This is a genomic window from Qipengyuania profundimaris, assembly GCF_030717945.1.
Lineage (GTDB): Bacteria > Pseudomonadota > Alphaproteobacteria > Sphingomonadales > Sphingomonadaceae > Qipengyuania > Qipengyuania profundimaris.
In genome coordinates this window covers 1,296,300-1,519,680 of sequence record NZ_JAVAIM010000001.1, presented here as the reverse complement: position 1 = coordinate 1,519,680, position 223,381 = coordinate 1,296,300, and the positions used below count along the sequence as shown (strand labels likewise).

Annotated in this window: 216 protein-coding genes, 6 tRNA genes and 1 other RNA gene (2 of these 223 only partly in view); 104 read left to right on the top strand and 119 right to left on the bottom strand. The window is 63.2% G+C overall.

Features of this window, described 5'->3' with window-relative positions:
* The 13 genes in view from puhE to bchF are tightly spaced (at most 41 nt apart) and all read right to left on the bottom strand, a layout consistent with a single transcriptional unit that may run on beyond the window.
* A protein-coding gene (gene puhE, locus Q9K02_RS07480) for a putative photosynthetic complex assembly protein PuhE (RefSeq protein WP_305932330.1) crosses the window boundary here: on the bottom strand, positions 1 to 692 show its 5' portion. 115 nt of this gene lie to the left of the window's left edge; only the first 692 of its 807 coding nucleotides appear in the window; the start codon lies at positions 690 to 692; its stop codon lies off the left edge, out of view.
* Positions 686 to 1,729: a magnesium-protoporphyrin IX monomethyl ester (oxidative) cyclase gene (acsF, locus tag Q9K02_RS07475; protein ID WP_305932329.1), complete on the bottom strand. Its 1,044-nt coding sequence runs from the start codon at positions 1,727 to 1,729 to the stop codon at positions 686 to 688. Before acsF ends, puhE begins: the two co-directional genes overlap by 7 nt.
* 41 nt (positions 1,730 to 1,770) lie before the next feature.
* Entirely contained in the window at positions 1,771 to 2,061 is a 291-nt protein-coding gene (locus tag Q9K02_RS07470; RefSeq protein WP_422785420.1) for a hypothetical protein, read from the bottom strand.
* Complete coding sequence (gene puhC, locus Q9K02_RS07465; RefSeq protein ID WP_305932328.1) at positions 2,058 to 2,531, bottom strand: photosynthetic complex assembly protein PuhC; 474 nt, start codon at positions 2,529 to 2,531, stop codon at positions 2,058 to 2,060. The genes Q9K02_RS07470 and puhC overlap by 4 nt, the downstream gene beginning before the upstream one ends.
* Positions 2,528 to 3,154, bottom strand: a complete 627-nt coding sequence (gene puhB / locus Q9K02_RS07460; protein WP_305932327.1) for a photosynthetic complex putative assembly protein PuhB — start codon at positions 3,152 to 3,154, stop codon at positions 2,528 to 2,530. The genes puhC and puhB overlap by 4 nt, the downstream gene beginning before the upstream one ends.
* The gene (gene puhA / locus Q9K02_RS07455) at positions 3,151 to 3,921 is read right to left on the bottom strand and encodes a photosynthetic reaction center subunit H (protein ID WP_305932326.1); all 771 of its coding nucleotides are present in this window, start codon (positions 3,919 to 3,921) and stop codon (positions 3,151 to 3,153) included. Before puhA ends, puhB begins: the two co-directional genes overlap by 4 nt.
* A gap of 21 nt (positions 3,922 to 3,942) precedes the next feature.
* Positions 3,943 to 5,367 carry a BCD family MFS transporter gene (locus Q9K02_RS07450; RefSeq protein ID WP_305932325.1) on the bottom strand — a complete coding sequence of 475 codons (1,425 nt, stop codon included), beginning with the start codon at positions 5,365 to 5,367 and terminating at the stop codon, positions 3,943 to 3,945.
* Positions 5,364 to 6,071 carry a magnesium protoporphyrin IX methyltransferase gene (bchM, locus tag Q9K02_RS07445; RefSeq protein WP_305932324.1) on the bottom strand — a complete coding sequence of 236 codons (708 nt, stop codon included), beginning with the start codon at positions 6,069 to 6,071 and terminating at the stop codon, positions 5,364 to 5,366. Before bchM ends, Q9K02_RS07450 begins: the two co-directional genes overlap by 4 nt.
* A complete protein-coding gene (gene bchL, locus Q9K02_RS07440; protein ID WP_305932323.1) occupies positions 6,071 to 6,970 on the bottom strand; it encodes a ferredoxin:protochlorophyllide reductase (ATP-dependent) iron-sulfur ATP-binding protein in 900 nt (299 codons plus the stop codon). The genes bchM and bchL overlap by 1 nt, the downstream gene beginning before the upstream one ends.
* 10 nt (positions 6,971 to 6,980) lie before the next feature.
* On the bottom strand, positions 6,981 to 10,526 hold the full coding sequence (locus tag Q9K02_RS07435) for a magnesium chelatase subunit H (protein ID WP_305932322.1): 3,546 nt from the start codon (positions 10,524 to 10,526) through the stop codon (positions 6,981 to 6,983).
* Complete coding sequence (gene bchB / locus Q9K02_RS07430; RefSeq protein ID WP_305932321.1) at positions 10,516 to 12,057, bottom strand: ferredoxin:protochlorophyllide reductase (ATP-dependent) subunit B; 1,542 nt, start codon at positions 12,055 to 12,057, stop codon at positions 10,516 to 10,518. The genes Q9K02_RS07435 and bchB overlap by 11 nt, the downstream gene beginning before the upstream one ends.
* A gap of 2 nt (positions 12,058 to 12,059) precedes the next feature.
* Positions 12,060 to 13,340, bottom strand: a complete 1,281-nt coding sequence (locus Q9K02_RS07425; RefSeq protein WP_305932320.1) for a ferredoxin:protochlorophyllide reductase (ATP-dependent) subunit N — start codon at positions 13,338 to 13,340, stop codon at positions 12,060 to 12,062.
* The gene (bchF, locus tag Q9K02_RS07420; protein ID WP_305932319.1) at positions 13,337 to 13,867 is read right to left on the bottom strand and encodes a 2-vinyl bacteriochlorophyllide hydratase; all 531 of its coding nucleotides are present in this window, start codon (positions 13,865 to 13,867) and stop codon (positions 13,337 to 13,339) included. Before bchF ends, Q9K02_RS07425 begins: the two co-directional genes overlap by 4 nt.
* A gap of 92 nt (positions 13,868 to 13,959) precedes the next feature.
* Here bchF and Q9K02_RS07415 point away from each other — a divergent pair, with 92 nt between their 5' ends.
* From Q9K02_RS07415 to Q9K02_RS07385, 7 genes are all read left to right on the top strand, one after another.
* Entirely contained in the window at positions 13,960 to 14,961 is a 1,002-nt protein-coding gene (locus Q9K02_RS07415; RefSeq protein WP_305932318.1) for a cobalamin B12-binding domain-containing protein, read from the top strand.
* A gap of 25 nt (positions 14,962 to 14,986) precedes the next feature.
* Positions 14,987 to 16,408, top strand: a complete 1,422-nt coding sequence (ppsR, locus tag Q9K02_RS07410) for a transcriptional regulator PpsR (RefSeq protein ID WP_305932317.1) — start codon at positions 14,987 to 14,989, stop codon at positions 16,406 to 16,408.
* 68 nt (positions 16,409 to 16,476) lie between these two features.
* Positions 16,477 to 17,379: a chlorophyll synthase ChlG gene (gene chlG, locus Q9K02_RS07405; protein WP_305932316.1), complete on the top strand. Its 903-nt coding sequence runs from the start codon at positions 16,477 to 16,479 to the stop codon at positions 17,377 to 17,379.
* A complete protein-coding gene (locus tag Q9K02_RS07400; protein WP_305932315.1) occupies positions 17,379 to 18,698 on the top strand; it encodes a BCD family MFS transporter in 1,320 nt (439 codons plus the stop codon). Before chlG ends, Q9K02_RS07400 begins: the two co-directional genes overlap by 1 nt.
* The gene (locus Q9K02_RS07395) at positions 18,695 to 19,888 is read left to right on the top strand and encodes a geranylgeranyl diphosphate reductase (protein ID WP_422785419.1); all 1,194 of its coding nucleotides are present in this window, start codon (positions 18,695 to 18,697) and stop codon (positions 19,886 to 19,888) included. The genes Q9K02_RS07400 and Q9K02_RS07395 overlap by 4 nt, the downstream gene beginning before the upstream one ends.
* A complete protein-coding gene (locus Q9K02_RS07390) occupies positions 19,888 to 20,370 on the top strand; it encodes a TspO/MBR family protein (protein ID WP_305932314.1) in 483 nt (160 codons plus the stop codon). The genes Q9K02_RS07395 and Q9K02_RS07390 overlap by 1 nt, the downstream gene beginning before the upstream one ends.
* Positions 20,370 to 20,621 (top strand): hypothetical protein, encoded by a 252-nt coding sequence (locus Q9K02_RS07385; protein WP_305932313.1) that lies wholly within the window; start codon positions 20,370 to 20,372, stop codon positions 20,619 to 20,621. The genes Q9K02_RS07390 and Q9K02_RS07385 overlap by 1 nt, the downstream gene beginning before the upstream one ends.
* 60 nt (positions 20,622 to 20,681) lie before the next feature.
* Here Q9K02_RS07385 and pufM read toward each other — a convergent pair whose 3' ends face one another.
* The 9 genes from pufM to Q9K02_RS07340 all read right to left on the bottom strand — a co-directional run bounded on the left by pufM (position 20,682) and on the right by Q9K02_RS07340 (position 29,246).
* On the bottom strand, positions 20,682 to 21,605 hold the full coding sequence (gene pufM / locus Q9K02_RS07380) for a photosynthetic reaction center subunit M (protein ID WP_305932312.1): 924 nt from the start codon (positions 21,603 to 21,605) through the stop codon (positions 20,682 to 20,684).
* 14 nt (positions 21,606 to 21,619) lie between these two features.
* A complete protein-coding gene (gene pufL / locus Q9K02_RS07375; protein WP_305932311.1) occupies positions 21,620 to 22,444 on the bottom strand; it encodes a photosynthetic reaction center subunit L in 825 nt (274 codons plus the stop codon).
* 104 nt (positions 22,445 to 22,548) lie between these two features.
* The gene (gene pufA / locus Q9K02_RS07370; protein ID WP_305932310.1) at positions 22,549 to 22,737 is read right to left on the bottom strand and encodes a light-harvesting antenna LH1, alpha subunit; all 189 of its coding nucleotides are present in this window, start codon (positions 22,735 to 22,737) and stop codon (positions 22,549 to 22,551) included.
* 70 nt (positions 22,738 to 22,807) lie between these two features.
* Entirely contained in the window at positions 22,808 to 22,972 is a 165-nt protein-coding gene (gene pufB / locus Q9K02_RS07365) for a light-harvesting antenna LH1, beta subunit (RefSeq protein WP_305932309.1), read from the bottom strand.
* Between the two features lie 118 nt (positions 22,973 to 23,090).
* Complete coding sequence (gene bchZ, locus Q9K02_RS07360) at positions 23,091 to 24,551, bottom strand: chlorophyllide a reductase subunit Z (protein WP_305932308.1); 1,461 nt, start codon at positions 24,549 to 24,551, stop codon at positions 23,091 to 23,093.
* On the bottom strand, positions 24,548 to 25,984 hold the full coding sequence (gene bchY, locus Q9K02_RS07355) for a chlorophyllide a reductase subunit Y (RefSeq protein WP_305933472.1): 1,437 nt from the start codon (positions 25,982 to 25,984) through the stop codon (positions 24,548 to 24,550). The genes bchZ and bchY overlap by 4 nt, the downstream gene beginning before the upstream one ends.
* A 90-nt stretch (positions 25,985 to 26,074) precedes the next feature.
* Positions 26,075 to 27,058, bottom strand: a complete 984-nt coding sequence (locus Q9K02_RS07350; protein WP_305932307.1) for a chlorophyllide a reductase iron protein subunit X — start codon at positions 27,056 to 27,058, stop codon at positions 26,075 to 26,077.
* Positions 27,055 to 27,990: a chlorophyll synthesis pathway protein BchC gene (bchC, locus tag Q9K02_RS07345; protein WP_305932306.1), complete on the bottom strand. Its 936-nt coding sequence runs from the start codon at positions 27,988 to 27,990 to the stop codon at positions 27,055 to 27,057. The genes Q9K02_RS07350 and bchC overlap by 4 nt, the downstream gene beginning before the upstream one ends.
* A 107-nt stretch (positions 27,991 to 28,097) precedes the next feature.
* On the bottom strand, positions 28,098 to 29,246 hold the full coding sequence (locus tag Q9K02_RS07340; RefSeq protein ID WP_305932305.1) for a methyltransferase: 1,149 nt from the start codon (positions 29,244 to 29,246) through the stop codon (positions 28,098 to 28,100).
* A 63-nt stretch (positions 29,247 to 29,309) separates the two neighbouring features.
* Here Q9K02_RS07340 and crtD point away from each other — a divergent pair, with 63 nt between their 5' ends.
* Both crtD and Q9K02_RS07330 read left to right on the top strand, forming a co-directional pair.
* Entirely contained in the window at positions 29,310 to 30,869 is a 1,560-nt protein-coding gene (crtD, locus tag Q9K02_RS07335; protein WP_305932304.1) for a 1-hydroxycarotenoid 3,4-desaturase CrtD, read from the top strand.
* A gap of 119 nt (positions 30,870 to 30,988) precedes the next feature.
* Positions 30,989 to 31,708 (top strand): hydroxyneurosporene dehydrogenase, encoded by a 720-nt coding sequence (locus Q9K02_RS07330; protein WP_305932303.1) that lies wholly within the window; start codon positions 30,989 to 30,991, stop codon positions 31,706 to 31,708.
* Here the strand turns inward: Q9K02_RS07330 and Q9K02_RS07325 are convergent.
* Genes Q9K02_RS07325 through bchI form a run of 4 tightly spaced genes read right to left on the bottom strand, consistent with a single transcriptional unit; the run spans position 31,655 to position 35,410 of the window.
* Entirely contained in the window at positions 31,655 to 31,846 is a 192-nt protein-coding gene (locus Q9K02_RS07325; RefSeq protein ID WP_305932302.1) for a hypothetical protein, read from the bottom strand. The genes Q9K02_RS07330 and Q9K02_RS07325 overlap by 54 nt on opposite strands.
* Positions 31,846 to 32,727: an alpha/beta fold hydrolase BchO gene (gene bchO / locus Q9K02_RS07320; RefSeq protein ID WP_305932301.1), complete on the bottom strand. Its 882-nt coding sequence runs from the start codon at positions 32,725 to 32,727 to the stop codon at positions 31,846 to 31,848. The genes Q9K02_RS07325 and bchO overlap by 1 nt, the downstream gene beginning before the upstream one ends.
* Entirely contained in the window at positions 32,724 to 34,412 is a 1,689-nt protein-coding gene (locus tag Q9K02_RS07315) for a magnesium chelatase subunit D (RefSeq protein ID WP_305932300.1), read from the bottom strand. The genes bchO and Q9K02_RS07315 overlap by 4 nt, the downstream gene beginning before the upstream one ends.
* Positions 34,409 to 35,410: a magnesium chelatase ATPase subunit I gene (gene bchI, locus Q9K02_RS07310; protein ID WP_305932299.1), complete on the bottom strand. Its 1,002-nt coding sequence runs from the start codon at positions 35,408 to 35,410 to the stop codon at positions 34,409 to 34,411. The genes Q9K02_RS07315 and bchI overlap by 4 nt, the downstream gene beginning before the upstream one ends.
* Before the next feature lie 105 nt (positions 35,411 to 35,515).
* Here bchI and Q9K02_RS07305 point away from each other — a divergent pair, with 105 nt between their 5' ends.
* From Q9K02_RS07305 to Q9K02_RS07285, 5 genes are all read left to right on the top strand, one after another.
* On the top strand, positions 35,516 to 35,998 hold the full coding sequence (locus Q9K02_RS07305; protein ID WP_305932298.1) for a TspO/MBR family protein: 483 nt from the start codon (positions 35,516 to 35,518) through the stop codon (positions 35,996 to 35,998).
* Positions 35,999 to 36,172: 174 nt separating this feature from the next.
* The gene (locus tag Q9K02_RS07300; RefSeq protein ID WP_305932297.1) at positions 36,173 to 36,640 is read left to right on the top strand and encodes a hypothetical protein; all 468 of its coding nucleotides are present in this window, start codon (positions 36,173 to 36,175) and stop codon (positions 36,638 to 36,640) included.
* A 228-nt stretch (positions 36,641 to 36,868) separates the two neighbouring features.
* Complete coding sequence (locus Q9K02_RS07295) at positions 36,869 to 37,372, top strand: PilZ domain-containing protein (RefSeq protein WP_305932296.1); 504 nt, start codon at positions 36,869 to 36,871, stop codon at positions 37,370 to 37,372.
* 154 nt (positions 37,373 to 37,526) lie between these two features.
* On the top strand, positions 37,527 to 37,961 hold the full coding sequence (locus tag Q9K02_RS07290; protein ID WP_305932295.1) for a hypothetical protein: 435 nt from the start codon (positions 37,527 to 37,529) through the stop codon (positions 37,959 to 37,961).
* A gap of 43 nt (positions 37,962 to 38,004) precedes the next feature.
* Entirely contained in the window at positions 38,005 to 39,213 is a 1,209-nt protein-coding gene (locus tag Q9K02_RS07285; protein ID WP_305932294.1) for a cell wall hydrolase, read from the top strand.
* A 34-nt stretch (positions 39,214 to 39,247) separates the two neighbouring features.
* Here the strand turns inward: Q9K02_RS07285 and Q9K02_RS07280 are convergent, their stop codons facing one another.
* Together Q9K02_RS07280 and Q9K02_RS07275 are read right to left on the bottom strand one after the other, a co-directional pair.
* Entirely contained in the window at positions 39,248 to 39,850 is a 603-nt protein-coding gene (locus tag Q9K02_RS07280) for a response regulator transcription factor (protein ID WP_305932293.1), read from the bottom strand.
* Between the two features lie 351 nt (positions 39,851 to 40,201).
* Positions 40,202 to 40,834, bottom strand: coding sequence for a polysaccharide biosynthesis/export family protein (locus tag Q9K02_RS07275; RefSeq protein WP_305932292.1), 633 nt, complete (start codon positions 40,832 to 40,834; stop codon positions 40,202 to 40,204).
* Between the two features lie 310 nt (positions 40,835 to 41,144).
* Here Q9K02_RS07275 and Q9K02_RS07270 point away from each other — a divergent pair, with 310 nt between their 5' ends.
* From Q9K02_RS07270 to Q9K02_RS07245, 6 genes are all read left to right on the top strand, one after another.
* Positions 41,145 to 41,864: a sugar transferase gene (locus tag Q9K02_RS07270; protein WP_305932291.1), complete on the top strand. Its 720-nt coding sequence runs from the start codon at positions 41,145 to 41,147 to the stop codon at positions 41,862 to 41,864.
* On the top strand, positions 41,858 to 43,399 hold the full coding sequence (locus Q9K02_RS07265) for an outer membrane beta-barrel protein (protein WP_305932290.1): 1,542 nt from the start codon (positions 41,858 to 41,860) through the stop codon (positions 43,397 to 43,399). Before Q9K02_RS07270 ends, Q9K02_RS07265 begins: the two co-directional genes overlap by 7 nt.
* 63 nt (positions 43,400 to 43,462) lie before the next feature.
* Positions 43,463 to 45,595 (top strand): GumC family protein, encoded by a 2,133-nt coding sequence (locus Q9K02_RS07260; RefSeq protein WP_305932289.1) that lies wholly within the window; start codon positions 43,463 to 43,465, stop codon positions 45,593 to 45,595.
* Positions 45,588 to 46,733, top strand: a complete 1,146-nt coding sequence (locus tag Q9K02_RS07255; RefSeq protein WP_305932288.1) for a glycosyltransferase — start codon at positions 45,588 to 45,590, stop codon at positions 46,731 to 46,733. Before Q9K02_RS07260 ends, Q9K02_RS07255 begins: the two co-directional genes overlap by 8 nt.
* A 12-nt stretch (positions 46,734 to 46,745) precedes the next feature.
* Complete coding sequence (locus tag Q9K02_RS07250; protein ID WP_305932287.1) at positions 46,746 to 48,245, top strand: glycoside hydrolase; 1,500 nt, start codon at positions 46,746 to 46,748, stop codon at positions 48,243 to 48,245.
* Positions 48,242 to 49,723, top strand: a complete 1,482-nt coding sequence (locus tag Q9K02_RS07245; RefSeq protein ID WP_305932286.1) for a lipopolysaccharide biosynthesis protein — start codon at positions 48,242 to 48,244, stop codon at positions 49,721 to 49,723. The genes Q9K02_RS07250 and Q9K02_RS07245 overlap by 4 nt, the downstream gene beginning before the upstream one ends.
* Before the next feature lie 45 nt (positions 49,724 to 49,768).
* On the opposite strand, the gene Q9K02_RS07240 is transcribed toward Q9K02_RS07245, so the two are convergent.
* Complete coding sequence (locus tag Q9K02_RS07240) at positions 49,769 to 50,812, bottom strand: NAD-dependent epimerase/dehydratase family protein (protein ID WP_305933471.1); 1,044 nt, start codon at positions 50,810 to 50,812, stop codon at positions 49,769 to 49,771.
* Between the two features lie 231 nt (positions 50,813 to 51,043).
* On the bottom strand, positions 51,044 to 51,397 hold the full coding sequence (locus Q9K02_RS07235; protein WP_305932285.1) for a hypothetical protein: 354 nt from the start codon (positions 51,395 to 51,397) through the stop codon (positions 51,044 to 51,046).
* A gap of 248 nt (positions 51,398 to 51,645) precedes the next feature.
* Between Q9K02_RS07235 and Q9K02_RS07230 the strand changes: the two genes are divergently transcribed.
* Together Q9K02_RS07230 and Q9K02_RS07225 are read left to right on the top strand one after the other, a co-directional pair.
* Positions 51,646 to 52,359, top strand: a complete 714-nt coding sequence (locus Q9K02_RS07230) for a hypothetical protein (RefSeq protein WP_305932284.1) — start codon at positions 51,646 to 51,648, stop codon at positions 52,357 to 52,359.
* Positions 52,360 to 52,429: 70 nt separating this feature from the next.
* Complete coding sequence (locus Q9K02_RS07225) at positions 52,430 to 53,689, top strand: polysaccharide pyruvyl transferase family protein (protein WP_305932283.1); 1,260 nt, start codon at positions 52,430 to 52,432, stop codon at positions 53,687 to 53,689.
* On the opposite strand, the gene Q9K02_RS07220 is transcribed toward Q9K02_RS07225, so the two are convergent.
* Positions 53,645 to 54,520 carry a glycosyltransferase family 2 protein gene (locus Q9K02_RS07220; protein ID WP_305932282.1) on the bottom strand — a complete coding sequence of 292 codons (876 nt, stop codon included), beginning with the start codon at positions 54,518 to 54,520 and terminating at the stop codon, positions 53,645 to 53,647. The two genes, Q9K02_RS07225 and Q9K02_RS07220, sit on opposite strands and share 45 nt — an antisense overlap.
* A gap of 130 nt (positions 54,521 to 54,650) precedes the next feature.
* On the opposite strand from Q9K02_RS07220, the gene Q9K02_RS07215 reads away from it, so the two are divergent.
* The 8 genes from Q9K02_RS07215 (at position 54,651) to Q9K02_RS07180 (ending at position 64,128) form a co-directional block, all read left to right on the top strand.
* The gene (locus tag Q9K02_RS07215) at positions 54,651 to 55,946 is read left to right on the top strand and encodes a glycosyltransferase (RefSeq protein ID WP_305932281.1); all 1,296 of its coding nucleotides are present in this window, start codon (positions 54,651 to 54,653) and stop codon (positions 55,944 to 55,946) included.
* Between the two features lie 21 nt (positions 55,947 to 55,967).
* Positions 55,968 to 56,876: a glycoside hydrolase family 16 protein gene (locus Q9K02_RS07210; protein ID WP_305932280.1), complete on the top strand. Its 909-nt coding sequence runs from the start codon at positions 55,968 to 55,970 to the stop codon at positions 56,874 to 56,876.
* A 27-nt stretch (positions 56,877 to 56,903) separates the two neighbouring features.
* On the top strand, positions 56,904 to 58,007 hold the full coding sequence (locus Q9K02_RS07205) for an NAD(P)/FAD-dependent oxidoreductase (RefSeq protein ID WP_305932279.1): 1,104 nt from the start codon (positions 56,904 to 56,906) through the stop codon (positions 58,005 to 58,007).
* Positions 58,008 to 58,143: 136 nt separating this feature from the next.
* Positions 58,144 to 59,415: a class I SAM-dependent methyltransferase gene (locus Q9K02_RS07200; protein ID WP_305932278.1), complete on the top strand. Its 1,272-nt coding sequence runs from the start codon at positions 58,144 to 58,146 to the stop codon at positions 59,413 to 59,415.
* A 21-nt stretch (positions 59,416 to 59,436) separates the two neighbouring features.
* Complete coding sequence (locus Q9K02_RS07195) at positions 59,437 to 60,792, top strand: protoporphyrinogen/coproporphyrinogen oxidase (RefSeq protein WP_305932277.1); 1,356 nt, start codon at positions 59,437 to 59,439, stop codon at positions 60,790 to 60,792.
* Positions 60,789 to 61,685: a DUF707 domain-containing protein gene (locus Q9K02_RS07190; RefSeq protein ID WP_305932276.1), complete on the top strand. Its 897-nt coding sequence runs from the start codon at positions 60,789 to 60,791 to the stop codon at positions 61,683 to 61,685. Before Q9K02_RS07195 ends, Q9K02_RS07190 begins: the two co-directional genes overlap by 4 nt.
* A 33-nt stretch (positions 61,686 to 61,718) precedes the next feature.
* Positions 61,719 to 62,645 carry a phytanoyl-CoA dioxygenase family protein gene (locus Q9K02_RS07185; RefSeq protein WP_305932275.1) on the top strand — a complete coding sequence of 309 codons (927 nt, stop codon included), beginning with the start codon at positions 61,719 to 61,721 and terminating at the stop codon, positions 62,643 to 62,645.
* Between the two features lie 28 nt (positions 62,646 to 62,673).
* Positions 62,674 to 64,128 (top strand): GMC oxidoreductase, encoded by a 1,455-nt coding sequence (locus Q9K02_RS07180; RefSeq protein ID WP_305932274.1) that lies wholly within the window; start codon positions 62,674 to 62,676, stop codon positions 64,126 to 64,128.
* A gap of 352 nt (positions 64,129 to 64,480) precedes the next feature.
* Here Q9K02_RS07180 and rfbF read toward each other — a convergent pair whose 3' ends face one another.
* Positions 64,481 to 65,341 (bottom strand): glucose-1-phosphate cytidylyltransferase, encoded by an 861-nt coding sequence (rfbF, locus tag Q9K02_RS07175; RefSeq protein WP_305932273.1) that lies wholly within the window; start codon positions 65,339 to 65,341, stop codon positions 64,481 to 64,483.
* 88 nt (positions 65,342 to 65,429) lie between these two features.
* On the opposite strand from rfbF, the gene Q9K02_RS07170 reads away from it, so the two are divergent.
* Positions 65,430 to 66,389, top strand: coding sequence for an NAD-dependent epimerase/dehydratase family protein (locus tag Q9K02_RS07170; protein WP_305932272.1), 960 nt, complete (start codon positions 65,430 to 65,432; stop codon positions 66,387 to 66,389).
* Positions 66,390 to 66,470: 81 nt separating this feature from the next.
* On the opposite strand, the gene Q9K02_RS07165 is transcribed toward Q9K02_RS07170, so the two are convergent.
* The 5 genes from Q9K02_RS07165 to Q9K02_RS07145 all read right to left on the bottom strand — a co-directional run bounded on the left by Q9K02_RS07165 (position 66,471) and on the right by Q9K02_RS07145 (position 69,780).
* Positions 66,471 to 66,547: transfer RNA gene (locus Q9K02_RS07165), tRNA-Met, on the bottom strand.
* A gap of 127 nt (positions 66,548 to 66,674) precedes the next feature.
* On the bottom strand, positions 66,675 to 67,202 hold the full coding sequence (locus Q9K02_RS07160; protein WP_305932271.1) for a 2'-5' RNA ligase family protein: 528 nt from the start codon (positions 67,200 to 67,202) through the stop codon (positions 66,675 to 66,677).
* On the bottom strand, positions 67,199 to 68,173 hold the full coding sequence (mltG, locus tag Q9K02_RS07155; protein WP_305932270.1) for an endolytic transglycosylase MltG: 975 nt from the start codon (positions 68,171 to 68,173) through the stop codon (positions 67,199 to 67,201). The genes Q9K02_RS07160 and mltG overlap by 4 nt, the downstream gene beginning before the upstream one ends.
* Before the next feature lies 1 nt (position 68,174).
* Complete coding sequence (gene fabF / locus Q9K02_RS07150) at positions 68,175 to 69,434, bottom strand: beta-ketoacyl-ACP synthase II (protein WP_305932269.1); 1,260 nt, start codon at positions 69,432 to 69,434, stop codon at positions 68,175 to 68,177.
* Positions 69,435 to 69,543: 109 nt separating this feature from the next.
* The gene (locus Q9K02_RS07145; protein WP_165193492.1) at positions 69,544 to 69,780 is read right to left on the bottom strand and encodes an acyl carrier protein; all 237 of its coding nucleotides are present in this window, start codon (positions 69,778 to 69,780) and stop codon (positions 69,544 to 69,546) included.
* A 152-nt stretch (positions 69,781 to 69,932) separates the two neighbouring features.
* Between Q9K02_RS07145 and Q9K02_RS07140 the strand changes: the two genes are divergently transcribed.
* Together Q9K02_RS07140 and Q9K02_RS07135 are read left to right on the top strand one after the other, a co-directional pair.
* Positions 69,933 to 71,912, top strand: a complete 1,980-nt coding sequence (locus Q9K02_RS07140; protein WP_305932268.1) for a serine hydrolase domain-containing protein — start codon at positions 69,933 to 69,935, stop codon at positions 71,910 to 71,912.
* A 97-nt stretch (positions 71,913 to 72,009) separates the two neighbouring features.
* Entirely contained in the window at positions 72,010 to 72,441 is a 432-nt protein-coding gene (locus Q9K02_RS07135; RefSeq protein WP_305932267.1) for a ferritin-like domain-containing protein, read from the top strand.
* A 53-nt stretch (positions 72,442 to 72,494) separates the two neighbouring features.
* Here Q9K02_RS07135 and aspS read toward each other — a convergent pair whose 3' ends face one another.
* Positions 72,495 to 74,360, bottom strand: coding sequence for an aspartate--tRNA ligase (gene aspS / locus Q9K02_RS07130; RefSeq protein ID WP_305932266.1), 1,866 nt, complete (start codon positions 74,358 to 74,360; stop codon positions 72,495 to 72,497).
* 165 nt (positions 74,361 to 74,525) lie between these two features.
* Here aspS and rnd point away from each other — a divergent pair, with 165 nt between their 5' ends.
* From rnd to Q9K02_RS07115, 3 genes are all read left to right on the top strand, one after another.
* Entirely contained in the window at positions 74,526 to 75,728 is a 1,203-nt protein-coding gene (gene rnd, locus Q9K02_RS07125; protein WP_305932265.1) for a ribonuclease D, read from the top strand.
* A 10-nt stretch (positions 75,729 to 75,738) separates the two neighbouring features.
* Positions 75,739 to 76,635: a hydrogen peroxide-inducible genes activator gene (locus Q9K02_RS07120; protein WP_305932264.1), complete on the top strand. Its 897-nt coding sequence runs from the start codon at positions 75,739 to 75,741 to the stop codon at positions 76,633 to 76,635.
* 122 nt (positions 76,636 to 76,757) lie between these two features.
* Positions 76,758 to 76,985, top strand: a complete 228-nt coding sequence (locus Q9K02_RS07115; protein WP_305932263.1) for a hypothetical protein — start codon at positions 76,758 to 76,760, stop codon at positions 76,983 to 76,985.
* Between the two features lie 271 nt (positions 76,986 to 77,256).
* Here Q9K02_RS07115 and pgsA read toward each other — a convergent pair whose 3' ends face one another.
* The gene (pgsA, locus tag Q9K02_RS07110; RefSeq protein WP_305932262.1) at positions 77,257 to 77,850 is read right to left on the bottom strand and encodes a CDP-diacylglycerol--glycerol-3-phosphate 3-phosphatidyltransferase; all 594 of its coding nucleotides are present in this window, start codon (positions 77,848 to 77,850) and stop codon (positions 77,257 to 77,259) included.
* 114 nt (positions 77,851 to 77,964) lie between these two features.
* On the opposite strand from pgsA, the gene Q9K02_RS07105 reads away from it, so the two are divergent.
* On the top strand, positions 77,965 to 79,302 hold the full coding sequence (locus Q9K02_RS07105) for an MFS transporter (protein WP_305932261.1): 1,338 nt from the start codon (positions 77,965 to 77,967) through the stop codon (positions 79,300 to 79,302).
* Here Q9K02_RS07105 and Q9K02_RS07100 read toward each other — a convergent pair.
* Positions 79,299 to 79,493, bottom strand: coding sequence for a hypothetical protein (locus Q9K02_RS07100; RefSeq protein ID WP_305932260.1), 195 nt, complete (start codon positions 79,491 to 79,493; stop codon positions 79,299 to 79,301). The two genes, Q9K02_RS07105 and Q9K02_RS07100, sit on opposite strands and share 4 nt — an antisense overlap.
* Positions 79,494 to 79,626: 133 nt before the next feature.
* Here Q9K02_RS07100 and Q9K02_RS07095 point away from each other — a divergent pair, with 133 nt between their 5' ends.
* The gene (locus tag Q9K02_RS07095) at positions 79,627 to 81,294 is read left to right on the top strand and encodes a thiamine pyrophosphate-binding protein (RefSeq protein ID WP_305932259.1); all 1,668 of its coding nucleotides are present in this window, start codon (positions 79,627 to 79,629) and stop codon (positions 81,292 to 81,294) included.
* Positions 81,295 to 81,356: 62 nt separating this feature from the next.
* Here Q9K02_RS07095 and Q9K02_RS07090 read toward each other — a convergent pair whose 3' ends face one another.
* From Q9K02_RS07090 to Q9K02_RS07080, 3 genes are all read right to left on the bottom strand, one after another.
* On the bottom strand, positions 81,357 to 81,527 hold the full coding sequence (locus Q9K02_RS07090; RefSeq protein WP_305932258.1) for a CsbD family protein: 171 nt from the start codon (positions 81,525 to 81,527) through the stop codon (positions 81,357 to 81,359).
* A gap of 120 nt (positions 81,528 to 81,647) precedes the next feature.
* Complete coding sequence (locus Q9K02_RS07085) at positions 81,648 to 82,397, bottom strand: SDR family oxidoreductase (protein WP_305932257.1); 750 nt, start codon at positions 82,395 to 82,397, stop codon at positions 81,648 to 81,650.
* Positions 82,398 to 82,474: 77 nt separating this feature from the next.
* Complete coding sequence (locus Q9K02_RS07080; RefSeq protein WP_305932256.1) at positions 82,475 to 82,882, bottom strand: EVE domain-containing protein; 408 nt, start codon at positions 82,880 to 82,882, stop codon at positions 82,475 to 82,477.
* A gap of 232 nt (positions 82,883 to 83,114) precedes the next feature.
* On the opposite strand from Q9K02_RS07080, the gene Q9K02_RS07075 reads away from it, so the two are divergent.
* Genes Q9K02_RS07075 through Q9K02_RS07055 form a run of 5 tightly spaced genes read left to right on the top strand, consistent with a single transcriptional unit; the run spans position 83,115 to position 88,338 of the window.
* The gene (locus tag Q9K02_RS07075) at positions 83,115 to 84,731 is read left to right on the top strand and encodes a putative bifunctional diguanylate cyclase/phosphodiesterase (RefSeq protein WP_305932255.1); all 1,617 of its coding nucleotides are present in this window, start codon (positions 83,115 to 83,117) and stop codon (positions 84,729 to 84,731) included.
* Positions 84,732 to 84,783: 52 nt separating this feature from the next.
* On the top strand, positions 84,784 to 85,593 hold the full coding sequence (dapF, locus tag Q9K02_RS07070; protein WP_305933470.1) for a diaminopimelate epimerase: 810 nt from the start codon (positions 84,784 to 84,786) through the stop codon (positions 85,591 to 85,593).
* A complete protein-coding gene (gene mtaB, locus Q9K02_RS07065) occupies positions 85,590 to 86,765 on the top strand; it encodes a tRNA (N(6)-L-threonylcarbamoyladenosine(37)-C(2))-methylthiotransferase MtaB (RefSeq protein WP_305932254.1) in 1,176 nt (391 codons plus the stop codon). Before dapF ends, mtaB begins: the two co-directional genes overlap by 4 nt.
* Complete coding sequence (gene ftsY / locus Q9K02_RS07060) at positions 86,762 to 87,688, top strand: signal recognition particle-docking protein FtsY (protein ID WP_305932253.1); 927 nt, start codon at positions 86,762 to 86,764, stop codon at positions 87,686 to 87,688. Before mtaB ends, ftsY begins: the two co-directional genes overlap by 4 nt.
* Positions 87,688 to 88,338, top strand: coding sequence for an inner membrane-spanning protein YciB (locus tag Q9K02_RS07055; RefSeq protein ID WP_305932252.1), 651 nt, complete (start codon positions 87,688 to 87,690; stop codon positions 88,336 to 88,338). The genes ftsY and Q9K02_RS07055 overlap by 1 nt, the downstream gene beginning before the upstream one ends.
* A gap of 48 nt (positions 88,339 to 88,386) precedes the next feature.
* Here Q9K02_RS07055 and Q9K02_RS07050 read toward each other — a convergent pair whose 3' ends face one another.
* From Q9K02_RS07050 to Q9K02_RS07000, 11 genes are all read right to left on the bottom strand, one after another.
* Positions 88,387 to 89,070: a DUF6445 family protein gene (locus tag Q9K02_RS07050; RefSeq protein WP_305932251.1), complete on the bottom strand. Its 684-nt coding sequence runs from the start codon at positions 89,068 to 89,070 to the stop codon at positions 88,387 to 88,389.
* 57 nt (positions 89,071 to 89,127) lie between these two features.
* Positions 89,128 to 91,074, bottom strand: a complete 1,947-nt coding sequence (locus tag Q9K02_RS07045) for a potassium transporter Kup (RefSeq protein ID WP_305932250.1) — start codon at positions 91,072 to 91,074, stop codon at positions 89,128 to 89,130.
* 119 nt (positions 91,075 to 91,193) lie between these two features.
* Entirely contained in the window at positions 91,194 to 91,850 is a 657-nt protein-coding gene (locus Q9K02_RS07040; protein ID WP_305932249.1) for a tetratricopeptide repeat protein, read from the bottom strand.
* Complete coding sequence (locus tag Q9K02_RS07035; protein WP_305932248.1) at positions 91,847 to 92,257, bottom strand: cytochrome c-type biogenesis protein; 411 nt, start codon at positions 92,255 to 92,257, stop codon at positions 91,847 to 91,849. The genes Q9K02_RS07040 and Q9K02_RS07035 overlap by 4 nt, the downstream gene beginning before the upstream one ends.
* Positions 92,254 to 92,778 (bottom strand): DsbE family thiol:disulfide interchange protein, encoded by a 525-nt coding sequence (locus tag Q9K02_RS07030; RefSeq protein WP_305932247.1) that lies wholly within the window; start codon positions 92,776 to 92,778, stop codon positions 92,254 to 92,256. Before Q9K02_RS07030 ends, Q9K02_RS07035 begins: the two co-directional genes overlap by 4 nt.
* Positions 92,775 to 94,730, bottom strand: coding sequence for a heme lyase CcmF/NrfE family subunit (locus tag Q9K02_RS07025; protein WP_305932246.1), 1,956 nt, complete (start codon positions 94,728 to 94,730; stop codon positions 92,775 to 92,777). Before Q9K02_RS07025 ends, Q9K02_RS07030 begins: the two co-directional genes overlap by 4 nt.
* Positions 94,727 to 95,197, bottom strand: a complete 471-nt coding sequence (gene ccmE, locus Q9K02_RS07020) for a cytochrome c maturation protein CcmE (RefSeq protein WP_305932245.1) — start codon at positions 95,195 to 95,197, stop codon at positions 94,727 to 94,729. The genes Q9K02_RS07025 and ccmE overlap by 4 nt, the downstream gene beginning before the upstream one ends.
* Positions 95,194 to 95,334, bottom strand: a complete 141-nt coding sequence (locus Q9K02_RS07015) for a hypothetical protein (protein WP_305932244.1) — start codon at positions 95,332 to 95,334, stop codon at positions 95,194 to 95,196. Before Q9K02_RS07015 ends, ccmE begins: the two co-directional genes overlap by 4 nt.
* Positions 95,334 to 96,056: a heme ABC transporter permease CcmC gene (gene ccmC / locus Q9K02_RS07010; protein WP_305932243.1), complete on the bottom strand. Its 723-nt coding sequence runs from the start codon at positions 96,054 to 96,056 to the stop codon at positions 95,334 to 95,336. Before ccmC ends, Q9K02_RS07015 begins: the two co-directional genes overlap by 1 nt.
* 60 nt (positions 96,057 to 96,116) lie before the next feature.
* Positions 96,117 to 97,184, bottom strand: a complete 1,068-nt coding sequence (locus Q9K02_RS07005) for a Leu/Phe/Val dehydrogenase (RefSeq protein WP_305932242.1) — start codon at positions 97,182 to 97,184, stop codon at positions 96,117 to 96,119.
* 52 nt (positions 97,185 to 97,236) lie between these two features.
* Positions 97,237 to 97,313 (bottom strand) — tRNA-His (locus Q9K02_RS07000).
* A gap of 193 nt (positions 97,314 to 97,506) precedes the next feature.
* On the opposite strand from Q9K02_RS07000, the gene Q9K02_RS06995 reads away from it, so the two are divergent.
* Complete coding sequence (locus Q9K02_RS06995) at positions 97,507 to 98,142, top strand: prolyl hydroxylase family protein (protein WP_305932241.1); 636 nt, start codon at positions 97,507 to 97,509, stop codon at positions 98,140 to 98,142.
* A gap of 60 nt (positions 98,143 to 98,202) precedes the next feature.
* Here Q9K02_RS06995 and rpmE read toward each other — a convergent pair whose 3' ends face one another.
* The 10 genes from rpmE to pyrH form a co-directional block, all read right to left on the bottom strand.
* Positions 98,203 to 98,430, bottom strand: a complete 228-nt coding sequence (gene rpmE, locus Q9K02_RS06990) for a 50S ribosomal protein L31 (RefSeq protein ID WP_278327114.1) — start codon at positions 98,428 to 98,430, stop codon at positions 98,203 to 98,205.
* Positions 98,431 to 98,524: 94 nt separating this feature from the next.
* A complete protein-coding gene (gene fabZ, locus Q9K02_RS06985; protein ID WP_278327115.1) occupies positions 98,525 to 98,983 on the bottom strand; it encodes a 3-hydroxyacyl-ACP dehydratase FabZ in 459 nt (152 codons plus the stop codon).
* Between the two features lie 22 nt (positions 98,984 to 99,005).
* Positions 99,006 to 99,695 (bottom strand): OmpH family outer membrane protein, encoded by a 690-nt coding sequence (locus Q9K02_RS06980; protein ID WP_305932240.1) that lies wholly within the window; start codon positions 99,693 to 99,695, stop codon positions 99,006 to 99,008.
* The gene (gene bamA, locus Q9K02_RS06975) at positions 99,695 to 102,343 is read right to left on the bottom strand and encodes an outer membrane protein assembly factor BamA (RefSeq protein ID WP_305932239.1); all 2,649 of its coding nucleotides are present in this window, start codon (positions 102,341 to 102,343) and stop codon (positions 99,695 to 99,697) included. The genes Q9K02_RS06980 and bamA overlap by 1 nt, the downstream gene beginning before the upstream one ends.
* 169 nt (positions 102,344 to 102,512) lie before the next feature.
* On the bottom strand, positions 102,513 to 103,646 hold the full coding sequence (gene rseP, locus Q9K02_RS06970) for an RIP metalloprotease RseP (RefSeq protein WP_305933469.1): 1,134 nt from the start codon (positions 103,644 to 103,646) through the stop codon (positions 102,513 to 102,515).
* Positions 103,647 to 103,656: 10 nt separating this feature from the next.
* Entirely contained in the window at positions 103,657 to 104,808 is a 1,152-nt protein-coding gene (gene dxr, locus Q9K02_RS06965; RefSeq protein ID WP_305932238.1) for a 1-deoxy-D-xylulose-5-phosphate reductoisomerase, read from the bottom strand.
* On the bottom strand, positions 104,805 to 105,569 hold the full coding sequence (locus Q9K02_RS06960; RefSeq protein WP_305932237.1) for a phosphatidate cytidylyltransferase: 765 nt from the start codon (positions 105,567 to 105,569) through the stop codon (positions 104,805 to 104,807). Before Q9K02_RS06960 ends, dxr begins: the two co-directional genes overlap by 4 nt.
* Complete coding sequence (uppS, locus tag Q9K02_RS06955; protein WP_305932236.1) at positions 105,559 to 106,242, bottom strand: polyprenyl diphosphate synthase; 684 nt, start codon at positions 106,240 to 106,242, stop codon at positions 105,559 to 105,561. Before uppS ends, Q9K02_RS06960 begins: the two co-directional genes overlap by 11 nt.
* Before the next feature lie 24 nt (positions 106,243 to 106,266).
* Positions 106,267 to 106,824, bottom strand: a complete 558-nt coding sequence (gene frr / locus Q9K02_RS06950) for a ribosome recycling factor (protein ID WP_278327121.1) — start codon at positions 106,822 to 106,824, stop codon at positions 106,267 to 106,269.
* Positions 106,825 to 106,836: 12 nt separating this feature from the next.
* The gene (pyrH, locus tag Q9K02_RS06945; protein WP_305932235.1) at positions 106,837 to 107,562 is read right to left on the bottom strand and encodes a UMP kinase; all 726 of its coding nucleotides are present in this window, start codon (positions 107,560 to 107,562) and stop codon (positions 106,837 to 106,839) included.
* Positions 107,563 to 107,616: 54 nt separating this feature from the next.
* On the opposite strand from pyrH, the gene Q9K02_RS06940 reads away from it, so the two are divergent.
* Complete coding sequence (locus Q9K02_RS06940) at positions 107,617 to 107,751, top strand: hypothetical protein (protein ID WP_305932234.1); 135 nt, start codon at positions 107,617 to 107,619, stop codon at positions 107,749 to 107,751.
* 199 nt (positions 107,752 to 107,950) lie between these two features.
* Here Q9K02_RS06940 and tsf read toward each other — a convergent pair whose 3' ends face one another.
* Both tsf and rpsB read right to left on the bottom strand, forming a co-directional pair.
* Entirely contained in the window at positions 107,951 to 108,877 is a 927-nt protein-coding gene (gene tsf / locus Q9K02_RS06935) for a translation elongation factor Ts (protein ID WP_305932233.1), read from the bottom strand.
* Between the two features lie 117 nt (positions 108,878 to 108,994).
* Positions 108,995 to 109,744: a 30S ribosomal protein S2 gene (gene rpsB / locus Q9K02_RS06930; RefSeq protein WP_278327124.1), complete on the bottom strand. Its 750-nt coding sequence runs from the start codon at positions 109,742 to 109,744 to the stop codon at positions 108,995 to 108,997.
* Positions 109,745 to 110,096: 352 nt separating this feature from the next.
* On the opposite strand from rpsB, the gene Q9K02_RS06925 reads away from it, so the two are divergent.
* Positions 110,097 to 110,339 (top strand): hypothetical protein, encoded by a 243-nt coding sequence (locus Q9K02_RS06925; protein ID WP_305932232.1) that lies wholly within the window; start codon positions 110,097 to 110,099, stop codon positions 110,337 to 110,339.
* Here Q9K02_RS06925 and Q9K02_RS06920 read toward each other — a convergent pair.
* The 4 genes from Q9K02_RS06920 to Q9K02_RS06905 all read right to left on the bottom strand — a co-directional run bounded on the left by Q9K02_RS06920 (position 110,323) and on the right by Q9K02_RS06905 (position 114,365).
* A complete protein-coding gene (locus Q9K02_RS06920) occupies positions 110,323 to 111,150 on the bottom strand; it encodes a CDP-alcohol phosphatidyltransferase family protein (RefSeq protein WP_305932231.1) in 828 nt (275 codons plus the stop codon). The two genes, Q9K02_RS06925 and Q9K02_RS06920, sit on opposite strands and share 17 nt — an antisense overlap.
* Positions 111,147 to 111,899, bottom strand: a complete 753-nt coding sequence (locus tag Q9K02_RS06915; protein ID WP_305932230.1) for a phosphatidylserine decarboxylase — start codon at positions 111,897 to 111,899, stop codon at positions 111,147 to 111,149. Before Q9K02_RS06915 ends, Q9K02_RS06920 begins: the two co-directional genes overlap by 4 nt.
* A 39-nt stretch (positions 111,900 to 111,938) precedes the next feature.
* Complete coding sequence (locus tag Q9K02_RS06910; RefSeq protein ID WP_305932229.1) at positions 111,939 to 113,081, bottom strand: beta-ketoacyl-ACP synthase III; 1,143 nt, start codon at positions 113,079 to 113,081, stop codon at positions 111,939 to 111,941.
* Positions 113,082 to 113,144: 63 nt separating this feature from the next.
* On the bottom strand, positions 113,145 to 114,365 hold the full coding sequence (locus tag Q9K02_RS06905) for an MFS transporter (protein ID WP_305932228.1): 1,221 nt from the start codon (positions 114,363 to 114,365) through the stop codon (positions 113,145 to 113,147).
* 89 nt (positions 114,366 to 114,454) lie between these two features.
* Here Q9K02_RS06905 and Q9K02_RS06900 point away from each other — a divergent pair, with 89 nt between their 5' ends.
* Complete coding sequence (locus tag Q9K02_RS06900) at positions 114,455 to 114,793, top strand: tRNA-binding protein (RefSeq protein ID WP_305932227.1); 339 nt, start codon at positions 114,455 to 114,457, stop codon at positions 114,791 to 114,793.
* Here the strand turns inward: Q9K02_RS06900 and Q9K02_RS06895 are convergent.
* The 3 genes from Q9K02_RS06895 to Q9K02_RS06885 form a co-directional block, all read right to left on the bottom strand.
* Positions 114,790 to 116,757 carry a tetratricopeptide repeat-containing sulfotransferase family protein gene (locus tag Q9K02_RS06895; RefSeq protein WP_305932226.1) on the bottom strand — a complete coding sequence of 656 codons (1,968 nt, stop codon included), beginning with the start codon at positions 116,755 to 116,757 and terminating at the stop codon, positions 114,790 to 114,792. The genes Q9K02_RS06900 and Q9K02_RS06895 overlap by 4 nt on opposite strands.
* Positions 116,758 to 116,836: 79 nt before the next feature.
* Positions 116,837 to 119,482, bottom strand: a complete 2,646-nt coding sequence (locus Q9K02_RS06890) for a TonB-dependent receptor (protein ID WP_305932225.1) — start codon at positions 119,480 to 119,482, stop codon at positions 116,837 to 116,839.
* Between the two features lie 362 nt (positions 119,483 to 119,844).
* Positions 119,845 to 121,530: a BCCT family transporter gene (locus tag Q9K02_RS06885; RefSeq protein ID WP_305932224.1), complete on the bottom strand. Its 1,686-nt coding sequence runs from the start codon at positions 121,528 to 121,530 to the stop codon at positions 119,845 to 119,847.
* A gap of 287 nt (positions 121,531 to 121,817) precedes the next feature.
* On the opposite strand from Q9K02_RS06885, the gene ku reads away from it, so the two are divergent.
* From ku to Q9K02_RS06850, 7 genes are read left to right on the top strand one after another with little or no spacing between them, the layout of a single operon-like run.
* Positions 121,818 to 122,648 carry a non-homologous end joining protein Ku gene (ku, locus tag Q9K02_RS06880; RefSeq protein WP_305932223.1) on the top strand — a complete coding sequence of 277 codons (831 nt, stop codon included), beginning with the start codon at positions 121,818 to 121,820 and terminating at the stop codon, positions 122,646 to 122,648.
* A 3-nt stretch (positions 122,649 to 122,651) separates the two neighbouring features.
* Positions 122,652 to 125,108 (top strand): DNA ligase D, encoded by a 2,457-nt coding sequence (gene ligD / locus Q9K02_RS06875; protein ID WP_305932222.1) that lies wholly within the window; start codon positions 122,652 to 122,654, stop codon positions 125,106 to 125,108.
* A gap of 58 nt (positions 125,109 to 125,166) precedes the next feature.
* Entirely contained in the window at positions 125,167 to 125,676 is a 510-nt protein-coding gene (locus Q9K02_RS06870; protein WP_422785416.1) for a 2Fe-2S iron-sulfur cluster-binding protein, read from the top strand.
* Positions 125,673 to 126,656, top strand: a complete 984-nt coding sequence (locus Q9K02_RS06865) for an FAD binding domain-containing protein (protein WP_305932220.1) — start codon at positions 125,673 to 125,675, stop codon at positions 126,654 to 126,656. The genes Q9K02_RS06870 and Q9K02_RS06865 overlap by 4 nt, the downstream gene beginning before the upstream one ends.
* The gene (locus tag Q9K02_RS06860; RefSeq protein WP_305932219.1) at positions 126,653 to 128,842 is read left to right on the top strand and encodes a xanthine dehydrogenase family protein molybdopterin-binding subunit; all 2,190 of its coding nucleotides are present in this window, start codon (positions 126,653 to 126,655) and stop codon (positions 128,840 to 128,842) included. Before Q9K02_RS06865 ends, Q9K02_RS06860 begins: the two co-directional genes overlap by 4 nt.
* Positions 128,842 to 129,693, top strand: coding sequence for an XdhC family protein (locus Q9K02_RS06855; RefSeq protein ID WP_305933468.1), 852 nt, complete (start codon positions 128,842 to 128,844; stop codon positions 129,691 to 129,693). The genes Q9K02_RS06860 and Q9K02_RS06855 overlap by 1 nt, the downstream gene beginning before the upstream one ends.
* Positions 129,680 to 130,246, top strand: coding sequence for a nucleotidyltransferase family protein (locus Q9K02_RS06850; protein ID WP_305932218.1), 567 nt, complete (start codon positions 129,680 to 129,682; stop codon positions 130,244 to 130,246). The genes Q9K02_RS06855 and Q9K02_RS06850 overlap by 14 nt, the downstream gene beginning before the upstream one ends.
* Before the next feature lie 322 nt (positions 130,247 to 130,568).
* Here Q9K02_RS06850 and Q9K02_RS06845 read toward each other — a convergent pair.
* Positions 130,569 to 130,654: transfer RNA gene (locus tag Q9K02_RS06845), tRNA-Tyr, on the bottom strand.
* A 152-nt stretch (positions 130,655 to 130,806) separates the two neighbouring features.
* Here Q9K02_RS06845 and rlmB point away from each other — a divergent pair.
* The gene (gene rlmB / locus Q9K02_RS06840; protein ID WP_305932217.1) at positions 130,807 to 131,601 is read left to right on the top strand and encodes a 23S rRNA (guanosine(2251)-2'-O)-methyltransferase RlmB; all 795 of its coding nucleotides are present in this window, start codon (positions 130,807 to 130,809) and stop codon (positions 131,599 to 131,601) included.
* 98 nt (positions 131,602 to 131,699) lie between these two features.
* Here the strand turns inward: rlmB and Q9K02_RS06835 are convergent, their stop codons facing one another.
* The 8 genes from Q9K02_RS06835 to Q9K02_RS06800 all read right to left on the bottom strand — a co-directional run bounded on the left by Q9K02_RS06835 (position 131,700) and on the right by Q9K02_RS06800 (position 141,041).
* The gene (locus Q9K02_RS06835; RefSeq protein WP_305932216.1) at positions 131,700 to 131,972 is read right to left on the bottom strand and encodes an HU family DNA-binding protein; all 273 of its coding nucleotides are present in this window, start codon (positions 131,970 to 131,972) and stop codon (positions 131,700 to 131,702) included.
* Between the two features lie 252 nt (positions 131,973 to 132,224).
* Entirely contained in the window at positions 132,225 to 134,618 is a 2,394-nt protein-coding gene (lon, locus tag Q9K02_RS06830; protein WP_305932215.1) for an endopeptidase La, read from the bottom strand.
* Positions 134,619 to 134,748: 130 nt separating this feature from the next.
* Positions 134,749 to 135,078 (bottom strand): YbaB/EbfC family nucleoid-associated protein, encoded by a 330-nt coding sequence (locus Q9K02_RS06825; RefSeq protein ID WP_305933467.1) that lies wholly within the window; start codon positions 135,076 to 135,078, stop codon positions 134,749 to 134,751.
* A gap of 7 nt (positions 135,079 to 135,085) precedes the next feature.
* On the bottom strand, positions 135,086 to 136,927 hold the full coding sequence (locus Q9K02_RS06820) for a DNA polymerase III subunit gamma/tau (protein WP_305932214.1): 1,842 nt from the start codon (positions 136,925 to 136,927) through the stop codon (positions 135,086 to 135,088).
* Between the two features lie 94 nt (positions 136,928 to 137,021).
* An RNA gene (gene ffs / locus Q9K02_RS06815) (signal recognition particle sRNA small type) lies at positions 137,022 to 137,116 on the bottom strand.
* A 34-nt stretch (positions 137,117 to 137,150) separates the two neighbouring features.
* Positions 137,151 to 137,429, bottom strand: a complete 279-nt coding sequence (locus Q9K02_RS06810; RefSeq protein ID WP_305932213.1) for an ETC complex I subunit — start codon at positions 137,427 to 137,429, stop codon at positions 137,151 to 137,153.
* A gap of 116 nt (positions 137,430 to 137,545) precedes the next feature.
* On the bottom strand, positions 137,546 to 139,969 hold the full coding sequence (hrpB, locus tag Q9K02_RS06805; RefSeq protein ID WP_305932212.1) for an ATP-dependent helicase HrpB: 2,424 nt from the start codon (positions 139,967 to 139,969) through the stop codon (positions 137,546 to 137,548).
* Positions 139,970 to 140,024: 55 nt separating this feature from the next.
* Positions 140,025 to 141,041 carry a polyprenyl synthetase family protein gene (locus Q9K02_RS06800; RefSeq protein WP_305932211.1) on the bottom strand — a complete coding sequence of 339 codons (1,017 nt, stop codon included), beginning with the start codon at positions 141,039 to 141,041 and terminating at the stop codon, positions 140,025 to 140,027.
* Between the two features lie 67 nt (positions 141,042 to 141,108).
* Here Q9K02_RS06800 and Q9K02_RS06795 point away from each other — a divergent pair, with 67 nt between their 5' ends.
* Positions 141,109 to 141,417: a chorismate mutase gene (locus Q9K02_RS06795; protein ID WP_305933466.1), complete on the top strand. Its 309-nt coding sequence runs from the start codon at positions 141,109 to 141,111 to the stop codon at positions 141,415 to 141,417.
* Here the strand turns inward: Q9K02_RS06795 and Q9K02_RS06790 are convergent.
* From Q9K02_RS06790 to Q9K02_RS06775, 4 genes are all read right to left on the bottom strand, one after another.
* Positions 141,414 to 142,892, bottom strand: coding sequence for a sensor histidine kinase (locus Q9K02_RS06790; RefSeq protein WP_422785415.1), 1,479 nt, complete (start codon positions 142,890 to 142,892; stop codon positions 141,414 to 141,416). The two genes, Q9K02_RS06795 and Q9K02_RS06790, sit on opposite strands and share 4 nt — an antisense overlap.
* The gene (locus Q9K02_RS06785) at positions 142,843 to 143,520 is read right to left on the bottom strand and encodes a response regulator transcription factor (RefSeq protein WP_278327142.1); all 678 of its coding nucleotides are present in this window, start codon (positions 143,518 to 143,520) and stop codon (positions 142,843 to 142,845) included. The genes Q9K02_RS06790 and Q9K02_RS06785 overlap by 50 nt, the downstream gene beginning before the upstream one ends.
* 97 nt (positions 143,521 to 143,617) lie before the next feature.
* Positions 143,618 to 143,920 (bottom strand): hypothetical protein, encoded by a 303-nt coding sequence (locus Q9K02_RS06780; protein WP_278327143.1) that lies wholly within the window; start codon positions 143,918 to 143,920, stop codon positions 143,618 to 143,620.
* A gap of 72 nt (positions 143,921 to 143,992) precedes the next feature.
* Positions 143,993 to 144,727 (bottom strand): SIMPL domain-containing protein, encoded by a 735-nt coding sequence (locus Q9K02_RS06775; protein WP_305932210.1) that lies wholly within the window; start codon positions 144,725 to 144,727, stop codon positions 143,993 to 143,995.
* Between the two features lie 141 nt (positions 144,728 to 144,868).
* Between Q9K02_RS06775 and Q9K02_RS06770 the strand changes: the two genes are divergently transcribed.
* From Q9K02_RS06770 to Q9K02_RS06760, 3 genes are read left to right on the top strand one after another with little or no spacing between them, the layout of a single operon-like run.
* The gene (locus tag Q9K02_RS06770) at positions 144,869 to 146,434 is read left to right on the top strand and encodes an amidohydrolase family protein (protein WP_305932209.1); all 1,566 of its coding nucleotides are present in this window, start codon (positions 144,869 to 144,871) and stop codon (positions 146,432 to 146,434) included.
* A gap of 42 nt (positions 146,435 to 146,476) precedes the next feature.
* The gene (locus tag Q9K02_RS06765; RefSeq protein WP_305932208.1) at positions 146,477 to 148,282 is read left to right on the top strand and encodes an ABC-F family ATP-binding cassette domain-containing protein; all 1,806 of its coding nucleotides are present in this window, start codon (positions 146,477 to 146,479) and stop codon (positions 148,280 to 148,282) included.
* Positions 148,279 to 148,857: a uracil-DNA glycosylase family protein gene (locus Q9K02_RS06760; RefSeq protein ID WP_305932207.1), complete on the top strand. Its 579-nt coding sequence runs from the start codon at positions 148,279 to 148,281 to the stop codon at positions 148,855 to 148,857. Before Q9K02_RS06765 ends, Q9K02_RS06760 begins: the two co-directional genes overlap by 4 nt.
* On the opposite strand, the gene Q9K02_RS06755 is transcribed toward Q9K02_RS06760, so the two are convergent.
* Entirely contained in the window at positions 148,842 to 149,315 is a 474-nt protein-coding gene (locus Q9K02_RS06755; protein ID WP_305932206.1) for a DUF6456 domain-containing protein, read from the bottom strand. The genes Q9K02_RS06760 and Q9K02_RS06755 overlap by 16 nt on opposite strands.
* Before the next feature lie 88 nt (positions 149,316 to 149,403).
* On the opposite strand from Q9K02_RS06755, the gene Q9K02_RS06750 reads away from it, so the two are divergent.
* Complete coding sequence (locus tag Q9K02_RS06750) at positions 149,404 to 149,976, top strand: helix-turn-helix domain-containing protein (protein WP_305932205.1); 573 nt, start codon at positions 149,404 to 149,406, stop codon at positions 149,974 to 149,976.
* Positions 149,973 to 151,163, top strand: coding sequence for a glycosyltransferase (locus Q9K02_RS06745; RefSeq protein WP_305932204.1), 1,191 nt, complete (start codon positions 149,973 to 149,975; stop codon positions 151,161 to 151,163). Before Q9K02_RS06750 ends, Q9K02_RS06745 begins: the two co-directional genes overlap by 4 nt.
* A 9-nt stretch (positions 151,164 to 151,172) precedes the next feature.
* On the opposite strand, the gene secF is transcribed toward Q9K02_RS06745, so the two are convergent.
* From secF to yajC, 3 genes are read right to left on the bottom strand one after another with little or no spacing between them, the layout of a single operon-like run.
* Positions 151,173 to 152,150, bottom strand: a complete 978-nt coding sequence (gene secF, locus Q9K02_RS06740; RefSeq protein WP_305932203.1) for a protein translocase subunit SecF — start codon at positions 152,148 to 152,150, stop codon at positions 151,173 to 151,175.
* A gap of 13 nt (positions 152,151 to 152,163) precedes the next feature.
* Positions 152,164 to 153,762, bottom strand: a complete 1,599-nt coding sequence (gene secD / locus Q9K02_RS06735) for a protein translocase subunit SecD (RefSeq protein ID WP_305932202.1) — start codon at positions 153,760 to 153,762, stop codon at positions 152,164 to 152,166.
* Between the two features lie 20 nt (positions 153,763 to 153,782).
* On the bottom strand, positions 153,783 to 154,109 hold the full coding sequence (yajC, locus tag Q9K02_RS06730) for a preprotein translocase subunit YajC (RefSeq protein WP_278327153.1): 327 nt from the start codon (positions 154,107 to 154,109) through the stop codon (positions 153,783 to 153,785).
* A gap of 221 nt (positions 154,110 to 154,330) precedes the next feature.
* Here yajC and Q9K02_RS06725 point away from each other — a divergent pair.
* From Q9K02_RS06725 to accC, 10 genes are all read left to right on the top strand, one after another.
* Positions 154,331 to 154,407: transfer RNA gene (locus Q9K02_RS06725), tRNA-Pro, on the top strand.
* 335 nt (positions 154,408 to 154,742) lie between these two features.
* Positions 154,743 to 155,717, top strand: a complete 975-nt coding sequence (locus Q9K02_RS06720) for a hypothetical protein (protein ID WP_305932201.1) — start codon at positions 154,743 to 154,745, stop codon at positions 155,715 to 155,717.
* A gap of 21 nt (positions 155,718 to 155,738) precedes the next feature.
* Positions 155,739 to 156,209, top strand: a complete 471-nt coding sequence (locus Q9K02_RS06715) for a hypothetical protein (RefSeq protein ID WP_305932200.1) — start codon at positions 155,739 to 155,741, stop codon at positions 156,207 to 156,209.
* 71 nt (positions 156,210 to 156,280) lie between these two features.
* Complete coding sequence (locus Q9K02_RS06710) at positions 156,281 to 157,327, top strand: hypothetical protein (protein WP_305932199.1); 1,047 nt, start codon at positions 156,281 to 156,283, stop codon at positions 157,325 to 157,327.
* A gap of 13 nt (positions 157,328 to 157,340) precedes the next feature.
* Entirely contained in the window at positions 157,341 to 162,386 is a 5,046-nt protein-coding gene (locus tag Q9K02_RS06705) for an isopeptide-forming domain-containing fimbrial protein (protein WP_305932198.1), read from the top strand.
* A complete protein-coding gene (locus Q9K02_RS06700) occupies positions 162,383 to 163,984 on the top strand; it encodes a proprotein convertase P-domain-containing protein (RefSeq protein WP_305932197.1) in 1,602 nt (533 codons plus the stop codon). Before Q9K02_RS06705 ends, Q9K02_RS06700 begins: the two co-directional genes overlap by 4 nt.
* A gap of 95 nt (positions 163,985 to 164,079) precedes the next feature.
* Positions 164,080 to 164,493: a holin family protein gene (locus Q9K02_RS06695; protein WP_305932196.1), complete on the top strand. Its 414-nt coding sequence runs from the start codon at positions 164,080 to 164,082 to the stop codon at positions 164,491 to 164,493.
* Positions 164,494 to 165,262: 769 nt separating this feature from the next.
* Positions 165,263 to 165,697, top strand: a complete 435-nt coding sequence (locus tag Q9K02_RS06690; RefSeq protein WP_305932195.1) for a type II 3-dehydroquinate dehydratase — start codon at positions 165,263 to 165,265, stop codon at positions 165,695 to 165,697.
* Positions 165,698 to 165,770: 73 nt separating this feature from the next.
* Positions 165,771 to 166,265, top strand: a complete 495-nt coding sequence (accB, locus tag Q9K02_RS06685; protein WP_305932194.1) for an acetyl-CoA carboxylase biotin carboxyl carrier protein — start codon at positions 165,771 to 165,773, stop codon at positions 166,263 to 166,265.
* A 9-nt stretch (positions 166,266 to 166,274) separates the two neighbouring features.
* On the top strand, positions 166,275 to 167,627 hold the full coding sequence (gene accC / locus Q9K02_RS06680) for an acetyl-CoA carboxylase biotin carboxylase subunit (protein ID WP_305932193.1): 1,353 nt from the start codon (positions 166,275 to 166,277) through the stop codon (positions 167,625 to 167,627).
* Between the two features lie 74 nt (positions 167,628 to 167,701).
* Here the strand turns inward: accC and Q9K02_RS06675 are convergent, their stop codons facing one another.
* Entirely contained in the window at positions 167,702 to 168,496 is a 795-nt protein-coding gene (locus Q9K02_RS06675) for a class II aldolase/adducin family protein (RefSeq protein ID WP_305932192.1), read from the bottom strand.
* Between the two features lie 105 nt (positions 168,497 to 168,601).
* Here Q9K02_RS06675 and Q9K02_RS06670 point away from each other — a divergent pair, with 105 nt between their 5' ends.
* Positions 168,602 to 169,717, top strand: a complete 1,116-nt coding sequence (locus Q9K02_RS06670) for a DUF3616 domain-containing protein (protein ID WP_305932191.1) — start codon at positions 168,602 to 168,604, stop codon at positions 169,715 to 169,717.
* A 3-nt stretch (positions 169,718 to 169,720) separates the two neighbouring features.
* On the opposite strand, the gene Q9K02_RS06665 is transcribed toward Q9K02_RS06670, so the two are convergent.
* The gene (locus Q9K02_RS06665) at positions 169,721 to 170,149 is read right to left on the bottom strand and encodes a GFA family protein (protein ID WP_305932190.1); all 429 of its coding nucleotides are present in this window, start codon (positions 170,147 to 170,149) and stop codon (positions 169,721 to 169,723) included.
* 12 nt (positions 170,150 to 170,161) lie between these two features.
* Positions 170,162 to 170,629 (bottom strand): Lrp/AsnC family transcriptional regulator, encoded by a 468-nt coding sequence (locus tag Q9K02_RS06660; RefSeq protein WP_305932189.1) that lies wholly within the window; start codon positions 170,627 to 170,629, stop codon positions 170,162 to 170,164.
* A gap of 230 nt (positions 170,630 to 170,859) precedes the next feature.
* Here Q9K02_RS06660 and Q9K02_RS06655 point away from each other — a divergent pair, with 230 nt between their 5' ends.
* The 4 genes from Q9K02_RS06655 to Q9K02_RS06640 all read left to right on the top strand — a co-directional run bounded on the left by Q9K02_RS06655 (position 170,860) and on the right by Q9K02_RS06640 (position 173,911).
* Entirely contained in the window at positions 170,860 to 172,635 is a 1,776-nt protein-coding gene (locus tag Q9K02_RS06655; RefSeq protein ID WP_305932188.1) for a sensor histidine kinase, read from the top strand.
* Between the two features lie 36 nt (positions 172,636 to 172,671).
* Positions 172,672 to 173,673, top strand: a complete 1,002-nt coding sequence (locus tag Q9K02_RS06650; RefSeq protein ID WP_422785447.1) for a polysaccharide deacetylase family protein — start codon at positions 172,672 to 172,674, stop codon at positions 173,671 to 173,673.
* Between the two features lie 57 nt (positions 173,674 to 173,730).
* Positions 173,731 to 173,807: transfer RNA gene (locus Q9K02_RS06645), tRNA-Ile, on the top strand.
* Between the two features lie 27 nt (positions 173,808 to 173,834).
* Positions 173,835 to 173,911, top strand: a tRNA-Pro gene (locus Q9K02_RS06640).
* Between the two features lie 61 nt (positions 173,912 to 173,972).
* On the opposite strand, the gene Q9K02_RS06635 is transcribed toward Q9K02_RS06640, so the two are convergent.
* Positions 173,973 to 174,317, bottom strand: a complete 345-nt coding sequence (locus tag Q9K02_RS06635; RefSeq protein WP_305932186.1) for an ArsR/SmtB family transcription factor — start codon at positions 174,315 to 174,317, stop codon at positions 173,973 to 173,975.
* Positions 174,314 to 174,958 carry a peroxiredoxin gene (locus tag Q9K02_RS06630; RefSeq protein WP_305932185.1) on the bottom strand — a complete coding sequence of 215 codons (645 nt, stop codon included), beginning with the start codon at positions 174,956 to 174,958 and terminating at the stop codon, positions 174,314 to 174,316. Before Q9K02_RS06630 ends, Q9K02_RS06635 begins: the two co-directional genes overlap by 4 nt.
* Before the next feature lie 76 nt (positions 174,959 to 175,034).
* Here Q9K02_RS06630 and Q9K02_RS06625 point away from each other — a divergent pair, with 76 nt between their 5' ends.
* From Q9K02_RS06625 to Q9K02_RS06595, 7 genes are all read left to right on the top strand, one after another.
* On the top strand, positions 175,035 to 175,967 hold the full coding sequence (locus Q9K02_RS06625) for an MBL fold metallo-hydrolase (RefSeq protein ID WP_305932184.1): 933 nt from the start codon (positions 175,035 to 175,037) through the stop codon (positions 175,965 to 175,967).
* A complete protein-coding gene (locus tag Q9K02_RS06620; RefSeq protein ID WP_479692279.1) occupies positions 175,967 to 176,410 on the top strand; it encodes a YeeE/YedE family protein in 444 nt (147 codons plus the stop codon). Before Q9K02_RS06625 ends, Q9K02_RS06620 begins: the two co-directional genes overlap by 1 nt.
* Positions 176,410 to 176,820, top strand: a complete 411-nt coding sequence (locus Q9K02_RS06615; RefSeq protein WP_305932182.1) for a DUF6691 family protein — start codon at positions 176,410 to 176,412, stop codon at positions 176,818 to 176,820. The genes Q9K02_RS06620 and Q9K02_RS06615 overlap by 1 nt, the downstream gene beginning before the upstream one ends.
* Before the next feature lie 160 nt (positions 176,821 to 176,980).
* Positions 176,981 to 178,783, top strand: a complete 1,803-nt coding sequence (locus tag Q9K02_RS06610; RefSeq protein ID WP_305932181.1) for a SulP family inorganic anion transporter — start codon at positions 176,981 to 176,983, stop codon at positions 178,781 to 178,783.
* Positions 178,784 to 178,893: 110 nt separating this feature from the next.
* Positions 178,894 to 180,348, top strand: coding sequence for a cytochrome ubiquinol oxidase subunit I (locus Q9K02_RS06605; RefSeq protein WP_305932180.1), 1,455 nt, complete (start codon positions 178,894 to 178,896; stop codon positions 180,346 to 180,348).
* Positions 180,348 to 181,343 (top strand): cytochrome d ubiquinol oxidase subunit II, encoded by a 996-nt coding sequence (gene cydB, locus Q9K02_RS06600; RefSeq protein WP_305932179.1) that lies wholly within the window; start codon positions 180,348 to 180,350, stop codon positions 181,341 to 181,343. The genes Q9K02_RS06605 and cydB overlap by 1 nt, the downstream gene beginning before the upstream one ends.
* On the top strand, positions 181,343 to 181,468 hold the full coding sequence (locus tag Q9K02_RS06595; protein ID WP_305932178.1) for a DUF2474 domain-containing protein: 126 nt from the start codon (positions 181,343 to 181,345) through the stop codon (positions 181,466 to 181,468). Before cydB ends, Q9K02_RS06595 begins: the two co-directional genes overlap by 1 nt.
* Before the next feature lie 93 nt (positions 181,469 to 181,561).
* On the opposite strand, the gene Q9K02_RS06590 is transcribed toward Q9K02_RS06595, so the two are convergent.
* Positions 181,562 to 182,185, bottom strand: a complete 624-nt coding sequence (locus Q9K02_RS06590; RefSeq protein WP_305932177.1) for a glutathione S-transferase family protein — start codon at positions 182,183 to 182,185, stop codon at positions 181,562 to 181,564.
* Positions 182,186 to 182,246: 61 nt separating this feature from the next.
* On the opposite strand from Q9K02_RS06590, the gene Q9K02_RS06585 reads away from it, so the two are divergent.
* Positions 182,247 to 183,590 (top strand): MATE family efflux transporter, encoded by a 1,344-nt coding sequence (locus Q9K02_RS06585; RefSeq protein ID WP_305932176.1) that lies wholly within the window; start codon positions 182,247 to 182,249, stop codon positions 183,588 to 183,590.
* Here Q9K02_RS06585 and Q9K02_RS06580 read toward each other — a convergent pair.
* Entirely contained in the window at positions 183,562 to 184,719 is a 1,158-nt protein-coding gene (locus Q9K02_RS06580; protein ID WP_305932175.1) for a GGDEF domain-containing protein, read from the bottom strand. The genes Q9K02_RS06585 and Q9K02_RS06580 overlap by 29 nt on opposite strands.
* Positions 184,720 to 185,032: 313 nt before the next feature.
* Here Q9K02_RS06580 and ettA point away from each other — a divergent pair, with 313 nt between their 5' ends.
* From ettA to Q9K02_RS06565, 3 genes are all read left to right on the top strand, one after another.
* Positions 185,033 to 186,706 (top strand): energy-dependent translational throttle protein EttA, encoded by a 1,674-nt coding sequence (gene ettA, locus Q9K02_RS06575; protein ID WP_278327167.1) that lies wholly within the window; start codon positions 185,033 to 185,035, stop codon positions 186,704 to 186,706.
* 79 nt (positions 186,707 to 186,785) lie between these two features.
* The gene (locus Q9K02_RS06570; protein WP_305932174.1) at positions 186,786 to 187,133 is read left to right on the top strand and encodes an Imm8 family immunity protein; all 348 of its coding nucleotides are present in this window, start codon (positions 186,786 to 186,788) and stop codon (positions 187,131 to 187,133) included.
* Between the two features lie 524 nt (positions 187,134 to 187,657).
* Positions 187,658 to 188,095 (top strand): FKBP-type peptidyl-prolyl cis-trans isomerase, encoded by a 438-nt coding sequence (locus tag Q9K02_RS06565; RefSeq protein ID WP_278327168.1) that lies wholly within the window; start codon positions 187,658 to 187,660, stop codon positions 188,093 to 188,095.
* Positions 188,096 to 188,125: 30 nt separating this feature from the next.
* Here Q9K02_RS06565 and Q9K02_RS06560 read toward each other — a convergent pair whose 3' ends face one another.
* The 3 genes from Q9K02_RS06560 to Q9K02_RS06550 form a co-directional block, all read right to left on the bottom strand.
* A complete protein-coding gene (locus Q9K02_RS06560) occupies positions 188,126 to 188,974 on the bottom strand; it encodes a substrate-binding domain-containing protein (protein ID WP_305932173.1) in 849 nt (282 codons plus the stop codon).
* A gap of 143 nt (positions 188,975 to 189,117) precedes the next feature.
* Entirely contained in the window at positions 189,118 to 190,005 is an 888-nt protein-coding gene (locus Q9K02_RS06555) for an OmpA family protein (protein WP_305932172.1), read from the bottom strand.
* Positions 190,006 to 190,274: 269 nt separating this feature from the next.
* Positions 190,275 to 190,844: a pyridoxamine 5'-phosphate oxidase family protein gene (locus Q9K02_RS06550; protein ID WP_305932171.1), complete on the bottom strand. Its 570-nt coding sequence runs from the start codon at positions 190,842 to 190,844 to the stop codon at positions 190,275 to 190,277.
* Positions 190,845 to 191,028: 184 nt separating this feature from the next.
* On the opposite strand from Q9K02_RS06550, the gene Q9K02_RS06545 reads away from it, so the two are divergent.
* Positions 191,029 to 191,904, top strand: a complete 876-nt coding sequence (locus Q9K02_RS06545) for an RcnB family protein (RefSeq protein ID WP_305932170.1) — start codon at positions 191,029 to 191,031, stop codon at positions 191,902 to 191,904.
* Between the two features lie 87 nt (positions 191,905 to 191,991).
* Here the strand turns inward: Q9K02_RS06545 and Q9K02_RS06540 are convergent, their stop codons facing one another.
* The gene (locus tag Q9K02_RS06540; RefSeq protein WP_305932169.1) at positions 191,992 to 192,549 is read right to left on the bottom strand and encodes a cytochrome b; all 558 of its coding nucleotides are present in this window, start codon (positions 192,547 to 192,549) and stop codon (positions 191,992 to 191,994) included.
* A 97-nt stretch (positions 192,550 to 192,646) separates the two neighbouring features.
* Between Q9K02_RS06540 and Q9K02_RS06535 the strand changes: the two genes are divergently transcribed.
* Positions 192,647 to 193,315 (top strand): prolyl hydroxylase family protein, encoded by a 669-nt coding sequence (locus Q9K02_RS06535; protein ID WP_305932168.1) that lies wholly within the window; start codon positions 192,647 to 192,649, stop codon positions 193,313 to 193,315.
* Between the two features lie 7 nt (positions 193,316 to 193,322).
* Here the strand turns inward: Q9K02_RS06535 and Q9K02_RS06530 are convergent, their stop codons facing one another.
* Positions 193,323 to 194,948 carry a lysine--tRNA ligase gene (locus Q9K02_RS06530; RefSeq protein ID WP_305932167.1) on the bottom strand — a complete coding sequence of 542 codons (1,626 nt, stop codon included), beginning with the start codon at positions 194,946 to 194,948 and terminating at the stop codon, positions 193,323 to 193,325.
* 401 nt (positions 194,949 to 195,349) lie between these two features.
* Between Q9K02_RS06530 and Q9K02_RS06525 the strand changes: the two genes are divergently transcribed.
* From Q9K02_RS06525 to Q9K02_RS06505, 5 genes are all read left to right on the top strand, one after another.
* Entirely contained in the window at positions 195,350 to 195,928 is a 579-nt protein-coding gene (locus Q9K02_RS06525; RefSeq protein ID WP_305932166.1) for a hypothetical protein, read from the top strand.
* 160 nt (positions 195,929 to 196,088) lie between these two features.
* Positions 196,089 to 196,496 carry a hypothetical protein gene (locus Q9K02_RS06520; protein WP_305932165.1) on the top strand — a complete coding sequence of 136 codons (408 nt, stop codon included), beginning with the start codon at positions 196,089 to 196,091 and terminating at the stop codon, positions 196,494 to 196,496.
* A gap of 156 nt (positions 196,497 to 196,652) precedes the next feature.
* On the top strand, positions 196,653 to 199,397 hold the full coding sequence (locus tag Q9K02_RS06515) for an ATP-dependent DNA helicase (RefSeq protein WP_305932164.1): 2,745 nt from the start codon (positions 196,653 to 196,655) through the stop codon (positions 199,395 to 199,397).
* A complete protein-coding gene (locus tag Q9K02_RS06510) occupies positions 199,394 to 199,921 on the top strand; it encodes a SixA phosphatase family protein (RefSeq protein ID WP_305932163.1) in 528 nt (175 codons plus the stop codon). The genes Q9K02_RS06515 and Q9K02_RS06510 overlap by 4 nt, the downstream gene beginning before the upstream one ends.
* Before the next feature lie 63 nt (positions 199,922 to 199,984).
* A complete protein-coding gene (locus Q9K02_RS06505) occupies positions 199,985 to 200,524 on the top strand; it encodes an acyloxyacyl hydrolase (RefSeq protein WP_305932162.1) in 540 nt (179 codons plus the stop codon).
* Here Q9K02_RS06505 and soxR read toward each other — a convergent pair.
* The gene (soxR, locus tag Q9K02_RS06500; protein WP_305932161.1) at positions 200,521 to 200,958 is read right to left on the bottom strand and encodes a redox-sensitive transcriptional activator SoxR; all 438 of its coding nucleotides are present in this window, start codon (positions 200,956 to 200,958) and stop codon (positions 200,521 to 200,523) included. The genes Q9K02_RS06505 and soxR overlap by 4 nt on opposite strands.
* 91 nt (positions 200,959 to 201,049) lie before the next feature.
* Here soxR and Q9K02_RS06495 point away from each other — a divergent pair, with 91 nt between their 5' ends.
* Positions 201,050 to 201,424 carry a VOC family protein gene (locus tag Q9K02_RS06495; RefSeq protein WP_305932160.1) on the top strand — a complete coding sequence of 125 codons (375 nt, stop codon included), beginning with the start codon at positions 201,050 to 201,052 and terminating at the stop codon, positions 201,422 to 201,424.
* Between the two features lie 53 nt (positions 201,425 to 201,477).
* Here the strand turns inward: Q9K02_RS06495 and Q9K02_RS06490 are convergent, their stop codons facing one another.
* Genes Q9K02_RS06490 through ubiA form a run of 3 tightly spaced genes read right to left on the bottom strand, consistent with a single transcriptional unit; the run spans position 201,478 to position 203,385 of the window.
* On the bottom strand, positions 201,478 to 201,804 hold the full coding sequence (locus Q9K02_RS06490) for an ArsR/SmtB family transcription factor (protein WP_305932159.1): 327 nt from the start codon (positions 201,802 to 201,804) through the stop codon (positions 201,478 to 201,480).
* 46 nt (positions 201,805 to 201,850) lie between these two features.
* A complete protein-coding gene (locus tag Q9K02_RS06485; protein ID WP_305932158.1) occupies positions 201,851 to 202,471 on the bottom strand; it encodes an SOS response-associated peptidase in 621 nt (206 codons plus the stop codon).
* Entirely contained in the window at positions 202,471 to 203,385 is a 915-nt protein-coding gene (ubiA, locus tag Q9K02_RS06480) for a 4-hydroxybenzoate octaprenyltransferase (protein WP_305932157.1), read from the bottom strand. The genes Q9K02_RS06485 and ubiA overlap by 1 nt, the downstream gene beginning before the upstream one ends.
* A 39-nt stretch (positions 203,386 to 203,424) precedes the next feature.
* On the opposite strand from ubiA, the gene Q9K02_RS06475 reads away from it, so the two are divergent.
* Genes Q9K02_RS06475 through Q9K02_RS06465 form a run of 3 tightly spaced genes read left to right on the top strand, consistent with a single transcriptional unit; the run spans position 203,425 to position 205,912 of the window.
* Positions 203,425 to 204,180 (top strand): 16S rRNA (uracil(1498)-N(3))-methyltransferase, encoded by a 756-nt coding sequence (locus tag Q9K02_RS06475; protein ID WP_305932156.1) that lies wholly within the window; start codon positions 203,425 to 203,427, stop codon positions 204,178 to 204,180.
* Between the two features lie 42 nt (positions 204,181 to 204,222).
* Positions 204,223 to 205,593, top strand: a complete 1,371-nt coding sequence (locus Q9K02_RS06470; protein WP_305932155.1) for a glutamate--cysteine ligase — start codon at positions 204,223 to 204,225, stop codon at positions 205,591 to 205,593.
* Between the two features lie 16 nt (positions 205,594 to 205,609).
* Entirely contained in the window at positions 205,610 to 205,912 is a 303-nt protein-coding gene (locus Q9K02_RS06465; protein ID WP_305932154.1) for a putative quinol monooxygenase, read from the top strand.
* On the opposite strand, the gene Q9K02_RS06460 is transcribed toward Q9K02_RS06465, so the two are convergent.
* The 5 genes from Q9K02_RS06460 to Q9K02_RS06440 form a co-directional block, all read right to left on the bottom strand.
* Positions 205,913 to 207,271 (bottom strand): methyltransferase family protein, encoded by a 1,359-nt coding sequence (locus Q9K02_RS06460; RefSeq protein ID WP_305932153.1) that lies wholly within the window; start codon positions 207,269 to 207,271, stop codon positions 205,913 to 205,915.
* A gap of 55 nt (positions 207,272 to 207,326) precedes the next feature.
* The gene (locus Q9K02_RS06455; RefSeq protein WP_422785446.1) at positions 207,327 to 208,700 is read right to left on the bottom strand and encodes an outer membrane protein assembly factor BamB family protein; all 1,374 of its coding nucleotides are present in this window, start codon (positions 208,698 to 208,700) and stop codon (positions 207,327 to 207,329) included.
* 34 nt (positions 208,701 to 208,734) lie between these two features.
* The gene (locus Q9K02_RS06450; RefSeq protein WP_305932151.1) at positions 208,735 to 209,532 is read right to left on the bottom strand and encodes a tetratricopeptide repeat protein; all 798 of its coding nucleotides are present in this window, start codon (positions 209,530 to 209,532) and stop codon (positions 208,735 to 208,737) included.
* 132 nt (positions 209,533 to 209,664) lie between these two features.
* Positions 209,665 to 210,798: a glycosyltransferase gene (locus Q9K02_RS06445; RefSeq protein ID WP_305932150.1), complete on the bottom strand. Its 1,134-nt coding sequence runs from the start codon at positions 210,796 to 210,798 to the stop codon at positions 209,665 to 209,667.
* Entirely contained in the window at positions 210,795 to 211,727 is a 933-nt protein-coding gene (locus tag Q9K02_RS06440) for an alpha/beta fold hydrolase (protein WP_340310006.1), read from the bottom strand. The genes Q9K02_RS06445 and Q9K02_RS06440 overlap by 4 nt, the downstream gene beginning before the upstream one ends.
* A 9-nt stretch (positions 211,728 to 211,736) precedes the next feature.
* Here Q9K02_RS06440 and Q9K02_RS06435 point away from each other — a divergent pair, with 9 nt between their 5' ends.
* Both Q9K02_RS06435 and astD read left to right on the top strand, forming a co-directional pair.
* A complete protein-coding gene (locus Q9K02_RS06435) occupies positions 211,737 to 213,134 on the top strand; it encodes a protein adenylyltransferase SelO family protein (protein ID WP_305932149.1) in 1,398 nt (465 codons plus the stop codon).
* A 95-nt stretch (positions 213,135 to 213,229) separates the two neighbouring features.
* Positions 213,230 to 214,633, top strand: a complete 1,404-nt coding sequence (astD, locus tag Q9K02_RS06430) for a succinylglutamate-semialdehyde dehydrogenase (protein WP_305932148.1) — start codon at positions 213,230 to 213,232, stop codon at positions 214,631 to 214,633.
* 24 nt (positions 214,634 to 214,657) lie between these two features.
* Here the strand turns inward: astD and Q9K02_RS06425 are convergent, their stop codons facing one another.
* Complete coding sequence (locus tag Q9K02_RS06425) at positions 214,658 to 215,368, bottom strand: hypothetical protein (RefSeq protein ID WP_305932147.1); 711 nt, start codon at positions 215,366 to 215,368, stop codon at positions 214,658 to 214,660.
* A 237-nt stretch (positions 215,369 to 215,605) separates the two neighbouring features.
* The gene (locus Q9K02_RS06420; RefSeq protein ID WP_305932146.1) at positions 215,606 to 216,124 is read right to left on the bottom strand and encodes a glycine zipper 2TM domain-containing protein; all 519 of its coding nucleotides are present in this window, start codon (positions 216,122 to 216,124) and stop codon (positions 215,606 to 215,608) included.
* Between the two features lie 175 nt (positions 216,125 to 216,299).
* On the opposite strand from Q9K02_RS06420, the gene rarD reads away from it, so the two are divergent.
* Entirely contained in the window at positions 216,300 to 217,202 is a 903-nt protein-coding gene (rarD, locus tag Q9K02_RS06415) for an EamA family transporter RarD (RefSeq protein ID WP_305932145.1), read from the top strand.
* Here rarD and pyrC read toward each other — a convergent pair.
* On the bottom strand, positions 217,180 to 218,217 hold the full coding sequence (gene pyrC, locus Q9K02_RS06410) for a dihydroorotase (protein ID WP_305932144.1): 1,038 nt from the start codon (positions 218,215 to 218,217) through the stop codon (positions 217,180 to 217,182). The two genes, rarD and pyrC, sit on opposite strands and share 23 nt — an antisense overlap.
* Positions 218,218 to 218,227: 10 nt before the next feature.
* Complete coding sequence (locus Q9K02_RS06405) at positions 218,228 to 219,052, bottom strand: patatin-like phospholipase family protein (RefSeq protein WP_305932143.1); 825 nt, start codon at positions 219,050 to 219,052, stop codon at positions 218,228 to 218,230.
* A gap of 38 nt (positions 219,053 to 219,090) precedes the next feature.
* On the opposite strand from Q9K02_RS06405, the gene ygfZ reads away from it, so the two are divergent.
* The gene (gene ygfZ, locus Q9K02_RS06400; protein ID WP_305932142.1) at positions 219,091 to 219,831 is read left to right on the top strand and encodes a CAF17-like 4Fe-4S cluster assembly/insertion protein YgfZ; all 741 of its coding nucleotides are present in this window, start codon (positions 219,091 to 219,093) and stop codon (positions 219,829 to 219,831) included.
* Here ygfZ and Q9K02_RS06395 read toward each other — a convergent pair.
* Positions 219,815 to 220,414, bottom strand: coding sequence for a TetR family transcriptional regulator (locus tag Q9K02_RS06395; protein ID WP_305932141.1), 600 nt, complete (start codon positions 220,412 to 220,414; stop codon positions 219,815 to 219,817). The two genes, ygfZ and Q9K02_RS06395, sit on opposite strands and share 17 nt — an antisense overlap.
* A 115-nt stretch (positions 220,415 to 220,529) precedes the next feature.
* Between Q9K02_RS06395 and Q9K02_RS06390 the strand changes: the two genes are divergently transcribed.
* Entirely contained in the window at positions 220,530 to 221,408 is an 879-nt protein-coding gene (locus tag Q9K02_RS06390) for a metal-dependent hydrolase (RefSeq protein WP_305932140.1), read from the top strand.
* Positions 221,409 to 221,466: 58 nt separating this feature from the next.
* Here Q9K02_RS06390 and Q9K02_RS06385 read toward each other — a convergent pair whose 3' ends face one another.
* From Q9K02_RS06385 to rplU, 3 genes are all read right to left on the bottom strand, one after another.
* The gene (locus tag Q9K02_RS06385) at positions 221,467 to 222,006 is read right to left on the bottom strand and encodes a GNAT family N-acetyltransferase (protein WP_305932139.1); all 540 of its coding nucleotides are present in this window, start codon (positions 222,004 to 222,006) and stop codon (positions 221,467 to 221,469) included.
* Between the two features lie 217 nt (positions 222,007 to 222,223).
* Positions 222,224 to 222,493: a 50S ribosomal protein L27 gene (gene rpmA, locus Q9K02_RS06380; RefSeq protein ID WP_278327203.1), complete on the bottom strand. Its 270-nt coding sequence runs from the start codon at positions 222,491 to 222,493 to the stop codon at positions 222,224 to 222,226.
* A 12-nt stretch (positions 222,494 to 222,505) separates the two neighbouring features.
* Positions 222,506 to 222,991: a 50S ribosomal protein L21 gene (rplU, locus tag Q9K02_RS06375; RefSeq protein ID WP_305932138.1), complete on the bottom strand. Its 486-nt coding sequence runs from the start codon at positions 222,989 to 222,991 to the stop codon at positions 222,506 to 222,508.
* Between the two features lie 189 nt (positions 222,992 to 223,180).
* On the opposite strand from rplU, the gene Q9K02_RS06370 reads away from it, so the two are divergent.
* A protein-coding gene (locus Q9K02_RS06370; RefSeq protein WP_305932137.1) for a hypothetical protein crosses the window boundary here: on the top strand, positions 223,181 to 223,381 show its beginning. 318 nt of this gene lie beyond the right edge of the window; the window shows 201 of its 519 coding nt (coding positions 1–201); its start codon is at positions 223,181 to 223,183; its stop codon lies off the right edge, out of view.

Genomic DNA, 223,381 nt, shown 5'->3' with positions numbered 1-223,381 from the left:
CCCAGCGCAGCGAGGGCGAACAGCAGGCTGGCGCCGACCATCTCCGCGCTTCCCGCCTCGGCAGCCAGCGCCAGCGAGCCAAGCCAGGCTGCCAGCGCAAATGAACCGACCAGCGTCACGGCCAGCAAGGCGGTGAACCGGTTGGGCCCGAAATAGCTGGTCAGATAGTCGAGATGCGGCGGCAGTATGTCGGTGCTGGCATTGGGCACTCCGGCATACATGTTGAACTTCGCGCTGAGGCGCAGGGCGAACAACAGCACGAAGGCCATGGCACCGAACTGGTTCGGGGCGCTCCAGGTTATCGCCAGCAACAACAGGGCCGTGAGCGCGAGGGCAATCTCGTGATGGATGACGACTTCGCTGGCGCGGGCGAAGCGCTGCCATCCCGATGCGCCCTCGGGGCACGGCGTCCGCCGCGGCCCCGCTACGGCGCCGGTCAGAAAGGCCAGCTCATGCCATGACCAGACAAGCAAGGCTCCGGCAAAAGCCAGGTAGACGCCTGTCACCGAAACGCTCTGGGCCGATTCCAGGATCAGCAGCAGCCCCCCCACCCCGGCGATCCCGCCCAGCATCAGGCTGCGCGGGAAGGTCGCCCGTTCGCGATTGTCGAGCCATGCGATGAGGCCGGTTGCAAAAAACCAGATCGCGATGGTGACGATCACCGGGAGGATATGGCCGCTCCAGCTTACCATGCGGGCTGCAGTCTCACGCTTTGCGGCAGCTCGTTCTTGCGGGTGCGATGGAGGTACATCTTGGCGAAGTTCCACCCCGCCCCGGCCATGCCGCCGACACGCTTGGCCATGCCGCCGAGGCCGCCCTGCTCCTTGCCATCCTCGATCCGCAGGACCGCCTGCCGCAGCGCTTCCATGCTCGCCCGGAACCGCAGGCTGTCGATATCGAGTTCCACCGGATAGACCTGACGGCTGATGCGATTGCAGATCTCGAACACTTTGTAGTCGTACCCGGTCGGATCGACGCCAAGCGCCTGGTGGAACACGGGCCGCGCGTGGTCCCGCACATACATCGTCGCGTAGACCGACAGCAGGAAGAACCGGATCCACAGCTTGTTGTGGCCTTTGAGCAGCTTGGGATCGGCGCGCATCAGCATGGCGAAGGCCTCGCCGTGGCGGAACTCGTCGTTGCACCACTCCTCGAACCAGTCGAAGATCGGGTGGAACTTGTTTTCCGGATTGGCCTGCAGGTGCCGGTAGATCGTGATGTAGCGCGCGTATCCGATCTTCTCGGACAGATAGACCGCGTACCAGATGAACTTCGGCTTGAAATAGGTGTATTTCTTGGTCTTCGTCAGGAAGCCGAGATCGACGCCGATACCTGCATCCTTGAGACTTTCGTTGATGAAGCCGGCATGGCGGCTCTCGTCCCGGGCGAGCAGTTTGAACAGCTGCTTCACGTCGGGGTTCTTCGTCCGCCGCGCAATTTCCGCATACAGGACGCAGCCGGAGAATTCCGAGGTCATCGAGCTGACCATAAAATCGGTGAATTCGGCGCGCAGTTTCGGTTCGAGGTTTTCGATGATCCCGGCGAAACTGCCCTTGTCGCGAAAGTGCTTCTTGTTCGGATCGCCCAGCATGTCCGCAATCAGCTGGTCCCACTCCTCGCGCACGAGGCTCACGTCGATAGCATCCAGCGCGTCGAAATCGGTGGTGTAGAAGCGCGGGGTTAGCATGGTGTCCTGCGTCGCGAGGGCCATGGCCTCGTCGCTGGTCATGATCCGGCCGCCATGAGCGGGCTTTAAGTTCGCGGGCGCGTTCACTTGATCCTCCCGGGATTGAAGCTGACCTCGTAAAGTTCCTTGAGGTCGAAGTAGGCGGCGAGTCGGGTCAGGGCGCGCTCGATCGGGCCGGCGCGGGTGACGGTGGCGCTGCGTTCGAAGGTAGCGCTGTGGCCGAAAGGGATCTGGATCGGCGCACCATGCACGCGCACGCGGTCGCCCGGATAGATCGGGACGTCGCCAGCAAGCTCGACATGCGCATGGAAATGTGCCTCGCTTTGCTCGACCGAAATGACGCAAGGCGTATCGAAGCGATTGCGGCGCATCATGCATCCCCTCCTTCCAGCAGGGCGGCAAAGGCGGCGCGGTTGTCGGGCCCGAAAGAGCCGAGCTCGACGCTCTTGCCCGTCTCACTGTCACTGATCGAAAGCCCGCCGTTATCCCATTCGGTCAGCACGAAGGGCGTCTCCGCCCCGATATCCTTGCTGCGGCGAACATGGACGAGGCTGCGCAGCGTGGTGCGGATGAAGCCGCCGGTGCCAGGCTCGACGAGCGCAATCAGCGTGCCGTTCGATGCGTCCTCGATCCGCACGCCGCCGCCCGGCTCGTCGAAGAAGTACAGGCTGCGTTCGCTGGTCGCCACCACTCCGGCAGCAGAGCGCGCCTCGCTAGGCACCGCATCGCGTGCGATCCAGCCCATACTCGTTGCACCGGCCAGCGCGAGCGCGAGTATGGCGAGCATTCCCATCATGACGAGCGGGACCTTGGGAATTTCCTCGTCATGATCGTTGTTGCTCACGCCAGCGCTCCCGTCATGCCATCGCCGCGCTCGGCCTCTGCCGATGCCGCCTCACCACCTCCCAGTGCGATTGCCTCATGCAGTGCCGTCGCTGCCGCCAGCTTCGCAGCGACGTCCCGAACGCCCCGGATTGCGCGGAGCATGGGCTGCGGTTTCGACAGGTGAAACGGGCGCGCGTGCGGCCACAGGATGGCGTATCCGAGCCCGTTGCCCTTCAGCAGCTCGACAGCGATGTCTCCGCTGCCCGCTCCCCGGTCAGTCAGGTGGGCAGCGCCGATCATCTTCAGCGGAATATTGACCGATTTCTCGATCGCCATGCCGATGTTGAGGATCAGGCGGCGGTCGGTGAGAATGTAGGTCGTGGTGCGCGTGCCGAGCCAAGCGAAACCGTATATCAGGCCGAGCGTGACAAGGCCTGCACCCGCTGTAATCGCCGCGCCGCCGAAGCTGCCCAGCGCGAGGGCAATAGCGATCAGGCCGAGGAAATAGACCGTCACGATCCGCGTGTGGAATGCCGTCCGCGCAAGCGTCGCAAGATCGGGTTTGCCTTCCCACAGGACCTGCTCGTCATCCTGCGGTTGCCCGAGCGCCTTGATCTGCGCAGTCTGCCGGAACACGCTCATAGCAGCGGCTCCTGCCGACGCGGATCGGCATAGAGATAGCCGCCTCCGAAATAGGCCACGATCCGCTCTTCCTCGTTCAGCGTGATCTGGTTCGCCGTACCGACCTTGGGCACTCCGGCGAACTGATCGGCCCGGATTGCATCGATTACGATGATGCCGCGGCGACCGTGGATTTTTGCCATGGCCATCGGCGCGAGCACCTGGCCACCGGTCGTCGCGACTTCGAGATAGCGAATGTGATGTTCGGACATGTCGACCCAGGCGTCGGTCACCTTGCCCGCTTGCTTTCCGTCGGCCCCGACCACGGTCATACCGACCGGATGGGCATCCCGCGGCGATACGGCCACGTGGTCGGTGCTGCTGAGCGGGATGATGCGGGGCTTACCGTCCGCCGTGAGATCGGGCGTATGCATGCGCTCCACCCAGGCCGCCGGACCCAGGCGATCGGCAAAGGGATCGCCGGTCGGGACATAGGGAGCACCTTCGGATCCGAAGGCGCGCTTGGCAGGAATATCGACCGGGTCGCGCCGCCATCTTTCCGGACTGGACGTGCCCTGGCCATGCGGGAGCAGGAACGTCTTGGGCGAAGCAGTGCTCAGCGGTCCGCCGGGGCTTTCGATCCGGCCCGTGCCCTCGTCTTCCAGGGGATAGCCTTCGCGGCGATCTTCGCGACGCAGATAGAATATCAGCGCGATGAAAAAGAGAACGAACGCGTAGAAGACGAGCTGCGTCACATCCAGCGTGCCTACGATCTTGACGTCATCCATGGGACTCTCCTTGGCCGGCAATCATGTCGGGAATTCGCGAAGGCCGATCGGCCCCGAAGCGGTGAAAGCGCGCTCGCGGTTCTGGCTTACCAGCGGACCGAGCGCGACGAGGCTCGCCAGTAGGATGAGGATTTCGAGGCAGTAGACGGCGGCGTATCCGGTCGCCGGATCGCCCAGCGCGCCGCCGAATGTGCCGCGTGCCGCTTGAGCGGACATGAGATCGCGGAACAGGCCGCCCAGCGCGATGGCGATACCTGCACAACCTGCCTGCACTGCGCCCCATGCGCCGAGGACAAGGCCCGCACCTTCGTCCTTCGCCAGACCCATCGCCTCGATCAGCGTACCGACCGAGAAGAGCCCAAGACCCAGTCCGATGGCGAAGGCCCCGGCATAGAGCATGGCGGTGGACTGGAACGGTGCCGCGAAGAGGATCATGAGGAAGGCCGCCACGCCAATCACCAGCCCGCTACCGGCGAGACGCAGCGGGTCGCCGCCGATCCCGAGCGCGCGGCCCGAGACGGCAAAGCCGGCGAGCGCTCCGGCAGCCCAAGCCCCGGTCAGTGCCGTCGTCGCCCCCACCGACAGGCCGAGGATTTCGCCGCCATAGGGTTCCAGCAGGGCATCCTGCATGGCGAAGCCCGCCGCACCGATGCCGATCGTTGCCAGCAGGCGTGCGGTGCGTCCGCGCGAGATGAAAGCGGCCCACAGCTCGGTGAAGGCGGGTGCCGGCGCATTGTCCTGCGGCACGCGCGCATGGCGCGGCTCCTGCTTCCACAGCGCGACAATATTGAGCACGAATGTGATGACTGCGGCTGCCTGGATGACTTGCACCAGGCGCGTGGGGGTGAAGTCGAGCAGCAGCGCGCCCATTGAAAGCGCCGCCACCATCGTGCCGGCCAACAGCATGACATATAGCAGCGCCACAGCGCGCGGCCGCTTGTCCTCCGAAGCCAGATCGGTGGCAAGCGCAAGGCCTGCGGTCTGCGTCATATGCATGCCGAGGCCGGTCAGGAGAAACGCGAGCACGCTGGCCGCGACGCCCAGCCCCTCGTCTCCCGGACGCCCGAGCAGCAGCAGGGCAAAGGGCATGATCGCAAGCCCGCCGAACTGCATCAGCGTACCGAACCAGATGAACGGGACACGTCGCCAGCCCAGCACCGAGCGATGCGTGTCCGAACGATGCCCGATTAGCGCCCGCAGCGGTGCGACCAGCAAGGGGATCGCAATCATCAGCGCCACCAGCCAGGCCGGGATCGATAGCTCGACGATCATGACCCGGTTGAGCGTGCCGTTGAGCAGAACCGCAGCCATGCCTACGCTCACCTGGAACAGCGCCAACCGCAGCAGGCGGGCCAGCGGCAAATCCGCGCTCGCCGCATCGGCGAAGGGCAGCCAGGCCGTGGCTACCTTCGTCCAGTGCGATGCAAGGCGGCGTTCGTCAGTCATCTCGTGCGGACCAGCTCCATCGCTTGCGAAGTGTAGAAGCCGCTCGAAATCCGCTGGGTTCGCGCGACCTTCCAGCCGGGCAGGCGGGACAGCTTGCGGCGCAGTTCCGCTTCGCTCACCGGCACGATCGCCGGCGAACGATTGCCGCGCGGGAAGAGCTTCCCGGCCATGTGCATGGCACCGAGCAGGCGGGTGTATGGGGCAAAGGTGAAGGCGATGGATGTGCGGCACCGTTTACCCAGCGCCTCGATGGTCTCGACGATATCGTCGGACCGGTAGTGGATCAGCGAATCCATCGCGACGACATGGTCGAATTCGCCGAATGCGGGATCGAGCATGTCGCCGACGTACCAATCGATCCTGCCATGACCGACAAAGCCGGGCGCACGCTCGCGAGCGATGGCGACCAGGCCAGATGCGATATCGACGGCCGTCACATGCGCTCCGCGACAGGCAGCATCGACGCTGAGCGCCCCCGTTCCGCAGCCTGCATCGAGGACCGACTTGCGCCGCAGGTCCGCCGGCAGCCAGTCCAGCAATTGCGCGCGCATCGCGTCCCTGCCGGCCCGCACCGTGGCGCGAATGCCGCTGACCTCGACGTCCGATGTGAGATCGATCCACGCCTTGCGCGCCGTGCCGTCGAAATAGGCGGCAAGCTTCTCGCGCTGTGTGTCGTAGCGGGTGGAGAGTGGTTGCGTGGCCATTACTCGAACCCCAAAAAGTCGAAGATGTCGCGGTCCTTCATGGGCTGCGACTTGATCGGGTCGACGCCGTCCCACAATTCCTTGGCGAGCCTGAGATACTCGGCCTGCGCCTCCGCGACGCCCTCGTCGCTCGCATCCATTTCGAACAGGGTGCATTTCTTGAGGCGGCTGCGGCGGATCGCATCGACATCGCGGAAATGGGCGAGACGCTTGAGGCCGGTCGCCTCGGCGAAGCGGTCGATCTCGTCGGTTTCGCGGCTGCGGTTGGCGATGACGCCCGCGAGGCGAACATCGTAATTCTTGGCCTTCGCATTGATGGCAGCCGCAATGCGGTTCATCGCGAAGATGCTGTCGAAATCGTTTGCCGCGACAACGAGTGCGCGATCGGCATGCTGGAGCGGTGCAGCGAACCCGCCGCACACCACGTCCCCCAACACATCGAAGATCACGACGTCGGTATCTTCGAGCAAGTGGTGCTGTTTCAGCAGCTTGACCGTCTGGCCCACGACATAGCCGCCGCAGCCCGTCCCGGCAGGCGGGCCGCCCGCCTCGACGCACATTACGCCGTTATAGCCTTCGAACATGTAGTCCTCGGGCCGCAGCTCCTCCGAATGGAATTCGACCGTTTCGAGCACGTCGATGACGGTCGGCATCAGCTTCTTGGTCAGCGTGAACGTGCTGTCATGCTTCGGGTCGCAACCGATCTGGAGCACACGGTGGCCGAGCTTGGAGAAGGCCGCCGACAGGTTCGAGGATGTCGTCGACTTCCCGATCCCGCCCTTGCCATAGACGGCGAACACCTTCGCGCCTTTGATCTTGTCGCTCGGGTCGAGCTGGACCTGGACGCTGCCTTCCCCGTCCGGCGGGGTGAACTTGGCTTTGGGGTCGATCAGGTTCATCGCATGGTCCTCATTCGGCTGCCACGACGCCTTCGAGCCGATCTTCCAGATCGTTGCTCGCGGCTTGCAGCGCGGCCAGGGTTTCGTCGTCGGGTTGCCAGAGCTCGCGGTCGCATGCCTCGAGCAGGCGGTTGGCAACGCGGGCGGAAGATTTGGGATTGAGCGCGGCGAGGCGCTCGCGCATCTCCGGGTCGAGCACGAAGGTCTCGCTGATCTGCTGGTAGACCCACGGGGCAACCTGCCCGGTGGTTGCGGACCAGCCCATCGTGTTGGTCACATGGCCCTCGATATGTCGCACACCCTCGTAGCCGTGCTTGAGCATGCCTTCGAACCACTTGGGATTGAGTGTGCGCGTACGCGTTTCCAGGTCGATCTGTTCGGCCAGGGTGCGCACCTTGGCGGGCCCACGCGTCGCATCGAGGATGTAGACCGGCGCTTCCTTGCCGCCCTTCGCCCGCGCGATCGAGCGGCTGATGCCGCCGAGGCCGTCGACATACTGGTCGAGATCGGTAATGCCGACTTCGACGCTCTCGAGGTTCTGGTAGGCGAAATCGACACCGGCGAGCGCGCTTTCGAGCAGTTCGCGGCGCTGCACCGGCTCGCCCTTCACGCCGTAGGCGAAGCCCTTGTGCGTTTCGAAGGCGTTGGCCAGCTCGTCGGGATCGGTCCACACACCGCCATCGATCAGCTGGTTGACGTTCGCCCCGTAGGCGCCCTCGGCATTGGAAAAGACCCGCAGGCTGGCGGTTTCGAGATCGCAGCCCTGCGCTGCGGCATGGGCGAGGCTGTGCTTGCGAACGAAGTTCCGCTCCACCGGCTCGTCGGCGCTACTGGCAAGCCAGGCGGCCTCGGCCAGCATTCGCGTTTGCAGTGGCAGGAGGTCGCGGAAAATGCCGGACAGCGTCGCGACCACATCGATCCGTGGGCGGCCCAGCTCTTCCAGGGGAATCAGTTCCGCCCCCGCCAGACGACCGTAGCCGTCGAGCCGCGGCCGGGCGCCGATCAGCGCCATCGCCTGCGCCAGCTGGACGCCTTCGCTCTTCATATTGTCGGTGCCCCACAGCACCATCGCGAGGCTTTCGGGGTACTCGCCGTCTCCACTTGCGCGGTGGCGCGCGAGCAATTGTTCGGCCTGCCGCGCACCTTCCGTGACGGCGAAAGCGCTCGGAATGCGAAAAGGATCGAAGCCGTGAATATTCCGGCCGGTGGGCAGAACCTCGGGATTGCGGATCACATCGCCGCCCGGGGCCGGCTTCACATATCCGCCGTCGAGTGCGTGGACCAGCGCGCCGAGCTCGTCGTTTGCATCGAGCTTCGCCTCGATTGCCTCGCGGTCGGTGTCGGGATCGGCCTCGCACATGGCGTCGAGGAAGGTCTGCCGCTCCTCGGCCGTCAGCGCTCCGCCGAACACATGCAGGCCGTGCGGGATGAGCGCGCGCTCAAGTTCGTAGAGCCTGCCGGCAAGATCGCCGATATCGCCTCGCTCGATATCGAGGTCGGCGCACTGCTCGGCGATCATCGCTTCGAGGCTGGCCAGTTCCTCCTCCTCGTCGCAAGAGCGCCAGCGCTCGACCAGCGCCTTGAGGTCGGCAAAGCCCTTGTAGAGGCCCGCTTCGGCCAGTGGCGGCGTAAGGTAACTGATCAGCGTCGCCGAGGCGCGCCGCTTCGCCAGCATACCCTCTGACGGGTTGTTGGCTGCATAGAGGTTGAAGTTCGGAAGATCGCCGAGCAGGCGTTCCGGCCAGCAATCGCCGCTCATCCCCGCCTGCTTGCCCGGCATGAATTCCAGCGCGCCATGGGTGCCGAAATGCAGCACGGCATCGGCGCCGAAATCCTGCCGGATCCAGCGGTAGAAAGCGGCGAAGGCGTGTGTCGGGGCAAAGGTGCCCTCGAACAGCAGGCGCATCGGATCGCCCTCGTAGCCGAAGGCAGGTTGCACACCGACAAAGATGTTGCCGAAATGCGCGCCATAGACGTGGATCGTGCTGCCGTCGCTCTGTTGCCTGCCCGGGGCCGGGCCCCACTGCGCCTCGATCGCCTCGAGATGCGGCTCGGCGCGGACATGGTCGTCGGCCGCAATGCGCGCGGCGACATTCGCGTCGGCCCCGTAGCGTGCGGCATTGCCGACCAGGATCGCATTGCGAAGGTCGTCGACCGTGTCCGGCACATCGACCGCATAGCCTTCCGCCGCCAGCCGCTGCAGTGTCGCGAAGAGCGATTCGAACACCGCAAGGTGTGCGGCCGTGCCGGTTGCCCCCGCGTTGGGCGGGAAGTTGAACAGGACGACTGCCAGCTTGCGATCCGCACGCTCCGCTTTGCGCAGCGCGATCAATTGCGCGGTCTTCGCCGCAAGCGCGGCAGCCCGTTCGGGATGGCTCCGCATCGCGCGGACGGGGCCGTCCGCTTCGTCGCTTCGCCCGCCGAAGACGCTCGGACAGATCGCCCCATCAAGCTCCGGGATAGCCACCATCATCGTCGCCTCGATCGGCAGGAGGCCAAGCTTGCCCTCTTCCCATTGCTCGAGCGACTGAAACTCGATCGGGTGCGCGGCGATGTAGGGCAGGTCGAGCTCGCCCAGCACCTCGACCGCCGCCTGTGTGTCGTTGTAGGCCGGGCCGCCGACCAGCGAGAAACCGGTCAGATTGACGACCGCATCGACGGTCGGCTTGCCATCGCGCATGAAGAATTTCTGGATCGCGGGCCGCGCATCGAGGCCGCTGGCGAAAGCCGGGATCACTCGAAGGCCCGCAGCCTCCATCGCCGCGATAACTCCGTCGTAATGTCCGGCATCGCGCCCGAGGACGTAAGAACGCAAAAGGATCAGTCCGACCGTACCCGCTTTGCCGCCGGACCGGGGCAGCAAGCGCAGGCTTTCGGACATCAACTGGGTGGCGCGCGGGTGATACACACCGAGCTCGGGATATTCCTCCGGAGCCTGTGCCGGCATGGTGCCTCGCCGTTCCTCGCGATCGCCCGCGGCATAGCGATCGACCAGCGCACGAACCATCTGCACGACGTTCTCGTCCGACCCGGCCAGCCAGTATTGCAGCGTCAGGAAATAGGCGCGAACGTCCTGCGCGGTGCCGGGAATGAATTTCAGGATCTTCGGCAGGCGGCGCAGCATTTTCATCTGCCCCGCGCCCGAGCTCGCACCGGCCTTCTTCGAGCCGCGCAGCTTCTTGAGCAGGGCGAGCGGACCCCTGGCCGGTGCATCCATGCGATAGCCGCCGATGCGCGTCAGCTTCACGATCTCGCCCGCCGACATCAGGCCGAGCATCGCGTCGCAATGTTCGCGCCTTTCCTCCAGCGCCGACCTGATGGCGCGCACATGGTCGTCGAGGAAAAGCATGGTCGCGATCACGATATCCCCAGCCGCGACATCGACCCTGGCGCGGTCAAGCGCGGCCGCATCGCGGTCCCAGTCTGCTGCCGCGTGCAGCGTAAGCTCGATGTTCTCCTTCGCCAGCGCTTCGGACGCACGCTCGGCCGCACCCTTCAGGTGATTGTCCAGCGTAACGATCGTCACGCGGACTGTCGGGAGCGCGCTACCGGGCATAATGCGCCTTCGCATCGTAGAGCGTTTCGAGATCGATCTGCGCCCTGCCCTCGTTCGCCGCGAAGAGCTCGGTATTCCGCCGCGCCTTCCCGCGCACGAAGAAGGGGATTTTCTTCAGCTCTGCTTCGGCTTCGGTTGTCCAAAGCGAAGCGTCCGTGAGCGGCTCTGCAGTGACCGGTTCGCGCGGTTCGCGCTTCGGAGCATGCGCATGCAGATGGCTGGCGCCCGCATCGTCGGAGAATTCGAAATCCTCGCGGAACATGGTGAGAAGATGTTCCTCGAGGCCCATCACCAGCGGGTGAACCCAAGTGTCGAAGATCACATTCGCGCCTTCGAAGCCCATTTGCGGGCTGTAGCGCGCCGGGAAATCCTGCACATGGACGGGTGACGAGATCACCGCGCAGGGCAGGCCGAGCCGCTTGGCGATGTGTCTTTCCATCTGTGTGCCCAGCACAAGTTCGGGCTGCGCGGCGGCGATCGCATCTTCGACTTCGAGATGATCGTCGGTGATGAGTGGCTCCACGGCGTAGAGCTTTGCAGCCTGTCGAATTTCGCGGGCGAATTCGCGATTGTAGCAGCCGAGCCCGCAGACTTCGAAACCAAGCTCCTCATGCGCGATGCGCGCGGCCGCCACCGCATGGGTCGCATCGCCGAATATGAAGACCCGCTTGCCGGTCAGATAGGTCGAGTCGACCGAACGGGTCCACCACTCCATGCGCGATTGGTCGTCGGCAAGGGCTGGTTCGGGATCGACGCCTGCCAGCTGCGCGACTTCGCGGATGAAGTCCTGCGTCGCGCCAACGCCGATCGGAACCGTTCTTACGAACGGCTGCTTGAACGTCCGCTCCAGCCACCGCGCGGCCTCGTCCCCGGTCTCGGGGTAGAGAACTATGTTGAAGTCCGCTGCACCGATGCGCGCAATGTCTGCCGGGGTCGCACCGAGCGGCGCGGCCAGATTGATGTCGATCCCGAGCTTTGCCAGCAGTCCGGTGATTTCGCGTACATCGTCACGATGACGGAAACCGAGGGCCGTGGGGCCGAGCAGATTGGCCAGCGGGCGACGGCCCTCCCGCGGTGCGGGGGTTACGCTCTTATCCGCCAGATGGCGGACGATCTGGTAGAAGGTCTCGCTCGCCCCCCAGCATTCCTTGCGCTGATAGCTCGGAAGTTCCAGCGGCACGACGGGAACGGGCAGCCGCATGGCCTCGGCGAGGCCTGCCGGATCGTCCTGGATCAATTCCGCGGTGCAGGATGCGCCGACCAGCAGCGCCTGCGGCTCGAACCGCTCGAGCGCGTCCCGCGCCGCCGCCTGGAACAGCTGGGCCGTATCCTTGCCGAGATCGCGCGCCTGGAAGGTCGTGTAAGTGACCGGCGGGCGCTTGCCGCGCCTTTCGATCATGGTGAAGAGCAGGTCGGCATAAGTGTCGCCTTGCGGTGCGTGCAGCACGTAATGCATCCCTTCCATCGCTGTCGCGACCCGCATCGCGCCGACATGCGGCGGCCCTTCGTAGGTCCAGACCGACAGCTGCACCGCTACACCTGCAACACGTCGCGCCGCCGCAGCGGGCGCGCAAAGAGTTCGGCAAGATCGCCGGCCTGGTCGAAGCCGTGGATCGGCGAGAAGACGAGTTCTATCGCCCATTTGGTCGAGAGCCCTTCGGCCTCGAGGGGGTTGGCGAGACCGAGACCGCAGACGGTCAAATCCGGCCGATCCGCGCGAATGCGGTCGAGTTGCTTATCGACGTCCTGCCCTTCGCTCAGCCGTGTTTCTTGCGGCAGACTGGGCAATTCCAGCTCGAGGACGCCGCGATGCAGATAGGGCGTGCCGACCTCCACTGGGATCATTCCGCATTCCGTTGCGAGGAACCGGGCGAGCGGAATTTCCAGCTGCGAGTCGGGCAGGAAGGTGATGCGTTTCCCGACGAGCCGCTCGCGCTGGCGTTCGAGGGCACGCTTTGCCCGCTCCCGGCCCGGCGCGATCACGCGATTGAAATGCATCTCGTCGATGCCGAAAGCATCTGCCGCGGCCTTCAGCCAACCGGTCGTGCCTTCGGCCCCGAACGGGAACGGGGCAGCGAGGTGGACGGCACCGCGCGCCGTCAGCGACCGTAACGTCTCTCCGAGAAACGGCTGTGCCAGCAGGATGCGCGTGTTCGGACCGATCGCCGGCAAGTCGCAGGCCGAGCGGGCGGGAAGGCAGCCCACCGTGTCGATCCCCAATTCGCCCATCAGCCGCAGGAACTGGTCCTCGACGATATCGGGCAGCGAACCGACAAGCAGGAGGGATTGCGGCGCATCGGCGGGCGCTTCAGGCATCTCCGGCACCAGCGACGCAAGGCAGGCATCTTCGCCTTCGGTGAAAGTCGTCTCGATCCCGCTGCCGGAATAGTTGAGAATGCGGGTGCGGCCTGCGTGCTTCCCGCCGAGCCGCTCGGCGGCCTTGGCGAGGTCGAGCTTGATCACCTCCGACGGGCAGGAACCGACGAGAAAGAGCGTGCGGATCTCGGGTCGCCGCGCCAGCAGGCGATCGACGACGCGGTCCAGTTCCTCGTGGCAATCGGCCATGCCGGCAAGGTCCCGCTCTTCGATGATCGCGGTCGCAAAACGCGGTTCGGCGAAGATCATCACGCCGGCCGCCGACTGCAGAAGGTGGGCGCAGGTGCGCGATCCGACCACGAGGAAGAAGGCATCCTGCATCTTGCGGTGCAGCCAGACGATCCCGGTGAGCCCGCAGAAGACCTCGCGCTGCCCGCGTTCGCGCAGGACCGGCGCGCAATCAGTGCCCGCCTGGTCGAGAAGCGTGGCGCCGCTCATCCCGCTATGACCTTTTGGCCGGGCGCCCCGAGCCGCGCGGCGCGCAGCTTGAGCAGGAATTGCACGGCATTGACAACGTAGGTGGCGTAGGCGGCAAGAGCGACGAGCAGGCGCTGGTCGATCGTCCCCCACCCGCCGACAAGCATCGCGAGATAAGCCGTGTGCAGGGCAATCACGATCATCGAGAAGGCATCTTCCCAAAAGAAGGGCCGGGCGAAGAGCCACTTGCCGAACACGACCTTCTCCCAGATCGAACCGGTAATCATGATCGCATAAAGCGCGATCGTTTTCGCAACGATGGACACGTCGGCTGCGAAGGCGCCCTGCCCCGTTGCGAAGAATCGCAGCACCAGAAACAGGCTGGCTGCGAAGATCAGGAATTGTAGCGGAGCGAGAATGCCCTGCACGATGGTCCATACCGACTCGTCGCGGCGCGCGCGCTCTTCCGGCGTGTAGAGCGCGGCAGCGTTCGTGAGCCTTGCTACACCATGATTTTCAGGTGTGGATTTGCGAACGAACCACGTCATCTTGTCGCACCACCTCCAATCTCCTCAGCGAGACTACGCCTCCCCCTACCCAAGTGTCAATCGTACTGGACGACAATTAGGTTAGACACCGGATGATTCGACAGGCGATGTGTTTGAGCCTAGGCTCCTCGCTCCTGGACGGAGTCGGCCAAAGAACTGGACGCGTCGGGGATGACGCGATCCGCGCCGCTACCAGACTGGGAGAGTCTGAAATGGCATCGGCATTTGGGACGGGCTCTGCTGCCCTGCTAAAAGCGATTTCCAGCCCGCTGAAAGGCTGGATCCGACAACCGGAGACCCGGGGCGATCACCTCGGCCCGGATCCGAGCAGGACGCTCGGCTCCGTCATCGAGCGCGACTTCATTCCGCGCCTGATGATGCAATATTCCAAAAGCGGGCCGCAGCCTGACTGCGAGTCGCCTGCATCCGTCACCGAAGAGGAAGCGATGCAGTTCGCTCCGCTGCCCTTGCAGATGGAAGCGGACGAGCTGCTGGCGGAAGTGGAGGCGTTTCTGCACCGCGGCGTCGGCGTCGAAGCGATATTCCTCGACTTGCTCGCTCCTTCCGCCAGACAGATCGGCAAGCTGTGGGAAGCGGACGAGTGCGATTTCGTAGACGTTACGATGGGCCTCTGGCGACTTCAGGAGGTCATGCGGGAAGTCGCCGCCCGTTGCCCACCCGTCGTCCGCTCGCTCGGCATCCAGCGGACGGCCCTGTTTTCGCCCATGCCCGGCGACCAGCACTCTTTTGGCACGCTGATCATGGACGAGATGTTCGCACGCGCCGGCTGGAAGAGCGAGGCGTTGGTCGATCCGAATCGCGGCGAAGTTTTGCGCCTTCTGTCGGAAAAATCCTTCGATCTCGTGGGATTGACCATCACCTCCGATTGTCTTAGCGGCCCGCTCTCAAACTTGATCAGTGCCATTCGCACTGTCTCTGTAAACCCCCAGACGGCCATCCTGATCGGAGGGCGAGCCGTCAACGAGAACCCCGGCCTGGTGGCCGAGGTCGGCGCCGACGGAACCGCCGTCGATGCCCAGGCCGCATTGCAAGTCGCGGCACGCTTGGTGGAAGGCACGAGACTGAGCGCTTAGCACGCACACCCAGGGCGAGAACGATATGCTGACGAAAAAGCACAGCATCGAAGGCAAGCGCCCCTTCACCGATCCCGCCGGGATTTTCGGCGCAATCGATGCGGATGCCGCCAAGACGCTCGCCATGGTGGCGGGCGATGTGGTGCTCGTCCTAGATCCCAGCGGAACTATCCTCGATGCATCCTTCGAACAGGATGCCTTCCCGAAATTCGGCAACCTGGTGGGAGAGAACTGGATCGACACGGTGACGGTCGAGAGCCGCCCGAAGATCATGGAAATGCTGGCCGGGGCGCGCAAGGGCGAAACCCAGCACTGGAGGCAGGTGAACCATCCTACGTCCGGCAGCGACATCCCGGTCAAATACGTCGTGGTGAGCATCGACGGCGGCAGTCGCGCCATCGCTTTCGGGCGCGACCTGCGCGAGTTCGGGAAGGTCCAGCAGCGCTTGCTCCAGGTCCAGCAATCGCTCGAGCGTGACTATCTCAGGATGCGCCATGTCGAGGCGCGCTATCGCCTCCTGTTCGAAGCTTCGAGCGAACCGGTCATTATCGTCGATGCCGGAGATTATCGCATCCGGGAGGCTAATCCGGCAGCCCATGCGCTCGTCGGTGCGAGGGCCGGATCGCTGATAGACAAGAAGCTGCTCGGCCTGTTCGCGCGCCAATCGGCTCCGGTCGTCACCGCGCATCTCGGCTCGGCGCTGGCTTCGAATTCGGTCTCCCCGGTCCCGGCTATGCTCGACAAGGGTTCGACCGAGGTCGAAATCCAGGCATCGGGATTCAGCCAGGATCGGCGCCAATATCTCCTCGTGAGGCTGGCAAGTGGCGAGCGGGAAGTATCGACCGACGATAGTGCCACGCTTGATGTCATCGAAAAGATGCCTGATGCTTTCGTGCTGACCGACGCGAGGATGCAGATCGTAACGGCGAATACCGCATTCGTCGAACTGGTCGGTGCGGCTGGCCAGGACCAGCTGCGCGGAGCGAATTTGTCCGGCTTCGTCGGCCGGCCGGGTATCGACCTCGAACTGATAGCGAACCAGATCGAGAAGGAAGGCGATGCACGCAATGTAACGACCGTCTTGCGCGCGATGAACGGAAGCGAGGACGAGCCCATCGAGATTTCCGCCGTGTCGACGCAAGGCGACGACCCGCAATACGGCCTCGTCATTCGTCCGATCGCCCGGCGCATGCGCGATCTTCCGCCGAGTTCGGAAGATTTGCCCCGTTCAGTCGAACAGTTAACCGATCTCGTCGGTCGCATGCCGCTGAAGGATATCGTGCGCGAAAGCACCGACCTGATCGAGCGCCTCTGCATCGAAGCTGCGCTGCTCTACACGTCGGATAATCGCGCGTCCGCAGCGGAGATCCTCGGCCTCAGCAGGCAGAGTCTCTATTCCAAATTGCACCGCTACGGCCTCGGGAATTTGGCGGCCGAGAGCGAATAAGGCGGTTCGCCTCCAAAAGACTGTCTAAATGATTTGACGCATGGCGGCGTCAGGCATAGCATTTTCCCATGCTACGTTCGGCGGCCTCGAATCGGACGGTGCCGGTTCCCTCGGCATCCGCTGTCGTAGAGCTTCTCAAACCGATCACCTGGTTTCCGCCGATGTGGGCCTTCGGCTGTGGGGTCGTTTCCTCCGGCGCGGCCTTCGACCAGCGCTGGCTGTTCGTGGCCGGCGGCATCGCATTGGCTGGCCCCTTCGTCTGCGGGACGAGCCAGGCGGTTAACGACTGGTTCGACCGACATGTCGACGCAATCAACGAACCTGACCGCCCAATCCCCTCGGGTCGCGTTGCCGGTCGCTGGGGACTCGGCATCGCGATCGCCGGAACTGTCCTTTCGCTGGCCCTCGCCGCCATCATAGGTTTCTGGGTCTTCGCGGCGGCGGTGGTCGGCTTGGCGCTGGCCTGGGCGTATAGCGCCCCGCCCTTTCGCCTGAAAACCAGCGGCTGGGCCGGCCCTGCAGCGGTCGGCCTGACATACGAGGGCTTGAGTTGGTTTACCGGCGCCAGCGTGATGGTGGGCGGTCTGCCCTCTCCGGAGGTGGTGACGATCCTGTTGCTCTACAGCACAGGGGCTTTCGGCATCATGGTGCTGAATGACTTCAAGGCGGTCGAAGGCGATCGGGTCACCGGGCTCGGGTCGCTTCCCGTTACTCTCGGCATCGCTCGCGCGGCGCGGCTGGCATGCCTCTTCATGGCTGGTGCGCAGGCGGTGGTGATCGCGCTGCTTCTGGCTTGGAGTTACGCGCTGTCTGCGGCGATTGTCGCAGCATTGCTACTCGGCCAGGTCGCCCTGATGACGCGGCTCTTGAAAGACCCAGCACGTTTCGCCCCTTGGTACAATGCCACCGGTGTTACGCTTTTCGTACTCGGCATGCTGGCCTCTGCCCTGGGTCTGGGAGGGTATATCTAATGCCCGGACGGCTTGCAGGATTCGGCTGGCTGGCGATCATCCGCCTTGGGCTGGTGCAAGCCTCGATCGGAGCAATCGTGATGCTCGCGACATCACTGCTGAACCGCGTGATGGTGGTCGAATACAGTCTTGCCGCAGCGATCCCTGCCGGTCTTGTCGCTTGGCACTATACGGTGCAACTGACCCGTCCTCTCTGGGGCCACGTCTCCGACCGGGGCAGGCGGCGCACGCCCTGGATTTTGGGAGGCATGGCAGCGCTGGTCGTTGGCGCCCTCGCCGCCGTAAATGCCACCGTCCTGCTGGCAGACAGCCCCTGGGCAGGCGGCGCGCTCGCGATTGCGGCCTTTACCCTGATCGGTATCGGTGTCGGGGCGAGCGGCACTTCGATGCTCGCCCTGCTCGCCTCCGGCGTCGCGCCCGAACGCCGTTCGGCGGCGGCTGCGCTGACCTGGATCATGATGGTGGCCGGGATCGTCCTGTCCGCCGCCATTTCGGGCGCATTGCTCGATCCCTTCAGCGAGGAGCGTCTCGCCCTGGTGGCGAGCGGCGTGGCGCTGGCCGCCTTCGCGATCACCTTGGTGGCGACCTTCCGGCTGGAGCCCGATGTGCCCTTCGGGCTCGACACCAAACCGCGCGGCCGTGTGCCCGAATTCCCTGAAGCCCTGCGCGAAATCCTGCACGAGGATGCCGCGCGGCGCTTCACCGTGTTCATCTTCGTTTCGATGCTGGCCTACAGCATGCAGGACCTGATCCTCGAGCCTTTCGCAGGTCTGGTCTTCGGCATGACTCCCGGCGAGTCGACCCAGCTCGCCGGGGTGCAGCATGGCGGCGTGCTGATCGGCATGATCGTGGCCGGGATCGGCGGTAGTGCATTTGCGGGCCGCCTGCCGGTGGACCTGCGCGTCTGGATCGTCGCAGGCTGTGCCGGATCGGCGTTGGCGCTGGCGGGTCTGGCCGCAGGAGCGATCTACGGATTGGGCTGGCCGCTTACCGCCAATGTTTTCGTGCTCGGCCTGTGCAACGGCCTCTTCGCCGTCGCCGCTATTGGCGCGATGATGGGGCTTGCCGGTTCCGGCCGACAGACGCGCGAGGGCGTCCGCATGGGGGTGTGGGGCGCAGCGCAGGCCATCGCCTTCGGCCTCGGCGGACTGACCGGTGCACTGGGTGTCGACATCGCACGCCGGGCGCAGGGGCAGGACGGCAGCGCCTTCCAGCTGATTTTCGCGCTTGAGGCATGCCTGTTCATCGTTGCGGCCGGCCTCGCCCTGCACGCGACGCGCAAGGGGATTACACGAGAGGACAAGGCGGTACCGGCATGAGCGATACGATCTACGACGCAGTAGTGGTCGGCGGCGGACCTTCGGGCGCGACGGCGGCGGCGGACCTTGCCAATGCGGGGCGCAAAGTGCTCCTGCTGGACCGGGCGGGCCGGATAAAGCCGTGCGGCGGCGCCGTCCCTCCGCGCCTGATGGAGGATTTCGACATCCCACAGAGCCTGCTGGTCGCCCGCGCCCGGTCGGCACGCATGATCTCCCCCTCCAATCGCAAGGTCGACATGCCGGTCGGCGAGATCGGTTACGTCGGCATGGTCGACCGCGATGTTTTCGATGAATGGCTGCGCGACCGCGCCGAAAAAGTGGGTGCGGAACGGCGGACCGGGACTTTCGAAACGATCGAACGCGACGAGCGCCTCGGCACGATGGTTTGCTATCGCAGCACGCGCGGCGGCGAGCTGGAGCGCGTGCGGACGCGGCTGGTCATCGGCGCGGATGGTGCGCGCTCGGCCGTCGCACGGCAGAACATCGCGAACGCAGAGCGGATGCCGTGCGTGTTTGCCTACCACGAGATCATCAAGTCGCCAGAAACCGACAGCGACGTCTTCGACGCATCGCGGTGCGACGTGTTCTACCAGGGCAAGCTGTCGCCCGATTTCTATGCCTGGGTGTTCCCGCATGGGAAGACCGCGAGCATCGGCCTCGGCAGCGCGAACAAGGGCTTTCCCCTGCGCGAGGCGGTGGCCGACATGCGCGACGAGCTCGGCCTTGCTGGATGCGAAACGATCCGCAAGGAAGGCGCGCCAATTCCCTTGAAACCGCTCAAGCGCTGGGACAATGGCTTGGACGTCATCGTCGCCGGCGATGCCGCAGGCGTCGTAGCCCCGGCGTCAGGGGAAGGCATCTATTACGCCATGACCGGCGGTCGCTACGTTGCGGAAGCTGCCGAGGAATATCTGCGCACCGCCAATCCCAAGGCGCTGCTCATGGCCCGGAAGCGCTTCATGCGCGAGCACGGCAAGGTCTTCTGGGTCCTCGGGATGATGCAGTATTTCTGGTATTCCAGCGACAAGCGGCGTGAGCGTTTCGTGACCATGTGCGCCGACAAGGATGTACAGCAGCTCACCTGGCAAGCCTATATGAACAAGCGCCTCGTGCGCGCCAAACCGCTTGCCCATGCCCGGATTTTCATCAAGGATTGCGCCCATCTGCTGGGATTGAGGGCCGCTGCCTGATGCACAAAAGCTGGATGCTGCCATTTATCGTGGCAGGCCTCGCCGCCATCGGCGTGGCAATGCTCGGCGCGACGATTACCGATCTCGGCCCATGGTACCAGGCGCTCGACAAGCCCGACTGGACTCCGCCCGATCCGGTGTTCGGCATCGCGTGGACGGTGATCTTCGCCCTCGCCGCGATTGCCGGGGTCGCCAGCTGGCGGGCCGCACCCAACACAAGGGTTTCCGACACAATCATCGGCCTCTTCGCGCTCAACGGCTTTCTCAACATCCTGTGGAGCCTGATCTTCTTCCGGATGCAACGGCCTGACTGGGCCTTCGCCGAGATGATCCTGCTGTGGCTTTCTGTCGGGGCGTTGATGCTGTTCTGCGGACGCTATTCGCGCCTCGCCGCGCTGGCGCTGCTGCCCTATCTCGCCTGGGTCACGATCGCCGGAGCACTGAACTGGCAGGTGATCGAGCTCAACGGGCCATTCGGTTGATGGAGAGCCTGTTCGCCTCCGGACACGCGGCGGACATCGTGCTTGCGGTCCTGCTGGCAGAGGCCACCTGGTTGAAAGTGCGCGGCGAAAGCTGGCGGATGGTGCTCGGCCTGCTCGGTCCGGCCGCGCTCATCGTGCTCGGCTTGCGGGCAGCGCTCGTCGGCGCGCCTTGGTACTGGGTTTCGCTGCCCGTCGCCCTCGCTTTCCCGCTGCACGTCCTCGATCTGAGAACACGACTGCGGAGCGAATAGGAAAACCCGGCCAAGCAAGCCTGACCGGGTTTTCCGCTCGCTGTGCTTGAAGCGATCCAGCTACATCGGCGCGTACTGGTGCTGCTGGGCCCAAAGGTACCAATTGTCGACCACCGTCCCGGTCAGCAGGATGCCGATGCCGCCGGTCAGCGTCGTCAGCACGGCGAACCACCAGGCCCAGCGGTGGACCGATTCCATCGTCGCATTGAAGCCCATCGTCCAGCGCCAGAACAGTCCTGCGCGCTCGGATGCGGTGCCGCGATCGGTGATCTGCTCTATCTCGCGCTCACCGCCATAGCGGCTCACCGCCAGGATCGTCGCCCCATGCATGGCGAACAGCAGCGCCGAGCCATAGAGGAAGGCGATCGATAGACAGTGGAACGGGTTGTAGAACAGGTTGCCGTGGATCAGCGAGAAGTTGTTGGTCCAGTCGAGATGCGGGAAAATGCCGAAGGGCACCGCTTCCGACCAGCTGCCGAGCAGCATCGGGCGGATGAAGCCCAGCACCAGGAACAGCCAGATCGCGCTCGCGAACGCCCAGCAGACATGCAGCCCCATGCCGAGCGACACTGCGCGGCGATAGCTGCGAACCCACCACAGGATGATGGACAGTGTCAGGAAAAAGCCTGCGAGAATCCACCAGCCGCCCTCGGCAAGCGGGACGAATGGCGTGAAGCCCCACTCAGGTCCGGGCGGGTCGAGCGACAGCCAGAAGAATTCGCGTACGAATGCAGTCGGGCTCCAATTGACCGAAGCGAGCATGTTCAACCCGATGATCTCGATCGCGAGGAAGCCGAACAGCAGCGAGGCGATGCCGAGCCAGCCGAGGTAGATCGGGCCGATCTGCGCCTGGCCGAACTTGCCGAACCAGTAATTGTAGCCCGTGATCCGATAGCGTTCTTCGTCGCTGCGCGGCAGCGGGACTCCCATTTCGGGGGCGGTCTGCAACTGCGTCTGGGTGAAGATATTGTAATAGCGTGCCATGGCTCAGAACCTCCTCAGGACCAGACCGGGATGCTTTTCCACCAGTCCCACCATTCGACGAAACTGCCCTGGTAGAGCGGTCCGGCGAGGATGATGCAGGCCGCGCTCCAGAAGCCGGCGTTGAGCGCCAGCAACAGGCCGAGGCGGTGGATGCCGAGCGTGCCGATCGAATAGCCGATGAAGTCGCGGAAATAGGTATCTTCATGCTCGGGCGTCTTCACCGCCTGGCCCTCGGGTACATTGACGGCGGACAGGATCAGCGATCCGTGCAGCGCCAGCGCCAGGCAGGTGGTGAAGAAGAACGTCACCGCCACCATGTGCAGCGGATTGTAGTGGAAGTTCACATACATATAACCGGTGTTGGACACCCAATCGAGGTGGGTGAAGATCCCGTATGGGAAAGCATGGCCCCATGCGCCCATCCAAAGCGGCCGGATGACCACGAGAGTGACGTAAGCAAAAATCGCGAAACTGAAGGCGATCGGCACGTGATATCCGATGCCGAGCTTGCGGCTGATCTCGACCTGTCGCAGCGCCCAGGATGAAAACGCGATGATCGCGCAGATCGTGATGATCTGCCAATAGCCGCCGGCATTGAGCGGTGCCGCCGCCAGCCCCGCCTCGATCGGTGGCGGGTCGATCGATATGAGGAGAGGATTCCATGTCGGCCCCTGCGACGCGGCGGCGAAGATCAGCAGAGTGCCCAGCAGGGCGCTGATCGCCGTCGTCACGCCGAAGAAGCCGACATAGAAGGGACCGACCCAGAAATCGAACAGGTCGCCGCCTATCAGCGTACCACCCCGCACGCGGTATTTCCGCTCGAAACTCAGCAGCGCCATAGCTCTATCCTTCCTACCTGTAAGGGCAGGCCTATCGGGTTCCTACTCGTAGGCCGGAGAATCGGGCAGGTGGATCCCCGCCCTCTCTCTCGTAGACCGGTCGGTCAGCCTGATTGCGGGGCGTTCTGTGTCGTCACCGCAGCCGATGCGGGTGCGGCGCTGGCGCCATCCAGCCAGTTATACCGATTGGTGCTGAGCAGGATGAAGTGAATCAGCAGCGCGAGTACGAACAGGAAAACGCCCAGGGCGACAAGCACCCGGCGCGGATCGAAAATCAGCCATAGTCTCCACATTGTCTTTCTCCTTCAATGTGCAGTAGGGATACCCGCCACGCGATGTGGCAGCGGATCGGGAAAATCGTGGTCAGAGCCACGGTTTCCATACCCAGACGAGAACATGGGCGACGACGGCAATCGCGGTGAAGCCGAGGAAGCTGCCCATAAAAATCTTGTGGAATTCCTTCGCCTCTTCGGGCGTCAGATAGGTCCGCAAGCCAAAGCGATCGTCGCCAGGTGTCGGATCGGTCATTGGATTTTCTCCCAATCAGTTGCGAGGTGGTGGAGGCGAGAGGCCCCCGGCGGTATCCGCGCAGGCGATGCTGCGGGGATTGCGTGGCCCGTGACCGGGCGAATGATGATCGCGCGCCTCATGCGGCGGATCCTTCGAGGAGGATGTCGGCAAGGCAGTCTGCGGAAACGGATGTATGGCCCTGCCGGCGAGCGGCACGTTCGGCGGCATCGCGCAGCCGCTTGGCGGCTGAAATACGGACGAGCACCGGCTGCGCTTCGACCAGCGCGTCGAGCTTCTCCTTGGCATCCAAGTCCCAAGGAAGCTCTTCATGCGGCCTAACGGGTGTCGCCTCGACCTTGTCCATGTCGCTGCCGAGCGGGAGGATGTGGAAGAGCGCGTCGAACAGCGCATTGCACACTTCCTGCACGAGATATGTCGCGCCGGCATAGCCCATAAAAGGCGTGCCCGTGTGCCGCCTGATGGCTGCCCCCGGGAAGCTAGCCGCGATGAACTGGCCGGAGGGGCCGTGCCCCGTCCCAGCCGTTTCGGCGAGGTACATGCGTTCGTTGTAGGAGCCGAACACCACCAACGGCGGATTGGCGTGGATGGCGGCACGCACGTGCTCGTTCTTGGGCTTCACCCCGGCGGAACGGGAGAAGGCGAAATTGCACGGCAGCCCCATGTCTTCCTCGAGGAAATGGCGGATACCGCGTGCATAGGTCTCGTTGGCACAGATGCCGAAATTGGCCGTGCCGAAGAAATCCTGCGTGACCGAGCGCCACAGATCCCACAGCGGCTTGATCGTGGTGTGTTTCTCGCGCTCGATGAAAGGTTCGGGGTCGAGGCCCAGTTCTTCGCCGAGCGCGCGGAGGAACTTGGTCGTCTGCGTCAGCCCGATCGGAGCCTGGAAATAGGGGCGCTCGAGCAGCTCGCAAATATTGCGGCCGTATTCGCGATAGAGGCAGACATTCGCCTGCGCCTGCGCCAGCTGGCCGACATCGGCGAGATGGCTGCCGAGCGGAAACGACATGTTGACCTCGGCCCCGATGCCTTCGATCAGCCGCCGAATTTCGGCGAGGTCGCTGGCCATATTGAACATGCCGTAGGCCGGGCCGATGATATTGACCTTCGGCTTCTCGCCGTCCTTCACCGGCTTGACCGCGGGCATCTTCTTCGGGCCGAATTCGGTCCAGAGCCAGGAGAGCGCGCGGTCGGCGCTTTGCCATTGGTCCTCGTCGATCGTACGCGGCAGGAAGCGCTTGATCGTGGTGCCTTCTGGTGTGACGCCGCCGCCGATCATCTCGGCGATTGAGCCCGTGACCACGACCGAGGGAAGCTCGGGATCGAGCGTTTCCCAGGCGCGCTTCATGGCGCCTTCCGTACCGGTCTTGCCGAGCTCTTCCTCGCCCAGCCCGGTCACCACGATGGGCAGCTCATGCGGCGGAAGGCCGTCCGTGTAGTGAAGCACCGACGTCACCGGCAGGTTCTCGCAGCCGACTGGTCCGTCGATCACGACCTGCAGGCCCTTCACTGCGGTGAAGACATAGACGGCGCCCCAATAGCCGCCGGCCCGATCGTGATCGAGGACGAGGGTCATGTGCCCACCGACTCGGCCGCCTTGATGGCCGCCGCCGTTTGCGCTGCGAATTTCTTCTTGAACTTGGGCCGGTCCATCGGCGTGTCGTTCCAGATGCCGGCCTTGTCACCCTCGCCCGCGTCGCCGAAGAATTCGGCCATGCGATCGAAGCGATCTTTGTTTGCGAGCGCGGCGTTGACCACCTGCGCCAGGCTGCCTGCGCCTGCCGGGCCCATCAGCGGGCGGGCCGAGATCAGATTTGTGAAATAGAGCGCCGGGATGGCCCGCTGCTTGGCGTGCTGGACCACCGGCGTCGTGCCGATGGCGAGGTCGGGGCCGAATTCTTCGACCGCGGCGATGTCGTCTTCGAGGCTGGCGCGGTAATTCACCCGCACGCCCTTGGCTTCGAGCCATTCGCGATCCGGGTTCGACCACTGGGTTTTCGGGCAGGCGGTGCCGACATAGGGCACCTCCGCCCCGCTCTCGATCAGCAGGCGCGCGACCAGCAGTTCGGAGCCTTCATAGCCGGACACGGTGATGCGGCCTTTGACTGGCATGGCCGAAAGCGCGCCGCGAATGGCGCCGACCATCGCGTCTTTTGCCGCGTCGATGCGCGTTTTCTCGACGCCGCACGCCTCGCCAATGGCCTCGAGCCAGGCTGCCGTGCCGTCGACACCGACCGGAGCCGAACCGACGACCTCGCGCCCCGCCTTCTCGAACTCGCGCACGCTGGCAGTGTAGAACGGATGGATCGCTGCAACTGCCGCGCAGTCGAGCGCGGAATAGAGCTCGGGCCATTCGCGCGTCGGAACGACGGGTCCGGCAGCAAGTCCCAGGGGTGCAAGCATCATCCCGATGCCGACCGGGTCGGCCGGAAACATCTCGCCGAGCAGTGTGACCGTGGGCCGGTCCTGCCGTTCCTTCGGTGCGGCGACGGGGCCCTGCTCTGCCTCCTCGCGCGCATATTTGAGCATGGCACCTGCCAAGACATCCTTCGCCTCAGCGTGGGTCGGGATGCCGAAGCCCGGCACGTCGATGCCGATGATACGGACGCCATTGATCTGGTCGGGCAGCAGCCGCAGCGGAACCCCGCTCGCCGTCGGGACGCAGAGGTTGGTGACGACGATGGTGTCGTATTGCTCGGGATCGGCGAGCTGCTCGACCGCCTCCTTGATATCTTCGAACAGCTTGCCAGTGACCAGCGTTTCGGAGCTGAAAGGCACGTAACCCACCGTCCGCCGTGCACCGTAGAAATGACTGGTGAAGGTCAGCCCGTAAACGCAGCAGGCACTGCCCGACAGAACTGTTGCGGTCCGGCGCATCCTGAGCCCGACACGCAAGCTGCCGAAGGCCGGGCACATGCTTTGCGGCTGGTCGTGCGGACCTTTAGGATAATCCTGCTCGTAACGGTCGAGAATGTCGCTCGCCCCCGCCTTGCGCGCGGCATCCTTCATGGTTTGCGCGCTCGAGCAGCCGCCCTCTTCGACCACATCAAGGTCGAGCCGGTCGCGCTCGCGGACGGAGGTGCCGAAATCGGTCAAGCGCTATGCCTCGTCATAGATCACCTCGAGGCTGGGCTTTTCTTCGAAGCTTCCGCCGCGCATGTCGGCTTGGGTCGCGGGAACCAGCTCAACATTCCCGCCCGTGTCTTCGGGGCTGAAGAGGTCGAGCAGGCCTTCCTGCTCCAGCGGCTTTGGCTGGTGGGGCGGCGCATTTGCGACGTTTTCGGCGAGCGTCTCGAACAGACTGGCCCATTCGCCACCGGGCTTGCCGATGATCTGGTAGTTCGCGCTCTTCCGGCGAATGTCCTCGTCCGCGGGGATCGCCGTGAGCACGGGAATATCGACCGCGTCGGCAAAGGCCTGTGCCTCGCCCGTGCCATCGTCCTTGTTTACGATCATGCCGGCCACGCCGACATTGCCGCCCATCTTGCGGAAATATTCGACCGCCTTGCAGACGTTGTTCGCCACATACAGCGACTGGAGATCGTTCGAGCCGACCACGATCACTTTCTGGCACATGTCGCGCGCGATCGGCAGGCCGAAGCCGCCGCAGACCACGTCGCCGAGGAAATCGAGCAGGACGTAGTCGAAGCCCCATTCGTGGAAGCCGAGCTTTTCCATCAGCTCGAAACCATGGATGATCCCGCGCCCGCCGCAGCCGCGGCCGACTTCCGGGCCGCCCAGTTCCATCGCGAAAACGCCGTCGCGCTGGAAGCAGACGTCTTCGATGGTCACTTCCTCGCCGGCGAGCTTCTTCTTCGAGGACGTCTCGATGATGGTAGGGCAGTTCTTGCCGCCGAACAGCAGGCTGGTGGTATCGCTCTTGGGGTCGCAGCCGATCAGCAGCACCCGCTTGCCCTGCTGCGCCATCATGTAGCTGAGGTTGGACAGGGCGAAACTCTTGCCGCTGCCGCCCTTGCCGTAGATCGCGATGATCTGCGTTTCCTTCTTCACCTCGCCCGTGTGGACGGGATCGGGTTCGATCGCGGCTTCCTCGCGCAGGGCATCTGTGTCGAGCATCGTCATGCGTATTCGCTCCAGTCGAGGACCATCTTCAGGCAGTCGGTCGCCTGGAATGCCGTGGGATAGGCAGCCTGCGCCCGGGCGGCGGGCTGCACGTCCGACACGAGGCCGGACAGGTCGAGTTCGCCAGACTCGATCATCGCGCGGGTCGAGGCGAGATCGTCGGGCTGCCATTCCGCCGCGATGCGCAGGCGCGCTTCGTTGCGGAAGGCGATCGGAAAGCCGAAGCTGATGCGGTTAGCGTAGAAACCGGCGAGGACGATCTCGCCGCGCTTCGCGAGCCGGCCCATCAAGACATCGATGACGTCGCTGCTACCGCTCGCGTCGAGGATGGTGCGATAATCGGTGCGATGGTCGTCCTTGGGCGCGATCACATCGTAGCCCTGGGCTCCGCTGCGCCGCTCGGCTTTGTTGTCCCACACTACCGGCGGCTTGCCGCCCGAAGCGATGGTCATGCGCGCAAGCAGTCTGCCCAGAACACCGTGGCCCACGATCAGCTCGGGCAGCTCCCCGCCCTTGAGCGCATGGAGCGCTGTCGCTGCCAAGGCATAGAGCACGCCCTGCGCGCCGAGATCTTCTGAAACGGGCAAGGCACGGGCAGACGGAACGATCAGGCGCTGCGCCGTCCCGCCGAAGAGGCCGCGGGCGTCGGTGTAGCAATCGGCACCGGGCACGAAGACCCACTCGCCGATCCTGCCCTTCGCGTCGAAGCCGGCATCGACCACGCGGCCGACCGACTCGTAACCAGGGACCAGCGGATATCCCATGCCGGGAAACGGGGGCATCTCGCCGGACCAGAGCAGCTTTTCGGTGCCGCTGCTGATTCCACTCCAGCGAATGTTGACCAATACGTCGGAAGGACCGAGCGGGCGCAAATCGAGAGCTTTCAGCGCCAAGCGCTTCGGAGCTTCGAGTGTGACCGCCATTGCCTTCATGGTCGCTGGCTTTCTCCCATTGCATCGCCGCTTCGAATGAAACAGCGCGCAATTTGTAAGCTAGGCTTAACCCTTCCGACTGTCAACTTGGACTGACAGCTTATATGTCAGGCAGTTGCGACAACGACTGATGTGATTAGCGGCTGGCTCGTTCTCAGCTGACGAGTCGCGCTGAAGCCAACCTCCTCGAGCATCCCGCGGATTTCGCGCGCGCTTCGCGGCCTGCCGGACCCCATGGCCCATAAGTACATGCCGAAATAGGCATCCCCCATACCCTCAGCGCCGGATGTTTCCGCCATGGGCTCCGCAATCAACAGCCGCGCTCCGGGCGCGAGCGCCCTGCGGATATTTTCGAGCAATTGGCGCGCCGGCTCGTCATCGTGATCGTGGAGAATTCGGACCAGCGAGACGAGCTCGTACCCTTGCGGAATTGGGTCGGCGAGGAAATCGCCCTCGTGAAATTGCAGTGCGGAGTGACTCGCACTTTCCGATACCTGCGCGCGTGCGAGCGGCACTACATCGGGCAGGTCGAACAGTCCGAGCCGCAGGTGCGGGTGCGCTTCGGAGACTGCCCTCAGAAACGTTCCGTTGCCGCCGCCGACATCGAGCAGCGAGGTGCACCGATGGAAGGAAAATGTTTCGAGAACCTCCGCCGCGACCGCCTTTTGCGAGTCCGCCATCAGTTCCGAATAATCCGCGGCAATCGCCGCAGAACGCGGATCCCCATGCTTGGCCGCGCCGTATTTCCAGAAATTCGCCAGCTGCGTGTCGCTACGCCTCTCATCCGCCAGCAAGGCCAGTGGATCGGCCAGATCGGCGTACAGCAGGCGGTGATGGCGGATCATCGCGATCGCCCCGCCGTTGCCGTGGAGCACAGCGCCATGCCGGCCGAGCACCCACCAGCCCGCCTTTCCTTCCTGCGCTATGCCGATAGCTTGCGCAGCGCGCAGCAATCGCTTGGTGCCGGTCTCTGGCAAGCCAGCGATCCGCGATAGTTCATCGACTGCAGCGGGTCCGGTACCCAATCGTGCGAGAATGCCGGACTCGACCATGCCCAGCAGGACCTGCGAATAGGTGAAGCCTGCGACCAGATCGAACACCGCACTGGCCCGCTGGCGCGCGACCGGTCGCAAGAGCGGGTTGCGCGCGGCAAAACGCTGGAACCGGTCACTTCCGATCACGCGGTTCCGCCACTCGAGAAACCGCATGCGCAGGGTTCTTGGCGGAAGGCCTTCGATAGAGCGTCCTTGCTTCATTTGTCCAATGTGGTGGACAGATGGTATGTAAAGGTCAATCACGTAAATCGGAGGCGAGAGTTATTGGGTGAGCGAGTCGTCATTGTCGGATCCGGGATCGGAGGGCTGGCAAGCGCCGCCTTGCTGGCCGCCGACGGGCGAGACGTGACGGTCGTGGAAAAAGAGCCGGCCGTGGGCGGCAAGGCACGGCGGGTCCATGTCGATGGCGCTGCGATCGACGCGGGTCCCACGGTGTTTACGCTGCGCGAGGTCTTCGAGGACATATTCCGGACTTGCGGGAGCGACCTGGCGGAGTGCCTCGCGACCCGCCCGGCGCAGACCATTGCCCGCCATGCCTGGAATGAGAGCCAGCGACTCGATCTATACGCGGACCCGCAGCAAAGCGAGTACGCGATCGGCGATTTCGCAGGCGCGGAAGCCGCCCGCGGCTACTGCGACTTCCGTACTGAAGCACGCCGCATCTTCAACATCCTCGATCGCAGCCTCATGCGGCAATCGAAGGTCAGCTGGCCGTTGCCGCTGATGTGGCGCATCGGCCTGTGGCGGATCGGCGATCTCGTTGCGATCCGCCCCTATGAAAGCCTGTGGAAAGTGCTGGGCGAGCACTTCGCCGACCAGCGGCTGCGGCAATTGTTCGCCCGCTATTCCACCTATTGCGGATCATCCCCTTTCGATTGTCCGGCCACTCTCATGCTGATCGCCCATGTCGAAGCGCAGGGCGTCTGGCTGATCGATGGCGGAATGAGCGCGCTTGCCGAAGCGCTGAAAGCGCTCGCCGAGCGGAATGGTGCCACCTTCCGGTTCGGTCAGCGCGTCGAGGAAATCGAGACAGCCGCGTCGCGAGTGAGCGCGGTCCGGCTGGCCAATGGCGAGCGACTTCGCGCCGACGCCGTGATCTGCAACGCCGATCCCGCAGCGCTTGCCGCCGGAATGCTTGGCGAACACGCCAAGCGTGCCGTCCGACCAACGCCGCCGTCCAGGCGATCGCTCTCCGCCTATGTCTGGCTTGCCCATGCCGAGACGTCCGGTTTTCCGCTCTCCCGTCACAACGTCTTTTTCTCGCCCGACTACAAGGCCGAGTTCGACCAGCTCAGAGCTGGCCAGACCATTGCCGATCCATCCGTCTATGTCTGCGCGCAGGATCGCGATGCCCATGCCGGCCCTACACCGGCGGGCCGCGAGCGATTGCAGATCATCGTCAACGCCGCCGCCAGCGGCGACACCCACGCACCCACCGGAGAGGAGCTTGAAACATGCACCCGAGCCATGACACGCAGCCTGGAGCGCTGCGGACTGCAGCTGGAAACGGACATGCCGCATTCGCTGGTGACGCCGCAGGACTTCGAGGCGCTGTTCCCCTCGACGGGTGGGGCCCTCTATGGACGGGCCTCGCACGGGTGGGCGGCATCCTTCCTCCGGCAGGGCGCGCGGACGCGGATCCCTGGGCTCTATTGCGCCGGGGGGAGCACCCATCCTGGCGCGGGCGTGCCAATGGCCGCCTTGTCCGGGCAGCTGGCGGCCCGCACCCTGATGGCAGACCGCGCTTCGACGCGCCGGTTCCACCCGGCGGCTACGGCTGGTGGTATGTCGATGCAATCAGCGAGGACCGGAAGCACGGCCTGACGATCATCGCCTTCATCGGCAGCGTATTTTCGCCCTATTACAAGGCCAGCGGCAGGCACGATCCGCGCGACCATGCCGCCCTCAACGTCGCGCTCTATGGTCCGCGCAGCCGCTGGACCATGACCGAGCGCCCGCACGGTGCGGTGGTGCAGGAACGCGATACGCTCGCGATCGGCCCGAGCAGCGTGCGCTGGACCGGCGAGGCGCTGGAAATCGACATCGTGGAACGCGACAAGCGGGTCGGCATCCCTTGGCGACGGACGGTGCGCGGCAAGGTGCGCGTCATCCCCGAAGCGCTCAACCCGGTGAGCTATGCGCTCGATCCGCAGACGCGCCACATCTGGCACTGCCTCGCCCCCCGCGCGCGCATCGAAGTCGCGTTCGACGAGCCGGGCCTCTCATGGACCGGCAGCGCCTATCTGGATTCGAACCGCGGCACCGAGTCGCTCGAAGAGGGCTTCGACGTTTGGCACTGGTCGCGAGCGCATCTGAGCGACGGCGCGCTGGTCTGCTACGAAGGCCGCCGCCGCGACGGATCGCATTTCGCCAGCGCCATCCGCTTCGACCGGACGGGCTTGCCGCACAGCGCCCCCCTCCCTCTCGCCGCACCCCTGCCCGGCACGCTGTGGCAGATGGAGCGCAAGACCCGCGCCGATCGCGGCCATGCGAGCGTAATCAAGACCTGGGAGGACGAGCCGTTCTACGCCCGCTCCACGCTCGCGTCGCGGCTCTTTGGCGAGCAGGTGGTCGCAGTGCAGGAAAGCCTAGACATGCGGCGCTTCGCTTCACCGATCGTCCAGTTCATGCTCCCCTACCGCATGCCCCGCGCTGCCGGATGATTCCGCATCGCGCTTGGCCTGTTTGTCGCGCTCGATCTCGCGACTGACCGACCAGTACTGGTAGCCGCCGAAGCCGAACGCGACGAGCGCGGTGAAGACGATCTCGATCCAGCCGAAGTTTTCACTGAGGGCTTCCATCAGCCGGCTCCTTCCTGCTTCGCGAAGAATTGCGCAATCCGTGCGGCAGCCTGCTCCGGCTGCTCCTCATGTGCAAGATGGCCGAGCTTCGGAAGTATTTCCAGCGTGGCCCGTGGAAGGCGGCGCGCAGCCTTGCGAACCGAATCCAGCGGGATCGCATTGTCGCCTTCCGAATGGACGAGCAGAACCGGGCTCTCGATGCCCGGGAGATGCGCCTGCAGTCGCTCCAGGTCCCAATTCGCCATCATCGCCAGCGCACCGCGGCAATGCGCGCTGTTGCCGAGCAGCGTTTCGTAGCACCGCAACCCTGCCGCATCGATGCGCGAATTGGTCGCCCGCCGCAGGAATCCGCCGGTATCACCGCCGATCCGCGCGAGGCTTGAGAAGATACGCGGCACGGCCGGATTCACGAACAGCATCTTGGCCATCAGCGGGAATAGCTGCGAGCCCAGTCCCGGAAAAGGCGCAAGCGCCGGGTTGAGACCGACGACCGGTATGTCCGCGCCCCTAGCGGCGATCATCTGCATCGCAATCGCCGCACCGGCGGAGTGGCCAACGATCATTGCGGGCTCGATTTCGAGCGTGTCGAGCAGTCGCCAGGCCGCCTCAGCCATGGCTGGCAAGGTCATATGCGAGGCCGATGCGCGGGTGAAGGCGTGCCCCGGCAAGTCGGGTGCCACGACCTGAAAAGTGTCGGCGAGCTGCGGCATCACGCCGCGCCATGAGTGGGTCGATGCACCCGTGCCGTGCAGCAACAGGACGGTCGGACCATCCCCTGCCTGCTGCACATGCCAGCGGATGCCCGGGCACTCGACAAAGCTGCTCGTCTCGCGGTGCGGCCAGCGAAGCCCTTGGCGATTCCAGTCGAGCGGGCGGCTCATGCGGCCTTGGGCTTCGCTGCACTCACGGCGGCATGAAGCTTGTGCGCATCCGCCATCGGCAGCGCGAGAAACCGGGCGTGCATGGCCTGCGCCAACTGCGGTGCATCGCGGCCCGTCCGCGCGGATATATCGACGACCAGCGCCTCGATACCGCGCGCAGCAATCGCCTTTGCCGCAGCCTCGGCATCCGCGGCGGATCGGCTGCGGCTGGCGCTCCCGTCGCTGGCGATATTTCCTCGCCCATCGGTCAGGATCACGAGGTGCGGTGTCCGGCCGCGGTTTTCGGCAGCCTCTGCCACCTCCCGCGCCGCCTGAAGCCCGAGCGCCAGGGGCGTCCCTCCGCCACCCGGCAGTTCCGCCAGCGCACGCCGGGCGCGGGTAAGGGAGCGCGTCGGGGGCAGGATCAATTCGGCCGAAGTCCCGCGAAAGGCGACCAGCGCGACTTCGCTGCGAGTGGCATAGGCCTGCGCCAGCATCAGCTCGACCGCGCCCTTGGCCTCCGCCAGACGTGCCGCAGCGGCCGAGCCGGAGGCGTCAACGCAAAAGATCGTCAGCTTTGCCGCGCGCTCCTCGAACCGCCGTACCCGCAGATCCTCTTTGTGCACGATGAGAGGGCGGTCGTCGTCGTCCGAACCTCGCCGCAACGGCTGCCACGGGACCGCAGCGCGCAATGTGTCGAGCAGCGCCAGCCGCGCTCCACCCCGCGGAACGCCGGGCCGCGCACCGAGCGGCTTGCCACGCAGCGCCGATTGGCGCCGCTTGCCGCCGCCCTGCCCCTGCGCATTGCGCCTGGCCTTGCCGGAGGCAAGCTGGGCGAGAAGGTCCGCGGGAATGGCCGCAGCGACGGCATCGAGCAGGACATCGTCGCACGGTCGGCTGCCCGAGTCCGAACCATCCCGCTCGGACGGTGGGGGCTGATCCTGCGGCGGCTCGGTGTCCTCGGTTTCCTCTTCCGTTGTCGGCAAGTGTACCGCCCGAGGCGCGAGCACGAGCCTCATTGCAACCTTGAGGTCCTCGACATCCACCCTTGCTCGCCCGCTCAAGGCGGCATGCGCGCGCGCCGCTTCGGCTGCGAAGAGGAGCGGCCTGATCGATGTAATCCCGAAGGCTGCGGCGGTTGCAGCGATGCTCGCCGCCTGCTCGGCATCGAGGGGTTCGACCTCGCGCGATACCGCGGAGAGAGGCTCGGCGTCCGGAGCGCAGTCGAGCGTATCGACTTGCGAAAGGTCGCAGAGAAACGCCACGCGCTCCGTCAGGCTCGCAGGCGGGCGATCGTTATCCGCGATGCCGTCATCGAGCAGCACGAGACCGAAACCCGGCGCGCCGACCGAGCGCTCCATCGCCTGCGCCAATCTGCCCGCCACGTGATCGGACATCCGCTCCGCCATGGGGGCCACGATGACCCCGCCCGATGCTTCGTCGAGCAGGCCGCGCTGATCGATCCGTCGTCCGGCAGCGAGACTGGCCGCCATATCGAGCCCGCCGAGCAGGCGCTCGTCGTCGATATGGGGCGGCAGGCGGCGAAGGTTCGGCACACGCTCCCGCAGGCGTCCCAGCACGATGTCCCGTGCCGGCCCGCCTCCGCGCAGGCACAGGCCGCCAAGCGTCCGGGGTGATGCGAGAAACAGCCTGAGGGTCAGCAGTGGCTCGTCGAGCGGACCGACAGGCGCTGCCGCTTCGATCATCCGAACAATTCGTCCACCGCGCGTTCGATCCGTGCGGTAGAGCCAGTCTCGTCGAGTACATCGCGCCTCAGCCGGTGGCGCAAGGCGGAGGGCGCGATAGCGACGACATGCTCGCGCTTGACGGCTTTCGCTCCGTTGAGGGCGGCTAAGGCCTTCGCGCCGCGCATGAGCGTCAGTTCGCCGCGCAAGCCGTCGGCGCCGACGGCCATGCACAGCTCGGCACAATCGGCCAGCACCTCGTCCGGCACCACCATGCTCTCCAGCTTCTTCCTGCCGCGCGCGATCTTGCGCAGGATCTTTTCGTCTTCGTCGGCCCAGTCTTCGGCGAAACCGTCCGGATCGCGCTCTTGCGCGGCGCAGCGGCGCATGATCTCCACCCGATCGTCGAGATCGGTCGGCGTGCGCACCTCCACCGACAAGCCGAAGCGGTCGAGCAGTTGCGGGCGCAATTCGCCTTCCTCGGGATTGCCGCTGCCGATCAGGACGAATTGCGCGCGGTGACGCACCGACAGCCCCTCGCGCTCGACCACATTTTCTCCCGACGCAGCTACGTCGAGCAACAGGTCCACCAAATAGTCCTCAAGCAGGTTGATTTCGTCGATATAGAGGAACCCGCGGTGCGCCTTCGCCAGCAGGCCCGGCTCGAACGCCTTCTCGCCGCTGCGCAGCGCCCGTTCGAGGTCGAGCGCGCCGATCACCCTGTCCTCCGTCGCGCCCAGTGGCAGGTCGACAAACGGCACCGGCCGTTTACGGACACGTCCGGAGTGGCAGGGATCGGGACAGGTGCCCTGCTGCTCTCCCGTGCAACCGAAGCGGCAATCCTCCACTGCGCTGATCGGCGGCAACAGCCCGGCAAGCGCACGCGCGGCAGTAGACTTGCCAGTCCCGCGGTCGCCGAAGACCATGACCCCGCCGATCGCCGGATCGACCGCGCTCACCAGCAGCGCCTGCTTCATCTCGTCCTGAGCGACGATCGCGGAAAACGGAAAGCGCGCCATAGGCTTGGCATATCTGCACAGGCCCGTCCGCGGCGCAAGGGCTTTGACAATTCGCCCCGCCGCCCCCGCAGTTGCATAGCCCGTATGCTCCGATAGAGTGACGCGATGGACTTCCCACTCGTCTTCGCCATCGCCTGGGCCGTCATCCTCGCCGGTGGCGGGGGCCTGCTGACCTCGATCGGCGAGTGGTATCACGATCTTCGCAAGCCGAGCTGGCAACCGCCCGACTGGCTCTTCGGCCCCGCCTGGACGATCATCCTGGGCTTGGCCGCCTGGGCTTTCGTGCTGAGCTGGGATAAAGCACTGGCCGCCGGGGAGCAGGATTTCCTGATCGCCCTGTACCTCGTCAACGGCATCTTCCACTTCCTGTGGTCGCCGCTGTTCTTCACCGCCAAGCGACCGGACTGGGCGCTCGCCGAAGTGCCGTTCCTGTGGCTTTCGGTGCTGGCCCTGTGCGTGTTCCTGCGCCCGTGGTCCGAACTGGCAAGCTGGCTGGTCGTGCCCTATCTCGCCTGGGTCAGTTTCGCTGCGATCCTCAACGCGAAGATCGTACAACTGAATGGCCCCTTCACCACGAACCGCGCCTAACGGCCGCTTGCCACACCAAGGCAGTAGTACCCCCATTGCGAAGCTTGCCGGGCAAGCGAATTGGCGGTCGTTTGACACCGATGCCAGGCGAAGTCACACAGGAGCCGGGAGAGAAAAGAGGTCGCATATCCCGTCGGGTCAGGGTCGCTTACCACTGAACCGAAGGAAGTGACTATGAAGCATATTCTCAAGGCAGCCGGACTTTCATTCGCCGTGGCAGGCATGGGCCTCGCCGTCCCCGCCAACGCACAGCTCACGGTGTGGGAGGATTACACCCCCCAAGAGACCGTGATCGAGCTCACCTATGTGAAGGTCGAACCTGGCCAGCTCGATTATTATCTCGAGGGGCTGAGATCGACATGGGTCAGGGCAAACGAGGCCGCCAAGAGCGTCGGGCAGATCACGGATTACGGGATCTACGTCGTGCCCTTCGGCAGCAGCGAGGTAAATCTCGTTTTACGCGTGAACTACCCGAACATGGCTTCGCTCGACCCCGACAAGGCGGAATACGATCGCTTCATGGAAGCTTGGGGCGAAGCGAATATGGACAGCAGCAATCAAACTGTCCGCGAACTCTACAACAACATCCGCGAGCTAAAGGGGACGTACATCCTGCGCGAGCTCGAGATGAAGCTCGACTGACCGCCAAAGAGCCGGCCGGGCGCATTTCAGCTTGCTCCGGCCGGCTAGTTTCGGTTGGCCTTCGTGAACCAGGGCTTTTTGGGCGCAATCCTTTATAGCTATGCACAATTGGCCGACAGGTGGTGTCTCAAAAGCGGCGATTACAGTCCCCCCAATTTGCCGTTGCGGCGATTTCCGTGCGATTTACGGTTGTGAGGGTCTGGTTCTGCATTACGGGATTATATGTAAGTGGCGAAATCAAGCCGCCCTATCCAAGCAGCACTCCTCCGTGAGCGTCGCACGCGCGGGCGCTATCTGCTGCAGCTGTCGACCGCCTCGACTACCGGCCTGGACCGCGCCCTCGTTCACGATCTGTCGGAAGTCGGCTTGCGCCTTGAAACCACCGTACCTCTGAACACCGGAGACAAGATCAGGATCGAATTACCGCTAATCGGCCAGGTCGATGCCAAAGTCATGTGGAAGGAAGGCGCTTTCATCGGCTGCAAATTCCTCGAACCGATTTCCCAATCGGTCGTCAATGCGGCTATCTTGCGCTCGTCAATTCGCACAGAAGCGCTGGCAGACCTTGCAAACCTCGAAGAAATTCCGATCGGCGTGAACCCCACGCTCGAAACGATCACCGCTTGGAAGGTTCGATTCGACGAGCTCCGCGGCGAGTCGGGTTATCGCATCGTCGGCTTCCGCCAGACTGCAGACGGGCTGACCATAGCGATGGTAACGCGCACGGATTGAGCGTCACGCTTCTCGCGTAGCCGCCTCGTCTACCTCTCCCCCTCCTTACGGGTAATATCTCGACCAGCGCATGGCGTGGTAACCATCCACCCGTTTCGCCCCTCGGGGCGGAGCAAGGGGACGCAGGCTCGCGCGATAATTAGAGGTAGGCTTAATGACCGAGGACACTTTATCGAACAACAAGCGCTGTCTGGCTGGAATCGAAAGCGAACTGCACGAAGCGGAAAAGGCCTTCGCCGACGCAAACGCGCGTTATGTGGAGGCAGAGCGCGATCGGCGGATCGCACTGGAAACGATCAGCAAGCGACAGATCGAAATCGATTCCGCGATCGCCCTGCTGCGCGAACAGAGTATCCCCGGCACGCGTTGGAGCCAGAGCGAGACGGGAAACGACCCAGAGAACGAACCGCTGGCCCTCAGATCTGAAGAGATTCTCGATCTTGCCGACCGGGATGAAGCGGACGAGCGGCGACTGACGTCGCACTCGATCCAAGAGCGGGTCGAGGAGCAATTCGGCAAGCTGCGCGACGAGGGGCGCAGCAGTGACGAAGATCCGGTGCTTAAAGTGATCAACGGCCGCAGGAAGTAGCCTTTGCTCGCTGGAAGGCGGTCATGGCGAAAGGAGCCTCACGATGCATTCGAACTTGCTCATGACCGAAGACCGGGAGGTCAGCGAGAAGAGCGGCATGCTCTCGCCGGCGGTTGTGAGGTGGTCGGCGGGAGGCGCAATCATTTTCGCCGCCATTGCACTCGTCTTCGGTCCAGCCGTTTCCGAAGATGTGGACAGCGCCCCCCCGGTCGATGCTCCGGAAGATGGTCGATTCCCGGAGTACTCGGGTTCCGAATTTGCTTTGTCGGAGCTGCAACACGCGGCGGCAGTCGATCTCGGCGACCGGCCCCTAGTTCCTCCAGTGGCCGCGAACCCTTTCTCCTATTCCGGAACCGATGATGACCGTGGAAAGGCGGCGGAGTGCCTAGCCTACGCCGCCTGGTATGAAGCCGGCAACGATCCCGTCGGCCAGCGCGCCGTGATGCAGACAGTCATCAACAGAGTAAATCACTCGGCGTATCCAAATTCGGTTTGCGGCGTCGTCTTCGAAGGCTCGCATCTAAGCACCGGATGCCAGTTCACTTTCACCTGCGATGGGTCAATCGCTGCTAGGCGCCCGAGCGCCCCCGCCTTGGCAAGTGCAAGGGACCGGGCGGAAGAAGCGCTCCGAGGCAAGGTCGACCAATCGATCGGGACCGCGACCCATTATCACGCAGATTATGTCTATCCCTATTGGGCGAGCGGCCTCGACCGCGTCGCGGTTGTCGGGCCGCATATCTTCTACAAATTTCGCGGACGCTCAGGCAGCCTGCGCTCGCGAGCGCGCCTCGATGGCGAAGCAGGGTTCACTCGACTGGCCGCTAGGATCCCACAGCGCCGCATTCGGCCGGACGACACATCCGGACTGGCCGCAAGTAGTTCGCACCTCGGAATGGAGGCCGGTGCAGAGGCTGCAAGCGAAGAGAAGGTTCGGCCCGTCGCGCCTGGCGCATTCTATATCGGCCTCGGCGACAGCAATGCGGCAGGCCGCTGGGCCATATCCGCACTCAAGACGTGCCAAGGGCGCAGCAGCTGCCAGGTCTTTGGCTATGAAAACGACGGTGCTGCCATACACAACCGCCGCGCTGCCCTCTCGGACAGGCAGCGCCCGCTCTTCCTGTTTGTCAGAGACCAGACCAGCGGCATGGATGTTGCGCTATGGGATTGTCAGCGGGTTTCGCGCACGGATCCGTCGCAGTGCCTGCCCAGCAGTGCCGGAGCGCTATCTAAGCTCATGCGCGAACGGGGTTGAAGCCCGCCAGAACAAATCGAATGGATGAGATCGATCAGGCGTGGGCGGGATTCGCCTCGAGCTGCTGGGCTTCGGACAGGTGATTGGGGAACCCACGCGTGCTAGCCCACATCGCTGCCTGGGTCCGATTGCTCACATCGAGTTTGCGAAGGATCGCCTTGACATGGACCTTAACCGTGGCCTCGCATACGTCGAGCTCGCGCGCGATGACCTTGTTCGAATAGCCGGCCATCAGGCAGCAAAGGACGTCGCGCTCGCGGACCGACAGTTTGGCTTCTTCCATTTCCGCTTCGAGATCCGAGCAGGACCCGTTCTGGTCGAAGCTTCGCGATCCGAGGACATCCGCGAGTTCGGAGGGGAGGAATTTCTGGCCGAGCGCCACCAGCTTGAGCGCAGTGATGAGCGGGCGCGAGTTCATCGATTTGACGATATATCCGTCGGTTCCGGCCTCGAAGCAGTCGACCAGTTGCTGCATGTCGAATTCGTCGACCAGCACGGCAATCTTCGCGGCGGGATAGGCCGCGGAGACAGCTTCCACGGCCTGTAGCTGGGCATGTGGGTCCGGCAGGTCGACCACAACCGAAATCTTGCTGTCGAGTTTGGATCTGACGATCCGATCCGCATTGTCGCTCGACAAGACGACATTGAATCCATCCGAGGAAAGTATGCGATGCAAGCCTTCCCGTGAAATATCGTTCGCACAAATCAAACCCAAGTCGCTGGTCATCGTCGGCCCCCGCTCGATACAAGGTAAATATCCCGACCCAGCCGTTCAGCGCCTAGTGCCCACGTTCAGTTCTATGTCTGATTTTTATAAGTCCCGTGGAAGCGACTCCGAACGGTTAACCATAATCCTCTCATAAACGCTCAGAATTGCAACTCCTAAGTTGCACGAGTTGCTTTTTCGTTAACCATCACAGGGTGTACAGTTACCTTTCGTAGGCGCAAACCCTCCGCAAGACGCCTATTCGCAGCGATGACAGTGCCCTTAAAAGAACGACTCGCGGATCGTGATGGTATCGCCTGGTGCAATCATTAACGAGCTTTGGCCGAGCCTTACCAGACGGCTTTCGGGCCAATCCTGGCGCTTGAGTATGACGGAGGAGCGCCCAGCCCTCGGCGTGTAACCGCCCGCCTTCGCAACGGCCTGCTCCAGTGTCAATTGCCCGTTGTGCGGATATTCGCCCGGTGTTTCGACTTCCCCCAGAATGAAGAACGAACGGTGTTCGAGTATCTCGACCGACACTCTGGGATCGAGCACATAACCTCCGTCAGCCAGGCTCGCCTGAATCAATTGCGCCACCTGCTGCGGCCCCTTGTCCTTGACCAGAATCGGCTCGATCAAGGGCAGCGCGAGGATGCCGCCGGTGCCGACGTCAAATTCACCTGTGAGCGTTTCCTCATCGAACACGGTCACGCGGAGGCTGTCGCCGGCATCGATAAGGTAGCCTTCGGACAAACCGCTATTGGCCTGGATTGCGCTGATTTCCGCAAAATCGGTCGACGCGCAGGACGCGGCGAACACGCAGAGCAGGCCGAGCGACGCTGCTCGAACCCCCCTCACAATGCTATGCCCGTTCACGGTCCCGCTGTGCTTGTTACGCACCGTTTCGATCTGCATGGCCTTATCTCCTGTCGCAGAACTTTCGCGCGCGGCAGCGAAGCCTGCGCGATCGGCCACATCTTATTCAAATCAAGGGAAACCTCACATTACCATTTGGGGGTGTCGGCAGTGCCTGGCGGATACCTCGCATACCCCCTTTTGCTGCCATGGCTTACACCCGATGCGCGGTTGTCGCAGTGCCATTTCTGGTCGATTTTCCAACAACGCCCGCTCCTCATGCTTTTGCGCACATCCGGAGCATTCGCCGACACTTGGACTCCAGAACGAGCAAGCGAGCAAGATGCAATCGACGAAGCATGACCGCGCTATGAGCGATCCGAACTCCGCGCACCGCACGGTGTTCACAATGGCGCCGTCGCTTTCCGATCACGATCTCATCTCCGTCAGCACCGAACTCGCGGGCAATGTGGAAGCGACGCCCGACCCGACCAAGCGCGCGCTCGACCTCGTGGTCGGTTTTTCGATGCTCATCTTCTTTGCGCCCGTGATGATTCTCGTTGCGCTCGCAGTGCGTGCCACGAGCCCGGGACCGATCCTTTTTCGCCAGGTACGCATCGGCGCCCGCGGGGAGACTTTCGAGTGCTTCAAGTTCCGCACCATGCGCGTCGATGCCGAGAAGGTGCTGGCCGAGATCATGGCGACACGAGCCGAGCTGCGACGGGAGTGGGACGAGAACCAGAAACTGGGCGTCGATCCCCGCGTCACGGGCATCGGCGCTTTCCTCCGGAACTCGAGCCTCGATGAACTGCCACAGCTGTTCAATGTGCTGCGCGGAGAGATGAGCCTGGTAGGTCCAAGGCCGATCGTCAAAGCGGAGATCGCACGCTACGGACGGTACAGCCAGTCCTATTTCAAGATGAAGCCGGGCATCAGCGGCCTCTGGCAGGTCAGCGGGCGCAACGCGATATCCTACCGGCGCAGGATCGCTGCGGATGTGCTTTATGCGCGATCGCGCAGCTTCCGCATGGACCTCCGGATACTCGTCATGACCGTTCCTGCGGTCCTCACGGGCAGGGGGTCATGCTGATGCGAAAGGACGCTTCTCAGGACAGCAGCAGGAAAAGCGCCACCCATATCGCAAGAGCGAAAGGGAACGCTATGACGAACCCTCGTGCGGCGCTGGTGGACCGCACGCGCCGATCGGTTCCCCGTCCCACGGGGACGGGCGATGAACCCTTTTTGGGAACGCTTGCCTCATCCATGGTGAGTAGTGATATGCCTCATCGGTATGGGAGGCAACACCCCCAATTGCCTTCCGTCGTATCGGTTGAGGCGTGGGACGGGGCCGAGCTCCGTCAGTCGGCACCCGAGCGGGTAGCGCGATCGCCGGAAGCCAGTCTCCTGAAAGCGGTTGTGTTTGCCTGTCTCGGCGTGCTGGCATCAACACCCGCTCAGGCCCAATCGGACGATGTCGTCACGCCTGTCGAACTCTTCGATCCCGATGTTGGCGACGGCGTCCGCCTGTCGCCCGCCTTCGTGCTCTATCCGCAGGTCACGACGGAACTGGCCTACGATTCCAACATCTACAACCTTGATGCGCCAGCGATCGACGACGCCGTTGTTTCAGTCCGCCCGAGACTTGTCGTTCGTTCGGATTTCGCCCGACATGAACTGCGTTTCGAAGCGGGGGCGGACATCAGGCGGTACATCGACACATCCAGCGAGGACAGCGAACAATACCGTATCAATGCGGGCACGCTTCTGGAGCTCGGCAGCAATATCGATGTCGAGGGAAGTGCCGGCTATTCTCGCGGGGTGGAACGGCGCGGTACTGCTGGCGACGCCCTCTTCACCGATCGTCCGGTGGTATTCCACGAGAAAGAAGCTTCGGTTGAAATCTCCCGTGCCGGCAACCGGCTGGAAATCGGCGTGGGGGGAAGCGTCCTGAAGCGGGATTACGAGGATGCGACGCTGAACGGCTTGCCAATCGACCTGGATTTTCGCGATGTTTTGCTAAGCAGGGTTCAGGCACGGGTCGATTATCGATTCAGCGCGAAAACGGAAGCCTTCTCCGAAGTGGGCCTGCGGGCGCTCGATTACGATGTACTGTCCGCACCGAATAGGGACTCGGACGGCTTCTTCGGCCTGATCGGGGTATCCCATGAACTGTCCGAATTGCTCGAGGTCGAAGCCGCCATCGGCTATCTCCAGCAGGATTTCGACGAACCGGCCTTCGAGACCGCCAAGGAGATCAACTACCGGCTGGAGGCGCGCTGGACGCCGAAGCCGGACTGGCGTTTCACGGCGCGCGCCGCCCGCGATGTCGATCCAAGTCGCGTGCGCGATTCCGCAGCAGTTATAGCAAGCTCGTTTCGGCTGACGGCAGAGCACGCTGTGGGCGACAAGCTGCTGCTGGCTGCCGACGCGCAATATCTCGAAGAGGATTACCGCGGCCAGTTGCGACAGGACCAACGCATTACCCTCGCCGCGTCAGCCACCTACCGGCTGGCGGACAGGATCGGGGTCATCGCGGCGGCCAGTTACCGCGACCAGGACGGGGGCGACTTCGGTCGGACTTATGACGGTTTTGCCGTTTCCATCGGTGTCAGGGCATCGTGGTGATTGAACCGGCAAGGGGGCAAACAATGGGGTCACGTCTTCGCGACGATAGGCTGGAGATGCGTGATGAATGAGAACAGCTTGATCAAGTACGATGCCGCGGCATCGGCTGTTACGCCATATGGGGGCTATCCCCCTCCATCGACCGATCGCATGGATCTGTCGGAAAGCATAGGATTCTTCCGGCGCCAGCTCAAACTGATCCTCGCGGTAGCCGCAATCGTTGTCGCACTCGGTCTCGCTGCGTCTTTCCTGATGGGCACGACCTATCGCGCTGAATCGGAAGTTATGCTGACGAACGAGGCCGCAATCGTCGCGCAGTCCAACGCCGTCGACGCCCCCCAACCCGCGCTTACCGGCGAATTGCTCGAGACGCAGGTCGAGATCATCGGGTCGCGGGAAATGGCTCAACTGGTTTCGAACTCGCTGGGGCTCGCAAACGGGCTCGATGTCGCCGGGCAGCGCGAAGTTCTCGACAGGCTGCAGGAAAATGTCTCGATCGAGCGCAAGGGCGAGAGCTTTGCTCTGACGATCGCCTACGAAGCCGAAGATGCGAACCAAGCTGCGGCGATTGCGAACGAATATACCCGCCAGTTCGTCAACTGGGAGCTGTCGAGCGAACAGGAGCGCAATGCCGGAGCGCGGGAAATCGTCCAGCAAAGGCTGGCCGAACTCAGGAGCCAGGCCCAGGCAGATACGCAAGCGTTGCAACAATACCGCATCAACAACAACTTGCTGAGCACTTCGGGTGCGTCGCTGACGGAGCAGGAAATCTCCACCTACAACCAGGCCGTAACGACAGCCCGGGCCGAAGCAGCCGAGGATCAGGCGCGCTTGCGGACGGCGCAGGCGCAGCTGCGTTCCGGTTCGCTGGGCGATGATGTGGGCGAGGCGCTCGGCTCGCCGGTCGTCGGATCCCTGCGCTCGCAGGAAGCGCTCGTCGCGGCAGAGGTTGCCGACCTGTCGTCCAAGTATGGTCCGAACCATCCGCAACTGATCCGCGCAAGAAGCCAGCTTGCCGAAGTGCGCCAGCGCATCGATGCCGAGATCGGACGCGTCATTTCCAACCTCCAGGCCCGGCAGGAGGTTTCCGCCCAGCGCCTCGCTTCGCTCAATGCGAGCCTCTCGAACGCGAGGGCGAAACTCTCGCAGAACAACAATGCGATGGTCGGCCTCAGCGAGCTGGAACGTTCTGCAGAGGCATCGCAGGAAATTTACCAGACCTATCTCAATCGCTACAAGGAACTGCTGGCGGCAGAAGGCAGCGAAACACCGCGCGCGCGCATCCTGACCCTGGCGCAGACGCCGATCTTCCCGAACTCGCCCAACATTCCGCTCAATGTGGCACTATCGCTCGTTCTGGGCCTTGGCCTCGGCTTCCTCGCAGCGCACTTCCGGGAATCCCTGTTCGAGGGCCTGTCGACGCCCGACGAAGTGGAAAGCGAAACCGGCGTGCCCTGCATCGCTTCTATCCCGCTTCTCTCGTCCGTCGACGGCGCCATAGACCATCCAGCGACCGCAGTGCAGGATGCGCCGAAATCGGCTTTCGCGGAAAGCTTCCGCTCGCTGGGCGCATCGATCGATCTCGCGACCCACGGCCAGGCAAAGGTCATCGCAATCACCTCTGCCCTGCCGAACGAGTCCAAGACTGTCACTTCGTGCTGCCTTGCCAGCGTTCTCGCCGCGAGCGGACAACGCACGATGCTCATTGATTGCGACCTGCGCCGCCAAGGCATCAGCCGGCTGCTGAATATGCAGGAAGGCCAGAAAGGCCTGATCGACGTGCTGAACGGCAGCGCACCTCTCGACCTGGCGGACTATGACGACGACAATGTCTTTTGCGTCCTGCCGCTTTCACCGAGCAAGGAGGAACCGGAACACCTGCTTCGCGGCCAGGAGTTCACCGATCTCATCGAGAGGCTGAGCGAGCATTTCGACCGCATCATCCTCGACCTTCCGCCGGTCCTCCCGATCGCAGCGACCCGCATCCTCGCAAGCCGTGCGGATGCGGTCGTGTTCTGCACACGCTGGCGCTCGACCTCGAAGCTGGCGGTGAAGGCAGCGCTGAGGCGCCTGCCACCAGAGCATGTCAACGTGGTCGGCGTGGCGCTCTCGGCCGTCGACATGCGCAAGCGCTCGTTCCTCGATCCGAACGATCCGAACTTCTACTACAGCCAGTACGAATCCTATTATGCATAGCCCGGTCGCCCTCGCCGACCATGGGGGTTTAACAGCGCAGCGGGCCGCTTTTTCGGCTCCTCGCGTAGCCATCGTGCATTACTGGTTCGTCGCCATGCGCGGCGGGGAGCGCGTGGTCGAGCGATTGCTGCACCTCTATCCCGATGCCGACATCTTCACCAATGTCGTCGATCCTGGCAAACTGTCCGACCGGCTCGCCGCGGCCCCGATCAAGGCCGGATTCGTTGACCGCCTGCCGTTTTCGCGACGGCTCTATCAATACTACTTGCCCTTGATGCCCATGGCACTCGAGGGGCTGGACCTGAGCGACTACGATTTGGTGATCAGTAGCGAGTCCGGTCCTGCCAAGGGGGTCATCACGCGGCCGGATGCAACGCATCTTTGCTATTGTCACTCACCGATGCGGTACCTGTGGGATCATTATCACCAGTACCGCGCCGCCGCATCCCCGCTCGCGCGCGGGGCCATGCCATACCTGTATCATCGCCTGCGCCAATGGGACGTCGCCTCCAGCGCACGGGTCGACAAGTTCATCGCGAACTCGTCGTTCATCCAGCGCCGCATCCGCAAGGTCTGGCGGCGCGAAGCCGAAGTCGTGCATCCACCGGTCGAAACGCAACTTTTCGGCAAGAGCGACGATGTCGGCGACAGCTATCTATGGGTCGGGCAGATGGTGCCCTACAAGCGCCCCGAAATCGCGGTGGAGGCATTCACGGCCAATGGCCTTCCGCTGACCATGGTCGGCACCGGCAGCATGCTCAATCGATTGAAAGCGATGGCCGGGCCGAACATCACCTTCATCGACCGGCTGGATTTCGCGTCGCTCCGGCGGGCCTATGCGCGCTGCAAGGCCTTCGTCATGACGGCCGAGGAAGACTTCGGGATTACCCCGGTCGAATGCATGGCGTCTGGACGTCCGGTCGTCGCGTACGGCGGTGGCGGGGCTCTCGATACCGTCGTGCCCGGGGTAACCGGCCTGTTCTTCGATCGGCAGGATGCCAGTTCGCTCGCTGCCGCGGTCGGGGAAATGGAGAGCTTCCTTACCGAGTTCGACCCGGACAAGGCCATCGCGCATGCCGCGCATTTCTCTTCCGATTGCTTCGACCGGCGGTTTTCGCGCGTGGTCAGCGCACTCTGACGGGGCGGCACGATGGAACTCACCCAGATCGGCGCCGTCACCGCCCTGATCGGCCTGTACGTCGTCATGTTCGGCACGGTTCGCAGCGCGGTCTATTTCATCGTGATCAGCGCGATCATGCAGGGTTCCGCGGCGATATCACTGCCATCGCTCGGCGGGGCAACGATCCCGGTCGGGCATTTCGCAATGGTTTTCGCTCTGCTCAAGATTTTCACCCCGAAAGGCGGCTATCACGGCCTGTTTCCCGCGGCCGTCCGCGATCATCGGTGGTTGGTCATGTTCGTCTTCTACGGTGTGGCGATGGCCTATCTCGGGCCGCGCCTGCTGGCCGGCGATGTCATGCTCTTCCCCATGCAGCCCACGCCCGGGCTGGGAGATTTCGAGACCGTACCGCTGGCGCCTTCCGCCCAAAACGTGACCGGCGCACTCTTCATGGTCGGCGCGCTGCTGCTCGGCCTGATCGGATATATCTTTTCGCGCGTGCCCGGAGCGCAGAAAGCCTTTATCGGAGCCATCCTGTTCGCCGGCTGGCTTCATGCCATCACCGGTGTTGTCGACATTGCGACGCGCGGCACGCCGATGGCAGAGATTTTAAATTCCTTCCGCAACGTCAATCACAACCTGCTTGATCACAGTACCGATGGCTTCATCCGCATCAGGGGCACTTTGGCGGAGGCATCGGTATATGCGGCGCAAGGCTTCATCCTTTTCGTGGTCAGCGCCGAGATGTGGTACCGTTCCATCCGACCCCGCGCGACCGGCGCGCTGGCCGGCGCCCTCGCGCTGATCCTGGTGATCAGCACGGCCTCGACTGCCTATGTATCGCTGGCAGTTTACGGAATCTTCTTCGTCGTTCGCGCGACCCTGTTCCCTAGCGTTGCGCCGAAGGGCAAAATGATGCGAGCCGCGATCCTCGGCTTCGCCATACTCTGCATTCTCAGCGCGACATTCGCGGTGGTGCCCCAGGTCCTTCTCGGCATCTGGAACCTCGTCGCCGACATGACGCTGGACAAGCCGCAGAGCTTTTCGGGCCAGCAACGCCTGTTTTGGGCACAGCAGGGTTGGAACGCGTTTCTCGGCTCCTATGGCCTGGGTGTGGGACCCGGCAGCTTCCGTTCGTCGAGCATCGTTACTGCCATCCTCGGTTCGGTAGGAGTATTCGGAACGATAGCCTTCCTACTGCACTTCAAAAGGGTTTTCATGGCCGCGCGCCGCTCGACCTGGGGCATTGGCCCCACGCCGCAAGAGACCCTGGGCGGGGCTTTCGGTACGGCTGCGATACTTGGACTGACGCCGGCGATCGTTAACGCCCCGCACGCTTCGCCGTCGGAGCTGATCTCGATCATCGCCGGTGCATCCATCGCTCTTCGCGCATTCGCACTGCAATCGGATGGTGCCGCCGCCCGGGAAGCGGTCACGCACCGCGCCGCCTCGCGAACCGCCGGCCAACGCCCGACACAGCCGCCCCCCCGCTTCAGTCGTGAACCAATCGCCAGAGCCCGCAGGACATGACCCTCCGGCTGGGCGTCATGCGCGGCGCACTGACACTCGCCGGCGGCAATATGGCGGCCAATATTCTTGCCGCTCTTGCCCTGCTGGCGCTCGCGCGGCTGCTTACACCGGAGGACTTCGGTATTGTCGCGATCGCGGCCGCTATCCTCTCGATTGTTCAGGCCTGCACGGAGCTCTCGCTCAACAACGCGCTGATCCAGAAGGAAGAGGTCGACCGCACGCATATCGACACGGCATGGACCATGGCGCTGATCCGGTCCGGCGTCATCTGCGGCATCTTCGCGATCAGCGCCTGGCCGCTTTCGATCATATACGGAAATGACAACCTCATACTTGTCTTCCTTGTCTCCGGGCTCGGTGGAGCGGTGCTGGGCCTTCATAATCCGAAGGTCTGGCTTGAAACAAAGCAGATGGCGTTCCGCCCGCTGGTAGTTGTCCAATTCCTGCGCCGGGCATTGGGGATCATCCTCTCCGTAGTCCTCGCAGTATTTCTCCATTCCTACTGGGCGATCATCCTCGGCACCTTTATCGGGGCAGTTGCATCCTCGACGATCTCCTACCTTCTCGTCCCGTACAGGCCCCGCCTGTCACTCGAACATGTGCGAGAGATCTGGTCGTTTTCCGGCTGGATGTTCCTTAGCCAGATGTTCGAGACGTTGAACTGGCGCATCGACCAGCTCATCATCGGCCTGGCGGTCCCGAAGGGACAGCTCGGCATTTATGCGATGGCCGATAACCTTGCCGTGATTCCGACGCGCGAGACGATCTATCCGATCAGGTATGCGCTCTTCCCCGGGCTGGCCACGATTTCGCGGGACCACGAGCGCCTGCGCCGTTCGCACCTGCGCTCGCAATCGACCATAGCTTTGCTGATTGCACCACTCGGCGTGGGACTGGCGTTGGTCGCCGAACCGGTAGTCGCCCTGACGCTGGGCAGTCAGTGGACGGATGCAGTCCCCTATGTCCAGATTTTCTCGATCGTTTATATGCTTAGTGTCTTTAGCATCGGTCTCCAGCCAGTGGCCATGTCGCTCAACCGGACAAAAGTACTCTTCTGGCGGCAATCCATAGCCTTTCTTGTGAAAGTCCCGGTGATCGTGACGGGGCTGCTTACTGGCGGATTACTCGGCGCAGCGCTCGGCCGCTTACTCGCCGATGCCGCGTCGGCCTTGATCGAACTCTTCTTCCTGAAGCGATTGCTCGGGATCGCGATCACCACCCAAATCGCGCATCATGCGCTGACCATCGCCGCGCTCATCGCCATGGCCGTAGCCGTGTCTTTTGTCGGACGGTTCGTGCCCCATGGCGATACCCCCCTGTTGCTTGAACTGGGGGTCGAGATTGGAACTGGCGCGATCGTCTATACCGCTGTCATCGGTGGCACCTGGCTAGCGATGGCCCGACCCGACGGGCCCGTAAAAATCCTTTTGGATGCGCTCGCGCATCTGCGCTCGCGCAAGGCGGCGTCGGCAACCTGACTGCTCAACCCGGAGCTGCGCTTCCCGCATCCGGGCGGGTTGGCTTCAGGCGTCCGCGAGTTGCCGCGCCGGCATCAGGTCGGGATCGAACGCGCCTTCGTCGATGCGCTTCTTCATCCAGGCTATACGCTTGAAGCGGGGACCCTCGAACTCCTCGAGTGTCAGGCCGTCGGTATGGAAGGCGTCGAATAGCTGCTCGATCCCGCGTCGGCACGTCCACTGCGGCTTGAAGCCATGAAGCTTGCGCGCAATGTAGTTGCAATCCACGCGGTAGTTGCGGACATCGGGGCTGGCGCCTTCCGAAAAACCGATCCTGGAACCGGGCACGATATCGCGAACAAGCTCGGCAATTTCCCTTATCTGATAGTTCTCGGTTGTCTGCCCGATGTTGAAGATCTGCTCGTGCACATCGGCGCGCTCGGCCTCGATGACTGCGATGTAGGCGGCCGCAATATCCTCCACGTGGACAATTGGGCGCCACGGGCTGCCATCGCTCAGAAGATGGACTTCGCCGGTGGTGCAGGCCCAGGCCGTCAGATTGTTCACGACGAGATCCAGCCGCAGATGCGGCGACAAGCCGTAGGCGGTTGATGCGCGAAGGAAGGTTGGGCTGAAGTCCTCGTCGGCAAGCACGGATATTCCTGTTTCCGCATGGACCTTGGAGAAACCGTAGGCCGTAACGGGGTTGAGTTCCCCGGATTCGTCGATGAAGCCGTAGCCCGATGCGCCGTAGTTGGAGCAGGAGGAGGCAAAGGCAAACCGCGGGACGCCGGCCTGCTTGGCCAGCCGCGCCAGCGCGATGGATGCCTCGGCATTGATCTCCTCGGTCAGCCCGGGACGATAGTCGCCGAGGGGATCATTGGATAGCGCAGCGAGATGGATGACCGCATCCATACCACGCAGACGCTCGACGGCATCGGCCCGAGCGACGAAATCCCGCACGTCGTCGCCGAGAGAGGGTATCTCGGCCGGGTTGGGACGAAATGCGCATCCCACGAACAGGGCGCTGTCCAGACCGATGACCTCATGCCCACGTTCGAGCAATCGCGGAGCCAGCACCGTGCCGATGTAGCCGAGATGTCCTGTCACCAATACTTTCACCGTAGTTCCCCTAAAGCTAAACGTGTCTCAGCCCGCACAAACTTGGTGACCGAAGTTTCGGTCTGCCTTCGGTGGCGAAGCTTCCGCTTTCCATGTTTTAGGTAGATGCGCACAATTTCGCGATACGCGCAGCGTGCTTAGGCCAAACGCGCCGCGCCCTAATCCCATTGGGTTCAGGAAGTCGGGAAATGCGGGCAATCGGGTGCCGGCATCTACTTGTCAGCAGCGCGGCTCGCTCTCGATGGTGTCGGCCAGTTCGCGCAGCAGCGAAGGCAATTCGGTGCGTTTCTCGAACATAGAAAAGACATTCACGGTTGCATTCAGCATCGCGACAGTCACCATTTCCGGCGGGATACCGCGCTCGGCAAGCCGCGCATAACCTGTGGCGAGCGCCCGGGAGACCTCGCCCAATTCTCTGTAATGAGGGACGTCTTGTGGGGATTGGGAATAATTCACGACCTTGCCGCCATGCTTACGGCGGCAAGGGCCGCTCGCAGCGGCACGAAAATGTTCTGTGTGGTCTGACCCGCCATGTTCACTCCCAGCGAGAGGCTTCTTCTTATCTCTCGACATTGCGCGTGCGACACCAGTTGCGGCAACCCTCCATTCCGGCCTAACCCGGTAGAGACACAATGGGATAGCCGGGTATCGGGCCATTTTCGCTTGAATCGCAAAGTCTTCGGCTTCGGTCGGACCAAATCGAACTAACCCGAGTTAGCCTTCGCCTCTCGGGCTGACGCCAGATAATCTCGGTATCGAGAGTCGAGCGCCCGAAACAACGGGCAAACCGCTTGTGACGCAAGGCTCGCGAGGACCGATCGATGAGCCGCAAAGAAGGATACGTATTCGTCCTGATCAATGATGCGATGCCCGGCTTCGTAAGGGTGGATTTTTCGCCGAAGAACGATGTCGGCGGGCGCATACTCAAGATCAATCAGGCCGCACCGCCTGTCCCGTTCCGCGTCTATCTTGCTGCGAAAGTCATCGATTGGAAGCTGCTGAGCCGTAACCTGCGCTTCCTCTTCCAGGATTATTGCGATCCGGAAAATCCTGACTTCTACACCGTCAATCCGGAACTGATCCGCGCCGCAACCGAACTTTCGATAATCGAAATGCTCGAGCTACCTTCAGGGGAAATCGGCATTTCGGCGACCAAACAGGCGCAGATGGATAAGTTGCGCGCGTCTCATCAGGCCCTGAAATTCCTCGCTTTGAAGGCAGAGCCGGGGACCCGGCTCTTTTTCGCGCGGGACCCCTCGATATCCTGCACCGTCGCAGATGGCGGCCTGGTCAGCTTTGCGGGCGAGGAGACGACCCCAGCGGTCGCAGCAGAACGCGCCTTTGCCGAACTGGGCTTCGACTGGAGCGACCTGGCAGGAACGGACTACTGGACGCCAGTCGCGCCGGTCGATGCGAGGCGTGCCGCTACATCGGAAGCCTTCGACGAGGACGAGAACGAGGTACCGGAAGCACTGGTGGTGCCCAGCGAGACCGAGAACTCGCCGGTCATGTTCATCCGCAACAGTAAATCGTAGGGCGGCAGCGATTTGAGAACGCGAACTGCAAGCGCCCTTCAATGCGGAGCCGGGGCGAAAACTGCCTGAAATGACGACAATTGCGCTCCTCAATGTGAAGTATAGCCCCAACCTGGGGGACGGCATCATCGCCGAGTGCCTCGAGAATGAAATTCGCAGGCTGCTCCCCGACGCCGATGTCGTGTCGGTGGACTTGGCGGGCCGTGAAGCCTTCGGAACAGGGCTCGACGACCATCGCGGAGCGGTGCTCACGTTTCTCGATAAGCTGCCACGCGGCCTGCGCTCTCTCATCGTACCCCTTGCGGTTGGAGCCCTAATCAGGCTGCGCTATCGCAGCAGCTGGCAATGTTTATTGAGGCAGGCCGACTACGCCGTATTAGGCGGCGGCCAACTGCTGGCCGATGCCGATCTCAACTTTCCGCTAAAGATCGACGGCGTCATGCACGAAGTCCGCAAGCGCGGAATTCCTACGGCGATCTTCGGGGTGGGCGTGGCCGAGAACATGTCCCGGCGCGGCCACGCCCTGTTCGCCGACGCGTTGTCCAACGCGAGGCTGGCGCATGTCGCGACGCGAGACCGGCACTCACAGGCAAACTGGAATACGCGGTTCGAACCGGCGACCAAGATGTCCGCAAAGCTGTGCTGCGACCCGGGTTTGCTCTGTTGCGATCTTTATCGCGAGGTGCAGCCGCGCGACCGGCGGCAGGCACCGACCATCGGGCTCGGCATTACTCATCCACGAACGCTGGCGCTGCATGGCGGCAGCAGCGGCAATATTTCGTTCGAGGCGGCGCAAGCCTTTTGGATCGAGTTGTGCCGGATGCTGCGCGACAAGGGTCACGCGGTCGAACTGTTCACGACGGGGCCAGCCGACGACACGGAATTCTTGCAGGCAATTTATCGAGCAACCCGGGAACTGGGCGTAGCCCAGGCTCCGCGACCCCGGCGTCCGGCTGAGCTGGCGCGGACGATCGCACGCTTCGATGCCGTCGCTGCGCACCGCCTCCATGCCAATATCGTCGCCTACTCCTTCCGCATACCGAACGTCGTGCTGCGATGGGACCGCAAGGTCGACGCCTTCATGACGTCGGTCGGGCGCGAGAGGTTCGTTGCAGACGCGGCTGAGGGCCAAGCCCGGCTGGTCGCGAATACGATCGAAAAGGCTCTGTCCGAAGGCGTAGATCGCTCACGCCATGGGCGAACGCTGGATGCAGCCCGCGCGTCTATCGAGAGCTGTCTTTCGGCCCTGATGGCAAAATCGCCCGACGTTGCGGATGAGCGACCGTCACAGGTCGAGGATGCGCTCCGGCCGAGACCTGCCGCGGGCTAGGTCGAACAGTCCGATCACGTTGCCGCGGAGCCGGCCCCATCGGTCGATATACGGTTCCGGCAGCAAGGCCCGCGTCGCATTGACCACCGGGTACTTCACGAGGTTCTTCATCATGAGCCAGCGAGGGGCCGACCCCTTGGCCATGAGGTATCGGGCATTCGCTATCTGCGAATACCCCAGGCGCAGGCCTGAAACCCTGGCCGCCTTGACCCCGCGATGCGCACCGATGAGGCTGTCCAGCCGCACGAGCCGCCCCTCGTCGAGCAAGCGGTTGGTGAAGTCGAGATCTTCGAGCCAGCCGTACAAGGGCAGCCGCTCGTCGAAGCGTCGTCCGCCCAGGGCATCGACACGCATTGCCATGTTGCATCCGTAAAGGCCGGGAACATCCGTTTCGCCCGGCGGCCCGTCATCTTGTCGGGCCCCATGGACCTCGACCGCCTCCACTGCCTCCTGGCGTGTGAGACCGGGCCCGCAGATACCATCGGCAACCACCGCTCCCGTGATTCCGACATATTCGGAATTGGCTTCGAAGGCGTGCTCTACCCGCTCGAGGAAAGTACGATGTGGGACGAAATCGTCATCGAAGAACACAATCACGTCACTGGTGTCGGCTACATGATCCAGACCCGCGTTGCGCTGCGCACAAAGACCCTTGCGCGGGCAGAGCAGGGTTTCGTTGGCGATATCCGGATTACGGCCGGGTGCGTCTTCGGGCTTAACGACCGCAAATACGGTGCGGTCGGGCCGGCGCGTCTGGTTGACGAGGTCGTTGACCAGATCGTCGGCCTCGCGGGGACGCCCAAGTGTTGCGACGATGACCGTGATCCGCATTCCGTTCTTTCCTCCTGACTGCGACGCCCAGGACGTATCGCCGTGGCGCCAGAAGCTTAGGAGAGAAGTCGTGGGCGTTCTAAGCGCAATATGATGGTACTACCAAAGATAGCGCGAGAGCGGCGCGCAGATGGCGTATGCCGGTAACGACATGGTCCCGAGCCGCATCGTAATCATAAATGATCGTTCTATCGCTGCCGGCGGTGCCACCGCGCTTGCCCTGTTGTCCGCCAGATTGTTCAGCGAAGCCGGCATCAGGGTGACCTATGCGACCGGCGATGACGGCAGCCAGGCGCAGTTGCCAAGCTCCGTCGACCTGAATGCGCTTGGCGGCAAGCCCCTGTTGCAGCGCGGCTTTGCAAGCCAGGTACGTGAAGGGCTTTACAATTCCACCGCGCGGCGGTTTTTGGAAGATACCATCGCCAAGCTCGATGCACCCGACGTCGTCTACCATCTGCATGGATGGGCGCAGATCCTTTCGCCCTCGGTCTTCTCACCGCTCTCCAAGGTCAGCGACCGCCTTGTGGTGCATGCGCACGATTTCTTCATGGCCTGTCCCAACGGAGCATTCTTCGATTTCAGCCGGCACGATGTGTGCCACCGCAGCCCGATGTCGGCCGGCTGCTTGTCGGCGCGGTGCGACAAGCGCAGCACGGCACAAAAGGCGTTTCGCGTGGCCCGTCATTTTGTGAGGCAGCGAACCTTTCCCGCCGGTCAATCGCCAGCTGCCATTGTCCTGATCCATCCCGCGATGGCACCTTTGCTTGAAAAATCCGACTTGGTCCGGGACCGCATGCGTGTGGTGCGCAACCCGGCTCGCGCCTTCCTGCCGACCCGCGTCGCCGCCGAGCAGAATTCGGATATTTTCTTCATCGGACGAGTGACGCAGGAAAAAGGACTGAGGGTAGCAGCAGAGGCGGCGCAGCTTGCCGGACGCAGGCTGCGGGTGATCGGAGACGGGCCGGACCGCGCGCAATTGGCAGCCGACTTTCCCGAAATCGTCTGGGACGGCTGGCTCGATCATTCGGTGATTGCCGAACGGATCGGAACGGCACGGGCGCTGGTCATGCCCAGCTCTCTGCCCGAGCCCTTCGGTCTGGTAGCTGTCGAAGCCCTCCAGAGCGGAGTGCCGCTCATCGCGTTTTCCGACGCGATGATCGCACAGGAAGCGGAAAGCCTGGGCTGCGCGATCCTCGCTGCCGAGCGGACACCGCAGGTGCTTGCCGAGGCGATGCGGAGGCTCGACGACGATGGAGCGGTGCAGGAAGCGAGCGAGAGAGCCTACAAGTTTTCGCCAAGGCTCACATGCACGCAGGACGAGTGGCGTGACCGTCTGCTCGATCTCTATTCCGACCTGCTCGTCCAAGCCGAACGCACTCACGTGCGCCAGCCCAACGCGCGCCCCTCCCCTGCATTCGTTCGTTGAAAGGAAAGGAGCACGCCGACGATGCCCGGGCCAACCGACTGCGATCGAGAAACGGCGCTGGCTATCGGGAAGGATGCGGTGCCCGGGCCGCACCGGGCCCGCCGTCATTCGCTTGCCAGTTGCCTTTTCCTCCTCCTTGCCCTTTTCGCTCTTGCAACTCCCATTCCGTCAGCCTCCAATGGTCCGCCGCAGAGCACCGGGAGCATAGATCTCGCCGAATTCGAGCCGTCCTTCCGCGAGGATTTCGACGAGCTCGACGTGTCCGAGTGGGGCTGTCTCTCGCGCTGGACCACCCACACGCCTTGGGACGGAGATTTCGGAAATGCCGAGTTCGACGGTCCGCAGGGGGATGGCCCCTTCGCGGTCGAGGACGGCATCCTCACAATTACCATCCGGAAGGACGAAACCGGCATTTGGAGGAGCGGAATGCTGTCTTCATGGAACCGCTGCAACGCCGGCTTCGCGCAGCAACATGGCTATTTCGAAATCCGTGCGCGGATGCCGGAGGGAGCCGGGTTCTGGCCCGCATTCTGGTTGATCGGTGTCGACCGCCGCGACGGCACCGCGGAAATCGACATCGTCGAATATTACGGCCACCGGCCCGACCGTTACAGCCTGGCGGTCCACAACCACAGGCTGAAGGAGGGGCAGGAGAAAATCTGGCGTTGGTCGCGCAACAGCGTCCCGCGCGGTTCGCTCGCGGAAAGATTCCACACCTTCGGCGCGGAGATTACCGAAAACGAGGTCATCTTCTATTTCGAACGCAAGGAGATCTGGCGCACCAGAGCGCCGCCCCAATTCCGGCAACCGATGTACCTGCTCGTCTCGCTCGCGTTGCAGGATCACCGCATCAATGACGAGACACCGGATAAGGGACAAATGGAGATCGACTATATCCATGCCTATCAGCGCAAACCGCTAGGGATCTGAATGCGCGGAGAAGACGAGGTTCGCTGAATGGACAGGGTGGATTGCATTGTCGTTGGCGCCGGCGTGGTAGGCCTCGCCTGCGCCGCTGCGCTCGCTCGAACCGGACGAGAGGTTTTCGTGCTCGAGAAAGAGGGTACGATCGGCATGCATTCCAGCAGCCGCAATTCCGAGGTCATCCATGCGGGCCTGTATTACCAGCCAGGCAGTCTGAAGGCCCGCCTCTGTCGCGAGGGGCGAGACCGGCTCTATGCCTATGCTCGCGAGCGCAACATCACCCATCGCAAGACCGGTAAGCTGATCGTCGCAAGCAGTCCTTCGCAGATGGACGACCTGGCGGAAATTGAACGAAATGCCCTCGCCAACGAGGTCACCGATCTACAGTGGCACACGCGTGAACAGGTCCGCGAACTGGAACCGGAGGTGCGTGTCCATGGGGCCCTCTACTCGCCTTCGACCGGCATCATCGACAGCCACGCACTGATGCTCGCGCTGGAGGCCGACATCGGCAATGCCGGCGGCATGGTCGTGCTGGGCACGCATGTGACCGCAGTCACTCCTCAAGCGCCGGGCTTCATCGTGGAAACGTCGGACGCTGGGACGCGGGTGCATACCGACGTGTTGGTCAATTGCGCTGGCCTCGGCGCGATTGAGCTTGCGCGGCGGGTCGCGGGGATCGCAATGGAGGCTGTCCCTAATCCGCATTACGCCATCGGCCATTACTACCGGCTGTCCGGTCCCTCACCATGCTCGAGGCTGGTGTATCCGGTGCCGGAGCCGGGCGGGCTCGGTATCCATCTGACTCTCGACCTTGGCGGGCAAGCCCGCTTCGGACCCGATGTTCGATGGATAGACATTCCCGATTATCGCTTCGACGATAGCAGGAGGGAGCGGTTCGCAGCCGCCATCGGCACCTATCTGCCCGATCTGGATGTAGCCCGGCTCCAGCCCGATTACACCGGAATAAGGCCGAAGATTGCCGGCCCGCAGGAAGATAATGCCGATTTCAGGATTTCCGGTCCCGAAGATCACGGGATGGCCGGACTGGTCAATCTGTTCGGCATTGAATCGCCGGGCTTGACCGCGAGCCTTGCGATCGCAGAGCAAATAGCCCGAACGCTTAGCATTCAATGACATAATATCGTTCAATATCATATATTTATTAGACGTATTACTCCCGATGGTCAATTGATGGCCGGGGCCTCTGCGCCTAGCATCAAGAGTCAGGCAGGGGGCGACTTCGCGTCCGCATCGACCGGGAGGAAAACAGATGCACCAGACAGCGCAGCCGTCGAGTGCGACTTCGGCATCGCTGAAGACCTGCCACCACTGTTCCGAGCCGCTCACGACGCGATTGGCAGACCTCGGTTTCAGCCCAATTGCCAACGATCTGATCGATCCCGAGCGGATCGACGAGCCGGAACTGCATTATCCGCTCGAGGTCCGCGTTTGCGACAATTGTCTCCTTGCGCAGGCCGTACACTCGATCGATGCAGCGGCGCTGTTCAGGGCGGACTATACCTACTTCTCGTCACATTCGGCCACCTGGCTCGCGCATGCCAAGGCTTACGTAGAAACCATGGTCGACCGTTTCGACCTCGACCAGACCAGTCGCGTGGTCGAACTTGCATGCAACGACGGCTATCTCCTTCAGTACGTGAAGCGGGCGGGCATACCGTGCCTCGGCATCGAACCGACCGGCGGGCCGGCGGAGGCGGCCCGCGCCGAGGGCATAGAGGTACGTGGTGACTTCTTCTCCGAGCGCATGGGCAAAGCCCTTGCCGACGAAGGCTGGAGCGCTGATCTCATCGTCGCCAACAATGTCTTGGCGCACGTGCCACGGATCGACGATTTCGTCCGTGGAGCGAAGGCCCTGCTCAAGCCGGAGGGTGTCGCAACTTACGAGGTACAGCACCTGCTGCGCCTTATGCAGCGCAACCAGTTCGATACGATCTATCACGAGCATTTCTCATATCTGTCGCTTCTGGCGGCCGAGCGAATCTTCTCCGCGGCCGACCTTCGGATCTTCGCGGTGGAAAATCTGCCCACCCACGGGGGATCGGTCCGCTTCTACGTCTGTCATGCCGACGCGGCGCGCCCGACTGAGCAATCGGTCGAGGAGATGCGCCGCGACGAACTCGCCTATGGTCTCGACAAGGCGGAAACCTACGCTGCCTGGCATCGACAGGTGCGCAAGACGAAGCTGAATCTGCTCGGGCTTTGCCGAGATCTCAAACAGCAGGGCAAGTCGATCGTCGCGTATGGGGCGCCGGCAAAAGGAGTCACCCTCCTCAACTATTGCGGCATCGGGGCCGACATGATCGATTTCACTGTCGATCGCGCGCCGTCCAAGGCGGGCAAGCTGATGCCCGGCGTCCGCATCCCCATCCTCGAACCCGCGCAGATCGAGAAGGCCAGGCCGGATTACATCCTGATCCTTCCCTGGAACCTGAAGGACGAGATCAAAGCCCAGATGTCTAAGGCGCGCGACTGGGGCGCGAAGTTCATCGTGCCGATCCCTTACGCGGCGATAGAAGATTAAGAGGGGGCCGACTGAAATACTATGACAGGCAAACCCCACATCGCCATCATCGGCGCAGGATTTGCAGGGTTCGGTGCCAGCCATCAGTTGCGCGAGGAAGGCATTGAGGCAACCATCTACGAGAAGCGCCCCGTTCACGGCGGCCATACTTCGACGCATAGCTACGACGATGGCTACCTGTTCGACGAGGGGCCGCACATCTCGTTCACGCAGAATGCGCGCTTGCAGGACCTGTTCGCGGAGAGCATCGGCGGGGATTACGAGCGCCTGCGCGCGAGTGTGAACAATTACTGGCAGGGGCACTGGATAAAGCATCCAGCGCAGGTCAATCTGCACGGCCTGCCCGAAGACCTGGTAATCGATTGTATCCGCGATTTCGTGACTGCGGGTGCAAGCCAGGAGCGATCCGGCCGCCTCGCCAATTACGAAGATTGGCTGCTTGCTTCCTTCGGCGAGACCTTTGCCCGAACGTTCCCGGCGACCTACACCCGCAAATATCACACGACCGATGCCTGCAACCTGACCACCGACTGGCTCGGCCCGCGGCTCTACCGACCGAAGATAGAGGAAGTGCTGCGCGGCGCGCTCAAGCCGAACACCCAGGACGTTCACTACGTCGATCATTTCCGCTATCCCAGCGAAGGCGGATTCGTATCCTATCTCAATGGCTTCCGTTCCAGGTCTCGCGTCGAATGCAATAGCGAAATCGTGGAGATCGACCCGCGGGCGAAGACGATCCGAACCGCCGACGGCAGGCTGATCGCCTATGATGCGCTCATCTCTTCGGTACCCCTTCCCCGCCTCATTCCGACAATCAAGGGAGCGCCGCCGGACGTTCTGGACGCAGCAGCGAAACTCGCCTGTACGGAGGTGGTCCTCGTTAATATCGGTGTGTCGAAACCGCATGTGCGCGACGATCACTGGACTTATTTTTACGACGAGGACATCGTCTTTGCCCGGTTGAGCTACCCTTCGAATTTTTCGCCCAATGTCGCGCCCGAGGGGTGCACCGCACTGCAGGCCGAGGTCTATTTCAGCGATAAATGGAAGCCACGCGACAAGCCGGCGGACGCCTATATCGAACCGGTAATCGATGGTCTGCTGCAAGCCGGCCTCATCGAGGACCGCGCCCAGGTCAATCATACAAGCACCATCGTCGCCCCCTACGCCAATATCATCTTCGACCATGATCGTCCGGCAGCGCTGAAGACCGTCCATGGGTATCTCGACGACATCGGCGTGGGATACTGCGGGCGGTTCGGCGACTGGGGGTATATCTGGACGGACCAGGCTTTCGCGAGCGGCGAGAAGGCAGCGCGAAAGGCGCTTGGCGCAATCGGGTCGACGAAACAGCTGATGGAGAGCGTGACGTCATGAACGGCTCCAGACCCAACCTCGTCTTTGTGCGCGTCGGCGCAAAATCTCTTCACCGGGAATGGCTGGAAGAACCGGGCCAGCGCAACTGGGACCTGCAACTGAGTCAGTACGACGACGATCCTGAAATCGGTCGCGGGGGGGACCTGCCGCTTTCGAAGGACAAGGGCACGAAGTGGGACAGCATCTATCGATACCTCGCAAACGACCCCGGCTTGCTCGATCGCTACCGCTACATCGCGTTCATGGATGACGACATCGTCTTCACGAAGCGCGATCTTAATCGCTATTTCGAGATTTGTGAGGAGAACGAGCTCCTCCTCGCGCAGCCATCGCTCCACCCGGATAGCCACGTCTGCTATCCCATCCTCCTGCAGTGCCCCTTCACCAAGCTGCGTTATACCAACTTCGTCGAATGCATGGCCACCGCGATCCGCACCGATTACCTGCGGACATTCCTGCCACACATGGAATCTGTGGTGTCGGGTTGGGGCATGGACCGCATCTGGACCGGTACCATGCCCGACCCGGAATTCCGGTCTGCCGTGATCGACGAAATATCGATGATACACACGCGACCCCATGCGACCGGTGCGGTCTACGACGCGTTCGATGACCAGCAAATCTCTCCCAAGCAAGAAATGGAAAGACTGCTGTCGTCCTATGACGGCGTACCCGATCGTATGCTTGCCTATGGCGCGATGTCCAAGACGGGACGGCGGCTGAACGCGACAATGACACAGGCGCTCAACGGAATATCGCTGATGGTCAATGCGCTTCGCTACCGGAATTGCGGCCGGGCCTTCAAAAGCGGCGCGGCGATGATGGCCCGCGCGGTGACACTGGCCCGATACCAGCCGCAACCGATCCGCAAAATACTGCCCGAGGGAGCCTGAGAAATGCGAGAGAGCGACCGCAATAGCATTGCCATGTCGGTTGGCCTTGGCCGCCCGGTCGAAGAGGAACTGCTGGCCATCTATCGCGGACAGATCACCATGTTGCCGCCAACGCCCGCCAGCATCGAACTGTGCGCCCATGCGCGCGCCATGGTGGAGGACGCCTATCATCCACGCGATCCGCGCACGGCCCAGCATGACCTCGAGATCGACGACTTCGTCGAGCGTGCGGCAGCGGTGAAGCCACGCTTCATTCACGATCCGCGCACGAGAGCGCTCCAGAAAGCCTATCTCGCCGAGCTCGGCTTCGACCCCTGGCGTACCTACCTGGATGTCCCGCGCATGCGCGTCGTCAGCAGCGACGGGTACCTGGTCTCGGGCGTCGGTCACAAGCAGCCACCCCATCGGGACACCTGGTGGTCTGCGCCGATGCAGCAAATCCAGTTCTGGCTGCCGATCTACCCGATGTCGCGAGAATGCTCGATGGAGTTCTATCCGCATTACGTCGAGACCGGCATCCCGAACACTTCGGATGATTTCAATATCTACCGTTGGAACGCGACTGGGCGGAAGAACGCCGCTGAGCACCGCCAAGGCGAGGACCAACGCGGCATCCCCCAGCCGCGAGACGCGCTCGAGCATCCGGCCGCGGTGCAGATGGTGCTGCCGGTCGGCGGAGCGGTCATCTTCTCGGCGAACCAACTGCACGCGACATCCGACAATATCACCGGCATGACCCGCTTCAGCATCGACTTCCGGATCGTGGATATCGAGCATGTTCGAGACGGGATCGGGGCGAAAAACGTCGACAATGGATCGACCGGCACCGCCCTAAGGGATTTCCGCCGCATTTGCGACGAGGCTGAGATAGATGCGGATATCGTCGCCCGCCACGATGTGGGTGAAAGGCCGCAGGACGGAATGCTGATGTTCGCACCCGATGCGAGGGTTGGGGCGTGAACCTCTTTCCCAAGAGGAGCTAGGGTCGGTGCAGTTCGTCTCTCCCGAACAGGCGGCGGCCGAGACCGGCTGGGATCTCGTCGTGGTCGGTTCGGGCTTCGGCTCGCTGTTCTTCCTCAAGCGCTATCTCGAGAAACGTCCGGATGACCGCGTTCTCGTACTGGAGCGAGGCCACTACAATACGGAAGACTGGCAGTTCCAGAACGGGGTTAACTCCGACATCCTGCCCGAGCAGACCTTCCGTCATGCGGCCGGAAGCGAAAAGCCGTGGGATTTCACCATCGGGCTCGGAGGCAGCACGAATTGCTGGTGGGCGCTTACACCGCGCATGCACCCTTCCGATTTCAAGGTCCGAACTGCGACCGGAATGGGTGCGGATTGGCCGATCGAATACGACGACCTCGTGCCCTATTGGCAGGAGATCGAGCGCTTTATGCTCATCGCTGGACCGGACGAGCTCGACCGTTTCTACCCTGGCACCGGCCCTTACGCCCAGCCGCCCCATCATCTCAGCACGCCCGACGAGATCATGATCGAAAAGGGCGACGGCTATCACTTCGCAATGCCCGCCGCGAAATTGAGCCGTGCGGTCGAGGGACGTGGCCGATGCTGTTCCAGCGCAAGTTGCAATTTGTGCCCGGCGCGGGCCAAGTTCACCGCACTCAATGCCATGATGGAAACGCTGGCGCATCCCTCGGTAGCTATCGCGATCGAGAGCAAGGTAACTCATCTCGACGTGCAGAATGGGGCACTGCGTGCCGTTCATTTCGAAAACGGCGGGCGCGACTATGCCGCCTCTTGCGACCTGTGCGCACTTGGGGCCAACGCCATCCATTCGCCCTTCATCGCCTTGCGCTCAGGAATCGCCGGCCACGGCGTCGGGCGGTATCTGGGCGAAAAGATGCTGGTCGATGCCGAAATCATGCTGGACGGTGTCGATCATTTCGATGGCGGCACCGACACCACCGCATTCAATCTTTCCATCATCGAAGCGGGACGCTCGTCCGACTTCGCCAATTCGGTATATCTCGTGAAGAACAGCTTCAAGAGCGGTTTGCGACTGGACAAAGGCCGGTGGCGCCAATGCCTGCCGGTGCAGATGTATGTAGAGGACATCTTCGACTACGAGAACGGCGTTTCCGACGACGGAGGCGACGAGCCCGTCGTGCGCTTCAAGGGGTTTTCGGATTACGCGCATGCCGGCTTAGACCATGCGATGAAACGCCTGCCCGAGGTATTTTCTCCCCTTCCCATCGAGGATGTTCGCCTGACGGGCATCCTGCCGACCATGGGCCACGTCCAGGGCACGATGCGGATGGGAAATACGATCGAGGATTCCGTGGTCGATGCAGGGCTGATCGCCCACTCGGTACGAAATCTCTGTGTCGTCGGCACTTCCGTTTTCCCCACCACGGCCAGCGCCAACCCGACCCTGTCCGCAGCTGCCCTGTCCTACCGCGCGGTGGACCTCTTGCTGGGATGATGCCGCGATGAAGATCTCACGCAGACAGTTGCTTTTGGGCGGATCGGCGTCAGCCGCACTCGCGAGCTTGGGCGGGGTCTATGTGTTTACGGGCGAGATGGTGCCCTTCATCGCCGGTTTCGTCCGGCACGCGCTTCCGGGCGCGCGGTTTGCAGACGGAGCCGCCGAAAGCTTCGCATGCGATTTTCTGGAAGTTTCCGGGGCGGACAAGGGCAAGATCAAGCAGCTCATGCACGCTGGCCGGCTCTTCGGATATGACGGACTCGACTACCTCTTTGGAGGGAATGTTAGCTACGAGCTGTTCAAACGCCGGGTTGCCACGTGGTTCATGATCAGCTCGACTTTCTTCGAGTCATACGACCGAGAGGATCCGATCCGGTATCTGGGCATTTCCGGCGCTTGCGCGAACCCATTCGCGCGGTTCGCCTGATCCTTGCTCATAGATCATCCGCCATGGACACTCCGGCTGGGCCCAGATTTCTTCGAGGTAGTCCTTGTCCCGAAGTGTATCCATGCATTGCCAGAAATCGTCGTGACGGAAGGCGGCCAGTTGGTTCAGGTCGACCAGCCGTGACATGGGCTCGCGTTCCCAAATCGTCGCATCGTCGTCGATCATTTCGAAGACCTGCGGTTCGCAGACATAGAAACCGCCGTTGATGTGGCCGCCATCGCCCACGCCCTTTTCGCGGAAACCTGTGACGGAGACCCCGTCGCTGCTCATTCCAAGTGCCCCGAAGCGACCCGGTTGGCGTACTGCGGTCACCGTCGCCCATTTGCCGTGGTTGGCGTGATATTCCAACAATTTATCGATAGGTACGTTGGAAACGCCGTCTCCATAGGTCAGGCAGAACGGGTGGTCGCCGATGACGGCGCGCGTGCGCGCCACGCGGCCACCGGTCATCGTTTCGGCACCGGTATCGAGCAGCGTCACTTTCCAGTCTTCCTCGATCGGGCTGTGGAATTCCACATTTCCGCTTCCGAGGTCGATGGTGAAGTCGCTGCCGAGATTGCGGAAGCTGAGGAAATAATCCTTGATATACTCGCCCTTGTACCCGCAACAGATGACGAAGTCGTTGAGGCCGAAATGCGCGTAATGGCGCATGACGTGCCACAAGATCGGCTTTCCGCCGATTTCGACCATTGGCTTGGGCCGAACGGATGTTTCTTCGCTGAGGCGCGTTCCCAGGCCTCCGGCCAGAATGACGACTTTCATTGCGTTCCCCTCGGCAATCGGTCAGCTTCGTTGAACGAGCCTAAAGGAACCCGGGCCCCCGGGCACCTACGCATACGGATTAGCTTCGATGGACGATCATCAGCATGCTGGCCGAAACGAGGGGGCAACAGGCCCGATTGCCCTTACGGGAGCGAGCGGCTTTGTCGGCCGCGCTGTGGTTGAAGCGCTTAGGCGCCAAGGTTCCCGTATCCTGGCCTTGGGAAATCCTGCGTCCGCTCCGGAACTCGAAGGCGTCGACTGGGTGCCGGTCAATCTGCTCGATCCGCCAACCGTCAAGGCGACCCTCGCTCACCATAAGCCCTGTGCGCTGATCCATGCAGCCTGGGCGCGGTCCGAAGGCGCCGGGCTGTGGAATCTCGAGGCGAACTGGGCGTGGCGCGATGCAAGCGCCGCTCTGCTGAGGGCGTTTTGGGAAGAGACCGGTGGGCATGTTGTGGCCTGCGGCACCTGCGCCGAATACAGCCCGCCTCCCGAAGGCGATTGTATCGAGGATGTGACCCCGATCGCGCCGGCATCGACTTACGGAAAAGCCAAAGCCGAGTTGGCCGATCGTGCCCGGAAGGATGCGCAGGCGCTCGGCGGATCGATCGCCTGGGCGCGATTGTTCTATCTCTTCGGAAAGCATGAGGCCCCGTCTCGCTTGGTACCCCAGGTGATCGACAGGCTGCTAGCCGGAGGAATTGCCGAAATCGGCAGCGGCCGCGCGGTGCGGGACTTCGGATATGTGAGCGACATCGGCGCAGGCCTCGTCGCGCTACTGAACTCCGGCGAGTCTGGTACATTCAACGTCGCGACCGGCTCGGGTGTCTCAATCGCCTCGCTGGTGGACCGGATCGGTCACGCGCTCGGTAAATCGGACCGGATCGCGTTAGGAACCCTCCCCGATCGCCCAGACGAACCGCCGCGGATCGTGGCAGATATCACGCGTCTGAAAGAAACTACTGGTTGGTCGCCAGCCTTCGATGTCGCTTCGGGGCTGAGCGAAACAATCAATTGGCGGAAGCGAAAGGGCCCCGCGACAGGATAGTGTCGCCGCCGTTCACGGCCCTGGCGCTGTCTGCCGGCTAGAAAGCGAACAGAAGCATGCGAACCCATGCGCATTCCACCATGGTAGCGGAGGAGGGACTCGAACCCCCGACACGCGGATTATGATTCCGCTGCTCTAACCACCTGAGCTACTCCGCCGCACCAAGTCTGCCTTGGGAGGCATGCCGGGGCTTTCGGCCCGCTCGGCAGGCGGCGCATTTACGGCGCAGGGGGCATGGGGTCAACCGCGCAATTCGCGGCTCCGCAATTTTCTTTCAGACCTCTTTTACGCGGTGTCTTTGCCGCGGAATGCGAAGGTCTTCACATGCTCCCACGGACCGCCACGGTAGTGGAACAGGGAGAGGCCGGGAAAACGGAAACTGCGCGGCAGGACCGTGCCATGGAGCTGCGCTTGCAAGGCCTTGGCCTCCTTGCCGCTGACCTTGTTCTGGATAGTGACGTGCAGGCGGGGCCGGTGCTGGTCCTGCTGGGTGAGGAGGCCGTGGAAACCGTCGGCGAGCAGGTCGCGCAGGCGCAGCATCGCCGGGCTTTCGAGCTTGATCGCCGTCCCCCGCCCGAGCGACATGAGGCCCACAATGTCACCCGGCACCGGAGCGAAGTCGCGCGCCATGCGCTCGCACACAGTGACCACCTCGCCCTCGCACATGCCGGGCAGCGCGTGGAACAGCGTCACATGCGCTTCGAGGTAATTACGCTCGGGCGGAAAATGCGCGTCGCGCAGCGCGGTGTAGCGCGGATGCATGTCATCGGGCAGCTGCGCCGTCAGGATGAGCGGTGCGTCGCCCTCGCTCACATCTCACCGCGTTCGCGGCGGATCTCGAACCACTTCGCAACATTGGCGTTATGCTCGTCGAGCGTCTCGGCAAAAGCATGGCCGCCGGTTCCGTCGGCTACCATATAGCGCGCCGTCGTCTCCGCCGGGTTCAGTACCGCCGCGATGGATTCGCGGCCCGGATTGGTAATCGGCCCCTTGGGCAGGCCGACCATGGTGTAGGTATTGTAGTCGTTGATCGCGGCGATTTCCGACTGGCGGATCCGGCGGCCTAGCGGCTTGCCCTTGGTGATCGGATAGATGATCGTCGGATCGGCCTGCAGCAGCATGCCGTCCTTCACGCGGTTCGAATAGAGGCCGGCGACCATTTTGCGCTCGCGTGCGACGCCGGTTTCCTTCTCCACGATCGAAGCGAGGATTACCGCTTCCTCGATGCTGTCGACGGCGATGTCGTCGCCGCGCTTGGGCCAGGCTTCGGCGAGGTAGTTCTTCATCGCCGCCTGCATGCGGGCAAGCACCTCGCCCCGGCTTTCGCCACGCTCGAAGTCGTATGTATCGGGCAGGACCGATCCTTCTGCAGGTACCGGGATCTCGCCGGTCAGCAGATCTTCCGCCATGAGCCGCTCGTAGACCATGATCGAGGGCAGGCCTTCGGGAATGGTCACGAAACGCCGGATCACCTCGCCGTGCTGGAACGTGTCGAGAATGCGCGCGGGGCTGGCGCCCGACGGCAGCAAGAACTCGCCCGCCTTGATCGGATCGCCCGAACCGAGAATTTTCGCACGCAGCAGGAAGCCGTCGGCAGAACCGATAAGCCCCTCGTCCTCCAGCTTGTTCGCGACCGAAGTCAGCGTCGCGCCGGAGGGGACGATGAAGTTCGTATCCTCCTCGACATCCGCGCCGCCCCACCAGCCGGAGGCGAACCAGATCGCGCCGATCGCCAGGACGAGCGCGGCAACCGCGCCGATAATCAGCGCACCGGTCTTTTTCACGTCAGTCGACTTTCTTGACGATCAGCGAGGCATTGGTCCCGCCGAAGCCGAAGCTGTTGTTGAGTGCGGCGTGCACTTCCCGCTTTTTGGCAGTGTGCGGCACAAGATCGACGCCCTCGGTGCCCTCGTCCGGATCGTCCAGATTGAGCGTCGGTGGGACGATCTGGTCGCGGATCGAGAGGATGCAGAAGATCGCCTCCACCGCGCCGGCACCGCCAAGCAGATGGCCGATCGCCGATTTGGTCGAGCTCATCGACGCGCCGCCGAGATTGTCGCCCAGCACGCGCTTGACCGCGCCGAGTTCGATCGTGTCGGCCATGGTCGAGGTGCCATGTGCGTTGACGTAATCGATGTCGCTCGCCTCCATGCCCGCTTTCTTCAGCGCCATGCGCATGGCGAGTTCGGCGCCCTTGCCTTCGGGATGCGGAGCGGTGACGTGATAGGCATCGCCCGAGAGGCCGTAACCGACCACTTCGGCATAGATTTTCGCGCCCCGGGCCTTGGCGTGCTCGTATTCCTCCAGCACCACTACGCCCGCGCCTTCGCCCAGCACGAAGCCTTCGCGGTTCTTGTCGTACGGGCGGCTGGCCTGCTCGGGCCGGTCGTTGTAGCCGGTGTTGAGTGCACGTGCTTGCGCGAAGCCGGCAATGCCGAGCGGGTTGATGGTCGACTCAGAGCCGCCCGCCAGCATGATGTCGGCATCGTCGTCGCGGATCATGCGTGCGGCATCGCCGATCGAATGAGCGCCGGTCGAGCATGCGGTGACGACGGCGTGGTTCGGCCCCATCAAGCCATAGCGGATCGAAACCTGTCCGCTAACGAGATTGATGATCCGGCCGTGGACGAAGTGCGGGCTGACCCGGCCCGGACCGCGTTCGTGGAGGTTGACCGATTCCTGCTCGATCCCCGGCAGGCCGCCGATGCCTGCACCGATGGAGACGCCCGCGCGCTCCTTGGTGGCCTGGTCCATCTCGGTAAGACCGGCATCTTCCAGAGCCTGCCCGGCGGCGTCGAGGCCGTAGACGATGAACGGATCGACCTGCCGCTGGATCTTGGGATCGACGCGCTTGTCGGGATCGAAGCCCCATTCGTGGTCCTTGGGCTTCACCTCGCAGGCGATCTGCGCCTTCTGGTTGCTGGCGTCGAAGCGGGTGATCGGCCCCGCCCCACTCTTGCCCGCGATCAGGTTGGACCAGCTGGTTTCCACATCGCCGCCCAAGGGGGTGACGAGGCCAAGACCGGTAACGACCACACGACGCATGTATTTCTCCGAATAAAAGACAACAGGCCCGGCCCTTATCGGGTCGGGCCTGTCCGTTCCCGCCAATGAAGCAGGTTTGCCGAAAAGCGGCGGGTTTAGCGCCTAGGCGTCAGCCCTTGTGCTCTTCGATGTATTTGGTCGCGTCGCCGACGGTCGAGATCTTCTCGGCCGCATCATCGGGGATTTCGACGCCGAATTCTTCTTCGAAGGCCATGACCAGCTCAACGATGTCGAGGCTGTCTGCACCGAGATCGTCGATGAAGCTGGCTTCCTGGGTCACCTTGTCGGCTTCGACGCCGAGGTGCTCGACGACAATTTTCTGCACGCGGTCGGCAGTATCGCTCATTTTTGTCCCTCTCGAATTCATGGGGGTTTGCAAATTGGCTTTCGCCCTAATGAACGCCGCGGGCGAGCGCAAGGGGCTGGCGCATCTCGCGCGCAATTGACCTGTCACACCGTGGGCGTATTATCCGGGCAACACGCAAGGAGACCATCGTCATGAAACGCCTCGCTTTTGCCGCTTCCGCCCTGCTCGTCGCCGCTTCGCCGCTCCCTCTGCTGGCACAGGATGCTGCGCCGCAAGAAAGTGCCGCAGTCCTCGACACCGGCACGGGCGCCCAGATGACGCCGATTCCGGGCTGGAACCGCGAGATGCGGGGTGACATGATGGTCTTCTCCGCGCCCGAAGGCGATGCCACCGCGGCGATCGTCGGAGTCGACGATGCGGCGGATGGCGCTGCCGCCGTTGCCGCCGCCTGGGCGAAGCTCGACCCGGCTTTCGAGCGTGAGGTCCTGATCGCTCAAGACCCCCCGGCTCGTGATGGCTGGGACCAGATCACCGTGGTGAACTACAAGACGTCTCCGTCCGAGCAGCTTGCCATCCAGGGCATCGGCCTGCGCAAGGGCGACACCTGGACCGTGGTGCTGATCAACGGTGCGCTGGGCACGATCGCCAAGCGCGGTGCCCAGCTCAACCAGGCTTTCGGCTCGCTGCGCCCGACCGATTTCGAGCGCGAGAGCTTCGCCGGGCGCGAGGCCAAGGAACTGACGCAGGCGCGGATCGCCGAGCTGACCGGCTATCTTACCGAGGCGATGGAAGGGCTCGAGATCCCCGGCGTCGGACTGGCCCTGGTGCAGAACGACCGGATCGTGTGGGAGGGCGGCCTCGGCACGACCGAGATCGGTGGCGGCCGGCAAGTCGACGAAGACACCAGCTTCATGGTCGCCTCCAATACCAAGGGCATGGCGACGTTGCTGCTCTCCACGCTTGTCGACGAAGGCAAGCTCGCCTGGGACCAGAAGGTTACCGAAGTCTATCCCGAGTTCCGCCTCGGCAGTGCCGAGACGACAGACAGCGTCCTGGTCGAGCACCTCATCTGCGCCTGCACCGGCCTGCCCCGCAAGGACATGCAGTGGGTAATGAACACCAGCCGCGAAACCCCCGCGAGCGACACTTTCGTCCAGCTCGCCGCGACCGAACCGACCAGCGGCTTCGGCGAGGTTTTCCAGTACAACAACCTCATGGCTAGCGCGGCAGGCTATATCGGCGGGCACCTGATCTATCCCGACATGGAAATCGGCGCCGCCTTCGACCGCGCGATGGACGAGCGCATTTTCGGGCCGCTCGGCATGACGCGTACGACCTTCGACTATGCTAAGGCGATGGACGACAATTGGGCGCGGCCGCATGCGCGCGGTTTCGCCGGCCCGGTCGAAACCGCGCCGATGCAGTGGAACTGGATGGTCTACCCCTATCGCCCCGCAGGCGGCGTGTGGTCCACCGCGCACGACATGGCGCTCTATGCGCTGAACGAGCTGCGCGAAGGAACGCTGGCGGACGGGACCGATCTCGTCTCTGCGGAGAACCTGCTCAAGCGCCGCGAGCGGTATGTGCCGATCGGCGAGGACAGCTGGTACGGCATGGGCCTGATGGAGAGCGCGAACCTCGGCAAGTCGATCTATTTCCACGGCGGCAGCCTGATCGGCTTCAAGAGCAATTTCTGGTTCATTCCCGAAGACGGCGTGGCGGCCGTACTGCTGACCAATTCGGACACCGGCCAAGGCCTGCTCGGCCTGTTCCAGCGCAAGCTGCTCGAAGTGCTCTACGACGGCGACGAGGAGGCGGACGAAAACCTTGTCGCAGCGGTCAGGCTGGGCGCGGAAGCGCGCGAGAAGGGACGCGAAGGGATCGTCGAGAAGGGCGATGCCGACGTTTTGGCTGGCCTTGCCCCACGCTACGTCAATGACGAACTCGGTCCGCTGACCATCAGTAGCGAGGGCGGCACGGCCTATGCCACCGTGACCTCGGGCAAAACCGCGATCGGCACCAAGGCCAATGACGACGGTACGCAATCGGTCATCATGATGACGCCGGGCTTCTTCGGCTTCCCGCTGGTCGTGGGCGAAAGCGACGGCAAACGCACGCTCACTTTACTAGATGCCCAGCATAATTACGTCTTCATCGAAGAAGCAGGCTGAACCGATAGAATTGCGCGCCATATTGCTGTCGCTCGTGGACCCATCGTCGCAGTGAGGGGTTGGTTTGATATCAACCTCTTACAAAAGGGAAGCAATTATGAGCAGCAGCACATTCAAGAGCCTTACCGACACCACTTTCGACTCGGTCGAAGGTTATCGCCAGGCCGCTGAAAAGGCAGACAGCGCCCAGCTGACCCAAGCCCTCAACCAGCGCCTCCAGCAGCGTGAAGCAACTCTCCGTCAGATGAATGCTGAGCTGGAGCGTCAGGGCGACGAACTGGTCACCAAGGGTACAGTCACCGGCGAAGTCCACCAGATGTGGCAGAGCATCACCAGCATGTTCGGCAATAGCGACGACAACGTCGCCGAGCGGGTCGAAGAAGGTGAGGACTACATCAAGAACAAGTTCCAGGAAGCGCTCGACAGCAACCAGCTGGAAGGTCAGGAGCGGGCCGTAGTGCAGCAGTGCTACGACGATATCTGCCAGGGCGAACGATTCGGCGACATGATCGAAAAGCAGTACGACTGATCCCTCAATCAGTCTGATCGGAAGGGCGCGGATCGATCCGCGCCCTTTTTGTGTCAGGTGTCGTCGCTGCGCTCGGGCGCGTCGCGCTGGGTGGCGTTGCTATTCATATCGGTCTTTTCGGTCTCGCTGGCGGCCTTCTGTGCTTCCAGCGCCGCACCGCCGAGGCGGATGTGGACATCGCGCAGCTGGCTGGGCGCGACCACGCTCGGCGCGCCCATCATCAGATCCTGTGCCTTCTGGTTGAGCGGGAAAGCGATCACCTCGCGGATGTTCGGCTCGTCGGCGAGCAGCATCACAATGCGGTCGATACCCGGGGCAGAGCCACCGTGCGGCGGCGCGCCAAGCTTGAACGCCTCGATCATGCCGCTGAAGTTCGCATCGACATCTTCCTGCGTGTAGCCGGCGATTTCGAAGGCCTTGTACATGATGTCCGGGCGGTGGTTACGGATGGCGCCGCTGGACAGCTCGTAGCCGTTGCAGACGATGTCGTACTGCCATGCGAGGATATCGAGTGGGTCCTTGGTCTCCAGCGCCTCCATCTCGCCTTGCGGCATGGAGAAGGGGTTGTGGCTGAAATCGACCTTCTTCTGGTCCTCGTCGTACTCGAACATCGGGAAGTCGACGATCCAGCAGAACTTGAAGCAGCCCTCTTCGATAAGGCCCAGTTCCTCGGCCACGCGGGTCCGAGCGGCCCCGGCAAGTTTGGCGGCGTCCTTTTCCTTGCCTGCGGCGAAGAACAGGCCATCGTTCTCGCCCAGCCCTAGCTCGGCATAGAGCTTTTCCATGCCTTCGGGTCCGTGGTTCTTGGCGATGGGCCCGCCGAACTCGCCGCCTTTGCGGGTGACGTAGCCGAGACCGGCGAAGCCTTCGCGGCGCGCCCAGTCGTTCATCTCGTCGAAGAACTTGCGGCTCTTCTCATGGGTGTTTGGCGCCGGGATCACGCGGACCCGGCCACCGCCGCCGACGATCTTCTCGAACAGGCCGAAGCCACTTTTCTCGAAGTGGCTGGTCACGTCCGAAATCATCAGCGGGTTGCGCAAATCGGGCTTGTCGCTGCCGTACTTCAGCATCGCCTCGGCATAAGGGATGCGCGGAAACTCGCCCGCAGGCGTCACGCTCTTGCCGTCGGCGAATTCCTCGAACACGCCCGCGAGCACGGGTTCGATCGCCTGGAACACGTCTTCCTGCGTCACGAAGCTCATTTCGAAATCGAGCTGGTAGAATTCCGGGCTGCGGTCGGCGCGCAGGTCTTCGTCGCGGAAACAGGGGGCGATCTGGAAATAGCGGTCGAACCCGGCGACCATCAGCAACTGCTTGAACATCTGCGGCGCCTGCGGAAGCGCGTAGAAACGGCCGGGATGCAGGCGGCTGGGCACAAGGTAGTCGCGCGCGCCCTCGGGGCTTGAGGCACCCAGGATCGGCGTCTGGAATTCACTGAAGCCTTGGTCGGTCATTCGGCGGCGCAAGCTGGTGATGACCTGGTTGCGCAGCATGATGTTCTTGTGCACGCGCTCGCGCCGCAGATCGACGAAGCGGTACTTGAGGCGCGTTTCCTCCGGATAATCCTCGGCGCTGTTCACGATCAGCGGCAGGTCTTCGGCGCGGCTCTGCACCTCGACCGAGCGGGCGAAGACCTCGATCTCGCCGGTCGGCAGGTTTTTGTTCACCGCCACATCGTCGCGCGCCTTCACCGTCCCGTCGATGGTGACGACCGATTCCAGCTTGATCCGGTCGAGGATCGGCAGCGCCTCGCTATCCTCGTCCGCCACGATCTGCGTGATGCCATAATGGTCGCGCAGGTCGACGAACAGCACGCCGCCATGGTCGCGCTTGTTGTGCACCCAGCCCGACAGGCGGACGGTATCGCCGACATTGTCCTTCGTCAGCTGTGCGCAATTGTGGGTACGATAGGCGTGCATCTAAAATCTTTCCATTTTCGGAGCTATGGCGCTAGGGGCGTCCCGACTTTGGGGCGACGCGCTCCTCTAGCAGGAAACGCGCGCGCTAACAGGGCACCTGCGGCTTTTTGTCAAGGCTCGCAGCGGCCGAGGGCGGTACTCCGCCCGACAGACAGAAAAGACACGATGAAGATACATGATCTGATTACGACTTCCGACGCGCTGGCCGATTTGTGCGAGCGTCTGGCGAAAAGCGATTTCGTCACCGTCGACACCGAATTCATGCGCGAGAACACCTATTGGCCCGAACTGTGCCTGGTGCAGATCGCAAACGAGGAAGAGGCCGCGGCGATCGACCCGCTGGCCGACGGGATCGACCTTTCCCCCCTTTGGGACCTGATGTGCGACAACGAGGACGTACTGAAGGTTTTCCATGCGGGCGGGCAGGACGTCGAGATCGTCTATAACTTCACCGGCAAGACCCCGCATCCGATCTTCGACACGCAGATCGCGATGATGGCGATCAGCCAGTCCGAACAGATCGGCTATGCCAATCTCGTCGAAAGCTGGCTCGGCATCACGGTCGACAAGGGCGCGCGCTTCACCGACTGGAGCCGCCGCCCGCTGACCGACCGGCAGATCGAATATGCCATCGGCGACGTGACGCACCTTTCGAAGATCTTTCCCAAGATCCTGAAGAAACTGATCAAGACCGAACGCGGCGGCTGGCTCGATGCGGAGATGGACAAGCTGGCCGATCCGGAGAACTATGCCAACGACGCAAGCCAGGCGTGGAAGCGCATCCGCTCGCCCGGTCGCAATCCGCAGGTGCTCGGCCGGCTGAAGGCGCTGGCCGCGTGGCGCGAGGGCGAGGCGCAGCACAAGAATATTCCGCGCGGCCGCATCATGCGCGACGAGACGCTGGCCGATATCGCCAGCCATCCGCCCAAGAAACAGCCCGACCTCACCAAGGTGCGCGGCCTGTCGAATGCGTGGAAAGACAACGACATCGGCAAGCGTCTGATGAAAGTGCTCGAAAAAGCCGAGCCGCTGTCGAAAGACGAAATGCCCGACAAGCCGAAACGCGGCGCACCGCTCGGCAAGGAAGGCGCGCTGGTGGCGGACCTCCTGAAGCTGCTACTCAAGATCCGCGCCCGCGAGATCGATGTCGCCGCCCGTTTGCTGACCAAGGCGGACGAGATGGAAGCCCTCGCCGCCGGCGTGCGAGACCTGCCGATCCTGAAGGGCTGGCGCTACGAGGTGTTCGGCAAGGACGCACTCGAGCTGGTCGAGGGCCGCATGGCCTTCGCCGTGCGCGACGGGCGGCTGCTGATGACCCACATCGACGACATGCAGAACGAGATGGTCGAAACGCAGGCGGCGGAATAGGCGCGGACCTGTGAGCACCTACCTCCCCACTCTCAAGCAGCTGCAATATCTCGTTGCGCTACACGAGCATGGCCATTTCGGCCGCGCGGCGGAGGCGAGCTTCGTGTCGCAGTCGACGCTCTCTGCCGGGATCCGTGAGCTGGAATCGCTGCTCGGTGTAACGCTTGTCGAGCGTAGCCGCCGCGTCGTGCGGTTCACCGCGCTCGGCAATCAGGTGGTGGACAAGGCGCACCGCATCCTGCGCGAGGCGGAGGAGCTGGCGGACCTCGTGCAGGCCGCGGGCAAGCCGCTCGCAGGGCAACTCCGCATGAGCGTGATCCCGACCATCGCCCCCTTCCTCCTGCCGCGTTTCCTGCCGCGCCTGCGAAAGGAGCGGCCCGATCTCGAGCTGTTCCTACGCGAGGAGACCAGCCACGACGCGGTCGAATCGCTTCAGCACGGGCGGGTGGATTGCGTGCTGCTCGCCCTGCCCTTCCCGACCGGCGAGGTGGAGATGGCGCATATCGCCGATGACGAGCTTTACGTCGCTTTCCCCGAAAACGACCCGCGCGATCCGCCCGAGACGGTCCCGCCGAGCATGATCGACGACGGCCGCCTGCTGCTGCTGGAAGACGGCCACTGCCTGAAGGACCACGCGCTGGCCGCCTGCAATCGCCCCGAACTGCGCGGTTCGACCACCATGATCGGCACCAGCCTGCATACGCTGGTGCAGATGGTCGACAATGGCCTCGGCCTGACGATGCTGCCGAAATTGGCGGTCGATGCGGGCATATTGAACGGTACCAAGGTCGTCGCCCGCCCCCTCAAGAGCAAGAGCGCCACCCGCGAAATCGCCCTGATCTGGCGCAAGAACTCGCCCCGCCGCGACGATTTCGAGTTGCTGGCGGAGGAGTTGCGGGCGGGGTGAGCGAGAGGCTGCTTGGGGCGCTATGGCCCCAAGAGCGGAAGTTCAGCTCGCGACCCGATTGCGGACACTGGACTCCATCGAACCAGGAACCGTTCGGCGACGAATTTCCGCAGGAAGAGAATATGGAAACGGTCAAAACAATCAAAAGCCTCGACGGCAATCGGGAACTTGAAATTTACCGTAACGAGAATGGCCTCTACAGCTACACGAACTTCCGTAAGCACCACAACGAGTACAAACCTTCCCCTGAATCAGAATATTGGACGCCTCAAGAGAAAGGGGGCCTCTTTGAGACTGCTGATGCAGCAGAGTCTGACGCTAGAGCTAATCATGGTTGGGCTCGTGAATGAGATAAGGGGGAGGCGGATAATGTCCCCTTTCCACCCACAGGCAGACATTCCGCCGATTTTCCTACAGAACCACTTTCTGCCATTCGGGCCAGATGTTTAGCGGATCGAATAGACCAAATTGCAGCTCGAACCGCGCATCGGCCTGTCTCGAATGACAAGTCTGAAAGTGACACATCAGTCCAGCAAATTGCCCGCAATTCCCCGCCCTCCGGGCCTTCCCGCCCAAAGCGCAGTTTCGCAAAATACCCCGATCAGCGGTCCACGACCCCGCTCAGTCCATGTGTTTCAAGCCGACCCGCAGATAGTCCCAACCCGTAATCACCGTCAGCACCGCCGCCGCCCACAGGCTCACGAGGCCGTAGGTGTGGGGCACGTTCGCCTCCATCGCGCCGATCGTCACGGTCCAGTTTGGCAGGCCCTGCCCCAGAATCAGCGAGCCGAGTGCCATCATCTGGAAGGTCGTCTTCCACTTGGCGAGGCGGCTGACCGGGACCGAGACCTGCAGCGGGCCGAGGAATTCGCGCAGGCCCGATACGGCGATTTCGCGCATCAGGATGATCAGCCCGGCGATCACATGCGCGTCCCCCACATAGGGCCCGCGCAGCACGCCCTGCGCCGCCAGCACGAGGATCACCGCGGCGACCATGATCTTGTCGGCGATCGGATCGAGGAAGATGCCGAGCTTCGACACCGTCCCGCTGGTGCGCGCGAGATAGCCGTCGAAATAGTCGGTGATGCCCATCGCGCAGTAGAGCACGAAGGCGGCGAGATAGCCTTGCTCCCACCCCGGCCACCACAGCAGGAAGGCCAGCAACGGGATCGCAAAGATGCGCGTCAGCGTCAGGATGTTGGGCAAGGTGAGCATCGCCCCTCCCCTAGCGAGTTACGGCTCGCCGCAAAAGTCGCCGATTGTCCTTGTCCGCTACGGCGTTGCGCCTCTACACGGGTCGCCGAGTGACGGGGCCATTCCCGGGGGGTCATGCTTACATCCACGCATCTGCTGCGCACGAGGCGGTTCCTGCCGCTGTTCGTCACGCAGCTGTTCAACGCCTTCAACGACAACCTCTACAAGACCACGATGGTCCTATTCGTAGTCTATGCGGTCTACAGCGACCCGGCGACCGAGGCGAGTTTCAGCGGGCTGGCATCGGGGCTGTTCATCCTGCCCTTCTTCCTCCTCTCCGCATTGGCCGGGCAACTGGCCGACATGCGCGACAAGGCGAAAATCATCCGCACGGTGAAAGCGTGCGAGATCGGGCTGATGATCATCGGCGCGAGCGGGCTCTACCTCGCCTACAACGGCATCATGGTGCACACGGTGGCGATCCCGCTGCTGCTGCTGGCGCTGTTCCTGACGGGCGTGCAATCGACCTTCCTCGGCCCGATCAAATACGCGATCCTGCCGCAGCATCTGAAGAAGGACGAGGTGCTGGCTGGCACCGGGCTGGTCGAGGCGGGGACCTACGTGGCGATCCTCGCGGGCACGATCCTCGCCGGGCCGATCGCGGTGGACTATACCGGCTGGGCGGCCATCGGCATTATCGTGACCGCCTGCATCGGCTATCTCGTCAGCCGGCAGGTTCCTTCCGCCCCGCCGATGGGCGAGATCGAGAAGCTCGACTGGCATATCCTGCGCGCCTCGGTGAAGCTGGTGCGCGACACGATGCACAATAAGGAAGTCTACTACGCGATCCTGGCGATCAGCTTCTTCTGGACCATCGGCGCGGTGCTGTTCATCCAGTTCCCGCCGCTGGCCAAGAATACGATCATGGCCAGCCCCGAAGTCGCGAGCCTGTTCCTCGTGGTCTTCTCCATCGGCGTGGCGATCGGTTCGGTCGCGGTCAATGCGCTGCTGAAAGGCCGCGTTTCGGCGCGCTACTCACCCGTGTCGGTGATCGTCATGGGGCTATTCGTGGTTGCGTTCTACGTGGTCGCAAAGATGTGGCAGGCCGACCAGCCGGAGACATTGCTGTCGGTCAGCGAGTTCATCGCCTGGCCCATGGCCGCAATCCTCCTGCTCTGCTTGCTGGGCATTTCCATCGCCGGAGGTATGTTCGTAGTGCCACTCTACGCTTTCCTCACGACGCGCGTCTCGCCCGACCGCGCATCGCGCACGATTGCGGCGAACAATATCGTCAATTCGGGAGCGATGGTGGCCGGCTCGCTTGCGGCCATGGCGCTGAGCGCGGCGGGCGTGCCGATTACCGAGCAGGTGCTGCTGTGCGCGGCGATGTGCCTGTTCTCGGCATGGCTTGGCAAGCGGCTGGTCGCAGCGGAGAACGCCGCAGCCGAAGTGGCGGCCGCAGCAGGCGCCTAGATGATGAAGGCGAGCACGGCAGCGACGGTCGCGAAATAGGTCGTGGCGACACCGCGTACATCGCTTGCGGTAAGAGCCCAGCTGACCGGCTCGCTCGCCGGCATATCGGCGAAGGCCATGCGGCGCTGTGGCAGACTTGCCCGGAACCAGTGCCGGGCGGCTTCGCTCGAAAGGACAAGTGCGCGTCTCATAGTGGGGAATTAACGCTTTCTTAACTGTTTGGTATCCCCCCGGCTTTCAACTGTCGCAAAACGGAACGAAACGGCACAAATTAACCATGTTCGCCGATTGCCAGCCGCATGGCGCGGGGGTAGTCGCGCTACCATGAGAGAGACCCACACCCCCGCCGCCGCCCGCCTGCTGGTCGATTGCCTGATCGAGCAGGGGTGCGACCGGATCTTCACCGTGCCGGGCGAAAGCTTTCTTCAGGTGCTCGACGGGCTGGGCCAGCAGGATGCGATCGATGTGGTCACCTGCCGACAGGAAGGCGGCGTCGCCTTCATGGCCTGCGCCGACGGAGCGATGACCGGGAGGCCGGGCGTGGCCTTCGTCACCCGCGGCCCGGGCGCGACCAATGCGAGCATCGGCGTGCATGTCGCGATGCAGGATTCGCAACCGATGATCCTGTTCGTGGGCGACGTCGACAGCTCGATGCGCGACCGAGAAGGATTCCAGGAGGTCGATTTCACCGCCTTCTTTACGCCGATCGCCAAATGGGCGGCGCGGATCGACAGCGCGGACCGGATACCGGAGTATATCGCCCGCGCCTATGCGACCGCCATCTCGGGCCGACCGGGCCCGGTCGTGCTGGCGCTACCCGAGGACATGCTGAGCCGGGACACCGACGCCACGCCCCGCCCGCGGGTCGAGCGCCCGGCGCAGGCACCCTGCCCCGATGCCATGCAGGCGATGATGGCGCTGATCGCGGATGCCGCCGCGCCGCTCGCGATTATCGGCGGGGCGGGCTGGAACGCCAAGGCCCGCGAGCATTTCCAGCTGTTCGCGGAACGGCTCGGCATTCCGGTGGCGACGGCATTTCGCAGGCAGGACGCGATTTCGCCCAGCAGCCCGGTTTACGCCGGAAATCTCGGCTACGGTCCAAACCCCAAGCTGGTGGAGCGGGCGAAAGATGCCGACCTGATCCTGGCCGTCGGTGCCCGGCTCGGCGAGGCAACGACTGACGGCTACACCGTCCCGCCGCTGACCGCGCCGGACCGCACACTGATCCACATCCACCCCGATGCGAACGAGCTCAACAGCGTCTATCCCGCCGATCTCGCGATCTGCGCCAGTATGGACGAATTCGCCGAGAGCGCCGCGCTGTGGGACGAGGGCGAGGTGATCGACTTCGATGCCGGAGCCGAGGCACACGCCGAATGGAAAGAGTGGGCCACGGCACATCCCAACGGCCACACGCTCGACATGGGACAGGCGGTGCAATTCATGCGCGACACCCTCCCCGCCGACACGATCGTCTGCAACGGCGCGGGGAATTTCGCCGGGTGGTGGCATCGCTACTGGCGCTACAACAGCTATCCCAGCCAGCTCGCCCCGACCTGCGGCGCGATGGGTTATGGCGTGCCTGCCGCCGTAGCTGCTGCGCTGCGCTTTCCCGCGCGAACGGTTGTGGCAGTAGCAGGCGATGGCGATTTCCTGATGAACGGACAGGAACTGGCGACGGCTGTCCAGCACGGTGCAAACCTGATCGTGATCGTCGTCGATAACGGCGCTTACGGCACCATCCGCATGCACCAGGAACGCGAGTTCCCCGGTGAGGACCGGATCAGCGCGACGCGCCTCGCCAATCCTGATTTTGCGAAGATGGCTGAAGCTTTCGGCGGCTGGTCCGCCACCGCGCAGACGACCGAAGAGTTCAAGGAAGCGTTCGTGGCCGCCGAAGGCCTCAGCGGACTGCGCCTGATCCATTGCCGCATCGATATCGAGCAACTCGCGGCAAGCGGTGCAAGCGTCAGCGGGCTGCGCGAACGCTAAACGCGAAGAAGGGCCGCCCCGGTATTCCGGAGCGGCCCTTCTGTGCATTAGGCTAGGCGACCTTAGATGTCGTTGCCGAGCTTGCCTTCGACCTCGCCCTTGAACTGCTGGGCTTCGCCCTTGGCTTCCTGCTGGCGACCTTCGGCGCGCGTCTCTGGATCGTTCGACTGCTGCTTCACATTGCCGGCAGCTTCGTTGGCATTGCCTTTGATCTTTTCGGTAAGTTCACCCATGGGCTTTCTCCTGTGTCGTGGAGCGCAATTTTCTGCGCTGTTACAGGCAATTAACGGTCACCTAGCCCTGTGGTTCCGCTTGGCTGCGCCAGTGCGAAACGACAACGCGACAAGGCGAAATCAACGCTTCGTCATCCCGCCATCGACCATATATTCCGACCCGGTCACATAAGACGCGGCATCGGACAGCAAGAACAGCGCCACATTCGCGACTTCCTCTGCATCTCCGAACCGGCCGAGCGGGACCTGCGACTTCACCTGCTCGCGAAATTGCTCTTCGCGCTTCTCGTCCATGTCGGCGCGCTGGATGAAGTTCGTCTCGATCGGCCCGGGCGAGACCGCGTTCACGCGGATGTTCCGCTCCGCCAGCGCGCTGGCCCAGCTGCGTGCGAGCGAGAGGCAGGCAGCCTTGGTCGCTGCGTAGACGGCGCCTTGCGCCTGGCCGAGATAGGGCGCGACCGAAGCGCTGAGCAGCACCGCGCCGCCGTCTTTGATGTCGTCCATCAGCTCGGCCATCTGCAAGACCGGCCCGCGAACATTGGTGTTCATCATCTGGTCGAAGAAATCGGCGTCGTTCTTCTGGTTCGGGCGAAACTTGCCGTAACCGGCATTGAGCCACAGCCCGTCGATGCCGTCCCATTTTTCGCGTACGGCTTTCGCTAGATCCGCGACCGCGCCCGGATCGGAAGCATCGTTCTTGAGCACGAGCGACCCTTCCGGCAACGCTTTGCGTGCATCCTCGAGATGGTCGTCGCTATGGCCGGTGACGGCCACACGGCCGCCCTCGTTGGCGATCGTCTTGGCGGCTTCGAGGCCGAAGCCGCTGGTGCCGCCGGTAATCAGGACAGTCTTGTTTTCGAAACGTTTCACGGGGTTCTCCTGGTGAATGAATGTGCTTCAATCCACCAACCACGTGCCCTGCGGCCCCGTTCCTTCGCTTTGCCGCGTCAGATGCCCGCCATCTCTAGAATGACCGACCATTCCTCCGGCTTGATCTCCGCCACCGACAAGCGCGACAGTTTCACCAGTTCGCAGTCGGCCAGCTGCGGCTCTGCCTTGATCTGCTTGAGCGAGACCGAGCTAGGCAGCTTGGTCTTGGGCTTCACCTTCACCGCGGCCCACTTGCCTTCCGGGTCGGTCGGATCGGTGATCCCTGCCACGCTCACCTCGCAAATGCCGACGATCTCCAAGCCTTCGCGCGAGTGATAGAAAAAAGCCTGATCGCCCACTTCCATGGCCGCGAGATTGTTCTTGGCACGGTGGTTGCGAACGCCGTCCCACGTGCCTTCCTTTTCGGCGACGAGGTCGTCCCAGCTATATTTGAAGGGTTCCGATTTCATCAGCCAATAGCGCATCGCGTGCTTCGTCCTCTTCGTGTTCCGGGTCTTGCGGGCGCGGCCTAGCCTCTGGCGCTTGCCGTGGCCAGAGCCGCGACCCGAAACTGCGAGGTTAACCGCTTCTTAGGGCGCGCCCGATACTTCGTGCCAATCGAATTCTTGGGGGCCCTCATTGTCTGAGCAATCGTCAGCGTCGTCAAAGGCAGAACGCGCCGGTCGCCCTGTCCTGCCCGCGCGGCGCGATCACGATATGGTCACTCTCGGAATCGCACTGGCCGCGATCATCCTTTTCGTCGGCACGGCGGGTGTCGTCCTGCCGACCCTCATTCGCGCCTTTCAGGGTGCCGCTCCCTCGCCCGATATCGCGCTGACCAATGCTCTGCTGCTCAACATCGCGCTCATTCTGCTGGGCTGGAACCGCTACAAGGCCCTGAATGCAGAGCTTGCGCGCCGCTGCGCATCCGAGGAAGAGGCGCGCCGTCTCGCTGACATGGATCACCTTACGGGCTGCTTCAACCGCCGTAGCCTGACGGTTGCTCTCGCCGAGCTGCTGGCCGAAAAAGCCCATCGCGAACGCGCGCTCGCAGTGGTCGCCGTCGACCTCGACAATTTCAAGCAAATCAACGATCTCAACGGCCATTTGGCGGGAGACGAGGTGCTGCGAGCGATCGCACTTCGGATTGAACGCCTGACGCCCGAGGGCGGCCTGCTGGCGCGCTTGGGCGGCGACGAATTCCTGTGCGTCGTCCCATACCACCCTCAGGTCCCGGACCGGATCGACCAACTTGCTTCGCGCATGATCGAGAGCGTCGCCGTGCCGGTCGATCACGAAGGCAATTCGATCGACGTCACGATTTCCGTCGGCATTGCATCGAGCACCCAGCTGGAGCTTACCGGTCAGGCCACCGTCTCGGCCCAGAAGCTGATGCACAAGGCGGATATCGCCATGTATCACGCCAAAAAGCAGGGCAAGAACCGCTTCTTCTGGTTCGAACCGCCGATGGAGAACGAGCTGCGTTTCCGCAACGAGCTGGAAACCGGCATTCGCCGCGGCATCGCGCAGGGCGAATTCCGCCCCTACTACGAACAGCAGGTGGATCTCGAAACGGGTGAACTGACCGGTTTCGAAATGCTGGCTCGTTGGGACTCGCCGGAACTCGGCGTGATCGGCCCGGACATCTTTATCCCCATCGCCGAGGAAATTGGCGTCATCGGCGAAATGAGCGAGAGGTTGATCTCGCAGGCGTTCGAGGATGCCAAGCAGTGGGCGCCGGAGCTGACGCTGTCGGTCAATATCTCGCCCGTGCAGATGCGCGATCCGTGGTTCGCGCAAAAGCTGCTCAAGCTGATGGTGAAGCACAATTTCCCGCCCAACCGGCTAGACATCGAAATTACCGAAAGCTGCCTGCACGAGAATATCGGCATGGTCCGCTCGATGATCACCTCGCTGCGCAACCAGGGCGTACACGTCAGCCTCGACGATTTCGGCACCGGCTATTCGAGCCTCTCCCAGCTTCGCACCCTGCCTTTCGACAGGCTCAAGATCGACCGTGCCTTCATTTCGGAACTCACCGACGAAGCGCATGGCGGAAAGCTGGTCGATGCGATCATCTCGATGGGCGACGGGCTCAAACTGCCGATCACGGCCGAGGGTGTCGAAAACGAGCAGGTGCTCGAGGCGCTGAAGGCAATGGGCAAGCTTAAGGGACAGGGCTATCACTACGGTCGTCCGGAGCCTGCCGACAAGGTGCTCGAGCGCTTGCAGAAACAGGGCCGCCTGTCCGAGGGCGATGCGAGCAACGTGACCGCTGTCGATTTCGGCGACAAAGGCTCTTCGGCACGCGAAAGCGACGCGCGGGCCAGCTAGGCGGCCCTGCGCACTGGACGCTGCGGCTGCCAGTGCATAGATGCGCCGCATCATGCGCGTCGAATTTTCCAAGATGCACGGTCTCGGCAACGACTTCATCGTGCTCGATGCGCGCAAGGTCAGCTTGCCTGCCATCGACACCGGCGTCGCGCGTGCGCTGGCGGACCGGCGTACGGGGATCGGCTGCGACCAGTTGATCGTGCTGGAGCCGAGCGAGACTGCGGACTTCCGCATGCGGATTTTCAATCACGATGGCGGCGAAGTCGGGGCTTGCGGTAATGCCAGCCGTGCAGTGGCTTTGTTGCATGGCGCTGCGGCGAGCGTCGAGACGTCGGGCGGCACGATCAGGGTGGAACCGACGGAGAATGGCGCGAGCGTCGATATGGGCGAGCCCCGCTTCGACTGGAATGCTATCCCGCTCGAATACGCGATGGATACGTCCGCAATGCCGGTCGGCTGGGACGGCCTCGACCAGCCAGGCGCGGTCAATGTCGGCAATCCGCATGTGATTTTCTTCGTCGGGGAAACCGACACAGTGCCCCTCGACAGGATCGGCCCGGAGATCGAGACCGATCCGCTGTTTCCCGAGCGCGTGAACGTAAACGTGGCGACAATCGAGAGCCGCACTCACATCCGCCTGCGCGTGTGGGAGCGTGGCGTCGGCCTGACCCGCGCTTGCGGAACCGGCGCTTGCGCCACGGCTGTCCACGCGATGCGACGCGGCCTCGTTGAGCGCGAAGTGACCGTCACCCTGCCCGGCGGCGATCTCGTCATTGCATGGGGCGAGGACAATCGCATCCTCATGACCGGCCCCGCGACAGAAAGTTATCGCGGCAGTTTCGAATGGAGCGATTTCGCGTGAGCGAAGCGCAGGTCATCTCGCTCGGCTGCCGCCTCAACATCTCCGAGAGCGAGCAGATCCGCGCAATGCTGGCGCAGGAACGCGACGTGGTGGTCGTCAACAGCTGTGCCGTGACCAGCGAGGCCGTCCGCCAGACGCGGCAGGCGATCCGGCGCGCGCGACGCGCCAACCCGCAGGCGCGCCTGTTGGTGACCGGCTGTGCTGCCGATATCGAGCGCGATCAACTCGCCGCCATGCCCGAGGTGGATGGCCTGGTGGCCAACACCGCCAAGCTCGATGCGCGTGCCTGGAATGTGCCGGTCGATACGCCGCCGATTCCGCAGGCCCGCACCCGCGCCTTCATCGCGGTCCAGAACGGCTGCGACCATGCCTGCACCTTTTGCGTGATCCCGCAGGGCCGCGGGCCGAGCCGCTCGCTGACCATTCCGCAGGTGCTGGCCGAGGTGGAGCGGCACTTGGCCCATGGCGCACCGGAGATCGTGCTAACCGGCGTCGATTTGACGTCCTGGGGCCATGATCTGCCCGACACGCCCCCGCTTGGCGCGCTGGTGCAGGCTGTGCTCGACACATTCCCCGACCTCCAGCGCCTGCGCATGTCATCGCTCGACGGGATCGAGATCGATCCGCTGCTATTCGAGCTGTTCGCGAGCGAGGAGCGGCTCATGCCGCACCTCCATCTCTCGCTACAACATGGGCATGATTTGATCCTCAAACGCATGAAACGTCGGCACCTGCGCGATGATGCGGTGGACCTCGTTCAGCGCCTGAAGGACAAACGCCCGGACATCGCCATCGGCGCGGATCTCATCGCCGGTTTCCCGACCGAGACCGAGGAACACCACGCAGCCAACCTCGCCATCATCCGCGAGCTGGGCATCGTCCACGCCCACATCTTCCCCTACTCCCCGCGCCCAGGCACACCCGCTGCACGCATGCCTCAAGTCGACCGCGCCATCGTGAAGCGACGCGCTGCCGAACTGCGCGCTGTCGCCAGCACGACGCGCGACGCGTGGCTGGCGTCGCTCGTCGATAAGCCGCACAGCGTGCTCGCAGAGCGCGACGGGACAGGCTACACACCGCACTTCGCAAGAGTTTCCGTGCCCCAAGGCACACGCGCCGGTGACATCCTTACCGCGACGCCCACCCGATACGAGAACGGCCTGCTGCTATGAGCGACAAACCCAGCTGGACAGAGCGCCTGTTCGGCGGCTTCCGCAAAACCTCGGAAAAACTGACCAGCAACCTCACGGAAGTGGTCGGCACCGCCAAGCTCGACGATGCGACGCTGGACGATGTCGAGGATGCGCTGATCCTCTCCGATCTCGGCCCCAGCGCCGCCGCTCGCATCCGCGAAAAGCTGCGCGAGAAGCGCTTCGGGCTCGAGATCAGCGAGGCCGAGCTCAAGGAAGCCGTCGCCGAGGAAATCGCCGCGATCCTGCGCCCGGTGGCCAAGCCGCTCGAAATCACCGCCTTCCCGCGCCCGCAGGTGCTGCTGGTGATCGGCGTCAACGGCAGCGGCAAGACCACCACTATCGCGAAGCTCGCTCACCTGTTCCAGGAGGACGATTACGCCGTCATGCTGGCCGCGGGCGACACCTTCCGCGCCGCCGCGATCGGCCAGCTGCAGACCTGGGCCGATCGCATCGACGTGCCGATCGTGCGCGGCCCCGAAGGCGGCGATCCCGCCTCGATCGTCTTCGACGCGGTCAAGCAGGCGACCGACATCGGCACCGATGTGCTGATCGTCGACACGGCAGGACGCCTGCAGAACAAGCGCGAGCTGATGGACGAGCTGGCCAAGATCCGCAAAGTTCTCGGCCGTCTCAATCCCGAAGCACCGCATGACGTGGTGCTGGTGCTCGACGCGACCAACGGCCAGAACGCTCTTAGCCAGATCGACGTGTTCAGGGAGGTCGCAGGCGTGACCGGCCTGGTTATGACCAAGCTCGACGGCACGGCACGCGGCGGCGTGCTGGTGCAGGCGGCGGAACAATATGGCCTGCCGATCCATGCTATCGGTGTCGGCGAGAAGATCGACGATTTGCGGCCCTTCGACCCGGATCTGGTGGCTCGCGTAATTGCAGGGGTGGCGTGATGACCGAAGCCGATTCCAAGGCCAAGCCCAAGTCCGGCTGGCTCAATATCCTCGTCGATTACGGTCCGCTGCTGGTCTTCCTCGGCGTCTACAAGTTCTACCAGCCGCCCGCCGATTCCACCTTCGGAGAGATCGCGGCGGTAATTTACGGCACCATCGCCTTCATGATCGCAGCGGTCGTCGCGCTTGCCTTCAGCAAATTCAAGTTCGGCCACGTCAGCCCGATGCTGATCCTCTCGACCGCACTGATCGTGGGCTTCGGCGGGCTTACAATCTGGCTGCAGGATGAGCGCTTCATCCAGTTCAAGCCGACCGCGATCTACCTGCTCTTCGGCGTGCTGCTGGTCGGTGGCTGGCTGCGGGGCAAGGCGTTGCTGCAAATCCTGCTCGAGGCTGCATTCGAGGGCGTCGACCGCGATGGCTGGCTCAAGCTTTCGCGCAATTGGGGCTTCTTCTTCTTCGCACTTGCCGTGCTGAACGAGGTGCTGGTGCGGATGATGGACTTCGAAGGCTGGCTCTGGGCCAAGCTGTGGGTCTTTATGCCGCTGAGCTTCCTATTCACCTTCACCCAGATCCCGATGCTGCTGCGACACGGCCTTGCGCTGGACGACGCCGAGGAAGTGGCCAAGGACGAGCCGCCGACGGCGTAAGGCCTACCTTTCCATCGACGTTCGCGGGTCGACTTCTGGTTTGCCGCCTTACGCGCCCATGAGGAACATGTTGATGGTCAGCCGACCCTTTGCCGGATCGGCGGACAGGCTCGCACTCTTTGGAATCACACCGGAGTGAAGCGACCAGCCGCGATAGAGAATGAACCGGTCGGGCTGCGCTTCGATCTCTCCGATCATTTCGTATCGGTCGTTGTCGCCATAGTGATAGCCGGAAGACGGTTCGCCTGAGCGATCTTCGGCTCGCACCGCGCCCTCGTATCTCGCCTGTCGATCGGGAGTGATCGCCTCGAAGCCGGTTGCGCGGTGGCGATAGAATCCGGTGCCGCCGCTCTCGGGACCGAGCAAGTAGTGCATCACCGCGATCAATCCGGCTTCGGAGCCGTCGTAATGCGGGCGGCGCTGGCCGGGCGAGAGATCGTCCGCGCGCTTCGTGACGAGTGAAAATGTCGAAGCTTCGAGCTTGATACCCCGTCTGATTCCGAAAACCTTTTGTAGAACCTCGAACATGAGGCCGCGGCGACGGTCGAGATAAGAGGGATCGGCCCAGGCGCGTACGCCCGGATAGGCGGCACCGCCGGGCTGGTATTCAGCTTTCGTGGCTTGGTCGCGAAGCCTGTCGGCCATGCCGCTGAAGCCGTCGATTACGACCACGGGCTGCCGATCAGCACCGAACTGACGAACGTCGATCTGCGGGCGGGCAAGCGTCTGCATGGGGTCGATGGTCCACGGGCCGACCGCCGATGTCAAACGGTAGCTTTCGCCGGAGAGTCAGATCTCGACCTGACTCCCCAATTCGACAACACGATTGGTCGGAAGGCGGAAGAAGTCCATCGCGGTCGCCGCATTGCGCAGCATCCAAGCGAAGATCTTCTCGCGCCAGATCGGCATGCCGGGCTTGTCGCTGGCAAGCAGGGTCTGGCGGCTGAGGAAGAAGCTGGTGTGCATCATGTCGAACTTGCCGCCGCACCGCTCCATCTCCTTCAGCCCTTCAGGCACATTGGTTTCCTGCATGAAGCCATAGTGCAGGATCGCGCGGTAGAATCCGTCGCCGAGGTCGTGGATCTCGCAGCGCTTGTCGCTTTCGACATAGGGGCTGTCGGCGATCAGAACGGTCAGGATGATGACCCGCTCGTGAAGCACCTTGTTGTGCTTGATATTGTGCAGCAGCGCGCTGGGCACGCCGGCGGTCTGGCTGGCCATGAAAATCGCGGTGCCCGGCACGCGGGTGGCGGAGTTCTTGGCGCTCTTTGCGAAGATTTCGATCGGCAGCGCCGTCTCGCTCATCCGCTCGCGCATCAGCCTGCGCCCGCGCGCCCAGGTGGTGAGCAGCGTGAAGGCGACGAGGCCGACCACCAGCGGGAACCAGCCGCCGTCGGGCACCTTCACGAGGTTCGCGGCAAAATACGCCCCGTCCACGATCAGGAAGAATACCACGATCGGCAGGGCGACCCACCATTTCCACTTCCACACGCCGACGAACAACACGCCCATCAGGATCGTGTCGATGGTCACCGCGCCGGTCACCGCGATACCGTAGGCGGCGGCGAGGTTGGACGAGGTCTGGAAGGTCAGCACCAGCACGATCACCGCCACCATCAGCGCCCAGTTGATGACCGGAATGTAGATCTGCCCCGCCTCGGTTTCGCTGGTATGGCGGATCGAGAGGCGCGGCATGAAGCCCAGCTGCATCGCCTGGTGAGTGATGCTGAACGCGCCGGAGATAACCGCCTGGCTGGCGATGAAGGTCGCCATGGTGGCAAGGATCACCAGCGGCAGGCGATACTCCTCGCTCGCCAGCAGGAAGAACGGGTTGCGGACAACTTCGGCCGCCTGCTCGGGCGGCAGCCCTGCAATCATCGCGCCCTGCCCGAAATAGTTGAGCAAAAGGCATGGCATGACGAAGCCGAACCAGCTCAAGCGCATCGGGCCGCGCCCGAAATGGCCCATGTCCGAATACAACGCTTCGGCCCCGGTCACCGCCAGCACGACCGCGCCCAGCGCAAGGAAAGCGATCACGCCGTCGGTCACGAAGAACATGACCGCATAGTAGGGATTGAGCGCCCAGAGGATGTCCGGATTCTGCACGATCTGGTTGAGCCCCAGCCCGGCGATCACCGTGAAATAGACGATCATCACCGGCGCGAAAAGTGCCCCCACCTTGGCCGTGCCGCGTGCCTGCAGGAGGAACAGCCCAACCAGCAGCACCAGGGCAATGGGGATCACCAGCGGGTCGAGCCGGTGATCGACCACCGTCAGGCCCTCGACCGCTGAAAGCACCGAGATTGCGGGCGTAATCATGCTGTCGCCGTAGAACAGCGAGGTCGCGAACACGCCTAGGAGCACCACCAGCCAGGCGTATTTCGTCTGCCCGATATGGCGGCTGATCAGCGCGATCAGGGCGAGGCTCCCGCCCTGCCCCTTGTTGTCGGCACGCATCAGGATGGTGACATACTGGATCGCCACGACAACCGTCATCGACCAGAAAATCAGACTGACCACGCCCAGCACATGCATCCGGTCGATGGCGATGCCGACCGACCCGGAGAATGTCTCGCGGAAGGCATATAGCGGGCTGGTGCCGATGTCGCCGAAGACGACGCCGATTGCACCGACTGCCAAAGCCGTGCGCGATGCGCCGCCATGGCCATCGCCGTGGCCGCCGGTGGAGGGAGCACCCTCGGGCACCGGGTCCTGGATGGTCGCGCTATCGCTCATAGGAAAGAAAAGTTCGGCCGCATTGCGTCATTCGCCTGAATGGCAGGGCACTGCCCTGCGCAGGGCGCGCCGATTAGCAGCAAGCATTGCCCGCCGCAATACGATGCAACGTGGCTGTCTCATTCGGCTGCTTCGGCTTCTACCGTAGCATCTGAGACGCCGAGCAGGCCGTCCAACCGCGCGATGCGCTCGGCCAGCAGCGGGCGCCAGTCGGCGTCGTCCGGCGCACTCGCCAGCAGTTCCGCCCAGAGTTCGCGCGTGCGCTGCGGTTCGCCGGCACGCAGCCATGCGAGGCCGAGGAAATAGATCGGCGCCGGGTTGCCGAGCCCGACAGCGTCGGCACGTTCGTAGGCGTTGAGGGCTGCGGGTGTCAGCTGCCCCTCGGCATGCTCGACCAGCGAGTTGCCCAGCGCCAGCCAGGCTTCTGAATCGTTCGGGTTCTCAGCGAGGGCATTGCTGAGGAAACGCGCCGACTGGTCGAACTGGCCGCGGCGCGCGAAGGCATCGGCGGTCACTACGAAGCGGGAGGGTAGCACGCCCTCGGCATAGAATTCGCGCCGGGCCTGCACCATGGCCTCGCCCGATCGCGCGGTTTCGTCTCCGGTTGCGACGCGAGGCGCGCCCGCCTGCCCGGGCGAACCCTGAATCGCATAGCCCGCAAGCCCGAAAAGGAGCGCGGCCCCGAATAGCGCCCAAACGCTGCGCGGCAGCTTCAGCAGGAAGACGGCCCCGACGAAGGTCAACAGCGCCAGCAGCAGGATCGGCACCCAACTCACGATGCGCGCCTCCGCAAGCGGCCCGCCAGCACCACGGCTGCAACTAGCACCAGCAGCGCAGGGATTGCGAACAGCGGCCAGGTCACCGCGCTTACCTCGGGCCGATAGCTGACGTAATCGCCATAGCGCTGGACCAGCCACGCGCGCACCGCCTCCGGGTCCTCGCCCGCAGCGATACGGATGCGGACCTGGTGGCGCATGTCGCCGGCCATCGGTGCATCGCTATCGGCGATGGATTGCGACTGGCACTTGAGGCAGCGCAGCGTCTCCATCAGGTCCTGCGCTGCGGCCTCCTGCGCCGGGTCGTCGAGCTGGCGATAAGCGAACGGCGCAGGCGGCATGCTGTCCTGCGCGGCGAGCGGCAGCGCAAGGCTAAGTGCGAGCAGGCAGAGCACAATTCGGCTCATCGCGCCTTCTCCAGCTCGGCCAGCAGCGTCGGCACGTCGCTTTCGCGAATATCGCCGAGGTGCTGGTAGCGGATGATGCCCCGGCCATCGATAACGAAGGTCTCGGGCACACCCGACGAGCCGATGGCAAGCTGCACCTCCGAAAGATCGTCGCGTGCGATGCGTGTGTAGGGGTTGCCATGCTGCGCCAGGAACCGGGCCACATCTTCGGGTCGGTCGCGGATCGCGATGCCGACGATGGGCACACCCGCCTCCTTCAGACGCTCAAGCTGCGGAGCTTCGGCGATGCACGGCAGGCACCAGCTGGCCCAGATATTGAGCAGGCGCGGTGTCCCGTCCCTGAAATCGGTGGTGGCGGCGCCATTCGCGCCCTCGGTCGCGGGCGGAAGGTCGAAATAGGGCAGCGCCTCGCCGATCATCCCGCTCTCGACGAAATCGTCTTTCGGCTGGGTCAGCTGGTAGGCCGCGAGGCCAAGGAAACCTGCAAACAGGAACAGCGGAAGCCAAACGCGCCAACTCATGCCATCGCCTCCGTTTCCGCGCGCCGCTCGACGATCCGCCGCGCAATCCGCCGCCGCCGAATGTCGGCGATCACGCGACCGACCAGCGCCAGCGCCCCGCCCAGCGCGACCAGCAGGCCGCCGTACCAGATCAGCGTGACGAGCGGCTTCCACCACAACCGCAGCTGCCAGCGCCCGTCCGGCGTGCGATCGCCAATGACGGCGTAAAGCTGGCCGTTCCACCGTGTCGACAGCGCGCTCTCCGTCGTTTCCTGCGGCGGCGCCCAGAATCGCCGTGCCTGCGGGGTGAGCACGACCGGCTCCGCCCCGTCATAGGTCGCGGTTAGACGACCCTCGATGGCTGTCCAGTTGGGCCCGGCGACCGGCATCACCTCGCTCAGCGTCACGTTCCAGGGGCCGACCTGCGTGCTTTGCCCTGCCTCGACCGCCGCCAGCCGTTCCTTCGAGAAAGCGCTTTCGCTCGCCATGCCGATCAGGGCCACTGCGATGCCGAAATGGGCGATGATCATGCCCCATGTCGCCAGCGGCACGCGCTTCAGATTGCGGCCCCGCAGCGGAAGGAAACTTGCCACACCCAGCCCAATGCCGAGCGCGAGGCCCAGCAGAGGCAGGATCGCGACACCGGTGACGAAGCCGAAGAATATCAGCGACACTAAAACGAGCGCCGCAAACAGCGCCAGTTCAGGCCGGATGCGCTCCAGCCGGTCCTGCCGCCAACGCAGCAGTGGTCCGACGGCCATGACCACCAGCATCGGTACCGCAAAAATCGCCGAGACCGGATTGAAATAGGGCGGCCCAACGGACACACGCACGTCGAAGGCTTCGGTCAGCAGCGGGTAGAGCGTGCCGAGCAGCACGATCGCAAGGATTGCGCTCAGCATCACATTGTTGAACACCAGCGCGCCCTCGCGGCTGGTCGCGGTAAAGCGCTGACCTTCATTGATCGTGCTGGCGCGCAGAGCGAACAGCAACAGCGCGCCGCCGATGAAGAGGCCCAGCAGAACGAGGATGAAGCTTCCCCGCTCCGGATCGACGGCAAAGGCATGCACGCTGGTAAGAATGCCGGAACGCACGAGGAAGGTCCCCACCATGCTCATCGAAAATGCGACCACGCCGAGCATGATCGTCCACACACGCAAGGCATCGCGGCTGGCGAGGACGCTCGTCGAATGAAGCAGCGCAGTCGCAGCCAGCCAGGGCATCAGCGAGGCATTCTCGACCGGATCCCAGAACCAGTATCCGCCCCAGCCGAGTTCGTAATAGGCCCAATAGGACCCCGCCACGATTCCCAGCGTAAGGAACACCCAGGCCCCCAGCACCCATGGCCGCATTGCGCTGGCGAAGTCCGGGGTCACCTGCCGCGTCAGCAACGCGCCTACGGCGAAGCTGAAGGCGACCGAGAGACCGACATAGCCCATGTAAAGCGTCGGCGGATGGAAGGCGAGGCCGAGGTCCTGCAGCAGCGGATTGAGGCCAAGGCCCTCCGGCGCGGGCACCGGCAAGCGCTCGAACGGATTGGAGCTCAGGATCAGGAAGGCATAAAAGCCCAGCGACACGAGGCCCTGCGCCGCCAGTGTCGCCTGCATCGTGCGCTCCGGCAGACGCTTTTCGGCCAGTGCGATGAGGCCGCCGGAGAGCGACATCACCGTCACCCACAGCAGCATTGAACCTTCGTGATTGCCCCATGCGCCCGACAGCTTGAAGACCAGTGGCTTCAGCGAATGCGAATTGGCCGCGACCAGCTTCACCGACAAATCGGTGATTGCGAAAAGCCATAGCAGCATGGCGAAAGCGATGCTGGCGAGCGTTGCCTGCACGACTGCGCTCGGCCGGACCAGCCTGGCGATCTCGCTCCTATCGCCGGCGCGAACGGCGAGGAATCCGGCGGCCATCTGAAGCGCGGCAAGCGCGGCGGCGAGCCACAGCGCGGCATGACCGAGTTCGGCGATCATTCGATGCCGACCGTCGTCTCTTCGGCCATCTTCGCGGCCTGCATCTCGCTCATGCCCTCGAGTTCCTTGGGCACGTAATTCTCGTCATGCTTGGCCAGCAGATTGTCTGCCACGAAGGTGCCGTCGGGCGCCAGCCGACCCTCGGCCACGACGCCGGAACCTTCGACGAAGAGGTCGGGGGCGATTCCGCTGAAGCGCACCGGAATGCGCGAGCCATCGTTGCCTGTTACGGCAAATCGCAGCGTCACACCGTCATTATCGGTCGTGAGCGAACCCCGTTCGACCATGCCTCCCAGCCTCACGGCCTGACCCACGGCGGGCGGATCGGCCTGCATCTGCTCCGGCAAGTAGAAATAGTTCGCCTGATTGCGCAGCGCGTAGGCCGCGAGCAGCCCCGCGCCGATTAGCGCCACGATAGCCAGGACCACGAGGATCAGCCGCTGATGCTTGGGTTTGAGCGCGCTCATTTCCGCCGGCTTTCCGCGCGGCGCCGTTCGGCCCGCTTCATATCGACCCACGCCCAGGCAATCATCGCCAGCGTGCCGATGACGCCCACCGCATAGGCAGCGAGCACGAAATCCCACTGGTCGAGCGCTTCGCGCATTATAAGGCCTCGCTCGCCCGGCGGCGAAGGCGCGCTTCGGTCTGGATGTCGGCCAGCAGCGCTCGCATGCGCGCCAGCACGATCCCGCCGAAGATCAGCGAGAAGCCGACGACTGCGACCAGCAGCGGCGCAAGGTATTCGCCATCGATGGCGCTATTGCCCATGGTAATGCTCGGCGGCTGGTGCAACGAATTCCACCAGACGACGCTGCGATTGATGATCGGGATGTTGATCGCGCCCATCAATCCGAAGATCGCCGGGATGCGGGCGCTCACTCCCTCACGGGCAGCGGCTTGCGCCAGCGCGATATAGGCGGCGTAGAGGAAGGCGAGCACCAGCATGCTGGTCAGCCTGCCGTCCCACACCCACCACGTCCCCCAGGTCGGCCGCCCCCAGATCGATCCGGTGACGAGGCAGATCAGCGTGAAGACGAGGCCGGGCACTGCCGCTGCACGCGCGGCAAGTGCCGCGAGCGGGTGCCGCCACACGAGGTATACGAGGCTGGAAATAGCAATTGCGGTCCATCCTCCCATGCCCAGCCATGCTGCGGGCACGTGCAGGAACAGGATGCGCACCGTCTCACCCATCAACCGGTCGGGCGAAACCTGCGTCAGCCCCCACCACAGCGCGCCCGCGCTCGACACGAGTCCTGCAACAAGCAACAGCGGCGTCAGCCAGCTGGCGAGCGTTAAAAACCGTTTGGGATTGGCGAAGCCGTGCATGATGTAAGCCGTGCGCGCGCTTTTACAGGCCCGCGCCTGACCCGCAAGTGAAGATGGGCCTCAGGCGCGCCCGATCAAGCGCTGCGCCATGCGATCGGCGACCTGATCGGGAGAAAGGCCGCTTTCGTCGCTCTCCTTCCAGATCTGCTCGAGACGACCGGGGATTTGCGCAATGCGCTTGCGGACCTCGTTGATGTCGCACGGCGCTTTGTCACACCGGCAGAGGTATTCGAGCGTCACCGAGATGATGCCGCCAGCGTTGATGACATAGTCCGGCGCGTAGAGAATGCCGCGCTCTGCCAGCATGGGGCCATGTTCGGGCCGTCGCAGTTGATTGTTCGCCCCGCCAGCCACGATTTTACAGTCCAGCCGGGCAATCCCTTCGTCGTCGAGCACTGCACCAAGCGCATTCGGACTGAATACGTCGCAGGCAATGGACATGACCGCATCGGGCGCGGCGGTATCGGCTCCAAGTTCCGTGGCCAGCGATTCGGCGCGGTCCTGATTGACATCCGACAGCGTCAGCTTCGCACCCTCCTTGGCGAGGAGCCGCGCGACACCGCCACCGACGCTGCCGGTGCCCTGAATCGCGACATGCACGCCTTCGACGCTGTCCTTGCCGAGCTTGTGCTGCACCGCGGCCTTGATGCCGAGGAAGATGCCAAGCGCGGTGAAGGGCCCCGGATCGCCACCCGCGGCGTCCTCGCCCTCGACCGGAAGGCCGGAGACATATTGCGTGCGCTCGGCGACGGCCGCCATGTCGGCTTCGGAGATACCGACGTCCTCGGCGGTCACATACTTGCCGCCGAGACCTTCGACGGCATCGGCGAAAGCGGCGAGCATTTCGGGCGTCTTGCTCTTGTCTTCCGGTGCGAGGATCACGGCCTTGCCGCCGCCCATGGGCAGGCCGGCCATGGCGTTCTTGTAGCTCATCCCGCGCGAGAGGCGCAGGGCATCGCGCATCGCATCGCCGGGTTCGGCATAATGCCAGAAGCGCGTACCGCCCGCGCCCGGGCCGAGATGGGTGGAATGGAGCGCGATTATCGCCGTGAGGCCGCTTTTCCGGTCACGCACGAAATGCACGAGTTCGTGATCGTCGTAGTCCGCTTCGGTCCAGAAAGCCGTCATCGCCAAAATGCCCCTGCAAGCTGTGCGGAGCGGTCTAATCTCGGAGGGAAAATGGGGCGATCGAGGGGTCTCGAACCCCCGACCTCCGGTACCACAAACCGGCGCTCTAACCAACTGAGCTACGATCGCCACAAGCCCCCGGAACCGCCCGGGAAGGGGGCCTGATACGCCCGCACGATTGGGCGTCAACCCGTCCCGTGCAGCGGCGTGGGCCTGTTGCACAACACTCTGCAAATGGGAAGCGAAAAAGCGCGAAGGCGGCACAACGCGCAACATTATGTCGCGACTTGCCTGAAGGCTCGGCTCGGCTAGTCTGCGCTGCATGACGGGGTCGGGCGAATCTTCGGCAGAACGGCTGCTTGCGGAGGACGGCATGCAACGCGTGCCGAGCCCGAAGGTCGAGCTGTTCCAGCTCCGCGATTTCGTGCCGCCGGAACTGTGCGCCGAGCTGATCGCGCTGATCGAAACGGACCGCCGCCCCTCCACCCTCGCCGATGCGGGCGACGACCATTATTTCCGCACCAGCGAAACCTGCGACCTGTCGGCAGACGAGCCCGCGGTTCAGGCGCTGGAAAACAAGCTCCATGCGCTGACCCGGATCGACCCCGCACATGGCGAGCCGCTGCAGGGCCAGCGCTACGATGTCGGCCAGGAGTTCAAGCCGCATTGCGACTATTTCAATCCCGGCGGCCAGGACTGGGAGAAATACTGTTCGGTCGCCGGCCAGCGGACCTGGACGTTCATGATCTATCTAAACGATGTGGAAGCCGGCGGCGCAACGCGGTTCAAAGCCATCGGCAAGACATTCCAGCCCGAAGCAGGCAAGCTGCTTGGCTGGAACAACCGTCGCCCCGACGGCCGCGAGAACCCGAACACAATCCACCACGGCATGAAGGTCCGCAAGGGCGTGAAATACGTGATCACGAAGTGGTATCGCGAGAAGGAGTGGGGGTGGTAACGAAAAAGGGCGGCCCTGCAGGACCGCCCTCTTCGAGGCTGCGCGACTGGCGCGGTGCGCTCAGTTCTTCTTGAGGCTGAGGCCGCCGAAGCGCTTGTTGAAGGCTGCGACACGGCCGCCTTCCTGAAGCTGCTGCTTGCCGCCGGTCCACGCCGGGTGGCTCGTCGGGTCGATTTCGAGCGTCAGCGTGTCGCCTTCGCTGCCCCAGGTCGAGCGCGTCTGGAATTCGGTGCCATCGGTCATCTTGACCGTGATCATGTGATAGTCGGGGTGGCCATCGGTCTTCATGATAGTCGTCCTTTAAGCTTCGGAGCGGTTCCGACCGGTCCAGCTGTGTTTGGGAAAGGCGCGCGCATAGCGGCGAGCGCCGAGATTGGCAACCTTATTCAGGTGCGTCGGCGATCATCGCCGTGAAGCTGACTTCGCACGTCACCTTGCCCTCTACCGAAGCTTCGCCAGCGAATTTGCAAACGCGGGCGCGTTTCTGGACGAATTCGGCCTTGAGGTCGAGCAGCACGCCCGGTGTCACGGGCGCGCGAAACTTCGCGTTCTCGATCGCCATGAAATAGACGAGCTTGCCCGATCCCGCGAGGCCGAGGCTTTCGACCGCGAGAACGCCAGCTGCCTGCGCCAGCGCTTCGATCTGGAGGACGCCGGGCATGATCGGCGATCCGGGGAAGTGGCCCTGGAAGAAATCCTCGTTGAAGCTGACCGCCTTGATCGCGTGGATGCGCTCGTCGACGACCAGCTCTTTCACCCGGTCGACCAGGAGCAGGGGATAGCGATGCGGCAGGCGCTTGAGAACCTGCACTACGTCGAAACCGGTCGTTTCCTCGCTCATCGCCCTGCTCCCGTCGTCAGGATCAGCGGCCGGCCGGCTGCTGCTGCGCGGGCTGCTGGCCCTGCTGCTGGGCGGCTTGCTGGGCAGCCTGCTGCTGCGCGACGCCGACAAGGATCTGCGAAACCGTCTGCTGGGTCTGCAGCGATTCCTGGCGCGGACGCCAGTTCGCCGGCGGCGTAATCTGCACGCTCGGCACGCGCTGGTTCATGACTGTGACAAGATCGTTCGTGACGTTGAGCGTTTCGGGCGCCCACTGGACCGCATCCGGCGAGAGGAGGAGCTGGATGTTCTTCTGCTGCACCACCTGCTGCTGGACGTTGCTATAGTCGTTGATCAGCTGCTCGATGGCATAGGTCTGCGCCAGCACGATCGGCTGCGAAACCTGCTGGATCTGCTGTTCCTTCTGCTGGACCTGTTGCACGACCGAGGGGTTGGCCTGCGCTTCGGCCTGAGTCAACTGACCGTCGTTATTGGTATCGAGGCTCTGCTGCAGCGTCGCGGCTTCCTGGCGAAGCGTACGGATCTGGGTGAGCTGCGCAGTGTATTGCTGCTCGATCTGCTGGTAAGCGGCAATGCGCGCCTGCGAGCGCACTATCACTGCTTCCGGGCTACTGGTGGCGATCGCGCCGGTCACCTGCGCGGTGGCGGGAGTGCTGGCGATAGCCGCGCCTGCGAGAGCCGCGGCAGCGAGAATCTTGGTCTTGCTGGTCATTAGAATTGTGTTCCTACGTTGAATGAGAAGGTCTTGGTGTCGTCTCCGACTTCCTTCTTGATGATCTGGGCGAAATCGATCCTGAACGGACCGAAGGGCGAGTTCCAGTTGACACCGATACCCGCCGAAATACGCGGCGCAGCAGTGTCGCCAACGAAAACTTCGCGATAAAACGAGCTGGCCGGGATGAACGGCAGCAGCGGATTGCCGTCGGCATCGACCGTGTCGGTCGTGGTCAGCCCGTCTTCATCGATGAAGAGCAGCTGCCCATCCTGCGTAGCCTGACGACCATTAGGCTGGTTCACCAATGTGGGCGTCGTAATCGAGAACAACGAACCGACATCGACCCATACGGACGGGCGCAGACCGAGTTCGCGTGCACCGCTACCAAGCGGAATCTCGAGCTCGGCTCGGCCGAGATAATAGGCTTTGCCGCCGATGGCATCGTCGAACCGCTGGTCGGACGACAGAGCATCCTCGATCGGCGTCGGGATTCGCGGACCATCGGGATTGTCGGGATCGGTCACGAAATTGAGCCGCACGATGCGCGGGCCGATGCCGCGAATATCGAAACCGCGCATTTGCGGTTCACCGAGGAAGAAGCGGTCGGTCAGGCGAATGCTGTCACGTCCGGGTTCCTCGCTGTCCTCGAGGCCGCGGATCCAACCGCCTTCACCTGCCAGCGAGAAAACAAACCCGCTGCCGATCGACCAGTACTTCGCCATACGGGCGCGCGAGCGAATGTACTTTTCCGATCCCCCGAGACCCGCAAATTCGTTGGTCCAGCTGATCGTTTCGCCGCTGCTCGGCCGCAGCCTGCTGTTGAGCGTGTTGTAGTTCAGGGTTAGCCCGAGGATCGAGCTCGAACGCTCGCCGATGGCTTCACACAGGAAGCGCGTTGCGCGGCACTCGCCGTTCTCGAAGAATTCGTCGCCCAGCGACACGTCGTCGTAATTGAACGTGTAGCTGCCGATGGCAGAGAGATATTCGGTCAGAGGGACGCCCGCACGCAGCGAGAAGCCCGTCGTGGACTGCTCGTATGTCGTATTGCGTTCGCTGTTGCGGAAGTTGAAGCTGTTGAAATCGCGGCGATAGATGTCGACGCCTGCAGAGATATTGCGGTCGAAAACATAAGGTTCGCTGAAGCTGATCTGCGCCGATTTGGAATAGCGGGAGTAGTTGACGCTCAGGCCGACAGTCTGCCCGCGACCGCGGAAATTGCGCTGGCGGATAGAGCCTGCGAGGATGAAGCTTTCGAGCGAGCTGAAGCCCGCCGATAGCTGCAGTTCGCCGGTTGCCTGCTCTTCCACATTCGCTTCGAGCACGATGCGGTCGGGCGCGCTGCCTTCGACCTGATTGATCTCGAAGTTTTCCTGGAAATAGCCCAGCGAATTGATGCGCGCGGTGGAGCGGGACACGGCGAGCGAATTGAACGCGTCTCCTTCGGCGATACGGAATTCGCGGCGGATCACCTTGTCCTGCGTCAGCGTGTTGCCGTTCACGTCGATCCGCTCCACGTAAACGCGGGGCGCCTCGCGCAGGACGAAATTGACGTCCATCGTCAGATCGTCGGCGTCGCGACGGATCTCCGGGTTCACATCGGCAAAGGCATAGCCGAAGGTGCCGGCAAGTTCGGTCAGCTGTTCGACCGTGTCTTCGACCTGCTTGGCGTTGTACCAGTCGCCGGTCTTCATGGGCAGTCGGCCGGCCAGCGCATCGCTGTCGAAATCGCGGATCTGGCTGTCGACGGTCACTTCGCCGAACTTGTGGCGCTCGCCTTCCTCGACGACATAGGTGATGATGAAATCGCGCTTATCGGGCGTCAGCTCGGCCACGGCGGACACGACGCGGAAGTCGGCATAGCCTTCGGTCAGGTAGAAAAGCCGGAGGTTCTGCTGGTCGAACGCCAGGCGATCGGGATCGTAGCTGGTGTTGGAGCTGAAGAAGCTCGTCAGACGCGCCTGCTTGGTCAGCATTTCGCCGCGCAATTCGCCGTCGGAGAAAGCTTCATTGCCGATAATGTTGATCTGGCGGACCTTGGATTTCGGCCCTTCGTTGATCTCGAACACCACATCGACGCGGTTCTGGCTCAGCTGCACCATCTTCGGCTCGACCGTGGCGGCGAAGCGGCCCTGGCGCTTGTAGAGCTCGATGATGCGGGCAACGTCGGCGCGGACCTTAGACCGGGTGAAGATCTGGCGCGGCGAGAGCTTGATCTCCGGCAGGATCTTGTCGTTCTTGATCCGCTTGTTGCCCTCCAGGATGATGCGGTTGATGACCGGGTTCTCGGTCACCTCGATCACCACATTGCCGCCGTTGTTGACGACGCTGGCATTGGCAAACAGCTCGGTGGCGTAAAGATCCTTCAGCACCTGGTCGCCGACCGCCTGAGTCCAGACGTCGCCTGGGCGCAGGCGGATGTAGGAGAGGATCGTCTGCGGCTCGAGGCGCTGGGCCCCGCTCACCGCGATGGTCTGCACCGTCTCCTGCTGGACTGCGGGAGTCGGCGCGGCGGCTTCCGCCTCTTCGGTGTCCTGCGCGAGCGCGATCTGCGGAATACCGGCGAGCATGGTTCCGGCGAGGAGGCCCATGGCCAGCCGTGCGGGCGAGGCTTTGCGGCGCGCGGCGGCAGGTGCGAAATCAGTCATCGACAAGGAAAATCCCGTCCTCGTTAAAATGCTACGGAGCCGGTGGATGCTGTGCCCATCGGCAAAAGCCGCTGTCTATGCAGCGGCCCGAAAGTCCCCTGCCCTAAGCGGTTCCGCCAATCAAGCTTTGCAACCGTGAACGCCCGCCTCCGCGCTGTGCTTTCCCCGGCTAATTCCCGAAGATCGGGAGACCGGCCAGGTCGTTGATCGTGACGAATACCATCAGCGCGAGCACGAGGGCCACGCCGGCGCGATACGCCACTTCCGTTCCACGAGGGCCGATGGGTTTCCGGCGGACTGCTTCTGCCGCGTAGAAAGCCAGGTGCCCGCCGTCGAGCGCGGGAATTGGCAGGAGGTTGATGAATGCCAAGTTAAGCGAAATCAGGGCGACGAAATTGGTGAAGGCCAGCGCCCCCATGCTGAGCTGTTCGCCGGAAAATTTGGCGATCTTGACCGGCCCGCCGAGCTCCTGGACCGAGCGTTCTCCGGTAAAGATCTGTGCGACACCGGTAATCATCATGTCGACCACGCCGATGGAATGATCGACGGCGAGACCGAGGCTGCCGACGATGCCCTGCGGCTCGTAGGTCATTTCCGCCTCTGCCGCCTGGATTCCGACGAGGCCGATCTTGGACTTATTGCCGAAACCGTCTTCCACCTCGCGGCTTTCGGTGGTGACGGCGAATGTCTCGCGCGCACCATCGCGCAGGACGGTGATGTCGAGCGTGCGGCCCGGATACATCATGATCGCGTTCTGGACGTCGCGGAAGCTCTCCATCGTCTCGCCCTCGACCAAGACAATGCGGTCTCCCGCGCGCAGGCCGGCCTCTCGCGCGGGAGAGGTTTCGGCGAATTCTGCGATCGTCAGCTGGCTGTCCGCATCGGCAGGCACGGGCTTGCCGTAAAAGGCGAAGAAGCTCGCGAAGATCGCCAGCGTCACGAGGATATTAGTCGCTGGCCCCGCGAACACGATCAGCGCACGCTTCCACAGCGCAGCATGGTGGAAACTGCCGACGCGCTCCTCTGCGCTTACCTGTTCGGCGGCGGCGGTATCCGGAATGCTCGCCGGGTTCATGTCGCCCTTGAACTGGACATAGCCGCCCAATGGCAGGGCACTCAGCTTCCAGCGCGTCCCACGTTTGTCGGTGAAGCCCCAGATTTCCTTGCCGAAACCGATCGAAAAGGCTTCCGCCTGCACGCCGAACCAGCGGCCGACGAGATAGTGGCCGAGCTCGTGAACGGTGATCAGCGGCCCCAGCAACAGCGGGAAACCGAGGACGTAATAAACCCACAGGGGCAGCATGTTTTCCAAGTTAGGCGAGCTCCAGCATTTCGGTGGCGCGCTTGCGGGAAGCGTCGTCGACCATCAGCACCTCGTCCAGAGAACGCGGAGCATCGGGCAGGTTTCCTTCCGTCAGCACACGCTCGACCAATAGCGAAATGCGGCTGAATGGGATCTTACGGTCGAGGAATGCGGCGACGGCCACTTCATTAGCGGCGTTGAGCACGGCCGGGGCCGCCCCGCCCGCCTCCGCCGCTTCGCGCGCGAGCCGGGTCGCGGGGAAGCGCTGTTCGTCGGGCTGGAAGAAACCGAGTTCGCCGATGGCGGGCAGGTCGAGCGGCTCGCACGGCGTGTCCATCCGCTGCGGCCAGGCGAGGCAGCTGGCGATCGGCACGCGCATGTCCGACGGGCCGAGTTGCGCCAGCGTGGAGCCGTCGCGATATTCGACCATCGAGTGGATGACGCTCTGTGGGTGGACCACGATGCGAATGCGGTCGAGGCCGACCGGGAACAGATGATGCGCCTCGATCAGTTCCAGCCCCTTGTTGAACATGGTCGCGCTGTCGACGCTGATCTTGGCGCCCATGTCCCAGTTGGGATGCGCCACCGCCTGCTCGGGCGTGACGGCGGAGAGGTCTTCCACGGTGCGCAACGGGCCGCCGCTGGCGGTGAGCGTGATCCAGCGCACATCCTCGATCCGTCCGCCTTCGAGGCACTGGAAGATCGCATTGTGCTCGCTGTCGACTGGGAGCAGCATGGCACCGTGTTTCGCGACGGCGGCGGTCATCACCTCGCCTGCGGAGACCAGCGCTTCCTTGTTGGCGAGCGCGATGGTCCCGCCCTGCTCGATCGCTGCCATGACCGGACCGAGACCCGCACAGCCGACAATCGCGGCGACGGTGATGTCGACGGGGCGCGCGGCAGCCTCGCACAGCGCCCGCTTGCCGCCGGCCGCCTCGATCCCCGAGCCATCGAGCGCAGCGCGCAGGTCGTTCAGACAGCTCTCGTCCGCCACCACGGCGATTTCGGCGCGAAATTCCTTCGCCAAGGCGGCGAGTTCGGCAACGTTGCAATTGGCCGTCAACGCAACCACCCGCCAGTCCTTCGCATCGCGGCGGATCAGGTCGAGCGTCGAAGTGCCTACCGAGCCGGTGGCACCGAGAATGGAGATTGAGCGGCTCATGAAAGCCCCGGTACCAAAAAGCCGACCGCGATGGCGACAGGGAGGATGCCGTCAGTTCGGTCGAACACGCCGCCATGGCCCGGAATAAGGTTCGAGGAATCCTTCATGTGTGCCTTGCGCTTAAGCCAGCTTTCGAGAAAATCGCCTGCCTGCGCCGAACACGCGAGGACCGCTCCGATAGCGAGCGCGGCAATCGGCGACCACGGGTATGCGTTGACCTCCATGTGCCACTCTCCCGATGCCGGCAGGACAAGTTGCAGCAGCAGCCAGCCGAACAGCGCGGCACCGACCATGCCGCCCGCCAGACCGGCCCATGTCTTCGACGGGCTGATACGCGGAGCGATTTTTGGACCGCCGATAGCCCGGCCGCTGAAATAGGCGAATGTATCGGTGAAGATGACCGATCCGATCACCAGATAAAGATAGAACCTCGGCATGGTCGCCAGGAACAGGGCGGCAAATCCCACATAGGCCGCGCCGAGCAGCAATCCGGCCACGCGCCCGGCGCTACGCTCTGTGGCCCGAAAGACGAGCCGCACCAATTCGGCATAGGTGGCAAGGGCGACGAGTCCGATGAACAGCTTGAGCCATACGTCGCCCGCCCACAATGCACCGCCCGCCACGGCGAGCATCACCAGAGCGGAAGCTGCCCGTTTCGGCAGGTCGGACGTGCGGATCGACAAAGGCACCTTCATGTACCGCTGGGCGTACGCCTTCGCGCGGTCGCGTTTGCCCGCGCCTGCCTGCGTCTCACCGTCCACCAAAACGCCTCTCCCGGTCGCCGAAATCCGCCAGCGCCTGCTTGAACAGGTCGGGCGTAAAATCCGGCCATAGCACGTCGGTAAAGATCATTTCGGCATAGGCCGCCTGCCACAAGAGGAAATTCGACAGGCGCACTTCGCCGCTGGTGCGGATCAGCAGGTCGAGTGGAGGCAGCGGTGCGGTGTAAAGATGCTCGGCCAAGCTCTCTTCGGTAATCTCGCCCCCGGCAGCAGCCTTGCGCGCAGCGGAGACTATTTCCGCCTGGGCGCCGTAGTTCAGCGCCACCGCCAGCGTGCGCGAGCCCTTGCCGGTCTGCTCGAGCGCATCCTCCAGCATGGCAACGATGTCCGGCGCGAGCGCCTGCCAGTCGCCGAGGATGTGCAGCTTCACGTCATTGGCGATGAATTCCGGGAGGTCGGATTTGATGAACTTGCGCATCAGGTCCATCAGATCGTCGACCTCGTCCTCCGGCCGCTTCCAGTTTTCGGAGCTGAAGGCGTAGAGCGTCAGGCATTCGACCTGCGTGTCCTTCAGGCTGCGCACGAGTTCGCGCACGGCCTCCACGCCCTTGCGATGACCCATCACGCGCGGCAGGTGCCGGCGCTTCGCCCAGCGACCATTGCCATCCATGATGATGGCGACATGGCGGGCCTGCTGGCCTTCCGCGCTCATTCCTGCTCCCCGATCCTCACCCGCTTACTGGGTCAGGATTTCCTGCGTTTTCTTCTCTACCGCCTCATCGGTTTCGGCGACATATTTGTCGGTCAGCTTCTGGACCTCGTCTTCGGACCGCTTGCGGTCGTCTTCGGAGATTTCCTTCTTCTTCTCGTCTTCCTTCAGCGCTTCCATGCCATCCCGGCGCACGTTGCGGATGGCGATCTTGCCCTTCTCGCCATATTCGCCCGCCAGCTTGGCGAGGTCCTTGCGGCGTTCCTCGGTCAGATCCGGCATCGGCAGGCGGATGGTCTGGCCGTCCTGCATCGGGTTTAGGCCGAGATTGGCCTTGGCGATGCCCTTCTCCACTGCGCTCACATTGGCCTTGTCCCATACCTGCACGCTCAGCATGCGCGGTTCGGGTGCGCTGACCGTCGCGACCTGGCTCAACGGCATCATCGAGCCATAGACCTCGACCACGACCGGATCGAGCAGGCTGGTGTTCGCGCGGCCGGTGCGCAGGCCCGAAAGATCGCCCTTCAGGCTTTCGACGGCACCCTTCATGCGGCGCTCGATATCGGCTTTGTCGTATTTTGCCATGATGGCTTCCTCTTAGCTTTTTTCGTTGGTGACGACCGTCTGCACGCCCTCGCCCTTGAGAACGCGGGCCAGATTGCCCTTCTCGCGGATCGAAAACACGACGATCGGAATATTGTTGTCGCGGCACAAGGCCACGGCGCTGGCGTCCATTACCTTGAGATCGTCTGCCAGCACGCGGCTGTAAGTGACGGTGTCGAAACGTTTCGCCTCGGCGTTCTTCTTCGGGTCGCTGTCATAGACCCCATCGACGCTAGTGCCTTTGAGCAGCGCGTCGCAATTCATCTCCGCCGCGCGCAAGGCCGCGCCGCTGTCTGTGGTGAAATAGGGCGCGCCCACACCGGCGGCGAAGATCACCACACGACCTTTTTCGAGGTGACGTTCGGCCCGGCGGCGGATCACCGGCTCGCATACCTGGTCCATCTGCACCGCGCTTTGCACGCGGGTCTGCACGCCCAGCTGCTCCAGCGCGTTCTGCATCGCCAGCGCATTCATGACGGTCGCCAGCATACCCATGTAATCGGCCTGCGCGCGGTCCATTCCCTGCGCCGCTCCCGCCATGCCGCGAAAGATATTGCCGCCACCGATGACGAGGCAGATTTCGAGCCCGGTTTCCTTCGCTGCCTTCACTTCCTCGGCCAGTTCCATGACGAAAGCCGGATCGATGCCGAACGGCCCCTCGCCCATGAGCACCTCGCCCGAGAGCTTGAGCAGGACGCGCTTCATCGTAGAAAAGGGCATGGAGGCGAAGAATCCGTGTTGCGTGAGGGGCCTGCGGCTCCTTAGCCATGATGCATGGCGCGCGCAAAGGGAAAGCCCGGCATCGGGAAAAGGTGGCTCGCCGGGCATGGCGCGAGCAGCCTGCCGATCCGCTTGTTCACGCAGCCCGAAATATGGCTGATCGAACTGGTCGCGCGCAACGGCGGGTGAATGCCCGATTTCCTACACGATCATCGCCCGTTAGCCTCGCAACGGTTCTTTCAAATCGTGATTCGGCCATCTTGACGGACTTGCAGCGTTCACTCGCGTAAGTTTTGCGAAGTTAGGCTTTCGACTCGCTTCGTCGCGCACGAAAAAGGCCGCCGAAGCGAACTCCGGCGGCCCAATTTCGTAGGATGCGAGGCTTGGCTCAGCCGCCGACGGCAGCGGCCACTTCTGCAGCGAAGTCGCTCTCTTCCTTCTCAATGCCTTCGCCCAGCTGGAAGCGGACATAGTCCACCAGCTCGACCTTGGCGCCGACGTCCTTGCCGGCCTGCTCGACGACCTGCGCGATCGGGGTCTTGTTGTCGATCACGTAGACCTGGCTAAGCAGGGCGTTTTCCTTGGCGTATTTGTTGACCGCACCTTCGACCATCTTTTCCTGGACGTTCTCGGGCTTGCCGCTTTCGGCGGCCTTTTCCTTGGCGATCGCGCGCTCGCGCTCGATCACTTCGGCGTCGAGGCCCTCGGCGGTCAGCGCCTGCGGGAAAGCAGCCGCGATGTGCATGCCGAGCTTCTTGCCCAGCTCTTCCAGCTTGGCCTTGTCGCCTTCGCTTTCGAGCGCAACCAGCACGCCGATCTTGCCGAGGTCGGGCGCAACGGCGTTGTGCATGTAGGGTACGATCACGCCATTCGTGACCGAGACGGTCTTGATGCGGCGGATCTGCTGGTTCTCGCCGATGGTAGCGACGTTATCGGTCAGCTTGTCGGACACGGTGCCGCCATCGGGATAGGCAGCAGCCTTGAGCGTGTCGACATCGTCGCCATCGGTGCCGAGCGCAACCTGCGTGGTCTTGCGCACGAAATCCTGGAACTGGTCGTTCTTGGCAACGAAGTCCGTTTCCGAGTTCACTTCGACGGCAACGCCCTTGGTGCCTTCGACGGCGATACCGACGAGACCTTCGGCCGCGGTACGGCTCGACTTCTTTTGGGCGGTGGCGAGACCCTTGGCGCGCAGCGCGTCGACCGCGGCTTCGATATCGCCATTGCTGGCTTCGAGCGCCTTCTTAGCGTCCATCATGCCCGCGCCGGTTTTCTCGCGCAGGGCCTTTACGTCAGCAGCAGTGAATGCAGCCATGATGATTTCCTTCTTGGTATCTTGAATGCGGGGCACCGGGCCTGCTGGTATCAGCGGCCCGGCGCATAATTCGCTTGTGTGACGGGGGGATTGCGCTCCCGCCTCACGAATTGGGCATTAAGCCGCGGCTTCTTCCGGCGGATTTTCCATCGCGCCGACGTCTGCACCGCTGTCCTGCACGCCTTCGCCCTTGCCGGTGCGAGCCGCCTCGGCAACCGCATCGCAGTAGAGCTTGATCGCGCGGCTGGCGTCGTCATTGCCCGGGATCGGGAAGGCGATGCCTTCGGGATCGACATTGGTGTCGAGCACGGCGACGACCGGGATGCCAAGAACGTTGGCTTCCTTGATGGCCAGGTCTTCCATGTTCGCATCGATCACGAACATCACGTCGGGAATACCACCCATGTCGCGGATGCCGCCGAGGCTCATTTCGAGCTTGTCGCGCTTGCGCGTGAGGTCGAGGACTTCCTTCTTGGTCAGGCCCTGCGTGTCGCCCGAAAGACGCTCGTCGAGCGTCTTGAGGTACTTGATACGCTCGCTGATCGTCTTCCAGTTGGTGAGCATGCCGCCCAGCCAGCGGTGGTTGACGAAGTGCTGGCCCGAGGCGAGCGCGGCTTCGCGGATCGCGTCCTGCGCCTGGCGCTTGGTGCCGACGAACAGCACCTTGCCGCCCGAACGAGCGGTCTGGCTGATGAAGTCGAGTGCGCGCGCGAACAGCGGCACGGACTGCGACAGGTCGATGATGTGAATGCCGTTGCGCGCGCCGAAGATATACGGCTTCATGCGCGGGTTCCAACGGTGGGTCTGGTGGCCGAAATGCGCGCCGGCCTCGATCAATTGCTGCATCGTGACGGTAGGAGCCGCCATAGTATAATTCCTTTCCGGTTATGCCTCTGGAAAGCTGGAACCCGAATGCGGTCTTGTCCCGCGGCGGGCACCGGTATGTGCGCCTTCCATGTGGATTTGCCCGCCTGATGACTCGCCCGAAATGGCCGAATCTACTGCGGACCGCGCGCCCTTAGCCGGTGGAGGCAGATAAATCCACCCTCCATTCACCGCAAAAAAATGCAGCTTCGGCTCGAAAAGCGCTTGACTAAGGAGAACAAAAAGAGAACATTGTTCTCATCGCCGGAACGTCCAACGGGCAATCAGGATTTTCCACTAGTTATCCCCGGCCTGTCAACCATGATTTGAACAGCAAGGGGCAGGAGAATTAAAGATGTTCGCATGGTTCCTTGTCGCACTCGTCGCTCTCACGGCTGTCGCCGCATTGGGCGTGCTCGCCGATTGCGGACTGCGCTGGTGGTCTGCTTTCGGCCAGTTGCGGCGCGAAACGAAGCGAACGTCAGTCATCGCCGAGCTCCCCGCATTTCGCGCGGGCATCGCTCAAGGCGGTGCGGCTTTCGGTCGCTCGCCCTCGCGGCCGGACGTGGTTGTTCGCCCGGCTACGCGCGCCGCTTGATGCGCGAATACCGCAACAGCGTGAAGGGTAGCAGAGCGAGGTAACCTATCCCGATAGCGCTCAGGGTCCACCACGGCTCGACGAGTAGCGCAGCGAACAGCAGGCCGACGAAGGCCAGTACCCACAACCGGATGCCGCGACGCGGACGCAGCGAGGTCCAGCTCGGCGTTGCCATGCTCGAAATCATCAGTAGAGCGGTTGCCAACAGCCAAGGCGCGACGAAGGCCGGTTCGCGAAAGAAGTCGACCCCGGTCGCCGACCACACGAAGAACGGCATGAAGGCGAGCCCTGCCCCCATGGGCGCGGGAACACCAGTCAGGAAACCGAGCGATTTATGCGGTTGGTCTTCGGTATCGATCTGAGCGTTGAAGCGTGCGAGCCGGAGCGCGCAGCAAATTGCCAGCGCGAGTGCGGCGAACCAACCCCAGCGCGGCTCGCCTTGTAGCGACCAGAGGTAAAGGATGATCGCGGGGGCCGTGCCGAAACTAAGCGAGTCGGCGAGGCTGTCCAGCTCCGCTCCAAAACGCGATTGCGCTTTCAGCAGGCGGGCGATCCGCCCGTCCATCCCGTCGAGAATGCCTGCGATGATGATGGCCACGGCGGCAGCCGCCCATTGCTCGGAAATCGCAAAACGTATGCCCGTCAGGCCCGAGCAGAGCGCCGCTGCGGTGATCGCGTTGGGTGCCATTGCCCGGAGCGAAAGGCCCCGGCCCGACGAACCGAGCACGGGCTTTTCGTCCTCGGCTGCCTTCGGCCCCAACCGGGCGCGTTCCTCATGCTGGTCGGTCCCGTTGCGAGGTTCGAAATTCATTGCGACACACCTTCCAGAAGTTTGCGCGCGCCAACACGCCCAATAACCGTTTCGCCCGCAACGACGCGTTGACCGAGCAGCACGTCCGATCCGGTCCCCGCAGGCAGATAGACATCGACCCGGCTGCCGAAACGAATGAGTCCGACCCTCTGCCCGGCTCCAAGCGTATCGCCGGGTTTTACGAACGGCACGATCCGCCGCGCCACAAGCCCGGCGATCTGGGTGAAGCCGACCTTAGTGCCGTCGCTCCGCTCGACAAGGATATGCTGTCGTTCGTTTTCTTCGCTTGCCTTGTCGAGACCGGCATCGGCGAAACTCCCGGGGATATAGACGACGCGTTGCACGGTACCAGCGATCGGCGTGCGGTTGATATGGACGTCGAACACCGACAGGAAGATCGACACGCGCGTCACCGTATCCGATGACAGTCCGCCGATACCGCTGCCATCGTCGATGACCAGTTCGCGCGGCGGCTCGACTTCGGCGATCATGGTCACCTGACCGTCGGCTGGTGAGAGAATTGCGGAATCGTCTTGGGGGACGACGCGTTCGGGATCCCGGAAGAAGGCGAATATACCTGCGCTAAGGGCAAGTAGCGGCCAACCGACGATCTCCCAGTCGAGACCGATTAGGAAGAACAGGCTTACCGCCAAAGCGATCAGGCCGTATTTGCGACCCTCGGGATGGATCGGCGGCAGCGACCAACGGACATCGCCGCGGCCCTGATTGTCGAGGAGGTCACCTGCCATCGGATAAGCCTACGCGCCGCATAGCGGCGTCACAAGGCGTCATGCGGCCTTACGCACGAACACGGTTCCCGCAGAGTACCCCGCTCCGAAGCTGCAGATCAGGCCGGTGTCGCCGCCCGCGAGATCGTCGCTGTGGAGGTGGAACGCGATGATCGACCCGGCGCTCGAGGTGTTGCCGTAGGTATCGAGCACGGTCGGGCTCTCGTCGGCGTCGGCTTCGTGGCCGAGCACGCGATGAGCTATCAGCCGGTTCATCCCAGCGTTTGCCTGGTGCAGCCAAAGGCGCCGCAGGCCCTGCGGATCGATGCCGAGCCGGTCCGCCTCGCTCACGATCATTTCGGCTACCATCGGTACCACTTCCTTGAACACCTTGCGGCCCTCTTGGACGAAAAGCTTGTCCGCCTTGCCCACGCCATCGGGCGAAGCCCGGTTGAGGAAGCCGAAATTGTTGCGGATGTTGTTGGAGAAGACCGTCTTTAGCTTGGTGCCGAGAATATCCCAATGCTCAGCAGGAGCGATTGCCTCCTCCTCGACCAGCACGGCTGTCGCCACATCTCCGAAGATGAAGTGGCTGTCGCGGTCGCGCCAATTCAGATGGCCGCTGGTAATTTCCGGACTGACGACGAGCACGCTCTTCGCATTGCCGGCCCGGATGTAATCTGCCGCGGTCTGTATTCCGAAGGTGGCCGAGGAGCACGCAACATTCATGTCGAACCCGAAGCCGTCGATCCCCAGCGCCTGCTGGATTTCGATCGCCATGGCCGGATAGGGCCGCTCCATGTTCGATGCTGCGCACAACACGGCATCGACATCTTTCGCGTCCCTGCCCGCGCGTTCGAGCGCCTGGCGGCACGCGGCCACTCCGATCTCGGCCATCTGCGAGAGTTCATCATTGCCGCGCTCTTCCAGGCGAGGCTCCATGATCGCAGGATCGAGGATCGGCTCTTTCGACAAGACGTGGCGCGCCTTGATCCCGCTCGCCTTCTCGATGAATTCGACCGAACTCGGGTGCAGCGCTTCGACCTCGCCCGCAGCAATCGCATCGGCGTTCTGCGCGTTGAACCGCTCGACGAAGGCGTTGAAGCTAGCAACCAGCTCGTCGTTGCTGATGCTCTGTTCGGGCGTGAACAGGCCGGTGGCGGAAATGACGGGGCGACCGGTCATCGATGTCTCTTGTGTCATGGCGCGTGGGATTAAGCCGAGCGGTGGCCTTGGGCAAGCCACCCGACTTGTTTTGGGCTGAAGCTACTCGTCTTCGGCCTCGAGCACCGCCGCCATCGGCGTGGTGCGCGGAAGGCTCTGGAAGGCCTGCTGCTCGGCGGAAGGCACCGGTGCGCTGCGTGCCATGCGCCAGAAGCCGTAAAGGGCACCGATCAAGGCGAGCACTCCGATCACGACGAACAGGCCGGATGGCCCCATGATGCTCATTCCGGTTGAGCCGACGATCGGCCCGGTCATGGCACCCGCCGAATATGTCAGAACCAAGCCTCCGCTCGCCCCCACCCGCTCGTCTTCGCCCAGATGGTCGTTCGAATGGGCGACGCACAGCGGATAAAGCGCGAAAGCAAATCCCCCGAAAAGCGCGCCGGTCGCAATGATCCCGAAGGCGGGCAACGGGGCGAACGCCAAGACTGCGCAGATCGCCGCCACTGCTGCCAGACAAGCAATGATCACGCGTCGCCGATCGAAGCGGTCGGAGAGCTGGCCAAGCGGATATTGCAGGGCCACGCCGCCCGCGATGACCATCGAGGTAAACAACGCGACTTGCGATAAGCCCAGACCCGTCCTTTGCACATAGACGGCGCCCAGCGCGTAGAAGGCCCCGAGTATGGCCCCCGTGACCAATGTGCCGACCATCCCCAGCGGAGAAGCTGAAAAAAGGCGCTTGATGGAGAAGGATTCCACCCGTTCGATCCGCGGCTGCTCCATCTTGGTGAGCAGGACGGGGAGCAATGCGATCGAAAGTAGGATCGCAGACAGCATGAAAGGCAAGTCGGGCGAAATCTCTGCGGTGTTCAGCAGGAACTGTCCGACCGCTTGCCCCAGGTAAAGAGCGATCATGTAAGCTGCGAGGATACTGCTGCGATTGTGCGGCTGCGCCTGCTGATTGAGCCAGCTTTCGAGACAGACGAAAACGCCCGCCATCGCAAACCCGTCGATGAGACGCAGACCTATCCAGAGTACTGGCAGATCGAGTATTGCATAGGCGAGGCTGCTCGCGGAGAAAACCGTTACAAATGCAGCGAATGCTCGAATGTGACCGATACGGGAAATCAGGGCCGCGACCCTGAGCGAACCCACCGTCAACCCGGCGAAATAAGCTGTCGCGTTAAGACCGATGAGCAGAGAACTCGCCCCGCCCTGTTCCAGACGGATGGCGATCAAGGTCGACAGGAATCCGCTTCCCGCCATGAGGATGAAGATCGCCGCGAGGATCGTGCGGACGGAGATGGCGGACGCTATCATTCGCGCGCCCTTAGCACCGCGATTTTGCCACGCAATCTTTGTCGGCGGAGCCAATGGACAAGCGCCAATTGCCTTCATACCCTGCGTTCATGGACCAGATCGACATCGCCGACTTCCTCAAGGTCGATATTCGCAGCGGGACTGTGGTCCGCGCCGAACCGTTTCCCGAAGCACGCATACCCGCGATCAAGCTGTGGATCGATTTCGGCGCAGAAATCGGTGAGCGCAAGACCTCCGCGCAAATCGCCGACCTCTATGATCCGGCTCAGCTGCCCGGTCACAAGGTCATGGCGGTCGTCAATTTCCCGCCGCGCCAGATCGGGCCGTTCATGTCCGAAGTGCTGGTGCTGGGCTTCCCCGATGCCGAGGGACGGATCGTCCTCGCGGCGCCGGGCGACTCCGTGCCCGACGGCGCGCGAATGAGCTAGGTCGCGAGCGGACCGAGCGCGTCCTTCAGGTCACCGAGCCACGGCTCGTACGGCTTCCACGCGCCCTGCCCCTTGCGGTTGATCGGCTGACGCACCTGCTCACTGCTCGCGGTTCTCACGGCACGGTCGGTCTTGTGAAAGTCCAGGCAGGCCTCTTCGAACTCGAGCCCGCAGTGATCGAGCATGCGTCGGACCTGCCCTTCCAGATCGTCGAGGACATCCTCATGCTGGACCCGTAGAACCTTACCCGGAAGAACGGCATCCCAGTGGTCCATCAGGTCGACGTAGTTTGCATAATAGCGGCCCACTTCGGTGAGCCCATAGGTAAACTCCTGCCCCTCTGCGAAGAGCTGCTTGAAGCCGGAGAAACAGCAATCCATCGGATCGCGGCGCGCGTCGATGATCTTCGCGTTCGGCAGGATCAGGTGGATCAGCCCGATGTGCCGGAAGTTGTTCGGCATCTTGTCGATAAAGAAGGGCGCGCCCTGCCGGTGGACGCGCGTATCCTCAATGAATTGCCGGCCGAACTTCGACAGCTGCTCATCGGATAGTTCATGCAGCACTTCGGGGTAGCGCGACTGGCCTGCCTTGCGGCCACGCAGGCGGTGAGCAAGCGCAAGGATGTTCGGCAGTTCCAGCGTGCCGTCCACTTGGCTGTGGCTGGCAAGAATTTGTTCGAGCAACGTCGATCCGGCACGCGGCAGGCCTAGAATGAAGATCGGGTCGGGTGACGGATCGCCTGCGCCCTCATGCTTGGCGAATAAATCTCGGGTGCAGACCTCTTTCTGCAGGGCAAATTCCTGCGACATGGCATCTGCGCTGTAGCGAGTCTGGGCGCGCTTCAGCGCATTGCCAGTTTCGTAGAAGCCGAAGCTATCGCCGTACTCCTTGCGGTCCTCAAGAGCCTTGCCGAGCGCGAAGCTCAGGTGCACGCGATCCATGAAAACCAGATCTTCTCGCGCGGCCTGCTCGCGCATCACGGCAATTTCATCGTCGGTGAAGCTGTAGGTCTTGAGATTCGCCAGCGCATACCATGCATCGCCGTGATCGGGCTTCGCAGCGACGGCAGCGCGGTAGCTCGCAAGCGCCTCCTCCTGCGCGCCGGTCGTCTTCAGCGCGTGTCCCTTGCTTGTCAGCGTTGCGACATCTCCGGGGAGCCGATCGAGAATCGCATCGAACAGTTCGAATGCGCGGTCGTAATCGCCTGTCTGCATGCTCTCGATCGCCAGATGCGACTGGAACAGCGGGTTGTCCGGGTCGCGCGCATGCAGTGCTTCCGCCTCCTCGCGCGCACGGTCGAACTTCTGCCGCCGCCGCAGCGCATCGATATAGTCGAGCTGGACCTGCACATTCTCCGACTCGAAGGCCCGCGCGCTTTCCAGCAGGAACTCCGCATCGTCGAGTATACCGAGCTTGATGCCGATCTGGGCGAGCAGGCGCATGCCTTCGACATTGCGCGGATTGGCGCGCAGGAAGTGTCGGCAAATCTCCTCGGCGCGAAGGATACGCCCTTCGTGCAGGTGATGGGTGACCGCGACGAGTTCGCGCGGCAGCGCCGCAATTCTGCGAGCTTGCGCCTGCGCCGCTTGCGCCTCCGCGCCGTTGCCACGCGCCGCCTCGATCTCCGCCAACGCACGCCAGCTGGCATCCAGCGCGGGGTTGAAGCGAGTGGCTCTGGCATAGGCCGCGATGGCACGATCCGTATCACCTTGCGCGCGTGCCAGATGGCCCGCCTCCTGCCACGCACGTCCGTATTCGGGCATGGCGGCGTGAAGGCGCGAAAGGTGCTCGTCGGCCTGCTCGAACCGTTCGAGATACCGCGCGGCTACTGCGGCGATATAAAGTGCTTCGGCGTCGCCAGGATCGGCTTCTAGCAAGGCTTCGGCAATCTGGAGACCACGCGCGAAGTCTCCCGCTTGCAATGCCTTTTGCGCTGAACCCAGTTGCTCTTCCCGTGACGCCATCCCTCGCCCCTACCAAAGCGAACGGCGGAGGCGAAGCCTTGCTTCACCCCCGCCGCCCTGATTTCGTGTTCGCGATCGATCAGTAGTCGTAGGAGACCCTGAGGCCGACCGTCAGCGGACGGTTGGTGGCGATCCGCGCACGGTCGTTGACGTAATTGCCCGAGATTTGCGCACGCTCGTCGAACAGGTTCTCGCCGAAAAGCTCGAACTTCCAGTTGGCCGAAGTGATGCCCGCGGCCAGATCAAACAGCGTGTAGCCGTCGAGCCTCAATTTGTTGATCTCGATCACATCGGTGAACTTCGAGGCCGAATGCGTGACCTGCGGCTGGATATAGGCGCCCAGCGTATCGTTGAGGTCCCATTCGTAGCGAACGCGGATATTGCCCTGGAAGGGCGGAGCGAACGCCAGATCGGATCCCTCGACCACATCGTCGGTCGGGATCAGCACGTCGGTGATCTCGGTGTCGAGGATCGAGAATGCACCCGCGACCGTCAGACCCGGAGCCGAGTACGGCGCGACGGTGAAGTCCGCCTCCAGCCCCTTGATTTCCGCGTCCGCCGCATTGGCCGAGAAGAACAGGTTCGTGATCGACGGATCGAAAATCGTCGTCTGCAACCGGCTGATATCGACATAGAAGGCGCTGCCGTTGAAGCGGAACTGCCCATCGAGCAGGTCCATCTTCCAGCCGAGTTCGTAGTTCTTGACCTCGTCGGTCTCGAGCTCGAACGGGACGGTGAAGCCCGCGCCGTTGGTCGCGCCGCCCGGACGGTTGAGCAATCCGGGGCGGAAGCCTTCCGAATAGGTGGCGTAGAACAACAGATCTTCGGTCGGGGTCAGCGTCAGCGTGCCCTTGTAAATGAAGCCATCGGTCGAGGCGGTGTCCGGCGCGCGAACCGCATTGAAGACCTGCTGCGCCTGAGATGCGCTCAGACCGGCGTCCTGAATATCCTGCAGGCTGTCGTCCAGCGTGAAGGTCTGGCGCAGGTCCGCGTTGCACGAGCCGATGAAGGTGTAGCTACCGTCGCCGTCGTAAAGATCGTTGAGGTCCGTTCCGAAGGCATTGGCATCCTCGGCTGCGCCGCTATTGCAGAAGCTGCCGTTGGCGCTGCCTTCGAAATCGACCTCGATGTCGTAATAGCGCGCGCCCAGCGTGACTGTTAGCAAGTCGGGCACGATGTCGAACGCCGCTTCGCCGAAGATTCCGAACTGCTCGTCCGTGCGGCGAATGTCGTTGCGGAAAATCGTCGAAGCAGGGAACGGGCCCGGCTGACTGGTATATCCTTCCTGCGGGAAGTTCGGCGCAAACGGGCCAAAGGGCTGTGCCGCAACGTTCCCAGGATAGTTGAAGTCGTTTCGTTCCTTCAGCTCGAGGTCGGAATAAAAACCGCCCGCGGTAACCCGCCAGCGGTTCTCAGCCGGCGTGCTGAAGCGCAGTTCCTGCGTGAAGACGGTCGTTTCGCTGTCCGACGTCACATAAAGATTTGGCGCCTGACAAGTGCCGCTAGGGTCCGCCGAACCGGGATAGCTCACCGAGCCGTCACAGATGTAATACGGCAGGTACTGACCGACGAAAAGATAGTCGGTGTAGTCGACCCGCTGCTCCGTCTCGCGGTCGGTATAAGCGCCCGTGTAGACGATATCGAGCATCGCAAGGCGGCCTTCGACCGTCCAGCTGGTGTTCGAAAAATCGTCCTCGAGGCGGTCTTCCTCGTACCGCTGGATTTCGAGATCATCCAAACCGCCGAGTTCGGGATCGGCGAAGAACACGCCGTCGCTCTCGATGCTCTGGCGCGAATGAGCGACCGTCACGCGCCAATCGGGCGTGATTTCCCACAACGCAGTGGCGCGGAAGCCGGAATACTGCGTGTCGTTGAAATCTTCCTCGACCAGGCCGGCATTGTCGGCATCGAGGAAGGTGACATCGCTCAGGTCGGCGGTGGACTGGAAACCGGCGCGCAGCGGGCTGACCGGGACGCCGTTGGAGCGGACGGTGCCGGCCGGGCGGAAGCGCGCGCTGTCGCGCAAGTTCTGCGTGCCCTGCACATTGTCGATATATCCGCCCTGGTCGTCGAGATAGAAGACGCCGCGCAGGCCGAAGGAGTCGGTGACCGGCACGTTCAGCATGGCTTCCGCCTTGTAGCTGGTCTCGCCGCCCTTGGTGAAGGACACGCCGGCGCTCGCCCCGGCATCGAAGCCGCCGAGGTCGGGCTTGTTGGTGATGAGGCGAACGACGCCTGCCTGCGAGCTCGCGCCGAACAGCGTTCCCTGAGGACCCGAGAGCACTTCGATGCGCTCGAGGTCGGCGGCGTAGACGTCGAGGTTGCGGCCGGGCTGCGCCAGCGGCTGCTCGTCGAGATAGAGCGCGACGTTGGGCGCGAGGCCGGCGACGCCGGCCGTCGTCAGGTTCGGCGTCGTCGATGCGAGACCGCGAATGTAGATCGTGCTTTGGCCGGGGCCGCTGCCGCCAGCGGTCACAGTCGGCAACTGGTCGAGATAGTCTTCGAACGTGTCGATGTTGAGCTCTTCGAGCCCTTCTTCGCCCAGTGCCTGGACCGAGACGGGCACGTCCTGCAGATCCTCGCTGCGCTTCTGCGCGGTCACGACGATCACGTCGACCCCGCCGCGGCGTTCCTGCGCGGCGGGCGCGGTGTCCTGCGCCATCGCGGGATTTGCAAGTGCCACAGCCAGCGCACCAGCCGATGCGCCGCTAACAAACTTTTTCATGGTGGATAGCCCCTAGCTAACTACATTCAGATACAGCGACGCGGCAGACGAAAAGCGCATCGCATGAGAAAATTCCCGCTTTCGGAAAATCAACGAAAGCGACGGGGGGCGATAGCAATCGAAAATTGCGCAGGCCACCGGTGCGGGGGTAAATTGCGGAATGCAACTCAGCCTGTTGCAAAGAGTCCACACACCCGAAATCTAGTCAAATAATGCTCAATGACGCGCGCCGGTTATCAAATACGGCGTGGGCTTGTCTTTGAGTTTCCTTTTTCCCTGCAAACTCGTCAAACAGTAAAACTTAAATATCGAAATTTTTCACTTCGAATGTCTCAAAGCTAGCTCGACTTGATACTGCTTTCCTACTCTCCTCGAGCGAGTTCCGCGCAACCTTCCGCAGTTGTCGGTACGCCATGGTGCTTTCGGACTAGATCGAATGCGATCGCCTTCAGGATAGCAACAGCCATCAGAGCCACCACGAAGGAGAACGGTAGCGCGCCGATGATCATGGTGATGCGGATTGCGTCGATCCCGCCGAGGATCAACATGCTCCCGACGACAAACGCCAACGCTGCGCCCCAGAACAGGATATGGTGGCGCCGCTCCCCGTCGGTTTCGCCTGCTCCGTTGATCGTGTTCACAATCAGGATCGCGCTGTCGGCGGAGGTGATTAGGTAGGTCATCAGCAGGATCACGACGAGGCCAGATACCAGGCTGGCGACAGCCGGGTCCAGCAACACGGCAAGCGTCGCGTAAAGCTGGTCGGATATGCCGGTGTCCACGATCGCCCCGCCTGCGACGCCGCTCAGCTCCAGGTCGATGGCCGTACCACCGACGACGGCCATCCACACGAAACACATCAGCGAAGGCACAAGGACCACGCCGAAGACATACTCGCGCACCGTCCGCCCGCGCGAGATACGCGCGATGAACATGCCGACGAACGGCGCAAACGCGATCCACCACGCCCAGTAAAACACCGACCAGTCGAGCTGCCACTGCAGCAGCGCCTGCGCCGTCTCACCCTCGACATCGGGAAAGAGCCGCAGCGAATTCGGCACGAGGGTGACGAAGTAGTCCCACAGCGCCGTCCCCAGCAGGCCCACCCCGTACACGCCCGATCCAACGACGGCGAACAGCGCCAGCAGAGCGAAGGACAGGCCCATGTTGAGATTGGACAGCCATTTAATGCCCTTCCCCACGCCAGAAAGCGCGCTGAGCGTCGATGCGCCGACCAGCAGTACAAGCGCTAAAATAATTGCGATCACCGACGATGTGCCGTCTTCTGCCAGCAGCCAGTCACCGAGACCGAGCCGCGCTAGGCCGGCGATGAACTGCTCGACTCCTAGGCCCATGGTAACCGCCACGCCGAGGATCGTCGCCACCACCGCGACGATATCGACCAGATGGCCGGAGAAGCCGGACAGGACGCGCCCGAACAGCGGCGCAAGAGCCGAGCGAATGGTAAGCGGCAAACCTCGGCGATAGGCGACATAGCCGATTGCCAAGCCGACCAGCGCATAGGTGCCCCAAGCGGCAAATCCCCAGTGCAGGAAGGTGTAGATATAGGCCGGCCGAACCGCCTCCTGCGACAGCGGCTCGATCGTGCCGCGGATGATGTCGGGATTGTTAGCGAAATGCGCCAGCGGCTCGCCTGTCGAATAGGTCAGCATGCCGATGCCGATGCCCGCACCGAACAGCATCGCGAACCATGAGAACCGCCCGAACTCGGGCTTCTCGTCCGGCGCTCCGATGCGCAAGCGGCCCGATTGCGGGATGACCGCTACAATGAAGCACGCGAACATCAGGAAGGCCACGAGATAGACGTACCAGCCGGCGAAGGATCGGATGATCGTGGAATTGGCCGCCGTCAGCGTCTCATTCGCGCTGACCGGGAAGAAGATCGCCCACATGATGATGAGCGAGACGATGATCTTGGAGGGGATCGTCACCGCCCTGCTGAAGCCGTCGTAGAAACCGCGGTTCGCAGTCCGGATCGGGAGATCGACCAGCGGCGGATCGATCGGTGCGTCGTTGGTGCTGCTCATGTGCGGAATCGTGCTCGCTTTCCTGGCGCCCGTGCGTTCATGCTGTCGGCTGATGCGTAGGGAGAGGCCCCCGCGGTTCGGGGGCAGCATAGGAAAAGGGCCGCGGAATGCAAATCGCGCTGCCGGAATTCTGCGGTTGGGGACCTGAAGCGAGGTGGGGGACAGGGTTCAATTCGAACCGCATTTCGGCGTCCGCCATGAATGCGGGTTATCCGCAAATCTGTGACAAGCAGTATTGTCGAAACATATTGCGGTCCTCGCACGTTCAATCGTGAACGGAGAATTACATGGCTGCACGAGCTTATTGGCAAGGACAGATACGGTTGGCCCTGGTTTCGATCCCGGTCGAAATCTATTCGGCATCCAAATCCGGTTCGAGGATCAGCTTCAATCAGATCCACGAGCCGAGCGGCAAGCGCATCTCCTACGAAAAGGTCGTGCCGGGTATTGGCCCCATCGACCGCGACGAGATCATCCGCGGTTACGAGATATCCAAGGGCAATTATGTCCTGCTCGAGGACGAGGAAATCGAGGCCGTCAAGATCGAGAGCAAGCGCACGCTCGAACTGGTCCAGTTCGTCGATGCCTGCGAGATCGATCCGCTCTATTTCGAGAAGCCTTACTACGTCGCCCCGCAGGACGAGCTTGCCGAAGAAGCCTTCATCGTGCTGCGTGAGGCGTTGCGAAAGGCCAAGAAGGTCGCGCTGGGCCAACTCTCGGTGCGCGGGCGGGAAAAGCTGGTTGCAATCAAGCCGTGCGGCAACGGGCTGCTCCTTGAGACGCTTCGCTATGCCGATGAAGTGCGCGTGGGCCAGAGCTTTTTCGCTGATATCGACGACGCCAAGCCGAAGAAGGAGCTGCTCGATCTGGCCAATACGCTGATCGAGCAGAAGAGCGCGCCCTTCGATGCGGGCGAGTTCGAGGACCGCTATGCCGAAGCGCTGAAGAAGCTGATCGACAAGAAGGCCAAATCGAAGAGTAAAAAAGCGGTCATCGAGGATGTGGACAATCCGGACGCCCCGCCGGGTTCCAACGTCATCGACCTGATGGCCGCTCTCAAGAAATCGGTCGAGGGCGACAAGGCGAAGAAACCTGCAAAGCGCAAGAAATCCGCCTGATCCATGGCCGCGCGCAAGGGTCCTCTGACCGAGTACAACGCAAAGCGGGACTTCAAGCAAACGCCCGAGCCTGCGGGCAAGCGCAAGACCAGCAAATCGGGCGACCTCTTCATCGTCCAGAAGCATGACGCGACCCGGCTGCATTGGGACTTGCGGCTTGAAGTGGATAGCGTGCTGAAAAGTTGGGCCGTGACCAAGGGCCCTTCCCCCGATCCGGACATCAAGCGACTGGCGGTGCGGACCGAGGACCATCCCATGTCCTACGCGGAGTTCGAAGGCGTCATACCCAAGGGGGAATATGGTGGCGGGACGGTCATGCTGTGGGACCGGGGAAGCTGGGCGCCTGTCGAGGGCAAGAGCGCGAAGGACCTCGAAAAAGGGCATCTCCACTTCACCTTGCAAGGCGAGCGGATGCGCGGTGAGTGGCTGCTGATCCGCCTTAAGAAGAAGCCGGGCGAGAAGCGCGAGAACTGGCTTTTGCGTAAGCTGCAGGATGAGCAGGCGGAAGCGGGCGATGCGCTGGTGCAACGCGAATTGACCAGCGTTGCGACCGGTCGTTCGATGGCGGAAATCGCAGCCGGGAAGGATGGCGCGCGGCCCAGCGCAGGCACTAAGAAATCCCGCAAGACGAAAACCGCTGCGCTGCCGAAGTATCGGAAACCCCAACTTGCCACGCTGGTCGACGATGTGCCGACGGGCAATCGCTGGATGCACGAGATCAAGTTCGACGGCTACCGCGCGCTGGTGGCAGTGCGCGGCAAGGACGTGCGCATCTATACGCGAAACGGCAAGGACTGGACGGACAAGTTCGGACCTCTGGTCGATGCCATTGCTGCGCTGGACCTGCCTTCGGCCCTTATCGACAGCGAAATCGTGGCCTATGACGACAAAGGCAATCCGGACTTCTCGACCCTGCAAAAGGTCTTGAAGCGAGGTTCCGGATCACAGCAGCCATCCGACAAACTGGCATTGCACACTTTCGACTTGCTGGAACTGGAGGGAGACGATTTGAGCGACCTTCCGAATATCGAGCGCAAGGAACGGCTTGAGGCCTTGCTCGCGAATGCGGAGGCGCCGATCCATGTGGCCGAACACGTCCTGGGGGCAGGCGAAACCCTGTACCGGGCGATGTGCGATGCGAAACAGGAAGGTATCATCTCCAAAACCGTGGACGGGAAATATTCCGGCCGCCGGTCGAGAGCCTGGGTGAAGGTGAAGTGCACCCGCAGGCAGGAATTCGTGATCATTGGCTGGAAGGCCTCGAGCGCGAAGGGGCGCCCCTTCGCTTCCCTCCTGCTCGCCCAGTATGAGGGAGGCGAGCTTGTCTATAAGGGCAATGTCGGCACCGGTTTTTCTGCCGACGATCTCGATGAGCTCGCGGCGAAACTGAAGCGGCTGGAGCGCATGACCCCGCCTGCGGAGGTGGAGAAAGCATCGTCGCGCAACGTGACTTGGGTGACCCCGAAGCTCGTGGCGGAGATCGCTTTTGCCGAGTTTACCGCCGACGGGAACGTACGCCACGGCAGCTTCCTCGGCCTGCGTGACGATAAACCGGCGAAGATGGTCGTTCCCGAGAAAGCCGCATCTGCGCCCGCGGAAGAGAATGTCGCGATCTCCAGCCGCGACCGTGTCATTTTTCCAGACAGCGGTCAGACGAAAGGGGAACTGGCCGATTACTACGCCGCGATCGCACCGGTCATGCTTCCATTCGCCGCGCGGCGCCCCGTCAGCCTGGTTCGCTGTCCACAAGGGAGGGCGAAGAAGTGTTTCTTCCAGAAGCATGACAGCGGTGCCTTCGGCGATGCCGTTCACCACGTTCCGATCCGCGAAAAGGATGGTGGGCACGAGGATTACCTCTATGTCGAGGACCAGCGCGGCCTCCTGCAGTGCGTCCAGATGGGCACGATCGAGTTTCATGGATGGGGAGCGCGCTCTGACGACGTCGAGAAGCCCGATCGGATGATCTTCGATCTCGATCCCGACGAGGGGCTTGGATTTACCGAAGTGAAGACAGCCGCGCGCGACATTCACGACCGCCTTGCCGACCTCGGACTGACCAGCTTCGCCATGCTTTCGGGAGGAAAGGGTGTCCATGTCGTGGTGCCGCTCACGCCGGGTGACAGCTGGGGCGAACACAAGGATTTCGCCCGGCGTTTCTCCGAAGCGCTGAGCCTTGCCGAACCCGACCGCTTCACCGCGAACATGAGCAAGGCAAAACGCAAGGGCCGCATCTTCATCGACTGGCTGCGCAATCAGCGCGGCGCGACGGCAGTGCTACCTTACTCGGCGCGTGCACGATCCGGCGCGCCAGTCGCGGTTCCTGTCACATGGAACGAACTCAAGGGGATGGACGATGCCAAGCCGTTCTCCATCGATCAGGCGGAGACGCTGTTGCGGCGTGCTTCATCGAAAGCGTTGCATGGGTGGGGTTTCGTAGACCAGCGCCTTCCGGACCTCTAAAAATCGATTTTCGGACACCTTTGGCCGCGCGATGGTTCTACAGGGACAGGAGGTGCGCTTGGCCGATACAATTACCGTAAACGGAACCGCTTATCCCATTCCAGACGATCCGCGGGTCAGTCTTCTCGACTTCCTGCGCCAGCACATCGGCCTGACCGGCACAAAGAAGGGCTGCGACCATGGCCAGTGCGGCGCTTGTACGGTGCTGGTCAACGGCGTCCGGATCAACAGCTGCCTGACGCTCGCGGCCATGCACGATGGCGACGACGTGACGACAATCGAGGGCCTCGGCACACCCGAGGAGCCTTCGGCCCTGCAGCGCGCGTTTCTCGAACACGATGGTTATCAATGCGGTTATTGCACCCCCGGCCAGATCTGTTCGGCCACTGCCATGCTGGAGGAGCTTGCCGCGGATTGGCCCAGCGACGCGAGCGAAAATTTGAACGGCCAGATCCGCCTGACTGGCGAGGAGATCCGCGAGCGGATGAGCGGAAACCTGTGCCGCTGCGGAGCTTACGCGAATATCGTGGCCGCGATCGAGGACGTCGCAGCGGGAGGCCAGTCATGAGGCCTTTTCAATACACCCGCGCGCCTTCGCTTGCAGAAGCTTCGAATTTGACCGCGGGCGAAGATACGCTTGCTATTGCCGGCGGGACCAACCTGCTCGACCTCATGAAGCTGCAGGTGGAAACGCCGGGCCAGCTAGCCGACGTCAACCGGCTGGGGTTCGCGGATATCGAAGACACGGACGACGGCGGCCTGCGGCTCGGCGCACTCGCCACGAATACTGAGACCGCCGTCCATCCGCGCGTGCGTTCCAATTATCCGGTGCTCTCACGCGCGATCCTTGCCGGAGCTACGCAACAGTTGCGTAACAAGGCCACCAACGGCGGCAACCTGTGCCAGCGCACGCGGTGCTTCTATTTCACCAATATCGACCAGCCCTGTAACAAGCGCGAGCCCGGCAGCGGTTGTGGAGCGATCGACGGGATCGCGAAACTGCACGCGATCCTTGGCACAAGCGACCAGTGCATCGCCACCTATCCGGGCGACATGGCAGTGGCGCTGAGCGCGCTTGGAGCGACGGTCGAGATTTCCGGCGACAAGGGCCAGCGCAGTGTTCCGGTACGCGACTTCCATTGCTTGCCCGGCGACACGCCGTGGATCGAGAATGTGCTCCAACCGGGCGAAATCATCACCGGCATCGTCCTTCCGACGCCAGTGGGCGGTACGCAAATCTACCGCAAGGTTCGCGAGCGTTCGTCCTATGCCTTTGCGCTGGTTTCCGTCGCCGCCGTATTGGAACTGACCGACGGCAAGTTTTCGCGCGCCGACCTCGCCTTCGGTGGGGTTGCGCATAAGCCATGGCACGATCCGCGTGTCGAAGAATGTCTGCTGGGCCAGGCTCCTTCGGATGCATTGTTCGACAAGGCAGCCGAGATCCTGCTGGAAGATGCGCGCGGGTTTGGCGAGAACGACTTCAAGATACCGCTGACACGGCGCACGCTTCACGCCGTCCTTTCACAGGCGACGGAGGACGCAACATGAAGGTCCATTTCAAACAAGACGAACCCGACAATTCCAACCGCCTCGACGGGATGCAGCAGGGCGTGCTGGGCAAGCCCCTGCCGCGCATCGAGGGGCTGGCCAAAGCCACCGGAACCGCGCCCTACGCGGCCGAGTATCCGGTCGAGAACTGCGCCGAAGGTGTCTTGGTCACAGCCACTATTACGCGCGGCGAGGTCACGTCCATCGATCGTGAGAGCGTGCTTTCCATGCCTGGCGTAATCGCGGTCATCGACGACGAGAAGCTCTGCACCCGCGCTGCGCAGGGAACGGCGAACGAAGCGCCCATGCAGGGACCGGCGCAAGTTTGCTACTGGGGCCAGCCGATCGCTCTGGTGGTGGCCGAAACCTTCGAAAAGGCGCGCGACGCTGCCAAGCACCTCAATGTCGAGTATCGCGTGGAAGAGGGCGCCACCCTAGACCCCGGCGCGGTCGAACCGGAGGAGCAGGAGGACGAGACGGTCCACCAAGGCGATCTGGCCCATGCCATGGCCGAGGCGGCGCACAGCATCGACGTCACCTACACCACCAAGGGCCACGCGTCCGCCGCCATGGAGCCGCACGCTGCAATCGCCGAGTGGGACGGCGACAAGCTGACCGTCCATGCTTCGCTGCAGATGCTCAACTACAACATCACCGAACTGGCCGATGCGCTCGATATGGAAGAGGACGATGTCCGCCTCATATCCCGCTATGTCGGGGGCGGGTTCGGTTCCAAACTGGGGATCAGCGAGGAAGTGGTCGCAGCTGCGCTGGCGGCGAAACAAGTTGGCCGCCCGGTTCGCGTCGTGCAGTCGCGACAGCAGGTTTTCCAGACGGTCATGCGCCGGAGCGAAACCACGCAACGTCTGCGTCTCGCAGCAGATAGTGAGGGCAAGCTCATCGGCTTCGGTCACGAGGCGCTAGTGTCCAACCTTCCCGGAGAGGCTTTCGCCGAGCCCGTGCTGCAATCGTCGCACTTCATGTATGGCGGCGAAAACCGCGAACTGATGCTCAAGGTTGCCCGCATCCACCGCATGACAGCGGGATCGGTGCGCGCTCCGGGCGAGGCCGTAGGCATGCCGGCGCTCGAGGGCGCGATGGATGTGCTCGCCGAAAAGGCCGGTATCGATCCGGTCGAGCTCCGTCTGCGCAACATACCCGAAGACGATCCTGAAGAAGGTCTGCCGTTTTCCTCTCACAAACTCGCCGAATGCCTGAAACAGGGTGCCGAGGCTTTTGGTTGGGAGAATGGTCCGCGCAAACCGCGCCAGCGGCGAGAGGGCGAGTGGTGGATCGGCACGGGTATGGCCAGCGCCGCCCGCGTGCACAACATTTCCGAGGCGAAGGCGCGCGTGACGCTGAAAGCCGATGGGGCGGCCCTCGTCGAAACCGACATGACGGATATCGGCACCGGGACCTATACCATCCTCGCACAGATCGCCGGGGAGATGCTCGGACTCGATCCGAAGCGGGTTCTTGTCGAACTGGGCGACACGCGCCACCCGCGCGGGCCCGGCTCGGGTGGCAGCTGGGGCGCAGCCTCGATCGGCTCGGCTGTTTACGTCGCGTGCAAGGCAATCCGCGAGGAACTGGCCGCAAAGATCGGAACGATCGAGGACAAACTCGAGTTAAACGACGGCAAGACCGCTACCGGTGAATCTCTGACGGACCTCCTCGAAGGCAAGGACCTCGCCCGCGAAGGCCATTACGAGCCGGGCGATATCGAAGACGATTACACCGCCTCCGGCTTCGGCGCCTTTTTCGCCGAGGTGCGCGTCAATCACTACACCGGAGAAACCCGCGTCGATCGGATGCTCGGCGCATTCGGCTTCGGGCGGGTGCTCAATGCCAAGACTGCCCGCTCACAATGCATCGGCGGCATCACCTGGAGCATCGGCGTCGCGCTAACCGAGGCGCTCGAGTTCGATCCGCAGGATGGACATCTCGTTAATTGCGATCTTGCCGAGTATCACGTGCCCGTCCACCGCGACGTACCCGATCTGGATGTCGTTTTGGTCGAGGAACGTGATGGCGCGGCCAGCCCGATCCAGGCCAAGGGCATCGGCGAGCTCGGCATGTGCGGCGGCGCGGCAGCTATCGCCAACGCGATCTATAACGCCTGCGGGGCGCGGCTTTACGATTATCCGATGACACCGGATCGCGTGATCGTAGCCATGCCCGATTGATGCTTGCTGATTATGCGATCGAGGCGGTGCGCGACGAGGATCACCTCGCGCTTGCCGCCGCGTGCCAGCCGGATGTCGGGCTTTGCACCATCGTCGGAATAGATGGCAGTTTTTCACGGCGTCTCGGAGCGCAGCTGGCAGTCATGCAGGACGGATCGACCGTAGGCGATCTTGCCGATAGTTGTCTGGAAAGCCAGCTCGCAACCGACATGGCTCAAAGCACGGAACGACGGGTTAGGCGCTATGGACGTGGTTCTTCCAATATTGATTTTCGACTCCCGTGCGGAGGCGGGCTTGATATCCTGCTCGATCCCGCACCGGATCGTGCAGCCTGCCGCTCTATACTTGAGACGCTGACAATGCGCCGCCCAGCCCGGTTGCCAATCAATGAAGGCAGGCATCTGTTGAACCGAACCTACCTGCCTTCGCTGAAACTCGCCGTTTTGGGTGAGGGACCGGAGCTCGAGGCAGTCAGTTCCCTTTGTTCGGCCATGAAAATCGAAGTCGAAGTGTTTACGAGAAAAGACCTTTCGATCGGCCAAGCGGCCCGGAATGCACAATATGATCCTTGGACGGCGTGTCTGTTGCTCTTCCACGACCATGAATGGGAACTGGCCTTGCTCGAACAGGCGCTGGCGAGCGAAGCCTTCTACGTAGGAGCGCAGGGCGGAGACAGGGCGCGCTCCGACCGGAACCTGGCGTTGGCCGCACGAGGCGTCCCGGAGGAGCAGATCGCGCGACTGACCAGTCCGGTGGGGCTGATGCCAGCGTGCAAGTCTCCACGAACTCTCGCGTTGTCGGCCTTGTCCGAAATCGTCGACCGCTACGAGCAGATGCGTGCCATTTTTTGAGATGAAAACAGGCGTTGTTTTGCTTGCGGCCGGCCAGGGAACCCGGTTCGGCGGCAACAAACTTACGGCCAGATTTCGCGGACGACCGTTGTGGGTATGGGCTGCCGAAACCGCAGAGAGTTTCGATTTCACCGAGCGCGTTCTTGTGATCGGACCCGAGACCCCCATTGGAAGCCGCCAGACATGGAAGCGGGTCAAGAATCGTCAGGCAGAGCGGGGAATGGGCACTTCGATCGCTGCAGGAGTGCGCGCACTGACCGATAGTGATCGCGTGCTCGTGATGCTCGCTGACATGCCGCTCGTCTCACGCGCACATATCGGTCGGCTTCTCGCAACACAGAGCGTTGCCTTCACACAGTATCATGGCGGAAAAGCAGGATGCCCGGCAATATTCCCGCATTCGGTTTTCTTTCAACTAACATCGCTGTCGGGTGATCAAGGTGCGCGAAGTATCGACTGGGAAGATTTTGAGCTTATCCGTCCTCTTGGCGAAAATGAACTTGCCGATATCGACACGACCTGTGACCTTACTCAGCTAGATTCTGCTGTTTGAGGGCTGACGAATTTATCGCAAATTGAATTACTAGCGTACAGAAGCTGCAAGCGCTCGGAAAAGCGTCCTTAGTGCCATGCTAGACAACCTCTTTCCTGCCGATACCTGATCGCAGTCAAACACCCGCTTGGTCGGATTGTCAGCACAATCTGGCGAAGTCTGAAGAATGACGTCTGTTCAAAGTGGAGGATGCCGGTTCCCATACCACCTGATTTGAACCAGCCTCCGCTATCTATCTCCATCGGCAAAATGGAGTTGCAAAAGCCGTCTTGCATCCTGGCTGTTTTTTGCTGCGAATTAGCTCGGGCGTGTTGAAAGCCTATGGTGGACAGGGCTGGATTCGAACCAGCGTACGCTTGCGCGGGCAGATTTACAGTCTGCTGCCTTTAACCACTCGGCCACCTGTCCACACGGGCTCGCTCAGTCTCTGTCGAAAGAGAAACTCTGGGAAAGCCGCATGGCTTCCCTGCCGAGAGGCGCCCCTTTGGCGAAGCCGCGCTTGCCTGTCAATGCCCTCGCTGGCAGGAGCCGCAGCCAATGTTTCAGACAGGACGGACATGATGGCCAAAAGCGAACGAAAAAGGGCTCTACGCGGGCGTGCGGGCAGGATGAAGGGCGGACGCGGCAGTGGCCGGGCCAGCACCGGCCATGTGCGCCTGTGGGGTCGCCATGCGGTAGAAGCCGCATTGAAGAACCCGGACCGGGTGCACCGCAAGCTATGGGCCACGCGTGAGGGAATCGAGACCCTCGATGGAGAGCTGCCCGCGGATTTCCCGGTCGAGTATGCCGATGTCGCGGATCTCGCCCGTCTGGTGGCAAAGGATGCCCCGCACCAGGGTCTGGTGCTCGAATGCGCGGCGCTGGAAGATGTGCATCTCGACGAGGTTATAGGCGGCGAGGCTAATGCGCCGTTGGTCTTTCTCGACCAGGTCACCGATCCGCACAATGTCGGCGCGATCATGCGCTCGGCGGCCGCTTTCGGCGCCGCTGCGATCGTCACCCAGGATCGGCACGCTCCACCGGAAGGCGGCGTGGTTGCCAAGTCCGCCTCGGGTGCGCTCGAGACCGTGCCGTGGGTTCGCGTGGTAAATCTCGCTCGCGCGCTCGAGCAGGCGGCCGATGCGGGGTACTGGCGCATCGGGCTGACCGGAGCGGCGGGCGCAACGCTGGCCGAAGCTCTGCCAGCGGGGCCCGTGGCGCTGGTCCTGGGCGCGGAAGGCCCGGGCATGCGACACAATATCGAGGGGCATTGCGATGCGCTGGCCCGCCTCCCGATCGGCGAGGCAGTTGAAAGCCTCAACGTCTCGAATGCCGCCGCGATCGCGCTTTATGCGATCGCTACGCGCCGAGCCTAGACCAAAACAAAAACGCCGCGCCCCTTTCGAGGCGCGGCGTAATTTGCATCTCCGGCCGCTGCCGAGGCGTTGGCAAGTCCGGACAGATCGTCGATCGCTTAGTTGACCGCGTCCTTGAGGCCCTTGCCGGCCTTGAACTTCGGCTGGTTCGATGCCTTGATGGTCATCGGTTCGCCGGTACGGGGATTGCGGCCGGTCGAAGCCTTGCGCTTGGCAACCGAGAAGGTGCCGAAGCCGACGAGGCGAACTTCATCGCCGCTCGACAGTGCCTTGGTGATCGAATCGAAAACGCCTTCGACGGCGCTCGATGCATCGCTCTTGGAAAGGCCGCTCGCATCGGCAACCGCGCTGATCAGGTCGTTCTTGTTCATTCTGGGAACCCCCTCAATATAATTTTGAAAACTGTTCGGTGAATCGCCTCTCCGAAGGCGCACGAATTGAGAGAGTTTTCCGGGCTCTGTCAAAGGCAAATATGGCCAAAATGCGCGATTTTCGGGGCGAAATTCGCCGCAAGCAGGGTAAATGGCGCATTCACCAGTAGCGCTGGCGAAGCGGTGCTCAATTGCAACCGAAGATCGGCAGGCTCGCAGTCGGCGAGTCGCTGCAATGCAATATATCTTTTGTTAGTGTGCCGTTGCGGAAGGTGCGCCGCCCTGACTGTGATCCGGCTGGCTGGCGAGATCGTCGGCTTCCGACCATTCGATCGGCTCAGGCACCTCGCACAACGCATGCGCGAGCACTTCGTCGACATGGCTCACCGGCACGATCTCGAGACCTTCCTTCACATTATCGGGAATTTCCGTGAGGTCCTTCACATTCTCTTCCGGGATCAACACTTTCTTGATCCCGCCGCGGAGTGCTGCGAGCAGCTTCTCCTTGAGGCCACCGATGGCGAGCACCCGACCGCGCAGCGTGACCTCGCCCGTCATTGCGACATCCGCCCGCACAGGAATGCCCGACAGCGTCGAGACGATCGAGGTGACCATGCCGACACCGGCGCTTGGCCCGTCCTTCGGCACCGCCCCTTCGGGCAAGTGGATGTGGATGTTGCGGCGCTGGAAGAGGCTCGGGCGGATGCCGTAATGTGGTGCCCGTGCCTTCACGAAACTGAAGGCTGCCGCGACGCTCTCGTTCATAACGTCGCCGAGCTTGCCGGTCGTCTTGACCTCGCCCTTCCCCGGCGTGGTGACGCTCTCGATGGTCAGCAGCTCGCCGCCGACTTCGGTCCACGCCAGACCGGTGACGGCGCCAACCTGCGGCTCGTCTTCGCTCATGCCATGCTTGAACTTGCGGACCCCAGCGAAGTCGCTGAGGTTGTCAGGTGTGATGGTGACGCTTTCCGCCTTGCCCTCGAGGATCTTGCGCAGGCTCTTGCGCGCAAGCCGCGCCAATTCGCGTTCCAGCGTGCGGACGCCGGCCTCGCGGGTGTAATAGCGGATGAGATCGCGCAGGCCGTCTTCGGTCAGCTCGAACTCTTCATCCTTGAGCCCGTGGTCCTTGACCTGCTTGGGCAGGAGGTGGCGCGTGGCGATCTCCACCTTCTCATCCTCGGTGTAGCCCTCCAGCCGGATGATCTCCATCCGGTCGAGCAGCGGCTGCGGCAGATTCAGGCTGTTCGCGGTGGTCACGAACATGATGTCCGACAGATCGAGATCGAGCTCCAGATAATGGTCCTGGAACTTGCTGTTCTGTTCGGGATCGAGCACTTCGAGCAGCGCAGAAGCCGGGTCCCCGCGGAAATCCTGACCGAGCTTGTCGATCTCGTCGAGCAGGAACAGCGGGTTGATCTTCCCGGCCTTCTTGAGATTGCTGACGATCTTGCCCGGCAGCGAGCCGATATAGGTACGCCGGTGGCCGCGGATTTCCGCTTCGTCGCGCACGCCGCCCAGCGACTGGCGCACGAATTCGCGGCCCGTTGCCCTGGCGATCGACTTGCCGAGACTGGTCTTGCCGACACCCGGCGGGCCGACGAGGCACAGGATCGGCCCCTTCAGCTTACGTGTGCGCGCCTGCACAGCGAGATATTCGATGATCCGGTCCTTGACCTTCTCGAGGCCATAGTGATCCGCATCGAGGACCTTCTGGGCCTCGCCGATATCCTTCTTGACCTTGCTTTTCTTACCCCAGGGCAGGCCGAGCAACACGTCGAGGTAATTGCGGATGACAGTTGCTTCCGCGCTCATCGGCTGCATGCTCTTGAGCTTCTTGAGCTCGCTTTCGGCCTTCTCGCGCGCTTCCTTCGACAGCTTGGTCTTGCCGATCTTCTCGGTCAGTTCGGCAATCTCGTTGCCGCCGTCCTCGTCGCCATCGCCGAGTTCGTTCTGGATCGCCTTCAGTTGTTCGTTGAGGTAATATTCGCGCTGGGTCTTCTCCATCTGCCGCTTCACACGGCCGCGAATGCGCCGCTCCACCTGCAGCACCGACAGCTCGCCTTCCATGAAGGACATGACCATTTCGAGGCGTTTCAGCGGATCGTGCTCGACCAGCAGGGCCTGCTTGTCCGAAACCTTGGCGTTGACGGCGGCCGCGATGGTGTCGGCCAGTTCGCCGGCGTCGTCGATGTCGGCCAGCTGGTCGGCAGCGTCCTCGCCGATCTTCTTGTTGAGCTTGGCGTATTCGCCGAACTGTTCGACCACCTGGCGCATCATGGCCATCACTTCGCTACCCGAAGCCGTCATCGGATCGCGCGAAGAAACCTCGGCTATCACGTGATCGTCCTGCTCGACCAGCGCCTCGAGTGTCGCCCGGCGCGTGCCTTCGACAAGGACGCGCACCGTCCCGTCGGGCAGCTTCAGCAATTGCAGCACCTGCGCCACCACGCCGACCTCGTAGAGATCGCTGCGCTCAGGGTCGTCACAGCCCGGATCGAGTTGCGCGAGCAGGAAGATGTCCTTCGACCCTTCCATCGCCACTTCGAGCGCGGCCACCGATTTGTCGCGGCCGACGAATAGCGGCACGACCATACCGGGAAACACCACGATGTCGCGCAGGGGAAGGAGGGGAAAAGCGTTGCTCATAGAAATATTCCGTCACTTGGCCGAAGCCGTTACGAGGGAATATGGTGACGCTACCGCCCTTTCGCAACGCAGCGCGGGTAGAAGAATGTGGACGGCAGAGCCCGCTGCCCGCAGGCTCCGCCGAACCGGATTACATTCCGGGAAGCTTCATGCCCGGCGGAAGGCCCATGCCTTGCTGGACCTTGGCCATTTCCTCGCCCGACACACGGTCTGCCTTGTCGCGCGCGTCGTTGAATGCAGCGGCCACGAGGTCCTCGACCATCTGCTTTTCTTCCGGCTTCATCATGCTTTCGTCGATCGTCACGCCGATGATGCGGCCGCGGGCCGTAGCGCGGACCTTGACGAGACCGCCACCAGCCGCGCCCTCGACTTCGATTTCGTCGAGCTTAGCCTGTGTTTCGTTCATCTGCTTCTGGATCGTCTCGGCGGCCTTCTGCGCCTGAGCCAGCATTTCTTCCATATCCATCTTATGCGTTCCTACTCCAGGGTATTTCGCGCCGCGAGGGGGGAGCGGCGCCGTCTTCGATCAGTTCGGCATCGGGAAATGCCTCGAATGCGGCCTTTACCAGCGGATGGGCCCGTAGTGCAGCCGCGTCCGCATCACGCTGTGCGATTTCCTGCTCGACCAGCGAGGGAGCGCCCTCTCCGCCAGGCACTTCCTCGACGTCCCAGCGCTTGCCGGTGTGGCGGAATAGCGTGTCCTTGACGATCGGCAGAATTTCGTCGCCGAATTTCGCATCGCGGCCATAGCGTAGCATACCGTCGCCGAGTTCCACCACGCGGACCTGCAGGCGCAGCACATTGGCTTCCTGCATCATGCCGCTGGCGTCGATCGCCTCGACCAGCGCACGCCAGTCCGGCCTCGCTTCGGCGCTGGGCGCAGTTTGCTTGGACGCGGAGGAAGGATTGGAGCTCGAGGTCGGTGCGCGCTCCGCGAGCGTCTCGAGCTTCTTCGCGAGTTTGCCGGGATCGGGCATTTGCCCGGCATGAAGCACGCGCAGCAAGGCCATCCGCAGCGATACCAGTGGGTCAGGCGCAAGGCGGACTTCCTCATGCCCTTTCAGCAGCAACTGCCACAGCCGATGCACTTGTCCGACATCGAGCCGGGTGGCCCACTCGCCCAGCGCTTCGCGCTCGTCCTGCGATGCGCCCTCGGCATCCCCGCCAGACACCTGCGCCAGGGCAATCCGGTGCGCGAGATCCATTTGCGCGCGCATCAGCGCCAGCGGCTCGACGCCCAACGCGTATTGTTCATTGATCGCTGTCAGCAAAGCAGCGCCGTCGCCTTCGAGCATGTGCCCGAACAGGCGGCGCTGGGCAGACTTGTCGGCGAGCCCGAGCATGTCGCGCACTCGCTCGGCAGAGACCTTGCCCTCAGTATCGAGATCGGCATGGGCGATCGCCTGGTCGAGGATCGACAGCCCGTCGCGCACGGAGCCCTCCGCAGCCCCGGCGATGATGTGAAGCGCCTCCTCGTCGGCTTCGACGCCTTCCTTGCGGCAGATTTCGGCGAAGTGCGACTGGAGCAATTCCACCGGAATGCGGCGCAGGTCGAAGCGCTGGGTCCGGCTGAGCACGGTGACGGGAAGCTTCTCGACCTCGGTGGTCGCGAAGAGGAACTTCACATGCGCGGGCGGCTCCTCAAGTGTCTTCAGCAAGGCATTGAAAGCATTGCGCGACAGCATGTGAACTTCGTCGATAATGTAGATTTTGTAGCGCGCCGAGACGGCGGCATAGCGTACCGCCTCGATGATCTCGCGCACGTCGTCGACACCGGTGTGGCTGGCCGCGTCCATCTCGATCACGTCGATGTGGCGGCCTTCTGCAATTGCGCGGCACGGTTCGCATTCGCCGCACGGGCTGATCGTCGGCCCGCCCTGCCCGTCGGGACCGATGCAGTTGAGCGCCTTGGCGATCAGGCGTGCGGTCGAGGTCTTACCGACCCCCCGCACGCCGGTCATCAGGAAGGCATGCGCCAGCCGGTCGCGCGCGATGGCATTGGCCAGTGTGCGAACCATGGCATCCTGCCCGATCAATTCGGCGAAGGTCTGCGGACGGTATTTGCGAGCCAGCACGCGATAAGGCTGCTGCGCGGTGGTGGCGGGAGTCGCGGCGCGAGTTTCGGCGGGAGCGGGCGCCGCGACCGGCGCGGCAGCGGCCGCCACCTCTGCGGGAGGTGCCGTATCCGTTACCGCGTCACCGAACATCGAATTCTGCCCCGCGGCCTCCAGTTCGGCAGCGCTCGGCGCGGCCTCTTCGGCCTCGCTTTCCCATGGCAGCGAGTCGGGATTGTCCGGTGAATCACCCATGCGACATTAGGTAGGCACTGACGCGCCGAATGTCATGCGGACACATCATCCAATATGTGGGTGAATGGGGGCGGTCCCGATCAAGGGTTCCCTGCAAGAAGGAGCCGGGCGACCCGCCGCAATTCACCTGGGCTGCTTCCTTCCGGACCTGACCCGGTGAGCGAACGCAAACGTCCACCCGACTCCCGGCGCGCCATATGGCGGCGATTGCCGGAGAAATCAACTACCTGAAATTGTCGGCGTAGGCCTGCAGCTTGAGGCTCTTGGGCGGCGTCGCGTGGACGCGGGCTGTAATGCCGTATTTTTCGGCGTAGGCCTTGGCCGCATCCTTGCTCGGGAAAGTCAGCTGCACCTGTGCCTGCGTATCGCCGCTGCCGGTCCAGCCCATCAGCGGATCGGGGCGCCGCGCTTCGGACTGCTCGAATTCGAGCACCCATTCGTCCACCCGGGCTTTGCCGGATTGCATTGCGCTCTTGGGTCGCTGGTAGATACGTGCTGCCATTCTTTTTGTCCCTCAGACGCCGGGCGGTGGCCATCCGGCCACCTTGGCTTCCTCGCATTGGCTCGGGCGGGCGGTCGCCCTTGCCTCCCGCCGTGCGGTCGGAAATGCCCTCTAATTCAGCCGCCCGATTTTTGGAAGGCGTTCTTGGTCTTCAAACTCGGCTTTTCGATCCACGGTTCCTCGGGCCAGCGGTGCTTTAAATAGCGGCCCTTCATGTCCTTGCGGACATCCGCCCAGCTACCGCGCCAGAAGCCCGACAGGTCGCGCGTCGCCTGGATCGGACGGCCGGCAGGGCTGGTCAGCTTGAGCAGCAGCGGCGTCTCGCCGATCATCGGATGGCGGTCGAGGCCGAACAGGGCTTGTACCCGCACCTCGACGCTCGGCGCGTCGTCGCCGGTGTAGTCGATTGCGTGGTGCGTGCCCGCAGGCGACACGAACTCGCGCGGAGCCAGCCGGTCGAGCGCCTGCCGCGCATCCCAGTCGACCTGGCCGAGAAGCGCATCGACCGCCTTACCTTTCGGAACCGCGAGATCGCGCCTTCCGGCCAACAGCGGCGCAAGCCAGAGCTCGGCGGTTTCGGCCAGTCGCTCCGGTGCCAGTGCATCGATCCCGGCGTAGTCCGCCCGCGCCAACAGCGCCTGCGAAAGGAGTTGTGCCGGGTTTTCCAGAGCCTTTTCCACAAGCATGTCCATGATCGCACCCTCGTCGGGCTCGGGATCTGGGCCCTTGGAGAGGAGTATCGCTCCCAACCGCCGCTCGCTCAGCGCTTCGACCCGCTGGCCTGTCCAGCGCAGAACCGCTCGCCGCTCGATCCGGTCGGCGAACCATTCTTCCACTTCTGCAATGTCGAGCGACGCGGCGGAGGTGATCCGCGCGCCCTTGGCCTGACCTTGTGCATCGCCGATGGCGAGGAATTCGACGCGGGCCAGCGGCGATGCCGGGTCGAGCTGGAAACCCCGTCCGCCCGCCGCGATCCACTGCTCGCCCGACGCATCGCGCCGTTTCGCGAGAAACTGGGGCCGCCCTGCGGCGAGGATGACACCTACCGAAGGTTCGCCCCCGTTTTCCTCTTTCACCAGCTTGCGTGCCGTGTTCGCCCAACGCTCGGCAAGTTTGCGACTCGCCTGCGCGCGCTGACCGCGATCGCCGGTCCAGCGCGAAAGCCGCGCTTCGATATCCTCGCCGCGTCCCCCCAGCCCACGCTCTTGCAACAGCAAGGAAATCCGCGCTGCCGTCTCAGCCGCACCATGCCGCGCCCCGAACAGGACCATGGCCGCACTCTGCGGATCGAGCGGAAGCTGCGCCAGCCGCTCGCCCTGCGGCGTGATGCGTCCCTCCTCGTCGAGCGCGCCAAGCGCCATAAGCGTCTCGCGCGCCGCGGCCACCGAAGGCTCGGGCGGGCTGTCGAGCCACGCGAGCGTCCTTGGATCGGTCGTCCCCCAGCGCGCCAAGCCGAGCACCAGCGGCGCGAGATCGCTGGTCGTGATCTCCGGCGGATCATAGGCTGCCCGCCCCGCATGGCCGCCCTGCTCCCACAAACGATAGGCCACGCCCGGCCCCTGCCGCGCGGCTCGCCCCGCCCGCTGCGTAGCGGCAGCCTGACTGGCTCTGTGTGTAACGAGATGCGTCGTCCCTGCGGCCCGGTCGAACTCGGCGCGGCGCGAGAGGCCGGAATCGACGACGACCGAGACGCCGTCCAGCGTGAGCGATGTTTCCGCAATCGCCGTTGCCAGCACGATACGCCTGCGCCCCTCGGGATCGCGGCTTAGGGCAACGCGCTGGTCGGCCGGCTGGACCTGACCGTGCAAGGGCAGCACCAGCGCGGTGGGCAATCGCTCTTCCAGCCGCTCGCGGGTCCGCTCGATCTCCCCGACGCCGGGCAGGAAGGCAAGGATGTCGCCCTCTTCCTCGAGCCAGGCGGTCGCGATTGCTGCCGTCATGGCGTCTTCGATCCGTGCCTGCGGGGACGAGCCGAGCCAGCGAATGTCGAGTGGATGCGCTCGGCCTTCGCTCTCGATCACCGGCGCATCGCCGCCGAGCAAGTCCGCGAACCGCGCACCATCGATGGTGGCGGACATCACCAGAACGCGAAGATCTTCGCGCAGAACCGCCCGGCTTTCAAGCGCCAGCGCCAAGCCGAGGTCGCTGTCGAGATGCCGTTCATGCGCCTCGTCGAACAGCACGGCGGAGATGCCGTCCAGCTCCGCATCGGCCAGGATCATGTTCACGAAGATCGCCTCGGTCACCACCAGCACGCGGGTCTTCGCCGAACGCTTGCTGTCGAGGCGGGTGATGTAGCCGATGGTCTCGCCCGGCTTCTCGCCGAGGGCTTCCGCCATTCGCTCGGCCGCTGCGCGCGCTGCCACACGGCGGGGTGAGGTCAGGATCACGGTGCCGCTGCACCAGTCTTCGCCTATCAACCCCGGGGCAACAGCGGTAGTCTTGCCGGCGCCCGGCGGCGCTACCAGCACCGCTGCGGTGCCCTGGCTTAGTGCAACGAGAACATCTGACAGAACGGTTTGGATGGGAAGCTCTGGCACGGGGCGCACATCTACCTTGTCGTCGGCCCAGCAAAAGCCGGGATGACGGAACGGATCAGTATCCCCGCGCCACCGCGAACAGCGCAGCCTCGGTCATCGCCCGCCGGGCCTGGCCGTCGGGGAAGATCGAGAGGGCATCGATCGCACGCTGCGCGAAATGGCTGGCGCGCAGCTTGGTGTCGGCGACCGCATCATGCTTGTCGATGAGCGCAATGGCGTGGTCGAGATCCGCGTCGGTGGTCTTGAAGCCGCCGATCGCCTGCTTCCAGAACGCGCGCTCTTCCTCGTCGCCGCGTGCGTAGGCGAGAATCACCGGCAGCGTCATCTTGCCTTCGCGGAAGTCGTCGCCGCGGTCTTTGCCCATGGCGGCCGCGTTGGAGTCATAGTCGAGCGCGTCGTCGACCAGCTGGAACGCCACGCCGAGATTGCGGCCGTATTCGTCGAGCGCCTGCTCCTGTTCCTCGCTGCACTCCGCCACCACAGCGGCAATGCGGCTGGCAGCCGCAAACAGCGCCGCGGTCTTGGCGCGAATAATGTGGAGGTAGCGTTCCTCGCTGGTGTCGATCTTGCGCTGGGCGGTCAGCTGGTCGACCTCGCCCTCGGCAATGATCGCCGATGCGCCTGAGAGTATCTTTAGCACCTTGAGGCTGCCGTCTTCCGTCATCAGCTCGAACGACCGGCTGAACAGGAAATCGCCGACCAGCACGGTGGCGGGATTACCGAAGATGATGTTGGCCGCCGCCTTGCCGCGCCTGAGGTCGCTGCCGTCGACGACATCGTCGTGCAGCAACGTCGCCGTGTGAATGAACTCGACTGCGGCGGCGAGCTTGTGGTGGCGCGTGCCGCTGTAACCCACCAGCTCGGCCCCGGCGAGCGTCAGCATCGGGCGCAGGCGCTTGCCACCGCCCGAGATCAGATGCCCCGCCAGCGCCGGGATCAGCGGCACCTCGCTCTGCATCCGGTCGAGGATCACCTGGTTGACCTGATTCATGCCCTGCGCTGTCAGGGCGAGCATCGGTTCGATCGAGCCCTCGGGCTGTCGGCGCGGCAATTGTACGACGTCGGCTGTCATTTCGGCTTGGCCATGCTCTTGCTATGCTTTCTTGGCAAGAGAACGATTGGCGTTAATCTGGCAAATGATGACGCAGGACGTGCAACAATCGGGATCGGAAGACGCGACGCTGGCGGGCTTCCGCAAGAGCATCGACAATATCGATGCCGCGCTGGTCCACATGCTCGCCGAACGATTCCGCATTACGCAGGCGGTGGGCGAGTACAAGGCGAAGACCGCGCTGCCGCCTGCCGATCCAAGCCGCGAGCAGGAACAGATCGCGCGGCTGCGGCGGCTAGCCGAGGAAAGCGAGCTCGATCCGGAATTCAGCGAGAAATTCCTGCGCTTCATCATCGACGAGGTCATCCGCCACCACGAACGGGCGCGGGAAAGCTAGATACCGGCACGCGGCAGGGTGAGCTTGACCAGCAGGCCGCCCAGATCCTCGCTTTCGTCCAGTTCGACCGAGCCGCCGTAGATTTCCGCCACATCGCGCACGATCGCGAGGCCGAGGCCGGTGCCCGGCTTGCCCGTGTCCAGCCGCGCGCCGCGGTCGAAGATACGGCTGCGTTCGCTTGCGGGAATGCCCCTGCCGTCGTCCTCGACCCAGATGGTGCAGCATTCCGCTTCGGGTTCAGCATCGATGGTGACGAACACGCTACCGCCACCGTATTTGGCGGCATTCTCGATCAGATTGCCGAGGATTTCGTCGAGGTCCTGACGTTCTATCGAAACAGCGGCGAGTTTGTTGCCGTCGAGATCGAAGCGGGTGTCTTCGTAAATGCGCGTGACGGCGCGCAGGACGCTTTCAGCGCTCGGCCAGACGTCCGCTCGGCTGTGACCAGACGCGCGGCGGCCGACGGCGCGGGCGCGAGCGAGGTGGTGCTCGACATGGCGCTGCATCGTCTTGGTTTCGCGGAACACGAGGCTGGCGAGCTGCGGATCGCGGGCCGTCGCAGCATTGGTCAGCACGGTCAACGGCGTCTTGAGCGCATGGGCGAGATTGCCGGCGTGCATGCGGGCTTCCTCGGCCTGCCTTTCGGTATGGGCGAGCAGCGCGTTGATTTCCTCGACCAGCGGTTCGACTTCGAGCGGCAGCGGCTCGGTAATGCGATTGCTGCCTTGGCTGCGCATGGACTGGATCGCGGCGCGCACGCGGCGGAGTGGGGAGAGGCCGTAATAGCTCTGCACCATCGCCATCGCCATCAGACCGAGGGCAAGGAGGGCGAAGCTCCAGATCAGGATGGAGCGGATGCGGCTGATTTGGAAATCCAGTTCCTCGCGCGCCGAAGCGACGGCAAAGGTCCAGCGCGTATCGCTGTCGGGCAGCAGCACGGTGCGCTCCACGATGCGCAGGGGTTCGGCGTCGAACTGGGCGGAGTCGTAGAAATGCGGCTCCATATCGAGATGGTCGGCCTGCAGTTCGAGCTGCGTGTCCCATAGCGAGCGCGACGGGGTGTCGAGCTGCCCCGCCCCGCTGATCTGCCAGTAGAGGCCGCTATTCGGCTCAAGAAACCGCGGCTCGCCAAGCGGACGGTTGAAATACACCTCGCCATCCGGGCCGATCTCCGCCGTGACGATCATCGCGTTGAGGAGGTATTCGAGCTGGTCGTCGAAATTGCTTTCGACCATGCGAGCCAGCGTACGATCGAGCGCAAAGCCGCCGCCGAGCAAAAGGACGCCAATCCACAACGCGGCGATCGCCATCATACGCGCGGCGAGGCTGCGGCGCGCAGGTTTCGGCGTGTCTATCGTGACGGGCGCATCCGCAGGCTCGCCAGCCCGCGCGGCATGCGCCTCGCTTCCCGAAGGAGCGTCGGCGTCAGGCGCGCGGCTGGTCGGCAGGGTCGTCGAGGCTGTAACCGAGTCCACGGATGGTCGTGATGACTTCCGCACCCAGCTTCTTGCGGATGCGGGTGACGAAGACCTCGATCGTATTCGAATCGCGGTCGAAATCCTGATCGTAGATATGCTCGATCAGTTCGGTGCGGCTGACCACCTTGCCCTTGTGGTGCATGAGGTAGCTCAGCAGCTTGTATTCCTGCGCGGTCAGCTTGACCGGCTCCCCCGCCAGGGTGACGCGGCCCGAGCGTGTGTCGAGACGGACGTCGCCTGCGGTCAGCTCGGAGGACGTATTGCCCGAGGCGCGGCGGATTAGCGCGCGCAGGCGGGCGATCAGCTCTTCGGTCTGGAAGGGCTTGGCGAGGTAATCGTCGGCGCCTGCGTCGAGGCCGGCAACCTTGTCGCTCCAGCTGTCGCGCGCAGTCAGGACCAGGACCGGAAAATCGCGCCCCTCCTTGCGCCACATGCCGAGCACGGTCAGCCCGTCGATCTCCGGCAAGCCCAAGTCGAGGATCACGGCGTCGTAATCCTCCGTGCTGCCGAGGAAATGGCCGTCCTCGCCATCGGCCGAAAGGTCGACGGCATAGCCGTTCTGCTCCAGCGTCGATTTCAACTGCTGGCCGAGCGTGGGCTCGTCTTCGACAATCAGGATTCTCATGAAGGCTTTGTCCCTGTTTCGTTGCGACGCGTGTCGTTCATGTAGATGAACGCGTCAACCTGAACGGGGTTTCTGCGCATGAAAAGCAGCGCCGGGATCAGCGGCTGCGACGGAGGATGCGACCGGTGCGTGCGTCCACATCGACGAAGATCACGCGGCCTTTCTTGATGAACTTGAGGCGATAGGCCTTGGCCGTAGGATCATAGGCCGGGCCGAGATATTCGGCATCGCCCATGGTCGGCACCACGCGGCGCTCGATATCGCGCAGCTTCATTGCATTGCCCGCGCTCATCTCGCGGCGCGCCTCGCCCTGCTCGCTGCGCTGCGCGAAGGCAGGCGCGGAGGCGATCGGACCGGCGACGAGGCCAGCTGCGAGGATCGAGGCTAGGATGCGTTTCATTATGCCGTCCTGCCTAAGCTTATCCCATTGAACAAGGTGTGAATGTTCGTTCTCACCCGAGTTCAGGCTGGATCAGCGCGTCATTTCGTAGGTCAATGCGATGCCGACACCGGTCGAAACGACACCAGGGGCGACCGGAGGTGGAGGGGCTGCGGCAACTCGAGATGCGGTCACCACGATCGCTTCGTCCTTGGCCATCGAACCGCTCGACCCACGGATCGCTTCGGCAACTTGCAGCAGGCGAACGCCCGAATATCCCGCCAGCCGCGCATATTCCTCTGCCTGCGCACGGCCGCGCTCAAGCGCATTGCTCCGCGCCTGCGCCTTGACAGCCTCGTCGTCCTCGATGGAGAATTGCGGCCCGTTGATGTTCGTTGCGCCTGCTTCGACCATGGCGTCGAGCACTTCGCCAACCCGGTCGAGATCGCGAAGTTTGACGGTTACCTGGTTGCTGGCCTGATAACCGAGGAAGCGCGGCGGCTGATCGCCGCGATTGTTATAGTCGTAACGCGGATTGAGATTAATGCTCGCCGTCTGGATATCGCGTGCCGGGATGCCGAGCGCGCGGATCAGAGCGACCAGCCGCTCCATTTCCGCCGAATTGCGCCGCAGCGCCTCGACGGCCGTGGCCGCATCGGTCTGCACGCCGGTCGAGATCGTCGCCATGTCCGGCTCGACCTCGATCTGCTCGAACACTGACAGTTCGATGACCGGGTTTTGCGTGGTAATCTGAACCTCCGCTGCCTGCGCCGGAGCGGCGACGGTGCTGGCGGTTGCGGCGAGCAAGGCTATGGCGAGACGTTTCATCGGCGGATCTCCTTTTCGGTGCGCATGGTCGGCCCGCCCTTGTTACAGCTGACTGAACGAGCGGTTCCTCGCCGCGTATCGGCGCACGCTTCACAGCCCCCTTCTCCTGATCTAGGGCGCAAGACAGGCAGGGAGATTTCGATGACATTCCGCAAACTGGCACTCGCGGCGCTGCTGGCGCTCGCCCCGGCAGCCCTATCCGCGCAACAAATGGATGCCGTGCCCGACCGCGCGGCCGGCGAAGGCGAAGGGCCGTTCCCGCGCATGCTTATCGCGGGTGCTACAGTAGTCGAAGGCAGCGGCGCGCCGCCCGCCGGGCCGATCGACATTCTCGTCGAGAACAACCGCATTGCCGCCCTCTATCCCGGCGGCGCGCCTGCCAGCGTCCGCAACTCGGCCAGCAAGGTGGTCGAGGCGGGAGGCATGTATGCGCTGCCCGGCTTCGTCGACACGCATGGGCACAACGGCGATCCGTCGAAAGCCAACCAGCCGTCCTACGGTTACAAGCTGTGGCTGGCCCATGGCGTGACGACCGTGCGCGGGGTCAGTTTCTATTTCGGCCCGAACCAGCCCGACCTGACCGACACCGCCCGTAGCGCGGCAAACACGATCGCCGCACCGCGGCTGATCCCTTATGCCGTATTCGGCGACAAATGGTCGCGCGGCGCGCCCGACTCGCCCGCCAAGGCGCGCGAATGGGTCCGGTGGGCCAAGGCGCAGGGGTATTGGGGAATCAAGTTCTTCAACTCCGCCACGCCGGATGTGCTGGAGGCTGCGCTGGACGAAGCCGAGACGCAGCAAATGGGCACCGTCGCCCACCTCGCGCAGACCGGCGTCGCCGAAATGAACGCGGCAGAAGCCGTCGATCTCGGCCTCGACGGGGTCACCCATTTCTACGGCCATTTCGAAAGCCTGCTGAAAGACGGCGCGCTTCCCTATTACCCGGAAGACTACAATTATTTCGACGAGCAATCGCGCTTCGGCTGGGTCGCACGACTGGCCCCGCAGGCGGTCGAACCGGGCAGCGAGGAATGGGACGCCTATGTCGATGCGCTGGTCGAGAGCGGCGTAACGCTGAGCCCCACTTTCAACATCTATTCCGCCAGCCGCGACGTGATGGCGGCCAAGAACCGCGACTGGCATGCGCGCTACAGCCTGCCGTCGCTGATGGATTTCTACGCCCCCAGCGCCACCAACCACGGCAGCTATTACAAGGACTGGAGCACGGAGGACGAGGTCGCCTGGCGCAATTTCTATGACAAGTGGTTCCAGCTGACGAAGGACTTCCACCGCAAGGGCGGCCGCGTCACCGCTGGCTCGGACCCCGGCTATATCTACCAGACCTGGGGTTTCGCCTATATCGGCGAGCTGGAAATGCTGCGCGAGGCGGGGCTCGCTCCGCTCGAGGTGATCCGTGCCGCGACGCTCGATGGCGCGCGCGAAATCTACGAACCGCGCGGCGTCGAGCCGCCGATGGGCCGCATCGCGGTCGGTCAGTTGGCCGATCTCGTGATCGTGCCGGAAAACCCGCTCGCCAATCTCAAGGTCCTGTACGGCACCGGCCACACGCGGCTGAATTACGAGACCGGGGCGATCGAGCAGGTCGGCGGGGTGCGCTGGACCGTCAAGGACGGCATCGTCTACGACGCGCCCCAGCTGCTCGAAAGCGTCGCCGCAATGGTCGAGGCGCAGAAGGCTGCGCGCTAACCGCTTGCAGCATCGGGGCCGCGCGCCTACCTCGCGCGGCCTATGGCACAGCCCCCGATCCTCAGCCTCGAAGGCATGGCCCTGCAGCAGGGCGGCAAATGGCTGTTCGGCGGTCCCGACCACGACGCGCTCGACCTCCACATCGGTCCGCGTGACCGGCTCGCGCTGATCGGTCGCAACGGCGTCGGCAAGACGACGCTGTTCCGCATGATCGACGGCCAGATCGAGACCGATGCAGGCGAGCGCAAGATCAAGCCCGGCACGCGGATCGTTCTGCTGGAACAGGATCCGGACCTCACCGGCCATGCGACGCTGATGGACTGGGCGCTCGACGGCACGCACGCGCCGCAAGAGCACGAGGTGGAGGCCATCGCCGGCCAGCTCGGCATCGACATGAGCCGGGAGACGAAGGGCGCCAGCGGCGGCGAGAAGCGCCGCGCCGCCATCGCCCGCGCGTTGGCGCAGGATCCCGACCTGCTGCTGATGGATGAGCCGACCAACCATCTGGATCTCGGCGCGATCGACTGGCTGGAAGGCTGGCTCGACCGCTACAAAGGCGCCTTCGTCGTCATCAGCCACGACCGGACGTTTTTGAAGCGCCTCACCCGCGCGACCATCTGGCTCGACCGTGGCAGCCTGCGCCGCAAGGAGGTCGGCTTCGGCGGTTACGAGGCCTGGGAAGAACAGGTCTATGCCGAGGAAGCGCGCGCGGCGGAAAAGCTCGATGCAAAACTGAAGCTGGAGGCGCACTGGTTAGAGCGCGGCGTGACCGCGCGGCGCAAGCGCAACCAGGGGCGGCTGGAAAAGCTGTGGCAGATGCGCGCCCAGCGGGCTTCGATGATTTCGGCGGGCGGCACGGCCAAGCTGAAGCTGGCGACCGAAGAGGACTTCAAGTCGAAATCGGTCATTGTCGCGGAGAACATCACCAAGAGCTATGACGATCGCACGATCATCAAGTCCTTCAGCCTGCGCATCCAGCGCGGCGACCGGATCGGCATCGTCGGCGCGAACGGCGCAGGCAAGACGACGCTGCTCAAGATGCTCACTGGCGAGCTTGAGCCCGACAGCGGCACGGTGGAGATCGCCAAGACGCTGACCGGCGTGATGATCGACCAGCAGCGCCAGTTGCTGACCGCCGACAAGACGGTGCGTCAGGTGCTGGCCGAAGGCGGCGACTGGATCGACGTGCGCGGCAATCGCAAGCATGTGCAGGGCTATCTGAAGGAGTTCCTGTTCGATCCCAAGATCGTCGACATGAAGGTGGCCGTGCTGTCGGGCGGCGAACGCAGCCGGTTGTTGCTGGCGCGCGAATTCGCCAAGGCCTCGAACCTGCTGGTGCTGGACGAGCCGACCAATGATCTCGACCTCGAAACGCTCGACCTGCTGCAGGAAGTGATCGCCGATTACGAAGGCACGGTCCTGATCGTCAGCCACGACCGCGACTTCCTCGACCGCACGGTGACGGTGACGCTGGGCCTCGACGGAACAGGCCGCGTCGATGTTGTCGCGGGCGGATACGAGGACTGGCAGGCGAAGCGGCAGAAGCCGGTCGAGAGCAAGACGAAATCCGACAAGTCGGAGAGCGCACCGCCCCCTCCGCCGCCGCCGCAGAAGCCGACCAAGCTGAGCTACAAGGACCAGCGCGACTTCGAGCAATTGCCCGCGCGGATCGAGGAACTGGAAGCCGCCATTGCGAGGGGCGAGACGATCCTTTCGGATCCCGATCTCTACACCTCCGACCCGCAGCGCTTCGCGACAATCTCGCAGGGCATCGAAAATGCGCGGACCGAAAAGGACGCAGCGGAAGAACGCTGGCTGACGCTGGCCGAGCAGGTCGATGCGATGTGAGCGCCGAGGCGCTCAAACGCGAAATCCGCGGCTGCACGCTTTGCGCGGAGCATCTGCCGCTCGGCCCCAAACCCGTCGTCCAGTTCAGCGCGACCAGCCGCGTCGTTGTGATCGGGCAGGCACCGGGGCGGATCACGCACCAGACCGGCCTCGCGTTCGACGACAAGTCGGGGCACCGACTGGCCGACTGGCTTGGCGTCGATTTCGACACGCTCCACGATCCGGCGCGCTTCGCGATTGTCTCGATGGGTTTCTGCTATCCCGGCAAGGCGAGCGGCGGCGACAAGCCGCCCCGCCCCGAATGCGCGCCCACATGGCATGAGCGGGTGTGGTCAGAACTACCCGAAGATCGGCTGACGCTGCTCGTCGGCACCTACGCGCAGCGCGCCTACCTGCCCGAAACCAAGAGTTGGACGATGCTGGAGCGCATCCAGCGCTGGCGCGAGTTCCTACCGCACTTCCTGCCCCTCCCCCACCCTGCCTGGCGCAGCACGCTGTTCATCCGCGACCATCCGTGGTTCGAGGCGGAGGTACTGCCCGCGCTGCGCCGCGAAGTTGCTCAGCGGATCCGGTAGAAATCCGCTACGCGATCGAGCGCGAGCTTGAGCACCAGCTTGCCGCTGCGCGCGGGCCATTCGAGCGCCTTCTCCGCATCGGGTAGCCCCTCGCAGGCGCAGGCGACGCGCCAGAGGATATCCTTCAGCCCCGGCCCCGCCTCCGCCATCGCGCCGTCGAAGCGCGACCTGGCCGACAGTTGGCGCTCCGATGGCGTCAAGCCGTCACCACCGCTGCCATCCACCCGCACCGGGTCCCAACGCATGGTGATCGACGGCGAAAGCTGCGCCCGCTCGTAATCCGCGCGCAATCTCTCGCCAGCATCGAACTGGCGTTCGGACAGATGCCCGCGCGAATGCAGCCATGTCAGTGGCGACTCTGCGAGGTTTACAGTGACACTGCGACGGCGGGCACGCGTTCCGCCTGCGCGGCGCGGACCTTCGGGAGTCAGTTCGCGTTCGACGAGTTTGCGGGGCATCGGTTTCTCCTGTGGGTGGAGAAATTGCTTGCATCGGACAGGTTCGTGTAGGAAAGATAAAAAACCAAATCGGTTATTGGGACGGACGATGATCAACCGCATTCGCGACATCCGCAAACAAAAGGGCATAACGCTCGCGGACCTCGCAGCGGCCTGCGACCCGCCTACGACCCCCCAGACCGTCGGGCGGTTAGAAACGGGCATGCGCAACCTTTCCGTCAAGTGGATGGACCGTATCGCCGCCGCGCTCGATGTCGATCCCGAACTGCTGGTCCGCTCCGAAAAGGCAGCACAGCCGCAAATCGTGGCGTCACTCGAGAAAGCCGGACCCGAAGCATTGGGTTCTCCCCGCGACGCCATCCTCGCTACCGATCTGGGCAGCGAAGGCGCGCTCATGGTGCTCGACATCGCCTACCCCCATGGCGAATACCGCCCCGGCGACCAGCTATGGCTGCGCCAGCTAGACCCGTCCGAGGCCTCCCGCGCGATCAATCGCGATGTGCTGGTGCCGAAGAGGGGCGGCCGCTTCGCCTTCGGGCGGCTGATCGACCGACAGGGCGATCTGCTCGGGGTACTGCCCCCGGGACAGGGGCAGAAGCAGGACGTCATCAAAGATGCTCCGTGGATCGCCGTCGCCGAAATGCTGGTCCGCAAACTGTGAGCGTCACCAAGACCCGCCGGGTTCTCTCGCTCTCGACGCTGTTCCCCAATGCCGTCCAGCCCCGCTTCGGCATCTTCGTCGCGAAATCGCTCGAAGCGCTTCAGCGCGACACGCATTGGGACGTCACGCTCGTCAACCCGATCGGACTGCCGCCAGTCGTATTCGGCCATTATCGCGACCTGCGCGATGCTGCCGTCGACAGCCAGGAGTTCGGCCTGCCCGTCCATCGCCCGACCTTCCGGCTCATCCCGAAGGTCGGCGGAAGGCTCAATCCCGCAAGCATCGCTCGCGCTGTGCTGCCGCTGGTCGAGCGGCTTCATCGCGAGGACCCGTTCGATCTTATCGACGCGCAATTCTTCTATCCCGACGGGCCGGCGGCGATGGTAATTGCCGATGCAGTGGGGCTGCCGTTTACAGTCAAGGCACGAGGTGCGGACATCCATTACTGGGGCTCGCGCGAATATGGACGCAAGGCGCTGCTCGATACAGCGAAAGCTGCGACAGGCCTGCTCGCAGTGTGCGAAGCGCTGGCCGGCGACATGGCATCGCTGGGTATGGAGCGCGACAAGATCGCCGTGCATTACACGGGACTCGACCGCGACCTGTTTCGCCCGCTGGACCATACGGGGCTGCGGCGCACGATCGCCGAGACCTACGGCTACCCCTATGACCCGAAGGACCGGCTGCTTGTGACGGTCGGCGCGCTGATCGAGCGCAAGGGTCAAGGCGTCGTGATGAAAGCGCTGGGCGACCTGCCCGACGCGCGGCTCCTGCTGGTCGGCAAGGGCGAGGAGGAAGATTGCCTCAGAAAGCTCGCAGTCGAACTCGGCATTGCCGACCGGGTGCATTTCCTCGGCAGCCAGCCGCCGTCGAGCCTGCCGCCGCTCCTGTCCGCTGCCGATGCCATGGTGCTACCATCGAGCAGCGAGGGGCTGGCGAACGCCTGGATCGAGGCGCTCGCCTGCGGCACGCCGCTGGTCATCACCGATGTCGGAGGCGCGCGCGAGGTGGTGCAATCGCCCGATGCGGGGGTGATCGTCGCCCGCACACCCCGCGCCGTGCGCGAAGGCATCCATCGCGTTCTCGATCGCCCGCGCGATCCGCAAAAGGTCGCGCAGACGGTCGAGAATTTCAGCTGGGAGGCCAATGGCAAGGCCTTGGCCGTCTATTACGATACGCTGGTTTAGACCCGCACCCTAGACGACGCCGCGTGCCTTCTTCTCTTGCACGTCCGCGACCGTCTCCTCCGGCACGAAGCTGTCGCTGGTGACGCCAAGCCAGACGAGGATCGGCGCGGCCATATAGACCGAGCTATAGGTACCTACGAACAAGCCGAGCGTGATGCCTGCAACCATGCCGAACAGGCTTGCTGGGCCGAACAGCAACAGCGGCAACAGCGCAACGAACAGCGTCAGCGAGGTCATCACGGTACGCGCCAGCGTCTCGTTCACCGAGAGGTCCAGCAGCTCGGGCAGCGGCATCTTGCGATACTTCTTCAAATTCTCGCGGATACGGTCGTAGACGACGATGGTATCGTTCAGCGAATAACCGATAATCGCGAGGATCGCGGCAATGATCTGCAGGCTGAATTCCAGCTGGAAGAGCGCGAACATGCCCAGCGTCAGGCTGACGTCGTGGAACAGCGCGAAGAGCGCACCGACACCGAATTGCCATTCGAACCGGATCCAGATGTAGAGCGCGATCGCCGCCATGGCGGCCAGCAACGCGTAGACTGCTGTTAGACGGAACTCGCCCGACACCTTGCCGGATACGTTGTCGTTCCCGTCGAGGCGGAAGTCGGGATATTCCGCCTGCAACGTGCTCACGACCTCATTGGCGGCTTCCTGCGCGGCTTCTTGGTTGGACGCCACTTCGTCGGGCAGGCGCACGCGAATCGAGACCTGATTGTCTTCGCCGAAGCGTTGCACGACGGGCGAGCCATAACCGAGCGCCTCCACGTCGTCGCGCAGCTCCGCCACCGGTGCCTCGGCGCTCTGCGTGAAGGTGGCGCGCACTTCGAGGCCGCCAGCGAAATCGACGCCGTAGTTGAGGCCCTTGGTCATCACCAGCGCCCAGCTCGCCGCGATCAGCAGGATACTGACCACGAAGAACGGGATGCGCCACTTGAGGAACTTGATGTTCGTATTGTCGGGGACGAGTTTCAGAAGTCGCATATCTCGCCTCCTCCTATAGGTTCAGATCGCTGGGCCGCGCCTTGCGCAGCCATGCGGCGACCCACATGCGGGTGAGCGTCACCGCGGTGAAGACGCTGGTGAACAGGCCGATGACCAACACCACCGCGAAGCCGCGGATCGGGCCGGAGCCGAACAGGAACAGCAATACACCAGCGATGAAGTTGGTGACATTCGCATCGTAAATGGCGCGGCTGGCTTCCTTGTAGCCGGTTTCGACCGCAGCGACCACGCGGCGGCCACGCGCGCGTTCTTCACGAATACGCTCGTTGATCAGCACGTTGGCGTCCACCGCCGCGCCGATCGTCAGCACGAAGCCGGCAATACCCGGCAGGGTCAGCGTGGTGCCGAGACCGGCCATGATACCGAGCAGCATCAAGATGTTGATGACCAGAGCTATCGTGGCATAAACTCCGAAGCGGCCGTAGCTCGCGATCATCAGCGCGATGACCAGCAGCGAACCGATGGCCATCGCCAGCATCCCGCTGCGGATCGAGTCGGCGCCAAGATCGGGTCCGACGGTGCGTTCTTCGACCACGGCCAGCTCCACCGGCAGTGCGCCGGAGCGCAGCGAGATGGCGAGGCGGTTAGCCGTTTCGACGCTGAATCCACCGGAAATCTGAGCAGTGCCGCCACGAATCGGTTCGTTGATATTGGGGGCCGACAAGACCTGTCCATCGAGTATGATGGCGAAGGGCTTGCCGACGTTTTCCGTCGTCAGCTTGGCAAAGCGACGGCCGCCGTCGCTATCGAACTGGATCGTAACCACAGGTTCGTTGGTCTGCGGATCGAAGCTTTGCTGCGCGCCGGTGAGATTGTCACCGCGGATGCCACCCAGGCGACGCACGGCGAGATTCTGCCCGGCGAAGTCGGAGGTCTCGGCGTATGGATAAATCTCGCTTCCCGGAGGCGCGCGTCCTTCGGCCACATCGCTCGGCAGGGCGTTCTGGTCGACCAGCTTGAATTCCAGCTCGGCCGTTTCGCCCAGCAGCGCCTTGAGCTGGTCGGGATCCTCGAGCCCCGGAACCTGAACCACGATGCGCGTATCGCCCTGGCGGATGATCGTCGGTTCGCGCGTGCCGAGCTCGTCGATACGCTTGCGGATGACTTCGATCGCGCTTTCCATCGCGTCGTTCACCGCAGTATCGGTGCCGTCGGCGGTGGGCGAGAGGATCATGCGGTTGCCGTCCTCCATCGTCAGGTCCCACTCGCGAACGAGGCCCGTGCCGTTGATCGACGGCAGCATGACTTCGCGAGCCTGGTCCATCTGCGAGGGATCGTCGAGGATGAAGCTCAGCTGCCCGCCACGGGTCGAAACGTCGCCGATGCGAATGCGCGGCTCGGCATTGCGCATCAGGCTGCGGACGTTCTCCTCCATGTTCTCGAGCCGCTGCGCCGCGACATCTGCGGGATCGGCTTCAAGGAGGATGTGGCTGCCACCCGCAAGGTCGAGGCCGAGGTTGACCATCGGCTGCGGCAGTGCGTCGGGCCAGCGGACGCTGGTCGCCGACAGCAGCGAGGGCAGCGCGGCGAGCATGGCGATGATCGCGATCGACCACAGCCAGACCTTACGCCAGGTGGGAAAATCGAGCATGGTTGTTTTGCGTCCCCGGCTCAGTCGTTCGCAGCGGGCTTGCCGCGCGAGGACAGCACTTCGCCGATGGTGGTGCGGACTGCTTTCACGGTCATGCCCTTGGCGAGTTCGACATGGACGAAGTGATCCTCGACCTTGGTGATCTTGCCGACGAGGCCGCCCTGCGTGACGACTTCGTCACCCTTCTGCAGCCCGGCGACACGCTCGCGATGCTGCTTCTGCTGGCGCATCTGCGGCCGGATGATGAGGAACCAGAGGATCAGCAACATGCCAAGCGGCAGGATCCAGCCGGTCCAGGCAGGAGGCGCGCTTCCAGCGGAACCGGCGGCGGCAAGAAGATCGAGCATTGAAAATATACCTGTCGAAATGAATGAACGACCGGTCGCAAATGGGCGGCGAATGCAGGCCGTTCAAGCCCGCCCCGCACCCTCACGTCCGAAGTGCGGGCGCGGTTAGCAGCAATGCCGGGCACTAGCAACGAATTGGACGCGAGGCCGTGTGCAAACTTGCACAGACAGGCGCTTGCCATGCGCGGACCTGCCGCCTATAGGGCCGCCTCCACTGGTTTCGGGATGTAGCGCAGCCTGGTAGCGCACCATACTGGGGGTGTGGGGGTCGCTGGTTCGAATCCAGTCATCCCGACCAGTGGTTTCAACATTTTACGCACGTCGGCTTATCCCGATGTCCTGAGCGAACACGTCTCTAAGCGAAGGCCGCGATAAGCTGCGGCACGCTGCATAGTGTAAAGTTCGTTGCAATCCCCAGCGCAGCATACACTTCAAGTTGCATCAACCTGCATGTGATACGGCAGTTCCATGCAAGACAGAGCCGTTTGAAACCGGCTGTACATCGCTGCGCGGAGGCGACCGGCCGGATTGCACCGAACGCCGCCAAATCTTTAGACCCGATTAATTTCACACCTACGTAGAAATGCGTAGTTTCTAACGGTTCGTTTACCATTGTCGTGCACTGTATGCGACATGAAGAACCATCGCCATCAGCTCGCTGCCAGCACGCTGGCCCTTGCCACCCTCCTTGCTGCCTCGCCCGCACTCGCCGATGGCGTGCCCGCAGGCTCTATCATCGAGAATACCGCGACCGCGTCATATGACGATGGCGGCTCGACGCCGCGCACGGTCACGTCGAATACCGTCGAGGTCCAGGTCGACGAGCTGCTCAACGTTACGACAACCTGGCAGGACGGCAGCGCAGTCCCAGTGGGGAATGGAACTGCGGTGCTCACCTTCGAAGTAACCAATACCGGCAATGGTCCGGAAGCTTTCAACCTAACCGCTGATCCGGGACGCACCGGGAACGACTTCGATGTCACGATCAACGCGATCGTCTACGACGATGGCGACGGCATCTATGAAGAAGGCGTCGACATTGTCATTTCGCCCGGCGATCCGACACCGCTGCTCGATCCGGACGAGGCCATCACGATCTTCGTTATCGTCTCGTCGCCTGGCGGCCTGACCGACGGGGAAACCAGCGACGTCAATCTCCTGGCTGAAGCGGTTACCGGCACCGGCGCACCGGGTACGACGTTCGCGGGCCAGGGCGAAGGTGGCAGCGATGCCGTCGTCGGCCTCACCAATGCGGATGCCGATGCAGACGGCTCGCTGATCGCACGTGTAGCCCAGGTCTCGCTGGTGAAATCGGCGATTGTCGCCGATCCCTTCGGCGGCACCGAAGCGGTTCCGGGCGCGATCGTGACCTTTACCATTGTGGCGGAAGTCACCGGCACAGGGTCGTTCGACAACTTCGTGATCACCGACGATTTCCCGACCTTCACTTCCTATGAAGCCGGCACACTGACGCTCGACGGTGCGGCACTGACCGACGCTGCCGACGCCGATGCGGGCGAAGCGAGCGCAACGGGTATCAGCGTCGATGTCGGGACCGTGACCTCCGGCAACGACTACACTGTCACCTTCGACGTCGTCGTCGACTAATCCGACCCTAAGGACATGATGATGAACAAGAAAGTCGCACTTAGCTTCGGTCTGGCCTGCATGGCCCTGGGCTTTTCCGCACCTGCCACTGCGCAGAACGACGTAGCTCTTTCGAGCGATGTCAAAGTCGAGCGCACCACGGTCGAAAACGGGCAATCACGCACGACTCTGGCCGCCCCCGAGGGCGTGGTTCCGGGCGATCGCCTCCTGTTCACCACCAGCTATGCGAATGGCGGAAACGCGGTGGCGGAGAATTTCGTCGTGACGAATCCGCTGCCTTCGGCAGTCCGGCTCGCCGAGCTCGACGAAAGCTTCGAAGTGTCGGTCGATGGAGGGGAAACCTTCGCCGCGCTCGATCGCCTCGCCGTTCCGGATGCCGACGCTGGTCGGCGGCCTGCGGAACTGTCCGACGTCACGCACATCCGGTGGGTCCTGGCACAGGTCGCGCCGGGCGAGAGCGGTGAACTCAGCTACTACGGGATCGTCCGCTAACCGGCGGAGGAAACGCGCCGCAGGTCGCGGGCGCTGACAAGTGCGACCATTACAACAGAGGGTTCGAGACCATGAAACGTACCAGCAGATTGCTGGGTGCGGTGAGCATAGTACCGCTCATCGCTCTCGGCGCCTCCCCGGCCCTGGCCGCGGGGACCGATGCCGGCACGACCATTCAGAACACCGTTTCGGTGTCCTATCAGGTCGGCGGCGTCACGCAGAATGACCAGGAAGCGACCGACGAGTTCGTCGTCGACCGCAAGATCGACCTGACGGTCGCCGAAGTCGGCGGCACGCAGACGGTCGTGTCACCCGGCTCGACGCAGCAGGTCACCACCTTCCAGGTGACCAACCTGTCGAACGACACGGCCGACTTCGGTCTGACTGTCGATCAACAGGCGGGCGGCGCCGGCGCATTCGGCGGGACCGACAATTTCGATACGACAAACACCCTGATCTACGTCGATACCGACGGTGACGGCGATTGGACGGACGAAGTTGCCGTCACCTATATCGACGAACTTGCACCCGACGAGACCCGCACCATCTTCGTCGTGTCGGACGTTCCGATCGATCAAGTTACCGGCGACGTCGCGACCGTGATCCTCACGGCAACGGCGTATGCTGGCGGGACCGCAGGATCGCAGGGCGCGTTGCTCGCCACTTCGGCGACCAACACCGTCGATGCGGTCGATACGGTGCTGGCCGATGGCGCTGGCGAAACCGACGCGCAATACGATGGCGCATTCTCGGCAGCGGACGATTATGTCGTGTCGGCAGCAGCGCTGACTGTGACCAAGATCAGCTCGGTGATCGAGGATCCGGTGAGCGGGACGACCAATCCCAAGGCAATCCCCGGTGCGACCATCCAGTACTGCATCTCGGTAACCAACGCAGCTGGCAGTGCGACTGCCACCGGCGTTAACGTAACCGACGATGTGCCGACTGGCCTCACCTACACGGACACCAACTTCCCGGTCAGCACGAATAGCACCAGCTGCGACGTTGCGGGCGCTACGGGCACTGGATCCTATGCGGATCCGACAGTGTCCGGTACGCTCGATGACATCGCAGCGGGCGAGACCCGCACGTTGATCTTCCAGGCCATCATCGACTGACGGCTTCCGGATCATGGTCATCGACCTGAACCTCTCGCGAAAGGCAGTGGCATTCCTCGGAATGCTGCTGCTTTTCGTGCTGGTTCCGGCCTATGCCCAGACTGCCGACGCAGTCCGTGTAATCACCAATATCGCCGAAGCCAGCTGGCGCAGCGGCGATCTTCCGGGCGCGACGACTTCCAACGAAGTTGCTCTGGAAATCGACGATACCCCGGTGACAATCGGCACATTCGTGCCTTCGCCCACCGGAGGCGTGCAGTACCCGTTATCTCCGTCGCTATGCGGCGGAGCGCCGATCGACATGTCGTTCATGACCGGCGGTGCGGCGACTGCCGAGCCGGTTGCGCTCGAAGCCACTAATGAAATTCGCATCGGTCAGACGCTGTTTTTCAGCATCAACGCCCGGAGAGCCAATCGCGACACCTCCGCCATCGATTCCATCGAGGTTGTGATCTCCGCCCAGTCCGGCGACGAAGAGCGGCTGACGATCTTCGAAACCGGCGAGAACACAGGCGAGTTCGTCGGTGCAATTCCCACGACATTCGTTCCGCCAGCGCCGGTCCAGGGCGATTGCGCACTTTCGCTTCGCTCCGGCGACGACATAACGATTTCGTACCCCGGTCCGACCGGCGATCCGATCGTCTCGACCATTGTCGCTGCCATTTCGAACCCGTTTGGTTATGTTTTCGACAGCCAAGACGGAAGTCTGGTGAATGGGGCGCGTGTCACAATCATCGACACCGCGACCGGCCAGCCCGCAACCGTTTACGCCGACGATGGCGTGACGCCTTGGCCCTCGACGGTGGTCAGCGGCAGCACGATTCCCCTGGCCGATGGCGGCGCCTTCCCGCTGGCGCCAGGTGAATACCGCTTCCCGGTGCTTTCGCCCGGAACCTACCGTCTGCTGATCCAGCCTCCCCCGCCCTACACCGCTCCGTCGGAGGCGACACCGGCGGAACTCGCGCCCTTCAATCGTCCCGATGGCGAGAGCTACATCATCACGGACGGCTCCTATTCGAACGCTTTCACCCTGGCCGACGGGGGCCCGGTAGAGTTCGATATCCCGCTCGATCGTCCGCTGGTCACACTCGACATCACCAAGACCGCATCGCGCCAGATTGCCGCGCCAGGCGACGTCGTGTTCTACGTGGTTACGGTCTCCAATCCGGATACGATCGGCGCAAAGCGCGATGTGGTCGTCACCGATACACCCTCCCCCTGGTTGCGCCTGCGCCGTGACAGTATCCGCATCGATGGCGAAGAGGCTGACGATCGAGTTACCATCAGCCCGGACGGCCGCGAACTTCAGATCGCGTTCGGTGACATCCCCGCCGGAGAGAGCCGCCGCGCAACATATGCCATGACCATCCGCGCCGATGCCCCGCCCGGCGTGATCGAAAACCGGGCAGACATCGTCGACAGTCGCGGAGACTTAACCACGGCCACGGCCAGCCTGCGAGTTGAGCGCGACATTATCGCCGATCGCATGACCCTGATCGGACGGATCACCGAAGGCGACTGCCTGCTGCAGGATGGACGGCGCGGTATTCCGGGCGTGCGCGTCATGCTCGAGGACGGCAGCTTCGCCATTACCGACCGCGACGGCCGCTATCACTTCGAGGGGCTGATGCCCGGCACGCATGTGGTCCAGGCGCAAGAGCAGACCCTGCCCGAGGGCGGCGCATTCGTCGATTGCAGCCGCTCGACGGCCAACGCGGGTGCGACGAACTCGCTCTTCGTGCGGGGCCAGGGTGGCAGCCTCGTAGTCGCGGATTTTCATGCGACACTGCCTGCGGATTGGGCTCCGCCCACCCCCGAAGGCGATGAAACCCCGCTCGAGGACGCGGCCGCCGCCGGCGCGGACATCGATTGGGCCGCTGTCGGCGATGGCCCGACCGAATTCCTTTTTCCTGAAGTCGGCCACAATCCTCGCGCTCCTGCGGTCCGGGTTGCGATCCGCCACCAAGTCGGCGAGAAAGTAGAATTGTCGGCCAATGGAGAACGCGTCGATCCGCTGGCTTTCGACGGAGTGAAGAAGTCTGCCGATAGCAGTTATGCGGTGAGCGTCTGGCGCGGCGTTGCCCTGAAATCCGAGCTCACAAGCCTGACTGCGCGTGTCCTGTCGGCGAACGGCGAAGAAATTGCCGCGCTGGAGCGTAGCGTCAATTTCGCCGCCGCCCCCGCCAAGGCCGAACTCATCGACGCTCGCTCGCGCCTGGTAGCCGATGGCGAAAACAAGCCGGTGATCGCGGTGCGTATCACCGACCGTAAGAGCCGCCCGGTTCGCAGCGGCGTCAGCGGCAGCGTTGCCATCAATGCGCCCTACGAGAGCGCGCAGGCGATCGAAGCAATGCAGCTGCGCCAGCTGACCGGCCTTGGCGGCGCATCGCCGACCTGGACGGTCGAAGGCGATGACGGCGTAGCTTTGATCGAACTGGCGCCGACGATGGTTAGCGGCCCCCTGCATCTGCAGTTCAGCTTTACCGACCGCCAGATCACGCGCACTCAGGAAATCGAAGGCTGGATGGTGCCGGGCGACCAGCCCTGGACAGTCGTCGGCCTCGCCGAAGGCTCCGCGGGCGCGCGCACTGTCGCGGACAACATGCAGCGCACCGGGCGCTTCGACAGCGATCTTGGCGACGAGGCCCGCGTGGCGCTTTATGCGAAGGGCCGCGTGCTCGGTAAATTCCTCGTGACCGCCGCCTATGACAGCGCCAAGCAGCGTGAAGAACAGCGCCTCGAAGGCACGATCGATCCCAACGCCTATTACACTGTGTACGGCGATGGCTCCACGCGCCGCTTCGATGCCGCCAGCCGCGGCAAGCTGTATGTCCGCGTCGAGACCGAGACCTTCTACGCAATCTACGGCGACTTCCGCACCGGTTTCGACCAGACCGACCTTGCCCGTTACGATCGCGCCGCCACCGGCATGAAAGCAGAAGGCCGGTTCGGTAAGCTGCACGTCCAGGGCTTTGCAGCCGAAACCGAAACCCGCTTCCGCCGTGACGAAATCCAGGGCAACGGTCTGTCGGGCCCCTACCGCCTGTCCAGCCGCGCGATCGTCATCAATTCGGAACGCGTCGCCATCGAAACGCGCGACCGCTTCCGTTCTGAAGTCATCGTCGAACGCCGCGAACTCGAGCGGTTCGTCGACTATGACATCGACATCCTCTCGGGCACGATCACCTTTACCCAGCCGGTCCTGAGCCGCGATTTCGATCTCAACCCGCAGTTCATCGTTATCGATTACGAAATCGACCAGCTGACCTCGTCGGGCGAACTCAATGCCGGCGTTCGCGCCGATGTTACCGTGGCAGACGGCAACCTGCGCATCGGCGCCAGCGCCATTACCGACAAGGGCGATGGACCGCGCACCGAAATCGTCGCCGCCGATGTGCGCGCACGGATCGGCGCTGCAACGGAAGTGCGCGCCGAAATCGGGGCCAGCCATAGCGAAGGCGAAACCAAGGCTGCCTGGCAGGTCGAGGCCGAACACCATACCGGCAAGCTCGACGTCCTGGCGTATGCCCGCAGCATCGAGGAAGGCTACGGCGTCGAACAGCAGAACGCCGTCGAACGTGGACGCACCAAGGTGGGTGTCGATGCACGCTATTCGATCACCGAGGATCTCAGCGTGACCGGCAGTGCCTGGCGCGACGACAGCCTGACCGACGCGGCACGCCGCAATGCAATTCAGGTGCAGGCCGCCTGGCGTTCGCAATCGACCGACCTGCGTCTCGGCCTCGCCCATTTCTCCGACCGGTTCCAGGACGGCACGACCGGCTCGTCGACCGTGGTTGAAGCAGGTGCCAGCCAGCGCTTGCTCGACAACCGGCTGGAACTGAATGCCAGCACCAGCATCGCGCTGGAGAACACGGACTCCATCGATCTTCCGACCCGCCACCGCTTCGGCGCGCGCTATGCCGTGACGAATGCCATCCGCCTGATCGGTAGCTACGAGATTGCCGAGGGCGAAGCGATCGACGCTCGCACCGTGCAGGGCGGCATCGAGCTCGCCCCGTGGACCGGCGCACGCGTTACCGGCACATTGGGCCGGCAGACGATCTCCGAATATGGCCCGCGTTCTTTCGCTGCCTTCGGTCTTGCGCAGAGTCTGCCTGTGACCAGCAATCTCACGGTCGACTTCACCGTCGACGGAAACCGGCAGATCGGCGGCGTCGATCCGAGCAAGGTGATCAATCCGCTTCACCCCGTCGCCAGCGGCGGTCATCTCGGCCAGGACGGTCAGCTGTTCGAGGACTTTGTCGCCATCACCGCCGGCGCAACCTGGCGCAAGGATCGCTGGGCTGCCAACTTCCGCGGCGAGTTTCGCGACGGCGAACAGGCCGATCGCAAGGGCGTGACCTTCGGCGCTATCCGCCAGCTCGGTGAAGGCAGCGTGGTCGGCTCCGGCTTTACCTGGACGAATGCCGAAGACGATTTCGGAGCGATGAGCGAGATCATGGACGGCGCGATCGCGATCGCCCACCGCCCGGACGAATCGCCTTTCGCTTTCCTCGCCAAGATCGAATATCGCAGCGACGAAGTTCGCGGCGCCGTCGCAGGCGAGACCGGGCCTGCCGGACGCACGGCCCTGACTGTGGATGGCGAGGCGAAATCGCGCCGCCTCATCGGCAGCCTCTCGACGAATTGGTCGCCGCGCGGTTACGACGAAGACGATGGCGGACTTTTCCAGCGCACCGAAATCGGCGTGTTCGTCGGCACGCGATACAATTTCGACAGCTTCGAAGGCTACGACGCTTCGGGCTGGACGCTGCTTGGCGGACTGGATGCCCGTATCGGTATCGGCGAGCGCTTCGAGGTCGGCGGGCGCGCGACTGTGCGCAGCGGCCTCACCGATGGCTACACCAGCTTCGCATTCGGCCCGGAAGTCGGCTTCGTCCCGGCAGACGACATGCTGCTGAGCGTCGGCTACAACGTGTCCGGCTTCCGCGACGAAGACTTCAGCGCCGCGCGCAACACAGACGAGGGTCTTTACGCCAGCTTCCGCCTGAAGTTCGATGCCGACAGCTTCGGATTCCTGGGTTTGGGCCGATGAGCATAAACGCGACGATCAATTGCCAGCTACAGATGTTCGGCGCTTCACTGCTGGAGCGGGTGCGCGGCGTGGCCGGATACTGCATTGCACTGCTGGTTCTTGGCCTCGCGATGATGCTGAACGCTACACCGGCGGCGGCTCAGGCATCTTCGACTTTCTCCAATACAACGAACGGTGCAATCAACAGTACGACCGTCTGCACCAATCCTCTCGTTCGCAACTTCACCGTGTCGTCGACGGGAACGGTGGCCGACATCAATATCGGCATTCTCGCCACACATACCTGGCGCGGCGACCTGCAGTTCACCCTGCAATCCCCAACCGGGACGCGCGTCCGCATGACAAACGGCGATACGAACAACGTTAGTGGCGACAACTTCAATGTCCTGCTCGACGATGCGGCGACGCAGGTGGTCAACAGCGACAGCGCGACAGGCAACCATTCAACCTCCGCCCCGCCTTACCAGAACACTTTTCGTCCCCGGGCGGCCCTTTCGGCGTTCAACGGGCAGAGCGCCGCGGGCACATGGCGCCTGGAAATTTGCGATCTTTTCCCGACGGCGGACAACGGGACATTCGTGCGGTCGGATCTGTATCTGACTTTGGCTCGCCAGGCCGGGGTCGCACCAGCGCTCACCTGCCCCAACCAGACGATCGTCTTCGATTGGGATGCTGTCACCTGGACGGCGGGCTCGACGAGCAACACCTATGCGCTCGGGACACTCGGAAATATCGGGTTCAACCTGACGACCGACGGAGCCTGGCTCAACAACGCGACATTCGGCGGACAATCGCCAGTGCGGCAAAACGGGTTCACGGGAGGACTATCCCCAAGCCAGTTCTCGCTAGGGCAGGTGGCAGACCAGCCCTCGAGGGCCGGGCGTGCCGTCACCACGATCACCTTGCCTGCAATCATGCGCGGTGCGCAGTTCACGATATTCGATGTCGATAGCAACCCGGGGCAGTTTGCGGATCTGGTGACCGTCGAAGGGCGCTATCAGGGGGCAAATGTCACCCCGACGCTCACGAACGGCAGCGCAAACTACGTGATCGGCAATAGCGCATACGGTGACGGGGCTTCAGACAATGATTCCAGCTTCGGCAATGTCGTGGTCACTTTCAGCCAGCCGATCGATAGGATTATCATTAGCTATGGCAATCATGCCGCGGCTCCGGTCGATCCCGGCCAGCAGGGCATCGCGCTTCACGACATCACTTTCTGCCGACCTGACACAACCATAGCGCTTAGCAAGACGAGCCGCGTGATCGACGACATGATCCCGGTCGGTTCGACAGAATTCAATGTACCCGGCGCTTTGATCGAGTACTGCCTGCTTGCATCGAACACCGGTGATACTGCCGCATCGAATGTCCTGATGACCGACGCGATTCCGCCCGAAACCTCTTTCGTCTCCGGGTCGATCAGGTCCGGGACGGGGTGTGCCAATGCGACCACGGTCGAGGACGACGACGGCGCGGGGGCCGACGAGTCCGATCCACGTGGAGCGCAGTTCGTCTCAGGTGAAGTTCGCGCCACGACCTCCAGCCTGGCAGCGGGAGCATCTGTCGCCTTCACCTTTCAAGTGATTGTCGATTAGCGTCCGTTAAAAGTACCTACGGGCGAACACCCGCTTTCCTACATGAACCGTATTGGTTAGTTAAGTCGTCGTACCCAACCGACGGAGACCGCGCCATGCCCCTCATCGATTCGCTCATCGGCCCCATCGCCTCGATCATCGACAAGGTGATCCCGGACAAGGAAGCGCGCGCCAAGGCCAAGCTCGAACTCATCGCGCTGGAGGGTACGCAGGAACTGAAGGCCATCGAAGCGCGCCTCTCCGCCATTGTCGCCGAGGCGCAAAGCGCCGATCCCTGGACCAGCCGCGCACGGCCCAGCTTCCTCTATGTGATGTATGCTCTGATCCTGTTCAGCGTGCCGATGGGCGTGATCGCCGCCTTCGACGCGCAAGCCGCGCACAACATCGGTACCGGCATGACCCGCTACCTCGCCGCGCTGCCGGATGCGCTCTATGCGCTATTTGGCACGGGCTATCTCGGGTACACGGCGGCGCGTCAGTGGGGGAAGGTGAAGGGTTCGGATCAGTAGTGCCGCACCTCAAGGGCGGCAATGGGGTGGGGAGCGGACGCGCGCTACGCATTGCATTACTAAGAGTCTTTGCCTCTCTCGTGGGCCATATTCCGCAAAGTTTTCACTGCGACGAAGGAAATGGCCAGGATAGGCAAGGCAAACGAACCAATCACGATGGCCTGCCATTCCTCATCCAAATCGGGGGCAATAGCGCCGACGCATACCATGAAGACAAGCGATGCAAGTGGTATGCATGAGTAAAGGATCCGAGCCCACCTTTCCAAAGATGGTGGGGCGTAAAGATAGGCATACCGGCAATACATCGCTGCAACTGCCAATATGATGAGTGGTTCAAGCATTTCAGCGGTCCCTACACCTTTGTCTTAGCATCCATCCAAAGGTTGGGTGGCAGGCTCGGACCCAGTACGCAACCGGGGTGGTAAACGGACATTTAGAGGCGTAGCGTTGGTCTCCGTCAGCCGCTAGCGTTTTCCGATGATCAAGTATTTTCCAATACACAGTCCAGCCCCTTGGTCAGATGCAGACCGGGCAGACCTGCTGTCATTCGATTGGCAAAGACAAACCGCAGCATCCGCAACCTCAGAAGGCTTGGCGCTGCATAGAAAGCTCACCGAAACACTATCGTTTCCAGATGGGCTTCGGTTGTCTTGATGTGATCTCGAGTGGAGAACCTACGTTTGTTCTGGTTCGCCGCTGATCGTCTGCAATGGGGTCGTTAGTGGGCAGGCACCTTTTCACCCGTGCCAACTCCCGCTAACCCTGCCGCATGACCGCCACCGTCTTCGTCCTCAACGGCCCCAACCTCAACCTGCTCGGCACGCGCGAGCCGGAGATTTACGGCTCCGACACGCTCGACGATATCGCCCGCATGCTCGAGGCCAAGGCGCAGGAACTTGGCCTCGCCATCGACATGCGGCAGACCAATCACGAGGGCGTCCTGGTCGACTGGCTGCACGAGGCGCGCGAGGTCGGGGCGAAGGCGGTGCTGCTCAATGCGGGGGCCTATACCCACACTTCCATCGCGCTGCTCGACGCGATCAAGGCGATCGGCGTGCCGGTAATCGAGGTGCATCTGTCCGACCCCGCGAAACGCGAGGAATTCCGCCACATATCCTATGTCGGCATGGGCGCGGTGGACGAGGTCAAGGGCCTGGGCCCGCGCGGCTATGCCGTAGCGTTGGAGAAGGCCGCGGCGCTCTAAATCGGATTGTCACCCCCTTGTCTTGCGCGCCGCTGCGGCGCATAGGCGCTGCAAAGCTACAACAAGGGTAACCATGGCCGATCACAAGGGCAGCGCCGGCAAGTCCGGTATGAACATCGATATCGCAATGGTCCGCGAACTGGCGGAAATGCTGGCCGATACCGGCCTCACCGAAATCGAGGTCGAAGACGGCGACCGCATGATCCGCGTCTCGCGCGGCGGCGGCGTGGCGATGGCCCCGGCGCAGGTGGCCGCTGCGGCAGCGGCTCCCGCAGCCGCTCCGGCCCCCGCAGCTGCCGCTCCCACGCCCGAAGCGGCACCCGCTGCGGACCATGCCGGTGCGATCAAGTCTCCGATGGTCGGCACCGTCTATCTCGCGCCCGAGCCGGGAGCATCGGACTTCGTCAAGGTCGGCGACAGCGTGAAGGAAGGCCAGACCCTCGTCATCGTCGAGGCGATGAAGGTGATGAACCCGATCACTGCCGACAAGGCCGGCACGGTCAAGGCGATCCTCGTCGAGAACGCCCAGCCGGTCGAGTTCGACCAGCCGCTCGTCGTCATCGGCTGAGGTTTTCACGTGTCCGATATCAAACGTATTCTGATCGCCAATCGCGGCGAAATCGCGCTGCGCATCCACCGCGCAGCGCATGAAATGGGCATCGAGACAGTCGCGGTGCACTCCACCGCCGATGCCGATGCCATGCACGTCCGCCTTGCCGACCATGCGATCTGCATCGGCCCGCCGAGCGCGACCGACAGCTATCTCAACATCGCAAACATCATCTCGGCCGCGGAAATCGCCGAGGCGGATGCGATCCACCCGGGCTACGGCTTCCTCTCCGAAAACGCCAAGTTCGCCGAGATCGTCGAGGCACACGACATCAAGTGGATCGGCCCTAAGCCCGAACACATCCGCACCATGGGCGACAAGGTCGCAGCCAAGAAAAGCGCAGGCGACCTCGGCCTGCCGCTGGTGCCAGGCTCTGCAGGCGCGGTCTCCGACATCGCCGAGGCGCGCGAGATCGCCGAGGAGATAGGCTATCCCGTCATCATCAAGGCCGCCAGCGGCGGCGGCGGGCGCGGGATGAAGGTCTGCGAGAGAGAGGACCAGCTCGAAACGCTGATGCAGCAGGCCGGCAGCGAGGCGAAAGCCGCCTTTGGCGATGCGACCGTCTATATCGAGAAGTACCTCGGCAATCCGCGCCACATCGAATTCCAGGTGTTCGGCGACGGCGAAGGCAATGCGATCCACCTGGGCGAGCGCGACTGCTCGCTCCAGCGGCGGCACCAGAAGGTGCTGGAGGAAGCGCCCTCCCCCGTCATCACTCATGAAGAGCGCATGCGCATGGGCGAGGTCTGCTCTAAAGCGATGCGCGACATGGCCTATCGCGGCGCGGGCACGATCGAGTTCCTGTGGGAAAACGGCGAGTTCTATTTTATCGAAATGAACACCCGCCTGCAGGTGGAGCACCCCGTCACCGAGGCGATCACCGGCGTCGACCTGGTGCGCGAACAGATTCGCATCGCGGCGGGCAAGTCCCTGTCGGTCACGCAGGACGAGATCGAGTTCAAGGGCCACGCGATCGAGTGCCGCATCAATGCGGAAGACCCATTCACCTTCGCGCCCAGCCCCGGCAAGGTCACGCATTACCACCCCGCCGGCGGCATGCATGTGCGCGTCGATAGCGGGCTCTATGCCGGCTATTCGATCCCGCCCTATTATGACAGCATGATCGCCAAGCTGATCGTCTACGGCCGCGACCGCGACCGCTGCATGATGCGCCTCAAGCGCGCGCTGGAAGAAATGGTGGTCGAGGGCGTGAAAACAAACATCCCGCTGCATCAGGAGTTGCTGCTGCAGGAAGACGTCCGGACCGGCGATTACACGATCAAGTGGCTCGAGGACTGGCTGAAGGAGCGCGAGGACTGAGTTCGCGCATGTACCGAGCTTAGCAAGTTGGGCGCCGCTTCGATGGAAGCGGCGCCCTTTTCATTCTTCGTCCATCAATCCCGGAAACTCGGATCGATCCGGTCGAGCTTACGGAGCAATGCGGGCCAGGCGAGCCCGTCTGCGACCATTCCCATGCCGGCAGCAGGCGTCTGGCTCTCCACCTTTTGCGGTGTGCCCTGCGGCGGATTGTTGAGGTTCTCGCGGCCCGCGCTCAGCATGCGGACCTGCGCGGTGCAGGCGCGCTCGATAAAATAGAGGCGCAGAAAGCACTGGGCCACCGTCTTGCCGATCGCCAGCGTGCCGTGGTTGCGCAGGATCATGGCGTGCTTGTCGCCCATGTCCTCGACCAGACGCTCGCGCTCTTCGAGATCGGTCGCGATGCCTTCGTACTCGTGATAAGCGATGTCGTGGCGCGCGATCATGCCGGTCTGCGTGTGCTCCATCAGGCCTTCGGACATCGCGCTCACTGCCTGTCCGTCGGGCGTGTGGAGGTGCATCACGGCATGCGCATCCTCGCAATTCATGTGCAGCGCGGAGTGGATCGTGAAGCCCGCCGGATTGACCGGATGCGAGGTCTCGATCACCGGCTGGCCCTCGGTGTCGATCTTGACGAGGCTGGAAGCGGTAATCTCCTCGAACATCATGTCGTAGGGGTTGATCAAGAAGTGATGCTCCGGCCCAGGCACGCGGGCAGAGAGGTGGGTGAAGATGAGATCGTCCCAGCCATAGAGCGCCACCAGCCGATAGGCCGCCGCGAGATCGACGCGGACCGCCCATTCCTCTTCGCTGACCGAGCCGCGGATGTGGCTGTCGTCATTGGCGGATTTGGTTTCGAGTACGGTGGCCATGGGTCTCTCTCCGGATGTAACTTTGCGCGCACCCTACACGTCGGCGCCGCCCGGCTCAAATCCAAACGAAGGTGAACGTTTCGACCATCCGGCGGTTCGATAGGCATGACCTTGAAACCGCAAGCCTTCACCCGCTCCGACGATCTGCCGACCCCGCGCGAACCGGTCGGCCATATCAAGCTGCTGTTCGACGGCGACGCTGAGGACAACGCGCATCCGATCCACGACATCTCCGCCTGCGCCTTTGCGGGCGATGTGCTGTTCGTGGCGGGTGACGAGGCGCACGGCGTGGAGCGCCTGACACCCGGCAAGTACGGCTGGTTCGAGAACCACACCCGCTACCCGTTGAAGGACTTCATCGAGCTCAAGGACCCCGAGGAAGAGATCGATATCGAAGGACTGGCGATCCACGACGACTGGCTTTGGGTCACCGGCAGCCATTCGCGCACCCGCCACGATCCGCGCGACGACGGTGCGGAGCCCGATTGCATCGATCTCGAGAAATTCGCCGATCTCAAGGATACCCGCCCTCGCTGCGTGCTGGCCCGCATTCCGCTGCTCTATGACGAGGATGGCCATGCGGTGCCGATCAGGCAGCATGGCGATCGGAAGGCGGGGCTTGTGGCGCAGAAGAACGACCACGGCAGCAAGCTGGGGCGCTATCTTGCCAAGGATCCGCTGATCGGCCCGTCGATGCGAATGGCGGCGAAGGAAGGCGGGCTGGACATCGAGGGCATCGCGGCCTGTGGCCCGACGCGCTTGGCGCTCGGCTTGCGCGGCCCGGTCATCCAGACGTTCGCCGTCCTGCTCGAGCCCCAGATCGAACCGAAGGACTCCGGCAAGCTACACCTGCCCAGCAAACCGCACCAGCGGCTGGTCGATCTCGGCGGGCTCGGCATGCGCGACCTGCTGGCGGATGGGGACGACCTGCTGATCCTGGCCGGGCCGACGCAGGACCTCGACGGCCGCTGTGCGATCTACCGATGGACCAACTGGGCCAATGAAGCGCCCGAGAACGAAGACACCGTTCGCCTCCACCGGCCCGAGCGATTGTTCGACCTGCCGGTGAAACTGCATGCCGACCATCCCGAAGGCATCGAGTTCATGATCGATGAGGATGGCGTGCGGCGGCTGGTCGTCTTCTACGACAGCCCCAATCCGGACCGGCTGGATTTGGACAACGGCACGATCCTCGCGGACCTGTTCGCGATCGAGGAGTAGCGCTCAGTCGAAGGTGAAGCCCGCCGCTTCGGCCTCGGCGATGACCTCGGCGCCGGTCTGGCGGGGATGATCGCCCTCGATGCGGCACCAATCCGCCGCTTCGTCGACGAAGATTTCCTTTTCGATGGTGTGCGAGGAGGCCGCATCGAACAGCCCCGCGGAGAAGCTGCGATTGCCGGTGGGCAGGAACCGAAACCACAAATGGCTGCCGCAGGTCCCGCAGAAGGCTCGCTCGGCCCATTCGCTCGAGCGGTAAACGCTGGCCTTGTCCTCGCCCTCGATCGTGACCGACTTGCCGGTCTGTGCAGTGTAGATGGCCCCGCTCCAGCGGCGGCACATGCTGCATTGGCAGATTTCGATCTCGTGGGCGGGTGCTTCGATGGTGATCTCGACCGCGCCGCACAGGCACTGGCCCCGCATGGTGTCGGTCATTGCACCGCCTCCTTATTTACCCAGCGGTACGCCCGGCTCGCTCTTGCTGGTGCGGATCGTCAGCGATGTCTTCACGCTCGCGACATTCGGCGCCGGAGTCAGCTTGCTGGTGAGGAATTCCTGGAAGCTCTGCAGATCCTTGCTGACGATCTTGATGATGAAATCGATCTCGCCATTGAGCATGTGGACCTCGCGCACCTCCGGCAAATCCCGCATGGCTTCTTCGAATTCGCGCAGCGCGTCTTCGGCCTGGCTCTTCAGGCTGACCATGGCGAAAACCGTGATCGAGAAGCCCAGCTTGCCCGGATCGAGATCGGCGTGATAGCCCTTGATCACGCCCTCGTCCTCGAGCGCGCGAACGCGGCGCAGGCACGGCGGAGCGGTCAAGCCGACCCGGTGGGCCAACTCGACATTGGTAATGCGCCCTTCGGCCTGCAATTCGCTCAGCAGCTTGCGATCGATTTCGTCGAGATTGGCCATGACCCGTGAGCCCCTAAAATGCGTCTTTTCGTTATCCCGGTCCGGCATGCATCGCGAAATGTTAACAACGCATCTGGAGCCTCTTGGCTAACATTATTATCTTTGCCAGCAATTGTCCCGCTTTGCAACGCGAAGGCAAGTTTCCGTTCATCGTAAACCTTACACGGATAGAAAGCGAAAGAGCGTCATGGTTTACCCTTCGCAAACCTTGATGCCGCACCGGAGTATCCATGCATTTTGACGACCGCCTTGCCACAGTGTTGCGCCACCGCGCGACGGGCGAGCGTGCGGGCAAGACGCAGTTTCGCCAACTGATCGACCTGCTGGGCGAGCGTCCGCAGGCGGGCGACCCGGCGTTGAAGGCGGCGGCATATCTGCGCCTGATCGCTTTGGCGGAGATGATCCCGGTCGATGAGCGCGCCCGCATCGTGGGCGAGAACGGCTGGCGGTTCCGCAATCCCGAACTCGTGAAATGGTTCGGCGAGGCGCATCCCAAGATCGCGGCAGCCGCGCTATACCGCGCGCATCTGACGGGCCAGGAATGGGAAAGCCTCATCCCCCGCCTGCCGATCCGCGCGCGCGGCTTCCTGCGGCACCGCCGCGACCTGCCCGACGATGCCGTGCGGGTGCTCGACCGGCTGGGCGTGCAGGACCGAGCATTGCCCTTGCCGGACATGCTGGAGCTGCTGGACGAGGTGGAGCCGACCGAAGCGATCGAGGCCGACCTGCCCGCAGTGCCACCGCCGCTGGTGCTGTCGGCGGCGAACGATGGCGATGACACAACCACCGATGTCCTGTCGAATGGAGAGCCGGAAGAGGACGCTCCCGCCGCTCCTCCCGTTCCCACTCCCGCCCCGACCGGCGGCATCCGCGCCCTCGTCGACCGGATCGAGGCGTACAAGCGCAATCGCGGAAACACCGGCGATGAAGCCCCGTCGCTGCCGCTGGGTGAACCGGAACCGGCGGTGCAGCGCAAGCCGGTCGCCAGCTTCCTGTTCGGCACCGATGCCGAAGGCCGGATCGACTGGGCGGAGGACGAGATCGCGCCCATGGTGGTCGGTACCGCGCTCACGCAGCGGCGCGGCGATGGCGCGGGCGGAGACGAGTTCGCTGCCGCATTCCTCAATCGCAGGCCAGTACGCAGCGCCACCCTGACGCTGCGTGGCGGCGACGCCATTGCAGGCGAATGGACGGTCGATGCCGCTCCCCGCTTCACCCGCGGCGAAGGCCGGTTCTACGGCTATGTCGGGCGCTTCCGCCGGGCTGTCGCGGCGAGCGATGATCGCCGCCAGGACAGCGCCGACCGCCTGCGCCAGCTGCTCCACGAGCTGCGTACGCCAGTGAATGCGATGCAGGGCAATGCGGAGGTCATCCAGCAGCAGGTCTTCGGCCCCACGCCGCACGAATATCGCGCGCTGGCCGCTTCGATCGCAGGCGACAGTGCGCGTATCCTCGCCGGCTTCGACGAGCTCGACCGGCTGGCACGGCTCGAAACCGGCACGCTGGATCTCGAGCCCGGAACGGCGGATTTCGCCGCCATTGCGCATGCCCAGATCGACCAGTTGCAATCGGTTCTGAAACCGCGCGTCGCCAGCTTCGCCACGCAGCTGGAAGCCGATGCCGCGCTGCTGCCGATAACCACCGGCGATGCAGAGATGCTCGCCTGGCGCGTATTGGCCACGATCGCGGGCGCGACCGGTGCGGGCGAGACGATCAAGCTCTACTTGCGCACGGAAGACGGGCAGGCGACTTTGCGCGCCCAATTGCCGGCTACGCTGGCCAGCGCAAACGACGTCTTCTCTCACGAGGCGCGCGGCGGTACCGGAGCGGTGAGCGCCGGTATCTTCGGTGCGGGCTTCTCGCTCCGCCTTGCGCGGGCGGAGGCGCGTGCCGCGGGCGGCGAATTGTCGCGCGACGACCAATGGTTGATCCTCTCGCTGCCACTCTTGACCGGGGAAGAGGCGCTACCTAGCCCTGTCGATACGCCGGGTCGCGCGGCGGGCTGATCACCCGCCATTGGAACACGCCGGGGGGCAGGCCACATTCAACACGCGAATCTTCTCCATCCGCCGTCGCGCGATCAGGCCGTCCGCTTTGCACCCGATTTCGGGCAGCGGGTGCTTCTGACCGTCGATGCCGAGGAGGAATTCGACTGGACCGGCGATTTCTCGCGCCAGGGTTACACGCTCGACCACGTGCCGCGGATCGCGAAGTTCCAGCAGTTCTGCGGATCGCTTGGCATCTCGCCGGTTTATCTGATCGACTGGCCCATCGCACAGTCACCGATCGCGCAAGACATTATCGGCGGTGCTGTGGCCAAGGGAGAGGCCGAAGTCGGCGTCCAGTTGCATCCCTGGGTCAATCCCCCTTTCGACGAAGAACTGACCCGCCACACCAGCTTTTCCGGCAATCTGCCGCCCGACCTCGAGCGCGCCAAATTCCGGGCCTTGCGCGATCTGATCGAGGAAAAATTCGGCACCGTCCCCCGCATCTACCGCGCAGGTCGCTATGGCGTCGGACCTGCGACCGCCGCGATGCTTTCGGAGACCGGTATCGCCATCGACAGTTCCGTGCGCTGCCGCTTCGATTACAGCGCCGAAGGCGGGCCCGATTTCCGCGGCCATCCCTGCACGCCGTACTGGACCGATGTGCAACGCAAGCTGCTGGAGCTCCCGCTGACCACGGTTTACTGGGGCATGCTGCGCAAGCAGGGCGACGCGCTGTTTCCGCTCGCCCGGAACTCGGCAGTGCTCACCAGCCTCTTTTCGCGGCTCGGTATGCTGGAGCGGATTGCCCTGACGCCCGAGGGCACATCGGCGGAAGAGGCGCTCAGGGCCGTGGACATCGCGCTCGACGACGGGCTACCGGTGCTTACTCTTAGTTTCCACAGCCCTTCATTGTCGCCCGGCCACACACCCTATGTGCGCAGCGAAGGCGACCTCGACCGTTTCTACGACTGGTTGCGGACCGTCTACGCCTACCTCGACCAGCGCGGTGTTCACCCGACCACGGTTGCGGAAATCATCGAATCCGTCGTCGTCTAGCGGCTTGCCAGTCCGGCGCCGTGCCGCTAGGCGCTTGCGTCCGCATGCGGTGCATGGGGGCCTGTAGCTCAGTTGGTTAGAGCTGGCCGCTCATAACGGCTAGGTCGCGGGTTCGAGTCCTGCCGGGCCCACCATCTACAGCGAATTGCGGGACATCCGGTCGGGGAGTGGCGCAGCCTGGTAGCGCACTTGTTTTGGGTACAAGGGGTCGCTGGTTCGAATCCAGTCTCCCCGACCATTTGATACCATCAAGCCGAGTGGCACCGGGACAGGGTGCGACGGGCGATGAGATATGGGCCTCAGTCGCGCATGACGCGCGCAAAATTCGCAGCGCCCGGTGTCGGCTTCTTGTGATTGTCCCGCAAGCCAGGCGGTGCCCCTACGAGCTTGACGAGGCTGTCCGCGATCTGATCGATCTTCTCCCGCTCCAACGAGTAGAAGACCATCTTTGCCTCCCGGCGTGTCGTCACCAGTTCCGCTTTGCGTAGGATCGCAAGCTGCTGCGACAGGCCGGGTTGGGAGACCTTGGTATCTTTTTCGATCTCGCCGACGCTCTTCTCGCTTCTGCTCAAAGACTGGAGGACGCGGAAACGCACCGGATGCCCGATCGCCTTGAAGAGATCTATTTGCTCATCGAAGCTCATGGTCGATGCTTTTCGGTGAACCAGCCGCCAGCCTCTGCGCTTTCGAAGACGTCGTCCAGGCTGGTGCTCGTCTGCTTGAGTAGCGGTTCGCCCCTCAGCCAATCCGCAGGCACGAGTGCACCCTCCCTGTCGGCCGCCTGTAGCGCATCGAGCAGACGCAACATCTCCGAGATCGAACGCCCGACGTTTGCTGGGTAGGTTGAAATCGCTCGGATGATGCCTGTTGGATCGATAAAATACGTGCTCCTGATCGTCGCGCTGTCCGCATCATCGCCGGCGATCATTCCATAGGCTCTTCCGACCACCATTGTCGGGTCTTCCAAAAGCGGGAAGCGAACTTCGACATCGAACTTGTCACGGATCAGCCTGAGCCACGCGAGGTGAGAGAACAGGCTGTCGACCGAAAGGCCGATGAGAGCGCAACCGCGCTCTGCGAATTCACTTTCACGCTTGGCGAGAGCGACAAACTCGGAGGTGCATACCGGCGTGAAGTCCGCGGGATGAGAGAAGAACGCGACCCATTTGCCGCGGTAGTCGTCCAACTCGACCGGTCCCACTGTGCTGCGGGCAGCGAATGACGGAGCGGAGTCGCCGATGCGGAGACTCTGCGAGGATGGGTTCAGATGCAACGCTTCGGCCATGAGCATCGCGTAACAGTTGACACAGGCGGACGCAATACATATTCATAGTTTATGAAATTGATAATAGGATATCGCCATGAGTGCTTCTGATGCGGCCCTCTCCCGTGCGCAAGACCAAGTGAGGCGCGCCGTCGACGATGAAACGGCGCGGCCAAGTATTGCGGGCTTTTTCGACGAAGCGACCAACACGGTAAGCTATGTCGTACACGATCCGGAAAGCTCCGAAGCGGCCATCATCGACTCGGTTCTCGACTTCGAGGCAGCATCGGGCCGCACCTCTCATGGATCCGCCGATCTAGTTGTCGAATACGTAAATACCAAAAAGCTGAAAGTGAATTGGCTGATCGAGACGCATGCTCATGCCGATCATATCTCTGCCGCCCCGTATTTGCAGGAGCGTGTGGGAGGCAAGCTGGCTATCGGCAAGGATATCATCCGCGTCCAGGAAGTGTTCGGCAAGCTCTTCAACGCAGGCACGGATTTCGAACGCGACGGTTCGCAGTTCGACCACCTTTTCGAGGACGGCGAAAAGTTCGCCCTCGGCAAGCTCGAAGGCATAGCCCTGCACGTGCCGGGGCACACGCCCGCCGACATGGCTTTCATTATCGGTGATGCGGCCTTCGTCGGGGATACGATCTTCATGCCCGATTTCGGCACGGCCCGCGCGGATTTTCCCGGTGGTGACGCTGGACAGCTGTTTCGTTCGATCAGGAGACTTCTGTCGCTTCCCGACGAAACACGCCTGTTTCTCTGCCACGATTACAAGGCGCCCGGCCGAGACGACTACGCATGGGAAACGACAGTCAAGCAGCAGAGAGAAGGCAATGTCCATGTAAAGGACGGAGTGACCGAGGCAGAGTTCGTCGAAATGCGGACCAGCCGCGACAAGACCCTCGCCATGCCTACCCTCATCATGCCGAGCGTCCAGGTCAACATCCGTGGCGGACGCTTGCCGGACCCGGAAGATAACGGGGTGTCTTACATCAAGATCCCGGTGAACGCCGTATGATGCTGCCAGGTTTTCCAGAGGCCCAGCCACTCGAAGGATTGCTCGGGGGTGTGCTGATCGGTCTGGCAGCTGCTATCATGTTGCTTGGACTTGGCCGTATTGCCGGTGTCTCCGGCATGTTTGCCCGTGCCACTGCGATCGAGGGAGGGAGCCCTCCCTGGCCGATCGCTGCGCTATTCATTGTCGGCCTCATTCTAGGAGCAGTCGCGTTTCAGGCTGCCATTGGGCCTATCGAAGCAAGGTTCCCCCCAGGTCTAGGCTTGCTAATCGCCGGGGGCACTCTGGTTGGTTTCGGCACTCGCCTGGGCTCCGGCTGCACCAGCGGCCACGGGGTATGCGGCATGTCGCGGCTTTCTCCCCGGTCGCTTGTGGCAACGGCAACTTTCATTGCTGCCGGTGTGGCAACCGTGGCCATAGTCAACGCTCTGGAAGGTGCATGGTGATGCGTTTCCTCTTTACCTTGCTTTCAGGATCGATCTTCGGCTTCGGGCTCGCTTTGTCCGGTATGATGAACCCGGCCCGTGTCCGCGGCTTTCTCGATATTTTCGGTGACTGGGATCCGACCCTTGCTTTCGTCATGGGTGGCGCCGTTCTCGTAATGGCTGTCGCCTGGTTCATTCAGCGAAGGATGTCGGCGCCAATGGTCGGAGAAGAGTTCAACCTTCCCGGCACCCGACTTTTTGACGGCAAGCTGATCGGTGGCTCGGCGCTCTTCGGCATCGGTTGGGGACTGGCAGGGCTTTGTCCCGGACCGGCCATCTCGTCTTTGGCGACCTCTCCGATACCTGCGCTGGTGTTTGTCGGATCGATGGCCGTGGGCGTTGCAGCTCATCGCATCGCGTTGAAGGCCTAGAAAAGCGCTCCTTGCATAGAGATCACCAAACCTCCGGATCGCGTTTCGGTCACTGGCGAGTTCCGATCCGAAGATGTGTCGGAAATCGTGGGTCTGGGGATCAGGTCCATGATGGAAAACCGCGCTGGTGGTGGGGTAGCCGACCGGTTTCTCCGAGCGGTTGCTCGACGGCATCAGGCCCGCTCGTCTGCGATGGCGTAACCGAATTATGCTGAAGCGATATTTGCCTATTCTCGAGTGGGGCCGGACTTACAACGGGGCGGTTCTCACCAATGATCTGGTTGCTGCATCGATCGTAACGATCATGCTGATCCCGCAAAGCCTTGCCTATGCGTTGCTTGCGGGTCTGCCACCAGTAATAGGACTTTACGCGTCGATCCTACCTTTGGTCGCCTATGCGATTTTCGGCACCAGCCGAACGCTTGCCGTTGGCCCGGTGGCCGTCATCAGTCTGATGACGGCAAGCGCCGCTGGAGCGGTAGCAGCGCAGGGAACGGCAGAATATCTGGAGGCCGCAATCACTCTTGCAGCCCTTTCCGGCATCATGCTCGCTGTTCTTGGACTATTGCGAGCAGGGTTCCTCGCGAACCTGCTGTCTCACCCGGTTGTGAGCGGCTTCATTACCGCCAGCGGATTGCTGATTGCCACGAGCCAGCTGAAACACATCCTCGGTATCCGGGCCGACGGTGACAACTGGCCTGCATTGCTGGGGTCGCTCGGGTCTGCTCTGGACGGGACGAACGCTTGGACACTGGCTATCGGCATACCCGTAACGCTTTTTCTTTTCTGGGTGCGCAGCGAAGCCAAACCCGCGCTGGAGCGGTTCGGACTCCGGCCCAGAGCAGCAGACATCACGGCGAAAGCCGGGCCTGTCGTCGCTGTCATGCTGACCATCATCGCTGCGATAATATTCAAGCTCGAAGAACGCGGGGTCGCGCTGGTGGGCGAAGTTCCCCAAGGGCTACCGCCCTTTGCAGTCCCATCGACCGACCTCGATTTGATCGAACAGCTTTGGGTGCCCGCCCTACTCATCTCGATCATCGGCTTTGTCGAAAGCGTGTCCGTTGCCAGAACGCTCGCAGCGAAACGCCGGCAGCGTATCTCGCCCGACCAGGAGTTGGTCGGACTTGGCGCCGCCAATATCGCCAGTGCATTTTCCGGTGGATACCCGGTTACGGGCGGCTTCGCGCGCTCCGCAGTCAACTTCGATGCCGGGGCAGAAACGCCTGCGGCCGGCGCATTCACCGCCGTCGGAATAGCGCTCGCTTCGCTGTTCCTGACGCCTTTGCTCTCTTCACTACCGGTCGCCACCTTGGCTGCTACGATCATCGTGGCTGTCCTCAGCCTGGTGGATCTAAAAACTCCGGGGCGGCTGTGGCGCTATTCGAAAGCCGATTTCGCCGCGCATATCGCCACGATCGGCATGACGCTACTGGCCGGGGTCGAGGTAGGCGTCATTGCGGGGGTCGGTGTGGGGTTGCTGCTTTACCTGTGGAGGGCATCGCGCCCACATGCTGCAATCGTTGGGCGCGTTCCCGAAACCGAGCATTTTCGCAATATCGAACGCCATGCGGTCTTCACCGATCCGCATATCCTTTCCATCCGCATCGACGAAAGCCTGACCTATCTCAATGCCCATTGGCTCGAGGAATTCGTAATGGAGGAGGTCGCCGACCACCCCGAACTGCATCACGTTATCCTGATGTGCAGCGCCGTGAATGCTATCGACGCATCCGGTCTGGAAAGTCTGGAAGCGATCAACCACCGACTGGAGGATGGCGGCATCAAATTGCACCTGTCGGAGGTGAAAGGTCCCGTCATGGACAAACTCGAACGCACACACTTCGTCGAAGATTTGGGCGGCAAGGTGTACCTTTCGCAAGCTCGGGCTTTTGCCGATGCGCTTCGCGATAATGGGGACAGCGATCTTCAACCCCACGATCTCGCAAGAGGGCAGATCTGATGGTAGCCTGCCCGACAATCGGCGTTGCGCGGTCTGCGCGTTGTAAGCAGCCGAACAGGCGGTGCCAATTTCGCACCACTCGCCTCAGGCAAAAGGCCTAGAGTAAGATCATGTTCGACCAACTCGATGCAATCCTGCTGGCCCGTATTCAGTTCGCCTTCACGGTGAGCTTCCACTTTATCTTTCCGGCTTTTTCGATCGGATTGGCGAGCTATCTGGCCGTGCTGGAAGGGCTCTGGCTCAAGACGGGCAAACCGATCTACCTCGATCTCTTCAAATACTGGTTGAAGATCTTCGCGATCGCGTTCGCCATGGGCGTCGTGAGTGGGATCGTCATGTCCTACCAATTCGGCACGAACTGGTCGGTGTTTTCCGATGTAGCCGGGCCCGTGATCGGCCCGCTCATGGCTTATGAGGTGTTAACCGCTTTCTTTCTGGAAGCAGGATTCCTCGGCGTCATGCTGTTCGGAATGGAGCGGGTGGGAAGAAAGCTGCACTTTGCGGCCACCCTGATGGTCGCCATCGGCACCTTCATCAGCGCTTTCTGGATCCTTTCGGTAAACAGCTGGATGCACACGCCGACCGGCTTCGAAATGGGGGCCAACGGGCAGTATCTCCCCGGCGACAGCTGGCTGGAGATCATCTTCAATCCCAGTTTCCCCTATCGGTTGGTCCACACGGTGCTCGCGGCATATCTGACAACCGCATTCGTGGTCGGCGGTGTGGGGGCGTGGCATCTGCTCAAGGATCGAGCCAACTTGCATGCGCGCAAGATGTTCTCGATGGCAATGTGGATGGCCGCCCTGGTCGTGCCGGTGCAGATTTTCGCCGGAGACATGCACGGCCTCAACACGCTGGAGTACCAGCCGCAGAAAGTCATGGCGATGGAAGGGCACTATGACAGTTACCCCGACGGTGCGCCGCTCTATCTGTTTGGAATTCCGAACGATGAAGAACAGAAGCTGGAATACGCCTTCGGCATTCCCAAGCTTTCCAGCCTCATTCTGAAACATGACCCGGATGCGCCACTGGCCGGGCTCGACACCATTCCGGACAATGAACAACCGCCGGTCGCCATCGTGTTCTGGTCGTTCCGTATAATGATCGGTATCGGGTTCGCCATGCTCGGCGTGGGGCTATGGAGCTTGGTCGCACGCATGCGCAAAAGGCTTTACGACTGGACTTGGCTGCACAGGTCGGCGCTGGCCATGGCACCGTCGGGCTTCGTAGCCGTCATCGCCGGATGGATCACAACGGAAGTGGGGCGCCAGCCTTACGTAATCTATAATCTGATGCGAACGGCCGATGCGGCCAGTCCGCTCGATGCCCCAGCCGTCGCGACGTCCCTGCTTGCCTTCGTCGCGGTCTACTTCGCGGTTTTCGGCGCGGGTGTCTGGTATATCCTGCACCTTATGCACAAACCGCCGCATGCGCACGAAACGGGTGTCAAGCGGGGAGATACCGGCCCGATCAGGACGGCGGGTATCACGCCGGGGCCGACCCAGGACCCGACGGACCAGACCGATCAGGCCCTTGTCGACATCGAACACAAGGAGGACCTTTGATGGACCTAACCGTAATCTGGGCCTTCATTATTGCCTTCGCCGTCTTCGCTTATGTCGTGATGGACGGGTTCGATCTCGGCATCGGAATTCTTTTCCCGACATTCGAGGTTGGCCCTGAGAGAGATAGGGCGATGAATTCCATCGCACCGGTTTGGGATGGCAACGAAACTTGGCTAGTATTGGGAGGAGGCGGGCTTTTCGCTGCTTTCCCACTCGCCTACTCGGTAGTGCTGCCAGCCACATACCCCCTTGTCATCGCCATGCTGCTCGGCCTTGTCTTCCGCGGCGTCGCATTCGAATATCGCTGGCGCGATCCGTCGCACCGTAGGCTGTGGGACGCTGCGTTCACCGGTGGCTCGCTTGTCGCCGCTATGGCCCAGGGTATGACGCTGGGAGCGCTCCTCCAAGGTGTTGAGGTCGTCGACCGGAGTTATGCGGGAAGCTGGTTCGACTGGCTTACGCCCTACACTCTCCTGACCGGGATCGGCACAGTGGCCGGTTATGCTCTCTTGGGAGCAACCTGGCTGGTATGGAAGCTGGACGGCGAAGGCCAGGCTCATGCGCGAAATCTGGGCATCCGCGCTGCATGGGCGACTTTGGTCCTGATGGGCGCCGTAAGTCTCTACAACGTCTTTCTGAACGCCGAATACGCAGCACGCTGGATGACGGCACCGGAAATCTATTTCGCAGCGCCTGTGCCGATCATCACGGCCGCTATTGCAATTTCCCTTCTGCGCACTTTGAAGACAGAGCGGCACAGCAAGCCGTTCTGGCTGTCGATCGCGCTCTTCTTCTTCGGTATGGCGGGCCTCGGGGTGACAATGTGGCCTTATGTTGTCCCGCCCGGAATAACGATCTGGGATGCAGCTGCTCCCGAACGGAGCCAGATTTTCATGCTCGTGGGCGTAGCGATTACCATGCCGTTGATCATCGCTTACACGGCGTGGGCGTACTGGGTGTTCCGCGGCAAAGTCGGCCACGAGGGCTACCATTGATGCCCGGCGAACCTTCCGCGCCGCTTTGGAAGCGCCTCGCGTGGATGGCAGCGATCTGGTCAGGCAGTGTTGCGGTGCTCGGAGTAGTCGCGAGCCTCATCCGCTGGTGGATCATGCCATCGTAGAAGACTTTCCGAATTCTGCGCGCCATACCCATCGGCTTCGGTCAGGAACCAGCTGCGTTCAATGTATGGCAGGATTGCGAGATCCCACGCATGTTAAACTGGCTTCATGTCCTGCCGTGCGAGTGCCAACTTGACTCCATCGTCCTGCTGGATCCGATCGCGGAACGACCGCAAGGTCGGGTAGTCGTCGATCGACAGCGGGGTCTGCTCGATCCACCGCGTGACGACATAGAGATAGGCATCGGCGAAGCTGCGATCCAATAGATACCAGTCACCATCCGACTCTTCGAAATTGGCCTCCAGCCGATCGAAATGCTTGCGCAGTTTGTCGTAAGCCGCAGCCTTCACCTCGTCTTGCGCATCCTTGCTCTCAGCGTAGGTCTTTGCGGCGAAATGCGGTCCGAAATCGGCATGCACTTCACTTGTGAGGTAAGATAGCGCCTCGGCTTCCTTGCGCCCCAATACCTTGTCGCGTGCATAGCCCTCGGTGCCGTATTCCGCGCCGAGCCAGCTCAGGATCGCTGCGGCCTCGGTCAGGACGTCGCCATCTTCGAACGCGACGGCAGGCACCTTGCCCTTGGGATTGATCGCAAGATACTCGTCCTTCTTTTGGTCGCCATAGGCCATGTTCTCGACCTCGATCGGAGCATCCAGCCACGCGACCGCGATATTGGTGGCAAGGGCACAAGTGCCGGGCATCGTGTAAAGTGTGGGCATTTTATCGTCCTCGGGTTTCGGTGGTCTTGCGTTCAATGGCCCGCTCCTGTCTCAAGTTCCGGTGAGCGCGACATCGACACCTGCCAAACTCGATCGGACGGCGATCCTCGCGATCTGGGCCATCGCCCTGCCCGCGATGGTCACGAATGTCGCGACTGCCCTGATCGGAATCGGCGATATGTGGATCGTCGGCCAGCTTGGCGATGCCCCGACACAAGGTGCGGTCGATGTCGGGGCCAAGCTGTTCGCCGCGCTGTTCACGGTGATGAATTTCCTCAAGACCGGCACGACCGGCCTCGTCGCGCAAGCCGGCACTCGGTCGGGTCCGACGGAGCAGGTCGCCGTGCTGATCCGCGGGCTGGTGGTCGGCCTCGCCATCGCCGCGGTTCTGCTCATAGCCAAGCCGATCCTGCTGCCTGCACTGCTCGACGCGCTGGGCGCACAAGGTGAGGTTCGCACTGCGGCCGTGATCTATGCCGACATCCGCTACTGGAGCGCCCCCGCAGTGCTGGCCAATTTCGCCATGGTCGGTTTCCTCGTCGGACGGCGGCGGATGAAAACGGTGCTGGCGATCGAGGTGGCCTACAACCTGCTCAACGTTGCGCTCGGGCTGTGGTTGGCCCTGGGGCTCGACTGGGGGATCGCCGGGATCGGCTGGTCCAGCTTTATCGCGGAATTCGCCAAGCTGGCTGCTTGCGTCGCAATCGTCGTCGCACTCGCCGGATCGGACCTTCGCGATGCAGTCCGTGACCGAGCTTCGATCTCGCTTAAGGCGCTAAAGCCCTTTCTTTCCGTCAACCGCGATCTGTTCCTGCGGACGGTGATCCTGATGGTCGCGATCTCGGCCCTCACGCGGCTTGGCGCGGAGCGCGGCGCGGCTGTGTTGGCTGCCAACGGCATTCTTTACCAGCTGTTCGTGTTCTCTGCGCTTTTGCTCGACGGGTTCGAGAATGCGGCGCAGGTACTCAATGGCGAGCGGCATGGCGAGGACGACCGCGACGGTTTCCTCGCCTACATGCGCGCTATCCTGCTGCGCGGGCTTGGTGTCGCGACCATACTCGCCGGAGGCTTCGCCCTGGCCGGCGATTGGATCCTCGAATCCTTTGCAGCGACCGAGGCAGTGGCGGTCGAGGCCCGAGCTCTCGTGCCATGGCTGGTGGTCATACCTTTCGCAGGCGTCGCCGGGTTCGTGCTCGATGGCGTGTTCGTCGGAGCCAGCTGGACGCGCGCCCTGCTGCTCAGCATGGCAGGAGCGTCCGTGGGTTATGCGCTATTGCTGTGGCTGACCTGGCCGCTGGGAAATGACGGCTTGTGGCTGTCTTTCGTGGCGTTTCTAGCGCTCAGAGCGATGCTGCAGCTGGCCCTGATACCGCGGCTCATGCGCGCTGGGCATCCTTCGGCCTGAACTCTGTCACGACGTTCGCCTTCTCCTCGCGGCAGACGCGGTTGCGACCGCTTTCCTTGGCGCGGTAAAGCTCGGCATCGGCGCGCGCGAACAGTTTGCCATAGCCCTCGCCCGCCTCGCGCCCGGCAACGCCGAAGCTGGCGGACAGGCGGTTGTTGCTCGGCATGCCCGGCACCGCCGTCTCCGAGAAACGCCGACGGACGCGCTCCGCCATCGCCTCCGCTTTTTCGCCGTCGCAATTCCATGCGAGGATACAGAACTCCTCGCCGCCAATGCGCCCGGCGATGTCGCTGTTGCGGATCATGTCGGCAATGACGCCGCCGAACGCCGCGATCGCCTTGTCGCCGACCTGGTGGCCGTAGACGTCGTTCACCGCCTTGAAGTGATCGATATCGGCGACCACCAGCCCCACCGGTACGCCTTCCTGCTTGGCCCGGTCGATAATCGCGATTGCGTCCTGCTCGAAGGCCCGGCGCGCGCGCAGACCGGTCAGCATATCGCGTTCCCCGCGCTCACGCTCGGCTATCACCATGTCCCATGCGCAGGCCCCGATCAGGGCCACGCCGGTCATCAGCGAGGCGACCGTCACCGCCACGCTCAGCACCGAGTAATAGATGGATTCGCGATAGGCCGATGCGTCCGACCCGCCCGCGATGATCAGCGTCAGCACCGGCCGGACGAGAAAATTGACGGCCGCGAAAGCGAACAGCACCGCGATCAGCGTGTCGATCGCATTGCGCCGCTGCACGTTGAACAGCGCCATCGTTCCGATAACCATCATCACGCCATAACCTGTATTGACGATATAGAGCCGCGGGCCGGTATCGTCTGACAGGGATATCGCGGCGGCAAGCGTGAGAGCGGAGACGGCATAGACGACGACTAATGCCCGGATCGAGACATGCTGCCCCACCCGCTTCGCCGCTGCCCAGATCAGAGCGCCCGTGCCCAACGTATAGAGCACCTGCGTCGCGTGAAAAACGTAGAACGCCCCCGGATCGGGCACGAGATGCGTGACCAGGAAACCGAGACCGAGGCAGAAATAGGCGGCCGCAAAGCCGAGCACATAGGACCCCATGTTCCCGCGCTTCCACAGCACGAGAAACATCGCCATGAAAATCAATGCCATGGCAGGTGTAATAAGTCCGAGTATCTGCTCGCGCATGATGTCGCGTGAAACCCCCTGCCGGCGTCCTAGAGACCGTTACTTAATAAGTCCTCACTTTTTTCTTGGTTTTGCCTAGATTTCTCGAACAAAAACAGCAGATGGCGACTTTTCGACGGCAGCCGCGACCATGTGAACGTTCCATCAGGCGAGGCGATAAGATCGGCGCTCCTCACACCGCGCTTGCCCCTGCGCGCTGCGGCCATTATCTGGCCCACCATACCTGCCGGGCGCGCGCCGCCCGCTTATCCCATTCCGATCACGAAGGACCCGCCCGATGGCCGCGCAATATGCATTCGTCATGAAGGACATGACCAAGACTTTCCCCGGCGCGCAGAAGCCGGTGCTGAGCAATATCAACCTGCAGTTCTATCGCGGGGCGAAGATCGGCATCGTCGGGCCTAACGGCGCGGGCAAGTCCACCCTGATCAAGATCATGGCCGGCATCGACACCGATATTTCGGGCGAGGCCTGGCCGGGCGAGAACATCACCGTAGGCTATCTGGAGCAGGAACCCGAGCTGGACGAGAGCAAGACCGTGCTCGAAAACGTCAAAGACGGTGCCCGCGACATCGCCGACAAGGTCGATGAATACAACGCGATCGCCGCGCAGATGGCCGAACCCGATGCCGATTTCGAAGCGCTGGGCGACAAGATGGCCGCGCTCCAGACCGAAATCGACGCAGTCGACGGCTGGACGCTCGACAACCAGCTCGAAATCGCGATGGAGGCCCTGCGCTGCCCGCCGGGCGACAGCCCCGTCACCGATCTTTCGGGCGGCGAGAAACGCCGTGTCGCGCTCACCCGCCTGCTGATCCAGAAGCCGGACATCCTGCTGCTGGACGAGCCGACCAACCACCTCGATGCCGAAAGCGTCGAGTGGCTGGAAAACCACCTCAAGGAATATGCAGGGGCCGTGCTGATGATCACCCACGACCGCTACTTCCTCGACAATGTGGTGGAATGGATCCTCGAACTCGACCGCGGCAGCTACTACCCTTACGAGGGCAATTATTCGACCTACCTCGAAAAGAAGGCTAAGCGTCTCGAGCAGGAAAGCCGCGAGGAAAGCGGGCGCCAGAAGTCGCTCAGCCGCGAACTCGAATGGATCCGGCAGACGCCGTCCGCTCGCCAGACCAAGTCCAAGGCGCGTATCCGCAAGTTCGAGGAACTCCAGGAAAGCCAGAAGGACCGCAAGCCGGGCAAGGCGCAGATCGTGATCCAGGTGCCCGAACGGCTCGGCGGCAAGGTGATCGAGGCCAAGGGCCTGACCAAGTCATACGGCGACAAGCTGCTCTTCGAAAACCTCGACTTCATGCTGCCCCCGGGCGGCATCGTCGGCGTGATCGGGCCTAACGGCGCGGGCAAGTCCACCCTGTTCAAGATCATCACCGGACAGGAAGAGCCCGACAGCGGCAGCATCGAGATCGGCAGCACCGTCCACCTCGGCTATGTCGACCAGAGCCGCGACGATCTGAACCCGAAGAACAACGTGTGGGAGGAAATCTCCGACGGCCTCGACTACATGAAGGTCAACGGCCACGACACCTCCACGCGGGCCTACGTGGGCGCGTTCAATTTCAAGGGCGCGGACCAGCAGAAGAACGTCGGCAAGCTGTCCGGCGGCGAACGCAACCGCGTCCACATGGCCAAGATGCTCAAGGAAGGCGGCAACGTGCTGCTGCTGGACGAGCCGACCAACGACCTCGACGTGGAAACGCTCGGCGCTCTGGAAGAGGCGATCGAGAACTTCGCCGGCTGCGCCGTGGTCATCTCGCACGACCGCTTCTTCCTCGACCGCCTCGCAACGCACATCCTCGCCTTCGAAGGCAACAGCCACGTCGAATGGTTCGAGGGCAATTTCGAGGCTTACGAAGAGGACAAGCGGCGCAGGCTCGGCGATGCGGCAGATCGGCCGACGAGGTTGGCGTATAAGAAGCTGACGCGATAACCGGCCTGTGCGGGTCGTTAGCAGACTGGCAGCTAACGACCTCCTTGCGGACATTCGGAATTTAATGCGAGGTGGCCAGATGAGAGCCGAACTCCGATCCTTAGACTATTTCGAAAGCGACCTGAGCTCCTTTGAGGAGGAGGCGTTCTGCGTAAATGTCATTGCGACGATTGGAGCTGTTGGTGAGCGTGGAGGAGATGACTTTACTTTCGAAGTTTGCTCCCCCGCATGGCTGCGCTCTGCGCTTGAGACGGATGAAGTCGTGAGTGGGCAATACAGGTTGATCATGGCAGAGTTCGATTTCCCAGCGCTTGAGCGATTTGTGGCGAAGCGAGTTGGGCAGACAGAAGGGTCCGACTGGAACTCAATCGCTACAAAACTTGCTGCCTGGAGTCGTTGGGAGTTCGAAGGAATGACGCCACCTTAGCGTCTGCTAACCACCCACAAAAAGACATTGGGAAGAATCGGTCGACTACCTGAGAGCGGACGTTGGGTTTGCGCTTCGGCATAACAGGCCACTTTCGCCTTCGGCCCGCGTTAGTTGATCCTCGCAAACCAAACGTGGTCTCCACTCGTCCATCCTCTTTAATCAGGGCGCCGCTTTCCTACCTCCCATCTCGCTGATAACGATGAGATGCTCTTTGACAAACGAGGTCTGAATTTCTTGACATTTGTGTTTGCCCCCGGGGGGGGGGATCGAAGTGTGGCCTGCTGCGAGTTAAACTAGACCTCTGTTTAAAAACGATTTTTCTGGCGATCGCGATAGGCGACAGGGTGTCGCCTTTGTCGCCTCTCTGTCGCTTTCGCCCCGCTCTCCGAACTCGCTCCGCCGCTGCGTTTGACACCCCCCACCCCGGTTTGACACAATAGCGCCCAACGTGCCCGACACGCGGGCGCATTCCACGACGGCGCATTCCCTCGCGCCGCGAACACGAAATCCAAAGGAATACCATGACCACACCCAGCAACGGTGACACCGTGACCATCGACTACGTCCTCAAGCGCGGCGACGGGCAGGAAATCGGCAACACGTCCGAAGTCGGCCCGCAGACCGTCCAGCTTGGCGCAGGCCAGATCTTCCCGGCGATCGAAGAAGCGCTGACCGGCATGGAAGTCGGCGACAGCCAGACCGTCTCCATCGACAGCGACAACGCCTTCGGCCCGCGCCGCGAGGAACTGGTGATCGACATCCCGCGCGCCAACCTGCCCGCAGAGCCCGCTCCGCAGCCGGGCATGGCAATGCAAGCGCAGACGCCCGAAGGCCAGCCGATGACGCTCTACATCCTCGAAGTGGGCGACGAGCAGGTGAAGGCCGACGGCAACCACCCGCTCGCCGGCGAGGACGTGACCTTCGACCTCACCCTGCGCGACATCAAGCAGGCCGCCTGACGTGCCCGGGTTCGGTCGGCGGGCGGATCATTACACTCCGTCGGCCGAACCCTGTTCCTTCAAATCGCTCACCGATTGCCGCTCGACGATATCGAACGGCACCGATACTTGCCGCGACTGCGCTCCGTGTCGGCCGACCTGATCGGCAAGGAGTTTGCCCGCCGCCTCTCCCATTCCCTCGCAGGGCTGGCGCACGGTCGTCAGCTGGGGACGGACCTTTGTGGCCACGGCATTGTCGTCGTAGCCGACCAGCGAAATATCGCCCGGAACGGCAATGCCGGCTTCGTTCGCCGCGTCGATAATTCCCGCGGCCATCTCGTCATTGCTGGCAAATATGGCGGTCGGCTTGGCCGCGAACAGCTTCGGTGCCTCGCGTTTGCCAGACTCACGGGTGAAATCTCCTTGCGCGACAAGCGACTGATCGACCCGCAAACCCTTTGCGCCCAGCGCGTTGGCATAGCCATTGTAGCGGCGCAGACTGACAAGGTGGGACTGCGGCCCGCGCAGGATGGCAATGCGGCGATGGCCTCGTTCGGTAAGCTGACCGACTATCGCAGACGCGGCCGCGAATTCGTCCATGCCGACGATATTTCCACGGTCGGGATCGAGCAGGGCCGCGATGCGCACCATAGGCACGCCACGGGCCTCTACGATCGAAAGCAGCGGGCGATCGTCCGAAAGCGGCGGCGTCAGCACGATCCCGGCATGGTCCGAAGCCCGCAGCACGTCGATAGCTTTTGTCCCGCGACCGTAGACATTGACCGCCTCGACGCCAAGTCCGGCAGGCCGGCAGGTACGTTCCAGCCCCAAGCGAACGCGGGAAACGTAGTCTTCCCCAGGATTGTCGGACAACAACAGAATCGATCTTGCTGCGTTCATTCCAAGCCCCTCCGTCTTATTTCTGATAGCGCTACCAGAAATTCCGAAAAAGACGGTTAACATTCGGATTGTTTGGCGCAGCAGTTTGTCAGGGAAAAAGGGCGAGCCGAAGCCCGCCCCCTGGTATCGAAGGTTTGCAGCGCTCAGCCTTCCTCGGCCGCCTTGCTGACGAGGATATTGACCGACACGCGCCGGTTCTGGCGACGGCCTTCCGCAGTCGAATTGTCCGCCGCCGGATCGGCTTCGGCGAAACCGGTCGGGGTCAGCATGCGCCAAGGCTTCCAGCCGCATTCCTGCTGGAGGATGTTGACCACACGCGCCGCGCGCCGCTCGCTCAGCGTCTGGTTGTAATCCTGATCGCCGACCGAATCCGTGTAACCGACGACCAGCAGCAACGCATTGCTCATGCTGTCGGCCTGGCTGGCAGCCTGGCACAGCTGCGCACGGTCGCCCTGCCCGACCGACCATTTGCCGGTGTCGAAATAGACGTTGGTGACGCCCTTCACATTGTAGTTGTCGATATTGCCCATGCGCCCGCGCAGCGCCTCGGCGGCGGCGGTGTTGGTGTCGATATCGGCGCGCTGTTCGGCAAAGCGCTGCGAGGTGCCGGCCTGGATCATCTGCGCGGTTTCGAGATCGTCGTTCTTCAGCTTGATCTCGCTGGCGAGCAGCATCTCGCCGGCCTGCATGGTCTCGACCTCGACCGGGATACCGTTCAGCAGGTCCTGCGCGGTGAGCGAGGTACGACCAAGGCCGAGAAAGCCGCCGGTGCCGCGGATCTCGGTGTCCGGCTCCACGGTGATGACAGAATTCGTGCCATCGGCGCTAGTGACCTGAATCTGGTCGCCGCGGCGGGCGGTGATCACGCCTTCGATATCCGGCCCTTCGACCGGGGTCGCGCCATAAACTGTGGTCAGGACCTCACCGTCCTGCGCAGGTTCGATTTCCTGGGCCGACAGCGTGCCGGCTGCGGGCAGCGTCACTAAAGCGATGAGGGCAAGGCGCGAGGCCGTGCTGGTTCGAATTGTCATATTGGGTACTCCTTCATGTACGACAGCGTGCCTCGGCAAATGCGACCGTTTGGTTCGCCTCCCCCTGTGAGACTTGGCCCGCTGTCCCGACCCCCGATGTTTCTTGTCGACAGGCGATATGCAGTCCCCGCGGGGGTGATCGCCTGCGCCCGCAATCGGCTTGCCACATTTCTGCCACATGAACCATTGGCCATGGAGGTTGGTCGGAGGGGGTGGCTTGGGCGCAAACTGCGGCGAAGCGTTGTTCAGGCTTCGGCCGCACGCCTCGCTCAAGGCGAAATCCAGCGCCCCTCGTCACCGATGAACAGCGCGCGGCGATGGCCGGTATGGGCGAGACTGAACCAGTCCGCCTCCTCGATCTGGACCAGCAATAGGGCGAAGTTCTCCCGAGCGGGGATCACCTGATCGTCCGTCGGCTCGACGCCTTCGAACTCCGCTGGCAGACCGCTGGTCGGTTGATCGGACTGCTCGCCAGGTCCGCTCCCGAGGTAGCAACGCCGGGCAAAGTTGTCGCTCTGCGACCATGCGCTGTCGACCGCTTGGCCGGTCGTGACGATCCGTCCGCTCCCCCGCAGACGTAGCTGCAATTTTGCCTGCTTATCATACGCAAGGACGCCAATGCGTGGATCGCTTTCGATCACGGCGACCTTGGGAGAGCGGGCATCGGTGTGAAATCGCAGCGTCCAGCTTTGGGGATCGAAGCCGCGCAGTACCATCACCCGTGCATCGGCATCGGCGGTAGCGACGACCGGCGTGTGGATCGGCGATCTGCGGTTGGTCGCACCATCTGCAAGGCGCTGTGCGATATCATTGCGGATTGCGTCGAAGGTTGAAAGCATCGCTGCCGCCTTGCACCGCCAGACCCTACCTGCCAAGCTCGATCTTGTTCAGATTACTTTGGGATAACATTAACGTTAGGTCGACAGACCGGTTCAGATTGGGGTCAGCCCGAACCGGTACAAACAGCGACAGTGAAACGAGCCGCAGGTGGTGGAGCGGCTGGTATAGCGGAAGGAACGCTCCATGACACTTATCAGATTGATGAAAGGAAGCGCACTTAGCGCCCTCGCCGCAGCGATGGCGGTGACTGCCTTGCCGGCGGAGGCGCAAGCCCAGGAATGGCGCGAGCGCGCGAATGAGATCAAGCAGCAGCGGCAGCAGAGCCGCCAGGACCGCCGTGGCGAGCGCCGTGAAGCGCGCCAGGAACGCCGCGGTAATCGTGGCGAAGCTCGCCAGCAACGCCGTGCGAACCGTGGCGAGGCGCGCCCTGCACAGCGTGCAGAGCGTCGCAGCGAACGACGGGCCGAACGGCGTGATGGCATCGATGACCGCGTCCAGCGGCGCGTTGAACGTCGGGTGGCTGAAGACCGGGGCGAGCGCCGCGCAGAACGTCGCGAAGATCGCAGGGTGGAACGCCGTGCGGATCGCCGGGCCGACCGTTACGAACGCAATCGGACCTATCGCGCCGACCGCAACACGACCTACCGCGACCAACGCCGCGATGCTTATCGCAATGGCTACCGCGACGGACGCCGTTACGACCGGCGAGCGCGCTATTACGATGGCCGCCGCTGGCACGACTACGATCGCTGGGACCACCGCCGCTGGCGCAACAACGATCGCTACAACTGGAACCGCTATCGCTACAACAATCGCAGCCTCTACCGGCTGGGCCGCTACTATGCGCCCTATCGCGATTACAGCTATCGGCGCCTGAACATCGGCTTCCGCCTCGGCAGCCTGTTCTTCGGCAGCCGCTACTGGATCAACGATCCGTGGCAGTATCGCCTGCCGGAAGTCTACGGCCCCTATCGCTGGGTCCGGTATTACGACGACGTCCTGCTGGTCGATATCTACAGTGGCGAAGTGGTCGACGTGATCCACGACTTCTTCTGGTAAGTCACCTTCGCCAGCCGGCTTGAGAGTGGTCCGGATGGCAGAGCAGCCCCCGCCGAGCGATCGGCGGGGGCTTTTTCGTGCGTAGCTTCAGCCGGGCACTTTACCAAAAGGCAGCATGCGGAAGATGCCGCCGTTCTTGTCGAAGAAGGTGTGCTTCAAAGCCCCGAGAATGTGCAGCGCGATCAGGTAGATGAAAATCGACCCGCCGAGGGCGTGCAGATCGAAGATCGTCCCGCCGAGATCCTCGTTCGTGCCGATCGGCAGCGCGGGGATCGTGAACAGGCCGAAGAAATCGATATCCCGCCCGTTCAGCGAGTTCGCCATCCAGCCGCCGAGCGGCAGGCCGATCAGCAGGACGTAGAAAATGACATGCACCGTGCGGGCCAGTGCCTTCTCCCAACCCGCCAGATCGGACGGAAGCGGCGGCACCGGATGCGTCCAGCGCCAGAGCAGGCGGCCGACCGTGAGCACGAGGATCGTTATGCCAAGCGCCTTGTGATCGGCAAAGATCGCCATGGCTTGCGCCCGGTCGTCCGTATGGTGGGCATTTTCGGCCAGGCGCCAGTTCCAGATGACGGCGACGGCGATGGTCCAGTGAAAGATCATCGCGCCAATCGAATAGCGCCGTGCGGTGGTGTCGGCCATTGTTCTCTCCCGAAGGTTGTCCCGTCAGCCTAGCGCCTCGGCGCCTGCGGGCAAGCGCAATACTTGAAGCGTCGGCTGTGCTTGCTAACACCCGGACATGAGCAAGACAGCGACCATTCCGGACCAGGGCGCCCTGAAACGCATCGGCGCCCAAGTGCGCAAGCGTCTCGAGGCCGACCCACAAGCCTACAAGGTACCGACCGACAAGGCCGAGATCTTCGCGATCGGCGATTTCTTCAGCGCCGAGGAATGCCAGCGATTGATCGGCATGATCGACGCGGTCGCCCGCCCGAGCGAATTGCACGAAACCGCCTATGTCGCGAAGTTCCGTACCTCATACTCCGGCAATTTCGATCCGCACGATCCCTTCGTGAAGATGATCTCGCGCCGGATCGACGATCTGCTGGGGATGTCGCCGGCGCAGGGTGAGCGCATCCAGGGCCAGCGCTATCTGCCGGGGCAGGAGTTCAAGCCGCATAACGACTGGTTCTACACCGACCAGGAATACTGGCAGATCGAGCGCAAGCGCGGCGGGCAACGCTGCTGGACCGCGATGGCGTTCCTGAACACGGTCGAGGAAGGCGGGCACACGCATTTCGTGGAGGTTGGCGCGTCGATCGAGCCCAAGCCCGGCGTCCTGCTCGTCTGGAACAACGCCACGCCGGAGGGGGAGCCGAACGAGGGCACGCTGCACGCCGGGACCCCCGTCATCAAGGGTTCGAAATATGTGCTGACCAAATGGTACCGCGCCCGCAAGCACGATTGAGCGGCATTTACCGCGCTAGCGCCTCCGCGATCAGCTTGCGGCTGTTCTCCACGCCGTAGAGCGCGATGAAGCTGCCCATGCGCGGGCCCTGATCGCTGCCGAGGAGCGTCTGATAGAGCGCCTTGAACCAGTCCCGCAGGTTCTCGAACCCGTACTCCTCGCGCTTGCCGATTTCGTAGACCTCGGTTTGCAGATCCTCCGCGCTCGCATCGGCGGGGGTCTCGGCGAGATAGGCGTCGAGCGCCTTCAGCGCTTCCGCCTCATTCGGGGTCGGCGCACGCTTGACCAGCGTCGGCGCGATGTAGTCGCGGGTGTAGTTCACTGCCGTCTCGATCAGCACCTCGAGCCCGGGCGTCACCTGCCCTGCCCCGATGTAGCTTTCGAGATAGTCGCGCAAGTTCGGCACTGTGGCTTCCGCCCCCAGCACGCTGGCGAGGTTGAGCAGCAAGCCGTAGGTCACCGGCAGGCTGTCGCCCGCGCCCGGCGCCTCGCTACCCTCGAACCCGCCATTGGCCCGCGCCAGATGCCACACCGGATTGCCCAGCTGCTTGTCGAGCTCCTGTTCGCTCAATCGCTCGCGGAAGCTCCAGTAATCGTCCACCGCCCGCGGAATCACGCCGACATGCAGCTGCTTGGCGCTCTTCGGGTTGGGGAAGATGTAGAACCCCAGGCTCTCCTCGCTGCCATATTGCAGCCATTCCTCGATCGAGAGGCCGTTGCCCTTGGACTTGGAGATCTTCTCGCCGTTCTGGTCGAGGAACATCTCGTAAATCAGCCCTTCCGGCTTGCGCCCGCCCAGTACCTTCACGATCTTGCCCGATTGCACGCCGCTGTCGGTCAGGTCCTTGCCGTACATCTCGTAATCGACGCCTAACGCATACCAGCGCATCGCCCAGTCGACCTTCCACTGCAGCTTGGACATGCCGCCCAGCGCGGACTGTTCCACCACGGTGCCGTCCTCGTCGGTGAAGCGGATGGTGCCGGCTTCGGCATCGACCACCTCCACCGGCACCTGCAGCACGCGGCCCGTGGCGGGCGAGACCGGCAGGATGGGCGAATAGGTCTTGCGCCGCTCCTCGCGCAGCGTCGGCAGCATGATGTCGAGGATCGCCTCGTTCTTGCGCAGCACCTGCTTCAGCGCCACGTCGAACTTGCCCGCATTGTACATGTCGCTCGCGGCGATGAACTCGTACTGGAAGCCGAAGCGATCGAGGAAAGCGCGCAGCTGCGCATTGTTGTGCGCGGCGAAGCTCTGGTGATCGGTGTCGAACGGATTGGCGACGCGGCTGAGCGGCAGGTGCAGGTTCTCCTGCAACAGCGCCTGGTTCGGCACATTGTCGGGCACCTTGCGCAGGCCGTCCATATCGTCGGAGAAGGCGACGAGGCGCGTCTTCCCGTCCTCCGGCTTCGCCCCGATCATCGCCTCGAACGCGCGGCGGACCAGCGTGGTGCGCAGCACCTCCTGGAAGGTGCCGATATGCGGCAGGCCGCTGGGGCCGTAACCGGTTTCGAACAGGACCGGGCTGCCATCGGGTTTCGCGCCATCGGGATAGCGCTTGAGCAGCCGCTGCGCCTCCTGGAAGGGCCAGGCCTTGGACACACGTGCGGCGGCGATCAGATCGTTCATGCTCATGCGCGAACCTTTTGCCGCTGCGTGCCCCTTTCGCAAGTGCGAAGTGTTGGACGCGTGTTGGAGCGGCGCCGGGCCACTCCAGTCACATGGACCGCATGGACCACAGTCCTGAGCGGAAAAAGTTGCGGGGTGGTTTGGGGAGTGGAATTTAGGTGGAGAGCGAGGAACTGGTGGGGCGGCATGTGACGGGAGTTATCGCGAAAGAGTTGTGTAGGACAGAACTCTCATTTTCCCGCTAAAAGCAGCCTCTCCGCTGACGACCCATTGCGGACGTATCACTAGAGGCAATATCTGTATTGGCTTGGGTGCGCCTCGAATGGCCTACCTAGTGGTGGCTGCTCCTTGTCTTGCTAGAGAAATCAGCGGCGGCTACGGTTCGTGCATATTTAGGGGAGATGCCAATGCGCCTTATTGCTGTAGTTTTTGCCACCGTGAGCATGTCACTCGTCAGTGTGGCAACAAGCGCTCAGGAAGCTTCGCCACCGGGTATCGAATACGGTGGTTCGCATCCACCCGATCCTGAGGCAATCGCCGTTGCGCTCGAATACGCTGCGGCGGATAGCGGCTATTCTTCGGTTGAGGAGCGAGATGAGAGACGGTCACGGCTAGTTTCACCTGCCTATTTTTATCACGGTCTGGACGGCCACCCTGTCAGCTTCGACGGATTGACCGAGCGTCAAACTGCAAACGGGCTGGAAGACGCCAGCGTGAATGAGACATTCGGTGTTGTGTTCCACCAATACGAAAACACTGCCCTCGTGACTTACAAGACTTGGAATGTCCGAATGGATATGGGCAGGGAACGGGCTTTGCTCGGTTCAGGCTTGATGGTCCTTAGCCGCACGGAAGATGGCTGGAAGGTCGTGTCCGATTTTCTTGGTAGGGAACCGTCTGACGATCATGTCCCGAGCGAGATACTTGAAATGCGCGATGCGTATTTGGCTGAACAGGAAGAGACGGAATCTTTGAGCACCGAATGAACGGTGATGCCATGGTCAGCGGCGATGACCGCTTCCCACCCATCTAAAGCCGCTTTCCCCGAGCTGGTGACGTGCCCGTAGCGGACAGGCAGCTAACGACCCGGTAGTGGACATTGTAGTCAAGCTTGGAATTATCTAAAGTTCGACAATGCGAACTAGAGTGATCCTTGCCTTCGGTGCCCTGAGTTTCGTGGTCGCTCCCGAGGCGAGCGCCACACGAGTAGCTTGCTACGGATCAAATGGAGAGCGTTTGCTGGCGAATGTCTCAGCTTCCGCCGATGAGCATTTAATCGCATCTTTACCAGCTTTGATCGAACGCATGGCGAAAGAAACTGATTCGACGTTTCAGATTTTCGGCGCCTTGGAAAAATCGTCCACCATAGAGCGTAGCGAATACTGGATGACTGACGAGCATGAAAGGTTCGTCATTACCATCGCGGAGACCAGCTCAACCTCTGTCAGCTTATCCATTGAGCGAGGCTGCCAGAGCAAGGATGCGGTTGGGTGGAAGTTGGCTTGGGAGGACGCTCTGGGCCGCCTTGAGGAAAACGGCTTCAAATACGAATAGGCAATCGACCGTTCTCCACCCACAATCGGACATTAGGCGTTTTTCGCGCAGCGCCCGGAAGCGGACGGTAGGAGCCATCAGCGGCGACCTTCACCCCGGAGAAAATCCCTCCCACCCCGCTTGCCCCGCGTTCCCAATGTGTTCTAACGCCCTCGCGTGAGCCAGCCTCTCCCCCTCCCCGCCCTGCACGCCAGCCATGCCGGAACCTGGCTGCGCGATGCCAACGGAGCGACGCGGGGGTGTTCCAAGGGCGAGGCGGTGATGGCGGCGGCCGATACGCCGCTGTTGATGATGAACGCGCCGCTAGTGGCGAACCGGCTGGGCTATCCGGACTTGAACGGCCTCGACCTGCTGGAGCTGTTCGCTTTCGTCCATCCGGCGCAATTCTGCGTGCCCACGCCCAAGGGCCTCGCCCATGCGCTGGGGCTGGAGGAGCCGGGCGACGATGCCGAAGTGCCGCTGCTGCTGCAGAAAGCCGCGGGCGCGCTGGTGGCGACGTGCGAGAGCGCGAAATGGGTGCAGCGTGAGGGTGCGTGGTCGACCCTGCAATCGCTGGCGCGGCTGCGCTGGCCGTGGGCGGGCGTGCTCGCCCCGCATGTCAAGAAACCCGAGCGGGCGGAGAAATGGCTCTTCAGCCGCCTGCCCGAATGGGAGGAGACGCCCGAGCGTCCGCAGCCCGCGCAGGTGCTGATCGAGGAGCCGGAGATCGAGGCGCATCTCGAACGGCTGACCGGCGAAGGGGCCGAGCGGCGCGAGGGGCAGCGCCTGTTCTCGCGCAATGCGGGTAGCGTCTTCGCCCCGCGCGACCGGCAGAAGCGCCCGCATGTGCTGCTGGCGCAGGCGGGCACGGGCATCGGCAAAACGCTGGGCTATCTCGCCCCCGCCTCGCTCTGGGCGAAGCTGTCGGGCGGCACGGTGTGGGTGAGCACCTATACCAAGAACCTCCAGCGCCAGCTGCGCCGCGAAAGCGCCCGCGCATGGCCTGCGACCCGTAAGGACGGCTCGCCGCCGGTGGTGGTGCGCAAGGGGCGGGAGAATTACCTTTGCCTGCTGAACCTGGAGGATGCGCTGCAGGGCGGCTTTGCCGGGCGGCCCGCGATCCTCGCGCATCTGGTGGCGCGCTGGGCGGCCTATACGCAGGATGGCGACATGATCGGCGGGGACCTGCCCGGCTGGCTCGGCACGCTGTTCCGGAAACGCGGCATCGCGGCGCTGACCGACCAGCGCGGCGAATGCGTCTATGCCGGGTGCCCGCACTACCGGAAATGCTTCATCGAACGCAGCGCAAGGAATGCCGCGCAGGCCGATCTGGTGATCGCCAACCATGCGCTGGTCATGGTCAATGCGGCGCGCGGGCGGGACCAGGGCGGGCGGCCGACGCGGATCGTGTTCGACGAGGGGCATCACGTGTTCGACGCGGCGGATTCGACCTTCTCCGCCGCGCTCACCGGGCAGGAGGCGATCGAACTCAGGCGCTGGATCGTCGGGCCGGAGAAGAACTCGCGCGGGCGGCGGCGCGGACTCGCGGCGCGGCTGGCCGATGTGGCAAGCTATGACGATGCGGGCGGCGAGGCGGTGGAAGCCGCGGTCGAGGCGGCGCATGCCCTCCCGTCCGAAGGCTGGTTGGGGCGGCTGGCGGAAGGCGCGCCGATCGGCCCGGTCGAGGAATTGCTGGCGCAGGTCCGCGCGACCACCTTCGCGCGCGACGAAAGCGGCCTGGAGGCAGGCTACGGGATCGAGACCGAGACTGCGCAGATGCCCGGCGAACTGGTCGAAGCGGCTGGCACCGCGGCGCAGGCGCTGGCTGCCATCCGCGTTCCGCTGCTGAAGCTGGCGGGCCGGTTGGAGGCGGTGCTGGAAGACGCGCCCGACTGGCTCGACGGGCAGGGTCGCGCGCGGATCGAGGGCGCGCGCCACTCGCTCGCCTGGCGGATCGACCTGATCGCGGCGTGGGAAGCGCTGCTCGGGCGGCTCGGCGGGCCTGCGGACCCGGAATTCGTCGACTGGCTGCAAGTCGACCGCAACGATGCACGCGAATTCGACGTCGGCCTCTATCGCCACTGGCTCGACCCGATGAAGCCTTTTGCCCGCGTAGTCATGGAACCGGCGCACGGGTTGATGATGACGAGCGCCACGCTGACCGATCGCGACGAGACCGGGCCGGATTGGCCGCATGCCATCGCCGCCAGCGGCGCGCCGCATCTGGAGCTAAATCCGCGCACCGCGCAGGCCGACAGCCCGTTCGACTATGCCAACCGCGCCGAAGTGCTGATCGTCACCGACATCCGCAAGGGCGACATTCCCGCGATGGCGGGTGCCTATGCGCGGCTGATCGAGGCGAGCGGTGGCGGGGTGCTCGGCCTCTTCACCGCGATCCGCCGGATGCGCGCGGTCTATGGCCGCATCGCCGACCGCCTCGCCCGGGCCGGCCTGCCGCTTTACGCCCAACACGTCGATCCGATCGACACCGGCACGCTGACCGATATCTTCCGCGACGACCCACGTGCCAGCCTGCTCGGCACCGATGCCCTGCGCGACGGGGTGGACGTGCCGGGCGAGAGCCTGCGCTGCGTGGTCCTCGAAAGCGTGCCCTGGCCGCGCCCGACCATCCTCCACTGCGCCCGCCGCGCGGCTGCCGCCGAGCAAGAGGGCGGCGCCAAGCGTTACGACGACCGCATCATCCGCGCGCGGCTGGCGCAGGCCTTCGGTCGCCTGATCCGCAGCCGCGACGATTCGGGCCATTTCATCGTTCTTTCCAGCGCCTTCCCCAGCCGGCTGCTGTCGGCCTTCCCCGAAGGCACGCCCGTCATCCGCCTGACACTCGAAGAGGCTTTACAGCGCGTGGCGAAGGGTGTTGGAACAGCCGAGCCCCAAGTCGCTGCGGAGAATGACGCCTCGTGAAAATCCTCGGTCTCCTGCGCCACGCCAAGTCCGACTGGGGCGCGAGCGACAAGCGCGATTTCGACCGGGGCCTGAACGATCGCGGCCATCGGGGCGCCAAGGTGATCGGCGAGCATATCGCCAGGCACGGCGTAAAGTGGGACACAGTGCTCGCCAGTCCGGCCGAGCGGGTAAAGCTGACGCTGGCCGACGCCTTGCCAGATCTCGCGCCTGAATGGGACCAGCGGCTCTACCTCGCCGGGACCGATACGATCATGGACGTCCTGCGCGAATGCGGCGGCGATGCGGAGGCGGTGCTGTTGTCGGGCCACAATCCGGGTCTGGGCGACATGCTGTTCGAACTGGTCGCGCCGAAGAACGAGAACGATCTTTACGACGAGGCCAAGGTCAAATTCCCGACCGCAGCCTATGCGGTCTATGAGCTTGATATCGAGAGCTGGGCCGACCTGCGCGACGGCTGTGGCAAGCTGGTGCATTTCGCCCGCCCGCGCGACCTCGACGAGGAGCTGGGGCCGGAATATTGAGCGTCAGGCTGCAGCAAGGATAGCGTGATTAAGCAAGGCTTTCACTCCAGCGAAAGCCTTCGAATGAAACGCCTTTTTTCCATCATTGGCGCCTGCCTCGTTTCAGCCGCTGCGACCTCGGCCCATGCGGGTGAGGTCTATGGCGGCGTCATGGCGCATGGTGTCGATACGCCCTTCACCTTCGAGACGAACGAGGACGGCATCGATCTTCAGGCAGGCGTTCGGAGCGAACCGATCGAGGCGCTGGCCTTCGTCGGCAAGCCGTCGCTCTATGCTTTTGGGTCGGTCAATACGGCGGGCGATACCAACTTCGTGGCGGCGGGCGTGAGCTGGAAGATCGATCTGGGTCCGGTGTACCTGCGCCCCGGTGTCGGCCTCGCCCTGCACGACGCGCCTGCGTTCAGGCTCGACCCCGAGACCCGCATCCGCACCGACCTCGGCAGCCGCGTGCTGTTCGAGCCTGAGATCGCGATCGGCCTGCCGGTATCGGAGCGCGTCTCGGTCGAGGCGAGCTGGGTACACATCAGCAATGCGCGCCTGTTCAATTCACAGCAGAACCCCGGCATCGACATGATCGGTGTGCGCGCAAACCTCGCCTTCTAACGCAAGACACGCGGCCCCTTGCCGCTCTCGCCCCATTTGTCGTTCGCATTGTAGAGCGCGCATTTTTTCAGGCTCAGGCAGCCGCAGCCGATGCAGCCGTCGAGGTCCTCGCGGACCTTCTCCAGCTGCACGATCTGTGCATCGATGCGCTGGCGGATCGCGCCGCTGATCCGCTTCCAGTCGGCGGCATTTGGCGTGCGGCCATGCGGCAGGCCCTTCATCGCCTCCTCGATCTCCGCCAGCGACAGACCGAGATTCTGCGCGATCAGGATGAAGCTGAGACGCCGGATATCGCTGCGCAGGAAGCGGCGCTGGTTGCCGCCGGTGCGCATCGGCTCGACCAGACCCCTGTCTTCGTAGAACCGAATCGCAGACACGCTCAGGCCGGTGCGGCGGGCGAGTTCGCCGATGCTGAGCAGGTCGTTCGCTTTCATCGATCAGACTTATAGCGCAATTAAACCTTGACCTCAACTTAGCTTGAGGTTGCATCAATGCGTGCATCGCCATTCGAACAGGAGATTATCCATGGCCAATGCACGGTTAGAACACGTCAATTTCTCGGTCACCGACGGTGAACGCAGCGCCAGGCTGCTCGAACAGCTGACCGGCTGGCACCGCCGCTGGGAAGGGCCCTCGCTCGACAACGGACGCTCGACCCACCTCGGCGACGATCATGCCTATGTCGCCATACACACCAGCCCGCGGATTGCCGGTGATTTCGCCAAGAGCGTGCCGATGAACCACATCGGCATCGCGGTCGACGATCTCGACGCCGCCGAAGCGGTCGTGATCGAGCATGGCCTCGAAACGTTCAATCACGGGAAATACGAGCCCGGCCCGCGCAGTTTCTATTTCTTCGACTGGGACGGGATCGAGTTCGAGGTGGTCAGCTATGAATGAGATCATGCCGCGCAAGCCGCTGTTCGCTCGCCGTCGTCAACCGCCGCAACCGGCTACATCCGTGGAGCGAAGCCCTGATTCCCTTCGGACCCGTGATAACCCGCCAGCGCGGTCATCGGCACGTCCTCGAACCGCCCTAGCCAGCGCCGCGCCATCTTCGCCAGTGGCATCGGGTTGAGGTAGTGCCGCTTGCATCGCCCGTCGCGCTCGCTCGCGACCAGTTCTGCCGCCTCAAGCACCGCGAGATGCTTGGCCACCGCCTGCCGCGACATTGGCAGCTCCGCGCTGAGATCGGAGAGCGTAAGCCCGCCCTGCTCGCTCAGCCGGTCCAGCAGGAGCCGGCGCGTGGGATCGGAAAGGGCGACGAATGTGTCCGTCATGCAGCAAGGCTAGGCACACCGCACCGAGTCGCTCAAGTTTGCGTGGTCAGAGCAACGAGACTTGTCCACGACCGGACCACGGTACGCCCGTGCGGTCGAGGGTCAGATCGCCTTGCCAGGGCTTGCACAGAGCGCGCGCATCGTCGGGTGAGCCGCCGGTCCAGACGCCGATGTCCGCATCTTCTAGCAGCACCGGCATGCGCGAATGGACCTCTGTCGCCAGCCCGTCCGCATCGGTCATCACCATCGAATAACAGCGACCCCATTCATTCGACTCGCGCCAGACACCGGCGACGGCGAAGACTTCCGCATCTGGCCGCGACATCCAGCTGCGCGTCTTGCCACCCTTGGGACCCTCGGCCTCCGCCCAGGCCGTCACCGGGATGATGCAGCGGCGCTCTTCGAAGCTGTAGCCCCAGAAGAAGCTGTCGAGCTTGTCGGTGCGCGCATTGTTGACCGGTTTGGGCTTCAGCGGCTGGCCGCTCTTGCCCTTCATCACCAGCGGGAAACCCCAGGTCATCTGCTGGAGCTGGCCTTCAGCGACCACGGCACCGGGATAGCCGGGAAATACTTCCTCTGCGAAGTTCGCCCCCCCGAGTGCATTGACCGCGTCGAACCATTTGGCGACCTCATCGGTGGTCTTGGTCATCCGGTAGAGATTGCACATCAGGCGTTGCCCACGACAAAGCATGCGGCGGCAACCAGCGCGCCGGTCCAGCGGTTCGAGCGGAAGCGATCGAGCGGATTGGCGGGGTCCTCCGCATCGAGCGTCGCGACCTGCCACGCGAGATGTGCTGCGGCGGGGAGCAGCGCGAGCAGCGCGATCCAGTCCGCACGGTAGAGCCAGAAGGCGAGCGCCCACAGGGCCACTGCGCCAGCATAGAACAGCGCCACGCCGCCGGTCACATGGCCGCCGAGCCGCAGCGCGCTGGAGCGGATGCCGACCAGCGCATCGTCCTCGCGGTCCTGCAGCGCGTAGATCGTGTCGTAGCCGATGACCCACAGCGCTGCGCCTGCGTACATTGAAGCCAGAGCGTCCCAATTGTCGGCGCGCAACTGCGTCCAGCCGACCAGCAGGCCCCAGGTGAACACCATGCCGAGCCAAGCCTGCGGCCACCAAGTGATGCGCTTCATGAAGGGATAGGCGGCGACAAGAGCGATACTCGCTAGCGCTACACCTTGCGCGAGGGGGCGCAACTGGACGAGGACGAGCAGGCCGATCAGGCACAGTGCGAGCAACCAACCCCAAGCTACCTTCTTCGAAACACGTCCGCTGGCCACCGGACGACTTGCAGTCCGGGTCACCTTCCTATCGAGCCTTGCATCGACGATATCGTTATAGACGCAGCCCGCACCGCGCATCGCGATACTGCCGACCAGCAACCAGCCGAGCAGTGCGACTTGCCATCCCGCCCCGGCCAGCCACACGCCCCAGGCGCAGGGCCAGAACAGCAGCCACCAGCCGATCGGTCGGTCGAACCGCGCCAGCATCGCAAGATCGCACGGCAATTGCGGCAGCCGCGCGACGAGGCCTTTATGTTCGCTGTCGGGGACGACGTCGGGGTTGGCGGTTTCGCTCATCGCTTGCTCCCTAACCTCCGACGTGCCACCTGCAAAGCCATGCCCGCAACACCCGCCTGGCCGCCCAAGAGTGCACCGCGCCTGTTCGTCGAGAACGAACTCGGCTCCGGCCGGACTATCGCCGTCGAAGGCAACCAGGCCAATTACCTCGCCCGGGTCATGCGCGTTGACGAGGGCGATGCGGTGATCCTGTGCGACGATCTCACGGGAGAATGGGCCGCGAGTGTCACGCAAGTCGACAAGCGCCGCGTCCAGCTCGAGGTCGGGCAGCACCTGCGCCTGCGCGAGCCGGTGCCGGATTTCTGGCTCTGCCCCGCGCTGCTCAAGAAAGACCGCTTCGATCTCGTGCTCGAGAAAGCGACCGAGCTCGGCGTCGCGCGCATCGCCCCTGTCGTCACCCGGCGCTGCGTGGCGGACAAGCTCAATCCCGAACGCGCCGACACGATCGTGACCGAAGCGGCCGAGCAATGCGCGCGCACCGCCCTGCCCGAGATCGCACCGGTCGCAAAACTCGACGCCTTGCTGCGCGACTGGCCGCAGGACCGCCACCTGTTCTTTGCCGACGAGGATGGCGGCGAACCGGCCGCCGACGCCTTTTGCTATGCCGAGGGACCGGCCGCGCTGCTGGTCGGCCCCGAAGGCGGCTTCGACGATGCCGAACGGGCCGCGATCCGCGCGCATCCCGCCTCCGTCGCGATCAGCCTCGGCCCGAGGATCCTGCGCGGCGAGACGGCGGCCATCGCCGGGACCGCCGTGTGGATGGCGGAAGCGGGCGACTGGCTGGACGAAGAATAAAAGGCTTCCCTCCAAAGGTTCGGTTTTCTAACGCCACCGACCATGAGCACGCGCGAGACCTCCGGCAACGCCGATCCCGTCATCGAATCCCGCGACCAGCTGGTCGCCCCGATGCAGCGCGGGGAGAAGCCCAAGGACCAGTGGCGCATCGGCACCGAGCACGAAAAACTCGTCTTCCACCGTAGCGACTTCCGCGCACCGTCCTACGACGAAAAAGGCGGCATCCGCGACATCCTGATGAGCCTGCGCCAGTTCGGCTGGGAACCGGTGGAAGAGGGCGGCAAGGTCATCGCCATGCGCGGGGAGGACGGAACGGTCAGCCTCGAACCAGCCGGCCAGCTCGAACTGTCGGGTGCACCGCTGGAAAACCTGCACCAGACCTGCGCGGAAACCGGGCGGCATCTCGACCAGGTGAAGCGCGTCGGCGAGGATTGCGGCGTCGGGTTCCTCGGCCTTGGCATGTGGCCCGACAAGACCCGCGAAGAACTGCCGATGATGCCCAAGGGTCGCTACGAAATCATGAAGCGCCACATGCCCCGCGTCGGCACGCTGGGCCTCGACATGATGCTGCGCACCTGCACCATCCAGGTGAACCTCGATTATTCGAGCGAGGCGGACATGGCGCAGAAATTCCGCACCGGCCTCGCGCTCCAGCCGCTCGCGACCGCGCTCTTCGCCAATTCGCCCTTCACCGAAGGGAAACCGAACGGTTACCTGTCCTACCGCAGCCACATCTGGAGCGACACCGACCCGCACCGCACCGGCATGCTGCCCTTCGTGTTCGAGGACGGCTTCGGTTACGAGCGCTGGGCCGACTACATGCTCGACGTGCCGATGTATTTCGTCTTCCGCGACGGGAAATATATCGATGCGGCAGGGCACAGTTTCCGCGATTTCCTCAAGGGCGAACTCGAAGTCCTGCCCGGCGAGAAACCGACCGAGAGCGACTGGTGGGACCACCTCTCCACCGCTTTCCCCGAAGTCCGCCTGAAGAGCTTCCTCGAAATGCGCGGTGCCGACGGGGGCCCGTGGAGTCGGATCTGCGCCCTCCCCGCTTTCTGGGTCGGCCTGCTTTATGACCAAGGCGCACTCGACGGCGCATGGGATCTGGTCAGGCACTGGACGATGGAAGAGCGCGAGGCGCTCCGCAACGCTGTGCCGAAGCAGGCGCTCGCTGCACCGATTCCGGGCGGTGGCACCTTGCGCGATCTCGCGAAAGAGGTCTTGGCCATTGCCCGCGCCGGGCTCGCCTCCCGCGCGCGTCTCAACTCGTCGGGCGACAACGAAACCGGGTTCCTCGAAACGCTCGACGAGATCGTCGCCAGCGGGAAGGTGCCCGCGCAGGTCCTGCTCGATCGCTATCATGGCGAATGGGGCGGCGATATCGAGCGCGTCTACAAATACAGTTTCTGAGCGAAGGGAAAGAGCGATGATCCAGATCAATGGCACCATCAAGCTGGGCCGCACGATCGATGCCGCGACGCGCAAGGCGATCGTCGAAATGGTCCGCGCCAGCCGTGCGGAAGACGGCTGCCTCGACTATGCCTTCGCCACCGATCTGGCCGATCCCGATACGCTGGTGCTGTTCGAGCGCTGGCGCGACCAGGCGGCGCTGGATGCGCATGGCACATCCGCTCACATGGCGGAATTCCAGAAGGTGATGGCCGACAATCCGCCCGCCTCGCGCGATATTCGCATCTACGAGACCGACGAGGGCAATCCGCTCGGCTGATTACTCCGCGGGCTGCGGTGCCAGAGTTTCGCGCGGCTTCCAGACCAATCGCTGCAGGCGTGTGAGCGGCGCGGTCAGAAGGCCGTGCTGCGCCATATACGCGTAGTACACGCGATATTTTTCATCCTCGCGCAGCAGATGCGCTTCCTCGGTCTTGGCCCGCCAGAAATAGATCGCGTTGACCACCAGCAGGAAAAAGCAATTGCGGATGGTTTCCACCCATGAACCGTCCTGCACCAGGAAGGGCAGCGTCGCGCACCACCAGAACAGGTTCTTCGACACATAGGCCGGATGGCGCGTGAAGCGGTATGGCCCGTTCGTGAGCACGCCGCGATAGGTGAGGTTCGAAAAGCGCAGGCCGAAGGCGAAGGTCGCCCAGGCGTAGAACGCGGTCAGCACCACCAGCAGCGCGCCCCATGCAGCGAGCGCGAGATCGTTGCCCTCCAGCCAGAATATCCATCCCGGCGTACCGAGCTCGTAATTGATCGCCTTGCCCTCGCCCAGAATGCCCCAGACGATCGGCGGGTAACAGATCAGCGCCGCCACCCAGCCTGCCAGGAAGGGATTGCCGCTGCGAATGTGGGCGTCGAGCGGGCGCATGGTGACGATATAGCCGACCGTGCCGATCATCACGTCGACCATGAACATGACTTCGATAATCATCAGCGCTAATTGCTCGGGGCGCTGGGCGAGCAATCCGAAATCGGCTTCCACCACGTTGCGGAAGGCAAACGGGATGATGGAGATCATGAAGGCGGTGAAGAAGGCCTTGATGATCCAGCTGCGCCAATGCGCCTTGACTTCATCGACCTGCCACCCGGCCTTGCGAACGAGCAGTGCCCCGAAGTGCCAGGCATGGTCGCGCGGGTTCACCATGTAGCGATCGATCCAGAACACATAGGGGACCGACAGCACCATGAGCGGAATCGCCGCATAACCCAGCACCCGCATCGAGAAGAGGTAATTCCCGCTCCAGTACCAGCGGCACAGGCAGTAGAGCGCAGCGATGATCGCCCAGGTCGCCCACAGGCCGATGAGCTTGATCAGCGTGTCCGCACGATCGGGCTGTCGCGTGCGGCCGAGCGACCAGTCGAGCCCGGTGCTGGGGCGACGATGCACCTTCTCCACCACTACCGACCACAGCGCCATCGGCAGCGCCGCGGCGAGCAGGCCGACCAATGCTGCGTGCGGACCGGACATGACCTCGCGCGGGCCGGGCAGGTCGAGGCTGGTGGCAATCGCGGGATAGGCGCGCGCGAACAGGACCCAGCCGAACAGCCCGGCCAGGCCGACCAGCCCGACAGCCGCAGAGACATCGCTCTTCGGCCGCGTCACCGGGATCGATTCACGCGTATCCATTTCCCCGCCGTCCTACACCCGAATGGTTAACACCCGGCAGAGAATAGCGCAAAGCCTAGCGGAAGGCGGTAACCGTGCCGCTGTCGTCGAGGATGTAGAGCGTGTTATTAGCCACCACCGGAGCCAGGCTGACCGGTTCGTCGAGGTCGTAGAACAGGCTGGCGGAACCCTCGCCCGTGCTGACGCGATAGATCTCGCCTTCACTGCTGGCGACCCAGAGGTTGTTCCCGGCGAGGACAGGACCGGTCCAGAAGATCGGACCTTTCTTGTCCTCCTGATCGCGATACTGCGCCAGCTGCGTGATCCAGCGGACTTTGCCGGTGCTGCGCGCAATGGCCAGCAGACGGGCATCGTCGGTAAGGGTGAAAATCCACTCGCCGGCGATAGCCGGCGTGGAAATCCCTGCGAGGCTGAGTTCCCAGATGCGCTGCCCGGTGACCAGCTCGTAAGCTGCCATGCGGCCGCCCTGGCCCAGCGCGTAGACGCGGCCATTGTCGATGATCGGATCGGCGTCGATATCGGTCAGCGAACTGACCGAGGTCGAGATCGAGGTGCGCGCCAGCGCATCGGCCCACAGCGTGCGGCCGTTTTCGTAGCGGTGGGCGATGAGCTCGCCCGAACTGTAGCCGGCGATAACCGTACCCTGCCCTGCAGCAGGCGCCGCCACGCCGAAAACGCCGGCCTGGGTCGCCGAACCGGATTGCTGCCACTGGACCGCGCCGTCGTTCAGGTCGAGCGCATAGATCTGGTTGTCCTGCGTCATCACGAACAGCGAACCGAAGGCGATGGTGGGCGAACCGCGCAATGGACCGGCGGGCTTGACCTGCCACAGCTGCGCGCCGGTGTTTGCATCGAGGGCGATGACGTCGCCCGCACCGGTGGTCATGTAGACCTTGCCATCGGCATAGCTCGCGCCGCCGCCAAACGCGGAAGCGCGCGTGTCACCAGTCAAGTTGGGGGCAAATGCCCAGCGCTTGGCACCGGTTTGCGCGTCGAAAGCATCGAGTTCGCCGTCACTACCGACCGCGAACAGCATACCGCCGCCCACGACCGGCGCAGCGCCCAGACGCTCGCGGTTGGAGCCGCCCGCGACCTCGGCGGTAAACGCCCGCGTCGGCGTGGCGGAGAGCGCGAGATGGCCATAGGACTTGCTGGCCGTGCCCCCGGCCTGCGCCCAGCTGTCATTCGCCTGCGCGGGAGGGAGAACCACCGCAACACCGGCCAGCGCAGGATCGACTTCGGCACCGGCTTCGATGCGCGAGAGGATCGGTTCGCGATTGCCGATCGTCGGAGTCGCCTTCTCATCGCCGCCGCCGAACAGGCCGCCGCTGCAGGCGCCGAGGCTGGCGACCAGCGCTACGGCCAGAACGCCGCGTGCCAAACCGCTGCGTGAGTTAGCTTTCGAAGGCTTCCGGCCCTTACGATCCATAGTCGGTTCTTCCATTCCGGCCCGAACGGGCCCCTTACTGGATTTGCGCGGCGGCTTCGCCATCCGCGGCCTGAGTGTCCACGCCCTGTTCTTCGAGCAGAGCGTCCACGTCCTCGATCGCATCGACGCCGAGCACGCCGGCCATCTGCCGTGCGCGCGAGCGTAGTCCTTCGGGCGCATCGTCTGCCTTAGCGATCTGCGCGAACAGCGCGCCCGCCTCGGCTTCCTTGCCCTGGTCCATGTAGGCATGGGCGACGAGTTCGCCGGCGCTGGCGAAGAAAGGATTTCCGGGAACGGCAAGCGGTTTCAGCTGGGTAATCACCTCGCCGCTCGACAGGCTGTCGTACCGCGTGGCGACTTCGCGCAGCTTCGCGAGGTCGCGCAGCGCCTGTGGTGCGCTTTCATTCGCGGCGACGGCGGCGAAGAGGCGCGCGGCTTCATCGGGCCTGTCCTGCTCGGCAGCGATCCCGGCGCGCATGAGTCCTGCAACGGCGGAGGCCCCGCCCCTGTCTTCACCGGCCAGCGCCTCGAGCTGGTCGTATCCGGTCTGCAGATTGCCCGCTTCGACCTGGTCGAGCGCGCCCACGAGAACTTCGGAATCAGCCTCCATCGCCTGTTCCTGGCGGCTGTCCCAGAACAAATAGCCGCCGAAACCGACCAGGCCGAGGATGAGCACGGCGAGCAAAGGCTTGCCGTATTTCGTGAAGAATTCCTCGGTATCGCCTTGGCGCACCGCGTCATCGACCTCCCGCAGCAGGGCTTCCTGCTCGGCGGCGTCACGTTTCGCGAGTTTTTCCTCGCGGCTGAGTTCTTTCTTGGGTGTGAGGGCCACGTGTGGCGGGCTCCGCTTTGTCTTGTCGAAAAATGTTTGCGCGTCTTTAGGCAGTGCGCCCGCCAAGGGCAATGGTCGTCGAAGCCTGTCCCCGTCCGGGTGAACGGACGATGAAAGCGCACGCCGGTTCGGCTACAGCTCCCGCCCCATCGCGCTCGAAAAGAGGCGCCGATAAGTCGCCACCATTTTCGCTTCGTCGAACTCGGCCACGGCCTTTGCGCGATTGGCCTCGCCGACCTGGCGCCGCAGGTCCTTCGACTGCGCCAGCGCGGCCACGACATCCTGAAGGCCGCCCTCGCTGCCGGGGGAGGTGATGTACGGTTCGTTTGCTTCGGCCACCATCCCGGCGATATCGCCCACCGCCGGGGCGACGATCGGCAAGCCCGCAGCCATGGCCTCGACGACCGAGAGCGGAAACTGCTCGGAATCGCTCGATAGGGCAAAAATGTCGAACAGGCCGATGACCCGCGCCGGATCGGCGACCGAACCGGGCAGGTGGACGCGGTGATTAATCTTGAGGCGATCAACCTCGGCAAGGATCGCGTCGCGGGCCTCGCCCTCGCCGACGATGACCAGCTGCCATTCGTCCGGCAGCGGCGCGAAGGCGCGAACCAGCCGGGGCAGGTTCTTGATCGTGCGCAGGCCCGCCAGCGTGCCGACCCAGTGCTCGCCCGGGCGCTTGATCAGCCGCAGCGCGTCTTTCTTCGGCCGCATGCCGAAGGCCTTGGTGTCGATCCCGTTGGGGATGCGCTTCACCCGGCCGAGCGGCTGCTGCCAATCGACCAGCGCGATTTCCTCGAGCCGTTCGGACGGAACGACGAGCCCGGAAGACCGCCCAAGCGCGACCCGCCGGTACCAGGTGCGCCGCTTCTTCAGGCGGTGAAGCTCGCTTTCGTCGAATCCGTCTTCGTGATGGATAAGCGGCGGAAGGCCGTGGACGTCCTTGAACAGCGTATGCGCCATCACCGCATCCATCGCGCCCCAATTATAGGTGAGGATGAGATCGTAGGGCTTCATCGCCTTGGCGAGCCGCTGGAGGCGACCGGGGAGCGGCAGGCCCTTGAGGCTGGGGAATTCGGGCTGCACCATAACGTCGATGCTTTTCGCGATGCCGTCGGCGGCGCCCAGCCGGTCGGGCTCTGCGGAGACGATGGTGTGCTTCGCCTTGGCACCGAAGGCGTTGATCAGTTGCACGCTGCGCCGTTCCTTGCCCCCGGCGGCGAAGGTGGAGTGCAGGTGCAGGATGCGCGGGCGACCGGCGCTCATGCCACGCGCCCGAGGAGCGTATCGATGGCCGCGCGTGCCTCCGCCTCGTCCAATGTTGGCGCGTGGCCGATCTGCGGAATGGTGACGGCAGTGGCCTCGGGAAGCCGCTTCCGCATCTCGGCGAAGCTTTCCGTCGACAGGAGGGGCGATACTTCGCCGCGCAGCAGCAGCACAGGACGTCCGCCGAGCGCCTCGAAAGCAGGCCACAGATCGGGCGGAACGGCGGCTTCGTCCGCCGCAAGGATCGGCTCGGCGATCTTCATGTCGTAATCGAACACGATGCGCCCGCTGCTGGCCAGCGCCATCCCGCGCTTGGCCATACGGATCCAGTCCTGCATTTCGAAGCGCGGGAAGTTCGCGCCCTGCACCTCTTCCAGCGCGCGGGCGGCGTGCATCCAGGTCGGGAAGCTACGCCCCTGCCCGACATAGCCCTTGATCGCGTCCAGTCCCGCCACCTCCAGCGCCGGTCCGATATCATTGAGCACGACCCCCGCCAGCGCATCGGGCCGCACGGTGGCGAGGACCATCGTGATGAGCCCGCCCATCGACGTGCCGACGGAAACGAAACGCTCGATCCCCTCCTGCTCCAGCAGCGCGATCACATCGCCGACATAGGTCGGCACGGCATAGCTCGCCGTGTCGCTGGCATATTCGCTATCGCCGCGCCCGCGCATGTCGGGCACGATCACGCGCCAGCCCTGCGCTGCGATATGCGCCGCCAGATCCTCGAAATCACGAGCGTTGCGGGTCAAGCCGTGCAGGCATATCACCGGTGGTCGGTCGTTCGCCTCGCCATAGTCGCGGAAATGCAGGGTGAGGCCGTCGGCGCTCTGCCAACTGCGGTCGGTGTAGCTCGTGTCCATGGTCGAAGGAGTGTGTCCCGTGCCGATTTCGGTGTCGCCCTTGCTGCGGGCGGGCTTCGTCCCCACTATCGCTGCATGCGCGACGAACCGCAAGCTGCGAGCTATCGCCCCGACACGCCGATCGCCGCCCTCGCCGAATGGATCGGCGACCCGGTCGCGCCGGGCGACTTTCCCGAGACGACATTGCGCTTCCGCAACGATCGCCACGCAGCGACGGTGGGGCTGGACAATCTCTCGGACGAGGACTGGCTCCGCCATTTCGGTCGCTTCGAGGCGCTGCCCGACAACCTGCCGCAGCCGCTGGCTCTACGCTATCACGGCCACCAGTTCCGCGTGTACAATCCCGAGATCGGCGACGGACGCGGCTTCCTGTTCGCGCAGCTGCGCGATGGAGCGGACCGCCTGCTCGACTTCGGCACCAAGGGATCGGGCCAGACGCCGTGGAGCCGCGACGGTGACGGCCGCCTGACCCTGAAGGGTGCGGTGCGCGAAATCCTGGCGACCGAGATGCTGGAGGCGCTGGGCGTCTACACCTCCAAAACCTTCAGCGTGGTCGAGACGGGCGAATCGCTGTGGCGCGGCGACGAGCCTTCCCCCACGCGCTCTGCCGTGATGACGCGGCTGAGCCATGGACACATCCGCATCGGCACTTTCCAGCGGCTTCTCGCGCTGGAAGAGCGCGAGCATATGGCGCAGCTTGTCGACTACTGCCTCGAACAGTTTCCCGGCCCGCCGCCGCCGGAGGATGCACCCGGACGCGACGAACCTGCGGTGAAGCTGATGCACCTCGTGGTCGAGCGGCTGGCCGATCTCGCTGCCAGCTACATGGTCGCAGGCTTCGTCCATGGCGTGCTCAATACCGACAACATGAACATCTCGGGCGAGAGCTTCGATTACGGACCCTGGCGGTTCCTGCCGAAATGGGACCCGGCGTTCACCGCGGCCTATTTCGATCATCAGGGGCTCTACGCCTTCGGCCGCCAGCCGGAAGCGCTGCACTGGAATTGCGGCCAGTTCGCCATTACCCTGCGCGTCCTGACAGACGCACCTCCGCTGATCGCCGCGATGGATCGCTTCGGGCCACTCTACATGGAAGCCATCGGGCGGCGGTGGTGCTGGCGCCTCGGCCTCGAAAGTCGCGGCGCGGAGGCGGACGCGGCGCTGGTTGCGGCGAGCGAAGCGCAATTGCGCGAAAGCGGGACCCAGCCGGACGAGTTCTTCTTCCGGCATCAGGGCAAACGAGAGGCGGAGGGTGCGCTGGCTGACGCGATGGCAGACTATCGCCCTCTACCGAGTAATCACCCCTACTGGAGCGACGGAGCGCCGCAGTCCATGCTCATCGACGAGGTCGAGAGCATCTGGTCGGCGATTGCCGAAAACGACGACTGGCAACCGCTGGCCGACAAGGTCGCGGTCTTACGGCGCATGGGCGAGGCACACGGCCCGGCACCGGCGCCGGCTGGCCATGTGTGATGTAGTCGCCATTTGCCATTTGACGCACTCACGCCGCTATCTCATAGGCGCGCACACGAACGAAGAAGGTCGCGGGAAGGTCTCGATTGTCTGATATGGAACTGGTTTCTACCGAACCTGCCACCGGCGCGGAAATCTGGCGCGGCACGGCGGGCGATGTCGAGCAGACGATCGCCCGCGGGCGGGAGGCGATGCGCGACTGGGCGCGGATACCGCTGGGCCAGCGCGTCGAATTGCTCCGCCGCTTCGCCAACGCCGTGCGCAAGCATGCCGAACCCTTCGCCGAACTGATCGCGCGCGAAACCGGCAAGCCGCTATGGGAAGCCCGCACGGAAGTCCAGGCCGTTATCGGCAAGGTCGATATCTCCGTCACCGCCTATGCCGAACGCACCGGGCAGAAGAAGCTCGACAGCGCGCTGCAGGGCACCGCCGCGCTGCGCCATAAACCGCACGGCCTGATGGTCGTGCTCGGGCCGTACAACTTCCCCGCGCATTTGCCGAACGGCCATATCGTCCCCGCGCTGATCGCGGGCAATGCCGTGATCTTCAAGCCGAGCGAGAAAGTGCCCGCAGTTGGCGAATTCCTGACCCGGTGCTTCCACGAAGCCGGCATTGCCGAAGGCGTGGTGCAGTGCATCCACGGCGGCCCGGATGCGGGCAAGGCGCTGGTCGAGCATGCCGATGTCGACGGCGTACTCTTCACCGGATCGGCGCGCGCCGGGATTGCGATCAATCGCAAGCTCGCCTCGAACCCCGGCAAGATCGTCGCGCTGGAGATGGGCGGCAACAACCCCATCGTCGTCACCGACACGCCCAAGCTGGCCGATGCCGCCGCGACGATCATCCAGTCGGCCTTCACGACTGCAGGCCAGCGCTGCACCGCCGCGCGCCGTCTGATCGTGGTCGATTCGATGTTCGATCAGCTCGTCGCGGAAGTGAAGGCGCTGACCGAGCGGCTTATCGTCGACGAACCCTTCGCCGATCCGCAGCCCTTCATGGGGTGTGTGATCGACAACCAGACGGCAGATCTTCTATCCGAAAGCTTCGTCGCGCTGATGTCGCGCGGCGGGAAGCCGATCGTGCACATGAAGCGCAAGGACGAGAGCCTGCCCTTCCTGTCGCCGTCGATCCTCGATGCGACCGATATCGCCGAGCGACCCGATATCGAGCTGTTCGGCCCGTTGCTGCAGGTGATCCGCGTGGCCGATCTCGATGCCGCTATCGCCGAGGCGAACAATACTCGTTACGGCCTGTCCGCCTCGCTTATCGGAGGAAGTCCGAGCGATTTCGAGCAGTTCTGGAGCGAAATCCGCGCCGGTATCGTCAACTGGAACCGGCCTACCAATGGAGCTTCGTCGGCCGCGCCTTTCGGTGGGATCGGCCTGTCGGGCAACCATCGTCCGGCGGCGTTCTACGCAGCGGATTACTGCGCCTATCCGGTGGCGAGCACCGAGATGGAGCAGCCGCGCGCCACCATCGGCATCGGTCTCAAGTCCTGACGGCTGCCCGGCGGGGCGGACGCGTCAGTTGCTCGTGACGAGATCGATCTGGGTCACGCCCTGATCGAGGCGGCGGCCATAGATGACATATGCCGACTGGCCCTTAGTGCCGCTGAGAATATTGTCCCCGTCCTTCACCGTGTGCTCGACATTGAAGCCGGCATCGCGGGCGCGCGTGCTGTAGAAGGATAGAACGTCGTCGAGGGCGACCGGCGTGTAGAAGGAGACGATTCTCAACGCACAGTCGCCCTCGTCCGTCCCGGCGGCTTCTTGCGTATTGCCGCGCGGATAGACGGGGAAAGCAGTCGGGAGCTTGGCGGCCCAGGCGGAGCCGTATTCGGCGCTCGCAGCGCAATTCGGGCCGTCCGGCTTTACCGCAGCGCGCGCTGCGGCCACCATCGCCGCCGTATCGGGCGCATTGGCCGCCAGCTGCTTGGCAGCAGGAGCGGCCTTCAGATTGGACGATCCGCCGACCATCTGCGCAGCGCGGTTGCGCGCGGCTTCGACGGCGCGCGGGCTCTTGTCGATTTCGGGGATCGCCTGGCTGCCCGTGCCCGACAAGGCCGCATTGGCCTCGTTCTGACCGGCCAGGTCGGGATCGCTCATCAAGCCATCGTTGAGCGCCTGTTCGCTCGCCGGATCGACCGCATCGGCATCCTGCGCGTCATCCGCATTACCGCCACAGGCAGCCAGCAGGACGACAGGGGCGAGCGCAGCTAAGGGACGGAATTTCATCAGGGACCTCCGGCAGACAGGTGTCGGCTTCTGCTGTCTGGGACCGTCGGTTTCCAGCCGCTTGCAGCGCGCTGCATCATAGCGGGACACCTAGCCTGCGAAAAGCTTAAGTCAAAACGATAAGGGCGCCTCCTCTCTCCGATGGGAAAGAAGAGACGCCCTTGGCGGCCCGTGATTGTTATCTAGGGTGCCGCCCTCCGCCCGTGGGTGGGCACGGACGAAAGCTGGTGTTTCGGATTAGCCGCAGCGTGTGCTGGAGCGATCGATGGTCCGGCCGAGCAGCGCCCCGGCAGCACCGCCAAGGATCGCGCCGAGAGTGCGGTCGCCACGACCGGCGACTTCATGGCCGATCAGCGCGCCGACCCCCGCGCCGACCAGAAGGCCGGTGGTGCCATTGTCGCGGCGACAGTAATACCGCCCGTCACGACCGCGCCAGATGCGTGTGTCGCGGCGGACCGGCTCGCCATAGTTGCGGTCGTAGCCCATGTAATAGGGACGCGACTGGCGGTAGTCACGATAGTCGCGGCGATCGTTGTAATAGCCGCGGTCGCTGTAATGGGCGCGATCGCGATAGCGCTTCCAATGCTTGCGCTTCTTCTTGCCGTGCTCGTAAACCGTGGAAGCAGGTCCATCGTAATAGACGGAGGCGTGCGCCGCCGGAGCAGCATTGGCGGCCGGTGCGGCGGATGCGGGCACGGCCAGTATGAGGCCCGCTGCGGCCATGGCCAGTGCTGGAAGCTTAAACATATTTGCCATCGTATTCGTCCCTTTTGCGATCTTGTATTGGCCCTGTGATGTTCAGCTTTAGGCCCGCCAACCTGAACCGAATGCAACCGCGCCGTCAGAAAGCAAATTTGCGACGAACCGACTATTTGGCGTCGGCGAGATGAAGCTTGCAGCGCGGTTTTTGCGCGCCTAGCGCCGCTGCAGGATGACGCAGGCCGCTTCACAAACAGACAGGACCGGCCTCGGGGCGGCAGTTGGCGCCTATGTCATCTGGGGATTCCTGCCGCTTTACCTGATTCTCGTCAGCAGCATGCCGCCGTTCGAATTCGTCGGCTGGCGGATCATCTGGACATTGCCGCTTTGCCTGCTGATCGTCGCCTATCGGAAACAGGGCAGCGAAGTCCGCCGGGCCTTGGCGGATCGCAAGACCCTCGCCCTGCTTCTGCTGAGCGCGACTCTGATCGCGATCAACTGGGTGGTCTATGTCTGGGCGATTCAGAACGGGCAGGTCTACGCTGCCAGCCTTGGCTATTACATCAACCCGCTCGTCAACGTGCTGCTAGGCACGCTGTTGCTCGGCGAGCGTCTGTCGCGCCCGCAGTGGGTTGCAGTGGCAATCGCCGGGATCGGCGTTTCGCTGTTATTGGGAGGAGCGCTGACAACCCTCTGGATCAGCCTGACGTTGGCCATGAGCTTCGGAACCTACGGCCTCATCCGCAAGCAAGTGCCGGTCGGCTCGCTGCCGGGCCTTACCATCGAATCGGCGATCCTGCTCCTCCCGGCCCTAGGCGTCGCATGGTATTACGCGCAGAGCCCGGCGGGTTCGTCATTCGTGCAGGACATCGGCCTCAGCCTCGCGATCATGCTGGGCGGCGCTCTGACGGCATTCCCGCTGCTGCTGTTCGCCATCGCCGCACGCAAGTTGCCCTATTCGACGCTCGGCTTCATCCAGTTCCTTGCGCCGAGCATCGTCTTCATTTTGGGGCTCACGGTCTTCGGCGAAGAGCTGAACTTCGCGCAGGCGGCCTGCTTCGCCTGCATCTGGGCAGCGGCGGCGATCTTCGTCTGGGACTTGTGGTCGCGCTCTAGGAGGCCAGCCGCCAACTGAGCGTTTCGCCGGCATGAAAGGGTACAATCTCCGCCGCACCGCCAGCGACCGATGCCGGAACTTCCTGTGCGATCTTCTCGAGCGTCACGGTGCCTTCGTTGAGCGGCAGGCCGTAGAAGCGCGGTCCGTTTTCCGATGCGAAAGCCTCGAAGCGGTCGAGCTGGCCCTCCTCGTCGAACACCGTAACGTAGCTCTCAAGCGCGTGTGGCGCGTTGAAAATGCCCGCGCAGCCGCAATCGCTCTCCTTATCTTGGCGATGATGCGGCGCGCTGTCAGTGCCGAGGAAATACTTTGCAGAACCGCCGGTCGCGGCCTTGCGCAAGGCCAACCGGTGCTCCTCGCGCTTGGCGACGGGCAGGCAATACATGTGCGGCCTGATCCCGCCGACGAGGATGTCGTTACGATTGATATGCAGGTGCTGCGGCGTGATCGTCGCCGCGATATTCGGGCCCGACGCATCGACGAACTCGACCGCCTGCCTCGTAGTGATGTGTTCGAAGATCACCTTGAGTTCGGGCAGGCGTGCGACCAGCGGCTCGAGCACGCGCTCGATGAACACGGCTTCGCGGTCGAAGATGTCGATCTCTGCATGGGTGACCTCGCCATGGACGCACAGCGGCATGCCGATCTCGGCCATGCGCTCCAGCACGCCGCTGATGTTGGCGACATCGTTAACGCCATGCGCGGAGTTCGTCGTAGCGCCCGCCGGGTAAAGCTTGGCAGCGGTAAGCATGCCATCGGCGAAGCCAGCCGCAAGATCGCCCGCATTGCTCTCGTCGGTCAAATAGGCCGTCATCAGCGGCGTGAACTCTACGCCTTCCGGCACGGCTTCCACGATTCGCTCGCGATAGGCAGCGGCGAGGGCGCTGGTGGTCACCGGCGGCGACAGGTTCGGCATGACAATGGCGCGCGCGAACTGCCGCGCGGTGTGCGGCACCACGGCGCGCATCGTTTCGCCGTCGCGGAAATGCAGGTGCCAGTCGTCAGGCCGGCGGATAGTAAGCGTCTGGGTCATTGAGCGCGCCTTAGCCGCACTGCCCGCGGTCTGCCAGCCATTGCCGCGCGTCCGCTTCGCCCTGCTCCCAGGTGCGGGTCACCTTGCTCGCGTCGGAAAAATCGATCTTGTCCGCCGCGACCTCGCGGGTCGGCTGGATGTAGGTGCAGCGATCGGTCTGGGGGAGATTGTCGTAGATGCTGGTGAGCAGCACGAGCGTTTTCCCGTGATCGTCTTGCGGCAAAGGCGCCTTGTCGAGCATGCCGCCGTCGAGCACCCGGTCTCCCTCCCATTCCGGCACATCGAAGACGGGCGGGATGGTCGCAGCGGCGCAGATCAGATCGACGAGTTTGCCGTCGCGCGCGGCCTGGCGCGCATCGACACACAGTTCGCCCAGTCCCGCCCGGCGCGGCAAGATCAGGTGCGGGGTCGAGCGGATAGCCTGATCGAGTTTGTAGAGGATTCCATAGAAAACCGCGCTCATGCGGGCCGAGACATGTTTGGGCGGGCATGACAGCGAAACTTCGTATTCGGGCCCTTCGGCGATTGCCTCGATCGCGGCATCGTCCAATGTGGTTTCGACCACGGCGCGGTAGATTTCCTGGTGCGGCGTGAAATTGCTGCGCCTGCGGTCGTAATTCGCATCGTTTATGCGGAACGCCTCGCTCATCAGCATCTTGAGATCCTGCTCGCGCCCGCCGATCCACGCAGCGGCGCTCAGTGCGCCGCCCGACGCGCCACTCACCCGTTGCGGGGCGAGCGCCGCCTTGTCGCCCAATCCGGACAGGAAACCGCCATGCCAGAAGCAACGGATGCCACCACCGGAGAAGACCAATTGCTCGATGTCGCTGAACATGGCTTTGCCTATGGGCGGTCGCGTCCTATCTGTCACCCATGACTGCGACACGATTGTTCGAGCGGGCAGTGATCCGCCTTTCGCCCCGCAATGCCGAAGAGGATGTGGTCGGCTTCCTGCAAGGCCTAGTCACCAACGATGTGGCAGGCCGGCTGCCGGTTTATGCGGGCTTGCTGACGCCGCAGGGCAAGACGATGTTCGATTTCCTCGTCTGGCCGGGCTCGAAAGGCGAACTGCTGATCGATTGCGAGGACGATGCGGCGGAGGAGCTTGCGAAACGCCTGTCGCTCTACCGCCTGCGCCGTGCGATCGACATCGAAGTCGATCCTGCGGTCGGTGTGCATTGGCAGCGCGAGATGGGCGACGGCGGAGCGGCCGATCCCCGGCTTGGTGCGCTCGGCCAGCGCTGGCTTTCGCCTGTCGACGATGACGACGAAGCAGCCGACGACGCGTGGCGCGCGCACCGGCTGTCGCTTGGTGTTCCCGAAGGACGCGCGGAACTGGGCGACATCCTCTGGCTCGAGACCAATGCGGTGGAGCTGCACGGAGTGAGTTTCAACAAGGGCTGCTATGTCGGGCAGGAAAACACTGCCCGGATGAATTGGCGCAGCAAGGTCAATCGCCGCCTGGTCGTGGTGCCCCTGGAGTCATCGGAGGAAAAGCGGCGCAAAATGGCCCATGAAGACCTCGACCTTGCCATCGATCACCTGCGGCTCGAAGCGATCGACACAGATCGCGCGCCGGAATGGATGAAGCCGGGGCTTACTCCGGCAGATTGAGCGCCCCGATCGAATTGACCAGCATCCGCTCCGCCCGGTCGCGCGCGGCGGTCTCCGGCAAGCCGAGCGAGCGCGAAAGCGCACTGCCGATCAGCGCATCGCCCATCGCCATCAGGACCAGCGCCAGTGTTTCTTCATGAACCTGCATCGGGTCACCGCCGTGCTCGGCCTCCTCCGGCGCGATCTCGTCGACGAGGTTGTGGATCGTCTCGACGATGGGCGTCAGCGCATCCTCGTTGCCGGTGAGGATCATCCAGCTGGCAAGCGCCCCCGCCCCTTCCTTGTCGAAAGCATCGAAGGCAAGATCGACCACTTCGCGCGGAGATCCTAGCCCCGCTCGGCTGGCGCGCACCGCATCGATGATCGTGTCGCACACCGTTCCGGCCAGATGCCCCGCAAGCGCCTTTTGCAGTCCCGCCGCCGAGCCGAAGTGATGCAGCAGGTTCGCATGCGTGCGCGCGATCCGCGCGGCGACGGCCTTGAGCGTTACCGCTTGAGGGCCCGCTTCGATCAGCAACGCCCTTGCCGCTTCGAGTGCAGCGAGGCGGGATTCTTCGGGGGAAAGTCTCTTGCGCGTGGCCATGCGGTGAAGCGTTAACCCAAAGCGGCGAGCACGCAAAGCCGTTTACCCATCGTTATTGACATCAATGTAAGCAGGCTCTACTTACATTGATGTCAGTTAACCTTGGAGCCTTCCCATGAACGCCCCTGTCACCATCGATACCGATAACCGTACTTCCGCCCCGACGCCGGAAGATCTCACCCTCACCGTGCGCGACGAGCGTTTCAATCGCGACACCATGCCGCGCCGTTGGTGGGCGGGCGATGCGTTCGGTACGGCATGGCACAACGCCCTGTCGGCCACCTTCCCGCGTGGCGAGGCCTTCTTCATCGAAGCCGTGAAGGCGCATCGCGATGGTGCCGATCCGAAGCTGGCCGAAGAGATCCGTGCTTTCGTGAAGCAGGAAATCAACCACACGCGCGAACACATCGCGTTCAACCGACTTGCCGAAGACCACGGTTACGACATCAAGGCGATCGACAAGCGCGTTGGCGAGATGCTCGCGCTGACGAAGGATCGCCCGGTCATCGTCAACCTCGCCGCGACCATGGCGCTGGAGCATTACACCGCGATGATGGCGCAGGAATTCCTCGCCAATCCGCAGCACTTCAAGGATGCCGATCCCGAAGTGCGCGCGATGTGGGAATGGCATTCGGTCGAGGAGATCGAGCACAAGGGCGTCGCCTTCGACACCTGGAACCACGCCACCCGGGACTGGACGCCGTTCCGCCGCTGGAAGCTGCGCAGCCTGATGATGCTGATCGTCAGCTTCAACTTCTTCCGCAACCGCTGGACCGACACGCTGGAACTGCTGGCGCAGGACGGCATCACCGGCTGGAAGGCCAAGTGGGGTCTCTTCAAGTATCTCACCGTGAAGCCGGGCGTCGTTCGCCGCATCTTCCCCGCGTGGCTGAGCTACTTCAAGCCGGGGTTCCACCCGTGGGATCACGACGATCGCCACCTGATCGGCAAGTACGAGGGCGAATTCGAAGCGGCGCTGATGCCTGCCGAATAAGCCTCACGAAGCGAAACAGGAAAGGCCCCGCAAGCAATTGCGGGGCCTTTCGTTTGCCTCAGGCTGCTTTCGGCGCAGCGACCTTATCTTCGGACAGGTCGAGGCGGTACATTATGCAATCAGCTTCTTCTCCGCGTCCGCAGCTGTGCCGCGGCGCCACCTTGCCGGTAGGGCGGAAACCGATCTTGCGAAGCACCCGGCCGGACGCGGGATTCTCGGTGAAATGTCCTGCTTCCAGCCGCTCGTAGCCGAGCGACTTCGCCACTTCGATCACGCCGCGAGCCGCTTCGGTGGCGAAGCCCTGGCCCCAATAAGGCCGCGCGATCCAATAGCCGAGCTCGACGCCGCTCTTCGTCTCGCCAAGTCCCGCACCACCGATAATCGTCGAACCGTGACTACCGGGCAACGTCAGCAGGAAGCTCGGCACTTTGCTATCCTGTTCGCGCATGACGAACTGGCGGGCGTGTTCGGGGAGATAGGGCCAAGGTGCGCGCGCCAGGTTGCGGACGACGCCCTCGTCGGCGATTCCGCCGAACAGCGCTTCTGCATCTTCGGGCCAGGCGGGCCGCAACAGCAGCCTCTCGGTAACATGGAACATCGGTATTCTCCCCATATCCACGCTCCGGGCTCCTAGGCCGGACGCGTGACAGTTGCGTGGCGGCGAAAGGATATTTCGCCAGACTGAGAGGGAGAAACGACAAGAGGGAGACGGGCCCCCTGAATTAACAGGAAAGCCCCATCTCCCTCTTCGGTTGCCGGTGGTTATCCCGGCTGGGACCGTCCCGTCTGGACGATCCCGTTATCGGAGCGTCCGATTATTCGGCGGCTTCCGCCAGCATGTCGACCGAGACGAATTTGCGGTCGAGCTTGCCCTTGTGGAAGCGCACAATACCGTCGGTAAGGGCGAACAGGGTGTGGTCCTTACCCATGCCGACATTGGTGCCCGGATAGAACTTGGTGCCGCGCTGGCGCACGATGATGTTGCCGGCGACGACGTTCTCGCTGCCGAACTTCTTCACACCGAGGCGACGACCGGCTGAGTCGCGACCGTTGCGCGATGAACCGCCTGCTTTCTTATGTGCCATCGTCCGTAATCCTTACTTCTTGTCTTCGGTCTTCTTGGCGGCAGCCTTCTTCGGCGCTGCCTTCTTGGCCGGAGCCTTTTCCTCTACGGCGCCCTTCTTGGGAGCAGCCTTCTTGGTCTCGGCCTTCGGCGCGTCGTCCGTCTTGGCTTCGGCCTTAGGAGCCGCTTCCTTCTTCGGCGCAGCCTTCTTCTCTGCCTTCGAATCACCGACGGCGGTGATGCGAAGCAGGGTCATCTGCTGGCGATGGCCGTTCTTGCGACGATAGTTGTGGCGGCGGCGCTTCTTGAAGACGATCACCTTCTCGCTCTTCGCCTGGGCGATGATTTCCGCGGACACGGTCACCTTGCCGGCGTCTTCGAGCTTTTCACCTTCACCGGCGAGCAGGACGTCGCCCAGCGTGATGGTATCGCCGGCTTCGCCAGCCAGCTTTTCAACGGCGATCTTGTCTCCGGCGGCAACCCGGTATTGCTTGCCGCCCGTGCGCACTACTGCGAACATGGTGGTTATCTCTCAATCAATTAGCTTTGCCGCATCCTTGCGAATATACGGCGCACCCGTCAGGCCGCCGATTGGCAGCCCCGGAAAGAAGCGTGCCGTTAGGCGAATGGCGGGCCCAAGTCAACGGCCAGAGCGACGATTTTTGCATCCTCGCTGGCGACTTTCGGCCTGCATGATATGGAGAGCGCGATGACGTATCGCAAGCTCTCTCTCGCCGCCTGCCCTGCGCTTCTGCTGGCCGGATGCGCGACTCCTGCGGATAGCGATTACCCCTCGCTTGCCGTCCGGGACATCGAGCGGGCCGAAGGACAGTTCGATGTCGGCCCCCCGCAGACGATCGATGTGCCCGCAGTGGAGACTCCGCTCAGCGGCCCGCTCCCCGAACAGCTT

Excerpts from the sequence above, each read along its gene's own strand:
- acsF (WP_305932329.1), bottom strand. The coding sequence starts at position 1,729 with ATGACCAGCGACGAGGCCATGGCCCTCGCGACGCAGGACACCATGCTA.
- Q9K02_RS07470 (WP_422785420.1), bottom strand. The coding sequence starts at position 2,061 with ATGATGCGCCGCAATCGCTTCGATACGCCTTGCGTCATTTCGGTCGAG.
- puhB (WP_305932327.1), bottom strand. The coding sequence starts at position 3,154 with ATGAGCGTGTTCCGGCAGACTGCGCAGATCAAGGCGCTCGGGCAACCG.
- puhA (WP_305932326.1), bottom strand. The coding sequence starts at position 3,921 with ATGGATGACGTCAAGATCGTAGGCACGCTGGATGTGACGCAGCTCGTC.
- Q9K02_RS07450 (WP_305932325.1), bottom strand. The coding sequence starts at position 5,367 with ATGACTGACGAACGCCGCCTTGCATCGCACTGGACGAAGGTAGCCACG.
- bchM (WP_305932324.1), bottom strand. The coding sequence starts at position 6,071 with ATGGCCACGCAACCACTCTCCACCCGCTACGACACACAGCGCGAGAAG.
- bchL (WP_305932323.1), bottom strand. The coding sequence starts at position 6,970 with ATGAACCTGATCGACCCCAAAGCCAAGTTCACCCCGCCGGACGGGGAA.
- Q9K02_RS07435 (WP_305932322.1), bottom strand. The coding sequence starts at position 10,526 with ATGCCCGGTAGCGCGCTCCCGACAGTCCGCGTGACGATCGTTACGCTG.
- Q9K02_RS07425 (WP_305932320.1), bottom strand. The coding sequence starts at position 13,340 with ATGAGCGGCGCCACGCTTCTCGACCAGGCGGGCACTGATTGCGCGCCG.
- bchF (WP_305932319.1), bottom strand. The coding sequence starts at position 13,867 with ATGACGTGGTTCGTTCGCAAATCCACACCTGAAAATCATGGTGTAGCA.
- Q9K02_RS07415 (WP_305932318.1), top strand. The coding sequence starts at position 13,960 with ATGATTCGACAGGCGATGTGTTTGAGCCTAGGCTCCTCGCTCCTGGAC.
- ppsR (WP_305932317.1), top strand. The coding sequence starts at position 14,987 with ATGCTGACGAAAAAGCACAGCATCGAAGGCAAGCGCCCCTTCACCGAT.
- chlG (WP_305932316.1), top strand. The coding sequence starts at position 16,477 with ATGCTACGTTCGGCGGCCTCGAATCGGACGGTGCCGGTTCCCTCGGCA.
- Q9K02_RS07400 (WP_305932315.1), top strand. The coding sequence starts at position 17,379 with ATGCCCGGACGGCTTGCAGGATTCGGCTGGCTGGCGATCATCCGCCTT.
- Q9K02_RS07395 (WP_422785419.1), top strand. The coding sequence starts at position 18,695 with ATGAGCGATACGATCTACGACGCAGTAGTGGTCGGCGGCGGACCTTCG.
- Q9K02_RS07390 (WP_305932314.1), top strand. The coding sequence starts at position 19,888 with ATGCACAAAAGCTGGATGCTGCCATTTATCGTGGCAGGCCTCGCCGCC.
- Q9K02_RS07385 (WP_305932313.1), top strand. The coding sequence starts at position 20,370 with ATGGAGAGCCTGTTCGCCTCCGGACACGCGGCGGACATCGTGCTTGCG.
- pufM (WP_305932312.1), bottom strand. The coding sequence starts at position 21,605 with ATGGCACGCTATTACAATATCTTCACCCAGACGCAGTTGCAGACCGCC.
- pufL (WP_305932311.1), bottom strand. The coding sequence starts at position 22,444 with ATGGCGCTGCTGAGTTTCGAGCGGAAATACCGCGTGCGGGGTGGTACG.
- pufA (WP_305932310.1), bottom strand. The coding sequence starts at position 22,737 with ATGTGGAGACTATGGCTGATTTTCGATCCGCGCCGGGTGCTTGTCGCC.
- pufB (WP_305932309.1), bottom strand. The coding sequence starts at position 22,972 with ATGACCGATCCGACACCTGGCGACGATCGCTTTGGCTTGCGGACCTAT.
- bchZ (WP_305932308.1), bottom strand. The coding sequence starts at position 24,551 with ATGACCCTCGTCCTCGATCACGATCGGGCCGGCGGCTATTGGGGCGCC.
- bchY (WP_305933472.1), bottom strand. The coding sequence starts at position 25,984 with ATGAAGGATGCCGCGCGCAAGGCGGGGGCGAGCGACATTCTCGACCGT.
- Q9K02_RS07350 (WP_305932307.1), bottom strand. The coding sequence starts at position 27,058 with ATGACGATGCTCGACACAGATGCCCTGCGCGAGGAAGCCGCGATCGAA.
- bchC (WP_305932306.1), bottom strand. The coding sequence starts at position 27,990 with ATGAAGGCAATGGCGGTCACACTCGAAGCTCCGAAGCGCTTGGCGCTG.
- Q9K02_RS07340 (WP_305932305.1), bottom strand. The coding sequence starts at position 29,246 with ATGAAGCAAGGACGCTCTATCGAAGGCCTTCCGCCAAGAACCCTGCGC.
- Q9K02_RS07330 (WP_305932303.1), top strand. The coding sequence starts at position 30,989 with ATGACCGAGCGCCCGCACGGTGCGGTGGTGCAGGAACGCGATACGCTC.
- Q9K02_RS07325 (WP_305932302.1), bottom strand. The coding sequence starts at position 31,846 with ATGGAAGCCCTCAGTGAAAACTTCGGCTGGATCGAGATCGTCTTCACC.
- bchO (WP_305932301.1), bottom strand. The coding sequence starts at position 32,727 with ATGAGCCGCCCGCTCGACTGGAATCGCCAAGGGCTTCGCTGGCCGCAC.
- Q9K02_RS07315 (WP_305932300.1), bottom strand. The coding sequence starts at position 34,412 with ATGATCGAAGCGGCAGCGCCTGTCGGTCCGCTCGACGAGCCACTGCTG.
- bchI (WP_305932299.1), bottom strand. The coding sequence starts at position 35,410 with ATGGCGCGCTTTCCGTTTTCCGCGATCGTCGCTCAGGACGAGATGAAG.
- Q9K02_RS07305 (WP_305932298.1), top strand. The coding sequence starts at position 35,516 with ATGGACTTCCCACTCGTCTTCGCCATCGCCTGGGCCGTCATCCTCGCC.
- Q9K02_RS07300 (WP_305932297.1), top strand. The coding sequence starts at position 36,173 with ATGAAGCATATTCTCAAGGCAGCCGGACTTTCATTCGCCGTGGCAGGC.
- Q9K02_RS07290 (WP_305932295.1), top strand. The coding sequence starts at position 37,527 with ATGACCGAGGACACTTTATCGAACAACAAGCGCTGTCTGGCTGGAATC.
- Q9K02_RS07285 (WP_305932294.1), top strand. The coding sequence starts at position 38,005 with ATGCATTCGAACTTGCTCATGACCGAAGACCGGGAGGTCAGCGAGAAG.
- Q9K02_RS07275 (WP_305932292.1), bottom strand. The coding sequence starts at position 40,834 with ATGCAGATCGAAACGGTGCGTAACAAGCACAGCGGGACCGTGAACGGG.
- Q9K02_RS07270 (WP_305932291.1), top strand. The coding sequence starts at position 41,145 with ATGAGCGATCCGAACTCCGCGCACCGCACGGTGTTCACAATGGCGCCG.
- Q9K02_RS07265 (WP_305932290.1), top strand. The coding sequence starts at position 41,858 with ATGCTGATGCGAAAGGACGCTTCTCAGGACAGCAGCAGGAAAAGCGCC.
- Q9K02_RS07260 (WP_305932289.1), top strand. The coding sequence starts at position 43,463 with ATGAATGAGAACAGCTTGATCAAGTACGATGCCGCGGCATCGGCTGTT.
- Q9K02_RS07255 (WP_305932288.1), top strand. The coding sequence starts at position 45,588 with ATGCATAGCCCGGTCGCCCTCGCCGACCATGGGGGTTTAACAGCGCAG.
- Q9K02_RS07250 (WP_305932287.1), top strand. The coding sequence starts at position 46,746 with ATGGAACTCACCCAGATCGGCGCCGTCACCGCCCTGATCGGCCTGTAC.
- Q9K02_RS07245 (WP_305932286.1), top strand. The coding sequence starts at position 48,242 with ATGACCCTCCGGCTGGGCGTCATGCGCGGCGCACTGACACTCGCCGGC.
- Q9K02_RS07235 (WP_305932285.1), bottom strand. The coding sequence starts at position 51,397 with ATGTCGAGAGATAAGAAGAAGCCTCTCGCTGGGAGTGAACATGGCGGG.
- Q9K02_RS07230 (WP_305932284.1), top strand. The coding sequence starts at position 51,646 with ATGAGCCGCAAAGAAGGATACGTATTCGTCCTGATCAATGATGCGATG.
- Q9K02_RS07225 (WP_305932283.1), top strand. The coding sequence starts at position 52,430 with ATGACGACAATTGCGCTCCTCAATGTGAAGTATAGCCCCAACCTGGGG.
- Q9K02_RS07220 (WP_305932282.1), bottom strand. The coding sequence starts at position 54,520 with ATGCGGATCACGGTCATCGTCGCAACACTTGGGCGTCCCCGCGAGGCC.
- Q9K02_RS07215 (WP_305932281.1), top strand. The coding sequence starts at position 54,651 with ATGGCGTATGCCGGTAACGACATGGTCCCGAGCCGCATCGTAATCATA.
- Q9K02_RS07210 (WP_305932280.1), top strand. The coding sequence starts at position 55,968 with ATGCCCGGGCCAACCGACTGCGATCGAGAAACGGCGCTGGCTATCGGG.
- Q9K02_RS07205 (WP_305932279.1), top strand. The coding sequence starts at position 56,904 with ATGGACAGGGTGGATTGCATTGTCGTTGGCGCCGGCGTGGTAGGCCTC.
- Q9K02_RS07200 (WP_305932278.1), top strand. The coding sequence starts at position 58,144 with ATGCACCAGACAGCGCAGCCGTCGAGTGCGACTTCGGCATCGCTGAAG.
- Q9K02_RS07195 (WP_305932277.1), top strand. The coding sequence starts at position 59,437 with ATGACAGGCAAACCCCACATCGCCATCATCGGCGCAGGATTTGCAGGG.
- Q9K02_RS07190 (WP_305932276.1), top strand. The coding sequence starts at position 60,789 with ATGAACGGCTCCAGACCCAACCTCGTCTTTGTGCGCGTCGGCGCAAAA.
- Q9K02_RS07185 (WP_305932275.1), top strand. The coding sequence starts at position 61,719 with ATGTCGGTTGGCCTTGGCCGCCCGGTCGAAGAGGAACTGCTGGCCATC.
- rfbF (WP_305932273.1), bottom strand. The coding sequence starts at position 65,341 with ATGAAAGTCGTCATTCTGGCCGGAGGCCTGGGAACGCGCCTCAGCGAA.
- Q9K02_RS07170 (WP_305932272.1), top strand. The coding sequence starts at position 65,430 with ATGGACGATCATCAGCATGCTGGCCGAAACGAGGGGGCAACAGGCCCG.
- fabF (WP_305932269.1), bottom strand. The coding sequence starts at position 69,434 with ATGCGTCGTGTGGTCGTTACCGGTCTTGGCCTCGTCACCCCCTTGGGC.
- Q9K02_RS07145 (WP_165193492.1), bottom strand. The coding sequence starts at position 69,780 with ATGAGCGATACTGCCGACCGCGTGCAGAAAATTGTCGTCGAGCACCTC.
- Q9K02_RS07140 (WP_305932268.1), top strand. The coding sequence starts at position 69,933 with ATGAAACGCCTCGCTTTTGCCGCTTCCGCCCTGCTCGTCGCCGCTTCG.
- Q9K02_RS07135 (WP_305932267.1), top strand. The coding sequence starts at position 72,010 with ATGAGCAGCAGCACATTCAAGAGCCTTACCGACACCACTTTCGACTCG.
- aspS (WP_305932266.1), bottom strand. The coding sequence starts at position 74,360 with ATGCACGCCTATCGTACCCACAATTGCGCACAGCTGACGAAGGACAAT.
- rnd (WP_305932265.1), top strand. The coding sequence starts at position 74,526 with ATGAAGATACATGATCTGATTACGACTTCCGACGCGCTGGCCGATTTG.
- Q9K02_RS07115 (WP_305932263.1), top strand. The coding sequence starts at position 76,758 with ATGGAAACGGTCAAAACAATCAAAAGCCTCGACGGCAATCGGGAACTT.
- pgsA (WP_305932262.1), bottom strand. The coding sequence starts at position 77,850 with ATGCTCACCTTGCCCAACATCCTGACGCTGACGCGCATCTTTGCGATC.
- Q9K02_RS07105 (WP_305932261.1), top strand. The coding sequence starts at position 77,965 with ATGCTTACATCCACGCATCTGCTGCGCACGAGGCGGTTCCTGCCGCTG.
- Q9K02_RS07100 (WP_305932260.1), bottom strand. The coding sequence starts at position 79,493 with ATGAGACGCGCACTTGTCCTTTCGAGCGAAGCCGCCCGGCACTGGTTC.
- Q9K02_RS07095 (WP_305932259.1), top strand. The coding sequence starts at position 79,627 with ATGAGAGAGACCCACACCCCCGCCGCCGCCCGCCTGCTGGTCGATTGC.
- Q9K02_RS07090 (WP_305932258.1), bottom strand. The coding sequence starts at position 81,527 with ATGGGTGAACTTACCGAAAAGATCAAAGGCAATGCCAACGAAGCTGCC.
- Q9K02_RS07080 (WP_305932256.1), bottom strand. The coding sequence starts at position 82,882 with ATGCGCTATTGGCTGATGAAATCGGAACCCTTCAAATATAGCTGGGAC.
- Q9K02_RS07075 (WP_305932255.1), top strand. The coding sequence starts at position 83,115 with ATGGTCACTCTCGGAATCGCACTGGCCGCGATCATCCTTTTCGTCGGC.
- dapF (WP_305933470.1), top strand. The coding sequence starts at position 84,784 with ATGCGCGTCGAATTTTCCAAGATGCACGGTCTCGGCAACGACTTCATC.
- ftsY (WP_305932253.1), top strand. The coding sequence starts at position 86,762 with ATGAGCGACAAACCCAGCTGGACAGAGCGCCTGTTCGGCGGCTTCCGC.
- Q9K02_RS07055 (WP_305932252.1), top strand. The coding sequence starts at position 87,688 with ATGACCGAAGCCGATTCCAAGGCCAAGCCCAAGTCCGGCTGGCTCAAT.
- Q9K02_RS07050 (WP_305932251.1), bottom strand. The coding sequence starts at position 89,070 with ATGCAGACGCTTGCCCGCCCGCAGATCGACGTTCGTCAGTTCGGTGCT.
- Q9K02_RS07045 (WP_305932250.1), bottom strand. The coding sequence starts at position 91,074 with ATGAGCGATAGCGCGACCATCCAGGACCCGGTGCCCGAGGGTGCTCCC.
- Q9K02_RS07035 (WP_305932248.1), bottom strand. The coding sequence starts at position 92,257 with ATGAGCCGAATTGTGCTCTGCCTGCTCGCACTTAGCCTTGCGCTGCCG.
- Q9K02_RS07030 (WP_305932247.1), bottom strand. The coding sequence starts at position 92,778 with ATGAGTTGGCGCGTTTGGCTTCCGCTGTTCCTGTTTGCAGGTTTCCTT.
- Q9K02_RS07025 (WP_305932246.1), bottom strand. The coding sequence starts at position 94,730 with ATGATCGCCGAACTCGGTCATGCCGCGCTGTGGCTCGCCGCCGCGCTT.
- ccmE (WP_305932245.1), bottom strand. The coding sequence starts at position 95,197 with ATGAGCGCGCTCAAACCCAAGCATCAGCGGCTGATCCTCGTGGTCCTG.
- Q9K02_RS07015 (WP_305932244.1), bottom strand. The coding sequence starts at position 95,334 with ATGCGCGAAGCGCTCGACCAGTGGGATTTCGTGCTCGCTGCCTATGCG.
- ccmC (WP_305932243.1), bottom strand. The coding sequence starts at position 96,056 with ATGCACGGCTTCGCCAATCCCAAACGGTTTTTAACGCTCGCCAGCTGG.
- Q9K02_RS07005 (WP_305932242.1), bottom strand. The coding sequence starts at position 97,184 with ATGACGGCTTTCTGGACCGAAGCGGACTACGACGATCACGAACTCGTG.
- Q9K02_RS06995 (WP_305932241.1), top strand. The coding sequence starts at position 97,507 with ATGACGGGGTCGGGCGAATCTTCGGCAGAACGGCTGCTTGCGGAGGAC.
- rpmE (WP_278327114.1), bottom strand. The coding sequence starts at position 98,430 with ATGAAGACCGATGGCCACCCCGACTATCACATGATCACGGTCAAGATG.
- fabZ (WP_278327115.1), bottom strand. The coding sequence starts at position 98,983 with ATGAGCGAGGAAACGACCGGTTTCGACGTAGTGCAGGTTCTCAAGCGC.
- Q9K02_RS06980 (WP_305932240.1), bottom strand. The coding sequence starts at position 99,695 with ATGACCAGCAAGACCAAGATTCTCGCTGCCGCGGCTCTCGCAGGCGCG.
- bamA (WP_305932239.1), bottom strand. The coding sequence starts at position 102,343 with ATGACTGATTTCGCACCTGCCGCCGCGCGCCGCAAAGCCTCGCCCGCA.
- rseP (WP_305933469.1), bottom strand. The coding sequence starts at position 103,646 with ATGCTGCCCCTGTGGGTTTATTACGTCCTCGGTTTCCCGCTGTTGCTG.
- dxr (WP_305932238.1), bottom strand. The coding sequence starts at position 104,808 with ATGAGCCGCTCAATCTCCATTCTCGGTGCCACCGGCTCGGTAGGCACT.
- uppS (WP_305932236.1), bottom strand. The coding sequence starts at position 106,242 with ATGAGCGCGGAAGGCCAGCAGGCCCGCCATGTCGCCATCATCATGGAT.
- frr (WP_278327121.1), bottom strand. The coding sequence starts at position 106,824 with ATGGCAAAATACGACAAAGCCGATATCGAGCGCCGCATGAAGGGTGCC.
- pyrH (WP_305932235.1), bottom strand. The coding sequence starts at position 107,562 with ATGCCCTTTTCTACGATGAAGCGCGTCCTGCTCAAGCTCTCGGGCGAG.
- Q9K02_RS06940 (WP_305932234.1), top strand. The coding sequence starts at position 107,617 with ATGGCGCGCGCAAAGGGAAAGCCCGGCATCGGGAAAAGGTGGCTCGCC.
- tsf (WP_305932233.1), bottom strand. The coding sequence starts at position 108,877 with ATGGCTGCATTCACTGCTGCTGACGTAAAGGCCCTGCGCGAGAAAACC.
- rpsB (WP_278327124.1), bottom strand. The coding sequence starts at position 109,744 with ATGGCGGCTCCTACCGTCACGATGCAGCAATTGATCGAGGCCGGCGCG.
- Q9K02_RS06925 (WP_305932232.1), top strand. The coding sequence starts at position 110,097 with ATGTTCGCATGGTTCCTTGTCGCACTCGTCGCTCTCACGGCTGTCGCC.
- Q9K02_RS06920 (WP_305932231.1), bottom strand. The coding sequence starts at position 111,150 with ATGAATTTCGAACCTCGCAACGGGACCGACCAGCATGAGGAACGCGCC.
- Q9K02_RS06915 (WP_305932230.1), bottom strand. The coding sequence starts at position 111,899 with ATGGCAGGTGACCTCCTCGACAATCAGGGCCGCGGCGATGTCCGTTGG.
- Q9K02_RS06910 (WP_305932229.1), bottom strand. The coding sequence starts at position 113,081 with ATGACACAAGAGACATCGATGACCGGTCGCCCCGTCATTTCCGCCACC.
- Q9K02_RS06905 (WP_305932228.1), bottom strand. The coding sequence starts at position 114,365 with ATGATAGCGTCCGCCATCTCCGTCCGCACGATCCTCGCGGCGATCTTC.
- Q9K02_RS06900 (WP_305932227.1), top strand. The coding sequence starts at position 114,455 with ATGGACCAGATCGACATCGCCGACTTCCTCAAGGTCGATATTCGCAGC.
- Q9K02_RS06895 (WP_305932226.1), bottom strand. The coding sequence starts at position 116,757 with ATGGCGTCACGGGAAGAGCAACTGGGTTCAGCGCAAAAGGCATTGCAA.
- Q9K02_RS06890 (WP_305932225.1), bottom strand. The coding sequence starts at position 119,482 with ATGAAAAAGTTTGTTAGCGGCGCATCGGCTGGTGCGCTGGCTGTGGCA.
- Q9K02_RS06885 (WP_305932224.1), bottom strand. The coding sequence starts at position 121,530 with ATGAGCAGCACCAACGACGCACCGATCGATCCGCCGCTGGTCGATCTC.
- ku (WP_305932223.1), top strand. The coding sequence starts at position 121,818 with ATGGCTGCACGAGCTTATTGGCAAGGACAGATACGGTTGGCCCTGGTT.
- ligD (WP_305932222.1), top strand. The coding sequence starts at position 122,652 with ATGGCCGCGCGCAAGGGTCCTCTGACCGAGTACAACGCAAAGCGGGAC.
- Q9K02_RS06865 (WP_305932220.1), top strand. The coding sequence starts at position 125,673 with ATGAGGCCTTTTCAATACACCCGCGCGCCTTCGCTTGCAGAAGCTTCG.
- Q9K02_RS06860 (WP_305932219.1), top strand. The coding sequence starts at position 126,653 with ATGAAGGTCCATTTCAAACAAGACGAACCCGACAATTCCAACCGCCTC.
- Q9K02_RS06855 (WP_305933468.1), top strand. The coding sequence starts at position 128,842 with ATGCTTGCTGATTATGCGATCGAGGCGGTGCGCGACGAGGATCACCTC.
- rlmB (WP_305932217.1), top strand. The coding sequence starts at position 130,807 with ATGGCCAAAAGCGAACGAAAAAGGGCTCTACGCGGGCGTGCGGGCAGG.
- Q9K02_RS06835 (WP_305932216.1), bottom strand. The coding sequence starts at position 131,972 with ATGAACAAGAACGACCTGATCAGCGCGGTTGCCGATGCGAGCGGCCTT.
- lon (WP_305932215.1), bottom strand. The coding sequence starts at position 134,618 with ATGAGCAACGCTTTTCCCCTCCTTCCCCTGCGCGACATCGTGGTGTTT.
- Q9K02_RS06825 (WP_305933467.1), bottom strand. The coding sequence starts at position 135,078 with ATGGAAGAAATGCTGGCTCAGGCGCAGAAGGCCGCCGAGACGATCCAG.
- Q9K02_RS06820 (WP_305932214.1), bottom strand. The coding sequence starts at position 136,927 with ATGGGTGATTCACCGGACAATCCCGACTCGCTGCCATGGGAAAGCGAG.
- Q9K02_RS06810 (WP_305932213.1), bottom strand. The coding sequence starts at position 137,429 with ATGGCAGCACGTATCTACCAGCGACCCAAGAGCGCAATGCAATCCGGC.
- Q9K02_RS06800 (WP_305932211.1), bottom strand. The coding sequence starts at position 141,041 with ATGACAGCCGACGTCGTACAATTGCCGCGCCGACAGCCCGAGGGCTCG.
- Q9K02_RS06795 (WP_305933466.1), top strand. The coding sequence starts at position 141,109 with ATGACGCAGGACGTGCAACAATCGGGATCGGAAGACGCGACGCTGGCG.
- Q9K02_RS06785 (WP_278327142.1), bottom strand. The coding sequence starts at position 143,520 with ATGAGAATCCTGATTGTCGAAGACGAGCCCACGCTCGGCCAGCAGTTG.
- Q9K02_RS06780 (WP_278327143.1), bottom strand. The coding sequence starts at position 143,920 with ATGAAACGCATCCTAGCCTCGATCCTCGCAGCTGGCCTCGTCGCCGGT.
- Q9K02_RS06775 (WP_305932210.1), bottom strand. The coding sequence starts at position 144,727 with ATGAAACGTCTCGCCATAGCCTTGCTCGCCGCAACCGCCAGCACCGTC.
- Q9K02_RS06770 (WP_305932209.1), top strand. The coding sequence starts at position 144,869 with ATGACATTCCGCAAACTGGCACTCGCGGCGCTGCTGGCGCTCGCCCCG.
- Q9K02_RS06765 (WP_305932208.1), top strand. The coding sequence starts at position 146,477 with ATGGCACAGCCCCCGATCCTCAGCCTCGAAGGCATGGCCCTGCAGCAG.
- Q9K02_RS06755 (WP_305932206.1), bottom strand. The coding sequence starts at position 149,315 with ATGCCCCGCAAACTCGTCGAACGCGAACTGACTCCCGAAGGTCCGCGC.
- Q9K02_RS06750 (WP_305932205.1), top strand. The coding sequence starts at position 149,404 with ATGATCAACCGCATTCGCGACATCCGCAAACAAAAGGGCATAACGCTC.
- secF (WP_305932203.1), bottom strand. The coding sequence starts at position 152,150 with ATGCGACTTCTGAAACTCGTCCCCGACAATACGAACATCAAGTTCCTC.
- secD (WP_305932202.1), bottom strand. The coding sequence starts at position 153,762 with ATGCTCGATTTTCCCACCTGGCGTAAGGTCTGGCTGTGGTCGATCGCG.
- yajC (WP_278327153.1), bottom strand. The coding sequence starts at position 154,109 with ATGCTCGATCTTCTTGCCGCCGCCGGTTCCGCTGGAAGCGCGCCTCCT.
- Q9K02_RS06720 (WP_305932201.1), top strand. The coding sequence starts at position 154,743 with ATGAAGAACCATCGCCATCAGCTCGCTGCCAGCACGCTGGCCCTTGCC.
- Q9K02_RS06715 (WP_305932200.1), top strand. The coding sequence starts at position 155,739 with ATGAACAAGAAAGTCGCACTTAGCTTCGGTCTGGCCTGCATGGCCCTG.
- Q9K02_RS06710 (WP_305932199.1), top strand. The coding sequence starts at position 156,281 with ATGAAACGTACCAGCAGATTGCTGGGTGCGGTGAGCATAGTACCGCTC.
- Q9K02_RS06705 (WP_305932198.1), top strand. The coding sequence starts at position 157,341 with ATGGTCATCGACCTGAACCTCTCGCGAAAGGCAGTGGCATTCCTCGGA.
- Q9K02_RS06700 (WP_305932197.1), top strand. The coding sequence starts at position 162,383 with ATGAGCATAAACGCGACGATCAATTGCCAGCTACAGATGTTCGGCGCT.
- Q9K02_RS06695 (WP_305932196.1), top strand. The coding sequence starts at position 164,080 with ATGCCCCTCATCGATTCGCTCATCGGCCCCATCGCCTCGATCATCGAC.
- Q9K02_RS06690 (WP_305932195.1), top strand. The coding sequence starts at position 165,263 with ATGACCGCCACCGTCTTCGTCCTCAACGGCCCCAACCTCAACCTGCTC.
- accB (WP_305932194.1), top strand. The coding sequence starts at position 165,771 with ATGGCCGATCACAAGGGCAGCGCCGGCAAGTCCGGTATGAACATCGAT.
- Q9K02_RS06675 (WP_305932192.1), bottom strand. The coding sequence starts at position 168,496 with ATGGCCACCGTACTCGAAACCAAATCCGCCAATGACGACAGCCACATC.
- Q9K02_RS06670 (WP_305932191.1), top strand. The coding sequence starts at position 168,602 with ATGACCTTGAAACCGCAAGCCTTCACCCGCTCCGACGATCTGCCGACC.
- Q9K02_RS06665 (WP_305932190.1), bottom strand. The coding sequence starts at position 170,149 with ATGACCGACACCATGCGGGGCCAGTGCCTGTGCGGCGCGGTCGAGATC.
- Q9K02_RS06660 (WP_305932189.1), bottom strand. The coding sequence starts at position 170,629 with ATGGCCAATCTCGACGAAATCGATCGCAAGCTGCTGAGCGAATTGCAG.
- Q9K02_RS06655 (WP_305932188.1), top strand. The coding sequence starts at position 170,860 with ATGCATTTTGACGACCGCCTTGCCACAGTGTTGCGCCACCGCGCGACG.
- Q9K02_RS06635 (WP_305932186.1), bottom strand. The coding sequence starts at position 174,317 with ATGAGCTTCGATGAGCAAATAGATCTCTTCAAGGCGATCGGGCATCCG.
- Q9K02_RS06630 (WP_305932185.1), bottom strand. The coding sequence starts at position 174,958 with ATGGCCGAAGCGTTGCATCTGAACCCATCCTCGCAGAGTCTCCGCATC.
- Q9K02_RS06625 (WP_305932184.1), top strand. The coding sequence starts at position 175,035 with ATGAGTGCTTCTGATGCGGCCCTCTCCCGTGCGCAAGACCAAGTGAGG.
- Q9K02_RS06620 (WP_479692279.1), top strand. The coding sequence starts at position 175,967 with ATGCTGCCAGGTTTTCCAGAGGCCCAGCCACTCGAAGGATTGCTCGGG.
- Q9K02_RS06615 (WP_305932182.1), top strand. The coding sequence starts at position 176,410 with ATGCGTTTCCTCTTTACCTTGCTTTCAGGATCGATCTTCGGCTTCGGG.
- Q9K02_RS06605 (WP_305932180.1), top strand. The coding sequence starts at position 178,894 with ATGTTCGACCAACTCGATGCAATCCTGCTGGCCCGTATTCAGTTCGCC.
- cydB (WP_305932179.1), top strand. The coding sequence starts at position 180,348 with ATGGACCTAACCGTAATCTGGGCCTTCATTATTGCCTTCGCCGTCTTC.
- Q9K02_RS06595 (WP_305932178.1), top strand. The coding sequence starts at position 181,343 with ATGCCCGGCGAACCTTCCGCGCCGCTTTGGAAGCGCCTCGCGTGGATG.
- Q9K02_RS06590 (WP_305932177.1), bottom strand. The coding sequence starts at position 182,185 with ATGCCCACACTTTACACGATGCCCGGCACTTGTGCCCTTGCCACCAAT.
- Q9K02_RS06580 (WP_305932175.1), bottom strand. The coding sequence starts at position 184,719 with ATGGCATTGATTTTCATGGCGATGTTTCTCGTGCTGTGGAAGCGCGGG.
- ettA (WP_278327167.1), top strand. The coding sequence starts at position 185,033 with ATGGCCGCGCAATATGCATTCGTCATGAAGGACATGACCAAGACTTTC.
- Q9K02_RS06570 (WP_305932174.1), top strand. The coding sequence starts at position 186,786 with ATGAGAGCCGAACTCCGATCCTTAGACTATTTCGAAAGCGACCTGAGC.
- Q9K02_RS06565 (WP_278327168.1), top strand. The coding sequence starts at position 187,658 with ATGACCACACCCAGCAACGGTGACACCGTGACCATCGACTACGTCCTC.
- Q9K02_RS06560 (WP_305932173.1), bottom strand. The coding sequence starts at position 188,974 with ATGAACGCAGCAAGATCGATTCTGTTGTTGTCCGACAATCCTGGGGAA.
- Q9K02_RS06555 (WP_305932172.1), bottom strand. The coding sequence starts at position 190,005 with ATGACAATTCGAACCAGCACGGCCTCGCGCCTTGCCCTCATCGCTTTA.
- Q9K02_RS06550 (WP_305932171.1), bottom strand. The coding sequence starts at position 190,844 with ATGCTTTCAACCTTCGACGCAATCCGCAATGATATCGCACAGCGCCTT.
- Q9K02_RS06545 (WP_305932170.1), top strand. The coding sequence starts at position 191,029 with ATGACACTTATCAGATTGATGAAAGGAAGCGCACTTAGCGCCCTCGCC.
- Q9K02_RS06540 (WP_305932169.1), bottom strand. The coding sequence starts at position 192,549 with ATGGCCGACACCACCGCACGGCGCTATTCGATTGGCGCGATGATCTTT.
- Q9K02_RS06535 (WP_305932168.1), top strand. The coding sequence starts at position 192,647 with ATGAGCAAGACAGCGACCATTCCGGACCAGGGCGCCCTGAAACGCATC.
- Q9K02_RS06530 (WP_305932167.1), bottom strand. The coding sequence starts at position 194,948 with ATGAGCATGAACGATCTGATCGCCGCCGCACGTGTGTCCAAGGCCTGG.
- Q9K02_RS06525 (WP_305932166.1), top strand. The coding sequence starts at position 195,350 with ATGCGCCTTATTGCTGTAGTTTTTGCCACCGTGAGCATGTCACTCGTC.
- Q9K02_RS06505 (WP_305932162.1), top strand. The coding sequence starts at position 199,985 with ATGAAACGCCTTTTTTCCATCATTGGCGCCTGCCTCGTTTCAGCCGCT.
- soxR (WP_305932161.1), bottom strand. The coding sequence starts at position 200,958 with ATGAAAGCGAACGACCTGCTCAGCATCGGCGAACTCGCCCGCCGCACC.
- Q9K02_RS06495 (WP_305932160.1), top strand. The coding sequence starts at position 201,050 with ATGGCCAATGCACGGTTAGAACACGTCAATTTCTCGGTCACCGACGGT.
- Q9K02_RS06490 (WP_305932159.1), bottom strand. The coding sequence starts at position 201,804 with ATGACGGACACATTCGTCGCCCTTTCCGATCCCACGCGCCGGCTCCTG.
- Q9K02_RS06485 (WP_305932158.1), bottom strand. The coding sequence starts at position 202,471 with ATGTGCAATCTCTACCGGATGACCAAGACCACCGATGAGGTCGCCAAA.
- ubiA (WP_305932157.1), bottom strand. The coding sequence starts at position 203,385 with ATGAGCGAAACCGCCAACCCCGACGTCGTCCCCGACAGCGAACATAAA.
- Q9K02_RS06475 (WP_305932156.1), top strand. The coding sequence starts at position 203,425 with ATGCCCGCAACACCCGCCTGGCCGCCCAAGAGTGCACCGCGCCTGTTC.
- Q9K02_RS06470 (WP_305932155.1), top strand. The coding sequence starts at position 204,223 with ATGAGCACGCGCGAGACCTCCGGCAACGCCGATCCCGTCATCGAATCC.
- Q9K02_RS06465 (WP_305932154.1), top strand. The coding sequence starts at position 205,610 with ATGATCCAGATCAATGGCACCATCAAGCTGGGCCGCACGATCGATGCC.
- Q9K02_RS06460 (WP_305932153.1), bottom strand. The coding sequence starts at position 207,271 with ATGGATACGCGTGAATCGATCCCGGTGACGCGGCCGAAGAGCGATGTC.
- Q9K02_RS06455 (WP_422785446.1), bottom strand. The coding sequence starts at position 208,700 with ATGGATCGTAAGGGCCGGAAGCCTTCGAAAGCTAACTCACGCAGCGGT.
- Q9K02_RS06445 (WP_305932150.1), bottom strand. The coding sequence starts at position 210,798 with ATGAGCGCCGGTCGCCCGCGCATCCTGCACCTGCACTCCACCTTCGCC.
- Q9K02_RS06435 (WP_305932149.1), top strand. The coding sequence starts at position 211,737 with ATGCGCGACGAACCGCAAGCTGCGAGCTATCGCCCCGACACGCCGATC.
- astD (WP_305932148.1), top strand. The coding sequence starts at position 213,230 with ATGGAACTGGTTTCTACCGAACCTGCCACCGGCGCGGAAATCTGGCGC.
- Q9K02_RS06425 (WP_305932147.1), bottom strand. The coding sequence starts at position 215,368 with ATGAAATTCCGTCCCTTAGCTGCGCTCGCCCCTGTCGTCCTGCTGGCT.
- Q9K02_RS06420 (WP_305932146.1), bottom strand. The coding sequence starts at position 216,124 with ATGGCAAATATGTTTAAGCTTCCAGCACTGGCCATGGCCGCAGCGGGC.
- rarD (WP_305932145.1), top strand. The coding sequence starts at position 216,300 with ATGACGCAGGCCGCTTCACAAACAGACAGGACCGGCCTCGGGGCGGCA.
- pyrC (WP_305932144.1), bottom strand. The coding sequence starts at position 218,217 with ATGACCCAGACGCTTACTATCCGCCGGCCTGACGACTGGCACCTGCAT.
- Q9K02_RS06405 (WP_305932143.1), bottom strand. The coding sequence starts at position 219,052 with ATGTTCAGCGACATCGAGCAATTGGTCTTCTCCGGTGGTGGCATCCGT.
- ygfZ (WP_305932142.1), top strand. The coding sequence starts at position 219,091 with ATGACTGCGACACGATTGTTCGAGCGGGCAGTGATCCGCCTTTCGCCC.
- Q9K02_RS06395 (WP_305932141.1), bottom strand. The coding sequence starts at position 220,414 with ATGGCCACGCGCAAGAGACTTTCCCCCGAAGAATCCCGCCTCGCTGCA.
- Q9K02_RS06390 (WP_305932140.1), top strand. The coding sequence starts at position 220,530 with ATGAACGCCCCTGTCACCATCGATACCGATAACCGTACTTCCGCCCCG.
- Q9K02_RS06385 (WP_305932139.1), bottom strand. The coding sequence starts at position 222,006 with ATGTTCCATGTTACCGAGAGGCTGCTGTTGCGGCCCGCCTGGCCCGAA.
- rpmA (WP_278327203.1), bottom strand. The coding sequence starts at position 222,493 with ATGGCACATAAGAAAGCAGGCGGTTCATCGCGCAACGGTCGCGACTCA.
- rplU (WP_305932138.1), bottom strand. The coding sequence starts at position 222,991 with ATGTTCGCAGTAGTGCGCACGGGCGGCAAGCAATACCGGGTTGCCGCC.